Origin of the sequence: Paenibacillus sp. FSL R5-0519, from assembly GCF_037974275.1 — a bacterium.
Taxonomy (GTDB): Bacteria; Bacillota; Bacilli; order Paenibacillales; family Paenibacillaceae; genus Paenibacillus.
This window is the reverse complement of sequence record NZ_CP150234.1, coordinates 2,305,102-2,535,787: the sequence shown is the minus strand read 5'-3', so window position 1 is coordinate 2,535,787 and position 230,686 is coordinate 2,305,102. Positions and strand designations below refer to the sequence as shown.

The following is a 230,686-nucleotide window of genomic DNA, read 5'->3' as shown; positions in this document are numbered from 1 at the left end:
CGCTTGCCAAAAGTTCTGCCATAGAGGACAAGGAACGGAGTGAAGGCCGTTCACCGCCTGACCGGCTAGGGATTGATGCTGACATTAGGCTTGCAGACTTCAAGTCAGCTATATTCTCTTTGGGGAAGGACCCATCTCGGTCGAGGTCACCGGCCCTTTCAGCAAATCGCTTTGCCGCCATTCTTACCTCGGACAATGTGTCCGTGACTTCGGATACTTCATACGAATATCGCATATCAAAATCCCTTTCACTCAAATGGATTTGGTCAGAAATGCTTCATCTTTTCCCTGGAACGATCGGATTGCTCTTCTGAAGTTTGAACGGTCGATTCGTATCAAATAAACGTTCCTCAAAGGAATTCTGCCAACGGATAGCAATATCTTCACTGTTGTACCGATACACCTGATCGAGGAATTCCTGATCTTCAATATTCAGCTTGTCCAGGAATCCTTCCGGTCCGGCCTCGCCATACAGGATCTGCGTATAATACAGGGCATAGAATACTTCCTTTTGGAAATTCAAATCCTGAGCCCGCTGCAGTACCTTATCCCAATCCACATTCACTTGAGGGCTGTTCAGGAATCGGTGAATATCCATGAATTTATAGAGCAGGATATCCTTGTAGGCCATAACATCCAATTCACTTGTTGCTTCGCGGGTAAGATGGATAAGCATGAATAACAGCAGATCTTCCCATTCCAAAGTGCGAACAGGATGTCCTGCAACATCAATAATCTGGCTTCTCTCCAGCATTTGCTGCACTGCCGTATCTGTTCGACGGCTGGTCATGAGATCAAGCGAAAATTGCAAATCCAGCGCATGATATTCGAGAAATGGACTATTTTCGATATATTTGATCAAAGGAATGACTTCATGGGACACCATTGATCGGATCATGATTTCCCTGCGAGGCAGCGGGGTAACCGAATTCGTTTTATAGTTAATCATCCCCTGCACATATCCCATTTCCTTCATAACCGCTATCGCTTCATCAATCTGACTTGAATGTATAAGCATATCATTATCTTTGAAATCCCGGCTTCCCAGATCCCCATAAGCGACTTGGGAAAGTACGATACCTTTCAGCAAACTGTATTGAATGCTCCGCTTGTCCAGCTCATGGCAAATATCAAGGGTGAATCTGCACTGTTGTTCGCCTCGCATTTTTTGCATATGATACATTTGCTTGACCGAACTAACGAATTTGCCGTAGACTGCCTTCTCCGTGCCTTTCACCAAAAAGTAACGCTCGATATTCTGCCATGCGGTTCCCATCACACCATGGGTATGCAGCATGCCGAATACTCGGCTCCAGTCCATGTGAGCAGCCATTAATTGACGAAAATCTTCAACCTCCGCATTCCGAAGAGCAGGTTTTGAACACAATAAAACCAATCTTTCTTCATCGGTTAGGGTAGAATCTGATGACATGGCAAACAGCTCCTTTCGCCTTGGAAGAGAATTACTTCTGCCCGACAATAAAAATATTGTTTCCACGCGATACAAGTTCTTCTACGTCAAGATACTGGGATTCAATCTCCAAAATGCTCTCGAACACAGCCGGATCAGACAAAATCTCGCTTAGGGTTTGGGTGTTACCCTCAATCTGTGTCTCCAGAAATCCGGGATAAATGAAGGCAGGGAAGCCTTTAAGATTTAATACCTTCAGCCCGCATTCAACGTAATATTCTTGAAGCTGCTTGGGAGTAAACATATAAATATCGGGCATTTCAAGCGTGAAGCGCCCTTTGCCGCCCGTTAACTTCCGTGCCTCTTCAATTCTGCCTAGGGAAATATTAAAGTACAGGGCATGGTACAGATTAGGTGTAAACGATACCAAGTATCCCTTGGGTTTAAGCAACTTTACGACTTCATGCAGCATTTTAAGCGGCTCTTCCACAAATCCCAATACGTTATGAAAGTTAAAGCAGACATCCACGGATGCCGGCTGTACGCCTTCAATAGCATGAAGGTCACCTTGCCGGATCGTCCATCTGTCCTGAAGATCATTCGCTTCGCGTTTGGCCTTCGCTTGTCTCAGCATGTCTTCCGACAGATCATACGTATATCCGGTGCTCTCCGGGTATTCTTGAAGGACTTTAAGCGACCAGCGACCAGTCCCTCCACCCGCGTCAAAAAACGTGAATCCAGCGGGTAATCGATCCAAGACCTCTTTTTTGAAAACGTTCCATAACAGCTGGTCGGAGAGCTGCCAATATGCCTGTTCCTCTACCAAGTCGTACTTGTCCGCTTTATTTTTGAAATACGCAATGGTGTCGTGTGTTGTTTTGCTCATCTTAAATCCCCCTTCTCCAATGGTTGAAATGATTTATTATCTTCCGATTGCAGATACAACTGGATACCCACAGAATCAATCCAGCTGAAGGCTTCCAAATCCTGCTTTGTCATTTGCCTTAATTCTTTGGCAGGTATCCAACGTCCGTCACGAGCCTGATCGCCAGACTGCAAGGCTATGCCTTCAGCTTCGCATCGAAAATACACGCCCATTGAATCGATAGGTCCCTCCAGTGTCTGGTAGACAGCAAAAGGTTGAATGCCCTCCAGTAAACCTGTGTTGGTTCTTACCTGCAAATACGTATCCTTACCTGCAATGCGAGTCAGTTCAAGGCCTGTTTCTTCCTTGACCTCCCGTTTCAGTCCATCGATCATGGACTCGTACTCTTCGAGTTGCCCTCCAGGCAATTCCCATGCTTTGGGTTGATTGGGCTTGTCCCGAATCTGTAAATAAAGTTGAAGCTCACCGTTCACCACTCTTTCTATCATAGCGCGTACGTTAACGTACATGTTGCCCCTCCCCAGATAGGAATTCGCCCATCACGTCATCCAGCTTCAACTGCAGATTGAATTGGAGATGATAAGCCTTGTACTGCCTCGTAATTTTACGTGTATACCCCAGCAATCGTTTGGCAATGTCGCCACCTAGTCCACCGCTGGAGAATGAGAAGATATGAGTAAGATACTGTGTCTCAAAAATTCGTTCCTGCAGAGATTGTACGAACGGTTGTCTGCTGGCCGGTATGACAGTATTAACAGCATCCTTCCCCAACAGAACAAACGCACCGACCGTCCAGAATCCAGGCTCTCCAATAAGACCGGATCGCGAGATATACGGAGTGGCATATACTCTCAATTCATCCTCGACAAACATCAGCAACGCCGTGTCATCAGTAATGACGGAGTACCCTGAATCGATTGCTTTCTGGGCAATCGTCGATTTACCGGCTCCGCTTGTCCCTAGGAAAATAATCGCTTTTCCGTCTTGACCTACAACACATACCGAGTGCAAGAGAAATGCGTTCATGTCCATCAATTTGGGAAAAAGAGAAATCCGTTGAGAAAATTCCCATGACCGATCTTCATATTCGTCATACCCCGTCCGCTGAACGAAATGCAGTCTGCTGTTCCAAGCGGAATCCCAATCGATGTTATAATTGAACTGAAGGCTGGAACGAATTTCAACCCGGTCTTCGCCCCAGATTACTTCGTCTCGTTCCGGGTTGTTAATCCAAGGGCTTGTGTCCCAAGCTTCGATCCTGCAGTGATGATCCATCTTTTCCGGCTGATCATCTATCAAGACGTGTGAGTACCATTGTCTGGTCCGTTCCTCAAGCGCATGAAGACGAGATGCAAAATCCACCTGTACATGAAAGGGACCGTAACGATAAATATACAGAAGAGTTCCTCCTTCCTTAATCTCTTCGGATCTTTCCGGTAGCGGTTCTCGGAAGGGTTTGCACAATTTCCACCCTTTTAGGTACCTTGTAAGCGGATAACTTGGAACGGCAAAAACGCAAAATGTCCGTAGCTTCAACAAGTGTATCCGACTTGCGAGGAATGATGTAAGCCACCAGTGCTTCGCCGAGCCAGGGGTCGGCCTCTCCTTTGACAATGGCTTGCTCCAGTGGAAAGTGCTCCATGATCAGTCGCTCAATTTCCTCAGGATGTACTTGTTTTCCTGCTGTTTTGATCAACAGTTTGGTTCTTCCCAGTAGCCACAGATTATTTTGTTCGTCCAAGTAACCGCGATCTCCTGTACGAAGCCATCCGTTTTGCAGAACTTTATCCGTCTCTGCTGCATTGAGGTAATATCCCTTCATGATGCTGGGACTGTGAATCCATATATCACCAGGTTCATGAACGCCTAAGCGATTCCCTTCTTCATCTCTTATGGAGATTTCAACCCCGCGTATGGCTTGCCCTACATTAGATGGTTCGTATACTCCCGAAATGATCCTGGTTGTAATACGCGGACCAGCCTCCGTTTGGCCGTACGTTTGCACCATTTTCACATGGGAAGGCAGTTTCTTGCGAACAGATTCCAGTATGTTAGGCGTGACTTGTCCTCCCCCAAAGCAGATATAACGCAGATGGGGCAGCGCTTTATAATCGGATTTCAGCAGGCTCAACGCTTGCAGCATGGTTGGTACTGCAGTAACTACGGTAATGTCTTGCTCTTGCATCGTTTTCATGAATGAAGACGGTAGAAATAGACCAGTCATAATGACCAATTCTCCACCCAGGTACAGGTGGCTCAAGAACTGGGAGGTATTGCAATAGCCAAAAGGCATAGGCAGCGTAATCAACACGGTATCTTTCTCCGTCAGTGACAGAGATTCGCAATGAGCCTTCACATTGGTAATTAGGCTATGGTGAGTGTGCTGCACGATTTTGGGATTCCCGGTCGTTCCCGACGTTTGCAGCATTAAGGCAACCTCGTCTGCAAGACGAGGCCTGTATATGGGCTTGTTCTCCTCATCCGGTGCCTGCCAATCTTCCTGGCTCAGGACGGACAGGTTATGAATACGTAGCTTGGATTTCATCTCGTGAGTAGTGATACAGAGAGCAGCGTCTACCGTGCGGCACGCCAGCCTGATTTCTTCCTCGGAACTGCCGGAATAGAGCGGCATGATTACCGCTCCCAGTAAGGTAACAGCGAAGTAAGCATGGATATAGGCAGGAGAGTTGGGCAAGCAGATCACCACCACTTCGCCTTCCCTAACACGGTCCTCAATCTTTAACTGCAAGGCCGCGGTTGTGGACAAAAGCTGCTTATACGTGAACTTCTCCTCGCCGAATGTTACGGCAATCCGATTCGGACTCCGCTCTGTCTGATGTAACAGTATTTCACCGATACACCGAGGTTCCATATCCTTCATCCACTCGCCTCCTTCGCGTACATTTTGTCTAGCCCCTGCTGTCCATTTGAAAGATTTGCCCGCTCACGTTGGCAACGTGTTCGGACAACAGGTAGAGAATAAAATTCGCTGTCTCCTCCGGTGTGGAAATGCGGGACAAAAGACTCTCATCGAGAGCCTTTTGATATTTTCCAGCATGATGCCGGTTCAGATTGGTTCGCATAAATCCCGGACAGATTGCATTAACGGCAATGCCGAATGAACCCAACTCACGTGCCATTGATTTGGTCAGAGCATTAAGTCCGGCCTTGGAAGCTGCATAATTGCTTTGCTGTGCGCTTCCTACAATACCGCGGTAAGAGGACACGTGAATGATTTTCCCCCTGCCTCGTTCCTTCATCACCTTGCTGACCTTCTGAGAAACGAGAAATGCGCCATCCAGGTTAACCTGGATAACATCGCGCCATTGAGCATAACTCATCTCGTCTAAAGACGCATCGTTGATAATTCCGGCATTATATATCAGCCCATCCACCCATTCCAGTCGATCCATCAGTAGTTGTAAGGATTCATCCAGTTGTTCCGTATTTGTGACATCCAGATGACCGACATGCAGACGATTCTGTATATCCAAATGATTTTCATGAATATGAATAGGGGTTTGGTTATAGGTGGCAGCGACAATCGCCCCTTCTTGCAGCATTTTTTCAAGAAGACACCCTCCAAGCGTTCCCGAACCCCCAACAAGAAGCAATCGAAGTCCTTGAAGAGAAATGTGCACGAATATTCATCCTTTACGCTGTCTTGGTATCAACGAAGGCCGTTAACACTTCAACATTCTCAAATAGTTGCGGTGTAAGTTCATCATCCTCAATCGTGATTTGAAACTCATCCTCGATCTTGATGATCAACTGAAGAATCATGATGGAGTCCAGTTGCAGATCAGAAACCAGATTTTCTTTTCCCGAAAAGACATAATTTTCTTCAATCCGATCCTCAAGCTCTTCTTTTACGAGCCTGCACACCGTTTGATAATGCGACATATGCTCACCCTCAGATATAGAATGATTTGGCAATATTGCTGACATCATGTATTCGCCTGGCGATAAGGAATAAAATAATCGAACTTGGGACCATCCATACTCAGTCTGTCCTGATGAACAATCGTCAGGTTAACATCGTCAGGCAGTTTGTGCAGCAGTTCTTGCTGCAATAGGAACTCGGCTGCTTCCTGAGATCCCTTGCCAGGTACAAGGTAAAATATAAATTGCTTTTCCTGCACTTGCATTACACGGAATTGTCGAACGGCATCCGGGAAATTCCGGTTGACCTTGGTTACCGCATAATGAAACAGAATCGGATTGGCGATCCAATCACCTGATCGAATATATTGGGTTGCCCGCCCACCGGTCACTTCAATGACGGGATGTCGCGATCCGCAGTCACATTTCTGTTCAGACAGCCTGCCAATATCTCCCGTGTCATAACGGATCAATGGCCAGATTCGATTGGTCAAGTCGGTAATTACTACGTTTCCATAGCCATCTTTGTCCGAATTCACAATTTCTACATACAATTGATCGCTAGACAAGTGCAGATTACCGCTTCTGCAGCTCATGCCAATGCACCAAAATTCGCGGGAACCATAATGGTTATAAACAATGGGACCAAAGGCCTCTTCAATCACCTTGCGCTGATAGTCAAATAACATCTCCCCGTTAATTTCGATATATTTAAACGGAAGTTTGCTCCGATCCAGCTTTCGCTCCAGCAGATGGTTCGCGAATAGATAGAGTGCGGTAGATACGGACAGCATCCACTGCGGACGATACTTCAGCAACGCTTCATAATAGTCATCCAGTCGTTCCGGGGACAGATCAAGCATGGAGAGATACATGACCTCATGGTAGATGGATATGGGATCTGTTGACAGATCATCTTCATTGAAGGCATAAAACATGGCATACGGATCTTTAGGTCCAATACCTCCATTCCTGTTTCGAAGGCCCCATAAGAGGCGTGCTTTTTTCCATTTTTCCTCAGCTGATTTATAACATTTGAGCGGTTGTCCCGTGGAACCACTGGTATATTCGACATAGAGTTTGGCCTCATTGTCCGTCAGCAGCGATTCTTCTCTGCCAGTCAGCTCAGATTTCTCCAATATGGGTATCTGCTCAAAACGAGCTTGGCTCCAGCCGGCATCGGTAACGCCTTGTAACCTTTGGTTGTAGAATGAAGACTTTGCTGTTGCGTGTTCGATTAAACCTAGTAGCTTGTCCTGAACATGATCCCACTTGATTATCATCAATGGTTTCCCACCTTATGGTTTCAAAGTCACATTGGTTCTTGGGAACTGAACGGCACTCCATATATATGGCATCTCCAGCAAACCATGGATCAATCGCTCCCATCCGACGCCAAAACCCGATGTCTCCCTGTAGTTATCGAGCGTTCTGGACTGGAGATAACATGCGTAATCTTCTTCAGGCAGGTTAAACACTTCTGCTTTTTCTTTCAATTGCTCAAGGGTACCCACACGCTGACCGCTCCCGATCGTTTCCCGATATCCCGGCCAGATATAATCCGTGTTGTTTGCAACGCGTCTGTCCCGCCCCTTCATTTCAGCGTGGTAGAACGGTACCTCAAGTAGAGGAAACTCGCTAATTGCCAAGAATCCGCCATAAATCTCGGTGAGTCGAACTTCTTCCCATGAACCGAAATGTTCAAGTGTGAATTTGTTGTAGATTTCATCTTTTGTATCTTCGTAAAGTGCAGCTAAAGCTTCTTCAAAGGTTAATTCCGTTATTTTTTGACTGCGACTGACTTCGTCAAGTTGATTCAGACGATCCTGGGAAAGGAAAACACTCAGATCCGCTTCATTATGTTTGAGCAAATCCTGAATGACTCTAAACAACAATTGACGGATTATTTCCTTGTTGGCTACTTGATCCACCGCGCCTTCATATTCGATATGGTGAAACTCGGACAGATGGGATGCATCCACATTTTCCTTGCGGAATGAGTTATACACGGAATATACATGATCTACCTGGTGCTGGAGCACCGACAATTCCAGATAAATTTGTGAGGACTCTGATAAAAATGCCTTGTTCGGCAGGTCAAACCACTCCAAAGAAATAGGGCATACATCGGTTGTATAACTGATCGCCTCGCGACCATATACGGCACCCGGGGAAGAAATCATTCGAGTAGTCAAAGGCAGCAGTGTAAACAGGGCATTCATTTCTCCAAAAAACAGATTGCTTGACATATTGATCTGATGATTAATTCTGGCGATAGCGCCCCAATACTTCTGTTCGCTGAAGCTCTTGACCCGATTTTCAGCTTCTGCCAGCGTGTATTGGCCTGCAAGTACGTTATCCAAGCCATCGTATATGTTGTTCCCGCGATATCCCAATTTCTTGTCTTTTTTTGTATAATAAGGTCCTAACATAAGCTCATCTCTCCTCATATGGATATTATTTTGAGTTAAAATCAAACCTTGCTGGCGATATACTTTTCCCGTTCGTGCTTGCTTTTACGTAACAACTCCATTGAAAAATGGGGTGTGATCCAGTGCAAGATTCAACAGGTGTTGCCAAACCTCCCTCCCCTTGAATGTTCAGTAATTTTCATTCAAATACGCTTGAGAGCTCTTCACGACATTCCGAATGTTATCGATGTGCATACTCGCTGAGGAAACTGGCCAATCCCCTCGAATGAGACCAAGACTTGCCAGCTTGATGCACGTTGTGCCCATTAACAGCGGAAGTACCGTAATTTCTTCGGCCAGCAGGGCATGATGTTCTTGATAGCCTTCAAGAAACTGCTGGAACGGCTGAGGTTCCAATTCATGAACGGCTTTAAAACGCGAGCTGCCAGTTCGGTAGGTTATGCCAGAAAAAGTGAGCAATCCTTCAGCCAGATCCACAAGGGAATTGGTGAAGCATGCATTGTCAAAATCAATCAGTGCCGATACCGAACCATCGGATGAGAAAATGAAATTCATCGGATTCAAGTCTCCGTGCGCAATCGATGTCACTGCTTCTGCTCTGTCAGTGTGCTGAACAGACCACTCGTCAACCAGTTTCTTGCAAACCTGGACAAAATGCTGCACATCCTTCTGCTCCTCTTGACTCATTTCATTGCGTTTCTGCATGTACTTTTTAAGTAAAAGTACAAGTACATCCTTTGTGGAAGCATACGGAGATTGCTCGGGCAACTTCAGTCTCTGAAGTGGATATGCCGACGCAGCCTTTGTCCGAAATTCACCCAATACCGCCCCGGCAGCACGTATCTGTTGAGGCTGGGCATTATACATCGAACCGTTTGGTATATACGATTGCAGGTACAATGTACTTTGATTACCTGCATGTACAATCAGCTCCCTGGATGTGGTTAACTGAACGGCAGGGACCCGAACCGCTTTCTGAGCCAGCTCATGCTGGAGCTGAATTACGCTCACGGCGTGCTCAATGGATCGGATATACCAAGGAATTTCTTTCAAAAAGTAGAGGTTTCCCTCCCGGTCTTCAATAAGGGCTTTTCTGGATGTCTCCGAAACCCGGTTGATCGGAACGACAGTACCATTCATATTGAGATACGGGTACGTTGTGTATTCCATGATGCCGTACTGCTCTAACGCTTGCGATAGCATATCCTCCGGGATAAGTCCTCTGCTCAGCTCTAACGGTTTTAGCAACGGCATCCTCCCCTTTACCAAAGTAAGACCCTTAATGTACACTCCATGTGTTGAACTTTTGTGTGAGTAAAATAACTAGTTGACGTCCAAGTCCGGCCATTCGCACACTAACAGGATGTTCTGGATTCGCAAGTACCAATGGAATGCCCGAGTTCCCCTTTGCACTAAGCTCAGGTATTATAGGAAACGTGTCGAGCACTTGCAGACCGTTCGGAACAGCTAACATGCCTTGGGTATCCCCCGAAAAGATTGCAGTGGAATGCCCGCAGCATTCGCATTGGAATTGAGACATATTTTCGACGATACCAAGCAGCGGAACCTCCATCCGTCGCATCAAGTCGATCCCTTTCTGAGTATCTGCAAAACTTACCGTCTGAGGCGTTGTAATCAGAAGACATCGCCCTTTCAACAGACGAAGCAGCTGATGGTGAATCTCGGAAGTCCCTGGAGGCATATCGACGATTAATACATCTACATCCCAGCGGGCTTTTATCAGTAACTGATCCAGTGCACCTTCCAAATATTTTCCTGAAAGAGATCTGCTGAGGCCGTTGTTTTCAATCAGTCCAGAGGAAGAGATGCGGATGCCTGCGTAGGTTCCCGGGTGGATTCCAAGTCCTTCTGCTACCATAGACTCTTCTTCAACTCCGGATACCATGGTAGGTATACTCGGCCCTTCAAAATCTGCATCAAACAATCCTACTCTTAACCCTGGTAATGAATAGGCTAAATTTACAGCGAAAGTGGATTTTCCGACTCCGCCCTTTCCGCTATAGATGAAAAGTACGTCCATGGCATCCTCCCTCGCCCCTAATAGAAAAGCTAAGCATTTTGCTTCAACGTATGGATCATGTTCACAATGTTGCTCATGGAAGCAAACGTATCATTAATCATGTACTCGTCGGGAATAGTCATTTCAAACTTCTCTTCCAGTTCTAGCAGCAAATCGATCGCTTTCATAGAATCGAGACCTGCACTTTTCAGATCGTCCGTCATCTCCAGATCCCGATGAATTTTCTGCTTTACCAGCGCCGTGACTTCATGTTCAATGTGTTCCATGCTCATGAATAGTCCTCCCTTCATGCATTTCATTCAAATGCGTTCTTCGTGTTATAGCAAGCTGTGAAACATGCTTCACGTTACCGTCATCCACGACCAATTCAACGGGAATTTCCCTGCTCAAAAATCCCAATAAACTGGCCGTAATCCCATAAGCCCCAACATTCGGAATGTAGAGCTGCTCTTCCAATTGTAAGGAAGGCATAGCTGCTTTTTTGTTAAAAAAATCAAGAGGGGTGCATAGCGGTCCTACAATGTGGGCCGACTCCGGATGAGTGTCGGGTTTCTCTGTGATGGGCTTGATGTCATACTGAACACGTGGAATGCGTCCGAGCCCCGCCATCCCGCCCAGATGGTGAATGCCGCTGTCCAGAACGATAAAACGGCTGCCCTTACTTTCCTTGATATCCACAACCGAGCTAACGAGAACACCGCATGCGGCCGAAAGATATCGTCCGGACTCATATGCTATAGCAGGCTCTCCGATTCTCCATCCTGGCATATGCTCATCGAGAGCAGTCTCCAATTGGACCTTGATTTCACTAAAATCCGGAGGGGGGCCTGACACAGCATAAGGATGTCCAAATCCCCCTCCTAAATCCACGAATTGGAGTGGGATTCCAGTCTCCTTGGATATTCTAGCAATCACCTGAATGGAAGAGAGAAAAGATTCCGCAAGTCTCTCTGCATTCGCAGTATTGGTGCCATTGAAAATATGAAAACCGGCAATACGAATTTCGTCGCATTCCTGCATTTCCTTCAGCTCTCGCAAAAGCTTCTGCTCATCCGTTCCAAACTGAGAGGGTGTGCCCGTCATGGCCAGTCCAGCATCAGCCAAGCCCTGATCGGGATTGATTCGCATAATGACTTGAATTGGAGGTGTACCAGAAGACACTACAGACCTTAATCTTTCCAGCTCCTTCATTGATTCGACCGAGAACCATTGTACTCCCTGTGCAACAGCCACCTTCAATTCCAATTCACTCTTTCCAGGACCCGTGTACAATACATCCCGGGGCAATCCTCCAGCTTCTAACACGGAATTCAGCTCACCTAGCGATGAAACTTCAGCCCTGCACCCCAAATCTAACAACTGCTTAACGATTGCTGGGTGGGGATTGGCCTTCAGAGAGTAATACAACATCGAAGACTCGGGTAATGCATCTCTCAACCTGTGGCAGGATTGGCGAAGAATATTCAAGTCGTATATATATAACGGACTGCCGTATTTCGACCGCAACTCTCCATAGTCCAAACGCTTCACTCCTTTTCCAGGTCTGTTTTCAGCTTGTTTTTATCAATTTTACCGTTCGAAGTTAAAGGTAACTGGTCTGTAACATAGATGTGTGTTGGCATCTTGTAATCTTCCAGCCGCATTCGTAATTCGTCGAGAATGCTATCCGCAGTCCGTGTAGAACTCACCGCAAGAATAGGCACAGCAGTGTCTCCGGTCAGTATCAGCGCGGCTTGTTCGACGCCATCGATATCGACTGCTGCCAGTTCGATCTCCGTAGGACTTACACGAAAGCCGTTTTGCTTGTACATATCATCCTTTCGAGCGTAGAAATACAAGAAACCTTCATCGTCCATCCAGAAGTAGTCCCCTGTGTGCAAGCTTCGCTCAGGAGAAGCCATATTTCGAAAAACGTGCTGTGTTCGCTGCGGATCATTCCAGTACCCCATCATGACATGAGGACCATGCACAACCAATTCGCCAACCTTATATGGTGGCAGTTGCAATCCTCTCTCATCGATTATGGTGCAACTTGTACCCGGAAGAGATGTTCCGACAGAACCCGGTTTATCAGCGAGAAATTCCGGCTGAAGGATGGAGACCCGTTTACACTCCGTCAGTCCGTACATCAGATGTAGCCGAGCATTCGGGAGAAATGTTTTGAATTCGTTTACATAAGTTTGAGGAAGTGCAGCTCCTGTATTGGTAATGAAACGAATCTCCGGTAATTGCGTCATCTGTCTGCGCATAAGTTTGATCAGCGCTTCTCCCATGCTAGGTACAATTGGTAACCCGGTAATACCCCATTCCCTTATTTTATGAATGAGCACCGGGCCCACATCAGATCGCTGACCCAAGGCTATCGTTGCATTTTGATTAAACGCCAGAAAAACCTGATACATCCCGTAATCAAAAGACAATGGAAGAAAATTGCCGATTACGTCGTCTGCTTCTATTTTCAGGCAAGACTGAATGCTCTCCAGTACAAATAGCATGCTGGAGTGGTGTGACACCACAGCCTTCGGCCGGCCTGTACTTCCCGATGTATACAACAGGCAGGCAACTTCATTACCTGAGCGATCTTCGTAATCGGGGTCATCTAATCTGCTATGCTCCAATGCATGTGTGGTCACGTCATTTTCCGATATGACCTTAATCCCTATATAGGATGACATCGCCAACTTTTCAACAAAAGCATCGGTCGTCAGCAGATAGGAAGCTTGCGAATCTTTAACAATGTAGTCCAACTGATACCTTGTTGTACTCTCATGCAAGAGGATATAAGCTGCTCCAAGCCTGGAGGCAGCAAAAATGGATGAGACGAGAAATTTGCCATGAGGCAAAAGCAGTATGATTCGCTCGCCAGTTTTTACACCGCAGGATTGCAAATAAGTGGATATACGATTCCTCTCCTGAGTTAGTTGACTATAAGTAAAATGGCCTTCGTCTGTGATCAAAGCTGTTTTATGCGGATATCGTTGTTCTGAATGATCTAACAACTCACATAATCGTTTCAATTCAGACCCTCATTCCATGAATTCGCAGTGTTTATTTTGCACGATTTCTGTGATACGTTTATCGCACAAAATGTCGTTAACATGTTGTTTAATGAATATAATTCAATTATAGAGCCTTGAACATAAGTCGCTGTCCATATTTTCCCCATCTTATTTCTTACGCAGAAGATACCATACCCGAGATTCTCCACTCTATCTGCTCGACTGTAGCAAAACATTCATACAACAGGTCCTCATCGCGGAAAATAATCTCAAACTCCTCTTCTAGTGAAACAATTAGTGAAATATATTTTATTGAGTTAAACCCGAGATTCTCTAATCGCTCATCCACAGGAATGTCCAAGTGATATCCAAGTATATTGTGAATAATCTGAAAGATTTTTGCTTCAATCATCGAGTTAGATACTTGTTCCATCACTGATTCCCTCCCCTGTCTTATTGCACAGATGTTTACGATATTCACTTGGAGAGCGCCCGTAATATTTTTTATAGTACCCGGAGAACTGTGAACTAGAGATATAACCGACAGACTTCGTAATTTCATTGATCGTCAGATCGGTATGCTTAAGCAGTTCGCGTCCTTTTTGTACTCTAATTTTCTGAAGAGATTTAATGGGTGAACAACCGAACACTTTCTTGTATGTGTTACTTAAATAGACCGGATTACAGCTGATTCGTGCGGCCATGTCTTCAAGGGTAAGCGGCTCCGAATATTGACTTCGTATCATGCGATGAACGATAATTAATCGGTTGTCAATCTTACCTTTCAAATTATCGGTGCTCTGGTTCATCACCCGGTACATATTGAAAAATCGTGTGAATTCAAGGGATAGTTGTTTGCTGTACTCAGGTTTGAAAGTGCTCTGTCCGAACATCTCTAAAACGCGTTTTACAAACAACTTGACTCCGTCGTCTTGTCTGGATAATACCATTGGAAAACCAAAGCGCATTTTAGTCATGTTTTCCAAGGTCAGAACGCTGATTACGACAGGTACTGACAATCGGTTTAACAGGATGAGATCGTTGCCCACCAACAAGTCCCTGGAGGAGATATAGTACGAGGTGTCACGATACCTCGTTTCAAAAGACTGTTCGGTAAACGCTACCAAAATTCTATTTGGCTCCGTACATACTGTTTCAGAATAGCCGGGAGCCATGATCATTTTGGGCATCATACTGTACAAATTCCATGTCATCAAAAGTCGCCCCCATTTGAAGAAATTGGAATGTTTTATTAAATTTTAGTTGATTCCTAGACTGAAATCAACAATATTATACATAAATGTGAAATTGATCATAATCTGTAGAAATAAATAAGTGAGGTTGTCGAGGTAGGTTTACTACTAAAATATGCAAAAAAATTATGTAGGTAGACTCTAACTTTTGGACGTAAAGGTGACTGGCTAGCAATCTTTGGTCAAAAGTTTCTTAAGGACGTTCCCATGGAATTCATACATATTACCACAAACAGCAACAGTGGATCCAATACGAACCAATTCATTCATTCCATCTAATAGAACGCTTTCCATTAGTATGAGTCTGATTCCATAGAATTGTTCTAAATAAAGGTACCCATACACTAAACACTGCTTTTATACGTGTTCAGTGTATGGGTACCCGATTACAATGCTTGATGGCTTGAAAACTCTTTTCTTAGATGACATAGATTTATTTTAACTTAACGTCCTATCAGGACCCATCCCCACTTCATCCGGCGCAATCCCATCGCGCAGATCCATGAGATCAGGAGCGCCACAACATAAGATAGGATGATACCCACGCTGAAGTGCCGAGCCAGGTCATCTGAGAATTCACGTCTCCAGAAGAGCAGTACGAGGGGATGCATTAAAAACACACCGAACGCAACTGTACCCAAGGAATCCAGAACATGCGTAGCTTTACGAACTTCAGTATGTTTTCCTGCGCCCAACCGTTCACTAAAGATCAGCAGGAGCAAGCAGGCTGACAACGTAAACAGATTGCGGAACAGGAACAACACGGTATAGGTTACCACCGGGTATGCAGCAAAAGCGGTTTTGATATAAGCATTACCATATATAAAAATGGCACCTCCGCTCAATAACGCAACTATAAGTGCATAACGGTGAGTATACAATTTCTTCAATGCCCACTCAAAGTTGAGCCCAACCCATGCGCCAAAACCAATTACAATCAAATAACTGGGTAACAAACTTCCTGTTCGCTCGAAGTGAAGCTGCAAATGCAGTGCATAGAAGATTGCTTGGCCCATAATAAAGAATAATGGCAAATATCGAGTAAAAAGAAGATGGCGTGTTAGCGACAGAAGCAATGGAAAAACGATATAGAATTGAAGAATAATCAGGAAAAAGTACAAGTGCGTATGAGCAGTTCCCATCACTAATTGTTTGGCAAATTGCACACCATGGGTCAAAGGTTCTTTGCCCGCAAGCAACTGTTTAACGGTAAAATAGATAAAGGACCATACCACATAGGGTACACATACATAGAATAAACGCTTTTTGTAAAAGGCGAGCATCCAACCCTTCTCGTTCACCTTGGAGCTGTAGTTGTAGAACAGAACCAGGGAGGACAAGAACAGGAACGCTGGAACGGCAAATTGCAGGAACGTGTTCCAGAAGTAATACACATCATGATCTAACGTGTGCTTGGGGTAATGCGCAACTGCTGTTGAAGTCGCATGGATGGCTACCACTGCCATGATGGCCAATGCACGATAGAGATCCAGATACTCAATACGCCGGGGCCGATTAACCGGTTGATTCATAAAATAACCTCACTTGTGCCTGATATGGGATGATAGTTTCCGGCCGCAATCCAGATTCTAAGCTTCATTTTAATCAGCACGCGAGGGTATTACAATCATAATCTATATTATTTTCGTTAAATTTCACCATTATTCTTCATTATTCGACATACTCTATCCAGAATCGGTCAGTACTTATACTTGAATTGGTAACTTCCTGATCCAAGTGTAACTTCAATATCGTCTCCAATACTTCGAATATCCTGAACTTCATTTACCTGCTCCAACGGTTTCCCTTGCTCCAGAACGATCTGTGCATCTGCTCCAGGAAGACGTACCGTACCTCTCGTATTGACAGGAATGTGTACGCGTATCTCCATTTCTCCCTCCGCCAGCCGATGCCAACTTGAAGCAACTTGACCATACATCGTCTCCAAGCTCGCTTCCACCCAATCCAGTCCAGGTCCGGGTTGCGGCTCAATATGCACCATTCGGAATCCTGGCTGATGTTCATCGGACTTGATTCCGGCAACATAACGATACAACCATTCCCCAATCGCACCATACGCATAGTGGTTAAATGAGTTCATATCAGCACTCCAGAGACTGCCATCCTCTTTGATCCCATCCCAATGTTCCCAGACTGTCGTTGCGCCTTGAGTCACCTGATATAACCAGGACGGATAATCCTCTTGAAAAAGTATTGTATAAGCCAGATCGTGAAGACCTGCATCACTCAGTACCGGATTCAGATAAGGTGTACCCACAAAGCCTGTAGTAAGATGATTGCCCGCCTCTTTCACGAGTTGTGCCAATTGATCGACAGCGCGAGTTCGGGCCATACCATCCAGCAGGTCAAATTGCAGCGCGAGAACATGCGCTGTTTGCGTTGGAACAGCAATTTTGCCGGCTGGAGTGACGAATTCTTTGTTAAACGCAAGAACAATGTTCGTATGCAACATTTTATAATAATCAGCATCATCTGTCTTACCAAGTACCTCTGCCGCTTTTTGAGTTAAAGAAACCGAATAGGCATAGAATGCAGTTGCTACATAGTCCGTGTCCGTTGCGCCAACATAACTATCCGGCTTGGAATCCAGTCCCAGCCAATCGCCAAAGTGGAATCCCGTGTTCCACAGATATGGGTTATCGCCCTGCCCGTGAATGTACTCGATCCACCGCTTCATACTCTCATATTGTTCAGCCAGTAATCTGGCATCCCCATACATCTCATAGATGGTCCAAGGACAGATGACTGCTGCATCACCCCAAGCGGCGGAGGAATGACTGGTGTCTCCCCATCCTTCCGACGTGGAACTTCTCAGATCCGGAACGAAGAATGGAATACCTCCATCTTCTCCCTGATCCGCTTCCAGATCCCGCAACCACTTGGTGAAAAAGGGCGCCGTATTCATGAGGTAGGAGGACGTGCGGACAAACATCTGTGCATCACCGGTCCACCCGAGCCGTTCATCCCTCTGTGGGCAGTCTGTCGGCACATCAAGGAAATTCCCCTTTTGCCCCCACAATATATTGTGATGCAGTTGGTTCACCAAGGGACTGGAGCACGAGAACTGACCTGTTTGCTCCATATTTGAGTGCAGCACTATGCCAGTGAAAGTATCGAGATGAATGTGTTCAGAAAAGCCAACCAGTTTCACATATCGGAAACCCTGGAACGTAAAATGCGGTTCAAATGTTTCTACTTCATCCCCCTTGCACGTATAGCGAATACACTGCTTGGCAGCGCGAAGATTATCGGTGTAGAAGTTGCCCTCATGATCCAATATCTCAGCATGGTGCAGCTCAACCGTCTGACCGATCTCACCTTGAATGCTAAATCTCACCCATCCCACCATATTCTGCCCCATGTCTATTACACGATCTCCTTGTGGAGTTGTTAAGAAGGCGATTGGCTGTATTTGTTCGACTTGAGTAACGGGTACATTCTCCTGCGCAACGATGATATCTTTGGGATGTTCCAATATGTTCACAGGTGACCAATTCACTTCAAATGAATCCGACCAATCAGACTCCATTCTTGCATCATACGTCTCCCCCATATAGATGTCCGACATGCGAATGGCACTTGGAGCAGTCGTCCACTCACCATTGGATACAATACACTCCTCTGATCCATCTGCGTATTTCATATGCAGTTCCAACAGCAATGCGGACGTTGAACCAAATATCTCCCGTTCTTTGTTCCAGCCAAGATATCCCCGATACCAGCCATCTCCAAGATATGCGCCCAATATATTCTGTCCATTTTGAAGCAGGTGGGTAACATCATAGGTTTGGTATTGTAATCGCTTACGATAAGAGGTCCAGCCAGGTGTAAAATAATCTTCTCCTACTCTTGTGTTGTTCATATGCAACTCGTATAATCCAAGTGCTGTCACATATATTCTGGCAGATGTAACAGGTTGTTTCACATTAAACAGCTTGCGCATACGCGGGCATGACGTATCTCCATCATTTGTTGGTTGAGCTGTGATCCAATCTGCTTGCCACTTGTTATGAAGATCCATAAGTCCCATCTCGAAGTAGGACGTTTCGGACCAACCCGAATCACTTCCTGCATCATCCCATGCCCGAATCCGGTAATAGTATCGCGTTTGCGGAGAAGGCTGAAAATGGTTTAGTTCCACATGTATGGATTGATCACTGCTTATCTCGACAGAATCCCATGTAATCCCATCAAAATCTTTCGTTAGGGAGAGTTGTACCTGGTAAGCGGATTGCATACAGTTCCGCCGATCGGACTGCAACTGCCAGCTTAATCTCGGTGATTTTACATCGAGGCCTATCGGGTTGACTCTATATTCACAGCGAAGGTGACTAACGTTGAACATTAACAGATCGTCCTTTCCATCTTGGCTTCCCATTCGGGGTTACGATATAATTATATCGATCCTGCTGTCGTAAATACCCGGTGATCCGGACTATTTCATCCGGTGATTCAGCCATCTATGCAAGGAGGTTGCCTGTGGATTCATCTGTACAACTTATGAAAAGCGAATACTTTCTGCATAATCATCTGCAACTTTTTGTCAATCGTTGCTCTGAAGACTTTATGCTTCCTTTTCACGCGCATGATTTTATTGAGTATAGCTATGTTGCTGAAGGAAAGGGCTTTCATCATATCGGTGAAGATGTCATTCCCGTGAAGAAAGGCATGCTGTTTGTCATTCCTGTTGGCGTTCCTCATGTCTTTCGTCCTGCGAGCACAAATGTGACCGAGCATCCGCTAATTATATATAATTGTCTGTTTAATGCTGAGTTGATCAACACGCTGACAGCCATCGTTCAGGAGAAAGAAATCATTCAACATCTAATGGACTTGGCACAAAATCAGGTTCCTTATATATCCATTGTGGATCGCAACGATCAGATGGAAGAACTAATAGTGAAGCTGTATCGTGAATCCTCCGTTCCTGGAATCGGCTCGTCTACCATGTTATACACCTTGGTAAGCCAGTTGGTATTGATGACCTACAGACAACTGTATCAAAAGGATCAGGATGAAGAGAATCATTCCACTGGCTTTGATTACATCCTTCACTATATCAAGGAACACGTAAGCAATCGTATTCGGATGTCTGATCTGGTACGCATATCAGGCTGGAGTGAAAAGCAGATTGGGCGAATGTTTCTGCGGCATACCGGACAGACCTTTAGCGGCCACCTGCAACATCTACGCATACAAAAAAGCTGCGCAATTCTAAAGAATTCACAGCACAAAGTCAGCCTGATTGCCGAACTGGTCGGATATCGGGATATGGATTCATTCTATGCCGCATTCAAAAAAATAACAGGCGAAACACCTCTCGCCTATCGCAAAAAATCCAGAGCACTTCACTCTGGACGATAAGATTACCTATCTTTTAGACACCAACAACCTGTAACATTTCATCTATGTATGCCTTGGCTTCTTTCCATGAAGACATCAACGGAAAGTTGTATCGCTCACGCTCCTGTATATTCCACGGATGCGGGATACAGATAACCTTTTTGCCATCCTCATGCGCGGGAATCAGATTATGTGCTCCATCATCAATGAGCAGATCGAATCCTAGCAAGTTTTTTCGTTTACATGTAATAAACTGTTCAGCGGTTATAAAAGGCATGTGCTGCTGAAGCCAGTTCCACTTCTCAACCACTGTTTTTGGCTCTGCTGCTGTCACGACAATGACATCATAGGCATCGTTCAGCTTGCGCATCTCATCTACAACATATTCGTCGTATAATTCCAATTCCTCGAACAGACCCGGCCGACCATAAAATACATCGTGCGTGCTCTCTGGATGACGCAAATGGGACGTATCCCAATGAATCATATCCTCATACCGCAACGGATGGGTCGGGAAGTTAAGGTTGTTGTGATATATAGCCCGCTTGACCAGATGACATATCGTGTCATCCATATCTACAGCAATAATAGGCTTCTTCATGGTTATCCCTCCCCCAATACGATCACAGTATACCATCCATCATGTCATATAGTCATCTTTTATGCATTAAAGTGCCCTTGGTGCTAGTGAGAAGCTTGCTAGATTATAGTAAAAAGGCGCCCCGGCGCCGTAAATCCAGCTACGTCCGGGGTGCCCATATAGGTTGATCTATTCCAAGTTCTCGCCATTCGAGGCAATGACTTTTTGGTACCAGCCAAAGCTCTTTTTCTTATACCGATTCAATGTGCCTTGTCCGTTGTCGTCCTGATCCACGTAGATCACGCCATAACGCTTGGACATTTCCGAAGTGGATGCGCTGATGATATCAATCGCTCCCCAGTTGGTATAGCCCATGAGGTCCACACCATCCATTACAGCTTCTTTCATTTGTGTAATGTGTTTTCTCAGATAATCAATTCGGTAATCATCGTTGATGGAACCATCTGCCTCAACCGTATCTTTCGCGCCAAGTCCATTCTCCACCACGAATAATGGCAATTGGTACCGATCATACAGCTCTTTCAATGCCACACGCAGACCAATCGGATCAAGCTGCCAACCCCACTCCGTACGCTCCAGATTCGGGTTCTTAATCGTACTGTACAGGTTACCACCCGTCACTCCATATTCCTCTGGGTTCACTGCGGACACCAAGGATGTGTAATAACTGAATGAGATGAAGTCAACTGTGTGCTCACGCAGGATCTGCTCATCCCCCGGTTCCATGGCAATGGTAATCCCATTCTCTGCCCAGTACCGAGCCATGAATGTTGGATAACTACCACGAACTTGTACATCCGTATGCAGCAGGTTCAGCTGGTTATCGATCTGTGCTTGCAGCACATCCTCTGGCTTCGATGTCGCCGGGTAGTGAATCATGCGTGCAAGCATACATCCGATCTGGAAGTTCGGGTTAATCTGACGTGCTTTTTCCGTTACCAGGCTGCTGGCTACAAATTGATGATGAAGTGCCTGATAGGAAGCCTGCATCGTGTTCTCCACCCGGTCTTCAATAATACCTCCACCTGTGAACGGTTCAATAATGGTCGTGTTAATCTCATTAAACGTCAACCAGTATTTTACCTTGTCCTTGTACCGGTTCATCACGGTTTCTGCATATCTTACAAAATGTCCAATCACTTCGCGGCCTGCCCAGCCGTTATATTTCAGCACAAGTGCCATCGGCATCTCATAGTGTGAGAGTGTTACGAGAGGTTCGATATCGTATTTACGGAGTTCATCGAACACTTCGTCATAGAAGCGCAGTCCCTCTTCATTTGGTTCTACATCATAACCATTAGGGAAAATGCGCGGCCAGTTGATGGACAGACGAAATGTTTTGAAGCCCAGCTCAGCAAACAGCGCAATATCCTCTTTGAAACGGTGGTAGAAATCAATCCCATAACGCTTCGGATAACCTTCCGCACTGTGATGTGCCATTGCTTTCTCAACCGTCGCACTCGTAACATGCATCAGTTCTCTAAGGTTCGTGTAGTCCTTTTTCTCAAAATAAGGAACCATGTCGGCCGTCGACCATCCTTTGCCGCCAGCGTCGAATCCACCTTCAGCCTGATTGGCGGCAATAGCGCCGCCCCACAGAAATCCTTCCGGAAACCCTTGTCGATTCATTATGTCTATCTCTCCTCTTCGGATTGATTTAATCTTTGCTGATTAGCCACTAATCTTAAACGTTATATTCCAGCTTTCAATACGTCTTCACCCATCGTGATTTCGCCCAATTTCACAGGCAGAACTTGCTTGTAATCCGCTGTATTGGTAACAACCATAGCGGTTGTGATGTCGTATTCTTTGGCAATCTCGGCCAGTTCAAATGTGAGCAACTTGTCCCCAGCCTGTACCCGTGCTCCTGTAGCCACATGTGCATCGAAGTACTGTCCACGCAGCTTCACGGTGTTGATTCCGACATGAATCAGCAATTCCATTCCGTTATCACTGCGGACAACGATTGCATGTTTCGTTTTGAACACATTCATGATGGTTCCTGTCACTGGTGATACCAGTTCGCCTACTGTTGGAACAAATGCCACACCTTTACCCATCAATTCATCACCGAATGTTGGATCGTTAACTTCCTGGAGCGGAATCGCTTTACCCGTCATCGGAGCAACGGCTACCGCATCACTCGTTGGTGTTGGAGCGCCCATGTCGTCCACGTTTACACTTGCCGCATCGCTCGAAGGTGTTGTCGCTGCCGCAGAAGAAGCGCCTGGTGAGAATTGAGCCAATGCCTCAGCGTCTCCTTCTTCTTCCTTAATCCCGAATATCGTAGACATAATCGTACCTACAACAAATGCAAGAATCATACCGCCAAAGGAATACCAGAACGTTTGACCGATCAGGGAAGGAAGTCCCGGGAGACCACCGTTACCTGCAAGCACATACGCTTTTGCGCCAAAAGCAAGGGCGAAGCCGCCACCAACTGCGCTACCAATCATCGCTGCGGCAAATGGTTTTTTGTATTTCATGTTAACCCCGTACATAGCCGGCTCCGTTACACCCATAAGTGCGGTGAAGCTTGTTGACAATGCCACGGTTTTGAGTTTTTTATCTTTTGCCCGGAAGAATACACCAAGAGTTGCACCAGCCTGCCCCATATTGGAGATAAAGGTCAATGGCAAGAATTTATCGAAGCCCAGTGTAGCGATATTACTCAAGATGATCGGCACAAGTGCATAGTGCATTCCTGTCATAATAATGAGCGCCATCGCGCCGCCCAGTACGATACCTGCAATCAATCCGCCTTCATTCAGCAGCCAGTTAATGCCGCCAGACAATCCGCTACCTACAAATGTACCCAATGGACCGATTGCAATCAGTGTCACCGGAACCATAACAAGCAAGGTAATCAACGGCACAAGCAATAACTTGAGTGCAGCAGGGATAACGCGGTCAACCCACTTCTCAACATAGGACATTAACCATACAGCGAGTAAAATCGGAATAACCGATGAAGCATAACTTACAGCTGTAACCGGGATTCCCAAAAAACCAACCGATTCACCGCTAGATAACAATGCTGTCATGTCTGGATACATGAGTGCCGTACCTAGTGCAATCGCAACAAACGGGTTACTGCCGAATTTGCGAGCCGCGCTGACTGCAATCAGTAAAGGCAGGTAATGGAATACGCCGTCACCAATGGCTGAAAGAATACGGTACGTATCTGTTCCAGCGGACATCCAGCCTAAGGACACAAACAGTGCGAGTAATCCTTTGAGCATACCTGCCGCAGTAATCGCCGGAAGCATAGGGGCGAAGACACCTGCGATGGTCTCAAAAATATTCAGAATGACATTTTTACTTTTTTCCGGCTTAGGCTGTTTACTTTCCGTACTTTGCTGGATCGCTGGATATTCCTTCACCATGGCGTCGAATACTTTCGACACATCGTTACCGATAATGACCTGAAATTGGTCACCCGAAATGTTCGTACCCATGACTTTATCCAGTTTATTGAGTGAACCGTTATCAACTTTATCGTTGTCTTTCAGATCAAAGCGCAGTCGTGTGACGCAGTGATAAACTGAGTTAATATTGTTTGTTCCCCCAACGGCTTTGATGATTTCCTGCGCCGCTTCCTGATGTTTCATGATGTTTTCCTCCTCATTTTCCCAATAAAAAATACCCGAATGAATATAGCGCAAAAATGTGGCGCCATCTCATTCGGGTATTGCCTGATTGAACAGTAACAAGCCCATGGGATATCCAGTTGTAATTTCATACGATCGCGTGAACATTATACGTCCCGCTTGGTTTTCATCAGACGTTCCAGATGGAGCGTGAGATATAACTGCTCCGAGTGAGTCATGTCATACTGATAGTTCTTATGGATAAAAGTCTCGATCTTGCCAATACATTTGAATGTCTCCGGATAGTTTTTCCGAACCACTTCATACAGATACTCCTCGGCATCATCATGTGAAGAATGCGTAATAACACGCTGACAGAAATACTTCAAATGGGTGATGAAGCGGAAATAATTGACGCTATCTTCATCCAATTCGATATTGAAGTGATATTTGATGATATTCATAATTTCTTGCAGTAGCTGCATTAGATGAGTGACATCATTCATGGAATCATTCACTTCCGCATTGATGAAATGTAGGGCAATATTACAGATTTCATCTTTGGGGAACTCAATATCCAGTCTTTCCTTCAGCAAGGTCAATGCTTCTCTGGCCACATCATACTCTGCCTTATAGAAGTGCTGAACTTCCCAAGAAAGTGGATTACGAGTAATCATTCCTTTTTCCAAGCGTTGAACAGCAAAGTGAATGTGATCCGACAGCGAGACATAGATCCCGTCACTGATGGTTTTGTTCAGTTGCGTTCGTGCCAGTGTCACAATATCATCGGTTGCCTGCAGAATCTCAATAGGTACTTCAGCTACGATGGATTTAAATTTCTCATAGATCGATGTATCCTGAAGACGGAATACCTTCTCAATCCGCTCTTCATCAATCTCATCGCCTGCTTTGAACTTGAATCCGATACCCCGGCCGAGGATCAGCAGTTCCTGATTTTTGTCATCCACGGTACTGACAATATTGTTATTAAATATCTGTTTAATAATCATTCTGGACCCACCTGGTTTTTTTTGAGGAATAAAAAAGGGCAAAACCAAAACAGAAATAATAAAATCATTTCCATAGTGGTTTTGCCCGCATTACCGGTAACAAGCCTCGGATCTAATTTATCATAACCTGAAAACGGTGTCAACCACAAATACTGCCACTGCTATTCCACTTCATTACCTTACTTGAGTCATGGTCTTATGATTCATGTTTAAGGTACATATGTTTTATGATTCACATGTTGATGCAGATTCAAACAACGTCACTCCAACCAATCATAGCATGAATTGAACAACAAAAGGCCCTTCTCTCGAAGGGCCTTTCAACCTTACTGGAAGGTCACATTAATCTGTACAATCTCCGAACGACTGCTTGTACGAATTGGAGGTCCCCAGAATCCGAATCCTGAGGTTACGATGGAGTGCATGGAACCCTTTTGCAGATAACCCCAATCATTCTCGTAAATAGCCTGTGTGATGAACTGAGCCGGTGCGATCTGACCACGATGGGTGTGACCGGACACCACCAGATCTACATTGTTCTGCTGCGCAATATCCAGATCATACGGCTGGTGATCCATCATAAGTACCGGTTGGCTCAAGTCGGAACCTTGCATTAAAGTAGCTACTTCTGCACGATCCTTCTCTGTCCGGTCTTTCCGTCCAATGAGAGTGATCTTGTCATCCAGAACAATCTTGTCATCGTACAAAACTTGCATGTTGCTCTTCTCCAGCGCAGCGATCAGATCTTCGATCGGACCATCGAATTTGTCGTGATTCCCAAGAGAAGCATAGACACCATATGGAGCCTGAATATTACTGATAATATCGGCAATCCCGCTATTCAGATACATATCCAGATTGTCATCGATAATATCTCCAGGATACAGCACCAGGTCTGGCTTCAGTGCATTAATCTCCTCCACCATGCGTTTGGCATGTGCTGGGCCGGACAGTAATCCGAAGTGCATATCGGCAGCCATGACAATGTTAAGCTTGTCTACACCTTCTACTTTTTTATCAATCTGGATATCATATGTTCTCACTACCGGGCTGTAGGCGTTGAAAATTCCATAACCCATTGTGGACACTAACAGCACGAGCGTAACAACACCCGCCCATTTCTGTGTGTGGTGTCTAGGAATACGGGTTAATCCCAGCAACCACATCGTAAGGTGAATGACGGGCAGGATCAACAGTAACAACGAGAAGATTGCCAGCCAGTAAGAACCGATAATACCGAGGAACGAGATGCTTCCAAATACCCGTGCCAAAATGAAGGAAACGGCAAGGAATACAAGCGCTATAATATAAAACCATCGAAATCTGGCGGAAACGACTGGTTTCATCCAACTCCAACCGCTCCAGCCTATGTAGAACACTAATAATCCATATACGACCAAAAACAATATCCCCGCTAATACAAACATTCCCGGTCTAACCTCCACGTCAATAAGTTGTATTCTGAATTTTCATCACGGATGTAGTTCCGTCTGAACAAGTATAACGTAGTTGAAGAGTCAGATCATCTGTTTGCCAAACTCAGATTCGTACATTTTATTACAATTTGATGATATTCAAATTTAAGTAATTCGTTGTATACTAAATTGTTTACAAAGTGAACAGCAGGAACCAAATTCTCTAATAGTTTGACTGTTATTGTAGTTTCTAATTGAATTAGTTAAGTCAGTTGAAAGATATGAAAAAGTGAGCCACCAAGAATGGTGGCTGTAATTTCAAGTCGCTTCAATATTGCCTACTCGCCTGAATTACATTTTTCATGGAATGAGTATCTTGCTTATATGCTTCTAAGTTATACAAAACAAGATCAACCAATCTTTCATTATAGCGATCCGTATCGCCAGCAATATGAGGAGTAATGATTACATTTTCCAATGTCCAAAGCGGATGTTCTGCTGGCAAAGGTTCCTCCTCAAAGACATCCAAAGCTGCCCCCTGGAGTTTACCTGTTTTTAATGCATTAAGTAATGCCTGCGTACTGGTTGTTTTACCACGACCAACATTAATGTAAAAAGCTCCCGTTTTAACTTTTTCGAATTGTTCTGTATTAAATAACTGATATGTCAGCTGCGTCAATGGCAACGTATTAACTATATAATCACTTTGTTCCAATACGTAACTTAATTGGCTCAGATCATATATATCATCAATATATGGAGTTGGCGTTTTGGAATGACGTATACCTAGGGTATGCATCCCGAAAGCTTTAGCAAGCTGGGCTAACCGTCCCCCGATCTGTCCCACTCCTACAATCCCGATCGTTTTGTCAGACAACTCTCCGAATTTCATGTCTTCTTGCCAAGAATGTTTGATCTGGTTTCGCATCGTTAAGTGTAAGTTTCGTTCAAACATGATCATATATCCAATGACTTGTTCTGCCATATTTTTTGCAGATACACCACTAGAGTTTGTTACAACAACGTTGTTCTCGCTAAGTTGTTTTAATGGAATAGATTCAACTCCAGCGAGCCACAGCTGTACCCACTTTAAAAAAGGATTAGCCAGAATAAGTTTTTCCCAGCGATGATCCCAGCCTAAGATAACTTCAGCATCAAGGAGATCGTTCTCTTTGATGTGATCAATCCCCTTAAAGGTCATACCATAATCTTTAAAAGCCTTCTTCAGCTCTATTTCCACGGTTTTTTCCAAAGAAACAATACTAATCACTTTCATCATCAAAACCTCCTTTATTTGGACGGAATATAAAACAGCGGAAATTGTAGCATTAGCTACGACTCCGCTGTTAATTTGCTGCAAAATCTTCTTATAACTTCTCGATGCTTATTCTTTTACTTCTGCATGGGCTACGATAACGGCGCGGCCAAGGGTATGTCCAAACATGTTAAATCCCAGAAATGCCGGAGTAGCTTCGGCACCTACTCCGATATCCTCTACGTCCAAAGCGTGCACTACAAAATAATAGCGGTGAGCTCCATGCCCCGCTGGAGGAGCTGCACCAATAAATCTTGCGGCGCGAGCATCGTTTGGAAGTTGATATGCTCCATTCGGCAAGTTCGCGCCATCAGGTGTACCAGCGTTTCTTGGCAAATGAGTTACATTAGCCGGGATATTGACAACTGCCCAGTGCCAAAAACCAGAGCCTGTTGGTGCATCTGCATCATACACCGTTACTGCAAAGCTTTTTGTTCCTTCAGGCGCACCCTCCCAGGATAATTCCGGCGAAACATCCTCACCACCAGGAACACCAAAAATACCTGATAAGTGAATACTTGGAAGGGACCGCTCATTTGTAATATCTGTACTTTTTAAACTAAACTCCTGTACTTCAGGGATTCTTGCGAATGGATTATTCATAAAAAAACCTCTCTTTAATCATATATTATTATTTAACTTCTGCAGAAGCTTCAATGACAGCTCTTCCCAAGGTATGACTCAGCATGTTGAACCCCAGAAATGCTGGCGTATCCTCGGCTTTAACTCCGATATCCTCTACATCTAAAGCATGTACCACGATGTAGTAGCGATGAGGGCCATCTCCTGCTGGAGGAGCAGCTCCAATATAACGTGCGGCACGAGCATCATTTGGCAACTGAATTGCCCCGTCAGGGAGTTTCACTCCACCTTCATCTCCTGCACTCGTTGGAATCGAAGTTACATCCGCTGGAATATTCACAACAGCCCAATGCCAGAATCCTGAACCTGTTGGCGCATCTGGATCATACATCGTCACTGCAAAACTTTTTGTTCCTTCCGGTGCACCCGACCATGTGAGTTCAGGCGAAATATCTTTCCCGCCTTCCACTCCAAATATTGCAGACATTTGCTCTCCTTTCAGAACACGATCATTACCGATATCTGAACTTTTCACATCAAAATCAGCAACTTGAGGCATCCGGTAAAACGGATCATTTTTAGCCTCTTTAGCTTGAGTTTCCTCTGCAGTTTGCTTACTCTCACTTGTTGAATTTGTTTTCGTTGCAACCTCTTGTTCATGCGTCTGACTGCAAGCTGACAGCAATAATACTCCTGTCAGTAACAATAGTCCCCATGTTTTTCTCATCTGAAATGCTCCTTTCTTTAATACCGTACCTTTTATAATTCTTAAGACTTAATCGATTTTATAATATATAATATAATTTGTAAACATAATCGATTATTATTTTATTTAATTATTTCTCGTCTCATTAGTGAATTTCTTTAGTTTAATTGCATTTCATTCAAGTAATTTGGTAATGTTAAAGTATTATCCATAGTTCATAGCTCTTATCTAAAGAAAGATTAACTGATTTAATAAAGGATGGTTATTATTTATGGCTAGGAGAAACGGCTCTTCCACACTTAGTGAAAATGTTCTACAACAACTTCGATCAAAGATTCTTTCCGGAAATCTCCCTCCTGGGAAACCTCTTAAGGCTTCTGAATTATCTGGGATTTTCGAAGTTTCTATTGCTGTAATACGAGAAGCACTCACCAGATTAGCTGAACAAGGATTAATTGTATCCTTACCTAACTTGGGATTCAGCGTTAAAACGATTTCCACAATAGAACTACAAAACCTGATTGAGTTTCGCATACTCAATGAAGGTGCTGCTTTGGCTTCCGCTATTAAACATGGGGATATTCATTGGGAATCCACGATCATTGGGGCTTACCATAAACTAAGTCAAACCCCTCAATATTTATCTGAAAACCCAACCCAAATTAATATGCAGTGGACTGAATTACACCGAGAATTCCATCAAAGCATCTTGTCTGCATGCCCTAATCCTTTTCTAACTGATCTTTGTGTACGTCTTTGGGATATTAGTGAACTTTATCGACATTGGTCTATAACAAGGGATGTAAATCGAAACGTTGACGACGAACACAAAGCATTGATGAATGCCATAATTGCACGAAATACATCTGAAGCACTTGAACTCCACAAACAACACATTCACGTAACTGCGGACATCTTGATCAAAGAACAAAATTAAATACGCAATAAAAAGAAGCTCTTGCCAGAATAGACAAGAGCTTCTTTTTATTGCGAATATGCTTTTAAACTAATTTGTTCTGAAGAGTCCCCAGACCTTCAATGCTCACTTCAACTTCATCACCAGCTGTTAACCACACCTGTTTATCTGCAGAGTAACCAAGAATGACCCCTTCAGGCGTTCCCGTAAAGATTAAATCTCCTGGTTTCAAAGTCATGTATTTAGAAATGTAACTTACCAAGTATGCACAATCAAAAATCATATTCTTGGTATTCGCCAATTGACGAACTTCGCCATTAACCTTACAACTGATTTCAAGGTTGGATGGATCTACTTCATCAGCTGTTACGAGGTACGGACCAACTGGAGCGAACTGATCTAACGATTTTCCTAGGAACCACTGACCTGTAAGCAACTGAAGATCTCTCGCAGACAAATCATTACCCACACTATATCCGAAGACATACGATAATGCTTCTTCTTGAGATACGTTTTTGGCTTCTTTCCCGATAACTAATACCATCTCTGCCTCATAATCATATTTTTGTGCCGTTTCTGGTAGTTTCACATCTTCGTTGTGTCCAGCAAGGGCATTATTAAATTTACTAAAAAGAACAGGTGATTTAGGAACCTCCATTTTGGCTTCTTGGATATGTGGCATATAGTTTAAACCTACACAGATCAATTTTTCTGGTTGTTCCACTACCGGGAGATTACGAAGGCTGGATTCATCCAAAAAGAAAGAATGTTCTCCATGTTCTTGAGCTCGATTAACAAGGGTTTGCAGAGAATCTATGGCACTTTGTCCCTGATTAATGACTTCTTGCATTGTGTTAGGAACAGCCACATTTAAGAACTGGCTTGCTTTACTTACATCAAGGACTCCTTGGGAAGTCCATACACCTATTTTGGATTGTTGATCTTGTAGAAAATGAATGAGTTTCATAATTATAACTTCCTCTCCGAGGTCATTTAGTGATTCGTACATTGACACACATGTTGTACAGCTCCATCTACTAGGCGACGGACAACGTCAACTTCAGCGGCATTACGCGGAGCGTAGATCAGCAGATAAGTATCTGGTAATCCCAAAATAGGAGAACCTGAAAGAGAATGGCGCTCTCCCCAACCTTTTCTAATCACTTCTGATGAATCAGTAGGACTAAAAACCATATGCATGGAAGAGTCATCTGGATGAATATGAGCAATTTCCCCACATGTGATTTTACTAACGGGGTGTCCTTCAATCTCTTCACGTAACGTTATAGCATCATTACGCTTTTCATAATAGCTCTTCACAAAATGAATTTTCGTTTGATGATCTTTTACATAATCATCAAAGGTCCGTTGTAGCAGTTCTCTTACCTCTTGATTAGGTCGTTGATCCAACTGTCTGTGTGGTACAGGATGAACTCCAATCTTCGGCCGGTTACCCTCTCGGTATGGCAATTCTCCAATACGTATCGAGTCTTCCGAACTTCCAATTCGATCCTGATAAATATCCAATGTGAATGGATCACGTTTCTTCAATCGATAGTATGAAACTAACAACCAACCATACAGATTGTAAGGAACCCCTCCCTTGCCTAAAGCCTTCCACGTTTTGTAGTCTTTTGTAACCCATGCGATTAAAAGGATGACTACCGCAACAATTATTAAGATGTACATCAAAACAAAATAACCTCCCTTCACAAAATCGATTATATATTAAATAATCGATTTTGTGAACGTTAAAATTTTTTATTTATTTTATAAATCATCTCCGTTTGTAGAAATCGCTTGTTTATACCAGTAATAACTCTCTTTACGTACCCTTCTTAACTCTTTTTCTTCAAGCTCATTACGGTCTACATACACTAGACCATATCTTTTTTTGAAACCATTGCTTGAACTAACAATATCGATAAAAGCCCACATGTTATACCCGATCACTGGAATACCCTCAGCAATAGCTGTTCGCATTTGACTAATATGATCCTTGAGATATTTTATACGATAAATATCTTCAACTTTCCCTTCGGAATTAAGAACATCGGCTGTACCAAGGCCGTTTTCAGTAACCATGAGGGGCAAATGATAACGATCATATAAGTCACGGAATGATTTTCTAAAACCGGTTGGGTCAATTTGCCAGTTATACTCAGTAGCATCTAAATATTCGTTCGGAACATATTCAAAATAACCAGGAAGTACAGGATTTAAAATACTCGTATAATCAGCTTCAGTTTCTGGTGAGCAGTACTGAGCTGCGAAGGAGACGTAATAGTTAAATCCGATAAAATCTGGAGATCCAGCTTTTAAAATCTCTTCATCTCCTTCTCGGAATTGTGGAAGCCACCCTTGTTTTTCAAGATAATGTTTGTAATACGCCGGGTATTCACCAAAGACATACGTATCTGTTAAATAATGATTAAGTAAACGATCTGAGTCTTGCGCTGCAAGTACATCTTCTGGACGAGAAGTTGCTGGGTATGCTGGAAGATAAGCAAAGGCCGGACCAATTTTAGCCTTCGGACATAGCACATGACATGCAGCAACAGCCTTTGCGGAAGCTAAAAACATATGATAATTCATTTGGTGACGCAATCTCTCTTTCATATCACCAGAGTCCAGATGTTGCAGACCTAATAATTTGTCTTTTCGTATCATCAGATTTTGTTCATTAATTGGAAGCCAGTATTTCACTCGATCCCCGTAATGATGGAGTAGTGTACGTGCATACCTGTCAAAATCATCAACACTCTTTCGAGACTGCCAGCCGTTATATTGATTAATAAGGGCTTGAGGCATATCAAAGTGATACATAGTGACTATTGGCTCGATTCCATTTTCCAAAAGCGAGTTGATTACATCATCATAAAATTTAATGCCTTCGGTATTAGGCTGCTCATCGTTTCCATTGGGAAAAATGCGAGCCCAAGCGATAGAAAATCGATACGATTTCAAACCAAGCTCCGCCATAAGTTGAATGTCCTGTTTGTACTTATGATAAAAATCACTTGCAACCTTGGTATCTGCATACTGATCCGAATGTTTGAATGAAGCAACATCCGCAACAGAAAGTCCTTTTCCATCATCTGCATAACCGCCCTCAACTTGAAAGGCAGAAGTCGCAGCTCCCCACAAAAAATCGGTTGGGAAGATCTTTTTATTGTTTAAGTCCATTCTTATACATCCTCCAGCTTTTCATTAGATATTTTGAGAAGTGCATCATTCGCTTGCACTTCTCCATGGGAGATCACATCGATTGTGGAATAATTAAAACCATTAGTCACAATAAGCATCGTCGTCGTATCAAAGCCCTCAGCTTTGATCTTCTCCAACTCACATTGAACGATCAAATCTCCATGTTTGATGATATCGCCTTCCTTGATATGCACAGTGAAGTATTTGCCTTTCAATTTAACTGTACCAATTCCGATGTGAATCAAAAGTTCAACGCCTTCCTTGTTCCTAATTCCAATCGCATGGCCACCCGAATGAACGGAAACAATTTCACCGTCACAAGGTGCATATACGGATCCTATGCTAGGCGTAATCGCCGTACCTTTACCTAATGCTTCAGAAGCAAACGCCTCATCATTCACTTCAGTTAATGGCATAACAGTACCACTTAACGGGGCATCAATAATGACCTCTTGAAAGGTAGATGTTGTAGCCTCAACTGAATTTCCGAGAATCTCCTCGGGAATATCGTCTTCCATTTTGAACTTCCATAAAAGAGTAACCACAAACGCAACCACAAACGCGGTAACTATTGATATGATAATGCCTATAAAACCAGGGCCAAAGAAGATAGGTAATGTCATCAGTCCTGGAACTGCGGCTGCATATGCTTTAGAGCCTGCAATCCCGACGATAATCCCACCGATAGATCCGCTAATAACTGCGATAATCATGGGTGCTTTGTATTTTAAGTTAAAGCCATATATAGCAGGTTCCGTGATCCCCAGAGAAGCCGCTAATGATGCTGAAGTTGCAACCGATTTCATTTTCTTGTTTTTAAGTTTTAAAGCCACACCCAAAGCTGCACCCGATTGAGCAAGATTTGCTGGTGCTGCAAATGCAAAAATGGTTGTGTATCCTAACGTGGCTATATCATTCAAACCAATCGGAACAAGCACTTTGTGTAAGCCGAACATTACTAAAATAGTCCAACCTCCACCTACAAACAAACCTGCGATCAGTGGGCTTACCTCATACATGTAGTTATACCCCGACGAAACTACATTACCTACATAGATACCAAATGGTCCAAATATCAATAGGGTTAAAGGCACGATCACACTTAAACTAATTGCAGGTACAAGTAGAAGCTTTAACACATCGGGAATAATTCGAATTAAGAACCGTTCCAGATAAGAAAGTACCCAAATTGCAATAATACTCGGAATCACCGTTGAAGCGTATGTTCCACTTAGTACAGGTATGGAAAGAAAGGTAAGATGTTCACCGCTTGCCATAAAAGTAACTAAACCAGGATAGAGTAGAGACAATCCGATAATGACGGAAACCATCTGATTTGTCCCGAATTTTTTAGATGCTGTAATAGCAAGTACTACGGGAAGAAAATAAAATACACTATCCGAGGCAGCATTCAAAATTTGATAAGTTCCCGTCGTCTTTTGGAGCAGCTCCGTTTGAGTCAGAATTAATAAAATCCCTTTGATAATACCCGCACCGGCTAAAACTCCGATAATTGGTGAAAAAATCGAGGAAACCACATCTATGGCTCTCTCTAAAATAGAACCTTTGGAACCAGAATTATCAGAACCCGCTCCATCACCTAGTGAGGTTTGTTCCATAATCTCTTTATAGACTTCCCCAACGATATTACCAACCACGACTTGAAACTGTCCCGCTGTTTCAACCACTGTCAGTACTCCAGGAAGCTTACTTAATTCCGATTTTTTAACATTCGTTCGATCTTTGAGAGTAAAGCGTAACCTTGTTGCACAATGAATCAAGGAATTGATGTTAGACTCCCCGCCAACCAACTCTATGATTTCTTTAGCCATATCTTTTTTGTTTTTCATTGCAAGCTCACCCCTAATTTTCCAAGATGTTCATTCGTGTTAAAAACTTTCGTTGTGAAACCGCTTCCTCCTTCCTGCAAATTGATTTTATTATAAATAATCGATTATGTAAATAAAAATCGTTTATAAAACAAATTTTAAATTTCTCCATATAAAATCGCACATACATTACCTATTATTAATCACAATGCTATTCATCTTTTAGTATTCAGAACTCCTCGAAAACAAAAAAAAAGCACCTTCGCAACTCCCCCTTGAGTTTAATCAAAGGAAAAGTAACGAAGGTGCTCTTATTTAATTTACTCGTTCGTGTCCATCCACTGGAAGTGGAATGAACCTTCTTTGTCCACACGTTTGAATGTGTGGGCACCGAAGTAGTCACGTTGTGCTTGCAGCAAGTTTGCTGGCAAACGCTCTGTACGGTAGCTGTCGTAGTAAGAAAGAGCGCTGGAGAAGCCTGGTACCGGAATACCTTGTTTTACAGCAGCTGCTATAACTTCACGCCATGCACCTTGATAAGACTCAACGATGTTTTGGAAGTATGGATCCAAGAGCAGGTTTTTCAGTGCTGCATCTTTGTCATATGCTTCTTTAATGTTTTGCAGGAATTGCGAACGGATGATACATCCGCCACGGAAGATCATGGCAATGTTACCGTATTTCAGATCCCAGCCGTATTCATCGGAAGCTGCACGCATTTGTGCAAATCCTTGTGCATAGGATACGATTTTACTTGCAAACAATGCTTTACGCACGTTATCGATGAACGCTTTTTTGTCGCCAGAGAATGCTTCAGTCGCTGGTCCATTCAGGATTTTGCTTGCTGCTACACGCTCGTCCTTCATGGCAGACAGGAAACGGGAGAATACGGATTCCGTGATCATGGACAAAGGTACGCCGAGATCCAGCGCGCTTTGGCTTGTCCATTTACCTGTTCCTTTTTGTCCAGCCGCATCCAGAATCACGTCAACCATTGGTTTGCCTGTTTCCGGATCGTATTTGGAGAAGATGTCTGCCGTGATTTCGATCAGGTAGCTGTCCAGCTCCCCTTGATTCCACTCGGTGAAGATCTCATGCAACTCTTCAACGGAAACATTCAATACAGATTTGAGCAAGTGGTAAGCTTCACCAATCAACTGCATATCTCCGTACTCAATACCGTTATGCACCATTTTCACATAGTGTCCGGCACCGTCCGGTCCGATGTATGTGCTGCAAGCGTCATCGCCAACTTTAGCGGAGATCGCTGTCAGGATCGGTTCTACCAACTGATAAGCACTTTCCTGACCACCTGGCATGATTGCTGGGCCTTTCAGTGCGCCTTCTTCACCACCGGATACACCTGCTCCGATGAATCGGAAACCTTTTTCTTCCAGTTCTTTACTGCGACGTTGTGTGTCAGGGAAGTAAGCATTACCTCCATCAATAATAATGTCGCCTTGATCCAGATGAGGAAGCAGTTGCTCGATCGTTGCATCTGTTGCTTTACCTGCTTGCACCATGATCAGAATTTTACGCGGAGATTCCAGGGATTCCACGAATTCTTCAATAGTGAACGAACCTGTCAGGTTTTTACCTTCTGCTTCTTTCAGAAGATCATGGGTTTTCTCTGGGGAACGGTTAAATACCGATACCGAGAACCCTTTACTTTCAATATTCAAAGCCAGGTTTTTACCCATTACTGCCAATCCAATAACACCGATCTGTTGTTTACTCATTATGTCCTCCCAATGCTCCATGATTTATATAATTCTATTGTAAGTTGAAACGAATAAATGTTCAGTGATTATTGTACTGTTTTTTTCCAGTCCGCTGCAAATTTGTCCATACCTTGATCTGTCAGTGGGTGTTTGGAGATTTGTTCAATAACGGAGAATGGAACAGTCGCGATATGTGCTCCCGCCATTGCTACACGTGTAACATGATCCGGATGTCTTACGGAAGCCGCAATAATCTGTGCATCCAGGTTATGTGTACGGAACAATTCAGCAATTTTGGTAACCAATTGTACGCCATCCTCAGAGATATCATCAAGACGTCCCAGGAATGGAGATACATATGTCGCACCAGCACGAGCAGCCAGAAGCGCCTGGTTCACAGTGAAGATCAACGTTACGTTGGTTTTAACGCTTTTTTTGGTCAAGTAACGGCAAGCTTCAAGTCCTGCAAGTGTCATTGGCAATTTGATCGTAATATTTTTGTCGCTGTTGTTAATTCTGATCAATTCGTTTGCTTGTGCAATCATATCTTCAGCAGTAAGGGCATCTGGTGTCACTTCCGCAGATACGGACTCCACTTCAGGTACCAAACGCAAGATTTCTTCAATACGATCTTCGAATTTCACGCCTTCTTTGGCTACCAAAGATGGGTTTGTTGTTACACCAGACAATACACCGATTTTGTATGCTTTTTGGATGTCTTCCACGTTAGCTGTATCGATAAAAAATTTCATGATTTAATTACCTCCAGATATATTTTTTATTATGGTTTAGAGATTCGCATTAACCGCCAAGGGCATGCTATTTGTAACTACAGACTCCTGATCCGCCGGCTCATCAAACCACCAGTGGTGACCATCTTCTTCAAGCATAGCATCTGATTCAGCTGGTCCATAGCTTCCTGCAGGATACAGGTGAAGTGGCAGCAGATTTTCCTGGAATGCATCCAGAATGGGTTGCACCCATGCCCATGACAATTCTACTTCATCCCAGTGGGCAAAGAAAGTTGGATCTCCCAGCAAAGCATCACGAATCAGATTCTCGTAAGCTTCCGCAAGGTCACCTTTATCCGGAGAAAGATCGATATGAACCGGTTTGAATTCACCTTTATTCTCTGGATCACTTGCATTCAGTTGCAGTGTCATGCTCTGATCCGGACTCATCTCAATGACGAGCAGGTTTGGCTTGGAGCCTTTGTTTTTCAGCACATTCGTCTGTCCTGAAGGTTCTTTGAATTCAATCACGATACGTGTTGATTTCTCCTTCATTCTTTTACCCGTACGAATGTAAAACGGAACACCGCGCCAGAAGAAATCATCGATTTGCAATTTGGCAGCAATGAATGTGTCATTCATCGTATTCTCCGCTACACCCGGTTCAGCAGTATACGCATTGACTGATTGGCCTTGAATGTTGCCTTCTGCATACTGCCCACGAATGATGCTTGCGCCCACGGTTTGTTTTTGTAATGGCTGGATCGATTCCATGATGTGCTTTTTCTTCAATCCAACTTTTTCGGAAGAACTGTTGTATGGAAGCTGAATCGCCATCATCATAAGCAATTGCAGCATATGATTCTGGAACATGTCTCGCACTGCACCTACATGATCATAATAGGATGCGCGTTCTTCGACACCTACAGTCTCATTAGCCGTAATTTGCACATTGGAGATGTAACGGTTGTTCCATAACGCCTTCATGATTGGGTTACTCTGATGTAACGTCTCAAGGCGCTGTACCATCGGTTTGCCCAAATAGTGGTCAATCCGATAAATCTCTTCCTCCGTGAACGATTCGCTTAATTTGCGATTGAGATCTCGGGCGGACGGCAGATCGTGACCAAATGGTTTCTCAATGACGAGACGCTTCCAGCCCTCTGTGGAACCCAGCCCACTTTGTTGAATGTTCTCGGCAATCGGTTCGAAGAATTCCGGACCAACCGAGAGATAGAACAAGCGATTGGACGGAATGCCAAGTTCAGCTTCTCTTTGTTCAACTAATCCCAACAGCTTTATATAATCTTCCTTATGGCTTATATTCAATACACTGTAGCGAAAAGCTTTCACAAATGACTTCACAACTTCAGGATCAGCCTGGCGTCTGGAAAATTCATTTAATGATTTTTCCACTTGTGCCTGAAAGAATTCATCAGACCACTCTCTACGCCCCAGACCAATCAATGAGAAGGTTTCAGGAAGCTTCTGCTCAAGATATAAGTTATATAAGGCAGGATATATTTTTCTTTTGGCTAAATCGCCAGTAGCACCAAATAAAACAATGGTAGTTGGTTCCATCTCACCGTTCTCCTTCCAAGTAACTCTGGTTTCTTTGTTGTAGTTACACTATAATACGTTTTATAGCTATACAAGTAATTAATATATTTCACAGGAGCTATAGACCACATCTATGACTACAAATTACGAACTATATAAAGTCTTTTACTGGGCCGCCAAAACAGGAAGTTTGACACAGGCTGCGAAAGCATTGTACATCACTCAACCCAGCGTCAGTCATGCCATTAAGCAATTGGAAGATAGCTTTGGTCTTACCTTGTTTTATCGAAATTCCAAGGGTGTAGCGTTGACACAGGAAGGTGCCAGCCTGTACTCCTATATTGAACAATCCCAGATTCTGATCTCACTTGCGGAAGAAAAAATGGCCGCACTGAAAAATCTCGACAATGGTGAACTCCGGATTGGTGGCAGTGACTCCCTGTTCAAGCATTACATGCTGGCGTATCTGGAGGAATTCCACACCCTGTATCCTAACATCAAGCTGCATCTGAGTCATGGAACCACGCCGGAAGTCATTACCTTTCTCAAAGAAGGCAAGATCGATCTTGGTGTGGTTCGGATGCCCATTGTTGATCCGCAGCTCGAAGTCAGAGAAAGCATTCAGTTGAAAGACTGTTTTGTAGCCGGAGAACGCTATGCTCAGCTGAAGGGTAAAGTCATGACACTTGAGATGCTCCTAGAGCATCAACTGATCCTCTTCTCCCGGAACAGCCGGGTTCGGATGGCTATAACCGAGTTGTTTAACAGCTATAATTACACGTTGAAGCCTGAGATTGAGGTCGGTAGCGTTGATCTGTTGATTGAGTTTGCGCGTCGAGGACTGGGTATTTCCTATGTGACACGAGAATTCATCTCCAAAGAGCTGGAGGAAGGTTCCCTCTTCGAGATTCAGCTTGATGTTCCACTCCCCCCTTCCCATGTGGGGATTATGACCAAGCGTAATATGCCGATTTCTTTGGCTGCCAACCGGTTTATGGATCTCATTTTCAAATCCTGAGTGGTTACAATGTCAAAAGGTATAACGAAGAGCCCCACCATCCCGTAATGGATGATGAGGCTCTTTGGCCTGCATAATGTTTAGTTTATCTAACGATTAATAACTGACCAGATAGGACGCGTCCAATATAAGGGCAACCTTACCATTCCCAAGGATCGTTGCGCCAGAAAGATGGTTCATCGCGCCCAGATACGTACCGAGTGTCTTAATAACGACTTCCTGATTTCCTATAATCTCATCTACTGCATATGCTGCGATTTTGTCTACGGAACGCACAATCACCAGAGGAATGGTTTTGGATTTGCGTTCCGTTCGTGGATAGTTAAGTCTGTCACACAGACGGTGAAAGGGTACAATGCGTCCATGATTCAGGATAGCCTGTTGCCCCTGGATCATCTGAATATCTTCAGGTGAAATTCGAACAATCTCGGACACGTTGTACATCGGCACGATCAGAACACGCCCCGATACTTTGACTAACAGACCTTTAATAATCGCCAAAGTGAGCGGTAGACGAATCGTAAACGTAGTACCAACACCAACCTCCGTATCAATATCGATGATGCCGTTCAGTCGCCCGATCTGGCTGCGCACAATGTCCATTCCAACGCCGCGACCTGATACTTCACTAACAGAAGAAGCTGTGGAGAAACCGGGCTCAAATATGAGATGTACAGCCTCCTGTGTTGATAGGCGTGCAGCCTGTTCCTCACTAATAATGCCTTTGCTCAAGGCGGAAGCCTTGATCTTATCCCCATCAATACCCTTGCCATCATCCGAATACCGGATGACAACATGATTCTCTTCATGGAATGATGTTAAGGTAATACGTCCCTTGGACGGCTTGCCTGACTCTCCACGAACCTCTGCGCTTTCAATACCATGATCTGCACTATTGCGAATGAGATGGATCAGTGGGTCACTCAATTCTTCAATAATCATCCGGTCAAGCTCAGTCTCTCCACCTTGAATAACCAATTCCAGATCTTTACCCAGCTTCTGCGAAAGGTCCCGAACCAACCTCGGGAAGCGACTGAACAGTTGATCAATGGGTAACATCCGGGTCTTCATCACACCGTCTTGGAGCTCCTTGATAACACTGCCCATATGATCGGATACACCACTAATACTCTGAATCAGTGAAGAAGACTCCTTACGCGCACCCGACGCACTCAGATCTGCAAGGGATGTCTGATCAATTAACAGTTCACCGACCAAATTCATCAAATGATCCAGACGTTCAACACTCACACGAACTGTAGGTTGAGCAGCTTTCGCTTTCTCTTCCGGGCCAGATGTAGCCACGGTAGGCAAGCTTGGTTTTATCTGCTCTGGTTCATTCATTAATTCAGGTTGTGCAGAAGCCGCTGCAACCTCATTGTATTCCAGCATATATGGATGAATCTCCAGCGTATGAATATCCGAGTCTGTAGACAATTCTGTCTCAAGCTGCTGAGAGTCCTTCGAAGTTGCCGTGATGATGATGAACTGACTGTAATGGTCATCTTCATTCTGCGCGCCCGGCTGGATCTCCATGAGAGAAGTTGTAACAACCGTCCCACATATGTCTTCAATGCGTTGGCGCAAAATATGATATCTGGCCGCTTTCATCATACACTTATGCTCAAGCACAATGTGAATGGACAACAGGCGCTTTCCTGACTCAACAGCAACCTGTGCAACATTTGCCTCCGCTGGTTGCAATTGAGGTGCTGCAAGTTTCCCAACTACTGCCGGGGTTTGAATTAGATCCTTAATTTCTCGTACGACCGCTCGAAAGTCTGCATAGGCTTCTCCACGGATATACTGATCACGAAGCACCTTCATGGCGTCCAAAGAGCGGAATAACGTATCAATTAACTCTGAAGTCATCTCGGGTTTTTTCTCCCGAACCCATTCAAGGGCATACTCCACCTCATGAGTGAGGTCGCTTAATTCACGAAAATCCATTGTCGATGCCGATCCCTTGATGGTATGTGCTGCCCGGAACAGCGTTTGAACCAGTTCAACAGAAGGCGAAAGCTCCAACGCCAGCAAAGACTGATCCATCCGTTCCAGTTGATCATTCAGTTCTTCGATAAAGATGTCACGGTAGGCAGACAAATCCATCATTCGTATATACCTCCCTAACCGCCCAATATTTCGTCCAGTTTCAAAATGCCCACAAGCTTGTCTTCCTGTTGACCCACGCCATGGAAAAAGTCTTCACGGTTACGACCGTAACCCCCGGTTGGTGGATGTATTTCCGAATATGTGGTTACCTTGTTCACTCGATCCACAATTAGGCCAATATATTCATCCTTATACCGAACCACGATAATTCGTGTTGTTCTGGTATCCGGTTCATCCGTCATACCCAGCAGGTTGCGCAGACTCATAACACACACAACCTTGCCCCGCAGATTAACTACCCCTTTAATCTCCGGACGGCTAAATGGGATATCTGTAATGCTTAGCATTTTAATAATCTCGTGAATCTCTTCGATTCGAATGGCGCAAGTCTCTGAACCTACAGACAGCTCAATATATTGTTCTTTCTGAAGTGAAGACATCGATTCACCCTCAATTCAATTTGTTTTAATGGGTTTTGAAGGCAGCCGCAGATTTCGCCAGCTCTTCCGCCAGTTGTGCCAAAGACTGACAGGTTGCCGCAGTCTCTTCTGATGCAGCCGCGGATTCTTCACTGGAAGCCGAGATGGATTCAACAGAACTCATTACTTCTGCCGCTTGCGCCGCTTCTTCCTCACATGCAGCTGCAATTTCGTTTACTTTCTGGGAGGAGTTATTGACCATATCAATGATCTGATCAAACGCCTGTCCAGTCATGGAAGACTGCTCAACACTGGCTGCTACTGCCTGCACACTCTGTCTCGTATTTTCCTGCATCGCTTTGATAATGGCTGTAATTTCTTTTGTCGCCTCGCCGCTTCGTTCTGCAAGCTTCCGGACTTCATCTGCTACCACGGCGAATCCTCGTCCTTGTTCTCCCGCACGTGCCGCTTCAATTGCTGCATTCAGCGCAAGCAGGTTGGTCTGCTCAGCAATATCGTCAATCACTTCAATGATGTCGCCAATCTTACGGGAATCATCTTCAAGCTTGGTCATTTTCGTATTAACAGCTTGCATGCCTTCCAGAGAAGTCTGTACAACAAGTCCACCTTCACGCGCGGTCTTCACAGTATCATTGGACAATTCAGCCGCTTCTTCCGCACTAGCAGCAACAGAGTTAATGGCAAGTGAGAGCTCCTTGAACAATTCGGAGATATTTCCTGCCTCGCTGGATTGGCTTGTGCTGGTACTTGCTATTTCCTGTGTGCTGGCTGAGATCTGTTCCGAAGAAGCAGCAACACTTTGGGAGTTCAACACGATATTGTTGATTAACTCTTTCAGGTTGTCGACCATACGATTCAGTGCTGCTGCCAGTTGACCCACTTCATCTTTACTAGTGATGTCTGACTTAAGTGCCAGATTTCCCCCGGCGACTTCCTTAGCCAGAACCAACATGGACATGAGTGGTTTTGAAATCGAGCGAGAGATCATGTAACCAACGAGGATACTGAAGAGTACAGACAGAATCACAAGAATAATGGTTACTGCAAAAGAAGTTGTATAGGCTTCTTCAGACTTCGTGTTTGCCTGCTCTGCCAGGGTTACATTAAGGTTTACCAAATCAGAGAGTGTTTTTACCACCTCATCACCCGGAGGTTTCAATGTTGATTTGAGGAATGTAATGAAAGCTGCATCATCATTAGATAACGCCTTAGTGACGCCTTGATCAAATAGTTTCATATAACTGTCATACTGGGTATCTAACTTACGAAGCAATTCCGTTTCTTCCGGGGTAGTAGCAAGAGGACGATACGTAGCAATTCGCTCCTCCATGGATTGACGAATTGTAGCCATATTTTCCGTAACTCTGGTCTGTTCTGCTGCTACAGTTTCAAAATTCAAATCTCGCACGTTAACTCGCAATCTCTGATAATCAACCTGAGCTGAGGACAGTTCTCTAACCGAGATCAGATTATTGTTATACATCTCTTGCATTCGTTCATTTGTACTTCTCAATGTTGCTACCGAGTAGACCCCAAGCGCCGCAAGGATTATCGACACAATTAAAAATGCCGAGATAATCTTTGTTGCTGTTTTCAAGTTTCCAAACCACTTCATGTAATCTCCTCCTAGGCATCGTAGTGTCCAGTTATGTATATAACGCTTGGCTAACCCTTCTCTTGGTCGCGCTCCAGACAACTTACGATTTATTTCGACATAAATATAATAAAACTGAATAGAAGATTTTTATTTATATGAATTTGCGTTATTATGAATTTTTATTTCAGATATAAAGAATCTACTTTTTTATTATTTATATACTTCTTACCTATATAATTGTTTTCAAACATTACATATCTACGCATAACGAAAGTATCAGCATCAACTTGCACATACATCTACATACAAATTTTCATGTAATATGGTATTCTTAAATTTACATAAGAAACTATATAGTTCTTACGTCTAACACATACATATTTCTTGTAAAAAAATATATGTATCAAAACATTCCACTTCCAAATTACAAGACTTAAGTCTATTAAATACTCACGTATAATGAGTCCTATTTCCCACAAAAAAAACCAAACCCGAATCAACAAAGTTTGGTTTGAAGCAAAAAAGACACTTTAAATGAACACAAAACCCATAAAAAAACTAATTTTCATGTGTTATATAATTGTTCCAGTTCCACTAAGCGGTCTTTAATCCTATGCGGAATAATACCAAACAGATTCTCCCACGTCATGAACATCTCCGGTCTTAATATATATTCTTCAAACTCCATGGTAGGAACGAACGCTTTGGTCTTTAGATAACGCTCCACCTGAGCATCGATCTGTTCATTCGTTTCAAAATAACCTTGAAACAACTCATTCACAAGCAGCCCATCACATCCAGCTTCTGAACCCGCTGCACTATACAGGTTAGGCAATAACTCAAATACAACCGGAAGTGGTGAGAAAGCATGTTTCCCGGGCTGCGAATACAGACATACATGATGCCCAACCATATTAACCCGTTCCTTCAATAATCCGCGCAGAACCTTACCATGAAAGCTTGCTTCACAGTCAACTACCTCTCCGTTATGACCCACATATATCCATACATGCTCCATTTCGTACAGATGTCCAATCTCATAATCCCACCAAATTGCATATTCAATCACGTATTGGACGACCTCGCTCGGAAACGCAATTTCCCTTCTGAACGATGGTGAAGGCCCGGATTGAAGCAATACAGAAATACCAACAAAATCAGGGTAAAAGGGTTCTGCTCTGTCAAACATCAAAATAGGTGCATAACTCATTGCAGTTTCAAGTGTTTCCATCTCTGACATGTTCATTAAGGAGTCCTCCGTTTTCATTGGATATTCATACTATACTAACAGAGAACGCAATGCACTGACTCAGGTATTTTGATTTTTTTTCTAATATAATGCTCCCCCCTCCATGGACTTCATACGATAATGATTACATCGGCACATCAAAAAGCCTGCAACTGTTATTCCCCAGTTACAGGCTCTGTACTTATATAATGATGAATAAGGAATTTTGAATCAAGACTTCTGCTTATCGGATGGTGACACTGGCTTCTTGGAAGGTGAAGTCGATTGATCAGAAACCTCCGTATCACATCCTATTGGAGGGCCCAGAATGGCATCATTTTTAATGGACGCAACGGCTCTGGCATACGCCTCTTCATCCAAGCAGTACGCGCGGTGAGCCACCTCCGGTGGTGTAGCTGCCAAGAAATCCGCTCCAAACACAATATCAGGGGTTGGTTGATCAAAGATCGTTAATACATATACATCATCTGTCTCAGCGACAAACCAGTGAAACCAACCTTTCGGAAATACCACAACCTGACCTGGTTTCAGGCGATATGTCAATCGTTCACGCGTAAACGGATTGAAGACTGACGCTGTAATTTCACCGCTGATAACTACAACCATCTCCGTGACATTGGTGTGCCAGTGTGGCTGTACAATAATTCCTTTGCTTAAGTACACGTTGAAGAAACCATTGGCAATGGTCGGCAGCTGTTCTCCAAACAACTGGGTTACATAATTGCGTGAATCCCTCTGATAATTGACAACCGCATTGGAATCGGCAGCGAGTGGCGCATTTGGGGCTTGCAAAATCGGATTCATCATACGATCATTTCTCCTCCTTGAGCATACATCTCATTGTTGTACTGTATGCCGGAGAGTAGAAAGATAATACCGTTGACTTGTTATACATTCTTTCCATCCGAAACTGCAGGTTTCATGAATCATGTCTTAAAGAGTTAGACTTGGCCAGGGAATCTGCCTCCAGCTGCGATGCCTTGGGGTGATATGCGATCAATCCGCTTCATCTCATCATCCGTAAGCGAAACTTCTAACGCGCCTAAGTTTTCGTGAACTCTTTCCAGGTTGCGAGTCCCCGGGATCGGAACGATATGCTCTCCCTTTCCAAGTAACCAGGCCAGAGCAAGTTGAGAAACGGTGCATCCTTTTTGCTTAGCCATCTCTTGGATCAATCCAACAACCTCCAGATTTTTCTGAAAGTTCTCACCTTGGAAACGCGGATAGTGACGACGATAATCATCTTCCGCCAAATCGTCTATAGATCGGATCTGACCAGTCAGGAATCCACGTCCCAATGGGCTGTATGGAACCAAGCCGATGTTCAATTCATGCAGGACAGGCATAATCTCATCCTCAAGTTCCCGACTCCACAATGAATATTCCGTCTGCAACGCTGTGATCGGATGAACAGCATGTGCACGCCGAATGATCTCTACTGGCGCCTCGGACAAACCAATATATCGGATCTTTCCCTGTTGAACCAGATCGGCAAGTGTGCCTACCGTCTCTTCAATGGGGGTATTCGGATCAGGACGATGTTGATAATATAGATCAATATAATCCATTCCCAGGTTGTAGAGACTCGCATCTACTGATTTTTTGATGTAGGCGGGATCTCCCTTGGGGCCCTGCGTGTGCGTAATACCGAATTTGGTGGCAACAACAACGTCGGATCTTCGACCTTGAAGCGCACGACCAAGCAGTTTTTCATTTCCTCCAAATCGCTGTTTTTCATACTCTCCGTACAGATCCGCCGTATCAAACATGGTGACTCCTGCATCCAGTGCACCCTGAATGGTATGTACCGATTCGTCATTATCCGGCATCATCATCACACCCAGGCCGAGCCCAGATATACGTAATTTGTCTTTGCCTAACGTTCTTGTCTTGAGCATGAGGCTTCCTCTTTTCATCTTAAAATAGAAACGATAAATAGCTACGAGTGAGCTTAAGTTCATTCTATTTTAATACCGAGACACCAACCACACTCCGTGTATGCTAGTAAAGAAATTACTAGTCTAGTCAACCTTCTACATAACAACAGGAACGTAAATACAACAATGAATGCCTGATTGGCTGTTCAGATTATTCATGGAAAAGATATCGTACGCATGCACAATACCATCTGCCCGTTCCGTCGTTTCAAGCAGAACACGATTGACTTGTTTTAATTCGACTTGGTGCAGGTTCCAGATCGTTCGGAAGTCCACACTTTCTTCACTCAGTTGTTTCACGATGCTGCCAAATCCGGGGTCGCTCGGATACTTATCATAATACGTACGAAAAACAGCTACCGAGTGTCGTGCGAATTCATCCCAATTGTGCATTCGCTCCTTCAGCGTTTCATCCAAGAATAAAATCCGCATCAATAGTCGCTCATTCATATTCATCGACGAGAACTTAAAGAGGTTCGTATCCGCTGCTTCATTCCAGGCAAGCACCTCAGAGCGTTCATTGGTAATAAAGGAAGGATGAGTCAACTGACTAATAATACTCTGCCAACCTGGGTCCAGTTGTGAATACGATGAAAGGAATTCATGTTCCGCATTCGGGTCCCATAAGTCAAACAGATGAATCTTCTCTTCCGGGGTTAACCGGAGCGCGTTCGCTATGCTTTGTATTACTTCTCGTGAAGCTGCCAACTCCCTACCTTGTTCAAGCCACGTGTAGTACGTTGCGCTGACACCAGCCAATACCGCTACTTCTTCCCGCCTTAGTCCCGGTGTTCTTCGCTGTCCATAAGATCCTGACAATCCAACTTGTTCCGGTTGAATGCGGCTTCTACGTGATTTCAAAAACTCACCCAGTTTTTTGCTACGGCTCATACCTGCATCCATAGACATCGTTCCTTTTTATAAAAGTATTCAGGCCTATTCGACTCTATCCCAAAATGGTAGTCTCTGAATGACTTGGATATAATCCATTTATTGTTAGTTCTTCAGAATACCTGATTTACAAGTAGCTTAGCATCAAATGGTGCAGAACGAAAATACAAGCCGTGTTTGAAGGAAATTCGTCAATTAAGTCAACTAGAGCAGATGCAGCAGAATTAGGAACTGCGTCAAGATGATTCGGTAGAAGTTAATCACGAGGAATTATATGAGGTATTTGACGTTTGAGAGATTTCTAGGGATTTCACCATTAAACCGTTGTTTACGCAAAAAGGGCCCTGTTATCAAAAGTGCAGAACCCTTTTTTGTATGAATACAATTTCTTTCACGATATGTCCGCCGGCCTCAAGTGTCATAACTAACCAGATAATGATGAAGTTCCGTGTTATAACACCCTATACTGTGCTCAATCAATCTGCCTTCTCCGTCGAAGGAGTTACGAAGGCGCTTGAGCACATGCGTTCCCAGGGAGATCTTCAGTAGTTGGCATACTTCAGGAGCTGCCGGCTCTACAAAGAAACGGTCTTTGAAGTTCTCCAGCAAAATGTCGTTCTCCTCCAGTGATTCATAGAGCGATTGGATGTCTCCATTGATTTCCTCCTTGCCTCCGCCGGGCAATGCAGCTGCTGCCAAGAAGTGTATCAGATGAATATAAGGTTGTCCGTTAAGAATGTAGAGTCTTTCAATCCGTTGGCAATATGGCCCGTAGAGATCATACTCCTCCGTACCAGTATCATTGGTCAGTAACCGGGAATTCAGAACTTTCTTTTCCAGCTTATGACCCTCTTCTACGAGCAGTTCCGTAAACCGTTTGCCCTTTGAGAGCTTCTGATGAGAGGTATTGCGCATTACAATTGTACCGACTCCACTTTTCTTCTGCACATAGCCTTCCTGGGACAGCTCTTGGACCGCACCGCGGACTGTCATTTTACTGACCCCGAATTCCTTCTCCAGCTGTGGTTCGGAGGGAATGATGCTTCCGAGAGGATATACGCCATGTAGAATCCGATCTTTGAGAATTTTTTGGATTTGCTGATATAAAGGACCTTGCTTGCGCTTTAGGGACACTCACTGTTCACTACCTTTCAACATCTGAGGTACGGTCCGACAGCGCTCGGAGTACTTCATTCTCGGTAAAAAGCGCTGTATCACCTTGTGTGGTATGGGCCAGCATCGCTGCTGCCACCGCCATATTAACCGTATGTTCCTGTGGATATCGCTGCAATTCCCCATGGATGATGGCGCTGGCAAACACATCGCCGGCACCAATCCGGTCGTATACCGGGAACGTCAGCTTGCGGGAAAATACGAACGTACCTTGATGATAGATATATCCTGTCAAGGAATGCGTATGGTCCGCGTTGATCTCACGGTGGGTTCCTGCTACCGTTCCGATTCCGAAGCGCTGTGCAACTTCAGGAATCGCTTGCTTCATCCGTGTCATTCTATCATATTCTTCGGTACCGATGCCAAGAATACCCTTCGCATCCATCTCATTCATCAGCACCAGATCTGCTAGCCCCAGCATTTCTTCATAATGCGGGCGGGCCTTGACATAGCCATCCGGCCCCCATAACGCAGGACGGTAATTACAATCAAAGACAACCTTGCCTCCAGCATTCTTCACTTCCTCCGCAAGCTGTTTCATCTGCTTGCGCACGCCATCATTCATAGCCAGCGTAATGCCACATAAATGGAGCACGTCGATCCGGGACGCAATATCTTTCATATCATAATTGGCTGCACCCGCAGTATTGAAACTGCTGCCCAGCCGGTCTGTGTATGTGACTCTGCCTGGTCGGGCTCCAAAGCCATTCTCCAGAAAGTACATCCCAAGGTGTTTACCGCCCTGTCTAATAAGAGAGGTATCCACCCCAAGCTTGCGCAGATAAGCGATAGCCGCTTCGCCCACCGGAGTTTCCGGCAAAGTCGTAATAAGAGCACCGTTATGGCCGTATCTGGCTAGTGCTGCCGTTACATTCACCCCGCTGCCGGAAAAAGAATACTCCAGCCTGCTGCTCTGGACCAGCGTTTCGTATCCCGGAACCTGCAGCCGCATCATCACTTCGCCAAAAGCAGCAACCCTATGCATACTGGTCCACCAGCGATTTCATTATTTCGAGCAATCTGCGGACATCCTGTACGTTGGTATTCCCGGTCTGTGACTCAATAATTGAAGAATAAACATGTGGTATAACTTGAGGTACACCCGCCTGTAGTGCAATCTCTAGAATGGGTCCAAAGTTGTCCAGATCAATTCCACCTGTGGGCTCCAGAGCAAAACTCGCTTCCCCACATGCCTTGGCAACCGCACGGTACTCCTCCTCCAGCTTCAATCCCTGCATCGGATAATATTTGAGCGCGTTCCCTCCCATGTCACGAACCAGTGCAATGGCGGCATGAACTGGAACAATGGCCTGCGGAGTGGTTACTGAACTAACGGGGCCAGTCGATATATTCACATAGCCTGATTGCCCGCACGGAGATACCAGGCAGTTAATCCAACTATCTTTAGGTCCCAGATTGGCACGGGTTGCCCCCACTGCCGGGAATACCTGATTGATATGGCTTCCCGGATAGCTCGCGGCAATCTCCGCCACAACTGCAGCCTGACGGCTGTCTCCAGCACCAAGTCCGATGGATACTGCATCTTGAATCGCTTGACCATATTCAGTCATGGCAATTACGGCTTCCTCCGACGTAGCATAGTTTTTGGAGAGCACACCAACAAGTACATAACCTTCCGCAGCCTCGTACACATCTCTAGCGTTCCCGATACTTCCTGCCAGTACATTTATTGCGGCTCTATTCTTATACAGACACTGCTGAATATGACTCATTCTGGTTTGCCTCCCACGATTTCATGTATTCTGCTGACGATGACCTGCAAATCATCCCCTTGCAGCGACCTTGGATCAATATCGAAATAACCCTGCTTGACGCCATAGTCTCGGGTATATACCGCAATTACACCTTCACGCAGCTGGTCATTCACTTTCTTTGCATCCAACCCAGCAAGAGAGGAATCAATCTGGACACGCCCTCGGAAAATCGATCTGCCGGCTTCATCCTGCACAATGCGGACCGAAACACCAGGAAGTTCACCAAGTGGCTGAAGAGCCTCCAGCGTCTGCTTCTCTCGTTCACTGTGGTCCGCTTTGTCCTGGTATTCCTCCAGAGCTTGAAGTAACCCAAAGATGGTCTCTTTGCCAACCTTCATACTTCGGCCAATCCCGTGAAGCTGTACCTGTAACCACTCCACATATTTCTTTTTGCCGGCGACAATACCGGAAGTAGGGCCTTCAATAGCTTTTGACCCACTATAAATGGCCAGATCCGAAAATTGGACATATTTGCGCAGATCCTCTTCCGCTGCCGCATCCACAATCAGCGGCACCCCTCTGCGCTGTGCCACCTCCCAGGCCTCTTCCACTGAAATCATGTTTTTCTGCACAGTGTGATGAGATTTAACATAAAGAATGGCTGCCGTGTTTTCACCGATCGCCTGATCGATATGCTCCTTGCGGCCTTCATTCGCATATCCAACTTCCACTACCCGGCCACCTCCAAGGAATACCATGGTTTCTACTGGCGCTCCATATTGCACATTATGGCCCTTTAGCATAACAATTTCATTTCTCAATACCGGCTCCTGATGCAAACGAAGGCTGATACGCGGATTTCCGGCGGTCACAATGGCCGCTACCGAAAGCGCAATACCACTGGATGCAGAGTTCACCACAACTGCGCTTTCCGAGCCAAGAAACTGTGCAATATATTCTCCGGATTTGTTCACAAGATCAGCCATTTCCACGTACCGCTGTCCACCCTGTTTCATCGCATCCATGACTGAATCCGTTGGTGCAGAAACGCCAAGGATGCTCATTCTTCCACTGGCATTAATAACACGCTTCAATCCATATTTAGCCTGTAGTGAGTGACCCATTAGCAAACACTCCTTTAACCTCAATATAGTGTTGTGTGACCCGGACATCTCCTTCCGAGTCCTCAAGCTGCTTTTCGCCTGCTTCCAGGGAAAACAAAGTCAGGTTTGCCTGCTGTCCAACCCTGATCTTCCCGAGCTCCGGCTTACCGAGCCACTCCGCTGGACTTCTTGTAACCGCGCGAATGACCTCTTCCAGACTGTAGCCGAGGTACAGAAATTTCGTCAGTACATTCGACATACTGTATACCGGACCATTCATACGGTTGCCTCGGTAAATGTCCGTACTGATTGTATTTAGCGCAATGCCTGCAGCCTTGGCCTGTTCTGCAATTCGGAAGGAGAAGCTCGCTGTACCATGTCCCACATCCAGATGAACTCCCCGAGCAGCCGCGTCCAGTAATTCTTGCAGCGGTGTGCCGTCCGGATGAAACAGATTGTTGGACTTGCCGTTAAGGTAATGGGTGATTACATCGCCAGACTGTAATAACTCCAGCACATCCGAGATCGCGGGCGGAGCAGAACCGATGTGAACCATGAGCGGAAGTTTCGTTTCTTCCGAGAGTGTGCGTGCGAGCTTGAGCGGTTGTATCCCGCTGTCTTTGACGACACTTTCGCTGATGCGGGCTTTCAGACCAACAATGAAATCAGGATAAGCCGCTACCGCCTTCAAGACCTTGGCCCGGTCAATCCATTCCAGCTGTGACAGTTCATCCGTCCGTTCGAGTCCGATCCTTGAAATATTCAACAGAGCAAATACTTGTGTAGCAGCCTGTAGTCTTGCGGTATAAAAAGCTCCTATTCGGTCTGCACCGCAGCTTCCGGCATCTACAAGCGTTGTTACCCCCTGCTTCACACCAATTTCGTCGATATTATCGCCATAGGGGTCAAGATCCTGGACGGCATGCACATGCATATCAATCCACCCACTGGACGCATATAACCCTGAACAATCCAACACATTTTCTCCTTCAGCTTGGCATGGCGGTGTTATGGCGGTGATGATCCCGTCCTGAATGGTGATATCCACGATCCGCCCGTCAACAAGCTGCAAATTGCGCAGCACATTCTCTGTGCCCACTCATCCCATCTCCTTTTTCAAACACGGTATACAGGCAAATTCCAAAAAATGATTCATGACATGAGATCTGTATTTGAAAATCGTTAAAATAAGCCTGATGAGCTACTTCACTTCAAAGATTATAATGTTATAATGTTTATACTAGCACAAGTGTAATCCAGAAGAGAACAGTGATTTTCAATTCAAAATCCGAATATTTTAACACTGGAGGGACTGCTTCATGGCAAATTCCGCATTCAAGCCATCCTTGCTCGACAGATTCAGGCTCAGCTGGAATCATTTCAAATCAAGGCTTCTGCTGAAATATGCCTTTTCTTACATTCTCATATTTCTTATCCCTCTGACAGGTGTAACTATTTTTGTGTATGAAAACGCTGTCAAGGGATTGCGTGTTGAGATTGAACAATCAAATGTCAATCAACTTAACCAGGTGAAGAGCACTATAGATAACCGGATGAATGAACTTCAGGAAATAGCGGGGAGAATCGCCTATGACAAACACCTGACCCCTTATATGGTAAAGCACCCCTATTACAGCTTGGAGGCGATTCAAGCGTTGGCCAATTACAAAGCTAGCAGCAGTATTGCAGAGGATCTGCTTCTCTATTTCCATAATGATTCCCACATCTATTCGCACCGCGGTTTGGCTAATCTTGATGTCACCTTTGCTAGCCTCTATCAGTTCGAACATTGGAATCTGCAAGAATTGCGGCAGGACTTAAATGAAACTAGGCAGCCCCTGGTCCGTCCCGCTGAGAACGTGAAGGTTAATTCCCGAATGGAGCCGATGCTCGTCATGCTTGTGCCCGTTAAACCGAATGACCCCTTTCCATATGGGACCGTTGTATATTTAATGAAAGAATCCAACCTTACCGGGGTCATGGATTCGATTTTGAGTGATTTTTCAGGAAGCAGTTATATATTCAGTCCCTCCGGACAGGTGTTGACCGCGAACAACCATGGCATCAGCCTTCCACAGAACGAAATTGAGAACTTAGCTACACTTGCGCCTGGTATCCATAATTTGAAGATGGACGGAGAACAATACTCCGTTGTTTCTGTCCAATCGGAAGAAAATGGCTGGACCTATGTAACCACCATGCCAAGCTTCCAATTCTTCAGCCGTGTCGCCCATGTCCAGACTCTGATCCTGATCGTCTTCTGCATTACTGTCATTACCGGTATAGCTGCTGCGCTGTTGCTAGCCAAACGGCAGTACCATCCAATCAGAGATTTGATGGACAAGATGAGAGGCAACGGGGATGATGCTTCCAAGCTCCACAATGAATGGGAATGGATACGACAGACCCTACACAATTACAGTGCGAAAATTGATTTTCAGGAGCCCTTCGTCCGTAATCAGTGCATGCTGCTGTTACTCAAGCACGGCAAGCCGGATGATCCTGAGATCGAACAAATGATTCTGAACGCCGGATTCCGGCATCCTCAAGGTCAAGGCCTCTATTTCTCGACTATATTGTCTTGGGATGATACTTTGCTTGGCGACAAGTGCTGGCAGGAACGCCTTCTGTTGCAGGATATACTTAGCAATGTATGTCTCCCAGGTACCGGTGCTCAGATCTTCGGCGTTGAATTCTCGGTCAAAGAGCAGTTTGCTCTGATAATTTCACTTCCCGGTGATGTGGAAAAGCCGATTCAAAACCAATTGGAAGAGGTAATTGAAGCCATTCAATTGGTAATCCGCGAGCATTCGCAGCTATCTCTGAGTATCGGTGTCGGCACGGCATACGGGGACTTGGCCCGTCTTAACCAATCCTTCATTGAAGCTGCTACAGCTCTGGAGCACCGGATCATCCAACACAGCGGTCAGGTAACTTATTTTGAGCAGCTTGCAGAGCTGAACCCTTCTGCTTCCGAGAGCTTCTGGATTCCACGCAAATCCATGCTGAAACTGGAGCAGAGCCTTAAGCAGGGCAACGAATCAGTAACCGTGCAACTGATTACCGAAACCATTCATATGATCAAAAATGAGCCATTACAGGTTCACCTGCTGCGCTGCATCTGTTTCGATCTGCTAAACGCTTTTCTACGCACCGCCTCCGAGCTTGGTATGAACGAGGTGTTCGCCAATATGTCAGAATTAACTGCCTTTGAAACACTTGAAGAGCTGGAGAGTCGTTTGCTCTGTCTGGCTGCTGACATTTGCGCGCAGGTGGAGCTGAATACGAAGACAAGCGAGTCAACATTAATGGATGATATTCTGGTTTACGTGGATCAACAGTTTGCAGACTACACACTCAGCCTAGAGCATGTGGCACTTAAGTTTGCCATTTCAACTTCATATTTAAGCCGGAGCTTCAAAGAGAAGACCGGCCGCAATTTCTCACAATATATCTGGCAGCGGCGTGTAGATGAAGTCATGCGGCTCCTGGAGAACACTAGCGCACCCCTCAAAGAAATTATCGAACAGGTCGGTTACATGGATGCGCCAAATTTCATCCGCAAGTTCAAAAAAGAAATCGGTTTGACACCAGGTCAGTATCGCAAGGAACATGCCCTGAGAGCAGCCACTATTAAAGGACCTGTTTAAGTTAGTGGAGCTTCCGCCTTTTCTGCACTACATTTTTATATTCAAAGATACCGCTTCATCTAAGGTTTATTTAGCTTAGCTACTGCCCTTTCTGGAGGATGTGCTCTACCAGTTCGTCCAGCGGAACTGTTGCAAGAGCAATCGCCGTATCTGTTACCCCATAATAGATATAGAGCAGTCCATCTTTGACCACATTTCCAGTCGGAAAGATGACATTTGGGATCTGGAACCCAAATTTCTCATAATACATCTCTGGCTCCATAATAAAATGATGCGTTCGGGCAATGATTTTCTCCGGTTGCTCCAAATCCAACAGCATGGCTCCCACACGGTAGACAATGTCCTCATCGACGCCATGATAGAGCACCAGCCAGCCCTTGTCCGTACGAATCGGGGGCGTTGAGCCGCCAATCTTCCTTGATTCCCAGGAGAGGTTCTGGGCGGTAGCAAGCAGCTTGGGCTCTTCCCAGTTCACGAGATCCTCAGAGTAGGTAATCCACATGGCCGCCTTATCCGTACCGTAGGCTTCTCCTACATATTCCTCAGGGCGGCGCAACAGTACGAATTTGCCACCTATTTTCTCAGGGAACAGAATGTTGTCCCGGTCATTAATATCAAGAGGTGTCGTGTCCGCCACATACTCCCAATCCAGCAGATTATCTGATTTCAATATGGAGGACCGGGTTAGCCAATGTTCCGCCTCGTCCCCCCACCCGTCCGGATATTCCGGAATAGAGCGAAGGGGGACGCCTGCCCCGGTAGGGTAATAACTCATGGCACAGGGACGAAGGGCGTAGTTTAGATAGAAGGTTCCGTCGATTTTGACAATCCGCGGATCCTGCACACTACCATAAGGGAATCCCAGCATGTCTGGCGTCACAATGGGCTCATCCTTCACGTGGGTAAAGTTCACCCCGTCTTCACTTTCTAGCAGACCCAAATAATTTTTGCATGGAGTTAGGGAACCCGCGGTACGCTCAATCATATAAAATTTGCCGTTATCGATGATAACCGCCGGGTTGAAAACCGTAACCTTACGCCATTCATAATCGCCCGGCACAACAATGGGATTATTCGGATGTCTCGTAATTTGCATGTCTATTCCTCCTGCATCTGCATGAATGTTCAGGGACGCGTTTTCGCATGGACCTGATTAGTTGGATTTCCAACGATCATAGGCAGCCTGATTGATTTCAACCATACGCTCTCCGCCCATTTTCTTGACTGTCGCCACATAATTGTCCCAGCCCGTAAGCGGCTCCGCTCCAGTGATGAATTTCGCCTCCATCTGATTCACATATGTCTTCAAATCAGAATTCAGGCCACTGATTTCGGTCTGCTCTTCCACGGTAAGGAACAGTGTCGGAAACGGAATCCGTGCGCCTTTATCGAGAAGCTTCTGCTTGGTCTCCTCTTCTACCCATAGGTCAAAGTCTGTCTTCAGCCCCTTATTAATATCATCCATGGATAGGGTTGGAGCGGGAATGCCGTAGTTAGGTGTCAGAGTTGCCCGATAATCTTCCATTTCCTTACCATCCGGTACTGGCAAGTAACGTTTGACCCGATTCTCTTTGTCTGTGTACTCCCAGAGAGTGCCCTCTGGACCTTTATTAAAGAACATGGCACCTTCGTAGGAATAGAGATAATCCACCCAGCGCATAGAGGCTTCCGGCGCAGGATTACTCTGCGTAATAGCAAAGGCTCCGCTTGTTATCCCCCTGTTCTTTGCAATCGCTGGGGCAGCAACTGATTCACTGTGGACAGGTGCAAACATGGGATCTGCCGTCGAAGGCTCTCCACCTTTGCTCATGTAGGCATGCCAGTCCGAAAAGAGGGCGATTTGATTGTTCTGTGCTTTGGCCTTTTTTTGCTCCGCTGTTTGTGAGAAGCTCTCATGATCCAGCAGGTCTTCAGACCACAGTCGGTTCATATAGGTCAAATATTCCTTGTAGCCTTCTTCAAGAGGTGTGTAATGCACCTTGTCCGCGTCGTCCACGTAAATTTCTTCTTCATAAATGCCGAAGGCACCCAGCAGCCATGTACGGATATCGCGGAGGTTCGCAGCGGGTGTAGTCACCGAGGAGATCGGAATTTCATCAGCTATGCCATTACCGTTTGGATCTTCCTCTTTCACACGTTTCAGATAGGTATACAGCTCCTCTGTCGTTTCGGGGAGTTTATCGATATTCAGCGCCTTGAGAAAGTCTCCGTTATACCACATCGGATTGCGGTACCAGTGCTGGCTAAGTTCTACTACTGGCAAGGAATAGATATGCCCGTCCGGTGCAGTTATCGACTTGCGGACATCCGGATTCTCCTCCAACAGCGCCTTGAAATTCGGAGCATACTCTTCAATCAGATCCTCCAGTGGAATGAGAATTCCCTGCTCTCCGTAATTCATCTGCTCTGCAGTTGTCAAACCGGCAGCATAGAGGATATCCGGGTAATCTCCACTGGCGAGCACCAGATTTTTCTTCGTTTCGAAGCTATCCTTCGGTGCGTTCTTGTATTCCAGCTTAATACCGGTCTTCTCTTGCATCTGCTGAAGCACAGCCATGTTCTCCCAGTTCTGAATCCCTACATCTGGGGCCATAAGCGACAAAGTAACGGGTTCATTAACAATCGGGAAACCTTCATTGTTCACAGCGACTTTTCCGAGATTGTTGTTCGCTTCACCTTCGTTTGAACTGCTGCAGCCTGCCATTAATGTAATAACTAAAGCCGAAGATAACAGAAGCTTCCATGACCTACGTGTGGTTGGCATTTATAATTCCTCCCTTGATTTCATCACAGTTTAGCTGTTTAACCTTTAACAGAGCCTATCATGACCCCTTGGACAAAGTAACGCTGCAGGAACGGATAAATTGCCACGATGGGCAGTGTGGAGACAACAATGACTCCATATTTAATCAGGGATGCCGTTTCTGCCTTATTATTCATGGCGGTGGCCACCTCGCCGTTGATGGAAGAGCCCGTCGTTTCCGCTGTCATTTCCTGAAGAACAAGGATCTGACGCAGAACCATCTGCAGCGGATACTTCGCTTCATCATTTAAATAGATCAGAGAAGGGAAGTAGCTGTTCCAGTGGCTAACCCCATAGAACAGGGCCATAACGGCTACAATCGGTGCCGACAGCGGTAGAACAATGCGAATGAACAGCTTTAGATTCGTACAGCCGTCAATATGCGCTGCTTCCTGAAGTTCTTTCGGAATGGTCGTCTGGAAAAAGGTACGGGCTACGACGATATTCCAGACCGAAGCGGCCACCGGCAGGACCAATGCCCACATGCTGTTCATGAGTCCAAGATTCTTGACCAGCAGATACGTCGGCACGATTCCGCCGCTGAAGAACATCGTGAATAGAATGAGGCCCATGAACAATTGGCGCCCGACAAAATCAGATCTGCTGAGCGCATACGAGGCCGGCAGAGTGACGGCGAGATTGAGCAGAGTGCCCACCACTGTGTAGATAATGGTGTTCCAGTAACCACTCCATATCTTTGGGTTCTCAAACACAAGCTTGTATCCGTCCAGTGTTACATTTTTCGGAAACAACCACATCGCTCCCGAATTGACGTCCTGCGGCGAACTGATTGAAGCGCTGAGAATATAGATTAGCGGATAGAGAACAACCAACATTGCCAGACCCAGATAAATATAAGTGCTGATCAGAAAAAGCTTGTCCCCCCGAGATTCTTTCATCGCAGTAACCAAAGACTTCAACTCCTTTCTACCAGAGGCTGTTCTCACTGGTGCGTTTGGCGATCTGGTTGACCGTAACAAGCAAAATAACGTTGACTACCGAGTTGAACAATCCGACAGCTGTTGAGAAGCTATACTGAGCGTTCACCAATCCGGCGCGGTATACATAGGTGGAAATTACATCGGATGCTTCCATATTGAGTGAATTCTGCAGCAGCAGAATCTTCTCGAAACCAAGACCCAGTATATTACCCATATTCAAGATCAGCATGATCGTAATCGTGGGTAATATCGTCGGCAGATTGATATGCAGCACCCGTTTCATTCGGCTTGCTCCATCCATAATGGCTGCTTCATGAAGCTGGGGATCTACGCCTGACAGGGCTGCGAGATAAATAATGGTTCCCCACCCGGTGCTCTGCCAGACGCCGGAGAATACATATACCGTCTTAAACCATGCGGGATCAGTCAAAAACTGTGCTGGTTCAAGACCAATGAACTCGATGAACCGGACAATCATTCCGCTTGAGGGTGATAAAAAGGTAATGATCATACCTGCCATGACAACTACAGAAATGAAATGGGGTGCATAGGTGACCGTCTGGACCGATTTCTTGAACGGACCGTTACGGACTTCATTGAAGGCCAGCGCCAATATGATAGGCAACGGAAATCCGATGGCAAGTTCATAGAAGCTGATACTGAATGTGTTCCAGAGCAGATCCCAGAAAAAATAAGAATTGAAAAACCGTTCAAAATGGTCAAAACCAACCCATTCGCTGCCTGTAATTCCTTTTGAAGGTACGAAATTCTTAAAAGCAATCTGAATGCCGTACATCGGGCCATAATGAAAAATAAGGAAATACAACAACACGGGAAGCATGAACAGATAAAGCTCCCAGTTTTTCCAAATTCTCTTGCCAAGGGAGTTCTTCTTCAATGAAGGATTTACGGATACTACTGTGTGACTCTCCTTCACTCTCTCACTCCTTTCTATGTCATTCATTACCTACGGTTATGTTGCTGCTTTGCATTCTTGCTGACTCTATTTTGGTAACGCTTACAATTCGAAGTATAGTGAAACGAAGATGACACGGTAAATATGTAGGTTCTGCATTGTCACGATAGGCTGTGTAAAACCGCGCTACTGCGGTACTTTTCGTTTAGCCCTGATGTGGATGGTTGCAGATGGAGCAAGGCTGTAAATATGTGAATTACGAACCTCCTCATCGTTGCAAAAGAAACATATTGTGATCACCGAGCAAGAATTCAAACGTTTGTTATGAATAGCTGATCATACTTTGATAAAAAAAGCTGTTGCGGAGGACGTTACGTCACAATCTACAATGAAAAAAATGTGATAAAGGAGTTTTCATATGTCTGAGACCTATGCAAAGGAACATTACAAAATACTGTTGATCGCATTACTAACGCAATCAGCTTTTCTATCTATTGGATTTATTTTTATTGGGTTTTTCAAGTGGGGAGGAATATTACCATTTATAGCTTCCCTATTCATGCCAAACGTGATTAGTATATTATCCGTAATCATCATTGGTCTTATTGCCAGTTTTTTTATTACTACGATTGTCCTAATTACATTTATCAGAACAAGAACAGAACTCCCTAAAACCGAAGGGTCAGATATGATTAAAAAAATAATGATCCAACCAAGTGGTTTAGCTATAACGGCGATAGGTGGTATATTTGAAGAATTCTTTTTTAGAGGGGTCCTGATCGGATTATTTATTGGATATTCTTTGTTCCTGGATTGGATCGTCATTCTAATAAGCACTTTTCTATTCTGGATAATACATGTTCCTCAATATAGAGGAGCTACGGGTGTCCTTATCGTTGTGTTTGTAAATGGGTTGATTTTTGCTCTACTCTTTTATTTTACGGGGTCGTTAATTCCCCCAATCCTTGCCCATGTCCTTTATAATATTTCTGTTGGAATTATTCTGGCACGAAAATACAAGAACTGATTATTTGAAAAGAGGGACGTTAGATGCAATTAACAGTGAGTAAATTTGCAAAGCTGGCGGGCACGACAGTTCGTACGTTAAGACATTATCGACAACTTGGCATATTGGTTCCCTCACAAAAGAACGAAAATGATCATCATGTATATATAAATGAGGATTTTAAAAGGCTGCATGAAATTCAATTGTTGCAAAGTCTAGGACTTTCATTAAACGAGATTAAAGCCAGTTTAGATAATCCGCAATATTCTTTTGATGAAATAATTAAAGTTCAAGAACAATCGCTTAAACATAGGAGAAAAGCTATTGATTGTTCTTTAGCAATAATTAAACGAATAAAACGGTTAAAGGAAAAAGATCAATTCAATGAATTAAACTCAGAATTACTCATGTTACTTATGAACTCGATGCGTGTTGAGGAGGACCAAAAAAAGCTACTTCGAAAGTATGTTTCTGCGGATATTATTGAAAAGGTGTTCCCAGAGGATATCTCTAAGCAAACTTACTTGGATGAACAATTATTCAATTTGGTATTGCTTGTCCATCGAGCTACCCTACACGATCTTAAACCAGATCATCCTTCCATACAGCAACAGTTGAAGGATATCATTACAAATACCCAATTAAATCAACTGATTCTCCATGACGAAGAAAAGAACGAAGAACTTTATATAAACGTAAAACCCTATGAGTCGTTGATCCCTAAGCATACCATGGATTTTTTGACAGAAGCATTTGAGGTATTAAATACGAAGAAAAATTCTTCTCTATAGGATCTTGATAACGACCAATACAACTCTAAGTCATTGCATCATTCATGAGAGAAACCACTCCTTTCACCCAGCCTAAACATCTCGAGCTGTACCCAGAGACGGTTCGACAAATGCAAATAGAACGAAGCAGAAAACACGCTGCTTCGTTCCGTTTAAACAATCGTTATGGCAGGTTTCCTTCCCTTCATTGAATAGAAAACACTTCTTTTTTCAACAATTCTTCTGGCGTCTGCCCTATCACATCACTGTGAAAATAATCGCGTATAACGCCGTCTTGAAGATAGTTAGCGATCGACACCATAATCATTCCTTGATCCAGTGCCAGATAAGCTTTTGCGAGTTCTCCCGTTTCAACATTAACTGAGTCATAGAACCCATACTTGCCAAACATTTTGAATTTCTTTAAAGCTTTAATATTCTTTCGAACAGCTTCAGGGGCATAATCGAGGGCAAGAAATGTTGCGTGTGCTGTAACCGTTGCTCCATCTTTATAACCTGAGGTCCCTAACGGCGTTGCCGCAAACTCACTGTAACCTGTCGGCGTTGCAGAAGGTGAAAAACCCCATGCTGCATACCCTTTTTCTTTGGCATATTCGATCTGCAATTCAACATGACGCTGGTTGTTCAATCCCAAAGCTTGAGTACCTAGGTCTTTTTCCTTTATGACGATACCGGGCATAAGAGCTTCAAACATACTGCCTCCCCAGCTTGGCACGAACTTTTTATCCTTGTATACATAACTTCCTTCAAACACATCCACTCCACGTGGTTCCGTGTAAAACATTCCATAATGGTGATCCGTCACTGCGCCTTTAGCCACATCATAGCCTCCGCGGAATTGACCGACTTCAGGATCATATAACGGAGTATAATTCATATTTTCGACCAACTCGCTTGTTGCCCCATGAAGTTCTTCATAGGCTTGCCCAACAACAATTAAACCAGCGGATAACCAGCCATTATCGACTTGGGATATAAATTGTCCCCAATCTTTCTTCACTGAACCGTCATCTGTGTTATACCAGTTATAAAATAGGCCGTTCCACTTTTCTAACTTTTCGAGGGAATTGATAGTCGTTTGCAGGCGATGAACAGCTTCTTTCTTAGAAATAATGCCTAATTGTTGCGCTGAAACGGTGCTCATCATATACATGGCGATGTTCGTGGGCGAGGTACGTTTAGCTTCTTCTGTCCCTTTTTCAGTGAGCCGAACTTCATCGTAAGTCAAGCCAGTGTTCTGATCCGTATAATCCTCAAAATACGAATAGGTTTTATATGCAATCGCTTTCAATTCTGCTCGAAATCCAATTAAATTGCTTGATTCACCTGCTGAGGCCATCGGAGTTAAAGCTAGATTAGCGAACAGACAAAAAGTTAAAATGAAGCTGAATAGTTTTACTTTTTTCATGATGTTCTCCCTTCAAATGAATTCGAAACGTTTCATTAGATAAGCCAATCTCAATTTCATTGAAACTGAGTTGCTCTGGTTCAGGATGGGGATGGTGAGATAATATCAAAGCACCTACATGGTATTTGTCGCCACGGTTATAACATAATTCGGTATTTTACCATTAAAACTTTATCACACACTATCGTACTTTTTTCCATATGATATTTTTCCTATATTCGCATATTTATAATAGTAAAAACCTCTTCCACATGTTAATAAGAAGAGGTTCATAGAATTTCCGTATACAATCCATCTAATTCAGGGTACCTTCTACGAGTGCAACAGGATCTGCCATGAACTCTTCAAAGGTAGCTATCGTTCCATGTTCTTGATGTTCAATATCCGCATATCCCATCATTTTTTTGCTCGGATTCCAGACAATCAGGATATGTGAGTATTGATCGATATCCGAGGAAATACGCAGTAGCTTCTGTCTGCCCATTTTCATCTCTACGGTATCGATCAGATGGAAGAATTCTATATATCGGATGCCTGATTCACTATCTGGCAAGTCTATTCTTCGGGGTCCACTAGTTAGAAAATCAATAAGTTGCTGCGGAAGTTTATAAGACTTCAATGTATGCAATTTGTTGCTCATATCATGAAATTCTTGAGGTTCATGCCCTTTTAGATATTCAGCCATTTCTTCATTTTTCTGACTCACTGCGATCGTGTACGCTCGCTCTCCATCCTTCTCCTGAATGGTCACATCTGCTCCCTGGTCCACCAGATAACGAACCATCTTCATGTTATTAAGTCTTGCAGCTACCGTGAGAGGTGTCGCCTTATACGGGTATACCATATCCGGTTCATTGTAATTGACATCCACTCCTTGATCCAGCAAGTACTGAATTGTCTTCATATCGTGATCAGCTACCGCTTTGCGCAACGTTTTGCCTCCATATTTACGAATATCCAACCCCAGTTCATTCAGCACGGTTATATTCTTTTTGTTACCATAGTAGGCTTCATCATATGCACTGGATTTGACCCGATTAAGTCCATTTAACTTGGCACCTTGCTGGTACAGGTATCGCACCATTTCTTCTCCACAATATCTAACTGCCTTCAGGATCGCCGAATTATTTTTGACATTCAGATTAACTCCATGCTCGACCAACAACTTGACCACTTCCAGCTGATTGCAGATTAAGGCAAGGTCGAGCGGCGTTAATGCTATGTATTTACTGAGTGTAATCTCTTCCTCAAGATCCATGCCCTGCTTAATGAATTGTTCTACAGCACCGGTGTCTCCCTCATATATTGCCCTAGCTTGATCAGGAAGCGTTTCGAACGATCCTTGATTTCCGATTTTGAACAAGAAAGATTCCCCCTATCACTTTTTACTAACTTCTTCTATATAATCACTTGTTGTGAAAAATCAAAAATATTAGCTTGAGTATCCACTCTCGATCATAATCAACGTCCCAATAAATGTCTTGCGCTCTTCTCATGACAATTATATAAGATTGAAAGACAATACTGAGGTTCTATGCGATATTCGCATGTAATTCTTATCGCCTTCATCGAAAATCGTATTTTACATGCTTGCTTTGAAATAATAATGGAGTGCTTGTTGAGCCCTACCTCAGGAGTATGCTAAGATAATGGACACCTATTTCTACAAAATTCAAAATTCTATTACAAATCAACCGTACAGAAAGGACACTATGAATCCTTCATTACTGTCATCCAAGTTACAACAGATCATTCCACCGCTGGATCTGCGAAGCTGCCTCGTCAGTGTACGCGGTGAGCTTATGTACGAACACTACCGCAACCAAGAGGCTGCGACCGATATTGCAAAAATCAATTCCTGTACCAAGAGTGTGCTATCCGCACTCATCTGTATAGCGATGGATAAAGGTTTGTTGCCAGAGGCATCAGCCCCAATCTCCACCTTTTTCCCACAGCTGACATCCGATCCTGACCCGCGTAAACCAGCGATTACACTGGAACAACTGCTCACCATGACAGCCGGATTCAACTGGGACGAGTTCGGCGGGCAGAATTCATTCCCTCGCATGACCCGCACCGATCATTGGGTGAATTTTGCGTTGGAACAACGCTTAAGCCATGAACCGGGTACATATATGGAGTACAACTCAGGAGTATCACAGATTCTATCCGCTATCCTGATGCAAAATGCAGGCATGAATGTAGCCGAGTTCGCAGAACGTTATCTCTTTGACCCGTTGGGCATTAAGGATTATGAATGGGAAAGTGACCCACAAGGTGTCCATACTGGCGGATTCGGTCTGAAGATGTTGCCCGGAGATCTGCTGAAATTTGGTCAGCTTTTTCTACAGCAAGGAATGTGGGAAGGGGAGTCTCTCATTTCCAATCATCTCGTTACCCGTTCTACGCAGCCATTCATTACAGTTAGCCCACCTAATTACGGCAGTTATGCTTGGCATTGGTGGGTGGATGTCTATCCGAACGAAAGGTCTGCTGCTGAAGATATTGCTGCTGAAGACACCCAACCCAATCTCCATTACTATTACGCGCGAGGGTTTGGTGGTCAGTATGTATATATTGTGCCAGAGCTAGAACTCGTTACCGTGTTAACCAATGACAAACGAAAGAAAGAGAAGCCTCCGCTGGATGTTTTCCCTCGATTAATCGCTCCTGAACTATGGAAAATGTTATACATGTAAGCCGTACTTTTATGTTGTTCGACCCATGGTTAGACCAATGAACCCTCAACCTAGTTGTAGGATAACCAATCCATAGGCTGAGGGTTTATTTTGTTATGCCAATGCTTCTTCGATGGCAATCGTGATTGGATACGGACCAGACTCTTGATTCGAGAGCACAACCAGTTGAAGATCATAGTCTGGATACACGGAAGACATGAACGACACCCCTGGGTCAAACCCCATGACATGAAATTTGAAAATCCCTTCACCCTTGCGGTCAATCCAGATCCCCTGCCCATAATACTCTTCATCCTCTTGATGAGCATGTGGAGTTAATAACTGCCGTGTTGTGTCAGCATTCAACAATTGGTGACCCCGCAAAGCATCCCAAAATCGAACCATATCCGGCGCTGTAACATAGGCTCCACCATCTGATCCACCTTTGACAGGAATGGAGAACATATTGGTGTTCCAGGAGCCATCTTCATGATCGATATACCCTAAAGCCGTGTTACGCGGAAGCTGATCTGTTACGAAATAACCGGAGTCCTTCATGCCACACGGTTTGAAAATGTGCTCTTCCACATAATCTGTAAACGACAGTCCTGAATGTTGTTCCACAATAAGCCCCAGCACAATGAAACCCGCATTGTTGTAGTGAAAACGTTCACCCGGAGCAGACTTCATCGGCAGCTGCTGAAACATGGGCAGAAAGTCACTTAATCGCCGCATCGCGTAGACGGGTCTCTCTTTCCACAATTCCGAAAAGTCTTCCATCACTTCTTCATCGAAATAATCTGGAATACCCGACGTATGTGTTAACAATTGATGAATGGTAATTCCTTCGTCCCACTGCGGAAATTCCACATTCAACACATCCGTAAGCTTGGAATCAGCAGATAACTTACCCGCTTCAATGAGCTGGCATATACTCACTGCCGTGAAGATCTTACATCCTGATGCAATGCCGAAGCGTGTATCCACCTGATTGGCAAACTCTTCACTGCGATTCGCATAACCACGTTTCATATTCAAAAGGGTTTTCCCGCCTTGTTGGAGTAATACAACACCCGAAAAATTCACGCGTTCCATGACTTCTTCTACTTTTATTGTCAGCTCTAATACATTCAACATTTTGTTGTTCACCTACTTGTCTATGTATTCATTACATTCTCATTCTTAATTCTTCGTTATATCCTGTATACCTGCCAAATTTTCATAAAAAAGAAGAGTTACTCCCTTATAAAAGGAATACCCCTTCTTCATACAAGGTAAGACTACGTTGAACAAAGCATGCTCAAATGCTGTTCAATCACTTGTTCCACTCGTTTTATACCTTGGAATTCCAGCACTACTCTTCGTATCACGGAGAGACCTCGTATTAATCAGATAATATAGTGTGGCATAGATTGTGATGATAAACGTGCCAAAAAACAGGCAGAACGCTAGAGACGGGCGGCTTACACTTTCGTGCATCAGCTCTATTAGCGTCTCGCGGTTCGTCAGTGCATCCCAGCTATTCAGTCGATATACACGTCCAAGCAATACGCCATAACTTCCCAGAGCACAGCCAGCCAGTACAAAGATCCAAGATGCCCAGCGTCCAATGCGGTGATAGATCACTTCCTGAAGCTGATACATCGACAGGAATCCAAGCAGTAGCCCTGTCCAGACAAACATTAATACAACACTTAAGTCGTACCAATATGTATAGTCCACCCCATTACCACTATAATACCGGGAACTTCTCGCTGTCAGATGAACCAGATCCGTAACAATGTAAGAAGAGTTGGGGAAAAATAATAACCACAGTAGCCCACTTGCGACTGCAAGCCATGCGGCACCTTTCCATTTCACATCAGATAGCAGATAGGATGCATAGGAGAACACAAAAGGAATCCAGCCCAAAAACAGATTCCAGATCAGGAAGCGGAAATAACGCTGATCCAGCCAATCTGCGGCTACATAGTACAAGCCCAGCGTTACGGCTGTGACCATACTAAGGAAAATAAATATGCGAATATAGTTCAGTTTTCTCAATGATTCTAACCTCACTTATATACATAAATTTACTACTTACCAAGCATACTAGAATCATACCATTTACCAAAGGAGAATCAAATTACCAATGAATCCAAATTCCATGAACCCTCAGAATGCAGTACATCCTACATTAAATACAAATCCAAATATCAGCCCTAACTTGAATCATGGTGGTCATGAGATGTTCGATGTGCATGAGATTCTGGCATCCACCATTAACGTGCTGGATCAATATATGATCTTTCGTACATTTGTACAGAGCCAGGAACTGATTGGCATTTTGGACCGCCAGTATAACTTCATTTTATCCCAGTACAATCTGACAGCAGAGTGTTTTGCATCCGGACAGAAGCCACATCAAGAGACAGCAACCTACATGATTCCCAACATCGTACCACCGGTATATGGCCTTAAGCCATCAGCACCAAAAAAGCCAAATCAGAGCTTGGCTGATGTAAAAGATGACGGGATTAGCGGTCATATGCTGGGACTGATCAAGTCACATGCGAGTCTGCTCGGCATGTCCTGCAGCGAGATCACAAATGGAACGGTTCGCCGTGTCATTGCTTCACAGATCCAGCATTTTATCGAGATGGCTTATGAGATTTTCATGTTCCAGAATAAAAACGCCTATTATCAAGTCCCTCAACTCACTGCAAGTGACACACAACAGATGCTTCAGGCATACATCCCAGCAACCGGAGCACCTCAGATGCCTAACAGCAATAAACCACTTCATTAAATGAAAACGAAGTCCGTTTACCGAGAACAGTCTCTATAACCCATTCGGGGTTTAGGGGCTGTTCTTTGATTTTTTACAATCTTTTTCCTACTGAAGACTCTTGATTCACTTACCAGAAACTGGTTTAATCAAAGTCTAATCCGTACATATTCAACTTATGGAACATACGTATTGAATACAGGTTAAATACAGTTTACTGTTATACGCGAATTCAAAAGGCTTTCTTGATTAAGGGGAGGTATACGAATGAGATGGAAGCAACCTGCTAAACTTGGTTTACTGATTATGGCTCTCGGCTGTACTGCGCTTGGCTCGCCATTTATGACCTCATCCACACTGGCTGCACCTGTCCCCGCTTCCAATGCGGTGTATCATCAATTCCAGACCTATCGAACAGCAGCAGTGAAATCCACACAAAGTCTGGTTAAAGCACGTAAATACCTGATGAATCATATCGACAAAGTCGGTCCTTGGCAGGCAACATTAATGACGCTGCAACTGGAGAATATGCAGAATATGAAGCTGGCGGATATGGAATACAAAATGTATACGAAACAGTTTCAACAGGCCTTATCTCAATCACATGAACAACTTGGTTACGAACAGAAGCTTACATATAGTCGGCTGCTGCAAGAAATTAAAGATCCGACAGTGAAGAAGCTTTTGCAGGAAGCATCCGATCTCGGGTTCAAACTGGAAACCAGTGAAGGCTTGTATTACCCCATCATCAATTATGAGATATACCAGAAGTTCAAACCCTTCGTTAAGGCAGATATTGCCGCGTACATTGATATTATGGCTACCGAGTCCAATCAAATGACAACTGCAGATGCTGGCATCATCATTCCTTGGAATGAATTAATTCAGCGTACATTGGAGAAAGAAGCCTTTTTGACCAACTTCCCGAATTCCAATCGTACATCAACAGTGAAGCAGTGGTTATTTGTAGAATATCTGTTTTACGGAAGTGACAACACGCCTGTATATGATTGGTACACGGATGAAGAAATCCGCACCATGGACCCTGAGGTGAAAAAGGCTTACGAAAAAGCTTTGGCTAAGCGGGAGCCCAATACGAAGAGTGTTCTTTTGGATGCCATGGAAAAGATTTTATTCGTTCTCAATCAGAACAATGATGAGCTTACACCAGAAGTCAGAGCAATTATTGAATCTGTTGAACGACACTTTGCCCTTGAATAATAAGGTGCAGCAAGCACCAATTGAATGCAAAAAAGCGGCAAGCCTCGGAGCAGAGGTTGTCGCTTTTCCGTTTATATATCGAGTCCTTCCGTTCTGCTCAAAGAGTTGACGTGTGCACCGATGTAAGTTTGTTCGGATTAACGACGAGATAAATGCCCACAATCCGCTCCCCGGAAGAGTCCAATTCCAAACAGAGCACCTCGGACAATCGTCCTTCTTTCATCAATGCAAGTTGAAGCTCACCATTGATCCACATCGGTACCCATTCTCTTTCACGCAATCGCGTAAGGACCCGCCGTGAGGTCAGAAGGGCAAGCACGCCTTTGTGAACGCTCATCGTTCTCATCACAGTATGCACAACGCCACCGCCATCTGCTGTAAATATAGGCTGATCTGCTAGTAACTCGAGCATCGCAGCGACATCATAACGAAGGAAAGCCGTTGTAAAACGGCTGATTAATTCACCCTTCGCTATCATATCAGCATCACTCTGCTCAATTGGTGGAAGTTTTTCAGGCAAGTTCCGTCTGGCGCGGCTAAAGATTTGACGGCAGTTACTCTCCGTTTTACCCAGCCAATCCGCTATTTCGGAATAATCATACTGGAACGCTTCACGAAGTACAAAAACAGCACGTTCAACAGGCGAGAGCCGCTCCAACATGACCAGATAGGCATAGGAAATCATCTCTTTCTTCTGCATCGTTTCCTCAGGTATGTTTCCCGCCTTACTGTCTGCTATCGGTTCCGGAAGCCACTCTCCAACATAATTTTCCCTTTGGTTGCGGGCAGAATTGAGCAGGTTCAAACTTCGGTTCACAACCAGTTTGGCAATGTAGGACTTGGGATTGCGAATAGCCTGAGCAGACGTGCTCTGAATTCCCGTGAAACAATCCTGCACAATATCTTCAGCTTCTACCACACTGCCGAGCATGCGATAAGCGATTGAAAATGCATAATTTTTATACTGTATATACAGCTCACCAACATCCAGAGAAGACACTTCTGGTTCATTGGCGTGGAGATTGGAATTCATAAGAATGGCCTCCTCTGGCAATGGTGCATGTATTTTAGTTAAAGCAGCCCGGATACATGCCGGTTGTAATCGCAATCCGGTTCCAGTTGTTAATCGTGTTAATGGCCAGGATCAGATCCACCAGCTCGGATTCACTGAAATGTTCACGAACCTTATCGTACAACGCAAGGGGTACACCATGTTCCGAGATACAGGTCACCGCCTCAGCCAGCTCCAGCATAACACGTTCTTGATCTGTGTAGAAAGACACTTCACGCCACACACTCAGCAATAGAATATGATCCGCATAATCACCCAGTTTCATCAGATCTTTGGCATGCATATCTAGACAAAAGGCACAGCCATTGATCTGGGACACACGGATTTTTAACAACTCATACAATACTTTATTCTCGAATTGCCCGGATATATACTGCTCCATCGCCATCATCGCTTTAAAAGCGCCTGGACTCACTGCTCTGTAGTTGGTTCTTAAATTCATTTCATTCGCCTCCATCATTTGGTTTACATACTGTAGACAAACGACGGCCGGGATCTGTGACATACTTTACGAAAATCTTTTTATTCCCACAAGAATGATTGCTCAACTAACAGATATTACACTGAGATTCTAACAAAACATCTCCATACAGCCATCCATCAGTTAAAGAAATAACATGCCTAGAAGTTGTTTTCTCCCCCTACAGATAACATATGATGTAAAGTAAACTCGAAAATTTCCGTGTTCATGTACGGTTTTTGCTGTATCGTTTGTGATTTCAACCAAAAATAGGTTGGATATATTGATACTTTGACTATAAGAGTAGTAACATACGGCTAATAAAGTTAACTTTTCTAACATAATAAAGAGAAATGTTTATTCATATTGGTAAGGAGTGTTTTTACTATGATAACTTCCAACGCAAACCCTAATACGTCCGAATTGCCTAGAGGTTGTACATTCACCGCTGAAGACTGGCATGTATTATCACAATATTGGTATCCGGTAGCACAAGCTACCGAAGTAACAGACAAACCACTTGCTGCTCAATTACTCGATGTGAAGCTGGTTCTCTATCGTAGTAATGATCAGGTTGTCGTAGCCAAGGATCTTTGTTTTCACCGCGGGGCCCCACTTAGCAAAGGCTGGGTAGAAAATGGCGAGATTGTCTGCCCTTATCACGGCTTCCGTTATAATTGTGAGGGTAAATGTACCGCAGTACCTGCACACCCAAGCTCCAAGATCTCGCCTAAGCTCAAACTTATCGTGTATCCCGCAGTTGAACGTTATGGTTTAATCTGGACCACTTTGGCGGGAACGGAAGAACAGATCCCCTCCTTCCCTGGATGGGATGATCCGGAATATATCAATATTTTGCCACCCAACTTTGATATTGCCGGTTCTTCTGGGCGACAAATGGAGGGATTCCTCGATGTATCCCATTTTGCCTATGTGCATACGGAAACGTTTGGTGACAAAAACAACACAGAAGTCCCTCAATACAAAGTGAAACGTGAAGGTAATGAGTTACTGGCCGAGTATTGGAGTACGGTGAGCAACTATGGCAAAGGGCAAGATCTTGTTGCTCCAGAAGGTTTCCAATGGTTGCGTGAGTTTCGGGTATTCCCGCCTTTTGCGGCTTCGCTGACGGTACATTTCCCAGGCGACGACAAGCTCAATATTCTGAATTGTGCTTCGCCGATCTCTGCTCGGTATACCCGTCTATTCTGTCCAATCACACGCAATTTTGACAAAGACGCTCCGATTGAAGACACAATCAAGTTTAATTTGCAGGTATTCGAAGAGGACCGCGAGATGGTCGAGTCACAGAAACCGGAGGATCTGCCCCTAGATCTGCATGCCGAGGCCCACATTCCCGCTGACCGTACTTCAATTGCTTATCGGCAATTACTAACGGAAATTGGTTTGGGACGAAATTACACATCGTAAGTAGATGTCTCAGATTCTTTAGATTTCTGGGTACGCTTCTAATCCTTGATTAAGACGCCTACCATTCGTTAGCGCCTCATGCGTAGCTCTAAACATGGCTTTCCGCTAGTATGAAGACACCTGCAATCAAGAAAAAAGAAGCGTTCGCCAAGGAACGCTTCTTTTTCTATACCTTATTTAACTGAAGTACCTATGTGTACTATATAAACTTTGCCTAATAAACCGTCATCTTTCCTCTTGATTATTCGTATTCACAGGAAGCTCTCTATAATACGGACAACCCGGTTCGTGGATGATACGTGGATCAACCCAAGTACCCCAGTATGGAAGACGGTTTACGTAAGGTTGCATATTGGGCTGAGCATTGGGCGGCATGTTTGGTTGCATGTTTGGTTGTACATTAGGCATTACGTACGGCTGATGATTCACATTCGGAGCACTGTTAGAGATAGGGGCAGTGGACGTCATACAATCTGCCGGCGGGCCAATAATCACTGTTTTTTGAATTGGGGCCAGCGCTTCTTGAACTTTTTTCTCGTCCAGACAGTACGTATAAGCCAGAAGTTTGTCAGGTGTAAGTCGCAAGATGTCTGAGCCAAATATCGCTTCAGGCACGGGTGCATCGAAGATCGCCAGTAAATGCGTTTGATCTGCCGTAGCCACTTCATAATGCCACCAGCCTTGAGGTACATTCGCCACTTGCCCCGGAGTAATTGGGAAATGAAGCAACTCATTGGTGAACGGATTGATGAGGGACACAACGGCAGAACCGCTGATGCAATATACCAGTTCGGTTGCATTCTGATGAATATGTGGTTCAACCACATTGCCTGTGTTGAGGAAAATATCCAGTAAGGAAGTATTGCCCAGTGTGTTTAACTGGTTGATGGAGAGAGAGTTAATATAGTTGTCCTCATCCTTCTTAAATAACGGATTGTTGCTTAAATCGTAAGTAAATTGGGTGGTTGGTAAAGTATAATCCATGGTTGAGGTTGCCAAAATAAAACGCCTGCCCTTCGCTCTCGGTTTAGGTCATAACCTATATATCAGCTTATGCCCAGCGCCCAGAGACGTGAGCCCATTTCTGCCAAGTTTTTATCGCATAACAAATATCCCTGACTCGGATACACGGAGCAGGGATATTTGGCTATTATAATTCTTCTTTGTCGGAGATGTCCTCCCAACTGATCCCTAATGGAGTGCTGTCCAGATTTACACTCTGAAGCCAGGTCATTCGCTTGACTATGTCCGGCATTCCTTCGATTAAACTATTCGTTATACTCAGATACCGCAGTTTCTTCAACTGCTCCAGCTCGGGTGGGATTTCACGAATGCCAGAGTAACTTATATCCAGACTCACAAGTTCACTCAATTCGCCAATCTCGGCTGGAATATGTTTCAGACCCAGATCCGACTTCTCCTTTGGCTTCCACCCGGTAGGAACATGATAAGAACTACCGCAATAAATTCTAAGCTCTCGAAGTTGTTTCAATTTTCCAATGTCTTGGTGAATACCTTCCAAATCCGCTGTCATGATCTCCAATTCTTCCAATGATGTCAGTTCAAAAAGGGCTGGAGGAAGCGTATATACATCCTGCTCAAAAATCGTCAAACGTTTCAAATGCGTCAACTCCCGAATTCGTTCCGGAATCTCTTTCAAGAAATGTGAACTAATATTCAGCACATCAGTCTGATGTATGATAGCATCGTCCAACAGTCGATGAATATCTCTCTGACGATCTAACTCGAAGAACAAGCCTGGAATACGCTCCATTAGCTCAATTGCTTCTTCTTGTGTAATGTGCATGCCATACATATGCTCATGAGCAACCGTGTAGAAGTAATCGCTCCCATCCTCTTTCAGAAAACAAAGATCATCCGGCAATGACGGATATAACCAGTCATGAAAGCGATTGGCTTCCTCCTTAAGGACCTGCCCGGAATCAGGCGTGCACCGATATATGTAATAGATGCCCTCTGAGTACATCGCGCCACTATGCATCATCATTTCTTCCATCGTACTCTTTTCAATCAGATACGGCTCAAGTCTTTGTAACACTTTGGCAACCCTCTCAGGTGTATCTCCCTCAACATACTTTCGGTCAGCCAGCATAAAACGATCTGTCTTCTCGATCAATTCGTCAATCAACAGTTCATAGGCAGTTCCACTTGGATCGGTGTGAAAAGCTACAGCTACCATAGGTTCCCCCTCATGACTCTATATTGATTAATCTTCAATCTGCTGTATCACCTGCAACCACTGTGGCATAGGCTGATATCATCAATCCAGTTATTGGAGGCTTGTTACATGGCATACGGCCCTGGTTCAGTATCATCCCCGCAACCTGCGGGTTATCCTTACCCTTATTATCCACCACCACCGCCACCTTATCCTTACCCTTACCCCTACCCATACCCGCCCGTCGTTCCTGTTCCACTGCCATTTCCGATCGGTGGTCCTTGGTGGCATGGTGGCTATCCCGGCGGTGGTTACCCCGGTGGACACCCTGGTCATTTCCCAGGAGGTAGCTATCCCGGCGGGCCTCACGGCGGGCCAAGTGGTCCAGGTGGACACGGAGGACCTCCAGGCGGAGGATTTCACGGACATCGTTTCTTTCAGTGGTAAACAATGTGATTCATTCAAAGTCCAGGTTCAGATCAGATGAAGAAGCTGCTTCAGCAGCTTCTTTATTCATCTCGAACTATCCTCTAATCGTTTAGAGCTAATATGTGATCTCATCCATCACCTTCAGATTTCGGTTCGACATGCTGAGGAGATCCGTGAAGGTAGGGGTTAGATAATAGACAAAATCAGGATCATGCACGTACATAATAATCTGCCCATACGTTCCCTCCTCCGTTGGATCGAAATCGAGCATCAGATATAATGAACCTCCTGCGATCGTTGCAAATGGAATCCATGGTTTATGGAACAGGTATGGCTTGATCTCCGGGTCCAACTGGCTGATCTCTTCCGCAGAATAATACTCTTCCAGCTTCTCATCCACTTCACAGAAATATTGTTTGGTCTCTCGAATCTCTTCCAATGACATCAGATAAAATGGCGTACAACGCCCCGTCTCAGCATCACCTGGGTACAACACATGCAACCCGTAGCCACTGCCATCTTTGCCTTTGTAAAAAGTACGAAAATCAGCAGGAAATCTAATTCCATACTCCTTTTCGAACAAATCGAGACTTTCTTCGTATGCCCCATCCCGATGCTGATACTCTTCAAACAAATGGCGAATCTCTTGATCCTGTATTTTTTCATCAAGCAATCGATTCAGCTCGTCCATAAGTACGTTTAATGTTACTTTCGACTCCGGTTTCACTAGGCCTCCCCTTTCTTAGCTCCGCCATTCCCTTCTTGCATATATTGATGATATTCCCAGAATGCTTCTTCCTCTCCACCACCCTCGATCAGGATCATGACTGCGTAAGATAACACATTAAGCCATTGTTCCATCAACACTACCTGCTCGTCCGAGATGAGATTGTTTCTGCGGAGCATGCCCTCGGGTTCAACAGCCCAGGCACGTGCCATGTGAGTAATTCCCCATAGACAAGTTATTACTTCCCGATCCAGTGTAGGCCGCGCAAGTTCTGGTGCCAGAACCCGTAATATCTCCATCAATTCATGAAAATTCTCCTCAATCAAATGTCCGCGAAAGGGACGCAGACTGCCAATAAAACCGTTCTCCATCTTGGGATGACTCAGATCATCATAGGAAAAAGCATGACATTTTAATAACATTACTGCCTCTTCACGTTCCATGCCTTCACCCCTAACCATCTCATCAAGCTACCTCACCAGCGTAGAGGTTCTTCTCCACGCCACAACACATACCGCTCCAACTCACGCAGTGTACCTGTACCGATCCCATACTCGTCCATCTCGTTGGAATGAAGATTGAGCACATGCAACATGCCACCATAGGTACCTACTGCCAGCTTGGACTGCTCAGGGGATACAGCCAGAGAATAGATCGTACTGCCCACAAAATGACGCCATTCTTCCTCACCCTCGCCATTCACACAGTACAGGTAACCATATGCATCTCCAAGCACCATTCCCGCCTCTATTTCCACTGCCGCATACACACGTGCATTCTCATCCATCACTGGCCAATCTTCCTTCGTTTCGTTGTCTGCAATTGATTCCAGCGGGACCTGTATCGTGACCCCGTTATAGAAATGACATGCGTTAAACCAGACGCTCTGCTTAGAATTCATGAATGCGGCATAATGAGGGTAACTCGATTCCGGATAGAGGGAGTAAGTCTTGTTCACCTGACGGTCCATCACCATATGATTACTCCCTTGGCTACCATAGGCAATCCATCGGCCATCCCGAGATACCGCTGCATGTCCCATATCTATCTGTGTATCCTCTAACTCATACTCTTCGATCTCTGCCAGATCGGGATGAAGCAAGGTCACCTCAGCTTGTGTGACCAGATATATCCCATATCGTGATTGTATGAGTAGTGCTCTGCCTGCATCCATAGGGATAAGTCCCTCAAGTGTCCGTTCGGGATGCTCACAGTCCGCAAGCGATTCAATCCGAGGTAAGGACGACTGTATCCGGGCTTGAATATCCTCCCACCGATATGTTGCCAACTCCTGCCCTTCCAACCTGCGATCAGGCTGACGAATGACACGAATCCCATCCGGTCCTGCAAGCGCATAGTCCAATCCGTCTGATGAACACCCTGCAAAAGTATACGAAGAAATCAACTGCCATCCGTGCTGATCCATCGTATAGACCTGACCCTTGTCCGTGAAGATACCCGTATTACATACACACGTTTCTTCGTTCAAATAACCTGCAACATTAACCGCTTGCATGGAAGCCTGAAAGGCCTCGCTAAATGGCCATGTTGCTGCTGGCAATTCACGTCGGAGCACCTCTAGGTCACCTTGGAGATTGGCCTGTCTCACCATATGGAACACTTTAGCACTCATCGCGCTTCTGGAGTCTCCCTCCAGCTCGGATTCATCTGGTTGCTCTCCCTCCATGCTTCTCCGTACAAATGCATTGACATCCCTTGCATAACGCTTGCCTTCATTGCGCCATTGTTCCGCGATGTCTTCCTTTAACCAACTCATCTGTTCCCCTCCACCCTAACCTATTCATATGCCGTGCAATGATGTGCTTGCAAAAACAGACTGATATCGTTATCTGTGGCCTCTTCAGTACCTCTTTTTTCTTCATAAAACAAGGCAACTTCTCTCCCCGTTGCATAGTTAAAACGTACATATCCGCCCATTGACGCCATAAACAGCTTGCACATGTATTCATTCTCCAACACAGCATCCCACACGTATTCCGTTTTACACTTCTCCGCCAGAGCCTTCATTGAAATTCCCTGTTCCAGACCTGTAAAGTGGTAAAACGTATGTTTCCGTAGCTCATTCCACGGTTCATAGTATCGAGGCATTATCGGTGTATTCTGATGGTAATACCCACAATAGATCCGATCCAGCGTTTGGCCAAATTCAGTCTCCGAACATGTCCATAAGGTGATATTCTCATCATGACGCGGTAGCCATAACAGTCCCTCAACTTCCGGATGAACAGCAACGAAATCTCCATCTACAGAACTGCCGATGGTAATGCAATGCTCAAGTTGATGCTGACTTATAGGCGATTCATCCGTATGTATCCAAAAATCATATTCAACAAAAGGCTTCAACACTTCCGGGTCCGGTCTTTGCACATTCATCCAGCCCGTGTATGTGCCTTCCCCATATTGTTCAATCCAGTTACAGTATGACAAAGGTAGTGAGATGGCATGCTGTTGTTCAAAGTGATCCAATTCCTCTGCTGGAACCGGCTTAAGTGCACGGGATACGATATACATTGTTTTGGCATCTCCCATCTCAATTTGGTTCATTCGTTACAGATCTAAGCCAGTTCTTCCTGTACAATGTCAGTCCAGACCCCTTTACGATTCAGAATACGAATGGCAAAGGCATCATATCCATCACGTTTGACCTGATCAAAATGCATGCGCTCTCCCGTAATCAGTTCATATGCACCATTTTCATCTACATCTTCGCCGAACTCTTCATCCCAAGGCACATTGTAGTAGACCGTCAATTCCACCTCAAAGATGTCCTCTCCTTCAACATCCAGATAAGGGCGAAGAGGTCTGTCACGTAGTGTTTCTTCCGAATAGGTCTCACATAACATGGCATCATATCCGTGCTTGGCGGCATCAATGAGCAGGTAACGTTCACCTGTGACGGTATGCTCCGCATATACAAGAAGTGGTGTCGAATCATGCCAGGTAATCAGATCATCTTCCGTCAAGTCACCATAATAAAAAATATGGAATTTATCATGACCATCACTCGTTAGAAGCTTGCCTTTCCACTCCACTTCCTCGGACTTAACGTCCTCTTCTTTTCTTGTCAAACCTTCCAGATAAACAGGTCCGTGTTGTACACCATACTCATTCATCATCTCGCCTCCGATTTGTTCATTCGAATAGTAGCTACTTTGTGCTCCTCATCCACCGTCAGTTTCACATCGATGTTTAGCTTGTCACGGAATAGCGCCGTAATATTGATATAAGGATCGCGAGCAGCTTCGCTGCCACTCCCACTGGTACGGCTCATTCCCTGATGAATTATGGACTTCACCAATTCGTTATCCGCTTTGCCAGTATTATCGTAGGTATAGATGATCTGCCCATCCTGATCATACAGATTTAAGACCGTTGAGAAGTCATTGGCATTCTCGTACTTTCTCTCGGTCTGCACGTAGTTATGGTCCGTATGTTCATAGTTTACAGTACCATCCAGATAGGGATTGTCCCCACCGGGCTTCACTTCATACTCTCGATAGGCCAGATTAAACAGGTATTGGATATGACTCATATCGATCCGGTAATAAAACTGACGGTTGTCCTCTTGTTTATCCATCGCTGCAAAACTGTTAATCAGCGGCCAGGCTGCATAGGACTTGCCATTCACATCAACCGCGAGAGCATAGTCAGATAAAACTGTCTGTTTTTGAAATACACCATAAGTCTGTAAAATAAAATAAGCCGGAATCATCAACATACCCAGAATGATTGCAAAAATAGTTAATTTCAATCGTAGTTTCATGTTTTACTCTCCCTTGTAGCGTTAACGCTTCATCTTCGCTTTCAGTCTCATCCAGTCTTGTGCTGAAGCTTCGACAGTGTACGAACAACCACATCCCTGTTCTTCGCATCCTTAATATAAGCCGGAATACTATGTGAAGCTGTTCTTAAAGGCATATTTCCAGGTTTCTCACGCAGATCTGCGGAAACATAAGCAATGAGATAATTCAGGTGCTCCCGATTCACAGCCCATATTATTTTGCCTCTGAACTCATCCAGGAAGTATAGCTCCAACCCGAATACAGGATCTTTCCCTGCACGAATCTCGGAAAAACACCTTCCGTATGTCGATTTGGCATGTAATTCAACCTGATTAACAGCACCACAATGCGGACATTCCACATGCGTTGATCGGTGAGAAGTCTTCTTCCCGTCTGTGACTTCCACGTTAAACCAACGTTCACATACAGCACAATTCCCCTTGGCCTTATATTGATACACCGGTTCTTCAAGCGCTTGAGCGTAGCATTCAAAACACTTCCAACCCAGTTGATTGTTCCGTTGTTCTATAGATGCGTGCCCACCGCATTGGGGACATTTCACATCAACCTGCTCGCCCCTACGAAGTACCGCATAGAAACTGTACTTATACGCACCTTCATCTTCGAAACGTTTCATTCCGAATCCACCCTTCCTTCTGTAACTAAGATATACACAGCCTGAAAATACATAACATTTACCAATCCATCTCTCTAAAATTATATGTAACTCCGTTCCTCAGCACAAGAATGGAAGCCAGATTGTTGAAAATGGCTCTTATAAGACATACCCAAGTGTGTGCCCCGTCACACCAGCTCCTGCCTCAATAACGTAATCTATAACTAAATAAATACTGGATTGAAAGTATACCTGCTTTTTAGATTGTGAAAAACATCACTTATCAAAGGTTGTGCATCTATGTTTACCTTCATAAATGTATATAAATGGTCACTCTTATTCGCCATATTCACTGCAACTCTCTCTCACTGTAGTTCCACCGATACAATTAAACCTGTTCACAATGATGAAGTCTCCTCCTCTGTGGCCAGTCAACCCCCGGTGGACCCAATCATTCGCAGAGAAGGAACTACGGTATATATTGAAATGACGGCTCAGGTTACAGACATCGAAATCTCCGAGGGTATGATCTACAACGCCTGGACATTTAATGGTACTGTTCCGGGACCCGTCCTGCGAGTGACCGAGGGGGATACCTTGGTGTTCACACTAAAAAATAAAGATTCGAGCTTGCCTCACTCCATGGATTTTCACGCGGTACATGCCGCTCCCAGCAGCAAATTTATAGATGTTATGCCAGGCGAGAAAGGAACGTTCACCTACCCAACCTCCTCGCCCGGTGTATTCATGTATCACTGTGGAACCAAACCAGTGCTGGCCCATATTGCGAACGGCATGTATGGCATGATTATTGTGGAGCCCAAGGCTGGATACCCTTCCGATCACTTGATTGATCGTGAGTATACCCTGGTTCAGAGTGAATGGTATAAAGAGCATGATTACGAATCTTTTTTGAACGAAGAACCTGAATATGTCGTATTTAACGGCAATGATTATGGATTGACCAAGCACCCCCTGCTAGCCAAAGTTGGCGATACAGTGCGGATCTATGTTAGCAATGCCGGGCCCAATGAAGTCTCATCCTTCCACGTTGTAGGTACAATTATGGACCGTGTATATACCGATGGGAATCCACGCAATATCCAGTATGGAATACAGACGGTTATGCTTCCTGCAAGTGGTGGAGCTGTCGTCGAGTTTACCGTGACCGAAGAAGGCGATTATGCGATCGTAACCCACCAGTTCAATCATGTAGCCAAAGGAGCTGCCGCTGTTCTGCGTGTGACCAAGGATGGTAAAGATCATGGTGGATTCGCCATGTCTCACTAAAGACATAACAATAGGTAATGGTTGTACCCATCCTGAACAATTTCGAGGTGATTATATGATGGTCTGTGCGCACGAAGCGAAGGATACCTGTTTCTCCAAAGTATCTCTGTTCCAGCATCTGGATGATTCCGAAGCTGCATTGCTGAGCTCCCTTCTGCATACCCGCCGATATAACAAAGGTGAGATGGTTGTCCAGGAGGGCGAACGCTCAGATAGGCTTAATGTGATTCATCAGGGATGTGTGAAGTTATCCAAATATAATGAAAATGGCAAAGAACATATTATCCGGTTTCTGTTTCCTGGAGATTTCTTCGGACAAGATTCCCTGTTACACCAAAAACCACATGCCGCGAACGCCGAAGTTCTGGAGCCTTCAGCCATCTGCTCCATCGGCAAGCATGATTTTGACCGGTTACTTGAACATGATCCAAAGCTTGCTTATCATTTCCTGCTTGCCATTTCCAATCTTCTGCGTGAAACCGATGAATGGAACAGCTCGCTTAGTGCCATGACAACGGAACAGAAGATTGCCAAGCTGCTTCTGTTCTTCCACAACCGAAATCATGCAAGGCATGAGATCCGTTTGCCTGTCTTCAAAAAAGACATGGCTCTATTACTTGGTATCACACCAGAGACGCTAAGTCGTAAACTCGCCATGATGCAAGCGCAGGGACTTCTTCAGGTTACAGGGAACTGTATTCTTATTCTTCAATTGGAACAGCTCAGGGAAAGAATTGAACCGCCAGCGTTAAGCCAATGAACATGGTAAGCAAGTTTGCAGGTACGAGCAGTCTGTCTATGCCAAAAAGAGTATCCGGACAGAAGGGCTTCTGTTTGGATACTCTTTCGTATGGTCGGTTCATTCAGATATCCAACAACAGTGACACAAGCAGTCCCATGGATGCAATCAATCCCACTACAGGCCCGCCCTCTTCAAAGGCTTCCGGCATCATTGTTGAGCAGATCATGGCAATAATTCCGCCACCTGCAAATGCACCAATCGCTGCACCCATCTCTTTGGGAAGCTGCTCCAGAAACAGATAGCCCCCCAGTGCCGCAAGAGCAGAGATCAACAGGACACTCAGCCACATCAGCATGATCTTACCGCGACTGTACTTGCCCTGTAACCCAACCGTACTGGACAGACCTTCAGGGATGTTGCTGACAAAGATCGATACCACCAGGACTACACTGATACCGTTGCCAGCCAGCAAGCTGGCTCCAAGCATGATGGATTCCGGGATCGCATCCATTACCGTTCCTGCAAAGATGCCAAGGCCGCTTTGATTGGAGTCTCCCGACTTTGCCGAACGTTTACGCCCTGCCCCTCCCTTTGCAGAAACGAGCAGGTCAAACAGCGTATACACAACAGCCCCCGCCGTAAATCCAATGGCTGTGGGTATAATACCTCCATCATTCAGCGCATCTCCGAGAAGTTCAAAGGTTGCTGCACCAATTAATGTTCCTGTTCCAAATGCCATGATCCAGCCAATGATTCGTTTGGGAATCTTCACAAACAATGCTGCGAGTGCGCCAATGACTACCGCTGAGGCAGAGATGCCGCCCCACATGAATGCAGTCCACATCCGGGTCGACCCCTCTCTTGTTCAATCATATTCTATCTTTTATCATTCCATTAACCTTGGATCAGCTCTCGAAAACAATCCTATGACTTTGTGACCTATATCACCTGTTATGTGCAAAAATAACGCTATGATAAAATGATGTCGTAGTTCAGAAATATGAGCACAGAGAGGAGAGATTCTCATGAGCAGGGTAAACAAAGATACAACAGCGGAGTTTCTACAACAGTTCCCCATCTTCCAGGATCTTAGCCCCGAGGAATTAAAGCAAGTCGAAGACATCGCCATTTCCAGAAGCATTCAGAAAAAATCGGTTATTTTTAGCGAAGGAAGCGAAAAAGAAGCTGTTTTTTTCATTCGTACCGGCATTGTAAAGGCCTACAAAACCGATGAGAACGGGCATGAACAGATCGTCTCTTTCCTCAAAACAGGAGATATGTTCCCACACACCGGTTTTTTTAACACCCACCCCTACCCGGCTACTGCGGAAGCAATTACCCCTACCGAGCTACTGGCCATACCTGTGCGGCTTTTCGAACGATTAATGTTGAGTACACCCTCCATTGCGATCAAAATTATGCGTGTGCTCGGTGATAAAATACGAGAATTGCAAGATAAGTTGCAGGTGCTCTCTGGTCAGGATGTGCGCAATCGTGTTCTTTCCTTCCTTCTTATGCTCGCAGAGCAGCACGGACACAAACATGAAGAACATATTGTCATCAATCTGCCCATGACACATCAGGAGTTTGCCAATTCCATTGGTACAACCAGGGAAACAGCAAATCGTCTTTTGAACCAGCTTACAAAAGAGAATCTGCTCGAAGTGGATCGCAACCGGATTATAATTCATGATTTGCAAGCTTTGAAGCAGCAAAGGGATACTTGATCTCCCTGCACCCAGGCTACTTTGTTTTTGGCCCACACTCTAACAATAAACTGTGTTTACACAAAGAGACCTTAGCGCCCGTAACCCACGTTAAGGTCTCTTTGTGTATGCAGAATTCAGTCATATTAAGGCGAGACAATGACATTACAAATATGTGAGCAGGCTCACACAGCCCTATCCTCACGTTTTCTATAATCAAATTGTACCACCCACTATCCCTATTTGGAGGAATTACACATGAACACATACACAGCAACCATTAATGCCACGGAGTATGCACCGCATTTGAAACATAAAGTGATTTTCGAAACGTTTGATCAGTTGCGACCACAGGAATCCATGCTGCTCATTAACGATCACGATCCAAAGCCACTTCGATTCCAGTTCCAGTCCACACATCCGGATGGTTTCAACTGGGAATATATTGAGCAGGGCCCTACAACCTTCCAGGTCAAAATCAGCAAACTATAGATTGGAGCTGAACCGCTATGGCGCACGTTGAAATCATTGATGATACTACACTTCGCATCACGCTACGGCTGGAAGATGCCATAACCATGGTGCAGATGGCACAGCGTGAACAGGCCGAATATGCGCAAGAGATTATTACCATTTACGAAAAAATGCCAGTGTTCGAATATACTCATTTCTGTTTTTACGCCTATGACAGTGCAAGACTATTTGAACAGATGCTCGGCATGGACCCCAAATCTTATCTGTCCTTCTCCCTCGATGCGCCGGAGTCATTCTTCTATGCGCTGTACGGTGGAATGGCGGCCCTGTATGAATCATCTCTACAGTTGGTACAGCAGGTGAATGTAGCCAGTGTAGGATCGGATGTGAATGCACATGTCTCCATCTGATGTTCATATTGTTGAATTGGATGTGCGTCCTCATCTGAGTAAAAAGCTGGAGCCGTTTCAGCTAATCATGGACACGGTCAGAGGCCTTCAGCATGAAGATGTGTTTGTACTACACGCTCCATTCAAACCAACACCACTGCTCGGTATTCTCAAGCTGAAGGGGTATTCCAGTACATCTGAACGCAGAAGTTCAGATCACTGGGTTACCACGTTTGTGCACAAAAAAAACAAAACGGGTGCAGCAGCTTGTTCTGCAGTGGTTTTATCTGGGTCGGAAGTTAATTCGGAACCCGATTCAGACGAAGAATCCGCTTCATGCCATGGACATCCGGAAGAACAAACTGTAGCCATTGAAAACACGGAACCTCCACAATCTCCCACCGTTATACTGGACAATCGCGGATTGGAACCACCACAACCCATGATCCGAACACTTGCCGCACTGGAGCGTTGCAAACCTGGGGAAATTGTGCTGATTCACAATGACCGTGTACCTGTATTCCTGATTGAAGAGTTGAACAATCTCGGTTGCACCTACACGGTTGAAGATCAAACCGATGGCACAGCCAAAGTGAGAATTGAAAAAGGGTAAGGAGGCGAAAGCCATGTCCAGGTTGCCGTTTCTTTTTATCATCACGGGCATCTTGGGATTTGTAATGTATCATGCCTTCTCCCTGCTCTCGCTGACAGGCTGGCTTGGTGATGAACTCAGAGGACCCGAAGGCTGGTTTCATGCTCATTTGTTTGTGCTTGGATGGGCAACGATGCTGGCTATGGGTGCGATATATCAGTTGATACATGTTATTTTGCAATCCAATATCTATAGTCTGTTTCTCGGTTATTGTCATTATTTCTTGTTCAGTATCGGTATCGTGGGCATGTTATATGGCTTCATTCATGCTGATGTCATCTGGATTGCCGGTTCTGCTGCACTCGCGCTCTCTGGCATTCTGTTGTTCGGATGGAATATGGCTATTACCCTCTTCCGGGCTTCACAATGGAATCCGGTAACGATCAGCGCAGCTTGTTCCTGTCTTTATCTGGTTCTTACCGGGTTGTCCGGTATGCTGATGGGTCTGAATTTTGCCTTTGGTGATTGGAATGAGTTGCATGAACGCTTGTTCGGCGCACACATCTGGATGGGTACACTCGGCTGGTTTGGCATGTTAATTACCGGCTTCAGTTACAAAATGCTGCCCATGTTCTACCTGTCCCACAATTATTCCATTGGATTACAGAAAGTGGTTCTGGTTCTGTGGAACGCAGCTGTAATCACAGGCGTTGTTGCATTTCTCACTGGGCTCAAGGGAGGTTGGCTCTGGTTCGCGCTACTTTTCCTTACCGCAGCCTTACTCGTCTATGTGTATCACTTGGAGCAAATTCAGGAGAAACGACACAAAAGCAACCCAGGTCCGGGGATTCGCTGGTCTGTGTATATAAGCCGTGCGTTGGCTGTATATGCTGTAGCCCTACTGATCTATTCCTCGCAAGGGACTGAGCTGCTGCTCCATCCACGTGTTGTTCTGTTGTCTGGATGGATATATCTCGGGGGCTGGGTATCTCTCACCATACTTGGCTATGCCTCCAAAATCGTGCCTTTTCTGTGGTGGACCCACAAATATGGCAAGCAGGCTGGCAGACCCGGAACACCGCTGATGGCAGGTATGCTGAGTGAACGGTATGTCCATTGGGGTATGCTCGCCATGGTGGCTGGAAGCCTGCTGCTTGTCAGTGGAATTCTGATTAATCTGGCGGAGGTCATGATGGTTGGTGGAACGATTTTGTCTCTTGTCTCCATCGTTTATATCGCAAATATTGCTTTGGTATTCAGACGTTAACATTATGAAATCGATCGGAGCGTGGAAAAGGTGGAACAAACGACGCATTTACTCGAATGTCTCAAGGAAGTGTATGACCCTGAATTAGGTGTCAATATCGTTGACTTGGGTCTGGTGTATGAAGTAAGAGAAGAACCTGAACGAGTTTATGTGCGGATGACGCTGACTACACCAGGTTGTCCGCTGCACGATACCATCGTTGGTGCGGTGAAGTGGGTTTTGCAGGAAAATACGGGCAAGACTGATATTGATGTTCAAGTCGTGTGGGAGCCACAGTGGTCTCCACAGCGGATGTCGAATGAAGCCAAGGAAATGCTGGGATACTTCTAGGCCGAATGACGATAGACAGGATGAATGAACAAGTTGCTGACGGAATATGAAAAAGCATACCTGATATCTGATGTTCTCTCAGACCCAGGTATGCTTTTTATTACGAAGGATTGACTTGCACTGGATCGTCTCCTACGACATGGCCTTGTAGGACACATGCAGTGATTTTTGGATAAAAAAATAAATAAGGAAACTCCAGAATAGAGTTCCCCCTTATATTAGTGCCGATCAGTGAATCATTGTATCTATTCCTTGATAATAACTCTTAGATGTCCTTTGCATACGATGCTGCTGGTACTTTATTTAACACCACGAACAAACGAACTTCCTGTTCTCCTGTATTACGGAATGCGAACTCTACCTCGCCGCCGCAATGGATTACATCCTCTTGATTCACCACTTGTTCTTCACCATCCAGAATAAGTGTGCCTGTGCCTTCGACCACCAGCAGAATAACGTCTGTGCCCGGATGTTGATGGACGGGAAGCTCTTGTCCTGGCAGAAAATGAAGGACAAAGGTCACTCCCCCACCCTGTTGGAATAATACCCGTTTCGTAAAACGATCCTCGCTGAATGTTTTGACTTCTTGCAATGACGTCATACTCATGATTAATCTTCCTCCCCGATAATATAATCTGTGAATACATTCATCTTATCGCAAGAAAGCCCGCATTTCCTTGATCTGAATCAAGGAATGCAGGCAATGAACAGATCATAGTCGGTCCCTACGACCCTTTGTTTTTAAGATGGTTACACCATCATTTTGCGCAGAGAAGCGATATATCTCGAACGTATAACGATGAAATAAAACGTCTGTGCAAGTACAAAGGCACCAAATACAGTCAACACCGGCATCGTATAATTGGTAATACCGAATTCAGTAAGAAATGGCTTAACCACGACCAACGTTTCAATGATAGCTACCCCGATCGGTAAAAAGAACAGAATAGCAATCTGAACGGTGGATGATCGTTTCATCTCCTGGAAACTGAGACCCATTTTCGAAAGAGAATGCACCATCTTTCCATCCGCTTCAAGATCGGTATGCAGTCTGAAATACAGAAAGCTTGCTGAAGAGATGGAGAAGATCAATCCGATAAATATGCCCAAGAAGGTAAATAGTGCTGTCCCCTGTCTAAATCTTTCAAAATCACCGTACCGCGTACTCAGATATCCGGAGTAATTCTCATCCGAAGCATTATCGCTTCGAATGGTATCTGCGGACGAAAGTAACTGATCGCTAACCATGGCTTCCGAGGAGTGCCGGTCAGGTACTGCATGACCCCAGGCAGGAATCTGATACAGAACTTTGCCAGATAACCTATTTTCATGGACCTGTTGTGTGATCTCTTCAAACTTCTCATCCGGGAGGACAACTACACCTGTTGAATAGATTAAGGTTGCAAACCTTGGCTCCACATCTGTAGCTGTAACTCTTGCTTGCATTGGGCCAGCTTCTAAATTCAAGGTCAATGTGTCTCCTTCCGAAAAATTGCGAAACTTGTTTCGATCGATCTGAGCCTGATCCTTCTCATTCCGGGAATCTACGAACAATGCTGAATTTGAATCCAATTGGAATGTCTCTTTTCCTAGAATTGTATTGAATCGGTTGTAGTGACTAAGCGGCATGACCGAGACAGCACTCTGATCCGCATCCGACCAGAAATACTCCAGATACATTTGCTGATAATCCAAGCCTGCGGCTTCAAGTGCTGAATTAATAGCGCTCATATCCATTTGATCCGTAGGTGTGTACACATTGTACTGGATTGCAAAATCGTTATTGGTAAATTGCTCCCGGTTCTCTTGATCCAGTGACAAAATCACAACTGCACTCATCGAAGCAATCGCAATGACCACGGTCACCATAAAGAGCATGCGAGCATTATCCTTCATTTTGTAACTCATCTCTGAGATCCATAACAGACGAGTACCATGCCATACCGTTTTACGATTACGCTTTAATACCCGTATAATGAGCACGGAAAGTTGTGAGTAGAAAAAATACGTCCCCGCGATGCCTGTTACTGCTGCGAGTAAGATCGTACCGCCGCTCAATTTACTGCGGAGTACTACAAATCCGATTGTAAGTAATGTCAGGCCCAGAAGTGAGAAGAACCACGAAGCTTTGGGTTCTTTTTTAGGTTTGCTGGTCCCTGTCAAAAGCTCTAACGTCCGTTTGTTTCCGATAAATATCAATGTGAAAAGTGAAATGCAGAAAAATAATAACAGAAATGCCCCGATCGTAATCAGAATCGCTTTCACCGGAAAATAGAAGGGCAGATCATCCATCCCGATAAAACGAGTGGTTAACATCAGGAACAGCTTCGACAACAACATGCCTCCGCCGATACCCGCAATAATGGAAAGACAGCCGATCAACATATTTTCCAATATAATTAATTTCCGAATCTGTCCAGGCTCCGCACCAAGTATGGTTAGAATGCCAAACTCCTTGTTCCGTGATTTGAGAAAAGCACTGATGGAATACATGACAAAGAAAAACGCAAACACATATACAATGATCGAAGCCACCTGCATCCCCGTAGCAGTTGTGTCACCCATCGGCAACTCTGTCACATACGGATGATAGATGAACACTGCATAAGCGAAGAAAATCATGACCATAAACACACTGCTTAGAAAAAAAGCAATATACGCTCGCCCATTGCGGCGAATGTTATTAAACGCGAACTGAGGAAAGCTCATGTGAATTCCCTCCCCAGAAGGATAACGTATCAATGATCCGCTGGAAGAACGTCTGCCGATTATCTCCGCGGTGTACCTCCGCTGCCAGTTTCCCGTCCTTGATAAATACGATTCGATTGCAATAACTTGCAGCAAGGGGATCGTGTGTCACCAGCATAATGGTCGTTTTCTCCTGCTGATTAATCTGTTCAAGCGATTCCATGACAGCCTGAGATGAAGTGGAATCCAATGCGCCCGTAGGTTCATCCGCCAATACAATTGAAGGCATATTGATCATGGATCTCGCAATGGCTGTGCGCTGTCGCTGACCGCCCGAGATTTCGTACACTCGTTTATCCAGAATATGATCAATCCCAAGCTTGGTTGTAATGCGTTGTAGTCTACTCTCCATCTCCTTCAGTTTGACCTTGTCCAGTGTCAATGGAAGTACAATATTCTCGGCAACCGTCAGCGTGTCCAACAGATTGAAATCCTGAAAGACAAACCCGAGTTCCCGACGCCGGAACATGGCAAGTTCTTTCTTTTTCATATCAAACGGGTTCATGCCATTAATTAGCACCTTGCCTGAGCTGGGTTCATCAATGGTAGAGACCATGTTTAACAATGTGGTTTTGCCACTGCCAGACGGGCCCATAATGCCCACAAACTCACCTTGCTTGATTGTCAGATGAATATCACTAAGGGCTTGAGTCTGCACTTTGCCCTGATATACTTTGCTTAGTGCTGATACTTGTAACATTTCCATGTGTATTCCCCTCCGAATCTATTACTCTTTATATGTTAATCCTATTCTTATCCTAACTGACCTTCCGTAACGGTGCTATCGAATTACCTTAAACTTTCCTTACAGTACGTTTAAGGTTCTGTTCCCCTGCCTCCATAACTTTTGGTATCTATATAAAAAAACACCTCACCCACGGCTGTGGGCAAAGCGCTCTTTACTGCGGAACTTTCGTATGAACCCAGCTGAATCTAACCAATGTTCCCTTATTCAGCTCTGAAAATAACTCTACCCGGTTATCCAGGCGTGCACTGATCTCACGAACCAGATATAATCCCATTCCCGTAGATTCATGGTATTGCCTGCCACGTTCACCTGTAAAATAGGGATTGAACACACGATGAATATCCTCGGACGAGATGCCGATTCCCTCATCCTGAATATCCAGAATTGTACGCTCTTCCTGTTTATAGCCGGTAATGATCACTTTTTTGCCTGATTTGCTATCGGAATAGCTCACCGCATTGGTCAGGATCTGGGTGAACATGAACCGCAGCCACTTGGAATCACTATAGATCTTAAGATCTTCCTCCATACGGATATCCGGCTTAATGCCTCTGCGTATAAACAAACGTCGGTTCTCTGCAATGCTGCTCCGAAGTACCTCTTGCAGAGACAGCAGCTCCACACGAAAATCTCCTTCGAACTGTTCAAGCCGGGATGAATGTAAGACCATTTCAAGTCCTTTACGCATTTTATCTAGCTCATCCTGAATGCTGCCAGCCGTCTCATCTTCCACGTCTTCCAAGGTCAGTTGGATAATAGACAACGGTGTCTTCATCTGATGAACCCAGCGATTCATGAATACCACCTGCTGTTCCTTGCTAGTACGTAACTGACCAATCTCGTTCTGCCGATTACGCTCCAGTTCGTGTAACAATTCCTGGATAGCCTCAGCTACAACCGAATTTCCAAGGGTCTGAAAAGACTCGTTTACCCATTTACGTGGTTGTTGAAGTAGATGATAATACGCTCGTAGCTGGAAGTAACGTACGACCAGATAGACCAGTAACACAACGGTACTAATCAGCATGCCATAGAGGATAATTTTCATCGGACGATCTTCACCAGAGAGCCAATATACACACGGAACAAGCAGCATCTGCAGCACATAAAATCCAACTAACATCTGGTGGTCTTTCAGAAAAAGTTTCATTTCCCTTGTCCTTGTGCAAAAGCGCCCAGATCCAACACGCGATAACCCGCTCCGCGAACCGTCTCCAAAATCTCTTCTGCTCCCAGTTCCTTCAACTTCCGACGTACACGTGTAATATAGACATTCAACGTATTATCATCAATAAAATGCTGATCTTCCCACATCTGTTCTAGCAATTTTTCCCGGCTGACCACTCGACCTGCCTTCACCATCAGCGCTTGCACCAGTATCGCTTCCTTCTGAGTCAGTTCTGTTGAGCGTTCATCATATTCCAATACGAATCGCTCAGGATAGAGAATCATGGGACCGTTATTCACTTTCACTTCCTGCTGCACAGCAGCGTAAGAACCATAGGCTCTGCGCAGCTGACTGCGGACTTTGGCAAGCACAACTTCATATTGAAAAGGTTTTGTAATATAATCATCCGCTCCATGTTCCAGTGCCATAATCTGATCCATGCCGCTATCCCGAGCGGATATGAATAGAATGGGACATATGGAATGTGTACGTATCTGTCTGCACCAATAGTAGCCATCATATTGAGGCAGGTTCACATCCATCAGCACAATATCCGGTTCCATCTTCACGAATTCATCCAATACATGACGAAAATCACCGGTGACCTGTACCTGGAATCCATTTCGGCTCAGATAAGCCGCCAGCAATCCTGCAAGCTTGGCATCATCTTCAACCAACAATATCGATTGCATCGTTAACCCTCTTTCCGTTTCCTGACGTCAATGTATCACATCTAGTTACCCATTTTAGTTGGAAACGGCTTGGAAATAAAGGGTCAGACTACGAGACGCCCCCTTCTCTCTGCCAAACCAATGATAGCTTCCACCCCTGAATTAAATTCCAGAAAGTCCTGCTCGACCCCATCGCTGAAAATAACTCCATCCTCCGGCATCTGGGATACAATGTGCAACGGTTGCTTCGAATGGATCTGTCCAAACACCAGGTTGGCCGCTGTCGTTCGGCTTGGAAAGGGTTCTCTTACTGAGAAATACAAGTACGGCGCATCCCAGTTAAAATGATTCAGCTCCTGCCTGCTTCCATGAATGGATGAGGATGCTGTAGCAACCTCATTTTCCGAATTCATGTGCTGCCATGCCGCCGATCCTACAATTCCGGTGGCCCCGGCCAGCACACTTTTGAACCAACCTGTCGATCCCATGCCTGTGGATACAATGATACCGCTGGAGGATTGTTGTTCTACGGATGTACCCAAACGCACTTCATAACGTGCCGATACATGTGTCTTCCGACCAATGAACAGATCGTTGACGCCATATAGATACTGTCCATCATTGAGTTCTACTTTGGCGAGTGTGACTTCTTTCAACGTTCGTTGTTTTCGAATGACATCCGGGACAATGAAACTTAGATCCTCCACAGTAAAAGGTAATAACACCCCGTCCCATCGCATTGGGTCCGGGTTCACGCCAATGAGTGGCTGCTCGGTTACGTATTTGAGGGTATTGGCTACAAGCCCATCCTGTCCAACCACAACCACGATATCCTGCTCTCCAAAAATAAAGTTCGGTACATGTTCTCGATCAATCGTCTGAACCCGTCCTAATTCCCCCAGTTGCTGCTGCGCCTGCTGCACAGATAACCGATAACGACGGTCTTCCTCCATATAATCACTGAAGTCTGCGCCCAGACGTTCAATATAAAACTGAGCTTGCTGCACCGTGTTATATCGAACCACCAACTCTTCCAGTCGGGTCCGACGCTTAACGAGAATGAGCTTGTGTTCGCTCATTCGATCGTCCGGCGTAGCCGGATGACGTACTGATTTCCCTGCTTGCTCTGCCTGCTCTCTTCTTCCTAATCTCATCGCCCTCTACCTCCCTGATCTCTGCCCGGCGCGGGAGACATCAACCCCTGCAACAGATCCGGCGAAATATTCAGCTGTCCAATCTTGCCTGCATTTTCAGCCAGCTCCTGGAATGCAAGTGCAATCAGCTTATCGGAATTCATGCCCATGTTTGCCATTGCTTGCAGTACACTCGGCTGTACATGTTTCAACGAATTCATCACGGCAGCGATCTCATACGCTTTGGCATCGGCTTCCGCATTGTGATTGGCAATGGTTAACTCAATTAACTGCTGCTTGCGTTCCTCCATCGCTGTATTGAACTGAAGCTGCTCCTGCTCCATCTCGTTTTGTTTCTGTTTCACCGAGCGTTCTGCATGCAGTTGGGTCTCACGAATTTGCTGTTTCTTTGTCTCCACGGCAATTTCGGTGTTCAGTTCGTTCTCCTTCACTCGTCTCTCCTGTTCAATCGATGCATTGCGACGAACATACAGCGCTTCATCTGCTTGACGTAAAATCTCTTCCCGTGCTTGTGCTTCCAATGCACGCATCGTCTCTTTATTGGGCAGAATGGCCAGAATGGATAGACTCATCAGCTCAACGCCCAGTTTCTCCAACTCTTCACTTTGCACAACTTCGCGTTTCATGCTGCTTGCCAACCGTTCACTGGATTGTATGGCCTCCTTCAACGGCATTTTCTCCAGATATTTCTTGGTTAGTACTTTCGCTGTGGTGATTACCCGTTGGTCCAGTTTGCCGGGGTCGTCGGAAATATACCGATTTTTGCGCAAATTGTACGTGTAATTCAGGCTCTGTGTTATTTTCAAATAATCTACAATGCGATAACTTAGCTGTCCCTGGACAGTAACGGTCTGATAGTCCGCCGTAATCTCTTCGAACATAAAAGGTACATCCACCGAAGACACGGGTAGCACCACTACCGATGTGGTCGGCTCATAATAATAGAAAGACAATCCCACACCTTGACGTTGTACCTTGCCATTTTTCACTTTCATTACATATTCACTGGGTTGGAACTTCGCAAATCGGAATCCAAACATGGCTCATTCCCCATTTCTTAATATTGTCGTTTTGATATTATCGAAATGATAACAAATGAATTTGATATTGTCAATACGACATTAACAAATGATTCATATGACTATGTGGCGAAAAGCATTAAGTTCTAAACCTCTTTTTTCACAAAAAACAAAGAGACCGAATCAGTTGATTCGATCTCCTTACCTGCTTTGTTATTTTCTAATACAGTCGTTCCATCAATCTGGCTACCGCAACAGTCCCTTGTGCACGGTTCGCCGTTTCTTTCGGAGCAAACGTGCCATCAGGCATGCCATTCAGCAGTCCAAGTTGCTGCATCAAGTCTACAGCCTCTTTGGCGTATGGCGCGATCTCGTCGTTGTCTGCAAACACCATATTGCCTTGTACAGAATGGGTCGCATTCTCACGCTGCACAACCTGAAGAGCCCTATTCAGCATAACGGCCATATCTTCTCGTGAAATACGTTCATTCGCTCCAAAGCTTCCATCCGCCCGGCCTTGAATAATGTTCATTTCAATGCCAAGTCTTACTGAATCGGCATACCACTGCCCTTCCTCCACATCCGTTGGGAGCGAAATGGATGCATCGTACTGGCGTGTATCACCAATGCCTTTAATGATCATTTGCAAAAATTGTGCTCTGGTCAGTTCACCTTGCGGGGCAAAACGTGTTGCACTCATCCCCTTAATAATTCCCTTACCGTAGAGGTTCTGCACTTCTTGGAGAGCCCAATTGTGATTTTGCAGATCATGTAAGGGCACTTCAACTTGTGCAATAACATAACTGCCGGATTCCAACGGTTTGAACGCCATCGTTTTTGTCTTGTCATCGTACTTGGAGTACGTAACAGGTTTCATTTCTCCACCTGGAGATATGGAATGTACGACCATAACTACATCATTCTGCTTAGGTTGCTCTACACTGGATAGAACAACTTCAACCGCTCTGTTTGTCCATTGCAATGGCTTATTGTTCATTAACAGATTCACATCAACAATCGCATGATTACCGATCGCTGCTTTTTGAGATGTGGACAGTGTATCTGTCGATCCTTTTGCTACTATGATGTCGAACGTTCCCGCAGTCTCCGCAATGGTTAGCGGGAGTGATTTCAGAGGAACACGAACGGTAGTCGGTCCTACGACTACATTTAGGGATTGCACTTCCTCGGAACGAACCCATGTTGCCAGTTGGCTTGCAGCCAATTGGAATGTGACTGTCTTGGCTGAATCAGGCACATCTGCGATCAGCTTCAGCGTACGATTTCCTGTATCCATGGACTGCAGTGCCTGAGTTAATTGGGATGCATCCGGACGAATCGAGTACTTGTCATCCCCGGTTGCTGTTCCTTTTACCGTTATTGAACCCTTCACTGGTCCAGTGCCAGATCCAACTGGCGGGGTTACAGCCGGATTTCCCGTCGAAGGAGCTGTTCCCGGGTTAGATGGTTGTGAAGGTACACTTGGTTGGGATGGCTGACCAGGGTCAGGTGTAGTATCTTGACGCACAAGCTTGCTCACAGCATCTTGTAACGCTTGATCCGCTTTGCTTAGTTCTTGCGTGGAAGATTCCACATCTACAATGAGCTCCTTCGCTTCAGAAAGCATCTTACTGAACACATTCCAGCTTGCAGTCGTGTATTCGGTTTGCTTTAATTTCTCAGCGGCATCTACAGTAGCTTGCAGTGCCGATTTGTCCGCCGGGAACGTACCGTATGCTTCAAATTCCATGAATCCTACCCATGTGGGACCTGTTTTAATCGTTACCCGAATGTAACGTCCCTCCGTGCCTTCTGGAAGTACATGGCTAGGTGCGGTCGATACAACCACATCACTTGTGGTGTCCACTACTTTCACAAAATTTTGGTTATCATTGGACACTTCGATTGTATATTTGATGCCGCCACTCCACATCGACATTTCCAACTTGCGCAAGTTTGCGACTTGCCCCAAATCCACTTGCCACCAGCTTCCTATACTCTTATCCGTTCCCCATGAAGTGTTCGGATTGTTGTCAATTGCACCTTCAGGAGAGTTGGCTTGATTGCCTCCTGTCCCTGCACTGCTTGAAGCCGTTGCCGTTTTGCCCGTTGTGAGAGCCTCCAGAGAGACCAGATTAATAAAGGCCTGTTTCAACGTACTCAGTGCTGAGTTCACTTCAGACTGGACAACAGCTTGGTTATCTCGGACCTGAATCGCTGCCTGCAAAGATTGCTGCAATACAGACCAGCTCCGGCGTGTATAGGAAGATTCATTCTGCTGCTGCATTTGTTGAATGTACTGGTGCAGTTGTGTTTTGTCCACATTGGATAGGCCTTCAATGGCATCATGCAAACGTTTAACCGCTGTATTCGCATCCGTCTGTGTTGCTCTTGGATCATCCAAGACCTGCTCAGCGCCTTCCAGCGCTTTGGTCAACACCGCCCAAGTGGCCGCAGACCAGTCAGTCTGCTGATACGTACGCGCTTCCGCTATTTTAGCTCGTAGCTCGTCAAGTTGCGGTGGAATCACCTGCATTTGCTGCATCACATGTTCCAATCCTGTTGTTGCTGCATCTGTATCTGCTTGAGTCACCCCACCCGGTGTGTATGCCTGTTGGTATGTTGCATTCGCTGAGGAGATTGCTGGAGCCAGAGTACCCCAAGTTTCCGGAGTAAAATCAGTCTCGACCAGTGATTTGGCTCGTGTAAGTGCCGCAGCCAGTTGCTGTCGATCTGCGGGCAGAGTACCCAATCCACGTTTGTACACATCAAGGGACCATAACGCTCTGCCTTCATACGAATGCCCGCCGTTGGCCGGAAATTCATCGTAATCAAACATCGCCTGGTTCTCCCATGCATTCCCTTCGGATGCAATCCAGCCTACACCGGCCGGAATCCAAGCTGGCTCCCAGTAGAAGAACCCTGCGCCATGATTATTCGGCACGTTCGCAATCATGTCCATAATGCCCGCGATGGCATCATATTGACCTTGAACGGTTGCAGGGAAGTCTGCTCCCCCTACATGAAGCGCTTCGTCCGATCCAATGATGTTACCGTGTGCATCCCCGTTTTTATATGAAAATGGATACGATGTCTCGGCAATAATCACATCTTTTTCGAATTTGTTAGATACTTCATTCATGGTCTTCTGCACATCGGCAAATGTCCCATGCCAGAACGGATAATAAGAAAGTCCGATGATATCGTACTTCAGTTCGCGTTTCTGCAGCTCACTGAAATACCAGTCAAACGTATCCGCCTTGCCACCTTCAGCCAGATGGATCATGATCTTCACCTTATCCGCGTTATTGGTGACCTCTCCTTCTACTGCACGTACAGCATCAATTCCGCTTTTCAGCAATGCAACATTTTCGTTGAAATTCACGTCACTGCTCAAGCCGTTCAGAAGACCACTGTTGATCTCGTTACCAATCTGCACCATATCAGGCATGGCGTTCTCTGCTTTCATCTCTCCCACAACTTCAACCGTATAATCGTATACGGCTTGTTTCAGCTCTTCGTGGGAAAGACCTTCCCAAGCTTTAGGTCGAAGCTGCTGACCCGGGTGAGCCCACTCGTCAGAATAATGGAAATCAAGCAATATCTTCATGCCTTTTTCCTTCACCCGTTTGGCCAAACGAATGACATCTTCCTTATCGTTGTAACCCCCTGATTTCTGTGGATCATTCCACAGACGAAGACGTACATAATTGACACCGCGATCCTTGAGAATATCAAGTAAATCACGCTCTGTACCGTTGCTGTCCACGTATTTTCCGCCTTTGTCCTCAATGGCAGTCAACGTGGATATATCGACACCTCTAACATAGTCTTCACGATATCCCTCAACAATTACCTTGGCTTCAGGCCGAGGCTCTGGGGGCGCACCATATACAGTTCCTGTTACCGTAAAATTGCCTGAAGAGGCGTACTTCGAAGGGTCGATATTATCCCATGTCACAGGCACCATTCCCGATTTTCCATTCTGGTACCATGCTTTTACCTGGTTTGGCAGAACTGGCGCACTTCTGGTCACCGTTCTCACTTCGATCGGATCATATTTGTTAATATTGGCCGGTTCAGTGCCTTCTGCTTCTCCCCATACTTTGAACTCCAATATTTCCGGCCAGACTCCTTCACCCTTGAAAAAGGAAATATTCAGCCTGATGTATCGTACATCATTCTGCTCAAACGTCAGATCAGCGATCTGTTTGGGATCGGCATTTTCTCTTTGATCAACAACTTCCGTCCATGTCTCCTGGTCAGCAGATGTTTCTATCATATATTTCACAATCGTGTTTTCTCTCCACGTGATTTGCGCTCCGGACAGATTGTAGTCCTGACCCAGATCAATCATAGCCCACTGTGGTTGTTCTGTTGTCACTCCAGCGGTAGCAGCCCAATGTGTATCACTTTTGCCATCAACCAAATGGTCTTTGTTACTTCCCCACTCCAAATATTCTGTGCTTACCGTAACTGCCTTGTTAAGTGCCACGTTCACTTTCGCTTCTTCCGCAGCCGCTGGACGAACCATCAGTCCCAGATCACAGAACAGCATCAGTAAGACCAGACAACCGCTTATGTACCTTTTGTTCACTCTTGATCTCCCCCTTTTTGTGTTTGATTGTGCATGGATCAATGAATGTGATGAATCCTCCTCATTGTAAGCGCTTAATAGCGGTGGATAACACGGCATTTTCCAAAGGAAACAGCAGTTATTTTAACAATATGATCCTGTAAAAGTTACATTTGAGCTATAAGAATCACACTTTTTGTCAGAAACAAAAAAATCTGTCCGTGCACCGGAATGCGGATGCAGAACAGATTTTTAGGTATATGATCGTTGCTATACTTATTTGGAGAGTTTTAATTCAAGCTGTACCTGAATATCATTTTCTGTCGAAAGCACAACCGAGTGCGGATTCTCCATTCCGAAATCTTCGAAGGTTACCATCGATGTCGCTGACAACAAAACTTCGTTATTCTCATAAGCCGCTTTTGCATCAAAAGTGACTTCTTTTTCAATACCTCTAACAGTTAAAGTACCCTTCATCTTGATATCAACCGTCTGACCGACAGGCCATTCCGCAGGTACCCCTTCAAATGATGTCGCTTTAAATGTTGCTTGTGGGTATGTAGCAATGTCGAAGAAATCCGCTTGCTTCACGTGACCATCACGCTGTCCATTCCCGGAATCAATTCCGTCCATCTCGATCTGTCCTTCTGCTTTCATCTGGGAAGCATCGTCTAGATTAATAGTCCAATTGCCTGTTACCTGCTCGTCCACAAAGTTAACGGTCTCCTGCGAAGTAGTTACAGAGAAGTATACTTTGGAACCTTCGCTAATGCTCCAGTCTCCGTTCAGTTGCTCTGCTCCCGCAGTTTCATTGGCTACAGCCGTTCCTGTGCTGTCTACCGTAGTTGTGGAAGTCGCTGTGCTCGCAGGAATCACCTGTTCAATTTCCACGTTGTTCCCCAAGTAGCTATTTGCGAGATAGTAACCACCGCCACCAATTACGGCAACCGCCGCCACACCTGTTATGAGCCATGCTTTTGCTTTCTTGTTCATCTCTATTTCCTCCAGTACATCATTGTTTAAGTTGGTTGTTGAATGGATCATATCAATTGAATGTGTCAGGAAGAAGTCAAGAAAAGACAAGGCCCATATTTTTTTCGAATCCGTAATGCAGGATTGGCTTTACGCTCTGGCTCATGTAAAATCAGTACAAGTTTATGAAATGAAAGGAGAACGCTTTTCTTGAAATCCATACTTATCGTTGAGGATGAACAAGCTATTGCACGAGTACTGGCTGCTTATCTGAGAAAAGCAGAATTCGAAGTTCATCATGCAGCAGATGGACCGACTGCACTTACCCTTTTTGATACCGTAACGCCTTCCCTTGTATTACTTGATGTGATGCTGCCAGGAATGGATGGATGGGATCTGCTGCGGATTATTCGTGAAAAAAGTGCTTGTCCCGTGATCATGCTAACCGCACTGGATGACATTTCAGACCGTCTCAACGGATTGAATGCCGGTGCTGACGATTATATGAGCAAACCTTTTGTACCAGAAGAAGTGGTCGCTAGAGTTAATGCGGTGTTGCGCCGTAATCCACATTGGACCTCAGGTGGCGAAGAGAAACGTTCCTTTGGAAATCTCGTCATTGATCTTGCTGCCAAGCAGGTGCTGCTGAACGGTGCAGAAGTTGCACTCACACCTCGTGACCTCTCATTACTGTTCTTCCTGTCCGATTATCCGAATCGTACGTTTACCAGGGATCACCTTATTGAACAGGTATGGGGGATGGACTATGATGGCAGTGACCGTGCTGTGGATCTATCGATTAAACGACTACGTCAAGCCCTCTCCCACTGGTCGCCAGAGACAGGAGAAATTCGGACGTTGCGAGGAATGGGGTATCAATTTTGGATCGCCAACTGAAACAGAAGAAACCGAAACGAACGATATCCATTCTGTCACACTGGACACTGCGATATTTTCTGATTCTATGCATTGGTTTCACAATTATTGTGGCTGGGGCACTCTACTGGATTCGAACAACTTCCATTGAGAAAAGCCTCAAAACTGCAGAACTGCTGGGTCTGGAGATCGCAGATCATGTGACCAGTGAAAATAATATGCTACGGGTTCCACCCGATCTGGACAGACTGGTAACCAAGCGAGAGAAACTATTTAATACAGATCATTATTTTTGTGTGATGATCTTGGACAACAACAATCAATTGATTTTTTCCCAGCCTAAAATGGAGCAAAAAGATGTACAATATCGACTGTCAGACGACTATCTTGAACCGCGAAACAACAAATATGCAGGTGTAACGGTCAACATCTCCGAGGGCGATCAAACCTTGGGTAAAGTGTGGGTCATGCAGTCCAAACAATCCATTACATTTGGTCCAGAGACCATATGGCTCGTGTCTCTAATCCTCGGTGGACTAATCCTCTGTGGATGGTTCACAATCTATCTCCTGTCCAATAAGTTATCCAGACCTATTCGTCAGGTAGCTTATGCAGCTGAACAGATTCGAGGTGGCAATTATGATGTGAGTCTTGACTTGAATACACGAGAGCGTGAGATCAATGAACTTGTTAATTCATTCCGCGATATGGCCTCTCGTCTCCAACAACTTGAAGAATGGCGCACACTTTCGCTGGCAGGGGTAAGTCATGAACTCAAGACACCGGTAACTTCCATCAAGGGGCTCGTAATGGCAGTACGTGACGATGTTGTGAGTCCACAGGAAGGAAAAGAATTTTTGGATATCGCTTTGAAGGAATCTGAACGCATGGAGCGTATGGTCGCAGATTTGCTGGATTATAACGCCATGGCAGCAGGAAGTGTTACGGTTCGCAAGGAACGGACGGATCTGAAGCTGTTGGTCGGTGAGATCATCTATCAGTGGAAGATTGCGTATGAGGATAAAATGCCAGAGGTTCAGCTGCACACCCCTCCAGTCAACTTCTTTACCATGGGGGATGCTCTCCGCATTCAGCAGATCATTGTTAATTTGCTCAATAATGCACTTCATGCCACTGCTCCTGAACAAAAGGCTGTCTTCGATATTTATCTACGTGCAGAAGAACAGATGTTATACGTTGATGTCAAGGACAACGGCACAGGCATCGCGTCTGAAGACCAACCCAAGATCTTCGAACGCTTCTATCGTGGAGAGCTCAAGAAACGTCGTAACCGCGGCCTGGGTCTAGGCTTAACATATAGCCGGCTACTCGCTCAGGAACAAGGCGGTGAACTGAAACTTCTCTCCAGTAGTCCGGAAGGCAGCACGTTCAGATTGAGCCTGCCACGCTGGACTGCAAGTCAAGAAGCCATGAATACGGAAAAAGCATACGGAGCAGCCGTTAAAGTGTAACGCAACATGCTAACACTAACATGACAAATAGCCCAGGATTCCATTCAGGAGACTGGGCTATTCCAGCGTTTTTTCAGTCAACACTCTAATACACGTGGCCTATATTCATCGTACGCATCCGAGATCAGTTGCTTATGAAGTGAACTGCTGGCTATGATCGCTTTCCGCTTTGCTTTCAAAACGATCTGTTCTATATCCGCATAACTGCACCCTGCCAGGCGTTCACATATGTAATCTTCCAGCCGGGTCTCCTGTTCAAAAGTCCCAACCAACTTGCTGATATACAATCTGCGACTTGAATCATCAGGCATACCATAGGTCATCTTCGTATCAAAACGCCGCCATATGGCATGATCCAGCTGGGTTTCCAGATTCGTTGCAGCCACCAGAATACTGTCCCCATCGAATTCGTCCAGACACTGCAACAACGTATTGACGACACGAGCCATCTCTTTTACTTCATCATTGCTCTCACGCGTCCGACCTATGGCATCAAATTCATCTAGAAATAACACGCAGGGATTCAATCGCGCATATTCGAATAACTTGCGAACATTACTGCCCGTCTCCCCAAGATGGCTATGAATAATTGCATCTAATCTCACGAGTACAAGTGGCAAATCAAGCCGCTCTGCCAGATATGATGCCGTTAATGTTTTTCCTGTACCAGGTGGCCCGAACATGACCATTTTATTGGGGATGGACACATCATGCTCTCTGAATTTCTCTTTCATGCCCAGAATGGTGATGAATTCATTAATGATACGCTCATTTTCAGCGGAAAATACAATATGCTGGGCTTTGCGCCTACACTCTTTGGGTGTGTAAAAAGCAGCCATATCGATCCCTTTTGCTCGTGGAATCCGGTTCATATGGTTCACTTTGCTCATGTAAACATATGCTCCTTTACTTATAGTTTAAGTCCGTGATTCAAGTTATATAGAATCCAATAGACTTTAATCGTAATAATTACTATTAAATAATATCACATTAATGCCTTTTTGCAAATATAGCTACAGCACGTCCACTATTTTGCCACAGATGGAAGTCATTTTGTTGCAAGCTTCAATAAAATTTGCTATTCTAAATATGCATCGTTGGGTATAACGCAAAAAAGCCCTCCATTTTTCGCGAGAGCAAAAATTTTCCATATTCGCAAGCGGCAACTTGCTACATCTGGATTCTTTATACCAACGAATGTAATCCAATTAAAGTGAGGTTAACAATCATGGCAAAAGACGTATTATGTGAAGTTAATTCCTGTCGTCACTGGGCTCAAGAGAACAAATGTAATGCTTCTTCAATCTACATCGTAAGCCACAGTTCCAAAGAAGCAAGTCAGTCTGCTGAAACAGACTGTAAGACTTTTGAAGTAAAATAAGTAATCTCGTGTAATTCCCTAAAGGAGCCCTTACCGGTTCCTTTTTTCTTTGTCTATTGTAACAAGAATGATAATTATTATCAAGCTCTAATCTGTAAAAATCCTTCTCACCTCTTAAATGCACATTGGACAGATCACCTACGTACACTACGTAAGAAGTCAATCTGCCCTTGACGATTAGAACCAAGAGGTGAATAACAATGCCTGTTAAAAGTGGCACACAGTATCGTGAACGAATTGATGCACAATCCGTCCCTTGCTGGTACAAAGGTAACCTTATTACTGGAAAACGCTCTGAACATGTAGCATTTGCTGGTTTAATGGAGACTCAGATGTACATGTATGATTTGCAATCTGACCCTAAATTTACGGAAACGATGACGTATGCCTCTCCGGCCGATGGAAAACCTGTGGGCATATCGTTCCTTCCCCCAACCAGTGCCGACGACCTCCGCAAACGACGGGAAGGGATGAATATCTGGGCAAATGTCCATCATGGCTTTCTTGGACGCTCACCCGATTACATGAATACAGCCATCATGTCCTTTTACACAGGTGCCGATCTTCTGAGCGAATTGTCTCCCCAATATGCAGAAAATCTCAAGAATTATTATGCCTACTGCCGTGATCATGATATTACGCTATCTCATGCCTTCATTCAGCCTTATGCCAGCAAAATGTCAGGGCAATTGGATGCCACTGAGGATGCTATTGCCGCAAAGGTCGTAGATCGTACCGAAGAAGGTCTCATTATTAGCGGAGCATTTATGATGGCTACACAAGCGGCCACTTCGGATGAGATTTTTGTCTATCCGTCACCTTCTCCTGCCCCATTTGATGACGAAAATCCATTTGCTTTCTCTTTTGCTGTCCCCAATGATCTTCCCGGGATCAGTCTGGTATGCAGGGATACCTATGCAGCCGAATCTCACACCAACTATCCACTGAGTTCCAGATATGAAGAAATGGACAATATCGTTATCTTTGACCGGGTACTCGTTCCACATGAACGAATATTTTTTGCAGGAAGTGAGGAGATGTCCTCACGTCTCTTCAGTGGTAGTAACTTTCATATTCACGCAGGTCATCAGGTATTGTGTCGTTATATTGCCAAGACGGAATTTGTCCTCGGTACGATTCAGCTTCTCACGGATACTCTCGATCTGAATACGGAAGCTCATGTTATTGAGAAAACTGCACGTCTGTTCGCAGGTCTTGAATCATTAAAAGCATTGGCTTTGGCTGCGGAGGCAGGTGCGATACCAGATGGAAGAGGATTTGTATTACCTGCACCCAAACCATTGATGGCAGCCAATCTTCTTTTCCCGAAACTTTATCCTGAGATGATTGAAACTCTGCAACTTTTGGGTTCGAGTGGGGTAATTATGATCCCTCAGGAAGAAGAGTTTCAATCCGATATCGCCCCTTCATTGAATATCTATTTGAAAGGGAACGATATGGCTTCTTATGAACGCAACGCTCTGTTCCGTCTGATCTGGGAACTTGGGGCTGGATCATTCGGAGGCAGACAGACTCAATTCGAACGATTCTTTTTTGGCAATGTCCTTACCGTATCCAATCGATTATACTCCGTATATAACAAAGATCAGACAAATCGTAAGCTCGTTCGTGATTTTCTATCAAATACCAGCAAATAAGAGAACCAAAGATTCATTTTATACCAGATGGTCATAGACCGTCATCAGTTCAGAGGCCGGTCTGCTTGCATCGACATCCCGCAATCCAGGCTGGTCTCCGTAACCGATATGGAATACACCTAACACCTTCTCTGCACTTGTCAAACCCATCAGATTCATAAATACAGGATGTTGCTGATAATCATTGATCTTCCAGACAGCATTCAACCCCTGTTCCGCAGCCAGAATACTGAAACGTTTGCTCCAGGCTTTGGCCGGCAGAAGATTATCCTCACGGGCATTCACAGGCGCTACCACAACCAGATGGGTAGGGATCGCTTCCGTGTACTGATATGTAGCCCAATCGCCGTAACGATCAGCCAGATGGGGTGGATAGCTCTGTCTGACCGCTTCCAAATATAGCTGTCGCCCTTCGCCTGCAAACAACATAAACCTCCAAGGTTCTGAACTCATCACATATAATGAAGGATCTGCTTCATCAAGCAACTTTCGTATAACTGACTGGGGTACTGGCAACGGACTGAATTCACAAGTTCCTGCACGTCTTTTGCCGCTGCTTATATCTTGACTTAGACCGGTAGACATGGCTACTTTCCCTCCTCTATCTGCATGATATATCGTTATCCTTCAACCGCCTTCACATCAACCAAGTTTTCTTCGGTTCAATGGCTTCTGTTCTCCAGCGATCTACCTCTTCGTGTATGCGCACTTTATCACGCGTCGTAAACTGTTCTGACTCCACCACTTCTGCTTGCGGCATGCTATCACGTATCAAGTGAATGTAGTCCATGGAACGAATCAGAGACTGGCGTCCAGGGATATACCTAATTTTGCGTCCTTCCAACAAGCAGTATACCTCGATCATACCCGGTAATTTTCCGAAAGCTTCCCAGCAGAATGCACTAACCATATGCTGAAACGCCTCAACTACGTTAGGATCATGGACAACCATATATTTCTGAATAAGCAGCGAATCCCAGCCTTCTGGTTGCCAGGCCGCCTGAAATATCATCGACAAATGCATGGATAATGAAGGTAACTCCGTTCTCCACTGTTCAAACAGAATGGCTGGATGCTTCAGATCATCGTTCATTGCAATGGCGAGTGACAATTCATCCGTGATCTTGCTCTTCACATCCCAGTAATGGAGAACCGATTCGAAACCATCTGTCTTTCTGGGCCACCACTTCTCAAGTAAATACTGTACAGGTACTTCTTTGCGAACATCGGGGTCCAGGCTATAAAAGGCATTAACCGCATGGCTCACCGCATATTGTACACGGTGCCTCCAATGCAGTGGAGGACGCTGCTCAGACACGAGTTCAGGGCGGATGAACCGGTCTGGGCTGCGCAGCATTTCTTCCAATCTGTAATCTTCAAGCAAGCGGACAGGAAGGTCATTCCTCCCGACCGGCATCGCCGCCTGAATATTATGTCTTAACATGATCTTTAGGACACCTGTAATCCGGCAGCAGCAAAGCGTTTGCCAAAGTCACGGCATGAATCCTTCTCCTGCTCAAGCGGACTGTATTCTATTTTTAACATCTCTGGAGAAACCTCCGCCCCACGCTCTTGCAGCTTGGCAGCAGCGAGATCAACTGCACCACAGAACTGCTCATACGAGGTATCACCACTTCCGAACACCGCGGCTCTCTTCCCGCTCAAGTCAAGCTCATCCAGTTCTTCATAGAAATCCAGGAATTCATCTGGCAACTCCCCGTCTCCCCAAGTGTAGACGCCAATCATGAATCCGTCATAGTCCAATACATCGGATGCATTACAATCCGTTACGGATTTCAGATCCGCCTCGTGTCCTCCCTGTGTAATTCCTTCCACAATCAGTTCTGCAATTTCTTCTGTATTTCCCGTCATGCTCGCATAAGCCACTAACAATTTAGCCATCTATTTTTCCCTCACTTTAGTTGGATCATGTTAATATTCTCTCCAAAGAAAGAATGAATTTGAATTAACAAAATCATATGTGATAATGATTATCATTGTCAAATTAAATTTTGATTATCTCTGTTTTTCAATATATGGCGCACATTGGATTTCAACACAGCTAAATATCCTTCACCCTTTTAAGGTCCAATGTCATACCTTCCTCCAATGATCCCGTCCCCCAACTGGCGTACAAGCCCTTTTTTGTTGTACAATAGTATCCAAATGACTTTTGAAGGATGGATAAATCATTATGTACGTAGCTAAGAATTGGAAGGACTATGAAGTAATCGATACAGGAGGCGGCGAGAAACTGGAGCGTTGGGGAGATGTGATTTTACGCAGACCCGATCCACAGATTATTTGGCCTCTTGAGCAAGAAACCAATGAATGGCGTCAAGTGCATGGTCACTATCATCGCAGCTCTTCCGGTGGTGGTAACTGGGATATGAAAAAGCCCATTCCCGAGCGCTGGACGATCGGATACGAAAACCTGAAATTCCACATTAAACCTACCAGCTTCAAGCATACTGGCCTGTTCCCTGAACAAGCTGCCAACTGGAGTTGGATGATGGATAAAATCTCCAATGCAGGCCGTCCGATTTCTGTCTTGAACCTGTTTGCCTATACAGGCGGTGCAACGGTAGCCGCAGCTTATGCAGGCGCTTCTGTCGTGCATGTAGATGCAGCTAAAGGCATGGTTCAATGGGCCAAGGAAAATGTTCAATTATCCGGACTGGCTGATCGCCCTGTTCGTTTTATTACAGATGATGTATTCAAATTCGTACAACGGGAGCAACGGCGTGGAAATCGTTATGACGCCATTATCATGGACCCTCCTTCTTATGGCCGTGGTCCGAATGGAGAGACATGGAAACTGGAAGAGAACCTTTATCCATTCTTGAAATCATGTATGACAATCCTGTCGGATAATCCATTATTCATGCTGGTTAACTCCTACACCACGGGGATCTCCTCCACGGTTCTGCGCAACATGTTAACCATGACAATGTCTGCTCAGTACGGTGGTGACATTACTGCAGGTGAAATCGGGCTGCCGATCACACGCAGTGGTCTTGATCTGCCTTGTGGTATTCTGGGCCGTTGGGAGTCCTAATCATGTCAGAACATCGGCATGATCATGATGCAATTCCGATTCTGTTTGAAGACAACCATCTATTAGGCATTACGAAGCCGGTCAATGTACCTACCCAGGAAGATGCATCAGGTGATCCGGATTTGCTTACATTGCTGAAACAGGATCTGAAAGAACGATATAACAAACCTGGCAATGTCTATCTCGGGTTGGTACACCGACTTGATCGTCCTGTTGGAGGGGCCATGATCTTTGCCAAGACATCCAAGGCAGCTTCGAGATTGTCCGAGACTGTGCGAGGACGTCATTTCCGTAAAATATATGCGGCAGTTGTACATGGCAAGTTGCCTGCACAACAGGGAACGTTAAAACACACACTCCTGAAGGATGCACGCACGAATACTGTTACGGTTGTACCTAAGGGTACAGCTGGTGGTAAGGATGCCGTTCTCGATTACCGCGTTATTGGGGAGACAGACCGTTACAGCCTCGTCCATATCGAACTGCACACCGGCAGATCTCATCAGATTCGGGTGCAAATGAAAGAAGTTGGCTGCCCTCTGTACGGGGATCAGAAGTACGGTGCAAGCGTGAATAAACCCGGGCAACAGATTGCGCTATGGTCTGTGATTGCAGCCTTCCCCCATCCAGTTACCAAGGAAGAAGTTATTCTGCAATCCTTGCCTGTAAGAGAATTTCCCTGGGCGGAATGGCCTGCTGCAGTGTACCAAAAAGCTTTTGAACAACCTCTATAAATACGTGTTCAAAAAGACTGGTTTTCAGTACCGAGAAGATGGGATGAAGCTAGAAATGGAGTAGCGGAGCGTAGGAAAGCTACGTGAGCAACGGACATTTCGGCTGAATGCCATATTCGATGCTGATGATGCCGATAGGCATCCTTTGTAATCAAAAGTGGTGTTTTGGAACAACCTCTATAAATACACAGGATCAGGTTAGATCTGTCTATACAACGTGTCGTTCAGATTCTGTATCTGACGACACGTTTTTTAATATTTCCAGCTATATGCCTAAGATACAGAGAGGAGACATTTTGATGACCCCGTTTACCAAACAAGTCATTGCGATTATTGCGGCGATTCCAGAAGGCAAAGTGATGACTTACGGTCAGATTGCAGCCCATGCCGGTAGTCCAAGAGCAGCGAGACAAGTCGTACGAATCCTGCACTCGATGAGCCGCAAGGAACGTCTGCCCTGGCACCGTGTCGTCAACGCAAAAGGCGAAATCTCCATACCGGATGAACACTCGCGCATGATGCAGGAAACAGAACTGATTAGCGAAGGTGTGGAGTTCCAACTAAACGGAACCATTAATCTCAAACGGTTCGGACATGAGCCCGATCCTGTATTTCTTCTCGATCCAACGATCCAGCCCGAATAAGACGACTCTCCTACTCCTCATATCGCGTAACACCAAAAAAAAGAACTCAGGCAGTTAGGGGCTACCCCTTTTCAACTGCTAGAATTCTCTTTTTTTAGCTTTTATCTGATATTTGTTATGCGGTAGCCGTCGCTTTTTCCTGTTCTACAGTAACAGGTTCAACAGCTGGTTTCGTTTTACGAATAAAGAACGCCATAATTAAAGCAACCACGGTCATTCCGGTAGCCACGATGAATGCATAGTTAACACCATATATTGTTGCATCTGCTGTAGCAGCTATCATCGCTGTCTTATCAGTAGGATCAACCTGACCCGCAGCCACTGCATCGGCCAGATGTGTTTTGAGCTTGCTGCTCATGATGGTAACAAGAATGGCTGTACCGATCGCTCCGGCAACCGTACGCAATGTGTTGGACATCGCTGTACCATGCGCGTTCAGACGTTGAGGCAGTTGATTCAGACCTGCTGTCTGGATCGGCATCATCAGCATCGACATACCGAACATACGAGCCGTGTAGATAAACATCATGTAACCGTAAGTCGTGTCGATGGCCAGACGACTCAGTCCAAATGTTGTAATCGCCGTAATGGCAAGACCTGCAACTGAAAGCCAGCGAGCGCCTACCTTATCAAATATACGACCCGTGATCGGAGACATGATCCCCATCAATATCGCACCAGGCATCATCAGAAGTCCCGATTCAATAGGTGAGAAACCACGAATGTTTTGCAGGAAAATTGGAAGCAGGATCATACCTGCAAACATCGCCATCGTCACAAGCATATTGATGATTGTCGTTAAAGAATACATATTGTACTTGAAAATACGGAATTCAAGGAGCGGATGATCTGTTGTCAATTGACGAATAACGAACAGAATCAGGGAAATCGCACCTACCACGAGACATCCAATGACAATTGCACTGCCCCATCCATCAGTACCCGCATCACTAAATCCGTAAAGCAAACTACCAAAACCAAGTGTAGATAAAATAACGCCTGGATAATCCAGTTTAGGTCTGGACTGGCGTGTTACGTTTTTGACAAAAGCAATACCAATTGCCGTTGCAATAATAGAGAATGGCAAGATGATGTAGAACAATAATCTCCAGGAATAGTGCTCAACTACATAACCTGAAAGTGTAGGCCCAATCGCAGGAGCCAGAATCATCGCGATCCCCATGGTTCCCATGGCCTGACCACGTTTCTCAATCGGGAAGATGGTCAGGAATACAACGGTCATCAGAGGCATCAGGATACCTGCACCCGCAGCCTGAATGACACGACCCACCATCAGAATCGTAAAGGTTGGACTAAGACCACAGACTAACGTCCCTATGGTAAAGAGAGTCATGGCTGTAATGAAAATTTGACGAGTTGAAAATTTCGCAATCAGATATGCCGTAACCGGAATCAGTACACCGTTGACGAGCATGTAACCCGTGGTTAACCATTGGGCTTTGTTTGCATTGATCGCGAGGTCTTCCATAATTTTAGGAAGAGCTACGTTCATCAGGGTTTGGTTCAGGAATGCCACGAAGGCACCAATTAACAATGCCGCTACAATCGGGCCTTTCTTGATGTTGTCCATCGCGGAGGATGGAGCTGCAGCAGTAGTCGTGCTCATATGTTGTTCATCTCTCTTCCTTGTAACTTTTCAATCATTTGACTATGAATTCTAAGTAGGTGCTCAAGGTCTTCCTTCGATATATCCAGAATGGGTGACACTCTCTCCATCCACAGATGGTGGGTTTCCTGTTGGGCCTGCTCCCCTTTATCCGTGATCTGAAGTTTAACAGATCGGCGGTCAGCATCAGAACGTGTCCGAACGATATACTCGCCCTTGACGAGCCGCTCCACAACAGCACTCATGGAACTGCTGCCCATATGGCATAGCTCAGCTACTTCGTTGATGCCGATGGAAGGACGCTCCCTCAGGATGGATAACACCATAAACTGAATCGAAGTCAACTCGATCTCCTTGTTTTCATTCCAGAATGCTCGAAAAAGCATTTGATTCACTTGGCGGAACGAATTGATAATATAGAATACTTCATACGTATCAGTCATTGTTTCACCCTTTTACTTATGGAATATAATATTTCGTACACGAAATATCAGGGGAACAATTATTTATTATAACAAAAATATTTACATAGTCAACTCTTTACATATGAAATACCAAAATAATATTAGTACATACTAACTGTGTTCAAACCATGCCTTTAATAATCAAGTGACCTGGACACAATGTGTATGATATGTAATTTGTAAATAAAATAACCATAGGGTTCCTGCATGAAACGAGCAGGTACGCCTATGGTTACTCAGAAGAATCAGCTTTGTATTATACCGAAGTGGATAATGCAGGCTCTTTCGTTTTAGGTGTTGTCATTTTGCCTAACAGATATACCAGCAATTGTTGATTGTGCATCGATATGTTACTGAGAACAGAGTTCATGAATTCATTGCGGATGGTAATCCCCCGCTCTGTTTCCATTCTTCCTTTATCGGAAAGAGAAACCCAGACAATGCGTCGATCCTGATTATCCCGATTCCTGCGAATCAGATCATTCTTTTCCATACGATCGAGCAGCATGGTTACGGCAGCTGGCGTAGTCGCCAGATAAGGAATAAGATCCGAAGGTTTCATCTTCTGATGATCCTCAAGCACCTCCAGGACAGCTAGCTGAGCCTCCGTCAATGAGGGGGCCAGCTCTTGATCCATATGCAGTTTATAATCTTTGGTTAGTCTGGACCAGCACTTGGCAAAATCGGAATTATACATCTTGCATCGCTCCTCTCTGCAACCGGTTATCACTTCACCTGCTTAAGTTTTCGCCCTCCAAAGCCGCATTCCTGCTGCCTTTTTTCATTTTCCTAGCGATCGACCGTAATCGACGAAGGTTGTTAAACTTCGCATGGATGTGCTCTTCTAATCCGCCTTCGAACAACAAAAAAAGACTCTTCGCATGACAGGATTAGCTGCGCTGCGAAAAGTCTTTTCTGCTTACTCTTTATCAAGTTGATGCTGGCTGATTCTCATTGAAGTCCCTCAGAAGTTCAACGATCTCGTCCTGTTTATCCACAGGAACGAGCAGTTTGCCAATATGTTTGCGTTCCGTAATCGGAACACCTTCCGAAGAGATCGGATGCACGTGGCCTTCCTTGGTCATGACAGTGATGTTGCGTTGCTCTTTGCAATAAAAAGCGCCAACAATACGACTGCCATTCGGTTTCACGCGTTTGCCTTCCTTGAACTCGAATGTGGCAAGTCCCTTGCCTCCACGACTCTGCACAGCATAATCCAGCAGTAATGAACGTTTACCATATCCCAAATCGGACAACACGGCAACTTCACCTTCATCTCCTGCAACCCATAGGGCGGATACAACTTCATCTGTATCTCTCAACTGAATGCCACGAACACCACCGGATACACGTCCCATTGGATTGACCTCATCCTCACGGAAACGAATCGCCATGGCTTCTTTTGTAATCAACATAATATCTTGGTCACCCGTACTCAGATGTACAGATAACACTTCATCGTCCTTACCCACTTTACAAGCTGCAACTGCTCCGGAACGTTTGGTAACGTAATCCTTCAGTTCCGTCCGCTTCACCTGCCCTCTTCGTGTAACGAAGACTAGACTGTGATTCGGCTCTTCAAAGGATTTCACAGCAAGCACACTTGCAATACGGTCGTCTTTCGCAAGAGGAATGACGTTCACAATGGCTGTGCCCGGGTCTTTCCACTTGAACTCAGGTACCTGATGGACAGGTAACAGGAAATACTGACCTTTCCTCGTAAAGACAAGCAGATTCTCAAGCGTATTTACTTCCAGAACCTGAGCGATATAATCGCCGTCTTTTACACCACTTCCGCTCCGTTCACCACCAGAACGTGTAAAGGACTGCATGCCTGTACGTTTCACATATCCTTCTCTGGATAACGTAACAAATACATCTTCTGCATTCACAAGTACTTCGAGATTAACCTTGAGTTCTTCCACTTCACCCTGGATCGCAGAACGACGGTCTATACCGTATTTCTCACGAATCTCCATCAATTCCTTGCGGATGACTCCGATAAGCTTGCGGTCACTATCCAGAATGGATCGTAATTGCGCAATCTTTTTCATCAGATCACCGAGTTCCTTCTCCAGAGAATTAATCTCCAGATTCGTCAAACGATACAATTGCAAAGTAAGGATGGAATCCGCTTGACGTTCCGTGAACCCAAACATCCACATCAGGTTATTTTGAGCATCCTGCCGGTTCTTAGACGCTTTGATCGCTGCAATGACCTCGTCAAGGATGTTAAGAGCTTTAACCAAGCCCTCCAGCACATGTGCACGGTCTTCCGCTTTCTCCAGCTCAAACCGGGTACGGAATGTTACAACTTCCCGCTGATGGGCAATGTAAGCCTCCAGAATTGATTTCAATCCCATTTGCTGTGGTGCTTTATTCACAATCGCAACCATATTGAAGTTATAAGTGACCTGAAGGTCGGTTTTCTTCAGCAAATAAGCCAAAATACCTTGTGCGTCCGCTTCTTTTTTCAACTCAACCACGATTCGCAGACCTTCACGTCCGCTCTCATCACGCACTTCGGCAATACCTTCGACCTTTTTCTCAAGTCTAATGTTCTCCATCGCTGTAACCAGACGCGACTTCACGACTTGATAAGGAATTTCGGTAATGACAATTTGCTGTTTGCCACCGCGCATATTTTCAATCTCGGTTTTGGACCGGATGTAGATCCGTCCTTTACCTGTGCGATAAGCATCCAGGATGCCGTCACCGCCCATAATCAGTCCGCCGGTTGGAAAGTCTGGACCCTTCATGAACATCATGATCTCGTCCAACTCAATCGACGGCTTCTCCATCACAGCGATGGAAGCATCAATGACCTCACGCAAGTTGTGTGGAGGAATCTCCGTTGCAAACCCTGAGGAGATACCGCTGACACCATTAACCAGCAAGTTCGGATAACGGGATGGCAATACAACCGGTTCTTTGGCCGTATTATCAAAATTATCCTTAAACAGCACCGTCCGTTTCTCGATATCGCGAAGCATCTCCATCGCGATGGGCGACAAACGGGCCTCCGTATACCGCATCGCCGCTGCCGGGTCATCATCCTGTGATCCCCAGTTACCATGACCGTCCACGAGCATATGGCCCATTTTCCATGGTTGAGCCATCCGCACCATGCCCTCATAGATGGAGGAGTCACCATGTGGATGATAATTACCCATTACGTCACCAACGGTTTTGGCAGACTTGCGGTAAGTCTTGTCAGGCGTATTACCTGAATCGTACATGGCGTACAGAATACGCCGTTGTACTGGCTTCAATCCATCCCGGACGTCCGGAATGGCTCGATCTTGAATAATATATTTGGAGTAGCGACCGAAACGGTCCCCTACGACCTCTTCGAGAAAGGCCGGCATAAATTGTTCTGATGGACTCATTCCAAGCACCTTCTATTCTTCGTACTCTGTAAAGTCGACGTTCTCTACAATCCAGCGTTTCCGCGGATCAACCTTATCACCCATGAGCGTAGATACACGACGTTCTGCTTTTGCTGCATCAACAATCTGTACCTTCAGCATCGCACGAGTTTCCGGATTCATTGTTGTCTCCCACAGTTGATCCGGATTCATCTCACCAAGACCTTTATAACGTTGAAGCTCAACATTATTACCGAATTCCTTCATATAATTCGCCAGTTCTTCATCCGTCCATGCATATCGAACACTCGCGAGCTTACCAGACTTACGAGTAAGTTTGTACAATGGCGGCTGAGCAATATATACTTTGCCTGCATCAATTAAAGGCTTCATATAACGATAAAAGAAGGTCAACAACAGCACCTGAATATGTGCGCCGTCCGTATCCGCATCGGTCATAATGATAATTTTGGAATAATTGCTGTCTTCAACTGCAAATTCGGTTCCTATGCCCGCCCCGATCGCCGCGGTTATGGCGCGGTACTCTTCATTTTTGAGAATGTCCGCCAGCTTCGATTTTTCCGGATTGAGCGGTTTTCCCTTGAGGGGCAGAATCGCCTGAATCTTCGAGTCGCGTCCCTGTTTGGCAGAACCACCCGCGGAATCACCTTCGACAATAAACAACTCATTTCGGGTAAAATCCTTGGATTGCGCCGGCGTCAACTTGCCGTTCAGGTTGGAACTTTCACTGCGTTTCTTGCCTGTACGCATATCATCACGTGCTTTGCGAGCTGCTTCTCTGGCTCTGGAGGCTTGCACCGCTTTGCGAATTAACGTTTGCGCTACCTGCGGGTTTTCTTCCAGGAACCGCTGGATATTCTCGGACACGACCGAATCCACAGCACTCCGCGCGGTTGCGCTACCGAGCTGATCCTTCGTCTGACCTACGAACTCAACCTCTGACATTTTGACACTGATGACGGCCATCATGCCTTCACGCAGATCATTACCTTCGAGGTTTTTATCTTTTTCCTTAATCATGCTGGTACGCCGTGCGTAATCATTCATTACACGGGTATACGCAGCCCTGAATCCGGTCTCATGAGTACCGCCGCCCCGAGTAGGGATCGAGTTCACGAATGAAGCCAGTGTTTCCGTATAACCCGCGTTATACTGGATTGCCACTTCGACTTCAATGTCATCCTTCTCCGCATAGAAGTGAATAACATCATGCAGCACATCTTTATTTTCGTTAAGAAAAGCAACAAACTGGCTTGCTCCGCCTTCATACATGTATTCATCCTGATTGCCCGAACGTTCGTCCTTGAGCACAATTTTCAAACCTGAATTCAGAAAGGCAATCTCCTGAAGGCGTTCTGCCAATGTATCATAATTAAATTGAATGCCATTCTGGAACACCCGAATATCCGGTTTGAATGTCACTTTCGTACCTGTCCGATTGGTATTGCCCAACACTTCGAGACCGGAGACCGGTTCACCGACATGTTCAATCCCTTTTTTGTCCTTCCAATACTCGAATCGCTGACGATGAATCTTGCCATCACGGAAAATCTCGACTTCAAGCCACTCGGACAATGCGTTTGTAACTGACGCACCTACACCGTGCAAACCGCCTGATTTTTTGTATCCTGATCCACCGAACTTTCCGCCTGCGTGCAAAATCGTAAACACGACCTGGGGAGTAGGAATCCCTGTTTTATGTATACCTGTCGGAATTCCCCTTCCGTTATCCTGAACCGTAATAGAACCGTCCTTATGCAGCGTGATATCGATTTTGGAGCAGAATTTGGCGAGATGTTCGTCGACAGCGTTGTCGACAATTTCCCATACCAAATGATGTAAACCCGAAGTGCTGGTGCTGCCGATGTACATCCCCGGCCGTTTCCGTACTGCTACCAACCCTTCAAGTACTTGAATGTCGTCCGCGTCGTAGCCTGAAGACCCCTGTCCTCCGCCTGTCGAACCTGCCGACATATCGATTTGCTCGACCATTCATGCTCCCCCTTCTTAACTTGCAACTAAAAAATGCTTAAAATGCAAACAGATGTTTTCTTATCCTTGTCCATTTTAATTCAAGATATCCCGTTTCGTAAAGACAAGGAATGACACAATGAGTGAAGCAACGCCCCAAACACTAAGCACAATAAGAGAAAAACCTAAATTCATACCCTCGATTGGCGGTAACCCACCTGACAAATAATCAGGAAGTTCGAGGTTAACCATGAACAGATATTTCGCTGTTTGCCAAGATGCAGCCATACTTGTCAAGATAGTTCCTGCAATCAGAGCGGCCATCATAATCACGATACTTGCAGCTGTACTTCGCACAAGTACGGATACCATAAATGCTAGCATAGCCACGATTACACTCACAAACCAGATCAGTCCTGCCTGCATAAGCATATACTGCCACTGGTCTACAGCATGCACTGCCGACATATCTACATCGGTTCCCACAACTTTGAATCCTGTAAAGATTGGCATGTTGAAGCCTTTGTAGCCAAAGACCGCACCCGATATGACGTAACATATAATGTAGGCTGATACCACGATGATCGAAACAAACATAATCAGTGTAATTAATTTGCTCAGAAGCACTTTCCAGCGCCTAACCGGACGCGTTAAAAGCATTTTAATCGTACCTGTGGTACGTTCACCTGAAACAAGATCTGAAGCAATAGCCATGATTAACAGTGGAATAAACAATCCAACTGCATTGTTCATGAACTCCCGTGTAAAGGTAACACCACCCGGTTCTTTGGGATTGATGTCATTTTCGAGATAATACTGCATCTGCTGGATATACACGGTTCTATATTTCTTGTACTCTTCAGGTACCCGATCGCTCCCGAGCGAGTTTTGATTGTCTGTAATGGCCTGTTGCAGTTCAAGCCGCCAATCGCCTCCGAATTTGTCACGATTATTCTCCGCAGATTTCATCTGGGCATACGTAAACATCGGTACCAGGATCGCAAGTACAATAAATATAATATAAAGCCGTTTTTTCTTCACCATCTTAATCGTTTCATTGCGAATCAGCGGCATGATATTACTCAATGGATTCACCTTCTGTCATTTTTAAGAATAGTTGTTCGAGCGTAGGCTGAATTCGCTGTACCCCTTCAACCTGTACACCAGCTTGAACCATCTGCTGTACCATATCAGGAATTCGATCTTCATGCATCTCGGCAACCACAGCGTTGGGACCAAGACCCGCAACAATCGTATCATCCATTACATCCGCAGGTCGACTTACCAGAGCAATGCCTGCATCCATTAACATTTTTTGGCCTTGCTCCAGTGGGGATACATGCCATATCGCCAACTTGGAATGATCTTCAATCAGTTCGCTTACGCCTCCAACGGCAAGCACACGTCCCGCACTGATAATTGCGACTCTGTCACAGAGAAGCTGGATCTCACTTAACAAGTGACTGCTGACAAATACAGCCATGCCTTCACTCGCAAGTTGTTTAATAAAGACACGAAGTTCCTTAATTCCTTTTGGATCAAGACCATTCGTCGGTTCATCCAGAATGAGCAGACGAGGCCGCCCAAGTAACGCTTGTGCAATACCGAGCCGCTGACGCATACCAAGGGAGTAGGTTCTGACTTTATCATGAATACGCTGATCCAATCGTACAATATCCACAACTTCCTGGATACGATCATTGTCCACTCCCGGTTGCATGCGAGCAAAATGTTCCAGGTTCTCCCATCCGGTCAGATAGGTATATACCTCAGGATTTTCAACAATGGAGCCTACATACTTCAAAGCGCGCTCAGGGTCCCGATTCACATCATACCCACAGACTTTAATTTTCCCTTCTGTCGGTTTGATCAGGTCCACGAGCATCCGTATTGTTGTTGTTTTCCCAGCACCGTTAGGACCGAGAAATCCAAAGATTTCACCGGGTTTCACGTCAAATGTAACGTCTTTAATGATCCACTTGCGCCCGATCCGCTTCTTCAGATGCTGTACAGACAGGACGGAATCATACTGCTGCTCTGCCATTTATTTTCCGCTCCCTTCTGCCGGTGTATCCGCCTGGAATTCCTGTGCAATCCGAACTGCAATTTGCTCATAACCTTGGCCGTTTGGATGAAAATGATCTGACGAGAGATACTCCCCCAGATGATTTTCAAATAAATCGAATGTAGGGACAAGTGTCATCTTATCCTCATTGTTTAAAATAGCCAGTGCAGCATCGTTCCAAGCAGCAACAACCGCATTCCCTGGCTTCTCCAATTCTTTCACATCACCAAATGGATTGTACAACCCTATGTACGCAATCTGTGCATCGGGATTGATTTCTTTGACTTTCTTCAAAATCTCTTGAAGGCGTTTTGACGTTTCCGGTAAAGCCGCTGCCAGCTGCTCTGCTGTTGGCGGATCTTCCCCCTGTAGAACTTGCCCTCCCTGGAACAGATCATTCGCGCCAATGGATAGCAAAATAAAATTGGACTGCTGTAGGACGTAACGCACCCCTTGCTCATCGAGTTTTTCTAATAAAGCATCCGTTCTCAACCCGTTTACACCCAGATTATTTAGAACCTGAACATCATATCCTTTATCTTTAAACAAGTTCCCTGCACGTCTCACAAAACCAAGTCCCTCATCATCCCCCGTACCTCTTGCCAAGGAATCACCGATGACGGCCATCCGAATCTTGCCATCTTCCACTACGGCCGGTTCACCTTCCTTATCCTTAGATGGAGCAGTTGCCTCCTGGCCTGTAGTTAACGCTGAATCTCCCTCGGGGAAAATCACGTCTTTTATAGCGTATCCAAATCCAAATAACAACAGCAAGGTTGCCAAGATGGATACTGTACTGACGGTTCTCCAGATCCATGGTGCTGAATCAAGGCTTTTTTTCTTTTTCATCATCACATCTCCGCTCATGTACACCAGTCTGGGTGCTTAATAATTTATAATGACTTTACATCAAGGCGTGTCTGAAAATCCGCCTGCTTCGGAGTTTTCAAGACACGCCTTGATGATGCTATTCCTAAATAACATAAATGTTCTGTCGTTAATTTGCAAATTTTGCCGCTACATTCGCAGAATTCATTTTCTATATGTCATTTAACGGAAAAAAGGTTATGCCATACACAGATTTCAACTGTGCTGGCATAACCTTTTGATATACAAATTTTTATTTACTTCATTATAATTACTTATTTACCGATAAACTCTTGAGCCCAGTATCCGTTGTAGAACCCTACACCGATATGTGTAAAGTTTTTGCTCAGAATATTGGCACGGTGTCCTGCACTATTCATCCAGGCTGTTACAACTTCCTGAGGTGTTTTTTGTCCTTTGGCAATGTTCTCACCTGCATAGCTGTAAGTTACTCCGAATTGTTTCATCATATCAAACGGAGAACCATACGTCGGTGACTGGTGATCAAAATAGTTATTGTTGCTCATATCTTTTACTTTGGCTACAGCTACTTTGTCCAGAAGAGCATCTGAAGTCAGTGCGCTCAGACCTGCTTTGGCACGCTCAGCGTTCACAAGCTTTACAACTTGCGTAGCAAAGTCGGATTGTGTGCTTTCGCTGCCATTATTACTTGTATTGTTACCGGTATTACCTGTGTTTGAAGAATCTTTAGCTGGCGTGGTTGCCGGTTTTTCTTCTTGTGTTGGTTGTGCTGGTTTAGCCGGTTGCTCAGGCTTAGTTGTTGGCTGAGTTGGCTTTGTAGTCGGCTCAGCAGGTTTGGTTGGTTGATCAGGCTGCGTAGCAGGCTTCTCTACAATTTGTCCCTCGGATACAGTGTATCCGTTTTGTTTGAGCCACTGTTCGATATATGCTTTCAGGCTGTCTGTACTTGTAATTTTATACGTTGTGGTAGTCTTATATGTTGAATCTGCAGCAGACGCGGAAGCAGGAAGCATTACACCTACGGCCAATACGGCTGTCAGACTACTCGTTACGACAGTTTTCATCCATTTCTTTTTCAAATTCATTCATCTCCTTAAAATTAGTTATTACAACTTTGTAATGAATACTCTAGCAGTATATCAATTCAACAAGAGATTGTGAACCTATAAAATATGGAAAAGTAACTTTTTTGTCATTTTTTAGCCATAAAAAAAAGACATTCGGACTAACAAAGCTAGTCGAATGTCGCTTCACCATTTATTTATCAGTCACTACAGCAGAACATGCAGATCAGGATATCATGAGAATTTAATGTTGTAGGATAGACCTTTTTATACTATAGAAGAACCTTACTGAACCGATAGCCTCTCTTCTGAAAACCAATGTGCTCATAAAAAGAGTACGTTGTTGACGTCACTTCACGGTTCGCACCCGTGACAAACAGTTGTTTACCACCTTGCTGTCTGCCCCAATCTTCGGCTCGAGCCATCAGACGACGGCCAATACCACCACCACGATGTTCTTGACCTACAATCAGGGAAGTAATTTGTGCGGCAGGTTCTGGATAGGCATGACTTTGCACACATTGCAAGCCAATCACACCAATAATTTGTTCATCCACTTCGGCAACAAGCATGCATGCGTTTGGATTGGTTTCCAAACATTCGATGCGTTCTTTCATGACATTAGCTGTTGTCGGATAGCTGACCTCTCGCATCAATCCTGTTACCGCTTCAGCATCTCGCAGTTCACACTCTCGGATCATCAGTACAGGGGCCTCAACATTATTGGACATGATTTACCTCCACTTTCAGCATATTAGCGGCTTGCACCGCTGTTTTACGAGCTTCTTCCACATCTTGGCCAGCACTTAGCGCTACAGCCATTCGGCGTCCTACCTTCGTCTCAGGTTTGCCAAATACACGAATCTGAGTACGAGGAAGAGCCAGTGCTTCTTCAATCCCGCCTACAGTAAAGTCAGATGTTTCATCATTAGCTTTCAGCGTTGCTGAAGCTCCCGGTGTCAACAGATGTACACCTGTGACCGGAAAACCAAGAATTGCACGTACATGCAGCGCAAACTCGGAACTGTCTTGCGTCACCATTGTAACCATACCTGTGTCGTGCGGACGAGGAGATACCTCGCTGAACACAACACCATCCGATGTTAGGAACAATTCCACTCCAAACAGTCCATAGCCGCCAAGTTCATCCGTAACGGATTTGGCAATATGACAAGCCTGTTTCCATTGCTCAGGAGTCATTGCATGAGGCTGCCACGATTCGACATAATCCCCATCCTTTTGAATATGGCCAATCGGAGGACAAAATACGGTGCCTGATACAGACCTGACGGTAAGTAATGTAATCTCACTATCAAATTGCACAAAGCTCTCCACGATGACACGAACGGATTTGCCACGAGCTCCCGAAAGAGCAATGTTCCAGCAATCCTCCACATCCCCCGGTGTACGGCATACACTCTGCCCTTTGCCGGAAGAACTCATCAATGGTTTAATGACACAAGGTGTGCCAAGCTCACGTACGGCTTCCTGAAGTTGTTCCAGGTTGTCCGCAAAAAGGTAATCAGCTGTCGGAAGTTTCAATTGTTCGGCTGCAAGACGACGGATGCCTTCGCGATCCATCGTTAGACGTGCAGCACGGGCAGTAGGTACTACACAAAATCCCTCTTCCTCAAGCTCCAGTAAAGCTTCTGTTGCAATAGCTTCAATCTCAGGTACGATGTAATGAGGTTTTTCTTTACGGATCAATTGTTTCAAAGCTTCGGCATCCAGCATGTCGATGCAATAAGACCGGTGCGCGACCTGCATTGCAGGTGCGTTCTCATAACGATCAACAGCGATCGTCTCTACTCCCAGTCGTTGGGCCTCAATAACGACCTCTTTTCCCAATTCTCCACTGCCTAATAGCAGCATTTTTTTGGCTTGAGCCGTAAAAGGAGCACCCCACATGTTCTTTCCAATCCTCCCAAAGAGAAATCTTCTATATATCTGTCTCTCTATTTTCGGGGTTTTGGTTAAAGATTGCAAGAGTGCTCCCTATTTTTCTTGTGAATTTTACAAGATTTTTTGTGTTTTTTCGATCAAATTTTACAATTACCGCTCACAGATTCGATACTCTTTCCATTCCTCCCAGAATTAAGGAAAAGTTAAAAGGGAAGATTTTAATATTTCAGAGAATCGGGGTGCACAAACAAATCCCAAATTTAAAATCTTGGGATTTGTCGATTTTTTTCTCTGAAAATTTCATTATGTGAGGAAACGTAAGCCATCTTGGGTGCGTCTGGAGTCATGTATTGCTTCGCACTATTGACTGCAACAATCGCATCATTAAAGGCTCCGGCAATGAGTCTGACTTTGCTCTCGTGGGTCGAACAGTCCCCTGCTGCATAAACACCTGGAAGGCTCGTCTGTGCATGGTGGCTCATTCGAACCATTCCATCGTCCATCTTCAGCCCACAACTTGCCAGATCACTTAAATTGCTTTTATATCCGTGACTAACAACGACTTCATCCACTTCCAACACGACATTGGCCTGACTTTCCATATGCGTAATCACAACCTGCTGGATTCGCTTACCATTATTATGAAGCTGCGTGATGCTGTATGGTGTTCTCACATCCGTTATATTGTTCATCTCACTGACATTTCGTTCCATTGCACGGAACTCATTATTCCGGTGAATTACAACTACACTGCGAGCAAGTTGAGCAAGTTCAATTGCCCAGTCTACTGCACTGTTGCCTCCACCCGAAATGAGTACACGCTTCCCGGAAAAATGTTCTGGATTTTGCACGGTGTAATGAAGATTCTCTTGCTCATATTCAATCGGCTCCTGAAGCTCCAGCTTCTGAATCTCTGCTATACCACGGCCTACTGCAACAATGATCGTACGAGTATAATGTATCTCTCCTTCAGTGGTATACATCCTCCATATTCCGTTATCCATTCGAGTGAACCTTTCCACTTTACAATTCAATTCTACCGTTGGGTTAAACGTATTGGCCTGCTGAACAAGCCACTCGATCAACTTCGAACATTTCATAGGCGGCAGACCGCCTACATCCCAAATTGTTTTTTCCGAATAGGTGTGCAGAAAACCACCAAGCTGGTCTTTACCTTCAATGATCTTTACTTTCATATCACGCATCCCTGCATAAAAAGCCGCATACATGCCGGCAGGTCCGCCTCCAATGATGGTTACATCGTAGATATCTTCTTCATTCATCTTGAACACACCCTGTTAATTTAGTTATGAATTAGAGAGATTCTGGTAACATACGGTTTGCCTTATTTATTTTTTTCTTCAAAAGCAGTTACAATATCATCAATGACATATTCGTCGGCAAGCGGTGACATTCCCAGATTGAACCATTCCTTGCCACCCACCATGTAAACATGGTTCTGCTTAACTGCTTTCAGATTTTTCCATAACGATGACGATAACATATCTTCAAATTTCTTTTTAATTTCCGGATTAGTATCATCATCCAGCTGAACGATCAGATGATCTGCGTCGTATTCAGGCAGTACTTCCAAGGATACGGACATGGCGGTTTGATCTTTCGGGAAATTAGGAAGTGGTTTCATTCCCAATCGTTTGTGGACAAAGTTTCCTCGGTCAAGGTTCTCCCCATGAAGTACGATTTCTTTTTCCATTACTCTAATGTAGAGAACAGTCTCTTCACCAATCAGCTTATGCAATCTGTCAGCAGCTATCTTCTCCTTAGCGACCAAATCCTGAATAACCTTTTCTGCCTGCTCTTCTTTATCCAGAATTTTGGCCATATCCCGCAGTTCATCACGCCAATCATCACGCTGTGGTAAAAGTACGGTAGGTGCAATCAGCGTAAGCTGATCATAGTCCTTTTTGGACCACCAGTCAGGAGCGATGATTAAATCCGGAGCTGCCTCCATGAGGGCTTCAAAATTAGGTGTTCTTCCGATTCCCATTTTCATCGTGTTTGTGAACGGTTCCTGTAAGTAAGAAGGAAACTCCTCATGATAGTTCTGAACAGCAATGGGTACGATCCCAAGTGAATATAAAAATTCTGGATATACCACAGACAGACCCACTATTTTTTGTGGGTTTATCGGGATTTCAATCTCTCCCATTTCCGTGTCCACTTTCTTCACCTGACTTGCTTCTGTCGCTGAAGAATTGGTGGTACCCGCTTCTTGTCCTTCACTCGTGGACGCTTCTTTACCTGCTGCCCCGCAAGCCGAAATAACGAACATTAACATCATTCCACATATGACGGTTAACCATCTGAATCTCATTCTGTATGTACCCCCTATAATATATGACAATGTCTAATCAATAATAATTATCATTATCACTACGATATAGGAGTAGTATAATCAAATATGTTCAGGCATGATATTGACTATTCAGACTTTTTGCCATGGACGATCTTGCCATAACTTTAATATTTCATCCAACATAAGCTCATGGGTAAACGCCGTGTAGTCCAGCAGGACGCTCGACAAAAGGACATCTATTACGCCATTCTGTATCGCTAACAGCTCAAGCCACTCTTCAGACTTACGCACAACAGACCATGTCAGCCTGGATGTCTCATCATCACCCACAATCAGTAATATTCTTTCAATGTTAAGAACAGACAACTCCTTAATGCTCACTGTTCCCCGTTCCCAATAAGTTTCAATTCCCTCGGGACCATCCATTTGCATATCAATGTAAAAAACGGAAGCAATGCTCCTTGGGCCTAACACTTGCAACTCTTCGCCATAAAATTTGAGTACAACTAGCTTGTCTTTTCGTATGGAATCCACAAGCTGATTCTTTATGACCGTTACTTTCTCTTCATATCTTTGAAGCCATACCTCTGCAATATTAGACCTGTCCAAAAAACTTGCAACAACTCTCAAATGCTCTCTCCAATCTCCTTTTTCCCACGGGAGGTCACACACAGGAGCAATGGATTGAAGCTGACTTTGCAAAACCTCAGACTCCGTCCCAACCGTAATAATATAGTCAGGCTTAACTAATCGAAGCTGTTCCAGCCAGGTGGTCTCACTCCCAGCAAGTGGCATAACTTTGTCCGTTTCATATTTACGTCTATAATAATATGTCCATGGATGAGTTGCCGGCGCGGCACATGGAATGATCTGCAATGCAAGCAGTATACCAATGCTCAGGGAATGAACCGCTGCAATTTTTTGTTTGCTATTACGTATAAACGCTGCCGGTGGAACGCCGGAGATTTGCTTGAATTTACGCCGGAAATACGTCTCATCCTGGTACCCCACGTACGATGCCACATCCTTGAGTCGATAGCTGTGATCATTTCTCATTAAGATCTGGGCTTGTTTCATTCGATATAGCGTTAAATAGTCGACTGGACTGTAGCCATACCTTTTCTTGAATAAACGCATGAAGTGTCGAGGGCTCATTCGTGCCACATTTGCTAATTCCTCAATAGTTAATCTCTTGGAATAATTCTGCTCCATGTAGGCTTTAACATGCTCAATCGGTGAAGCCGGATCCGTCTTTTCTGCACAGGCCACGTCGTAAAACAGGGTATACAGCAGTTCCTGAAAACGAATCTGACCATAGTACCTTTGCAAGCCATCCTTCTTCATTGTGTGGTGGTAAATCATCTGACAGATCACGCCAACGGCAATGGGAGAATATGAGCTGACCTCGCCATTCACTTCATTACGTAAAAGTTGCTTCATCATATCAAGGGCTGTTCCACCCTCCTGCTCCAGTGCGTACATGACATCAAAACTCATGTGATACACGCCTCGTTCATCCAACGAAAGCACATTTGCCTCAATCAACTGCCCTGGAAAACCTATGTACAGTCCGCCTGCTTTCAATTCAATGAAAGTCCCATCTATCTTTAACCAACCTTGGCCACTCGCTACAAATAATAACATGTAAGTTTCAATAAAGTGTTTCCTCAGAAGCCACTCCGTCGCAGGACCAGTCGTATAATTCACCTGAATGAGCCTAAAATTCATATGATCCAGGTGATCAAAATGTTTTGAGTCTATTTCGTTGTTGTCCATCTGCATTGATCTCCCTCCAGACTTAAACGATTATGCTGATTTCATTCTCTAAAACATAACATACCACACGAACTAAAGATAAAAAAAACACTCCGGCTATCCTCTAACCTGTCTTCAATAAATAAAATGCACTTATTATTGAGGATCAGGCTAAAGAACGCCAGAGTATTATACGTTCATATGCGCTCAGACACTTTAAAGACGTCTGACGGTCTTATTACAAAAATCTGTATTGAGCTTCTATTAATCCATTATAGACGCCTTGTTTTTGGATAAGCTGCTCATGGTTGCCCTCTTCTTTAATTTCACCATGATCCAGGACAATAATGTTATCTGCATTCCGGATGGTGGAGAGACGGTGAGCGACCATAAAGGACGTTCTTCCCTGCAACAATACCTTCAGTGCTTCCTGGATTTTAAGCTCTGTCTCGGTATCAATGCTGGCAGTAGCTTCATCCAGAATCAATATGCGAGGATCGGCAAGCAGCGCACGGGCAAAGGATAACAATTGCCGTTGTCCCATGGATAATACGTTCCCTCGTTCTTCCACTTCGGTATCATATCCGCCAGGCAGCTTCATAATGAACTCATGCGCATTGACTGCTTTGGCGGCCTCTTCCACTTCTTCATTCGTTGCATCCAATCGTCCAAATCGAATATTGTCACGAATCGTACCCGAGAAGATGAAGGTATCCTGCAAGACAATACTGATCTGGCTGCGTAAACTCTCTACCGTTACATCCCGCACATCCTGTCCGTCAATGGTGAGACGTCCACCGGATATATCATAGAAACGACTGATCAGGTTGATGATCGTACTTTTACCTGAACCGGTATGACCAACGAGTGCAATTGATTGTCCCGCAGCCGCAGAGAAGCTGATTCCTTTCAGCGCCTGTCTGCCCTTCTCGTATTCGAACACCACGTTTTCGAATGCGATATCTCCTTTAATAGAAGGAAGTGGCTTGGCACCTGGTTTATCCGCAATACTTGGCTTTTCATCCATGAACTCGAAGATACGCTCCGATGAAGCCATGGCAACCAGGAGTTGATTGTACATCTGTCCCAGACGGTTGATCGGGTCCCAGAAGTTGCCGACATAGTTGGCAAAAGCGACAAGTAAACCTACGGTCAACTGACCATCCTGAATCAGATAGGCACCAAACCAGAAGAGGATTAATGTCCCGAAGCCGCCGGTAATCTCGATCAGTGGTCCGAAGCCCTGGTTCATCGCTGATGCTTTGTCCCATGACTTTTTGCTAGACAGATTCATGTTGTCAAAATACTTCATGTTCTCTTTTTCCTGTGTATACGCCTGAGTCACTCGAATCCCTTGAATGGATTCATTCAAGTGAGAGTTAATCCGGGAATTCTTCATGCGCACATCTTGCCAGGCACGACGGATCAGCACCCGCAGTTTGGTCGAGATGATAAACATGATCGGCACCGTAATAATTACGGCAAGACCCAGTTTCCAGTTAATCAACAGCAAGATCACAATGATGCCGAGCAGCTGCACGCAGTCGATCATGACGTTAACTGCACCGTTAGTGAACAGATCCTGAAGGGAGTTAATATCATTCGTAACACGAACCAGTACGGAACCTGCTGGTCTTTTGTCAAAAAAGTTAAAGGACAGCTTCTGGATATGCTTGAACAGATCCGAGCGAAGATCGTAGATAACGCGCTGTCCAATAATGTTGGTCAATTTGATCCGGTACGTATTGGCTGCCCATTGAATGAGATACAACACGAATATGGAGCCTGCGATCAGATAAAGCATCGTCATACTTGGCAGCCCCGTTGCCGGTGCGATGGCCCGGTCAATCGCCAGACTGATGAGAAAAGGTACGGATAATTTCGTAATGGTACCGAGAATCATCATTAGAATAACGAGTGGCAACAGTTGTTTTGCATAAGGTTTCATGTATGCAAACAAACGTCCGAATTCTTTCCAGTTAAACGGTTTTTCAATAATTTCATCATCCTGATACACAAATCGTTCATTCAGTTTCTTCTCGGAGGCCCCTTTGGCCTCGCGCCTGTCTGCTATCGTCTCGGCACTCATGAATTCACCTGCTCCCCAGCCTCCCGCTTACCGCGGGCAATATAATCTGCGTATTGAATTTTATAAACATCCTGGTATGGTCCAGGTACTTCAATAAGTTCGGTATGTTTGCCACGTTGTACCACGCGACCTTCATCCAGCACCAGAATCTCATCTGCATGTCGTAGTGAAGATATCCGGTGTGCAATAATAAATGTAGTTCTACCGCGCATGACTTCCTGGAAACCGGATTGAATCTCATGTTCCGTCTCCATATCCACGGCGCTGGTTGCATCATCGAGTACCAGGATTTTCGGATTTTTCAGCAAAGCCCTTGCGATCGCAATCCGCTGTTTCTGTCCACCCGATAGTCCCATACCGCGTTCACCAACCACCGTGTCATATCCGTCCGGGAACTCCATAATGAAGTCATGAGCCTTGGCCAGCTTGGCTGCGCGGATAATCTCATCCATGGTGACATTCTTAAGTCCGTAGGAAATATTATTGCGAATGCTGGATGAGAACAGGAAGGTTTCCTGGAAAACAGAAGCGATCTGACTCCGCAAACTGCGAATGCCTATATCTTTGATGTTTTTGCCATCCAGCTTGATCGTACCCGAGTTGACGTTATATGCACGCATCAGAAGCTGAATGATGGTTGATTTACCTGACCCTGTGCCCCCGAGGAAACCGATTACAGAACCGGGTGCAGCATCAAAATTAATATCGGTTACCGCTGGCATTTTGTTGCCGTAGGCAAAGGTAACGGATTCAAATGTCACATGACCATTCACTTGGTCTGCTTCCACAATGACCGGATCTTGTGTTTCTTCCACATCCACTGGCGTGTTAAGCAGTTCGAGCACCCGTTCACCTGAAGCTTTCGATTGCGTATAGTTGTTGATATGGAACCCCAGATTCCACATTGGACCGATTATGTACCAGATCAAACTGAAAAAGGCAACGAGTTCACCAAGTGTCAGCGTATTCTGTATAACCATTCTTCCACCGATTACCAGCAACAGCACGATGCTCACCGAAGCAAGAATCTCCATGATCGGAAAATAGTGACTCCACAATGTTGCGGCATGAATCTGATTCGTCTTGTAACGCTCATTGCGTGTGGAGAACTTCTCCACTTCATAAGGCTCACGTGCAAAGGATTTTACCGTACGCACGCCAGTAATATTCTCCTGTACCGCTGTCGTCAGTGAACTGAGCGCCAGCCGCATCTCCTGAAACGCAGGGTGAATTTTGGATTCGAATCTCAGCGCAACGAAGGCAAGTAATGGGATGCATATGAGCGTGAACAGTGTAAGCTGCCAACTCATGGTCATCATCATGATTGCGCCGAATACGACCATCAATACCATGTTGAGAATCTGGGCGAAACCAAATCCGATAAAGTTACGGATGGCTTCCAAATCTCCCGTGAGGCGGGACATCAGATCACCTGTCTTGGCCGTATCATAATAACGGAAGGATAAAAATTGAAGCTTTTCATAACATGCGTTACGAAGTCTGTACGCCAGGAAGTTACCCAAGCGTCCTCCAAAAAAGCCATGTAAAAACTGCATTCCTGCTTTTAAAATCACTACACCTAACACAGTCAAGGCAATTATGGGAACGTCTTCAAAAGTGCGCGGAACAATAACATCATCAATCAGTATCCTCAGCATGTACGGATACACCAACCCAAGTGCGGTCGCTAAGGCGAGGAACAAGATTGATACAAATAAATACGTTCGCTTTTCCCAAAAAAAGATTTGCAGTTGCCTAAGAACATCCATGTTTCTCCTCCTCTTATGTCGTTCAAAAATACTATGAACATTTATGAAGTTTATCACCGTACCCCATTCGCGGCAAAGCGAATAACAGACCATATTCTGCCTGCTTTCAGCTTATTGACGCATTAATGAAGGTAAATACCCACCTTTCAATCAAATGTTTGAATATTCTCTTTATTTCAGGTTGTTCGCACCAAAAAAAGGCTCCCTATATGCCTTTTCGGCAGGGGCCTTTTTAGGTTGATTTTCGCAACATTTTCAATGTGTTGCTGTATCATTCATTTTGTTTTACAAAGACTTCCAGAGAATACGCGTTATGCCACGATTTTAACGGTGTTCAATCTGTTCCAATTGCACAGACAAGCTGGTCCATTGCTCCGCCGGAATTCCGCTCTCCAGTGTATCTTGAATTCCGCTCACCGCCTCGTCCAGACGTTCTTCCAACTGACGGGATTGGTGTTGCAATGACTGACTGAGCTGGTTGTCATAAAACTGTATCAGTTTGTCTTGCGCGGCAGGAAGAACTTCAATGATCATCTGTTTGAGAACAGGATCAAGTGCCTCCTGTAACCGCTGACGCCCATCCCCTTCGAAGAACTGTTTCGGATTGCGGAAATAATTCAAATAGCTTTTCCATCCAGACGGTTCTTCCAAACGGACTTCTTCAAGCACAGGTGTACTCCAGCGTTCGTTCAGTGGCAGTGACACATCCACCCCACCTGATAACTGTCTGACGTCATCTATACAATCTGTAACTTGTTTTGTCAGCCAAGTCTGACCTGTCTGTTCAAGTCTGAGGGTGGTCGCAAGCAGTTCCTGCTCCAGTTCAATGGCAATCATGCGCAACAGTTCACGTCCACAGGCTGCAAAAGCCGTCTTCAGATTGCCCCGATCCTCCCGAAGTACGGATGGATGGAATGCTTCTGCCATGAATAGGCCAAGGCGATAGGCAAGTCGCTGCCTCACATGGAAGAGCAGTTCTGCTGTTTCCTGTGACAGTTCTTCCTTCATGGATCGTGCTGCAAGTTGCTGGATGCGCAGGCGTGATTGTCCCTGGATCGTCTCCAGTTCATTCCGCCGCTGCTGCAAAGCTTCCTCTCCCTGAGCCGCATCCTCCGCGCGTTTCTTCAGCCGCTGAATGACACGTGCCATCTCTTCGGAAGCACCGCCTACGGCAAGATCGGCTAATTCTCTGCCTGCAAACTGGTTGAACTCTTCCTCAAAACGAATAAATCCGGATTGCTCAAGCAGCTTTGAATCACCTGCCATCTTGCCTTCCATCGCCAATATGCTGGATACTGGGAAGAGTCGTGGTGCCCGAATTCCATTACTGCGCAGTTGGGTGCTCACATGATCGAGAACCTGCTCCAGTTCTTCTTCAGAGGAAGACAGGTCGCTGGCATTCACGACAAAGAACATCTGATCCATGGCAGAACTATCCTTAACACGTCCCAACTGATTCAGGAACTGCCGATCGCCTTGTGAGAAAGCATGGTTGTAATACGTCACAAAAATGAGTGCATCCGCATTCTTCATATAATTGAAGGTTACACCCGTATGACGAGCATTGACGGAATCCGCTCCTGGTGTGTCGACCAGTACAATGCCCTGTTCCGTTACATCGCAACTGTAGTAGAGATCGATACTGTCTACGAAGCAGGACTTCTTCTCGTTTGCGACAAAATTACGGTAACCCTCCAGATCCACCAGTACATCCTGGCCCAACTGGTTCGCTGTTTCTTCCCAGCCGGCTGCTGCCGCCTGCAAAAAGCTGTAATGCGGGCGCCCCGCCGGATGCACATCCTGTGGCGAGACGGAACGTACTCGCTTCTGCCACTCGGTTCCAGGCTCACCCAGTCCAAGCAAACGGAAGGAATAGGCGAGGTCTTCATGGAAGGCGTCCCGGGTCTTCATACGGACCCGGGCTGTTCCATGCTCCGCGCCCCCGGCAGGAGCCATGATCCGGTTAATCGCCGCTGTTGTTGGATGCGGCGAGACGGGTAGTACAGCTTCGCCCAGCAACGCGTTGGCGAAGGAGGATTTGCCGGCGCTGAACGCTCCGAACAGCGCGAGTGTGAACGTGCCGCCCGCAAGCGAAGCCGCGCGTGCACGCAGATCCCGTACCGCCGACCCCATGGCGGGGTACGGCTCTACCAGCGCAGCAGCGGCTTCAAGCCGTGCCGCTGCTGCGTCCAGGCGTCGGCGGCGTTCAGCGCCAGCCGCCGCCGTTGGCCCTGGCACCGCCGCCGCGACTGCGCGCTGCGCTGGCGGTGCCTCTGGCGTCTGTGGCTGCGCAGCCACAGACGCTGACGTGCCCGCATGCGGACCGGGAGCTTCGCCCGGTCCAGGCACCGCGGGCACGTGCGGGCCCTTCACCTCCGGTAATAGCCCGGAGGGGAGGGGGCCCGCATCAGGCAGCAGGCTGCGCAGCCCTGCTGCCTCTGCGGCGGCGCTGCGCTGGAGCGCCGTGTAGCGCGCCGCCGCCGCGGATTGCGCCAGCAGCGCTGCGCGGCTGGCGTCCAGCGCCTGGAGCGCGGCTTCGCCTCGCGTACCCAGCGCTTCAAGCATGCGGTCGGCCAGCATCATGGCCGACCTGCGATAGCGGGCCTCAATCTCGCCCCGCACATCTTTGCTGAATTGAATTACATACTCGGGAGATACCTCTGCACTGGCACTGCGTTTCATCTCCAATAGTGCTTCATCCACAGCAGGAAGCTCCATATTGAGCGCCTGCTCCCACTCCGCTCCCCATATCTGATGGGATTCACCCAGCTGCCTAAGCATCGTACGAATATGTACTTCCACTTGTCCGGAAGCCTGATCCTGTAATAGACGCACCAGTTCAGAAGCACGGCGTTGTTTCTCCTGCTCGGTTTTGCCGCCTGAGAACAATAAGCCAACCCTGAAACCCGGTTTTCGGCTCTCCAAATAGGCAGCAGCCGACGCGCGAATATCCGCAGGAGTAAGATTTGCATTCGCCAGAAGAGGCTCAAGCTCTGCCCGGAATTTCTCACGCACTCGCGAAGGCCCGGTACGAATGTCTTCTGCTTGTTGATCGAGAAGCTCCAGCTCCCGTTCCAAGCGTTCAATTCCTTCCTTACCACCGATCTCATCCAGCAGAGATTGTTCTTCATCCTCACGTTTCTCCACTTCTCTCGTCAGGTGCTGCTCCGTTACATGACTGGCCGAACTTGCCAAACTGTGTGTAATTAACGCTTCCTTCTCTTGCATCATGTGTCCAATAAGTTCCGGCAGCATATCCCACTGGTTGTAGCGATGCTCCTTGTCGCGGAGGGAAGTAAACAGCAGTCCGTCATATCTAACTTCCCAGGCTGCAAATATAGCTTCGACCCCTTCGGTATATTGTTCAAAAGAAAGCTCACGTTCCCGATGCTTGTCGATCTGGTTCACGATCAAAAACAAGGGTTTGCCCCAATCCGACAAACTTTTGGCAAATGAAAGGTTCGTCTCGGACTGGACATGATTATAGTCCATGACATAGAAGACCACATCCGCCAGATGGAGCGCGGAATGGGTCGCAAGACTGTGCCCACGATCTGTAGAATCCACACCGGGTGTATCCAACAGAACAGCATCATCTTTCAGCAAGGGAATATCATCCCATACCTCAATGGAGCTGTACGCTCCCCCATTTTTGCAATACGCCTCCAATTCCTCTGGAGAAACTTCAAGTGTTCCTGCTCCATTGTCAGCGCTTACGTTTGGCGTAGTATAAATCAGCGCTCTCGGCTTACCATTACGTATGGATACCACATTCGCACTTGTTGGCACGGGACTCGAAGGCAGCACCCGCTTACCGCACAAACTGTTGATGAGACTCGATTTGCCTGCAGAGAAATGACCACAGAACGCAATCGTCAGATGTTTCGTTTCTGCCTTGCTGATTAAATCCGTTAAAGCCTGTACAGCCGCATGGTCCCCTGTCTGCTCCATCGCTTCACGCAGCGGAAGCAGAGGTTTGGCCATTTCTTTTGGGTAATCTGTTCTGGTCATGACTGGCCTTCCCCCTGGCTCCTCTAATTTGACATCCGTTTCGATGTCTATCTCTTTTACAACATTTATTTTAACATTATCAAGTTTGAATTTGAACGATTGAATGGAATATACCTGAACTATCCTATATATACAAAATGCAAATATAAGAAAAACGTTGATCAACGTATTTTCACAGAAGACAGAACGCGTTTAGTGATTGCTATTCTTGCAATTACCGAATTGTTCAGGTGCGCTGTGAACATATAAATCTATAAAAAAATAAAACCGAACAAGTCGGTTTTATCTGTCAGACGTTCTATACTCAGTATTTAGCATACTGCTTACTCTTTAATACAACAGAACCCAATTGTGTAATCACTACTTAGGAAACTGCGTTCTCCATGGAAGGAAGCAAGATTTCAAATACTTGTCCATGTTGAAGAATTGTAATGTCTCTGCCTTTGTCTCTCATAACCACAACTTCTGGTTTAACGGACATACGCTCCAGGTAATGTTCAGGCACGTCGCCAGAATGGCTTACTGTGATGCCTTCTACTTCTTTTTCTTCATTCTCAGCCATTTCCTGTTCAACGATTTGTTCAAAAATATCGGAGAAGGCCTCAAAATTGTCAGTGTACACGGAAATGCATTTCATGATTATTCATCCTTTTCTGCTCATTAATTTATTTTTCGTTTTCGGGTGGTGACACGTTCCTTATCTTTCCTGATTTGGGACGTTTTCATACGTTTTTTCCCTTCCCTGCATATGTCCAGCAATGGACAGATATGACACGCAGGGTTCTGTGCCTTGCAATGGTAGCGTCCAAAAAATATAAATCGGTGGTGAGTTAAAGTCCACTCATCCCGAGGTACGCGCTTCATTAGTTTCTTTTCGACTTCAAGTACGGAGTCATCCCAACCTGCAAGCGCCAGCCGCTTGGATACACGTTCAACATGAGTATCTACCGCAATTGCCGGTACACCAAACGCATTGGAAACAACTACATTCGCGGTTTTCCGCCCGACACCTGGTAGTGTCACAAGCTGATCATGTTCCTGCGGTACATCACCGCCATACTGATCTATTAGAATTCGGCACATGTTCTGAATATGCTTGGCCTTGTTCCGGTACAGACCGATTCGCCGAATATCCTGTTCCAGCTCTTCGAGAGGAACCGCCAAATAATCTGCTGGGCTTTTGTACTTCTGGAACAAATCTGCGGTTACCTTGTTCACCGTTTCATCGGTGCACTGGGCAGACAAAAGGACAGCTACCGTCAATTCAAATGCATTGCTGTGATTTAATTCGCAATGTGCATCAGGAAACATTGCTTCCATCGTTTCGAGTATATGCCTAACCGTCGCTGCATTCATGAAGAGCTACCTCCCACAAAATGACTCCACTCTGCGGAGCCTTACTTCGAAGCTTCATCCGAATACTTTGCGGGGACCTCAAAAAGCTTGCAAAAAAAACGTCTTGATGCGGGAAAGATCCCGTATCAAGACGGTCATTCTTTTGATCCTCGAAAAGAAACGATTACTGTTTTTGAATCTCCATAATCACATTGTTCAGGAGATACAATACAATATTATCATTATCTCTGAGAGATTGCACGCTTAAAGTATTGTCACCCTGGTGAACAAATACACTTGATCCGAGTGCAAAACGATAGTTTGTGTCTGCTGTCGTTTCCCGTTTAACCAAAATCTGATTACCCACACCATCATAAGACCAGAATTGTTTGCTCATGACAGTCAGCACTCTGAAGCGTATTGAATTATCCGTATCTTTTGTCATTTCAACACGATCACCGACCGTAAGACTAGTCAGCGAAGTTAACGTAGAGCCAGATTTTACGACTTTAACAGAACCGCTAACAGGCACGGTTTCAGTCTGGCCGTTAAACTGCTTGAGCGTTACGGATGAAGCATCCACTGCTGTAACCTCAGCCAGCGTACGCTTCACGACTTGAACCGCTTTTGGCGTAGCTCCTTCAAACGTTACATTAATCAGGTTGCCTGCTGTCAGCTGTGAAGGCGTGATCGTCTGACCACTCTCTCCTGTCAGTACCGCTTGATCCACGTAAAACTGACTTGTCAACAGATCGGATTTTACTCGAATACGACTATTTGCTTCCAAGGCAACCACTTCGAATTGAGCCACAGTGTTCAGTGCAATCTTCTGCACTACATCCTGATTTGCTCCAAGTGTTATGGTAACTTTGTCACCAATCTTCAGATCTCCCAGACTTGCACCGGATTTGTTATACATCTCGACTGTAGGAACCGTAGAATAAGGCACTGTAATCGTCTGATTACCGGACAACAAACTGATTTTCTTGCCAGAAGTATCAATGTTGCTGATTGTACCTTCATACTTGTAAATCACTTTAACGGACAATGCACGTGTTCCCACATATGTCAGATCCAATTTTCGACCATCGTTTAAGAGTGACTCCAGACCAGCCAGTGTAGGTTTGGTCGTATTATAATCCAGCTTGGTTTTCTCATCCAATGTAAATACAAACGGTTTTTTGTTGTTGTCCAGCACGGTAAGTACCTTTGTTTTACTATTGTAAGACACAACTGTTACCCCGTTCATAGGTTCCATTTGGCGTCCAATGACCTGAATACGCGTTACCTGGTCATCAGCGTTTAATGTGAGCTCCACCTGATCCCCGTTCGTAGCATCCGTGATGAGATCATTCAGCGTTGCATCCTGAATGCCATTGATAATGACTTCCGGCTTTTCAGTCAGCAGTTTCGCCTCCAGTGAACCTCCTTCACGTTTGAACGTTAACGTGGATTGGTTACCACCGATCTCAACCAGTGTTCCGCGCACAGATTGCTCCACACCTTGAGTTAATACGATCGTTTGCAGAACACTGTCCTTAACGGTGTATTTTACGGCACTGCCGGCTTTCAGATCAGCCACTGACAGGATACGGTTCTGATATGTGATAAGCAGATTGTCATTGTAAGCAAACTGTTCGGTAGCACCCGCTGCATTGACAAGTTTAATGGTTTTGCCAGAAGAAGATACTTCAGCAACTACGCCATTGTCACTCTTGTTCACAATGCCGGATTTCACACGGATTGCGACTGTTTTTTTGTCAGCCGAGAACGTCTCGCGCTGTACTTCGATGACACTATCTGCCGTAATATCAGACAGTTTGATTGCATTACCATTCTGATCGATGAATGCCGTTGCTTCATCATAACTGTACGTTTCGTAATTCTCGCCCACAAAGATACCAATCTTATTGCCAGACAATGAACGTGCAAATGTACCTTCAACGCTTTCCACCTGTGGTGTAGCATCAACGACTTCCACATAGGAAGCCCCGCCAGCCGAACCCATAACCATAACTTTCGTGTATAGTTTCACATCTGTGGATGAAGCACGCGTCTCACTGTCTTTCGTAAAGTAAGGCGTACTGCTGTTCACTGCGAAGTTAACGGCTTTGCCGTCCACAACCAGCGTGATCTGCCCATCTTTCAATCCAGTCACATAACCCGTGGAAGTGTTCGGATACTTCGTATCCGTTAACGATTCGCCACGACTGAAGAAGGTAGCGAGTTGAGCACGGGTTACGGAACCAGTTGGATTGAATTTGTTACCTTCCACACCTTTGGCCAGATCCAGGCTAACAGCCAGATTGACATAACCTTTACCACTTTCAGAGATATCTGCATTATCAGCAAATCCGGTAGATTGATTGTTTTGCGCCTTTGCTTCAGCATCCTTGTCCAATGAGCGGATTAACAATTTCGTAATCCATTCCCGTGAAGCCGGCTTTTGCCCCCATGATGTCTTGGATACATCCACAGTAGATTCTTCCGTCTTGTCAATCAGTCCCAGTTGAAGTGCCAGCGCGACATATGGCTTGAAATAATTTCCCACTTCCATGTTTGTCGGTAATGCCGCAGCCGTGTCGTTATTCAACTGGCCCTCTTGATTCATAAAACGGATTGCCATCGTTACAGCTTCTTGCTGTGTTACCGCGTCTCCTGGACGGAACAGGCCGTTGTTACCGAGAAGAATGCCTTGATATGCCAGTTTGTACACATGTTTCTCAGCCCAGTATCCGACCTTGATGTCACTGAACAAACCAGTTGGTGCAGCCGTATTCGTTATTGCAGCTGTCTGACCCTGCCCCGTTTCTGTTGATTCTGCTGCCATGGCAGCTCCGCCGGCGCTAAGGGCCATCATGCCTGCAAGCACGGCTGATACTACTTTTTTAGAGTGTGATGGATTGTTATATTTAAAAGTCACCTATGATTCCCCTCTCTCATGTAAAACGACCCATATTCCGTGGATTCACGGTACAACAGCCTGCTGTACAGCCTATTCGGATCTTGTCATTGGATGTTCAAGATCCACATGGCCCATCAGACTCTCAGTCTGCTGACCATCCACCAGTAAATCAAGTGATTTTACTTCATCAAACTGGAAGAACGTTTGTTTCAGAGCATCCATGGCAAAGACTTCTCCACCTGCTCCAAGACGTGCCGTATCTGGCATATGAATATCCAGGGTAAGAGCTCCATCCTTGAACTGAACAGATTTCAATTCAATTTCTTTAGACCACAGTGGAACAAGTTTATTGTCTTTGCTCTGTTGCAGTGATTCAAAGGCAGCCTTATATTTGGCATCATCCGATGCGTATGAAATCTCTGCCGAAGCTTTGTGCAACTCCAGTTCTTCTTCATCCGTATAGAATACAGTGATCGTTTTCTTTTCATTACTTTCGGAAGTTGTTGGCGTGTCCGTAGACGTTTCGCTTGGCGGAGTAGTTGTAGTCGTTCCCTCCGAACTGCCTTCCGTGGATTCTGTTGGTGTTGTGTTCTCTTCTGGTTCAGCAGTTACCGGTTCGGTAATTGTTTCGCCTTCAACCTCGGTCACATTGTTTTGCGTTCCTGCGCCTTGCGTCTGATTCGGAGCAGCTGTTGGCTTGCTTCCACATCCAGCAGCAACTGCCATAACCGTTACCAGCAAGGCTGCAATCCATATTTTCTTGTTCATTCTAACTCCGCCTCCTCAACATAAGGGCTTGTCCCTTATTGAATTCCCAGATACTCCTTGATTCCTGCAACAATCCCTTTGGCAACACTATTCTGGAAACTTTCCGTGAAGAGGGCTGCTTCGTCGCTCTTATTGCTAAGGAATCCACCTTCCAGCAGAACTGCTGGCATTGTCGTTTCACGGGTAACATGGAGACTTGCCGTTTTCACTCCGCGATCTTTCAGTCCGGAAGACTGTAAGAGATACTTGTGCATCACTGTAGCAAGTGCTTTGCTGTTGGAGCGTGTATAGAATGTCTCTACACCGTTCGCAGCAGCAGGGCCACTGTTAGCATGAATGGAGATGAAGATGTCCGCTTTTATGTCTTGTGCAATCTTCACACGTTCTTTTAATGCCAAAAATGTATCATCGCTGCGGGTTAACACAACGTCAATTTTGGATTCTTTTTTCAACAATGCTTCCACTTTCAGAGCCATTGCCAGATTGAAGTCTTTTTCACGTTTACCCGTTACACCAATTGCCCCTGGATCCTGATCTCCGTGACCTGCATCAATAACGACAACTTTTTTGCCATTATTCCCAACGGGAGGAGCAGGTGTACCACTTTGATTGTCGAGGTTAATCATGATCAGTCCGGAATCATTTTGCACACTGTACCCTTTCGAACTGGAAAGATCGATCACAAAACGAACTGTGGATGGACTGTTGCTGTATAACGAGTAACGAATCTTAGACACATCCGGATAGCCGCTAACGACGAGTTGTCCATTCTGGTTGCTGTCTAGAGCCTGTCCTTCACTGAATGAATCAGCAAATGCGGTATTCGGCAAGTCTATAACGATTCGATCTGGTCCTGTCATCGTGAAGACGTTCGGCTTCGTACTCCCGCTTGTTGCTATCATGAGGCGGTTGTCGCTGAAGCTGATGCCGTTCACCAGTACAAGACCTTCCTGATCCGATCCTCCGCCTTCATTGCCAGAGTTCGGAGGTGTGGTTGTCCCGTTTCCGGAACCTGAATTCTGGGTAACTAATGTTACCGTCTTCGTGGTATTGTTCCAACCCACCTTAAGACCCATTTCCTCACCAATAAATCGGAGAGGTACGAGCGTAGTACCATTTTTAACGAGTGGCGGGGCATCCAGGTTTACGTTACTGCCGTTCACCGTTGCCGTCTTCTGTCCAACAATCATCTGCATGGCAGTGTTGTCTTTGCTGATAGTCACCGTTTGCGTTTGCTGCTTCCACTCCACGCTATACCCAAGATTTTCGGACACAACCCGGATCGGAACCATCACCTTGCTGTTGATAATTTCCGCCTTCGTATCCGATGGCTGTACGATTTCTTTTCCGTCTAGGATAATTTTCGTGTCTGTTGCTGCATGACTATAGCCCGGGAATACGAGCCCAAAGACAAATAACAGTACCAAAAAACCGAACTTCTTCATCCTTCACCCCTACCATTCTCATATTTTTTTGCCGCATGTTGTCATTTTCCAACTCCGACTGACCGTTTGGGCATTACCAGACACCTATTAGACGCCCCTCGCTCTCAAAAGTTGCGAATATATTCCAACATAACAGAAAAAAAACGTTGTCAGATCAAGCTTTTTTTACATTTTAATGTCTTATTTTTTCCTTATTTATCAAATATACATCTCTAAACAACGTACTAGCCTAGCCTTCATATTTGCGCACAATTCACTTTACAGTCCCAAAAATTCAACAATTCCGTCCACAATCGCCTGTGCACATTTGTCCTGGTATTCTTCTGTGAACATGACTGCTTCATCTGTGGGGTTACTTAAAAAACCTAATTCAAGCAACACAGCAGGCATGGTTGTTTCACGGGTCACATGTAGACTAGCCGTTTTAACCCCACGATCCTTGAGTCCGGTTACCGGCAACACATATTTGTGAAGAGTATCAGCCAAAGTCTTGCTTTCTTTGCGACTATATAGCGTTTCAATCCCGTTTGGCACGGGTGTGGTGAATTTGTTTCCATGAATGGACACAAAAACATCTGCCTGATTCAATTCAGCAATATCCACTCGCTGTTTGAGTGAAAGCTCTGTGTCATCCTGGCGTGTAATGACCGTTTGGATATTTGGGTATTGTTGAAGGATAGCCTGTACCTTCAGCCCTACAGCCAGATTGAAATCCTTCTCATAAGCTCCAGACAAACTTACTGCGCCGGATTGACGACCACCATGTCCGGGATCAATGACCACAATGGTTTTGCCATCATTCGTAGGTAATGCCGGTTGGCTTGTGGGTTCTCCACTTGTAGCTGTCAGGTCAACAAGCAAGACATTGTTATCTCCAATAGACCATTTGGCAGTAGCCGTCTGACTCAGATCCAGAACGACACGCACGGTGGAAGGCGATTTACTAAACATGGCATACCGGACTTTCGAAACGAATGATGAATCCGTAACGAGAATCTGTCCACTGCCATCCACGTTAGAGGCTTGTCCCTGAATGAATTCCTGAGAAAATGTGGCTGAAGGCAGATCAACTATAATACGGTCTGGCCCGCCTATACTGGATACTTTGGGACTGATATTTCCATTTGTTGCTACAATCAACCGATCTCCACTGAAGGTGATCCCTTGAAGCTCTGTCAGACCATCCGGGACTGGAGCCTCGACGGGGTCACTGTCACCTTCCGTTCCGACTACAGGAGGAATACTAAATAGGCTTACTGTCTTGGTTCCATTGTCCCAACCAACACGCAGACCCATGCCTTCCCCGACAAAACGTAACGGAACAAGTGTCGTTCCCTGTTTGATCAGTGGAGGCGAATCCAGATTCACCACGTTTCCATTCACTGTAGCTGCATCTTTGCCAGCCGTCATTTGAATTGTGCTGTTTCCTTTTTGAACCTGAACTGACTGAGTTGCCTTCTCCCACTTCACCTTATAACCCAGATTCTCCGATACAATTCGAATCGGAACCATGACCGTCTTTCCGATATTTTCGGCAGGTGCTCCTGTCTGCTGGTTAATGGTTACACCGTCGAGTACAATCGAGGGAGTGGTGTCTGCATGGGCCATGACTGGAAATAAACATAGGAACAGAAGAAAAACGACTGCTGCGGACCATTTTTTCATACCTCATCCACCATTCTTTTTGTCTTTTGAACATCCGACCTGATTCTCTGCAGCGTAACATCAATGGCGCTATGTAACCTTCCATAATCTACTAATCAGTTTATCAGATATTGTCCCTTCATCCGGTTACAACGTTGTCATATTCAGTCGGAAATAAGATAAAAAAAGCAGGTCACATTCAAAAACATCCTCTCTTTTACATGAATGTACATCGATTCCGTATCAATGATGTCATATATTGAAGATATTACATGTTGAAGTATTCAATCGAGAGAGATCGGGAGTTCTATGTATAGAGGATTCATTAAGATATTTTAGCTTCTGAAATTATAAAAAAAGCTTCTGTCTCATCCATAGGAAACAAGGTTCCTTTGGCGAGACAGAAGCTTTCTGCTGTACGCTAATCTAGCGATTAACCGAATAGTTTAGCCGCATGGCGTTGCTCATACGCAGCGATTTCGTCATCATGTTGAAGAGTGAGACCAATATCGTCCAGTCCTTGCAAAAGGAATTGACGACGATGCTCATCCAGATCAAAATCGATATGCAGTCCGTATGCATCGGTAATCGTTTTGTTTTCCAGATTTACATTCATCTCATAGCCTTCATGTGTCGCTGTACGTTGGAACAAGTCTTCCACTTGCTCTTCTGACAACTTGATTGGCAAGATCCCGTTCTTAAAGCAGTTATTATAGAAGATATCTGCAAAAGATGGAGCGATGACACAACGGAATCCATAGTCCATAATTGCCCATGGCGCATGCTCACGGGAAGATCCACAGCCAAAGTTGGCACGTGAGATCAGGATGGATGCCCCTTCATAACGAGGTTTGTTCATTTCGAAGGAGGCATTATTGTTACCCTCTTCATCAAAACGCCATTCGTAGAACAAAAATTGTCCAAATCCCGTACGTTCAATCCGTTTCAGGAACTGTTTCGGAATGATTGCGTCTGTATCTACATTGACCCGGTCTACCGGTGCAACGATGCCTTGTAATGTTTTGAATTCTTCCATATTAAACGTTCTCCCTTCTGTCTGTTATAGATTAGATCGCTGCTTCCGTTTTGAAGTTCCAGTCCCGTACGTCCACAAAGTGACCCTTAACCGCTGCTGCTGCTGCCATTGCCGGAGATACCAGATGTGTACGTCCTCCGCGTCCTTGACGTCCTTCAAAGTTACGGTTGGATGTCGAAGCACAACGTTGTCCTGGCTTCAATACATCCGGGTTCATCGCCAGACACATGCTACATCCCGCATCACGCCATTCGAATCCGGCTTCTGTAAAGATTTTATCCAAACCTTCTTGCTCAGCCTGAATTTTAACACGTCCTGAACCTGGTACAACAATTGCTGTAACCTGACTGGATACCGTGTGACCTTTAGCCACTTTTGCTGCTGCACGCAGATCTTCGATCCGACCATTCGTGCAAGAACCGATAAATACATAATCAATTGGAATTTCGGCGATTGGTGTTCCCGGTTCAAGTCCCATATATTCAAGCGCTTTTTCAGCCGCTTTGCGTTCGTTTTCTGTAGGCAATTCAGCCGGAACAGGAACTTTCGAAGAAATATCGGTTCCCATACCTGGGCTTGTTCCCCAAGTTACTTGCGGGATCAATGTTTCCACATCGATTTCAACCACATGGTCAAACTCCGCACCTTCATCTGTTACAAGCTGTTTCCAACCTGCTACAGCTTCATCAAACTTCGCACCCGCTGGTACGTATTCACGTCCACGCAGATATTCGAATGTTGTTTCGTCCGGAGCGATCAATCCTGCTCTTGCTCCACCTTCGATGGACATATTGCAGACCGTCATACGCTCTTCCATGCTCAACTCACGGATGGATTCGCCTGTGTACTCAATAACATAACCTGTTGCAAAGTCTGTACCGTATTTGGCGATGACTGCGAGGATCATATCCTTCGCGGTTACACCCGGGTTACGTTTACCGACAAAACGAACTTCCATCGTTTTAGCTTTCGCTTGTTGCAAACATTGAGTTGCCATAACGTGCTCAACTTCACTTGTTCCGATTCCGAATGCTAGTGCACCAAATGCACCGTGTGTGGATGTATGACTATCACCACATACAATCGTTTTACCTGGGTGAGTCAGACCGAGTTCAGGTCCCATAACGTGCACAACGCCTTGATCAATGGTGTCCAGATCATACAACTTCACGCCGAAATCACGGCAGTTTTGCGAAAGAGTATCAATTTGTTGTTTGGAGATTGGATCTGTAATGTTGAAGCGGTCTTTGGTTGGAACGTTGTGGTCCATTGTTGCAAATGTCAGCTCAGGGCGACGAACTTTACGTCCGCTCAGACGAAGTCCTTCAAATGCCTGCGGAGATGTTACTTCGTGCACCAGATGCAGATCGATATACAGAATGCTTGGTTTGCCTTCTTCTTGATGAATCACGTGGTTTTCCCAAATTTTCTCAAACATCGTTTTTTTACTCATCATTTTCACCTCATTATAAGTTCGGTCCTTGGAAGAGCCTCTGTTTCCTTTAAAAGTGAAGCTCTTGAATGACATAAATATATCACCCTGTCCTTCATTGTTCCAAGATATAATATCTATAGATGTAATAGGTTTAACCTATAATGAGAGAAAGACAAATAAACCACTGCTCATCGCAGAGGTTTCAATTGATAACAATTATCATTATCATGTAAGTCTTATAGTACGTTCCCGCTTCGTCGCTGTCAATGTTTTTTATCTAGAACAAGAAAAAACAGCCCTGAATCCAGAGCTGCTTTGCTAGTTTCTGTTATGAAATGAAAAGGATCATATCAACGCCTTCTAATAGAGAGTACTTGTCCGACTACTGTATTACAGACCGTTATTCGCAATCACATCTTTGTACCAATAGAAACTCTTCTTGCGTTTTCTCTCCAGTGTTCCATTGCCGTCATTATCCTGATCTACATAAATAAAGCCATATCGTTTCTCCATCTCTGAAGAAGAATAACTAATCAGATCAATCACTCCCCAACTGGTATAGCCCAGTAGTTCAACACCATCCAGAATCGCCTCATGCATCTGTTCAATGTGAGAGCGGAAATAATCAATACGATAATCATCCTGAATGCTACCATCCGCTTCAATCGTGTCTACCGCCCCAATTCCATTTTCAACGATGAACAAAGGTACCTCGTAACGGCTATACAGTTCATTCAGTGAGATGCGCAGACCTACCGGGTCAATCTGCCAGCCCCAATCATTCGTTTGCAGATACGGGTTCTTCACCCCTCCAGTTGTATTGCCACTCACCTGCTCCAATCGGTCGCCATCCACACTTGATACCAGGGACATATAATAACTGAATGAGATAAAGTCCACAGTGTGTACTTTCAGAATCTCTTCATCCCCCTCAAGCATATCCAGGTTAATCCCTTTTTCGGCAAAAAATCTTTTCGTAAAATACGGATATGCTCCCCGCACCTGGACGTCCGTAAACATAAGATTGAATTGATTATCCCGGGAAGCAACGAGTACGTCTTCGGGATTACATGTGTAAGCATACGTCGTCAGTTTGGTAAGCATACATCCGATCTGGGAACCGGGAATGATCTCATGACAGTATTTCACTGCGAGCGCACTTGCTACAAATTGATGATGTAACCCCTGATATACGGCCTGCTCCACATTTTCAAAACGCTCTGGAACAATGCCGCCACTAGTAAACGGATGACGAACAATGCTGTCAATTTCATTAAATGTAATCCAATACTTCACTTTTTCTTTATAACGGGTGAACACAGTTTTGCAAAAGTGAACAAAATAATCGACAACTTTCCGATCCGTCCATCCACCGTGGTGATTCACCAAATACATCGGCATCTCGTAATGGGACAACGTAATCAATGGTTCAATCCCTTGTTTCAGCATGCCATCAATAACTCGGTCATAGAACTGCAAACCGGCTTCATTCGGCTCTGTTTCGTTGCCATTTGGGAAAATTCGAGTCCACGCAATAGATAGACGCAACGTTTTGAGACCCATCTCCCCAAACAGGGCCAGATCCTCCTCGTAGCGGTGGTAGAAATCAATGCCTCTGCGTTTCGGATATTCTCTATCCGAGGTAGACTCCATCGCAGTCTTGATCTGTTCTTCATTAATGGCATTATGCTTCTTATACTCACTCTTGGCTACACCTTTTCGATAGATAGCAATGTCAGCTGTTGATAGACCTTTACCGTCCACATTCCAGGCTCCTTCCGCCTGATTGGCAGCTATTGCCCCTCCCCATAGAAAATCTTCTGGAAACGTTCTTGTTGTATTAGTCATTGTGTATTCCTCCTTGGATTATCTCTTTGACTCTTGAATTCTTGCTTAATTACGACTCATGACTCGATTGATATGAATAATCAAATACAGCATCTCTTCATTGGAGATCGTATGTTCAAACCGGGCTTCAATATAATCCTTAATCAGCAGTACGCAGGCTTCTTCCTGCGGGTATTTATTCGCAATCTGCACAAAGAGCTCATGATCCTGCGTGTTTAACGTTTTATGCTCAAAGAGCCGTTGAATGAAGAACTGCAAATGGGTTAAAAAGCGTGAATAATTGATGCTGTGTGTATCCAGCTCCACTTGGTAGTAAATTTTAATAATATTGAGTACATCCTTGACTGTATTGGTCATCATCATGACCTGATTCATATTGTCATCATTCTGCTGAGCATTAACGAGATGAAAGGCAATATTCGCCGCTTCCTCTTCAGGCAGGGAGAGCCCGAGCTGTTTTTGAATGAGAGACAGGCCATGCAACCCGATACTGAACTCCTGCGGATAGAATTTTTTCACTTCCCACAGCATTCGGTTCTGGATCGTCATTTTGTCCTTGAATCGCTTCATGGCCATATACAGGTGATCTGTTAATGCGACATAGAGATGATCACTCAGATGGCGGGACAATGTATGTTTGGCATAGGAGATGATTTCGTCAGCCAGAATCAGATATTCTTTTGGCGTTTCCTTCATCAGAGCGGTGAGATCTGAAGAGATCGTTTCATTTTCAAGGACATAGATCTTCTCGATCTCATCCTCACTCACGACATCTCCCGGTTTGTTCCTGTAGCCGATGCCCTTTCCCATCACAATAATTTCCTTGTCATCCTCACCACGTCTGGCGAGAACAATGCTCGAATTCAGTACTTTTACGACTTCCATATCAGGCTGCCTGCCTTTCATTCATATTTCAGCGGGTTATAACACTGTAATTAATGGTTTCCCCGGTCCAGTCATCGCTGCAGATTCATTACCCAGTACCTCCAGATAATCCGAGGAATTCGTCACAATTACAGGGGTTGTGGTGTCATAACCTGCGGCTTGTATGGCTTCAAGATCAAATTCGATCAGGAGCTGACCATGAGAGATCTGTTCACCTTCGTTCACTTTCACATCAAAATGCTGGCCTTTCAGTTTCACCGTATCCAATCCGACATGAATCAGAAGTTCTACCCCTTCTACCGATCTCAGACCGATGGAATGTTTGGTTCGGAACACCGTCTCAACGGTTCCATCAAACGGGGCAAACACCTTTCCAACACTTGGCTGAATCGCCATACCTTGTCCCATGGCCTCTTGTGAGAAGGCTTCGTCCTTCACCTCTCTTAGAGGCAGTACATTACCTTCCAAAGGAGCAAAAACCACTTTTTTGGATTTCAGTCCTGAAACCGAAGCTTGCGACTGAGAATCCATGCGGATTGGAGAAACTGGCTCACCTGATGGCTTACTCGCATTGGCAAGCTCCGGGCTTGATACGGTATCCTGAAATCCGATCAGAAATACCCCTACAAAGGCAATAAGGGAAGAAATCGCAACCGTAATCAGCGCATATAAAATATTATTGGGATCATCGCTGACAAAGATCGGCAATGTGGCAAGACCCGGGCCAACTGCTGTATATGCCTTCAGATTGACAATGCCCGCGAACATGCCCGCTGCTCCAGCCCCGATGATACAAGCCAAAAAGGTCTTCTTCAGTCGGAGATGCACGCCATAGATCGCTGGTTCAGTAATACCGAACATACCGGAAATTCCGGCAGAAAGAGCGATCTGTTTCATTTTTGGATCTTTCGATTTGAAAGCTACTGCAAGTGCGCCTCCCCCTTGTGCCATATTGGCAGCAAGCATAGAAATGAGGAACAGAGTCTCATAACCTGGCGAAGCAATTGCTCCAAAGATCACAGGATAAAACACTTTATGCATCCCAAACATCACGATAAATGGCATTAACATCGACATAATAACGACCGTTATCCAGCCCACTTTATCCTGTATCCAGAAGACACCCTCTGACATTCCCGTACCGATATATGTGCCCAATGGACCGAGTGCAATCAGCGAAACCGGGGCAACAATCAGAATCACAATGAGCGGTTTCAAAAATATTTTCACAGGACCGGGTGATATCTTATCAGCGAAGCGTTCGATATAAGACATGAACCAAACGGTCAAAATAATCGGGATGACGGAAGTGGCATAAGCGACATTCGGTACGTTCATGCCAAGGAAATTCACCGGTTCCTCTCCACCCAGAAGACCAATCATGTTCGGATGAAGCAAGACGCCTCCAAGTAATACAGCTATATATGGATTAGCCTTGAACTTGTTTGCACTTGAAAAGGCAAGCAGCATGGGCAAGAAATAAAAGCCTGCATCCGCGATCGCGTTCAAAAATACGTAAGCCTGATCTTCCTTAGCCATAATCCCGAAAACGGTAGCCAGCAACAGCAAAGCTTTGAGCATCCCAGAAGCTGCGATAGCCGGAATAATTGGTTGGAAGATCCCTGCGACGATATTGGCAAAGGCATTAAACAGACCCTTGGGACTGTAATCCCGCTGAGGCTTAACCTCATCACCAGAATTTTCCAAGCTTACTAACGGAGCCAGTTCGTTATATACATAACTCACATCATTACCAATGATGACCTGATATTGCCCGCCACTATCCACGGCTCCTATAACTCCATCCAACCGTTTGATCTCTTCTGTATTGGCTAACTTTGAATTTTTAAGTGTAAAACGTAATCTCGTTGAACAATGAATTACTTGATTGATGTTATTATTTCCACCTACATGCTCCAAAATTTCCTGAGCCAGCTTTTTGGAATTCATAACGACACCTCCGCCATTTCTTCTTGATGGGAACAAAAAAAGACCTAAAAAGGGTAGGAAAAAGAAACTCTTCCCACCCAATCTAGGTCTTGCCTGCAGAACAGTAACACGCCATCGTTGGATGAATGTTATTCAATTATATGAACGAAAAAAGAATATGAACATTTGAAATGTATTCTTACTAAAGCTAGAAGCTGTCACAATTTGAAAACGTTGATTTTGTTTTACCCGGGTAAGTAGTTTTTTTAAGCGTTTTCAAAATCAGTATATCAACTCTTCTGATGTAGTGCAAGCGGTTAAGCGAAATTAATGATTTCTTCATCTGTAGTGATATAATGGTGGCATAACGAAAGGAATGACCAATGACAATGGAATTCAGACAACTTCAATATACGTTGCAAATAGCGGCTGAACGCAATTTCTCACGAGCAGCAGAGAAATTGCATATTGCCCAACCTTCATTAAGCCAGCAATTATCCAAATTAGAGAAAGAATTGGGCGTACTGCTGTTTCAGCGTAATACAAGTACCGTGGAGTTAACCCATGCCGGTGTTACGTTTGTGGAGCAAGCCCAGAAGATCGTAGATGCCATGGAGCTATTGCGTCAGGAAATGTCAGACATCTCCCAGCTTCGCAAAGGGAAAGTCGTTGTGGGCAGCATGCCAATCACAGGCTCACATCTGCTCCCACACGTGCTTCCTGCGTTCCAACAAGCGTATCCCGAGATTGAGGTTACCTTGTTGGAAGACTCCGGACTTACGCTTGAGAAATTGACAGCAAGCGGCAAAGCTGATCTGAGCCTGCTATCTCTTCCTTTACAAGAACCAAGCTTGTCTTATGTAACTATTGGCGAAGAACGGATTGATCTGGCGGTTCCCCCGAATCACCCTCTGGCACGCAGGGCAGATCCCGAGAATCCGCTTCCTGTGCGCATTGAAGAGCTTCGGGATGAGCCATTTGTTGTATTGAAAAAAGGACAGGGTTTCCGCAAACTTACATTTGATCTCTGTGAGCAGGCCGGTTTTGATCCCCAGGTTGTGTTCGAGAGCACAAATATTGAAACCGTTCAGTCACTGGTCGCCACAGGGATGGGGATTACACTGGTTCCACGCTTTATTGCCCGTGCGCCGCGCAGTGAATTCGTACCCGTGTATGTGCCGCTTGCTGAGCCAACTCCCAGCAGAACACTTGTTGTGGCTTACCGGCAAGGCAGAGTACTGTCGAAGGCAGCCGAAGCATTCATCCATACGTTCCAACAAACGGTGGCCGAATTGTCCAAGGGAGACTAAGGAATTTCTCCTAGGGGTATGGAGACATATAACACAGACCAAAACAAAGGCTTGACCCTAATGGGCCAAGCCTTTGTCATATATTCGTTTCCCGCATAAGCAGGATTGAGTTCTTACAACGCAATCACAGTAACTGGTTAGAGTACAATGTTGCTTGTTAAGTTGTTTAGCTTTCATGCTAATTTATAATGTTAATGTAGAAACGTACATAAGAAAACTTCATGTGTGACGATTTATTTTCGCAAATTACGATCGCTTGTCAGCCTGTTTTGCTGATTCATTACACGGCCTTCATCCTGAACAGTTGAATCAGGCGGTGATAGCCCTCCTGCTCCATTCTCTAAGAATGCCCTTAAGTGATCTTCCCTTGTGTTATCCTGTTCCAGTCTCCTGAGCGTATCTTTCACATGGTTGTCCATTGATTGATCATCTCCTTGGTAACGGGATAATTATCATTACCCGCAGGCTGGAAGAATAAACACTTTTTCTGCAGAATTTATTTCAATTTTTATTTATCACCAAAATAAACGCCAGGTCGACGGTCTTCAAACACGGGAATACGTCCGCGAACCTCATCTACCAGGGAAGGGCGAATGATTCCGGTCACGATCTCTTCCCCTTCGCCACCTTCAGCCACAATCTCACCCCATGGATCAATGATGAGGGAATGTCCGAAAAACTCGGTGTCTCCCCCTTTTCCCACACGGTTACAGGCGATCACATACATCTGATTCTCAATCGCTCTTGCCGTAAGCAACGTACGCCAGTGATGCAGACGAGGATTCGGCCATTCGGCAGGTACAATCAATGCCTTGGCACCATTTAAAGCAAGGGTCCGAGCAAGCTCCGGAAACCGGATGTCGTAACAGATCGAAGCACCCGCTGTAAGACCATTTTGCAATTCAAAAATTTCAGGTTCCGCACCAGGCTCTAGATATTTCTCCTCGTCCATCAGACGGAACAAATGTAATTTATCGTACCGAGTAACCTGTTTTCCTTCACGATCATACGCGTACATTGTATTGTATATTTGACCATCCCGTTTCTCGGCAATGGAACCGCCAACGATGGAAATTTGATGTTTTTGAGCAAAAGCAGACAGCCATTCCCGAGATTTCTGGCCTTCCGGGTCAGCGAGTTCATGAATTTGAGTCAACGCGTATCCGGTATTCCACATTTCAGGCAGCACAGCCAGCCCCAGATCCGGATATTGTTCTACCGCACGTTCAAGCAACGACTGCATATGTTTATGATTAGCCTCAGGGTCTCCGAGCTGGATATCCCCCTGAATCAGAGCTATACGCATTTCTCCCTGTTGTTGTTCTGTCATGACAAGCACTCCTCTGAACCGTAATACCTGCTATCATAGCTTGATCCTCTTGAAGACTGCAAGCCTGTTTTGTTATGAACTTGCACACAACAACGCTTTGCTCCTATGTACTGCATAATCAAGTGTATTTCCCTCTATACAGCTCGGGATTGGCGTGATAAATTAATGAGAACTATTTGCCATTTTTAATAACCGGAGTGATGAAGCTAATGACCCATTCAGACCATATAACTGCTCGTTCAGCCTTTACGATACCGACTTCTGATGTAATGACACAGCTGCCAACACAATTTTTTGCTACCCTTGTTCAAAATGTAAATCGTGAAATCGCAAGTGGACATGATGTGATTAATCTGGGTCAGGGGAACCCGGATACACCTACACCTCCCCATATTGTGAAATCACTGCAAGAGTCGGCTGAAAATCCCCTCTACCACAAATACTCCCCTTTTAGAGGATACTCTTTCCTGAAGGAAGCGGTCGCCAAACGTTATAAGGAAGATTACAATGTTGATCTGGACCCCGAGACTGAAGTAGCCATTCTGTTCGGAGGCAAAACAGGACTGGTTCAGTTACCTCAGGTTTTGCTTAACCCCGGTGACACTGTTCTCGTTCCCGATCCAGGCTATCCGGACTACTGGTCTGGTGTTGCACTCGCGAAAGCACACATGTCATTTATGCCTTTACTGGAGTCCAATGCATTCCTGCCGGATTATGAAGCAGTTACAGCCGAAGATCGGGAGAAGGCCAAGCTGATGTTCCTCAACTATCCCAACAATCCAACGTCGGCAACGGCTCCACTGTCGTTCTACGAAGATACGGTTGAATTCGCCATTCAAAATCAAATCGTCGTTGCAAGCGACTTTGCTTACGGTGCGATTGGATTCGACGGACATCGTCCAGTCAGTTTCCTGCAAGCTCCCGGTGCCAAAGAGGTGGGGATTGAGTTTTATACGTTATCCAAAACGTACAATATGGCTGGATGGCGTGTTGGATTCGCGCTGGGTAATGCAGAGATCGTCTCTAAAATCAATCTGCTTCAGGATCATATCTATGTCAGTCTTTTCGGTGGGATACAAGCTGCGGCAACGGAAGCACTTACTGGATCTCAGGAATGTGTCACTTCGCTGGTTTCACGTTACGAATCCCGTCGTAATGCGTTCTATGACGCTCTTTCTTCGATTGGCTGGCAAGCTTCGAAACCGGCAGGTTCATTCTTCAGCTGGTTACCTGTACCTGCAGGTTATACCTCTGCTTCATTTGCAGACTTGTTACTGCGGGAAGCCAAGGTGGCAGTCGCCCCAGGTGTCGGTTTTGGTTCACATGGTGAAGGCTATGTCCGCGCAGGACTGCTCAGTGATGAAAACCGATTACGCGAAGCTGTGGAACGGATTGGCAAGCTGAACTTATTCAAGTAATTTACAGGACGATAACCCCTTTGCATATGCCAAGTTTCCATGGTATGTTATAAGAAATATTGAACGAAACGTGATGACGGGACCAGTAAGAGAATATCAGTCGTGCCCAGAGAGTAAATTCCACCCTGCTGAAAGAATTTACCGCGGCTCTTCTCTGAAACCTACCCCTGAGCGGCCTGTTACGTACAGGACAGTGCCTTCTGTTACAGGGCATGAAGCCGGATGATTTAATCATCAATAAAGGTGGTACCGCGGAAGTAACGAACTTTCGTCCTTTTTAACTAAAGGGCGGGAGTTTTTTTTGTACCCGCTTAAGCCTCACACAAAATCACTTATTAATCATGTTTAAGGAAGTGAAACCATGACTTCACGTATTGTAGTTAAGATTGGAAGCAGCTCGCTTACCACGGAAGAAGGCGGTCTGGATCGCAGTTCGATCACCTTTTTTGCCGGAGAAATTGCAGCCTTGGCTGATCAGGGTCATGAGGTGCTCTTGGTTACCTCTGGTGCAGTGGCGGCAGGTTTCCGGGAGATCGGTTACCCTCAGCGGCCCAAAATGCTGCATGAGAAACAAGCTGCAGCAGCCGTTGGGCAAGCATTGCTGATGCAGGCATATCAACAGGCTTTTGCAGCGCACCGCGTTACTACGGCACAAATTCTGTTAACCCGCACAGACTTTCACAGTCGTAAACGTATGGGTAATGCGGGAATGACCGTAGAAGAGCTGCTCAAACAGCGAGTGATTCCGATATTCAATGAAAATGATACGGTATCCGTAGACGAATTGAAGTTTGGTGATAACGATCTATTGTCCGCGTTGGTTGCGAACCTGGTGAAGGCACAGCATCTGATCATTCTTACGGATACCAACGGGTTGTACACTGCTGACCCGCGCAAAGATCCGTCTGCCGTACGTTACGATCGTATCCCCGAAATAACGGCGGAGATCTACGCTTTTGCTGGAGGCTCAGGATCATCGGTTGGCACAGGCGGAATGCGATCCAAAGTTGATGCAGCCAAGGTAGCAACCCGTGGTGGTGTCCCTGTATTTGTAGGAAGTGTGAAAGAGCCTGGAGATATGCAACAGGCCGTGGACGGAACGGGCAAAGGAACCTATTTTGAGACACGACTCGCTTCGTTATCCCGTAAAAAGCAATGGCTTGGCTTCATGTCCACTCCGCTCGGTACAATTGTTGTGGATGCTGGGGCCGAAGAGGCTCTTGTGCATGGTGGGCATAGTCTGCTGCCTGTAGGAGTCAAAAAGGTGTTGGGAACATTCCACGCCGGAGACGTCGTAGAGGTCATTGGAATGGATGAAACCTTGCTTGGTCGCGGTATTGTCAATTATGATGATGACCAGCTTCGACTCATTGCCGGACTTCCCAGTGGCGAAGTGATGAAACAACTTGCCAGCATCCACAGACTTGAGGTTATTCATAGAGACGAATGGATTACGTTAAAATAAACATGAAGCTATATTAAGTTAAACTAATCATTTACACGTAACGGAGAGGACAGAAAAAACCTGAAAAAGCGGAGCGTTCGCCTTTATCCTCGGGTTTTCCCTTTAGAAAAGGGAATCGAAAAAATCTGGGGATAACAGCGATTGGAAGGTTATTCTGTCATCGTAGTGTCTGTGTGAATAATCTTTAGTCCAACATGTGGTTACAAATTTAACTTTGTATATATGAGGAGGAATTAAGATGAGTGAAGTGAGAGAAAAAGCCAGCAAAGCTCAAGCCACGGTTCCACAGCTGAACCGATTGAATACAGATCAGAAAAATGCGGCCCTTCGTATCATGGCCGATGCATTGATCGCGGAGTCGGAATCCCTCATCATAGCAAACGCTGAAGATCTCGAACGAGGCAGAGCACAAGGCACGCCGGAATCGATGCTGGATCGACTCGCACTTAATAAGGAACGGATTGCAGGCATTGCCGAAGGACTACGTCAGATTGCTGATCTGCCTGATCCTGTCGGTGAGGTATTGGAGACATTCACGCGCCCCAACGGATTGCATGTTGAAAAGTTAAGAGTGCCTATTGGTCTAATCGGTATCATCTACGAAGCTCGTCCCAATGTCACCGTAGACGCAGCCGGATTATGTCTCAAAACAGGTAATGCAGTGCTTCTGCGCGGTGGCTCCTCTGCCCTGTCCTCCAATCGCAAAATTGTAGAGGTTCTGCACCATGCACTGGCAAGAACAGCCATGCCTGCTGATGCTTTGCAACTGGTTGAAGACGCGGATCGTGCTTCCGTAGATGAAATGCTCAAGTTGAACGGACTGCTGGATGTCATCATTCCACGCGGCGGGGCCTCCCTCATCCGTAATGTGGTTGCCAATGCGACCGTGCCTGTTATTGAGACCGGTGCGGGCATCTGTCATACCTATGTGGATGAATCAGCTGATCCCGTCATGGCAGCCGAAATTGCCATCAACGCCAAGGCACAACGCCCATCCGTGTGTAACTCCATGGAGACGTTATTGCTGCATGCCGCATACGCGGAAGAGCATCTTCCTGCTCTTGCCGAGCAATTCCGTGAGGCGAGTGTGGTCTTGAAAGGTTGCGACACGGTGCGCCGTCTTGTCCCTACCGCCCTTGAGGCAACCGAGGAAGACTATGCGACTGAGTACAACGATTATATTTTAAATATCCGTGTGGTTGAGAACCTGGACGAAGCGATGCAGCACATCGCACATTACGGAACCAAACATTCCGAGTGTATCGTAACCCGGGATACAGCCCATGCAGAACGCTTCATGCATGATGTGGATGCAGCAGCAGTCTATCACAATGCCTCCACTCGTTTCACGGACGGGTTCGAATTTGGTTATGGAGCCGAGATTGGCATCAGTACCCAAAAACTGCATGCACGTGGACCAATGGGGCTGCCAGCACTGACATCAACCAAATATCGGATTACAGGCAATGGACAGATTCGTCAATAATATCCCAGCACCAGTTATATAGGAGGAACGATTAATATGAGTCAAGAGCAACAGACGTTACTACAACAGAAGATTACTTTCCACGGAGCAGGCGCGATGGCGGAAGCCATCGTGCGCGGACTCATCTCCCGCCTAGTCGTTCGTCCTCAGGATATTACGATGCTGAACCGCAGCAACCAGAAACGTCAGGAGGAGCTCAGCACCCGTTATGCAGTACATACCGGAACGGCTTCACAATCTCTGGATCATCTTGCCTCCACTCCGGTCATTGTACTCTGTATGAAACCAAAAGATGCTGCCGCAGCGCTGCGTGAACTCGGTCCGTTGTTATCACCTGATCAACTGATCGTGTCTGTCATTGCCGGATTATCGATCCGCACAATGCAGTCCTTGCTCGGTCGTAAACAGCCAATCGCCAGAACCATGCCGAATACATCCAGTACCATCGGGCTTGGTGCAACCGGACTTGCCTTCTCTGCGGAGATTACGGATGAACAGCGCAGTATAGTGATGACTATGTTTGAAGCGGTTGGTATCGTGACCATCGTGCCTGAAGATAAACTCGAAGTGCTCACAGGGATTTCCGGAAGCGGCCCTGCTTATGTATACTATTTAATGGAGGCCATGATTGCCGCAGGTATTCGTGGTGGTTTATCCAGCCAGCAAGCTCGTGATCTCACCGTTCAGACGGTGCTCGGCGCGTCACGCATGGTACAGCAAACCGGGTTGGAGCCGATGAAGCTTCGCAGTGATGTGACATCCCCGGGAGGGGCAACACAAGCAGCACTGAAGACGCTGGACGAAGGTGATTTCTTTGAAAATGTAATCGCAGCCGTCAACCGCTGTGCAGAGCGCTCACGGGAGATGGGAGCTGCTTTGGAAGGGGATTTAAAAAATGAATAACATGTGCACAGCCACATATCGTCTGCATGATGACCATGCAGACTTCCGCAAGAAGGCCGAGTCCATCGCGATCGGCATGACCGTGGGCAGCTGGACGGAGTTGCCACAAGCTCAGCGTGAAGCGATGCAGAAGCATCTGGGTGAAGTCATAAGCGTAGAAGTACATGAAGCTGATGGAATGGCTGCGGGTGAGCGTTACGCTGACATTACCATCGGCTATCCTGATATCAACTTTAGCCGTGATATTCCTGCCCTGCTCGTGACGGTCTTTGGTAAAATCTCAATGGATGGCCGAATCAAATTGACAAAGCTTGGTTTCTCGGATGGCTTCCTCCGTGCATTCCCGGGACCCAAGTTTGGACTGAATGGTGTTCGTGATCTGCTTGGTGTACATGATCGTCCGCTATTAATGAGTATCTTCAAATCCGTCATCGGGCTGAACGCTGATGAACTGCGTGAACAGTTTATCCGTCAGGCACTTGGTGGCGTGGATCTGATCAAAGACGATGAAATTCTGTTCGAGAACAAATTAACACCTATCGAAAAAAGAGTTGAGGTCTGCATCAAAGCTGCCGAACAGGCACGCCAAGAGACAGGCAAGAAGCTACTGTATGCAACCAATCTCACAGGACCTACATCTCGTCTGAAAGAGCAGGCTGAACGTGCCATCGGTGCTGGAGCCAATGCCTTGTTGTTCAACGTATTGTCCTACGGGTATGATGTCCTGCATGAACTCAGCAGTGATCCTGATATTAGTGTACCGATTATGGCTCACCCTGCCCTTGCAGGAGCATTGTATCCTTCACCACATTACGGCATCTCGGCTTCGGTTGTACTTGGCCAGTTGATGCGTCTTGCGGGTGCCGATCTGGTGCTCTTCCCTTCTCCTTATGGATCGGTAACGATGCCGAAGGAAGAAAATATGGCAATCACAGAACAATTACTGACAGCTGATCTGCCTGTAAGATCCAGTATGCCAGTACCATCAGCCGGTATCCATCCAGGCCTAGTACCGCTTATTTTGCGAGACTTTGGTACAGATGTCATCGTTAATGCTGGTGGCGGTATTCATGGACATCCTATGGGGACTGAAGCAGGCGGACGTGCATTCCTGCAAGCGATTGAGGCGGCTCAGCGTTCCATTCCACTCGCTGAATATGCAATCGATCATCCAGAACTGAAAAGCGCACTGGACCTGTGGGGTGGCGAACGATGAGAAGTGATAAAAAAACCGTCATCTTCTGTGACTTTGACGGTACAATTACCCTCTCCGACAATATTGTCGCGATTATGAAACATTTCAAGCCTGAGGGCATTGATGCAATTATGAAAGATACGATTGAGCAGAACATCTCGCTGCGTGAAGGGGTTGGAGCCATGTTCGCTCTGTTGCCTGCATCGCAAAAAGATGAAATTGTCGAATTCGTACTTGGACAAGCCGGCATCCGTGAAGGGTTCAGAGAATTTCTTGACTATGTTCGCGGCGAAGGGATTGAATTCAATGTGACCAGCGGTGGTATGGACTTCTTTATCGAACCCTTACTCGCGCCCTTCGATATCCCGCAGGATCATGTCTTTTGTAACGGCGCTGACTTCTCTGGTGAAACCATCCGCATTGACTGGCCGCATCCCTGCCAGCCTCCTTGTGAGAACGGTTGCGGAATGTGTAAAACGACCGTGATTCGTACATTCCCGGCAGAACAATACAATCGAATCCTCATTGGAGACAGTCTGACGGATTTCGAAGGTGCCAAAATAGCGGATATGGTCTACTCCCGTTCCATCCTGACGGACAAGTGCATAGAACTTGGTGTAGACCATGTACCATTCGCTACCTTTTACGATATCATCGAAGATATGAAACAGAAGCAAACACAAGGAGTGCTGTAAACGATGGGCTTTGAAAAGATTACATTGGAACACAAACGTCAGGTCCTTGAAGAACTGGCTGATATTAAAGCGTTGTTCGCCAGCCGTAACTGGTTCCCGGGTACAAGTGGCAACCTGTCGATGCGTGTAGGAGATTTTGACCCGGAGCAATTTTATTTTGCGGTTACCGCCTCTGGCAAAGACAAATCTCTTCGCACACCGGAAGACTTTCTTTTTGTGGACAAACATGGCAAAGCAATTGAGACAACAACGTTGAAACCAAGTGCCGAGACATTGATTCACTGCGAAATCTATCGTTTGACCGGCTGCGGTGCTGTATTCCACGTGCATACCGTGTTTAACAATCTGATTAGTGAATTCTTTGGAGCAGAGGGTCAAGTGCCGATTCAGGGCATCGAACTGATTAAGGCTTTCAACATCTGGGAAGAAAATGCCGAGATTCGTGTCCCTGTCTTGCCTAACTTTGCCGACATCCCATCCATTGCTAAGTTGGTGCCAGATGTTCTGGATGCCAATGTGCCAGGAATCTTGCTTCGTAATCACGGCATATATGCTTGGGGCAAAGATGCTTTTGAAGCAAAACGTCATCTGGAAGCGTTCGAATTCCTATTCGAAGTGATGTACCGTCAACTTCTGCTGAAGGGTGCTACGAAATAGCAATCATTCATCTTGAAATCTAAAATGTAAAACAAAAAACACGCCAAAGGCTGAATTTTCACAGTCCTTGGCGTGTTTCTATGTTGTGGGATGATATGGAATAGAAAATTCCTTTGTCATCGCAGCGTCAGTAAAATCATCTTTGATCCACTTCGATTACAACTCACAGTCGATCATCCTGATCCTTGAATAAAAAGAGGCTATCCACTTCTTCGTCATTCCGATGAACCGCATAATTGGTGCCTGTTCCCCGTTGCTTGCCGAACAGCAGCTTCAAGCCGCCAAAAATGAGCAGCAAGGAAACAATAACGGTGTTCAAATAGGAACGAATCTCATACGTCATAAATGCATTAGGGAAGAGCTCATTCAGCTGTGGAATGACAAGACGGATCGTCAGGTAATATAGACCCAGCGCGGCAATCCCGAATCCAATCAGTCGCTGATGGCGGGCCCAATCCTTGAAGATCGGCTGATCGATCAATGGCTCGCGTCCATAGCGGCTGGAACACTGTAGCCCGTCAAAGAAGCTGTAGAACCAGATTAACGGTATCATGAAAAGAAACACGGATAGGTGTAGCAGGTCCAGAACATAAATGCTGCCCAGGAATAGGAACATCAATTGCATGCCTCTTTTTTGCAAACCCAGATATAGATGACCCGCACCTGGAAAAGCAGATAAAAGGGTTGCCAGCACTTTACTGCGTCGTCCAGCTACTCTGCCCATCTCCAATTCTTCGAATAACGTCCGATCCTGCAGTACCTCTCCAGCCTGCTTACGGTGGACATGCTGCACCGCATCAAACATGCAGTATACCCATATTACAGGCAGAATGAGCAAGAACATTAAAAACACCGATTCATTGGTGATTGAAGCTACAAACACCATCATGGCAAAGGAACCAAAAAACGCTATCAGGAAGGACAACCCGCGATGCAACAATCCCAGATGAAGATGTCCCAAACCAGGAACAAATGAAAGTAAAATGGTGAAGAAACGTTCACCTTCACTGCCTTTTTGATACATGGGCTGACCATATCCACCCTCATGGTGACTATATTCACTACCTGGATGCTGATGCTGCTCATCTTCAGGTTCCATAGGCCCTTGTTGACCCATGTATGCTCCCTGGTATGCTGCTCCTTGTTGTGGCCCATAGTGCGCCGCGTATCCCCTGTAGTGAGCATCCCGGGCAGTAGGTGCACGGAGCAGAACAATAATCATGTCCAGCATACTGATCCCCCAGAAGAAAGCCGAAAAAATGGCACCAATAATCAATAAATCATGTTCAGCAAGCAGCATTGCCAGCATAAATGAACCAACAGCTGTTCCAAAAAAAAGCAATGGATAGATTACAGCCCTTGCCGGCCTACCCCAATACATAAAACCAAGACCGGGTATCAGGTTTAATAGAAATGCGAGTAATTTGTTACGATCTGAGTGCACAGTCGTCATCCTTTCTTTTCAGGCAATGTGAAACCATTTATGGTTTAGGCTTGAGGTTATCCAGCCATGAAGTGGCTGCCTCCGTCCATTTCTCCGTAAAAGACCCTCTGTGGTCGCCATCCTGAAACTTGTGATACGGTGCCACCTTGTCAAAAAGTCCAGACGAGAGGAAGATCAATGTCAAACAGGCCGCTACTGCGTAATGGAACACTTTATGTTCAAGCCAGCGTCGTTTTCGTCCAGCACGGGATTTGCGTTGAGCCTTGGAGGATTGAATCCCCTCAATCCGATGCATGACTGAATCTGCAAACCCTGTCGGGTCAGGCAACGAGGGCAGTTCTCCATGGATGCCGAGTGCTTCCAGATAGCTGTCCATCGCATCCGGGTCTTCCATCAGAAGCTGCTCCATTCGACTCGCTTGAGTTTCACTCATATAACCTTCAATATAATCCGTCCATTGCTCAGCGGTATACTTTTCCTGTTTACTCACGCCATTCATCCTCCTTCCAATGTTTTCGAATCCACTGCCGGGCACGGTACAAGCGGGATTCCACAGTTTTCACAGCCACCTGTGCATCGCTGGCAATCTGCTCATAATTTTTTTCGCTTAGATAATACGCAGTGATAATGTCACGGTGCTGAGCAGGCAACTCATTGATCCGTTCGCGAAGTTTGTCCTGACGTTCTTCACGTACGAGACGGGTAAGAACGTCTTCATCCCGTCCGGGCATGTTTATTATTTTTTCTTCTCCACCCAGATCCTCGGCCGTTCGTCTGCCCAGCTTACGTTTGGCATCAATCGCTTTGTGAAAGGCAATTCGGGTTAACCACGTTTTGAAACCTTCGGAACGGTAGTCGGGGAGAGACTTATACATCTGTATGAACGCCTCCTGAGCTGCATCCTGTGCTTCCTGGTCGTTCCTGAGTACGGAATAGGCAACATGGTATACATGCTGGCTATACTTATCAATCAGAGTACGCATCTGCGATGTATCTCCTTGACGAATTTGTTCGATTACGCGCGCTTCATCAATAACTCTCCCCTCCTCTCCAATACAATAGACGACAGCTTGTGTGTTTACCCCTGCGTGATCTATCAAATTTTTGTGTAACAAAGTGAAATCATTGCCTGAAAGGTCGATGTCGCTGATCACTCACCCAATCCATAATTCAAAAAAAGACAGGCACAGAATGACTTCTGGCCTGTCTCTTGTTCTTGCCCACATCTGAATTAACGTCCACCATTACGAAACCGCTGCGTGTATGCCTTCGCGTCTTGAACGGTCTTGACACGATTACGGCTCCACTCAAGCAGTATTCGATCGATATACCGGAAATGTACTTTACCTGCAAAAACCGCTTCCTTCAGAGCCATTAGAATCAATTCCTCTTGGTAACGGTCCTGATCCAACCAGCTGGATATCGTCTCACACTCCATTGGAGAGAGTGGACGTCCGAATTCTTTTTCAAAGATGGAGAACATGTTCCGTTCTTCCTCTTCTTTTTGAACACTGTTCGAATCTTGGCGTGCTGCACTGCTGCTCAGCTGCTCCGCACGCAATGCGGCTACTTCTTCCGCAGTGCACTTTGCAAGCTTGGCATAGAGTCCATGTAAGTCATATCGTTCGTACTGGATGTCATGTTCCTCGTCACGATGCTCGTCAATAGCGATATATCCATCCCTCATCAGACGTTGCAACATTCTGGCAATGCCTTCAGGTGCAAGTCCCATACGCCCCGCAAGCTCTTCAAGCGTCGGAAACTCATTGAACTCCGCCTGACGGAACCCTAGGAGTTGAATCAGAAGAAGCACTTCTGCATCTGATAGGCCAAGCTGGTGATAATAACGTAACAAGGCATAAGGCAGATGGGCTGTACCCGAAGTCATGCCATAAGCTGCCCCATCCAACCAGGCTTTGGATGTGGTATCTTCCATAGACGCTCCTCGGTTAAGCATTAAGGGTACAGACGATAGAGCATACGTGGGAATGCGATTGTTTCACGCACATGATCCAATCCACAGATCCATGCTACCGTCCGCTCCAATCCCAGACCGAAACCGGAGTGAGGAACCGATCCGTATTTACGTAAATCCAGGTACCATTGGTAAGCTTCATCCGAGAGATTGTGCTCCTCAAAACGTTGTTGCATCAATTCCGGATCATCAATACGCTGAGAACCGCCAATAATCTCTCCGTAGCCTTCAGGTGCAATCATATCAGCACAAAGAACAACTTCTGGACGATTTGGATCTGGTTTCATATAGAAAGCTTTGATTCCTGCAGGGTAATGCGTGATAAAGACTGGTGTATTGTACTTCTCGGCAATGGCTGTTTCGTGCGGTGCACCGAAGTCTTCTCCCCAAGGAATATCAAAGCCTTGTCCATGCAGGAATTCAATCGCTTCATCATACGTAATTCGCGGGAATGGCGCTACGATGCCTTCGAGTTTGGATACATCACGACCGATGGATTCCAGTTCTGCACGGCAGTTTTTCACCACGGATTGAACAACATGAGCGATAAATTTCTCTTGTACGCGCAGACTTTCCTCGTGATCTACAAATGCCATTTCCGGCTCAATCATCCAGAATTCAATTAGATGGCGACGTGTTTTGGATTTCTCAGCACGGAATGTAGGACCAAAGGAATATACTTTGCCCAGCGCCATGGCTGCTGCTTCCATATACAATTGACCACTTTGCGTCAGATAAGCATCTTCATCAAAGTATTTGATGTGGAACAGGTTTGTCGTTCCTTCCGCAGACGACGGTGTCAAAATCGGAGGATCAACTTGTGTGAATCCGTTACCATCAAAGAACTGCTGAACAGCACGAATAATCTCTGCACGAATCACCATAACCGCACGTTGCTTCGTAGAACGGAGCCACAGATGACGATGGTCCATCAAGAAATCAACACCATGCTCTTTAGGCGTGATTGGATAGTTTTCAGTCAGATGTATAATTTCGACCCCAGTCACAGTCATCTCGTAACCGGACGCACTGCGAGGTTCTTCACGAATAATCCCTGTAACATACAAAGAACTTTCTTGAGTCAGGCTCTTCGCATTGTTCCAGATCTCTTCGCTAACTTCACTTTTTACAACAACCCCTTGAATATATCCGGTTCCATCACGCAACTGCAAAAACTGAATTTTGCCGCTGGAACGTTTGTTGTTAATCCAGGCACCGATCGTTACGGTCTCGCCCACATGCTCGTTCACATTACGAATTACACAATTCGTATTCATGCCATATCTCCCCTTGGTTCCTGAAATTTGAAAATGCAGCGGACAGGCTGTTGCCTGTCCTCTGCACTTCCTTGCCACTCTATATTTACTTTACAGTTAGATTACTTAGAATTCAATACGATTCGATGCGTATCGCGCGCAATGACCAATTCTTCATTTGTTGGAACAACGAGAACATCCACTTTCGAGTTCGCTGTTGTGATGCGACGCGGCTCACCAGAACGGACTGCGTTCAGGGCTTCGTCCAGCTCAACGCCAAGATACGTAAGTTGCTCACATACTTTTTGGCGAAGAACAACGGAGTTCTCACCTACACCAGCTGTGAAGACAATCACGTCTACACCGTTCATTGCAGCTGCATATGATCCGATGTATTTACGCAGACGGTATTCGTACATTTCAAAAGCGAGCGTGGAGTTCGCATCGCCATTCTCCATACCTTCTGTAATCTCACGCATGTCGCTGCTGATTCCGGAGATTGCAAGCAATCCACTGTGTTTGTTCAACATGGAGTTCACTTCGCTTACGCTCAGTTCTTCCTTGTTCATGACATACGGTACGATGGCTGGGTCAAGGTCACCCGAACGCGTTCCCATCATCAGACCTTCAAGCGGAGTCATACCCATCGACGTATCAACGGATACGCCACCTTTAACTGCTGTTACACTACCACCGTTACCGACGTGACAAGTGATGATTTTCAGATCTTCCACTGGACGATCCAGATATTCAGCAGCTGCCTTGCTTACGAAATCATGGGAAGTACCATGTGCGCCGTAGCGACGTACTTTATATTTTTTGTAAAGTACACGCGGAATAGCATACAGATACGCTTTTTCCGGCATCGTTTGATGGAACGCTGTATCGAAGACCATTACCTGAGGCACACCTGGCATATTTAATTCAGCAGCACGAATCCCCATCATTGCTGCTGGGTTATGAAGTGGAGCCAAGTCGAACAAACGACGAATTTCAGCTTTGGCAGCATCATCTACCAATGCAGATTCTTTAAATGCTTCACCACCGTGAACAACACGGTGTCCCACAGCTTGAATTTCATTTACAGAATCCAGTACACCATTTTCTTTGTGAGTCAAAATATCAATGACTTTACGGATTGCTGTTGTATGTTCCAGAATTTCGCTAACTTCTGTAACATCCTCACGGCCTGTCGGTTTATGTGTCAGAATGGAGGAATCCATTCCGATCCGCTCTACCAGACCTTTAGCCAGGACAGATTCGTCCATCATATTATACAGTTGATATTTGAGCGAGGAACTCCCCGCATTAATTACGAGTACTTTCACAGTCGGTCACCATCCTTGTCGTACTTGAAGAATCCTTCGCCTGTTTTGACACCCAGGTGTCCTGCACGCACCATTTTCTTCAGGACCGTGGAAGGACGATATTTCAATTCTCCGAATTCACGGAACATTCTTTCGAGTGCAGCTTCAACAGAGTCCAATCCGAAACGGTCAGCCATTTCGAGTGGTCCATGTTGGAAGTTGTATCCGATACGCATTGCATCATCGATATCTTCAGCAGATGCAACACCTTCCTGTAATACATGCAACGCTTCGTTAATCAACAGACAGATCAAGCGGGAAGTTACGAATCCAGGTGATTCATAGATCATGACTCCTTTTTTGTCTGCCACTTCTTCAACAAAACGTCTGGTCTCTTCGAATGTTGAATCCGACGTTTTCAGTCCACGAATAATCTCTACAAGATCAACCCGGGATACCGGGTGAATAAAGTGCATACCAATAACACGCTCTGGGTATTTGGTCGAGCTTGCAAGCTCGGTCAAACTCAGCGTGGATGTATTACTTGCCAGAATGACATTGCTTGGGCAAACTTGGTCCAGTTGGCTGAATACTGCTTTTTTCGCATCCAGATCCTCTGAAATCGTCTCAATGACCATATCGCAAGTTCCAAGTTCAGCTAAATGAGCTACCTTGGTAATACGGGAAAGAATCAATTTCTTCTCCGCTTTTGTAATCGCCCATTTCTCCAGTTGTTTATCCAGGTTCGTTTCGATCATGTCATAGGCATGATCCAGTTTTTGTGTTGTGTGCTCCACGAGAAGCACATCAAGTCCTTTGGCTGCGAGCATTTGGGAAATACCTTGCCCCATCGTACCGCCGCCGACAACTCCTATTTTTTTGAAAAACATGGTTCTGCTCCATCCTTTCGGTTCTCTATTTCTCTATTGTACCCTGTTCGCCGAAAATTACAAATTTCGACCCAACATATAATAATATCTTAGCACGAGTGAAATGTAAAAAAAAATAACCAGCATAAAGAAATTATGCTGGTAAACGGGCACTGTCACGAAATTGACAACGAAATTGCTCGCCGGACAAAACTTCCTCTCGAATCAGAATGTCGAGTGAATTGTCGAAAATTGTCCGTTGTTCTTCAAGTAAGCGCTTCGTCTGTTCCATGAGTTCTTGCAATATTAATTTATTCTCTCGCATGAGCTCCTCGGTGGTAACCATATCCATGTTCACAATCCCAAGAGAAGTCAATCCGGAAGCCATCATCGTTTGCACGACATTGGTTGCTTGATCAAAGTCATTGCGCGAACCCGTAGAACGTCCACCGTAATACATTTCCTCTGCAGCAGCTCCTCCAAGTGCAATCATGATCTGCTCTTCAAGAAAACGCTTCGTATAAAGGAACTGTTCCTGTTGCGGGTTATGACGCACATATCCCAGTGCCTGTCCACGCGGACTGAGTGCCACCTGGCTTACACTGCCCGGACGAACAAGTTCAGCCATAATAGCATGTCCCAATTCATGAATGGCAACCCTTTTCTTCTCTTCCACACTGGACTCACGGTCTGTTTTCTCGCCCATCATGACTTTATCAATAGCCAGAGACAAGTGCCGTTGTTCTATGTGTAACAGCCCATCCCGCATGGCGTATATCGCTGCTTCGTTCATCACACTTTCAAGCTGCGCACCGGAGAAACCATACGATTCTTCCGCTGTCTTCTCCAGATTCACTTCCTTCATCAAAGGTTTATTCACCGCATGCAGTTCCAGAATATGCTTTCTACCCTTCTTGTCAGGCAAGTCCACTTGAATGTGGCGGTCAAAACGTCCTGGACGTGTCAGGGCGCTATCCAGCATTTCCTTGCGGTTTGTTGCAGCAATAACCAGTATTCTTGGGGTATCGGAAGAATAAATTCCATCCATTTCCGTCAAGAGCTGGTTCAGCGTCTGATCATACTCCCGCTGTTGTCCGCCTTCACGTTTCCCCCCGATGACATCGATCTCATCGATAAATATAATAGCATTTTCTTTATTTTCCTTGGTGGCACGGGTTCTCGCATCCTTGAACAAATCCCGAATTCTGCTGGCACCTACACCAACATACATTTCCACAAACTCACTGCCCGATGCAGCAACGAAAACAGAATCGGTGTAATGCGCAGCCGCTTTGGCCATCAACGTTTTCCCTGTCCCTGGAGGGCCTGTCAGCAAGATCCCTTTTAACGGGCGAATCCCGAACTTGCGAATTTCTTCATGTTTGATGAGAAAGTCCAGTGCTTCACGCAATTCTTGCTTGGCACTGTCCTGACCACCAATTTCTTCAAAAGTAAGCTTGGAAGGACCTTTTTTCTTCCGTTTACGCTCCTGTGCAGCGCCTACGGTAATCCCGCCACGCATTTGCATCATGAACAACAAAGCCCCAACAAACACCGCTGCAATTAGAATCGGAACAATATTAACACCAGTAAAAGCAAGAAAAATAATCAACACCGGGACAAATCCAATGGCAATTTCTTTGGTCCACTTAGGCATTAGGCCACACTCCTATCTGACCGGGCACACGCGGCAGAATAATAAACTTGCTGGCATCTCCGTCTCTGAGACTAACATATACATTGTTGTCATCCATCGCTGTATTTACCTTTATTCCATTCGTAGCCATCTTGGACAATGTTGGTGTGATCTCGGTGTACTGTTTGTTCTCCATCGCCTGAGCTACGGTAAACATCGCATCACCCCACCAGCTTTCCAGTGCTTCACTGGAATGATCTACAACATCCAACTTTAATGAGCGAGTTCCAATCAAGGTCTGTCCTTCTTTGTGAATATATTGTACCAGTCTGCCCAAATCAACATCAGGTTGCAGATCCAGTTTCAATTGTACGTCATTGCGGTTAATAGTTAATTGAACGTCATTGACTCCATCGTACTGGGTAACCATCTTTTCAATCGGATTCTGCAAAGCCACCTGACGATACACAAACCAACCTCCAAACAACACAACGGCTGAAATGACGGCAGTTAAAGCAATAGGCAATACTTTTAGCTTCAAGTGAATTACCCCTCCCAGATTTTGGCCTAAATTACTGGCCTATTGGTATATACGAATATGTGCACATTGACTCCTGCGAGAATTTCGACAGGTTTATTTGTTATGAATGTAACTTTGAGTACATAACTGAGTATATCACATCGTATATACAATTTCGAAGGCGAAAATATGAATAAATTATTAATTTTAACTATTCAAATCAAAACTGTTCACAGGCAACACAAAGAACCGGTACAGTCGGATATCCGTCTGCCGGTTCTTTCATTTCTATGATTCTCTAGCTAAGTTACTCTATTTGTTCTAGCTGTTCGGAAGTGTGTAAACCAAGTCTACCTGTTCTCCATTGCTAAAACGATAAAACCGATAGTGGTTATGCGTACCGTCTTTATAATACACTTGCCACACATATATTCCATTCACAACTCCGGGCATGATTCGTTTAATCTCACCGGCTGAAACTTCGGAACTAAAGCGATTGCGTATCTGTGCTTCGGACATGCCATTCTGCAGCAGTTCACTGTGTATAGCGTTAGCACCTGTAGCAGGTTGATTGTTTGCATCGAACTTAACCCAGACCATAACATCCTGGTTATCCTTGTTTTTGCCGATCAGGGTCCAGTAGATGTTGTCAGAGCCTTCTTTATCTCCCCAGATGTACTTACGCAATTCATCATAAGATGTAATGCCCAGTTGCTCCTGTGCTGCCTTTATGGCGAGCGCTTCTTCCTTGCGCTGATCCTGTGTGACATACACATAATAACGCTGAAGTCCAATCAGAATCAGAACCAGTGCAAGCAGCGAAATCCATATCCACTTCTTTTTTTTCTTCAAAAGTCGAACTTCCTTTCCCTATGATGCTCCGCAATGCAATTAACGAGCAAGCAAACCATCAAATGCCAATTGAGACTCACGCAAAATGCGTTCTTCATCCAGCGTCAGACATTCGCCATGTTTAACCACTTGTTTCCCATCTACCCATACATGCTCCACATCTTTGGCAGAGGCTGAATAAATCGTATGTGAGATCAGGTCTGTATGTGGGTAGAAGTGTGCCTGTTCAATGTCCAGGGCGATGAAATCAGCCTTCATGCCTGCCTGAAGCGCTCCGGTATTGTTCAGGAAGATGGATTTAGCACCATATGAAGTTCCGAGTAGTAATGCTTCGCCCGCTGGCACGGCAGTCGGATCACCAGACACACCTTTGTGGATCAATGCAGCCAGTCTCATTTCTTCAAACATATCCAGGTTGTTGTTGCTTGCCGGTCCGTCGGTTCCGAGTGACACGGTAACTCCCGCTTTCAGTAACGCAGGCACCCGCGCAACGCCGGAAGCGAGTTTCAGGTTACTTCCCGGGTTATGGGATACAGCCACATCATGGCGGGCCAAAATTTCAATCTCTTCGTCATTGAGATGCACCGCATGTGCAACCAGGGATGGACGGGAAAAAAAGCCCAGTTTCTCCAGATGTGCCACAGGACGCAGTCCATAGTCTGTAACGTTCTGCTCCACTTCACGAAGCGTTTCCGACATATGTGTATGCAGAGGAAGGTTAAGATCATTTGCGACCTGTACAAGCTTCTCTATGTAGTCAGGAGGGCATGTATATGGTGCGTGTGGAGAGATTACGGTTGTGATGCGACCATCTGCCTGTCCATTCCACTCACGCGCAAACGCTGCCGACTCCTCCAGCTTCCGCAATTGCTCTTCTTCCGAGCACAGCCCGATTACACCACGTGCCAGTGCTGCTCTAACGCCGGATTGTTCCACAACTTTGGCAACCTGATCCATATGATCATACATGTCCAGGAAAGCTGTAGTTCCGCCTTTCAACATTTCAAGCACGGATAGCGAAGTTCCCCAATATACGTCTTGAGAAGTCATTTTTGCTTCCATCGGCCACATTTTTTCCTGCAACCATACTTGTAATGCAAGATCGTCCCCGTGTCCTCTGAGCAACGACATCGCTGCATGACCATGCGTATTGATCAGACCCGGCAGGAAGAACAATCCTTTTCCATCCACTTTGGTACAATTTTCGTCTCCATCCGGCAATGTCTCACCAATATGCACAATCTTGTCATTCTCGACAACCATGTATCCATGAACCACGTTCCATGTAGTGCCTTCATTAACGGCAAATTTGCCGTTGTGAATTACCCATCTATTTGTTGTCATCTTCCTCGTCGTCCTTTCCAGTCTCCAAGTAATAGGCCAAACTAAGCAGATCCGTTGTAAAGTCAGCATGGTGAATGCGGATATGTGGCGGTGTTTTTAGAATGGTTGGTGCAAAATTAAGAATCGCTTCGATTCCCGATTCAATAAGTTGATCGGCTACATTTTGAGCTTCCGTATCCGGAACTGTAATAATACCGATGCGGATGTTATCCGTCTTAACCGCTTCCGTCAATTCATTCATTGGTTTTACCGTCAAGCTGTTGATTTGACTACCAATCTTCGGTCCATATGCATCGAATACAGCAACAATCTTCATGTTGTCTTTCAGATAAGCGTTGTAGTTGGACAGGGCCTGTCCCAGGTTACCCGCACCTACCAGAGCTACATTAATTTGCTGATCAATTTTGAGAATGTGACGAATTTTCTCGATCAAATAGGATACATCATACCCGATCCCTTTTCGACCAAAATCACCGAAGTAAGCCAGATCTTTTCGAATTTGGGCCGGATTCAGATCCAGCCTTTGTCCAAGCTCTTGAGAAGAAACAGTAGCCACCTCACGCTGATGCAACTCGTTCAAATAGCGCAAGTATACAGGCAGACGTCGTACCACCGCTTCCGAAATTTTATCCGATTTCATTCTTGCTCCCCCTTACCAATGCCACGATAAAATAATAGATGAAAAGATGAGCATTCTGTATAAACTCAAAGATAGACGCGTGACATTTTATACAGAATGCTCCTTGTAATTTAGGTTATAAGTTCTTACGTGCAACTGCTTTAATCGGATACGGAAATATCTAATAAAGTTTAACGCCAAACGATAGTGTCATGCAATGATATACGAACAAAATTAACCATTATTCTTGTTCATTAAAAGGTTTTTCTAACCACTCGGTAATTCGTGGAACCATCTGCTCCGTGAGCATATGCTCCATTTTAGGACCAGGTAATGAATATAAAAAGAATTTGCCATAGTACGCTTCGATCACACGTGTATCATAAACAATGACAATACCTCTGTCCTTCGCTGTTCGCACCAATCGGCCAAATCCTTGCTTGAAACGAATGACCGCTTGCGGCACAGACAGTTTCATGAATGGATTTTTCTTTTGCTCCTGGAGCAATTCACTCTTGGCTTCAACCAACGGATGATTTGGCGGCTGGAAAGGCAAACGCACAATAGCGAGACAGGTCAGTGCTTCTCCCGGGATATCTACACCCTCCCAGAAGCTGCTGGTGCCCAGAAGTACCGTGGCTTTGGCCTCCTGGAACCTGCGAGTCAACTTGGAGCGGCTTCCACTGTCCACACCTTGGCCCAACAACGAAATGTCGTTACCTGACAGTGCCTCTTTCAGCGGATCATAGACCTGGCGCAGCATCTTGTATGAAGTAAACAGAACCATCATGCGGCCACGAGTGGCAATTGCGGTCTCTGCGAGTGATTGCACCAGCATATTGACAAAGTGCGCATCACCCACACTGCCTTTCACACTCGGGAAATCACGCGGAATCACTAGAAGTGCCTGATCGCGATAATTAAAAGGTGATGGCAGCATCGACGTTAACAGCCGATTATTCTCAGAGGCTTCCTGTAAGCCAAGCTGCTCAATCATGAACTGGAATGACTTATCTACAGAGAGCGTAGCCGATGTAAGCACAACACTTTTCTTTTTATCAAAGAACAAATCCTTCAGTTGTGCACTGACATCGACAGGTACGGCGTACAGTTGAAGAGATTTACTGCGGAACTGACCGCTGGCTTCCATCCAGTACACCGTTTTGGCATCATCCATACGCATGAAGAATCGCAGATTCTCCTTCAATGTGGTCAGATCTTTCAGCAGTCCTGTAATGTCCGTAATCAGACTATCCGATTGATAATCATCCTGATCCTCTTTCACCTCAAGCAGCAATTTGTCCCCTTTGCGAACCAAATCGCCCAGAGTCACATAGATCTGGTTCTCCAGATCCTGCAACTCCTGCCATTTCGCTGGTTTCTGAGATGCCTTGAGGCGCAGGGAAAATTGCCCTGTCTCTCCCGGTGAAGCATCACTTCGTTCAGGCAAAAGACCGAACAGGGCATCGCTCATACGATCCCACAGCTCCTTAACCTCAACAGCCAGCGGGAACATCTGATCCACCATGGAGCCCCATTGCACCGAATTTTCATGCCCGGATAACTGCGAACGAAGCATAGGCAGTTGTCCATTACGACTGTCTTTGAACAGACGGGTCAGGGTATGAACCAAAGTGAAATATTTCATATGCATTCCAAGATGTTTACCAGCCACATCCTCGAGATGATGGGCCTCATCGATCACAAGACTCTCATAGGCTGGCAACAACTGATGTGCTGCTTTGACATCCGTAAACAATTTGGAGTGATTGGTTATTACGATATCAGACAACCCGGCCTCATGTTTGGCGCGATGATAGAAACATTTGCGGAACCATGGGCAGGATCTTCCCAGACAGGACTCGGATTCGCTCTGTACTGTCTCCCAGAAGTCGCCTCCGCGTCCGCTAAGGTTAAGCTCCTCATCATCTCCAGTTTCGGTCTGTGTGAGCCACACGATCATCTGAGCGGCTGTGAAATAATCCTCTTTGGGCGTGGCGAATTCACGTTTATTGATTTTGTGTTCAAATTTGCGCAGGCACAGGTAATGTCCACGTCCTTTGAAGACAGCAGCCTTAAACGGAAACGGAACCACTTGGGTCAGCATCGGAATATCCCGCTCTCTCAATTGCTCCTGCAGATTGATCGTATGCGTGCTGACCATGACTTTCTGTTCTTGTTTCACACTTTCGTATATCGCTGGCAGCAGATAACCCAGAGATTTACCGGTACCTGTTCCAGCTTCGATCAAGAGATGTTTCTCTTCATCCAGGGCTTGCCTTACACTGCTGAACATCTGGGTCTGCGCTTCACGCTCTTCATAATGATCCAGCGTATCCTTCAGGTTCTCCCGAACCTGATCCATAAATTGTTCGAAGCTTACGCCATCAAGGGGGTTACCCTCTCGCTCATCACGCGGTGCACCAATATCAGTCCAATCACTTACATTAAGAGCAAGCTGCCGATAATAGGTATGTCCGTCCAGATCCTGAATCGGCTCTGCTTCCTTCTCACTGCGCATCCCGTCCAAGAACCAACCCAAGTCACTGTCTTCTGGTGCGAACAGGTCACTGAGCCGTTGAATCGTTATGAGCGGTAATTCCTTTAACTCATCCAGACACTTGAGCAGCACATAGGCTGTCGCCAGTGCGTCACTGTCGGCCTGGTGAGGGCGATCATGTTGAAATCCAAATTCAGAAGACACATAACCGAGTTGATAAGAACCCAGTGATGGGAACGTAATCTTCAGAAAATCAATGGTATCCAGAATACGGCCAGTGAACGGCAGATAACCGCAACGGTCAAGAGCATTCTGCAAAAAGTGAAAATCAAAAGCGACGTTGTGTCCAACAAGCACCACATCGTTAAGCAGCGGAACCATCTCCATCATCATCTCTTCGAGTGATGGAGCGTCCGCCACATCTTCATCGGTAATACCCGTTAACCCCGAGATAAACGGGGGAATCGGGACACCAGGGTTCACATAAGAACTATATATTTGAGTTATGCTGAAGTCATGATCTATGATGGCAAGTCCGGCTTGTATAATCTCCCCGTCGGACTGCGTGCCGGTTGTTTCGAAATCCAATACGGCAAATTTCATTGCAATATACGGTCCCTTCCATTCCAGTCTATGTTACAGCATAGCAAAAAAAAGGGGATTTGAAAATTAACTGACAAAAAAGCGGTGTCCCCGCCGCTATGCCAAAGGAGGGAACACCGTTTTTTTGTCGCCGAATTCCCGCTTAATGAAGGGTCGTCAGCTGATTAGCATATTGCAATTTTCCCCTGTTCAACCTGCAAGCTTCCATGTTGTACAGCGGTTCGGTCAATGTCGGGTCATACTGAAGGGCCTGTGCAAAGAGTGAACATGCAGCCTCCGGGTTCGCAAGCTTGGCTTGAATACAGCCCAGAGCGTTACATACAAGCCCTTTCAAGCGAGGTGAGCCCTTAAGATACATGATCTGCTGCAAATGTGTCCCGGCTTCAGCGATTTGTTCCAGATTCAGATATGCGAGTGCCAAGTAAAAACGAGTCAATGCACTCTCCGGATGGTCGGTCACAACCCGGGAGAACTGCAAGATCGCCTGCGGATACATCTGTAATTTGAAATACCCTTGTCCTCGACTGAAACATTCCAGATGGAGTTCAGGCAGAGCGGTGACAGCTTCCTGTTCCGGTTCAAGGGAGGCTGGCTTATCCATCTGCCGTTCCCTCACCTGGCTCATCTTTTCTTCAAACATCAGCCATTCATCCAACATTCCGTCACTCATCCGCTTAAGCAAGTTCCACTTTTGCAGCAATTCTTGTTTGTTCAGACCTTCAGCGGAAGGATAGCTCTTGATAATTTCATCTAACATGTCGTTCATTTCTGCGAAAACATGCTGGAACATCGTTGCATCCCCACCCTTGAAAAAATGGATTAGTGCAGTGACCTGTACTCATTTTTTGCTTCAAGGGCCGATTTCATTCTCCTTACCAGTCGATTACATAATTGTTGCGTGAACTTCCTGCTTCATGGTTTGTACAGGTTTATTCTGTCCATCTACAAACACAACGGTTGGTTTGTGAGTATTTGCCTCTTCTTGCGACATCATGGCATAAGAAATGATAATGACGTTGTCTCCAGGCTGCACCAGACGAGCAGCTGCGCCATTTAGACAGATGACCCCGCTACCGCGCGGTCCTGGAATCACATAAGTTTCCAGACGTGCACCATTGTTGTTGTTCACAATCTGCACTTTCTCGTTTTCCATCAAGTCGGATGTTTCCATCAAGTCTTCATCTATGGTAATGCTACCCACATAGTTCAAGTTGGCTTCCGTTACCGTAGCCCGGTGAATTTTGGATTTCATGAGTGTTCTAAACATGGGACAGCACCTCCGATTTTTGCAACCTTATATTGTCAATCAATCTTGTTTTTCCGAATTTCACCGCAAGTGCAATGAGCAGATCGTCACGTCCTTGAACTTCTTCCTGATCTGCGAGCGGCTCCAGACTTGGAAAAGCCTGAATCTCGGCATAGTCAATCACTGCAAGCGGTGAGGTTGCGATCTGCTCACGCAAAATACGACGTATATCTGCGGCGTTTATAGCCATACCCGTATCTGCGGCTTCCTGAGCTGCGCGCAGTGCCTTCGACAGAACTAATGCTTGTGTACGCTGCTCCGAGCTAAGATAGACATTACGTGAACTAAGGGCAAGACCATCCTCTTCACGAACAATGGGACAGGGAACAATTTCTACAGGCATATTCAAATCATTCACCATCTGTTGAATGACCGCAACCTGCTGAGCGTCTTTCATACCAAAAAAAGCACGCTGTGGCTGTACGATGTTGAAAAGCTTCGAGACTACCGTCGTTACTCCGTTAAAATGTCCTGGTCTGGAAGCGCCACATAAGCGCTCAGTCAATTTTGACACAGATACCGTTGTCTGCGTTGCCTGTGGATACATCTCTTCAACTGAGGGAATAAATACGATATCCACTCCTTGTGAGCGTGCTGTTTCCACATCTCTGGCTTCATCCCGCGGATAGCTGTCAAAATCTTCATTAGGACCAAATTGAATTGGATTAACGAATATGCTTAATACCACGATATCGCTCTGCTGTCTGGCTGCTTGCATCAAGCTTGCATGACCTTGATGTAGATACCCCATTGTCGGTACCAGACCTACAACGGACGCATTGGATCGAATCGCTTGACGCTTCAAGCTTAGCTCCTGTCTTAACTCTGCGATTGTCCGTAATACTTTCATGAGTTACTTCCCACCTTTTCCTTGCGTTGTCCATACAATTGATCCAGAACACCATCCGCAGCATTAAATACATGCTCTTCGGCCGGGAACGAACGATCTTTAACTTCTTTCACGTAAGCTTCAATGCTGGTTCTGATTAATGTACCCACATCTCCATAGGTTTTGACAAAACGTTTGGGCGTATACGGGGAGGCGTATTGAACCACATCGTGGAATACCAGTACCTGACCGTCACAGCCTCGTCCTGCACCAATCCCAATGGTAGGGATCGACAGTTCCTCCGAGATCGCCCGTGCAACTTCTTCCGTAACCAGTTCAAGCACAATGCCAAACGCTCCTGCAGCTTCCAAAGCTTTGGCTTCGTCCATCAAACGTTTCGCATCTGCTGCATCCTTGCCCTGAATGCGATATCCACCAATCTGATTGACCGATTGAGGTGTCAGCCCGATATGTCCAAGAACAGGCACACCTGCTTGCACAACGGCTCTGACGGTGTCCGCAATCTCCACCCCGCCTTCCATCTTAACCGCATGGGCATGCCCTTCTTGCATCAGTCGACGTACACCCTTAAGCGTCTCATCCACGCTGCCATGATAAGTCATGAAAGGCATATCAGCCACGATAAACGTCTTCTCAGCCCCGCGTACGACGGAACGTGTATGGTACACCATATCGTCGATGGTCACCGGAAGTGTTGAATTATAACCCAGCACTACATTGCCGAGTGAATCACCAACTAGAATCAGATCGATTCCTGCTTCCTCTGCGAGGAGCGCTGTAGGATAATCATAAGCCGTGATCATGCTAAGCGGCACGCCATCCTGCTTGTATTTTTTCATTTTCACAATATTCATCGCTTGTTTGTTTGCCATTTTCTCTCATGGCTCCTTTCTTCTTTTCAAATAAAACGCAACAAAAAAACCTTTTAGTTTTCCACTAAAAAGTCCCGAAAAGTCAAAAAAGAGTCACTTGCGATCGTCCCTTCTGTCTCGGTCCTCTTCGGCTCAGAGCAGAATCCAACAACTCACTTAATTTTATTTCATTCTTGCACTGCGATCTGCTTATATCAAACACATCAAAGCAGAACAAAGGTTACTGTTACGGGAGTGCAATTCGGTCTGCATTAGCCGATATCGCCTCACGAAGACAGTATACCAAAGTTCTGCTCAAACTTCACGTCTTATGTTCATTTTACCAGTAAAATTCGACATATTGTTTACGATTTCCAGGAAATCTCACCAGAGATGACGTGTACTTGTTCTCCATCGTGTTTCTCCACAAGGAGTGCTCCTGAAGGGGCCAGACCGATTGCTTTCCCTTCAATGACACCCTGAGGATTCGTCACTGTAATCTCTCGATTTATCGATACGGACAAGGCCTCCCATAGAGCTGAGATCACACCGAATCCTTCTTTTTGATACAAAAAATATAACTGTTCCAGCTCGGTTAAAATGGCAGCCGTGAGCTTGGTACGATCAACAGGTTGCCCCGTCTCCATCTTGAGTGAAGTAGCTATAGCTGTCAGATCTTCCGGATAATCCTCGGGATCAAAATTCACGTCAACGCCTATACCTGCAATACAGTATCTGACTTCATGATCTTCCACCGTGGATTCAAGCAATATGCCACATACCTTGCGTCCATCAATCATCAGATCATTGGGCCATTTGATGCCTGCATCAGTGCCTGTACAAGCTCGAACGGCACGACATACAGCCACTCCTGTTAATAAAGTAAGCTGTGGCGTATGCTGAAGTGGTAGATCAGGGCGCAACAGGATACTCATCCATATTCCTTTTCCCGGGGGAGAGAACCACTGGCGACCAAAACGTCCTCGTCCTCCTGTTTGTTCTTCCGCAATGACCACAGCACCTTCAGCTTGCCCCCGCTCAGCCAGCTTCAGAACATCCCCTTGTGTAGACAAGGTCGAGGTTAACAGAACAGCCTTACGGCCGAATAGGGCTGTATCCAGCGCCAATTGGAGGGCAGTTGCGTCAATGCTGTCCGGCTTCGTGACCAGACGATATCCTTTACGGGATACAGCTTCAAACTCATACCCCATGTCCCGCAACTTGTTCACATGTTTCCACACAGCAGTCCGACTGATGGACAGATGACGGCTAATCTCTTCACCCGATACAAACCGTCCTTCTGCATCTAATAACATATGTAACAGATCTTCATGCTTGGTCATCTTCAACCACCCGCTTCACTTCTGCACTTAGTGCTTCATGCTGATTCGATATCGTTCCAATCGCCGTTTCTCTTAACAAATGTTTCATCAGTTGACCCAGCCAAGGCCCCCCTTTGCGCTGCACCATTTGTAACACTTGTTCCCCTGTGATGTGCAATTCTTTCAAGTCATGCACAGGGATTGATTGACTCCATTCGACTGCCATTTCTTGAACCAAAACAACCTGCATTTCTGCTTGTTCGGACTGGTTCCGCCAGCCTCTTGGCAGTAGGGACTGTATTCGAAGCCAATCATCCGCAGCCTGAACACCACATGCCAGAACAGTAACGATCCAATCGGAACGGAGACTAACCGTATCCTTCTGCTCCTGAACGGAAGTATAAATCAACTGCTCCACCTGAAGGACCCCTGATATACGAGAACGATGTTCATTAGAGAATGTCCACTGACGTAATAATACGTCTGCTTCGTCCTTGCTATAACCGCCAGCAAGCAGGATGAGTGACCAACGGAGCAACACATGCTCACCTGACAGCTGTTCGAGATTGGCTAAAATTTTCTTGATAAAGCGATCCGAGTTAACCGGCGCTTTGATGTGTGCAAGCGCATCACTTCTGTATAACAGCTCCAACCCTCTTAGAGGATGCGGTCCTGACATCATTTTTACCATCTCGGTGCGTACCCGTTCCATCGCAATATGTTGAAGCAGGTCTTTCTGTCTTACAAGACCCTTCCACGTGTTATGGGCAATTTTGAAATCAAATACCGAAGCAAACCGGACACAGCGGAGCATCCGCAGTGCATCCTCACCAAATCGTTCCATCGCAGAACCTACACATCTGACTCGCTCTTCCTTAATATCTGCCTGTCCACCAAACGGGTCAACGATTGTCCCAGTGACGTCCATCGCAAGAGCGTTCATCGTGAAGTCACGCCGCTGTAAATCTTCCTTTATTTCTTGAACAAATTGAACCGCAGTAGGTCTGCGGTTATCCTGATAATCGGATTCTGTTCGAAACGTCGTCACTTCAAAGTAATAACCACCTGAACGAACAGTAACCGTTCCGTGTTGCAAACCTGTAGGAATGCAATCGTCGAACAATTCCATGACTTGCTGGGGAGAAGCAGATGTCGTGATATCCATATCGTCTACAACACGTTCCAACAATTCATCACGAACACAACCACCTACCCAATATGCCTTGTAGCCATGTTTGTTTAAAGTTGTGAGTACATTCTCACTTTGAATTGCCATTTCACGATCAACCTGTGTCCATTGAACCACCACATATCACCTCTTCTCTTGCCTGTTGTGGTATGCACAGTATAATTACGTCAAAAAATTGATTAACCGCAAACCGGCTTCAAGTTCGGAACTTCCCTTCCCAACACACGGTAATAAATCTGCTCGTATTCATGCCGAATGGCATCATTGCAAAAGTCATGATGTGCGCGCTGAAGACACGCTTCCCTGAACTCCGCAGCCAAACGATCGTCTGTTAACAAACGGATGGTGTTCTCGGCCATGGATTGTGTATCCCCAATGGCGGATAAGAATCCCGTCTTACCATGTAAGACCAGTTCCGGAATTCCTCCAGCCTGTGAACCGATCGTGGGTACGCCGCAAGCCATTGCTTCGAGCGCCACAAGTCCGAAACTTTCCTTCTCCGATGGAAGCATCAACACGTCAGCCATGGAGATCACTTGGGCAATATCATCCTGCTTACCAAGGAAATGAACCTTATTATTTAAGCCGAGATCATTAATCTTCCATTGCATCTTCGGCAAATCGGGCCCTTCTCCTACAAATAGCAATTTTGCCGGAACCTGCTCCTGTACCTGACGGAAGACCTCTACCACATCCTGAGTTCTCTTCACCGGTCGGAAGTTGGAAATGTGCATTAATATTTTTTCTTCAGGCGCAGCAAAGTCTCTTCGCAGACTGGCAGCATCCCGCGGATAATATATTCGTTTGTCAATAAAATTATAGGTTAAATCAATTGGACGTTGAATATCCAGCAATTCGACCGTTTCCCGAATCAAATCTTGTGATACGGCAGTAACCGCGTCACTTTCATTGATGGCAAGTCGGATCAGATCCTTCAGAGATTCATCCTGAGCCAGAACCGTAATATCCGTTCCATGTAACGTGGTAACTACTTTCAAGCCGTCCCCTACCATCTGTTTCGCGAGAAAGGCGCATACGGCGTGTGGCACCGCATAATGAACATGCAGCAGATCCAACTGCTGTGACTTAGCCACCTGAGCCATCTTCGTTGCCAGTGACAGATCATACGGAGGATAACGGAAAACATAATAATCATTGACTTCAACTTCGTGATAAAAAATATTTTTCTGGAACGTACCCAGTCTGAACGGGATACTGTTGGCAATAAAATGAACCTGATGCCCCTGTTCGGCAAGCAATTTGCCCAGCTCCGTTGCGACAACGCCAGACCCTCCGAGGGACGGATAACAGGTGATGCCGATTTTTAACTTTTGATCCATCCGGTGGACGCTCCTTTGATCTCCCGCTTCATGCAGGGTGATATAATGCAACGGAATAATGAAACAAATCGTCTCATTAATACGTAAAAAGTGAAATCGTTTATTGGGCACTCGGGCCAAATTGATGAACCACGTAAGGCGTAATTGTAGCAAAACCTTCTGCAAACGGGATGAGACTGCGTTGTCCGAGCAACGAATCACGGGCTCTTACACGTTCAATGTACCCCTGATTCAATGGCGTCGAGACCGCTCCGTCTCCCAGTTCGAATTGGGAACGATAAGAGAGCAATGAAGTTTCTTTTTGCTCATAGTGTTCCGTAATATCTACAATCAAATCCGTAGGTCCAATGTCATTAATAAAGTAAAAATAAAGTTCCTTCACCTGCACGGCAGGCATATCTGGCATGTAGTTCCGAAGCTTGGCATTAAAAACAGCCTCCTGCACAAGCTTACTGCAATTGACATGATCCGGATGACGATCTTCCCAATAGGGAGCAAATACCATCCGAGGGGCATGACGGCGGATCTCAGCCGTTACTGCCTGTACATGTTCTGGAGTAAGATACAAGCCACGATCAGGAAGCCCCAGATTCGTTCGACACGAAAGACCGAGGACGCGGGAGGCTTGCTCCGCTTCCTCGGTTCTGCGCTCTACTGTTCCGTTGGAGGACATCTCAGCACGAGTCAGATCACACACGCCTACTTTCAAGCCAGCAGCGGTATGTTTGGCAATCGTTCCACCCATACCAATCTCCGCATCATCCGCATGAGCTCCAAAGATGAGAATATCCAGACTCATTCGGGATCACCTGAATTCAATCCAGCCTCCGGCTTGTATTTATGTACCAGCTCTCTCCAGGCAAAATCACCACGATCCAGTGCCTTAACCAGAATCTCAGCGGTTGCGATATTCGTGGCAAGTGGAATTCCCTGCACATCACAAAGACGTAACAATGCATTGATATCCGGCTCGTGAGGTTGTGCCATCAGTGGATCACGCAGGAATATAATCAGATCCATCTCATTTTGAGCAACTAGAGCTCCAATCTGCTGATCTCCGCCCAATGGGCCTGATTCAAATCGATGAATCTTCAGAGAGGTTCCTTCCATAATACGAAGGCCTGTGGTTCCTGTAGAATACAATTGATGGTCCGTAAAAACAGGCTCATATGCTGTCACGAAATTAACCATCTCTTCTTTTTTACGATCATGGGCGATAAATGCTATTTTCAACATGACAATCTCCTTTTAGTCGATAAAGTGGTCAAATCCGTAGATCATTCCTGTATATTCCATAACCTTTTGCACACCAATCTTAACACCAGGCATATAACCTGCGCGCTCGTATGAGTCATGCCGAATTTTGAGTGACTGTCCATAGTCTCCGAAAACAACTTCCTGCTGTGCGAATACGCCAGGCAAACGTACACTGTGGATTCGGAAGCCGTTGTAATAACCGCCACGTGATCCTTCGATCGTTTCTTCCTCATTCGGGTTACCCTGGCGAAGTTCTTCCCGATTGGCAGCAATCAGTTCAGCCGTTTTGATCGCTGTTCCGGAAGGAGCATCCAGCTTCTGGTCCCCGTGATATTCGATAATCTCCACATTCGGCATATGTTTGGCAGCCTGTGCTGCGAATCGCATCATCAGAATGGCACCGATCGAGAAGTTAGGGGCAATAAGCCCTCCAATTCCTTTGTCCTGGCATTGCTTGTCCAACTGTTCAATCTGCTCCGGCGTAAAGCCGGTAACACCCATGACAGGTCTAACCCCATGACGAATCGCGATCTCGGTATGTGCAAATGCATATTGCGGCACCGTAAAATCAACCATAACCTGAGGTTTTGTTTCGGCAAACGCCATTTCGATATCATCAGTCACCAGCACTCCACACTCCGGCAAACCAACAAGGGTTCCTGCATCCGTGCCTGCTCCGGAGCGGTTTACAGCCGCTGCAAGCTCCAATTCCGGGTCCTGAAGTACCAATTTCACAACTTCACGGCCCATTCGGCCAGCCGCTCCGATGACGGCAACTCTAATTACTTCACTCATATTGACTGCATCTCCTCGCTATGTTGGATCATATCGTTGAATCCATTTCAACTCAAAAGAATCTTTGCAAAATGAATTCTTATTGAATGGATTTCATACGTTGCTTGATTTCCTGTAACATCTGATGCAGCTGCCCATTCTGCGGGTCCAGCAAAATTGCCTCACGCAGCACCTGAATGGCATAGTCAAATTCATTCAAATCACTGTAAGCTAGCGCAAGCATAACATGAGCTTCCACGGAGAGCGGATCAAGTTTGACCGCTTCTTGCAGAAGCGTTGACGCTTCCACATAGCGCTCCTGTGTTGCAATACCCGCTTGCTCCAACAGCAACTTCGCTCTGGAGGTCAATTGTTTCGCTTCCAACGTCTGCAGATGTAATATATACTCTTCTGTTCCTGGCGACAATTCAACCGCCTTACGCGCATATTCAAGCGCCGGAACCAGATGTTTGCTGCGGGCGTGGGTAATGGAACAGCGATAATATAACTCTGCATGTTTGGGATGAGCGTGAATGGCTGACTCGAACCAACGAATCGCCTGCTCAAAATCATTTTGCAATATACAGCGGTAAGCCTGCTGCATATATTCTTCCGGTTTCATCATTAAGCTGACCCTCCCCGATCGGGTGATGGTACAGCATATGTAATCTACGCCTAATCGGTGTTTTTGGGAGTCCACCGATTGGCATCGCGGGTGTTAAATTTATGCATGACTTTGTCGTGCGCCTCAGCCAGATCAATTCCCAGCGAGTTCGCAAAACAAATCGTGATAAATAAAATATCTCCAAGCTCAAGTTCAATGGAATTGGCTGCTTCGGAAGATTTCTTTGGCTTCTCGCCAAACTCATGATTCACTTCCCGGGCAAGCTCGCCAACCTCTTCAGACATCCGGGCCAACATGGCCAGGGGACTGAAATACCCTTCCTTGAACTGGGAGATATACTGATCAACCTCACGCTGCATTTCTGCGATGCTTTTCTCCATGAGAACGGATTCTCCTTTTGAAATGATGTCGTATTTGTTCCTAATAATATCAGTTATTTAGATTCACTTCCACCATCATCAGCGACAAATCATTTTTAAAGAATCAATAAACAGGTATACTAGGATGGGAATGATTGCTTCTTCATTCTAATTTATATACAGCGAGGGATCTTATGAGCACTGCCAAAACCTGGGTTCAAGTTAAACTGGTACTTCCCATCCTGTTGGGTACAGCCCTATATGCCTTCGGGCTCCTCTACTTTATTATCCCTAACCAGCTTATGGAAGGTGGCCTCACCGGGGTTACCGTGCTGATTAATTATGCTTTCGGCATCTCACCTTCTCTAACGACCTTGATTCTTAATGTCCCCCTCTTTCTGATCGGGCTCAAAATTTTGGGCGGCAGACAGATGATCTATACGGGTATCGGAATCGGGGCTTTGACCGTTTTTCTATGGTTGTTTGAAAAGTTGATTCATCTGGGCTGGATTGAACCATTACATACCGAGAATGACCTCCTGTTAGCTGCATTATATGCAGGTGTTACCCTCGGAGCCGGTCTTGGCATCGTATTTCGTTGGGGTGGAACGACGGGCGGTTCAGACATCATTGCTCGCATTCTAAACCGCAAGTATGGGTGGAGTATGGGACGGGTATTGCTTGGCATCGATTTTGTCATTATCGGGCTCTCTCTCATCTACATCCCCAAAGAAAAAATCCTGTATACGCTCGTAGCTGTATTCATTGCTTCCAAAGTCATCGACTTTATTCAGGAAGGTGCATATTCTGCTCGGGCATTTATGATCATTAGTGACCATGCACCCGAGATTGCGGACCAGATCACACGGGATATGGATCGTGGCGTTACCCTCATTCCAGCCATTGGCGCATACTCTAAACAGGCCAAGCACATGGCCTACTGTGTGATCTCCAGGCAAGAGTTCCGGCGTCTGCAGACTATTGTACGTTCCATAGACCCCAGAGCTTTTGTCATCATCAGCGATGTTCACGATGTACATGGAGAAGGTTTCAAAGAAAGCTGACATGCTGTAGAAATTGCAAAAAGACCTCTTTTCACATGAAGAGCCGTTGCCGTGGCTGTTTATGCGAAAGAGGTCTTTTTTTATAAAAAATATACCACGATCACGTTTATATCCAACTAGCGCCGAAAAGGAAAAATCCCCTGCTGCTGTGCACGATATTTACGATATCCGGCGTAACTTAGCGTCGCCACAATGACCGAACTTATCAGCAGCCCGGCTGCCCTCCGATCAGGGCCTTGTACAAACGGTACAAAGGCACTCTCGTCCTTCTCGCGACCAAATAACTGGTTCACCAGCTCCTCCCCGTGGCCCACCATGCTCTTTAACTGAGCCAGATCAGGCTGCTTTGCAGCGGTAAGCCCTTTGGTATGAGATAACCAAGCGTCCATCTGAGCAATTTCATACGGTTCACGTCGAATCAGAGCAGCAGGACGTATCGTCTCATAATGCTCCTCCAAAACGGTGTAGCGATTTGCCAGCACAGCCGCAGTTTGCCCTTGATCTGTAGCAGCGGATAAAGCATCCAGATCGTTTTTCACGATTTTATAATACTGAAGCCATAAAGGCTTGGTTGGATTCGCGAGACTATCTGCTGCAAGTCTGAGTTTGGCAGAGGACTGCTGAAGAGAAGCATCGTCATTTTTCACCTTCACAACGGCTTGTTTCACTTCAACTATGGTTTCGGATAAGGCGTGAATGCCTTCGACTGTCGTTTGTCCCTCAAAGGAGATATGCTCCAGACTTTTACTGATACGCAGAATGCTTCCTCGCACTTCTTCAATATTGTTCTCCAGTGCCTGACGATACAAAATGGCTGCTTCTTCATTAAGTTGTGCAATTGAATTGCTAGTGGACACTTGCTGATCCGAAATCGAATTCAGTCCATCACTTTGCGCGGATACACGATATGCTAAGTTCGTCCAAAGCAGCAGAGCCATGAACGATACCACCAATAAGCCCGTTTTGATCCCGAACGTTCTCTTCATGGACATCCCTCCCACCACCAATGTATGGCGGGGGACAACTCGTTAGAACAAGCAGAAGAGGATTCCGTACCCTACTCGATTTGTGACATAGAAAAAGCCGCTAAAATAGCGACTCTTCATGAGACTGTTATTCACTCCCCAAAGTATGAGATCAGGTACGTCTTGCCTGTCTTAAGGCTAGCCACGCGCACAGAATGCTCACCAGTGTCAGTCCGAATGTGAAATTACGCACACCATCTACATGATCATAGAGGGAGGCGGGTAACCAAGGGTAAATATCATATGTATAATCCATTGTATCGTTCAACAGCGTCCAGAGACCTGCAATGACAAGGGCAGCCCATCGGAAGCCGAAAAAGCGTACATATATAAGAGCTTCAATCGCCATTGCACTATGCGAAGCAATCAACATCCAGTCTTGCCAGTGCTGTGTGCCACCTTGCATCCAGCCAGCGAAAATAATGGATACGGCCCACACGCCATATTTCACAGATGTGACCACAGCAAGCGCCTGAATCACATGTCCGATCCGTTTGATAACGATGGACCGTGGTGGGTACAAGATCCATAGCAACGCTAAAGTAAAAAACAAACTCGCTGTTGGACTATCTGGCACAAATACGATCTGCCACACCGGCTGCTCGGCCAGCGTCAATTTCATTTGCTCTCCGTACCAGATGTATCCGTATACCGTTCCTACCGCATTACACCAAAATAATAGCCACAGGAAATAACGATTGGTCAGAAACTCCCTACTCCAGAAATACGATAAAGCCACATTCCCTGCCCCTTCCTTCATCATATATTGCGCACAATACAGTGCTGTCCAAAAAACACTTCAAAAAAACCTGACCGCATAAACGATCAGGTTTCATTGGTTATTTCGATTTTACTGTTCTGCTTTCTGTTTCGCAAGCCATTCGGTCAGATGAGTAATTTCTTCATCCGTTACACCTTGAGCAATCGCTTGATCGTACATCGCAGGCATCTCGTTGTAGCCTTCTTTGATAATGGTCAGAATCTCTTCCTGGCTGTGCTTGTCACCTACACCCCGAAGTGAAGGTCCACTTGCACCCTTCATATCAGCCGCATGGCAGCCAATACACCCAGCCTTCTTGTACGTTTCCATTGCAGGATCATCCTGTTCCACGATCGCAACTTCTTCTTGCTGTCCAGGTGCATTGGAAACTGGAGGGAGCCCCTGTTCACGCCTCTCCAGTGCTTCTTCTTCACGTTGAATATGTTCAGGCTTCTGTCCATTTGCTTCCAACTCATGCTCGTAGTGTGTCCACGCTACATTCGTCAGATAGAATACAGAAATGACTGACAAAATCATAAGTGATGAAGCAATGGGGCGCTTATAGAAACGCCGCTCCTTGCCTGTGTCCAGAAATGGTGCCAGCAGCAAAGCTCCAAAAGCGACCCCGCTGACCCCCAGTACCCCGAGCAACACGTAATCGCCTGATGCGTATGGATACTTCAAGTACTGATACAGAAAAAGGAAGTACCAGTCCGGCATGGGTATAACGGATGCGCTTGGATTGGCCGGATACCCCAAAGGTGCAGGTTCTGAGATCGTTAGTACCAAAATCCCTACCAATACAACGACACCAACCATCCATTCTTTCAGCAGGAAGTTAGGAATAAAGGCTTCTGATTTGCCGGGATACGCCGTGTAATCAGGCGGGGTAATGAATCCCGCACCTTTACGAACCCGTGAATCACCGACAAAGATAACCTTTTCCTCATCATGCTTCTTATGTCCGTGAGCCATTGCGATTCCTCCCTTCTTTCGTTTATAGTGGTCCCGAAATGCCCTGTCTGCGGATCATGATAAAGTGTCCGACCAGAAGCACCAGAAGCACAGCGGGGAGGAAGAATACGTGCAGGGCAAAGAATCGGGTTAGTGTCTGTGCACCAACAATCGTACCGCCTTGCAGGAATTCTTTAATAATTGGTCCCAACCAAGGAACCGTATTGGCAATCTCCAGTGTTACTTTTGTTGCGAAATAGGCTTTGTTATCCCATGGCAACAAGTACCCTGTCAGACCCAGGCCCAACATGACGAAAAAGATCAGCATGCCGACAACCCAGTTCATTTCACGCGGTGCCTTGTAAGAGCCTGTAAAGAACACACGCATCGTATGTAAGAACATCATTACGATAACCAGACTGGCTCCCCAGTGGTGCATGCCGCGAACAATTTGGCCGAAGGCTACTTTGGTCTGCAAATACTCCACACTTGCGTAGGCATTGATAATATCAGGTACGTAATACATGGTCAGGAACATGCCTGACAGAATCTGAATAACAGTAATAAAGAACGTCAATCCACCAAAGCAGTACACGAATGCGGAAAAGTGATGAGCCGGATTTACATGCTCTGGAACTTCATGATCCGCAACGTCCCGCCATATTGGCGTGATATCGAGACGCTCGTCAATCCAGTCATAGACATTTTTAAACATCTGCGTTCACGCCTCCTAATTCACTCGGGTGTTCGGAACAATGTCGCCCAGATATACCCAACCCTGCTCTTCCTTGACTACGTACTCATCCAGCGGTTTGGGGGCTACGGCAAGATTCTTCCCTTCCTTGTCATAGTGCGCGCCATGGCAGGGGCAATGATACTCGTCAGGGTACTGCTTGTCACTATTCCAGCCTACTGTACATCCCAGATGTTTACAGATAGGTGAAAGTGCATAAATTTTACCCTGCTCGTCTTTGCGAATCCACGCCACTAACGATGCATTACTCAGATACCAACCATCCTGTTGTTTAAGTTCAAAGGTGAATTCTTGAGGCTCATTCGTAATTTTGCTGATTTCAGCTACTTTGACAGAGGTGCCTTCTCCCTTATGTTGCAAAATCGGGTCCACCGCAAAACGGACCATAGGAAGGATTGCACCGGCGGCCATGTAGGCTGTAGCTCCACCAAGCGTGTAGGTCAAAAACTGCCTGCGTGACATCTCCATGCGGCTTGGCAATTTCAATGAAGCTTCGTGGTGGTCATGCTCACTGCTCATACTGTCTCCAACCCCCTTTTTCAGCCAACTCTCTCAACCGTTTTCATTTTCATAAATTCCACGACTTACTAGAACATACATAATCATATAGTAGCCCTAGAACACCGTCAAGAATTTGTCACACATTTTTAAGGTTCATTTGTAAGCGTTATTAAAAAAATGTTGTAAAATTGTCACATTTGTCGCCAAAAACTATTTTTTCCACAACTCTCGTATCTTTTCCCCTACAAATCTCGCAATGCCCTCTTCTCCGACCTCATGAGTTAATACGGACCGACTCAAAACCAGATCAGCAGCAGGAATTTCCACCTCATTTAATTGACCATCTGATGACATGATAACCACATATTTGAATCCTGAAGACTTAAGCTGTGAAGACAAGGAATTTAATGTCATTGACAATTCCGGATTAGCATAGTGAAAGGCTGGATAAGTCATGATTCTCCCTTTGAAAGGAATTTCGACCAGATCCAGAAAATCTCTCAGCCGCTCCAATGCCTCGGTAACTTCAACCGGCGACTGCTCACCGCTAAGAGCTGTATATGGAATAAGGCATGTATCCAGATAGAGTTGCAGTTCAGCCCAGCTGTCTTGAGTCATCTCACTGAATTTCAATTCCCTATATCCCCTCTCTATCCATTTTATTCCCATATTATATATGACCATTTCTTATAAATCCAGACATTCATTTCGTAATTTCACATATCAAAAAAGGAAACACGCATCTGCGCATTCCCTTTTATCTCAGAAAGGAACTATTTTGCCCATCAGTTTATGGTCCTCAGTTCATCCGTCAGACTCCGGAAAGCTACTTCGTCTCCGGTAGCTAACGCTTTATCGATTTCCAAATAGAGTTTCTCGCTGCGCTGTTTGCGAAGCGCTTCGTCCCACACCATCTCAGCTGCTAGCCCCAACATGACTTCATACGTAACTTTCATTTTATCCAATAGGATGCACCTCCAAAACGGATTTAAGAGCTCCTATATTCTTTTCCTTTGGTGACATAACCCAGTGAAGTTCTGGACATCCGCTCCAGATCAGCATCAGTCAACTCACGTATCACTTTGGCAGGTGTCCCCAAAGCAAGAGTATAGGGCGGAATTTTACTATTCTCAGTAACAACAGAACCGGCTCCAATCAGCGTATATTCCCCAATGTCGGCTCCATTCAGCAGAATGGCTCCCATGCCGATTAATGATCCTGTTCCAATACGACAACCATGAATGATCGCTGTGTGTCCTACGGAAACATCATCTCCCACAATTAAAGGTTGATCCGTATTGACATGCCCAACAACATTATCTTGAATATTACAGCGCTTTCCAATGACAATAGGAGCCAAATCAGCCCGCAGGACTGCATTGAACCAGACGGAAGACTCTTCTCCCATTCTCAAATCACCAATTAGTTTCGCACCTTCAGCTATATATACCGAAGAGTGTAACTGAGGTTGTAGACCTTTGTATGGAATTATCATTATTATCACTCCTTAATTTGGGAGTGATTTTAGCAACTTGTCCTTCACTTGTCAAACATAATAGGTGTAACGTCTCCTGAAATGGAGCGACAGGATGCAGCAAGACGTGAACCCCAAGCTGTCATTTGTATCGTCCGACCTTCCTCATGTTCCCCAATCCGGACCATGCCAAGATGCAACATCATTTTAACAATTCTGTTATCATAGATGGCCTCCGCCGTATCATAATAGAACGGCTGAATGAATGGACCAATCTGACGAAACAGCGACTCGGCGGTCGACCATTCCAAGGCACATTCGCCTGTCCAATACACAATAGAGGACAGATTGGGAATAGCACCTTTATACAATCTTAACCAAAACCTAAATAGCTGTATCATTTCGGCCGTTTTCTCAGCCCCCAGCTTGTCTTCTCCGGTTGGTGACAGCTTCAGCGTGCCTTGCTCCTCACGAACCAGCCGGTGGTGAAATGCATAGTCGTAGAGAAGTGCAAAACGATCCGGGTAATCCTTGAATGAACGGCCATATCCGAATCTCCAGCCACCTTTTCCCACCAATTCCTCACTAATGTGTAGATGCTCCATAATCTGCTGTTGAGAGCGCCGGTACATCATGCCCTCAGCGTTAAGGGCAATTTCGTGCTGCTGGACAAATTGAAGGAACAACTTGAGATCATCCGCTAAGAGATGATACTCATCCCGATACATGGGCGGTTCCGTTGTTTTGGTGATCCCTGCTCGCAGATGTGTGGATAACACATCCCTGAATCTTAATTTCAGATCCTGTGGCACCTGATACAAATACCTGGTCTGCTGCGTTGTCCCATTGAACAACCATCCACTCTTATTGAAGCGAACGATGAGATCACGTGGACTGGCGCCAGCCTCACTCTCCTTTTTGTCCATCGATTGACGGGCTATGGCAATGAGTTCTTCCATACCATAATACTGGCGAGGATCAAACAACAAGTTGTTCAAAAAGCGCTGATCTGCTTGATTCAGTTGTCGTACCTGCTGCTCAAAAAAGGGTCTGCTGCCCAATGTAGTGAGAATACTCTGGATGAGTTCATGTTTGGAGTTGGGTTTGCATTCACATTGGTAATAGTCTGCAATTCGATTAAGCTGGCCAATATCGGCAAAAGTAAGCATATCCGCTAGATTCATGGGTCCATCGCCTCGCCCGTTAACTACTTCGGCTGCTGATTCGGAGCCTGAAATAGTTTGGTTTTGTAAACATCGTTGACGGAATTCCCATAATCTAAACCTCTTTTTGGAAATCTTTTATGTTTGAATCAATTTCATAATATCTTTAGTGAATTATGAAATTAATTTGTTAATCATACTATGCCCCAAGTCGGCCAATCAGAAGAAAAATGAGAGGTTTGAAATCATATAAAGGCTTTATTCCCCCTAAAATGCAAAAAAACAACCCAAGTTGGATTACTCAGGTTGTTTTGCTGTGTCCAAAGACAGATGTCGTGTGCAATTATATAACAGCGGACTCCAGTCATCACGTTCCTTTTCCAGGATCGTCAGTGACAGGTTTCCAATCCGCTGCGTATACCGATCTTTAAACAAGGCTGTTAACAGGTTGGCGAGAAAAGCTCCGTGAGTGACAATGAGTACGTTTTGGTCCGAATAGGCAGACCATAGATCTTCCAGAAACGCCATTGCACGAAGCTGGATATCCGCAATCTTCTCCTGTCCCAAGTCCAATGTCTCCCAGGATTGGCCCCAACGGGCAACCCGCTCTTCTGACGTCAGACCTTCAATCTGACCAAAAGCCCTTTCTTTCAACCGTGCGTCCGGCTCAAGCATAGGTACATTTAACAGTTTGGAGATAATCTCCCCTGTTTCCTGTGCCCGCGATAATCCACTTGTGATGATATGGTCCCACTGGTAATCCTCAGTCAACAGACGTCTTCCCAGTCGCTCAGCCTGTTCACGACCTTCCCCATTCAGAGGTATATCAGTCTGCCCCTGTATACGGCCTGCCGCATTCCAGTCTGTAAGACCGTGACGAATAAGCCCGATTCGCACTTACATCCCTCATTTCTCCACACGGCGAACGAAAGGTTATTACCTATGCACTCGCACTTTGTTTACGTTTATTCGTTGTTCGATGCATACGGCCAAGAGAAAATAACGCCATTCCAATTGCAAGTAAAGACAGGGCCATCCAATACTGCGGATAAGCAGGTCCCATACTCACTACAAAAGGTTCGATAATGCTTCCTCTATCCGCTCCAGTCATGTCGTACTGATATAATCCAGATGACGAAGGTGCGCTTCCGGCAACTCCTGTCTCCAGAATACCCGTAGCAACAACTTTGGTTTGCTCAGCTTCTGACACATCTGGCTTAAACATTGCCATGTACAGAAAGCTGCATAAAAAAATAGCCAGGAACGCGGCAATCCACAAAGACATATGCTTGCGGATCGCAGCAGAGAAACGATTAACCTTTGCCTCCTCCGGCAATAACCATGGAGACTCCGCATAAATCCGGTCCATAACGTTACGGTTCACTCTCTCTGCCTGTTGTTCTGTCACTGGAATCGGGATGCTGTGCAGCAAGATCTGGGCTTCTTCCCAAACCTCAAACTGCTCGGAGCAGTCTTCACAACCAGCGAGATGAGCATGAAATGCAATCCGCTGAGGATGATTCTCCGGCAAGTCCCAGACCAGTGCAAACAGTTCCTGGGCATCATTGCAATTCATCGGTTCTTCATCCCTTCATATGGCTCGTACACCGGTTCGAAGAAATAAGGTTCCAATTGAGTTTTTACGCTTGATCTTGCTCTGAATAATAGCGATTTCACAGAACTGACGCTCTGCCCAAGAATATTCGCAATCTCCTGGTAGTCTAGTTGATCATACTCGCGGAGTATAATCGCAGAACGTTGCTTCTCCGGCAAGTTGTTAATCGCATCTCTAACCAGCATCACCCGCTCGCTGCGCAGTACAGCATACTCCGGTGCATTCTCCGAAGGAGCAACGGGAACAATCCCGCTCTCTTCAAGTGGGACATTTCCGCTGCGCTGTTTGCGAAGCTCACTCAGTACCGTATTTCTCGCAATGGTATATAACCAGGTTGAGAATGAGGCATCCACCTCACGGAAAGAGTGCAGACTGCGGAACGCCTTATAGAAAGTCTCAGAACAGAGATCTTCCGCAAGCAGCTCCATATTGGAACTTTTCAACATATGATATACGAAAGCCAGTATTTTACGCTGATAACGACTCATCAGCTCGGAATATAACTCCAGGTTACCTTCCTTGATCTCTCGAATCAACTGGGAATCCGTCATTTGAGTGCGACCCCTCCTCGCCCATCCATGTGCTTCTCCCCGTTCGACTCTATCCATGTATTACCGAACAGGCACAAAAAAGTTGCGGTTTTCACCGCATATAAACAGCGTTCAGCGCCATAACTGGCCTTCCCGCCAAATTCCCCTATGTAATGGCAATTTCCCCAACGTTTCTACATTAACAGTATTTATTGTACAACGGTCTGCATCATCCTGGCAAATCCATTGCTGTCCACAGAACCCGACCTGTCATTCATATGCAGTCATTTTCACGTTCATGACTTCATTTAGAGCCTTTTTGGTAAGCCTTTCATATATAGACGCATGATATACTGAAAAGGTTACAAAAATGTGATATTTTTTTGATTTCAGGCCCTCAAAAAAAGGAGTTATTATCCTGAATTACCGAAAGATATAATTAATTCAAACAATTTTATTTAAAGTGTTGACAGAATGAAAACGTATACATATAATAAGGGTACAGTATGGTTTCTCTCCACTCCTATCCAATAACTGTATTGCTCCACGTGAGCAATGGCCGCTTTTGTAAGCGGTCTTTTTTTTGTCTTTAAAAAGGAATTACCTCTAGTTTAGAGGTTAACATTTGCATTCATCTTTTATATATCGCCCTCTTTGATTTCTGAAGAAATTCATATAACAACACCAATACAACTCCACAAAAAAGAGGGCTTTCGCCCCCTTTCTCGTCTTATACCCACACTTGATAGCCTAAGGAATCCAACAATGTCTTGGCTCGTTCCATATCCTCTTCCTGACGGAAAGACAGACGCATGATGCCCGGCACATCCACCCGGTTTTCGATAATCTCCAAGTTGCTCAGGTTAATGTCATTCGCCCCAAGCTCAGTTGCGATCTTACCAATCATACCCGGAGCATCCTGGACATCGGTGTACAGATCAAATAACGGTGAAATCATGCCTTTGCGTCGTTCGGGCAATACACTGCGGAACTCACGGGCCTGACGGAATGCTTCCTCTATGCCATCACCGTTCTTATGCTCCAGCATATCCGTAAAGGCCGTCATTTGGCTATTCCAGTCCTTAAGCAAGCCCAGTAGGACATCACGGTTGCTAAGCAAGATATCTCTCCATACAATTGCATCACTGGACGCAATCCGGGTAATATCCCGGAAACCACCTGCAGCCAGCATTTTATACAGCGGATTTGACTCATTATATTCACGCACCTGATTGACCAGCGCAACAGCAATAACATGTGGCAAATGACTAATCGCACCCACGATGTCATCGTGCAGCAGAGGCTCCACACGCACGATCTGTGCGCGCGTATAGGCAAGCAGCTCCGACAACCTGCTGTAAGCTTCTTCAGGTACTTGCTCTGAAGGGGTTAAGACATAATATGCATTCTCAAACAACACGGCTGAGGCCGCATCCACGCCCGCACGCTCCGACCCTGCCATAGGATGACCACCAATGAAGTAAGCGTCAGTCAGCCGCACATGCTCGGCACAAGCGGCAATGGAAGCCTTGGTGCTTCCTACATCCGTGATGATACATCCTTTCTTCAATGGCAGCCTGGAAAGCTTCTCGAAATAGGACTCAAGCAAACCTACGGGAACGCACAAAAAAATAAAGTCGGCATCCTCTACCGCTTCTTCCAGTGAGAGCGTAGCATCATCCACTACACCGCTCGCTATGTACTTGTCCTTCAGTTCATCCAAGTGGGCATAGCCCATCACGGTTACACCTGGCTTGCCTTTGAAGCAGAGCGCAAGTGAACCGCCGATGAGTCCTACACCAATCATTGCAATTTTTAGTTTCATGGGTCCTCACTCTTTCATCGCCAGTATTAAGGGCTTGCTACCGCCTTCTCAGCCAGCGTGTTCTCCAGTGCCGTGACAAATGCACGGTTCTGTTCTGATGTTCCGACGGACACACGAATGTAAGTTGGGTATACGTGGAATCCTGGGCGAACGATAATGCCTTGTTTCAGCAAGGATTGGAACGCCGTTGCCGAAGGCATGTTCAGATCAACCATAATGAAATTACCCTGTGAAGGGAAATACGACAATCCGAGCCGTGTAAATTCATTTTGCAGGAAATCCCGATCCGTTGCATTCCGCTTCGAGCACTCTTGAACAAAATCCTGATCCAGTAGTGCAGCGGTTGCCGCAACCTGTGCAAATCGGGAAGTGTTAAACGGCTCACGTACACGGTTAATCAAATCAATAATTTCGGGACGTGCGATGCCGTATCCGATCCGGAGCGAAGCCAAACCGTAAATTTTGGAGAATGTCCGCAGAATGACCAAGTTCGGATACCGTTCGATCAATGGTATGCTTTGCGGATATGCATCATCGGTTACGAATTCATAATAAGCTTCGTCCAGTATAACCATCACATGAGCAGGTACACGGTCCATAAAGGCTGTAAGTTCCTGCTCAGAGATAATCGTACCTGTCGGATTATTTGGATTACACACCCAGACCGCTTTCGTTTTGTCGTTGATTTGCGCAAGCATCGCGCTCAGATCATGCGTTCCATCTTTAAGAGGCACTTCGATGGTAACGGCTCCTTCAATATCAGCATTGCTTTTGTATACGGAGAATGTCTGATCTGCCATGATGGTCTCGTCACCCGGCAAGAAGAAAGCTCTCGTGATCAAAGCAATAATCTCATCAGAACCACAACCAAATATTAAGTTGTTCCGTTCAACACCAAGATGCTTTGCAAGAACTCCAGTCAGCTCAACCGAGCTACCGTCTGGGTATATGCTTATGTTAGTCATTTCTCTCGTAATGGCTTCCAGGGCGGCAGGAGAACTGCCGTATGGGTTTTCGTTGGAGGCCAGTTTGATGACTTGTTCAAGCCCCAGTTCACGTTTCACTTCTTCAATCGGTTTGCCCGGTTGGTACACAGGCAGATTGACAATCTGGGATTTCGGTTTCAACCCGACCGCCTCCTGTTATTGAAATAATGTTAGACACGAATGAGCGTGCACCTCATGTGTGCAAGGGATGTACTTTCAAGACATCTCTATCCCTTCAATTGTGCCACAAAGTTGCGAATTTGCAACAGTCCCTCTGCACGCGTGTCCGGATTTCCAAGCAGAGGAATCGCGTCTTCCACCTGACGAACGATGGCACTACCTACAACAACGCCATCGCAGATGCGGGAGAAATGTTCCACCTGCTCATGACTAGAAATACCGAAACCTACCGCTACAGGGACGTCTGTCAGACTTTTCACTGTCTCAATGAAGCTTTCTACACCATCAAAGAAAGAAGCTCTCTCTCCGGTTACTCCAAGGGAAGATACACAATAGATAAAGCCACTTGCTCCATTCACAATCCGCTCAATCCGTGCATTAGATGTAGGTGCAACAAGTGGCACCAGATGCACTCCCGCGCGATTAGCACGTTGTCGCATCTCTTCCGCTTCCTCAATTGGCAAGTCCGGAATGATCATGCCACTAATATCGTGTTTGACCAATTCTTCAAAGAATACATCCAACCCGGTCTGCAAGACCGGATTATAATAGGTGAACAGCACAAACGGCAGTTTCACGCCTGCCTTACGAGCTTTTGCTGCGGTTTCCATAACCGTACGAATGGTAATCTGGCTTTTCAGCGCACGTTCGGAAGCACGCTGAATGACGGGACCATCTGCAAGCGGATCGGAATAAGGAACACCCAGTTCCAAAATATCCGCTCCGGCCTGCTCAAGCTCCTTGATGATATCAATCGTTGTATCCACATCCGGGTCTCCCACGGTTAAGAATGGAATAAGTGCCGTGCGATTCTGTTGCTTTAATTGCTGGAAGGTCTGGTCCATCAGATTCATCCCAAGTCGCCTCCCGTGTATTTCATGATTGATTCAACGTCCTTGTCTCCACGTCCCGACAGACAAATGACTACAATATCATCTGCTGTGAGTTCAGGCGCCAGTTTGACAACTTGGGCAACCGCATGTGCAGACTCCAGAGCAGGAATAATTCCTTCCGTCCGACATAGGAGTTGCAGGGCATCCAGTGCTTCCTGATCCGTGATCGGTACATATTTTGCCCGTTCAATATCCTTGAGATAGGAATGTTCCGGACCAACACCCGGATAATCAAGTCCGGCCGAGATGGAATGTGCTGGCTGAACCTGTCCATACTCATCCTGCAACAAGTAACTCATAGATCCCTGGAATACACCATGCGTACCTTTGCTCATCGTCGCAGCATGATACTCGGTATCGACCCCTTTGCCTGCAGCTTCAACGCCAACAAGCTTCACATCCTGATCACCGATAAATGGATAGAACATGCCGATCGCATTACTTCCTCCACCGACAGCTGCTACAATTACATCCGGCAAACGTCCTTCAATCTCCTGAATCTGACGACGGGTCTCATCACCAATAACACGTTGGAAATTCCGCACCATCATCGGATATGGATGAGGTCCAACCACTGATCCAAGCACATAGAACGTATCCTCCACATTGCTGACCCAGTAGCGAAGCGCTTCATTACCAGCATCCTTCAGTGTCCGTGTTCCGGACGTAACCGGAATTACTTCTGCTCCGAGCAGCTTCATCCGAAATACGTTTAACTGCTGACGCTCTGTATCTTCTTCGCCCATAAATACTTTGCATTCCAGTCCAAGCAATGCGGCTACAGTTGCCGTTGCAACGCCGTGTTGACCTGCACCCGTTTCGGCAATAACTTTCTTTTTGCCCATCCGTTTGGCAAGCAGACCTTGTCCAATGGCGTTATTAATTTTGTGCGCGCCTGTATGATTGAGATCTTCACGTTTCAGATAAATTTTCGGTCCACCCAATCGGCGTGACAATTGCTCTGCATGATACAATGGGGTTTCACGTCCAGAATACTCGCTCAGCAGATAATTCAGTTCCTTGTTGAATTCCTCATCTTCAGAGAAGTGGCTGTATGCCTCCTCCAACTCAATAAGTGCGTTCATTAGTGTCTCAGGTACAAAGCGGCCTCCGAAGTGACCGAAACGCCCGTGTTGATCCGGCAATTGATGTGTCATGCCTGCTTCACCCTTTCTACGAATGCTGTAATTTTGGCAATATCCTTCACACCTTCAGTCTCAACGCCACTGGATACATCGACGCCGAAAGGTGCATATGTCTGTATTAATTGCTGTACATTGTCCGGCTGCAAACCTCCTGCAACGAACAGAGAGATTTCGCGACTTTTCGCCCATTCCGCATAGGCAGGAATTCGCTCCCAGGCAAACGTTTTCCCGGAGCCCCCTCCATATAGAGGATCATGGGTATCGAGCAATATCGCATCCACGAATTTATCATAAGCATCAAGAGCCCTTATGGACGCCTCATCAGCTTCCGGACCCGTTTCATCTTTGGGAAAAGAAAAAACTTTGAATACTTGCGCATTCCACCGCTGCTTCACCTGCTGGCAGAACTCCGCAGTCTCCTGTCCGTGTAGCTGAATAACATCCAGGTGAGCAATCTCCATAATGTGTTCCAACTCTTCGAGCGTAGGATTCACAAATACACCCGCAAGCTTCGGCCGATCATAGGCTGACCATTCGAACAACACCGTTCTTAATGCAGCAGCCTGCTCGGGTTCGATTCGGCGGCGTGATTTGGCAAAAACAACACCAATGTAATCCACAGGCAAGTTTATCATCGATTTTAGCACTTCAACGTCCTGAAGTCCACATATTTTTACGGCCGCTGGCAGCGGGTTTCTCCGTTCTGACATACTGTCGCCTGTGCCATCGTGTATGGAAGTATTCATCATTTGGGTCCCATCAGATCATATACAGCCGCCTCGACATCATCCTTGCGCATGAGATGCTCACCTACGAGAATACCATGAACACCGGCCTGGATCAGAGGCACTGTTGATTCTGGTCCGTCAATACCACTTTCGCTAATCAAAGTGACCCCACTTGGAATCAATTCCATCAAATCCAGTGTCGTGCTCAGACTGGTTTCGAATGTTTTCAAATTACGGTTATTAATGCCCACAAGTGTGGCCTGCGGAATCTCCAATACCTGCTCCAGTTCTGTTCGATCGTGAACTTCAATCAAGGCATCAAGTCCCAAACTTTTGGCAAATTCCAGATATTGACGAATCTGTTCAGGTGTCAGAATACTGGCAATCAACAGGATCGCATCCGCACCCAGTAATCTTGCCTCGGCAATCTGTCGCTCATCTATAATAAAATCCTTGCGTAATAACGGAATATTCACCGCTTGATGGATCGCCTGCAAGTACTCGTTGCTCCCTTGAAAATACGACACATCCGTTAATACGGAGATGCAGTCTGCACCTGCACGCTCATAAGCAGCAGCAATCTCTACCGGATGAAAATCCGGGCGAATTAACCCTTTGGATGGTGAAGCCTTCTTCACTTCAGCAATAAGGCCGAGTTTGCGATTACGTTTGCTTGATAATGCTTGTTCAAATCCCCGGGTTGCGGGTAGTTGTTCGATTTTTTGGATAGCCTCATCCATGCGAAATGTCTGTGCCAATACTTCTACTTCTTTATGTTTGGTTGCAACGATTCGATCAAGATACATGACTGTACGCCTCCGTTGTATGAATTAACTGTTCAAGCTTCCCGGCAGCTTTGCCCGAATCTACCGCTTCGGCGGCAAGTGTGACCCCTTCAGCAATGCTATCTGCAAGACCGGATACGTAGATGCATGCTCCAGCGTTCAACAGTACGACATCACGGTAGGCACTCTGCTCACCCTGGAAGATCCTCTTAATAATTTCGGCATTCTGTGCCGCATCTCCTCCAAGGACTGCTTCAAGCGGATGCAGAGACAAGCCCATATCACGTGGATCAATATCGTAGGTGTGCACTTCACCATTGCGAAGTTCAGATACCTGGGTTGGCGCCGAGATACTGATTTCATCCAAACCATCATGACTGGCCACGACCAACGCTCTTTTGAGACCAAGACGCTTCAGCACTTCAGCGATCATCGGCGTCCGGGAACGATCATACAGACCAAGCAATTGGCGATCTGCTCCCGCAGGATTGGTTAATGGTCCGAGCATATTGAAAATGGTACGCACACCCAGCTCTTTTCTCGGTCCTGCCGCATGTCGCATGGAAGGGTGATATACTTGGGCAAAACAGAAGCAAATTCCGATATCATCCAGACATTGTCTGGCCTGTTCCCCGTTCAGATGGATATTTACACCGAGTGCCTCCAATACATCTGCACTACCTGCTTTGCCTGAAGCTGAACGGTTGCCATGTTTGGCGACCCGAACCGAGACGGCGGAAGCAATAATGGCAGATGCCGTGGAAATATTGAATTTATGAATTCCCGATCCGCCTGTTCCACAAGTGTCCAACAAGCCGCTGCCATCCGTGAGAATCCGTCCGCCTTGACCACGCATGGCTTCAGCAAAACCGGTGATCTCATCCACCGTTTCTCCCTTCATACGCAGCGCCATTAACAAACCTCCGATTTGAGCCGGCGTTGCCTCACCTCTCATAATCGAATACATCAAATCTCGTGCTTCGGCTTGCTCCAGATGGCTGCCCTCCAAAATCTTCGCTAATCCATTCTTCATACCATCCTCGCGAGTCATCTCAGTAATTGGGGTTACAGAGTTTTCATTCATAATCGGGTTTATGTTCATCTCCGGTCTCTCCTCTCTCAGTTTTTAGCGGCCGCTGGTGTGACAAAATAATCTGCATTTGCTAGTCTCAACGTGCTGTTCTTTTCTTTGGCAGGAAACATGGCTTCTGCTGTTCGAATTGCCTTGAGCAATGCTTTGGCTTTGTTAACCGTCTCTACATATTCATTCTCAGGTACAGAATCCCACACGATTCCCGCTCCGGCCTGTACATATGCTTTTCCTTTTTTGAAAATAATCGTACGAATCGTAATACAGGAGTCCATGTTACCCGAGAAACCGAGGTATCCAATCGCTCCGGCGTATGCACCGCGTGCCTCTTTCTCCAGTTCCGCGATGATCTCCATTGCACGCAGTTTCGGTGCACCAGATACGGTACCCGCTGGCAAGCATGAGAGGAACGCATCGAAGAAATCCTTATCATCTCTTAGCTCGCCCGTAACGTTGGATACCATGTGCATTACGTGAGAATACCGTTCAATCTCCATGAACATGTCACACTTCACACTGCCGAAGCTGGATACCCGACCCAGATCGTTACGGCCCAAATCAACCAGCATCAGATGCTCCGCACGTTCCTTCTCATCCTGGAGCAGATCAGCAGCGAGTGCACGATCCTCCGCTTCGGTTGCCCCCCGTGGACGTGTTCCCGCAATCGGACGTGTCTCCACACGATTTCCGTCCACCTTGACCAGCGCTTCAGGCGAAGTGCCGACGATAATTTCATCATCCATTTTGAGGTAGTACATATAAGGTGATGGATTAAGAGTCCGAAGCACGCGATACACGTGAAGAGGAGAAACCTCTGTATCAATGTGAAAACGCTGGGATAATACCACTTGAAAAATATCACCTGCGCGAATGTACTCTTTGGCTTGCTCTACATTACCTATGAACTGTTCCTTCGTAAGGTTGGATCGAATATCTCCCAACTCCACGTCTCCCGGAATGGAACGCGGATTCAGGTTTTCCCCTGGTCCTTGCTGCTGCAACCGTTCAGCGGCCTGCTCCAGCTTCTCCGAAGTCACTGCATACGCTTGCCGTATCTCATCATCCGTTGCACCATCCTTGACGTGTACATTACCCACGAGCAGCATCTGCTGCTTCACATGGTCGAACACGATAATCTGGTCACAGAACATAAAACGAATGTCATCCATATTCAGATCATCCAGCGCGTGGGCTGGAAGCTTCTCATAATAGGACAGCAGATCATATCCGAAGAAACCAATTGCCCCGCCTGTGAATGGTGGCAGTTCATCATCTTTGGGGCTGCGGTACTTACGCAGCAGTGCTTTCAGTTCTTCAATCGGTTTGCCTGGCAATTCACGAGTCTGTCCCGCTTCTTCCACTACAATCCGGCCCTTCTTGGCCGAAATCATCAGGAACGGATCTGTACCGATGAACGAGTATCTCGCCCATTGGATACCCCCCTCTACACTTTCCAACAGGAATGCCCGGTCGTTGTCAGCAAAACGGCGGAATATTCGAATCGGAGTCTCCATATCTGCCAAAATCCGTTTGACTACCGGAATCAGATTATACTCATTTGACATTTTCAGTACTTGATTAACGTTTGGCGTTATCATCAAATCACGTCCTTTCAGATTTAGGTAAGTTCAACTAAAGAGGTTTACACTGAGCACTCCGATGACAGAACAACCTTCCGATCACTGTTATCCCCAGATTTTTTGATTCCCTTTCTAAAGGGAAAATCCGGTGATAAATGTGAACGCTCCGCTTCTTCAGGTTATTTCTGTCCTCTCCGTTTTTGTGTACAAGTGTAGTTGAACTTATAGGGGTAGAAGAAGCAATTCAATATACGAAAAAAACCTCTACCATCAGGTAGAGGTTTGGTTATAAGCTGTATTCAACAGGGTGATGCTTCATAAATAACAAGTCCCTATACTTCGCTCTCGGATTATTTCAGGTCTCTGGATTGATGCATGTTACATCATCCAATGCGGGAAAATAAATCAGTTATAACACATCAACTACTCATTCCAATATTTCATAAAATATGGGAGAGTACATGTTTATGTTGTACCGATATATATCTACACAAAAGGTGTCCTACGACACATTTGCTGCTTCCCTGTTCCTGTTACAACTTCCGTAGCACGACGTACCGTGAATCAGTTGACCGGTTTCTGTTGCCCCGGTTACCACCCACTGGACTCTGCTATATACTCCACTAGCTCAGCTGCTCTCAGCTCAATCTCTACTCTACTCAACTGGTTCTCACTATACATCATTATGATCGGTTTGACAACCTGCTTCTTTAAGAACCAGAAGGTGCTGCCAGATCAGGACGCAATGCCTGTGCACCGTTCAGATACACATGATGGATTTCGTTCTGAGCTTTGTTTGTATTGACATGTACCATGAATCGAATGCATTGTGCCAAGGCACCTTTAACCGGAACTTCCAGTGCGCACATCAGTGGTACGAGTTCCCAACCATCCAGTTGGCGTATAGCTTTTGCCGGGAAAGCAGCATCCAGATCCCCAGTTAACGTAATCCACACACTACAGATATCTTCCGGTTGGATCTCATTGCGATCCACGATCTCCTGCAGCAATACAGCCGTTTCTTTCAAAATCTGTTCTTCGTTGTTCTGCGTGACTGTTGTAGCCCCGCGAATTCCCCGTGTGACCATTGCTGTTATTCTCCCTTCCTGAGCAATTCAATGACGTCCCTAACTGCCGACACAGGTACGTCCTTCACAATTCTTGCAGCCCCAATCCGATCAGGAATGATGAACACCATATGACCTTCACGGAATTTTTTGTCATGCATCATCGCTTCCATTAATGCATCTGTGTCCAGATGAGCAGGCATTGTTGTTGGAAGGCGAAGTGAACGCAACATGCGGACCGTATCTTCATACAGCCCTGCTGGCGCACCAAGCTTCTCACCAAGCAATGCCGATCCAGCCATACCGATGGAAATTGCTTCTCCGTGCAGGAATTCTCCATAACCGGCAATCGCTTCAATGGCATGACCAATCGTATGTCCAAGGTTCAACAATGCACGTTCTCCATTTTCACGCTCGTCTCTGGATACGATCTCTGCCTTGATACCACAACCTCGCTCCAGACCATATCCCAACGCTTCGGGATTGAGCGCTAGCAACTCCTCTGCATGTTCCTCGCACCAGTGTGCAAAAGCCGCATCACGGATCAGCCCGTGCTTCAGCATCTCTGACAAACCTGCCGAAACATCTCGTGGCGGCAAGGATTGAAGTGTGTCCACATCGTAGAGTACCAGCTCGGGCTGGTGGAATGCACCGATCATATTTTTGGCCAGCGGATGATTGACAGCCACCTTGCCACCTACGCTGCTATCATGCGCCAAAATCGTTGTAGGTACTTGAACAAACTTGATTCCACGCATATATGTAGCGGCAACAAAACCAGCCAGATCACCTACGACACCACCACCTAGGGCCAGAATCGCAGAACTCCGATCCAGTTTGCCTTCGATCGCAACGGTCATCATATCCTGGTACACCGAAAGGGATTTCGATGTTTCACCAGCGGGTACAACCGCCGATACGGCTGTATAACCAGCCGTACCCAGCGTTTGCTCCAAACCTGACAAGTATTTGGGAGCCACATTTTCATCTGTAATGATGAGTAACGGACTTTTTTTGGTTAGGCCATATTGCTCAAAATATTGAGGGGCTTGTGCCAATAGGCCGCTACCAATCAGAATCGGATATGAGCGTTCCTCCAACTGTACCGTCAGCTGACGCATATTAGTAATTCTCCAGTTGAGCGTTATAGTTAGCAACATTAGCACGGATCTCTTCCATGGAATCCCCGCCGAATTTCTCCAGGAATGCCTTGGCAATTTCCCACGCTACAACATGCTCCATCACCACACTTGCTGCTGGTACAGCACAAGCGTCCGAGCGCTCAACTTGAGCCGTAAATGCTTCTTTCGTATCAATGTCCACACTTTGCAGTGGCTTATACAAGGTTGGGATTGGCTTCATCACACCGCGTACAACCACTGGCATACCGTTCGTCATCCCGCCTTCGAATCCGCCCAAACGGTTGGTCGCACGATGGTAGCCGCGCTCATCCGTATGCATGATTTCATCATGCACCTGTGATCCACGAATGACTCCGGCTTCGAATCCGATACCAATCTCTACACCTTTGAATGCATTAATGGACATTACGCCTTGAGCGATTCGCGCATCCAGCTTGCGATCGTATTGAACATAGCTACCCAGACCAATTGGCACCCCTTCAACGATACATTCCACGATTCCTCCGATGGAATCGCCTTCTTGTTTAATCTGGTCGATGTAGGCTTCCATCTTCTTCTCTGTCTCAGCATCCGTGACACGTACAGAGGAAGCTTCTGTCACTGCGATCAGTTCATCAATCGGAAGGTCCTGATATGGAGCTTCGATCTCTCCAATACGAAGTACACGTCCAGCTACCTTGATTCCAAATTCAGCCAGGAATTGACGTGCAATGGCACCACATGCCACACGTACTGTTGTTTCACGTGCACTGGAGCGCTCCAATACGTTACGCAAGTCTTTGAGATTATACTTGAGTCCACCGTTCAGATCAGCATGTCCGGGACGAGGACGATGAACGCGACGTTTCTCTTCGTCACTGCCTTCGATCGGCTCAATATTCATAATATTCTGCCAATGTTTCCAGTCATTATTTTGAACAACTAGCGCTACCGGAGCACCTGTTGTATATCCGTGACGGATACCACCAACGAAATTCGCCTGATCCTTCTCGATCTGCATCCGGCGTCCACGACCATACCCCTTTTGGCGGCGGTGAAGCTGGAAATTCAGTTCTTCAAAATCAATCGTCAAATTACTTGGCAATCCTTCAATAATAGCGGTCAGTTGGGGTCCGTGCGTCTCCCCTGCGGTTAAATAGCGTAAACTCATAATACGTTCCCCCTTTAAACTGTTAAACTTCACATTGCTAAAATCCCATAATTTCTTTGCTTATTATAGTATAGCTGACCGGCTTTGACAAGAAAGTCGGCTCTTTCTTGTACTTGGTATACAAATAACCGCCTGAACACATGTACATGTGCTTCAGACGGCTGAACAAGCATTATCATTATTTTTTCCGATAGAAAAATGTCTCTGCTGTCTCCAGACCATATTGTCCCGGCGAGAAGATCTGCTCCGTACTGCCCACAAACAAAATACCGCCTGGACGCAAACTTGCTGCAAATTTGTGATACAACAGGTTTTTGGCTTCCTCGGTAAAATAGATCATGACATTCCGGCACACAATCAGATCGTACCCATCGTCAAATCGGTCCACGAGCAAATTTTGTTTCATGAACTTGATCGAATTTTTGAGTTGCTCATCAATACGGTATACCAAGCCATCCTGCTTGAAGTAACGGTTCGCCGTTTCCTTCGGCACATCCTTAAGTGAGCGTTCCATATAACGCCCTTCCTTGGCTTTGGCCAAAGCACCTTCATCCAGATCACTTGCCGTAATCGAGCTTTCCTTCAAAATGCCCATCGTGTCCAGAATCATGGCGAGTGTATAAGGTTCTTCACCTGTTGAACATGCTGCACTCCAGACCTTCACACGACGCTTGGAACCCAGCAGCTCTGGCAGGATCTCGTCCCGCAGCACTTCCCAACGATTGGGATTACGCCAGAATTCGGACACGTTAATGGTCATGCGATCAAGGAACTCGTAGAACAATGATTTATCTTTCTGCATAGCATCAAAAAAGTTAGAAAATGTATGAAACCCGTTTTTGTTGCGAAGTGTGGTCAGCCTTCTTTTCATCTGGCCTTCCTTGTATTGAGCAAGATCAATGCCTGTGCTCTCTTTGATTTTACGAATGAATCCGGTGTAATCCGGGTCTAGTAGTTGTTCTTGCTCCAGCATCGTGTATCACCCTTTTGGCTAATAATTACAACCAGGCTGCGATGCTCTTGTCGTATACCACCAGTTCATCTGAAGCAAAGAAATTGGCTGCTTCACGGGAAGCACTTTCCGGTGAATCTGCCCCATGAATCAGATTATGTGGTGTGTGGCTGGCGAAGTCTCCGCGAATGGTACCCGGAGCTGCTTCCTTCACATTGGTTTTTCCGATGACGATGCGCGCAAGCGCCACAATATCGTCCCCTTCCCACACCATGGCAAATACAGGCCCAGATGTGATAAAACGAACCAAATCATCGAAAAACGGTTTGCCCTCATGTTCAGCATAATGGCGTTTTGCCTGATCCTCAGACATCTGCACCAATTTGCCTGCCACCAACTTAAATCCTTTGTCTTCCAGACGGCTAATAATTCGACCGATCAATCCACGCTGCACACCATCCGGCTTCACCATCAAAAATGTACGATCCATCAGCTCACTCCTCACTCACGGTTCAAAGTTAATCACTATGTAAACGCAATCCCTCTGATTGTAACATACATGTCCAATTCCTCCCAATGAGGAATATCACAAGTCTGTTCATCATTGGGTATGAGAGATCTGAGAGTTGAAGGTCATACAAAGTTTAATGCGTACGTTTAACCACAAAATGAGCGATATCACGCAGGTTTTTGGTCGTCTTGATGTTAGGTAGCTGATCGAGAGCATCGAGCGCTTTCTTCATATATCGGTCAGCAAGGGCTTCTGCTTTAGCGATTCCTTGACTTTGGCGAATCATTCCAATTGCATCCGATGCACTTGCCCGTCCTTCTTCATGCTGGACACGGGAAATCTCCTTAAGCAAAGGTTCCCGCAGATCGGATTCTTCTAGGGCATAAAGTACAGGAAGAGTGATATTTCCTTGCTTCATGTCACTGCCTGGCGGCTTGCCAAGTTGTTTCTCGGTACCTACCAGATCCAGTACATCATCTTGAATCTGGAAAGCCATCCCCACATTGTATCCGTATGTATACAGCAGGGAAGATACATGCTCAGGTGCACGTGTGGCCAATGCTCCTAACTGACAGCTAACTGCAATCAGAAGTGCTGTTTTACGGCGAATCCGTAGCAGATAGTTACGAACACTTTGTCCCGTATTGAAAAAGTCGCGAATTTGCTCCATTTCACCAATAGACATCTGTACCATGGCTTTGGCAAGAATACGATGAATAGCTGGGTCGGATAATCCGGCAGTCATCTCAAGTGCCTTACCGTAGATATAGTCACCTGTGTACATGGCAATCCGATTATCCCATTTTGACTTCACCGTGGGTTTGCCTCGGCGTGTCTCCGCATTATCAATCACATCATCGTGAACGAGCGATGCGGAATGAATCAGTTCCAGTGGAACCGCGACCAGCTTCAGACGTTCAATGTCATATGTACCAAATTTCCCACCAAGTAATACAAAAACGGGCCGCAACCGTTTTCCTCCTGCTTTGAGCAAATGAAGCGACGTTTCACTCAGCAGCTTCTGTTCTCCTCGAACACTGCGATACAGCTCTTTCTCAATGTAATCCATGTCCTTTTTTAACAACCCGAAAATGTCCAATAGTTTCATTCGTTCACCCGTATCAGCGTATTGTCAGTCCACAAATCCATGCTTACCTTCCCCTCCAGCAAGTCGGGCCTGCAGGCATTACGAAAAACCCGTCTTACCGTTCTTGCTTGTGTTTTTCCATAAAGATCTAACGTATTCTTCTTCACCGAATGTCATGGCCGACACCCGGGAATTAAACTCTGCGACTTGTTCTGAAACAAAATACAGAAGTTGCCGGAGCATGGGTCAAGACTGTGGTTCATGAAGACTCACCATCAGCACTCACCAATACCCCGGGATTCGGGGGACAAATAAACCGAGCAACACCTTGGCAAAAAACGCCTTGTATCGGACTCAGTCATTATCCCCGTTCATCCGGTTCTCCCCATCTTGTAAAAAGTTGATGTGGAATGCGCAAGCTATCCAGCACTTTTCCCACCAAAAACAGAATCAACTCATCCATAGTCTGAGGTTTGTAATAAAAAGCAGGCATAGCCGGTATCATACGCACACCAAGACGTGAAAGCTTCAGCATGTTCTCCAGATGGATTGCATGAAGAGGCGTCTCACGTGGTACGAGGATCAATGTTCTTCCCTCTTTCATCATCACATCAGCTGCACGGGACATCAGATTATCCGACGTTCCCTGCGCAATGGACGAAAGAGTTCCCATAGAACATGGCATGATAATCATGCCGTCGGCCAGATAAGAACCACTTGCAATGGAGGCCCCTATATCACTCACAGGATGATAGATCAGAGAACCGGCACGGTTGCCGAATTTTTCTTCCAGCACCGCATCCCGATTCGTCACATCCCAGTCCATTTCTTCTTTCAATACACGCCACCCTGCATTGGATATGACCAGATGAACGTTATATTCCAAATCAAGCAGCGTTTCAATTAATCGAATGCCATATATACTGCCACTCGCTCCGGTAATTCCGACAACCAGTCGTTTATTGTCCGGCTGCTGTACCATTTATTTCACCGCCAGATCAATCAGAGTAAACGTAAATACGATTATACTAAGCAAACTGTTCATGGTAAAAAATGCCGTTTGAACACGGCTCATATCATTAGGCGATACAATATAATGTTGATAGAACAGAATTCCATACGTCACCAACATGCCTGCGCCATACCACCAGCTCAGATCTGTCATCAACAATAACGCAAGAAAACCAATTGCAGTAATCACATGGAAGAACTTAGCGATCTGCAAGGATTTAACCAGGCCAAAACGGGAAGGTATGGAGTGAAGACCCTCTCCCTGATCAAATTCCAGATCCTGACATGCATAGATAATATCAAAACCCGCTGTCCAGAACACAATCGTAACGTACAGTACAATCGCTGTCCAATCCATCGTGCCTGTTACAGCTACCCAGCCACCAAGTGGTGCCAAACCAATCGTCATTCCGAGAACGACGTGGCATAACCATGTGAATCGTTTGGTGTACGAATACAGTACCAACATAAACACAGCAATAGGCAACAGCTGCATGGATAATACATTAAGATTGGATGAGGCCCAGAATAACAATATAAATGAGATAATGACAAATATAACAACTTCCCCATTTTTCAAAAGCCCTGCCGGGATGGCTCTCATCGCAGTACGCGGGTTTTTACCATCAATTGCTTGGTCAATAATCCGGTTCAAACCGAATGCTGCACTACGTGCACCGACCATCGCAAGCAATACCCACATGATCTGCATCCAGCTTGGGAAGGTATCATTCACTACCATGGAGCCTAGAATGGCCCCCATAAATGCAAAGGGTAAAGCAAAAAGCGTATGTTCAATCTTGATCATTTCTAAAAAGATGCGAATTTTCCTAAACATGCTGATTCTCCTTGGTTCCAATATGCAATGCCGCGATACCTCCGGTTAGAGGGTAGGCCTGCACTTCTTGTAATCCTGTTTCTGCAAAAATGTCCGCCAGTTCCTTCCTTCCGGGAAAAATCGCCAGAGAGTCGGGCAGCCATTTGTACTGCTCAAAACTTTTAGCAAACACTTTGGCAAGATTCGGTAAAACCTTCTCAAAATAAAAATAATAAATGCCTTTGAACGGCTGCCATGTTGGCTTGGACAATTCCAGACACACAACCATACCGCCCGGTTTGACCACACGTTTCATTTCAGATAACACCTGTCTGAGATCCGGTACATTGCGAAGCCCGAATCCAATGGTCACATAATCAAATGAATTGTCTTCAAAAGGAAGTGACATGGCGTTTCCCTGTGTCAGGGTAATCTGATTCTGACGTTGCACCGCATTGATCTTCGTCTGACCGACCTCCAGCATGTTGCTGCTGAAATCAAGTCCGTGCATGTGCCCTGTTTCACTTGCTTCTGCCATAGCAAGCGTCCAGTCACACGTGCCGCAGCACAAATCAAGACCGGTGTCGCCTTTGGACATATTCATCTTTTTCATGGTGAATTTGCGCCAAGCCTTATGCCTGCGGAAACTTAGAATATCATTCATGACATCATATTTTCCGGCTATGCTCTGAAAAACCGAATGGACATATTCTTCTTTCGGTTTGGTCTCTCCGCTCCCCATTCGTCTGTCTCCCCCTCAATCTTCCCTTACTGCCGCATGTGAAGGCTGCAAATATGCCAAGTAAGGCTCAAGAATCGCATGGATCTCATGCAAGCCCATTCGCACTTCCTCGTCTTGCAACAACACTTGAATGCGGTGTGTACAATCGCGAAGCTTGTCCAGCAAAACTTCACCAACCCTATGCTTCAGCATCATAGCGTTCCATGCACGTACATCCGGTTCAGATTGACGCAGCATAGTGCGCTCATCGTCATTACCATGCTCGTAGATGTGCCAGTATGCATAGCTGTGGAGATATTGTTTTTCGTCATTCATCCGCTTCAGTTCTTCCACGATCGTTTCGCAGGAGCTGAATTCGGTCAACAGGCTGTTCCATAGTGATTCTTCGTTATCTCGAATCATGCCTGTAAATGAAAGAAACAGCTGCATCCTCAGCTGTACCGTTTCACGCAAGTATTCGTCAGCCGAAACGAGGAGCTTCTTCATCCGTTCATACAGCGTCATCTTGCGTGCGTTCACTTCGGATACAGCACCACTGAGTTTGCCAATCATTTCAATTCTGCCCGCTTGGGCAAGCAATTGATAAAAACGGCTACTTAAATAATCTCCGGCGAGTACATTCAACTGGCGTGAACGCATCTCCTGCTCTCTCCGCTCACCGGAAATGGTATCGATTCGATCATGCGTATCCATGGCCAACTGAACGAGCGAAGTTGCAAGAGCATATAACTCTTGATGCACCTTTTCGTCTGTGCGGCCCACAAATACCTGCAGCAGACGTGCTCGGCTATCCGGAAATGATGGGATTTCCGTATGTTGTCGAATCATGTCGTAATCCGTATATTTCTTTGCTAGTTGGGGTACGCGATATGAATTCATTCTCAGCCTCCGAGCCTTAACATTGTTAAACCATTTCTGCACTACAATCTTATATATTATAGCATATGTTGATCGGCCACGCACTGAATCCTGCTATTCTATTACCCCTGACTTGTCATTTCGAATTGCTTCTTCCAGAGTTCGGTTTCCATCAAATGAAACCAGTCCTTCAATTCCTCTGAAAAGGCCGCACTTTTCCAGTTCCGTAATGTGTCAATCGCATACAGGGGCCACTCACCACGCCGAATATCAGCAGCAAGCAACAGATGTCGTTTATGCATCCATTCATCCTCTGCCATCACACGCAGCAGCACCTGATCCACGTTATCCAGAGTACGAAAGCCCAGATCCGCCACAGCTGCCATGTTCTCATAGATTTCAGTGTAACTTGTACCCGTTCCTTTTACTTTGAGGTCCAGTGTCAAAATGGACTGTTTCCATTCCACTCTTGCGATGGGTGTGGATAGTTGCATGGAGCTTAGCACATCAACCAAATTGTCATTCGTTAGCTGAACAGGATGATGTGATGCAGAGGCAGGTTGTACGTTTTCCCCGCCCCAGGTACGCATATGTAAGGTTTGTATCGCAACAAGCAGAAAGACTGCCGCAACCGTTGCCAGCATTGTAGCAGTAACAATCATCCGCGGATTCATATACGCCTCCCTGCCTTTACCTGTTAGTGTAGTCTGTCCGGTAAAGGCTCATACCTCATTGTACAATGAAAAAAAGCAGGCTATGCCTGCAATCTTCATTTGATTGTATTCAATCTGTACATTACTCCGATTCAATCTGTCCATGCTTGGTAATCAGCGTGGCTTTGCCCCGGATTTTAATAGCTGAGGTATGGGTGGTAAATTGGGCAAACATCACTTCACCCTTGTCCAATTTCTCGGTGTGGTGAAAACGTGTATCCTGACCTCGGGTTAATCCGATCACCTGGACACCATTTTCCTCTGCCTTAATTACAATATAATCATTGCCGGTTGGATGATCCATCACGCATGTCCCCTTCTTAAGTTCGATAGCGTTAATGATGATTAAGATTGTTTCATTTGTCAACCTGCGCCTTATACGAATGCACCGCAAGAATCAGCTACCCTCGGGTCATACTACAGTTGTACCGCCACAGAAAGGAGAATCTACATGAAGTACACCCCTGCCGCACTTACAGACGAGCATATTCATCAGTTAAAAGAAATTGAACAGCATCTGTCTGCAGCTGCTGGCGAAGAACTGATTCTGGTTGCTTATACCGGGCAACCGGATGATCCTGAGCACTCGGATAGCCGCAAGAATCATCGTTAAAGGGCAAAAGAAAAGGCCGTGAACAAGTCACGGTCTTTTTGTCGACATATGGAATATGTAGAAATCTTATTTAATTCCGTCTTTGAGCGCTTTACCTGGTTTGAATGCAGGAATTTTGCTCGCAGGAATTTCGATTTCTTCACCTGTTTGCGGGTTGCGTCCTTTACGTGCGGAGCGCTCGCGAACTTCGAAGTTCCCAAAACCAACCAATTGTACTTTATCTCCGCTTTGAAGAGCCTCAGAGATTGCTTCGAATACGGCATCAACCGCTTTCGTTACATCTTTTTTGGACAATTCAGTCGCTTCAGATACGTGTGTAATCAAGTCTGATTTGTTCATTTGTTTTTCACCTCCTGTATCAATGTCCTGAATGTTATACTGTGTTTCCGTTTTATAGCGAAATATACGTTCATACGCAAAAAATCTACGTACATCTTGAGCGATGAACACAAATCTCCGCTTGCGGTCAACAGTCATTTTCGGCAGAATGTCGTCTGAAACTACGGGCATTTCAGACGCCGAACAAATTTCATACTAATACAGACAGCCCACAATTTCAAGTCCGGTTGCGGTTTAAGACGTAAAATGTAACCGCCAGGGCAAGCACGAGAACTCCACCTTTTACAATATCATGCGTGAAATACTGTACGTTCATCATCGTTAACCCGTTCACAAGAACACCAATCAGAACCGAACCGATGAAGGTTCCGATGACATTCGGTTTACCCGCGCCGAACACAGAGAAACCGACAAATACTGCCGCTACGGATTCCATTAACAACGGTGATCCCGCATCGATTTGCCCAGATCCTACTTTGGAAGCATAGATGATACCACCGATTGCTGCAAACACTCCAGCGGCCACATAGGCGAGTGTACGTACCTTTTTCACCTTGATTCCAGACAATCGTGCAGCTTCCTCATTACCGCCTGTAATGTACATCTGGCGCCCATATTTCGTATACGTCAAAAAGATATGCACACCTATTACCGCAATAAGCAGCAGGATAACCGATATAGGCATCCCCAGCCATTTACCCTGCCCTATAAGCAGGAAGGTCGAGTCCATCTCGCCCGCAGCTTTGCTTCCATCAGGGAACTGCATATGATTGTAAATGGTATATCCCTGTGCATACGTTTTGTGAATACCTCCGATGATGTACATCGTGGCTAGGGTTGCCAGCAAATCCGGAATACGCAATTTTACAATGAGCAAAGCGTTCAACAAACCAATAACAGCACCGATAATTAGTGGCACGATAATGACGATTGCTAGCGGTTGTTGATACCATATCATTAACGAAGCAGTCACGACGGTGGTCAATGAAACAGTCGCCCCGACAGAGAGATCAAATCCATCAACAATGAGAGATAACGTAACACCTATCGCTACAAACGTGACGATTGAAATCGAGCCCAAAATATCGGTCAAGTTACTGTACGTAAAGAAATAAGGCAATTTAATGCCGAAAAATGCGATAACTCCTATAATAACTATAATTGCTCCGTAACGGAACGCAAAATCCAGTGATTTATCCTTCATGATTGCACCTCTTGTCCACCGCTTGCATAGTATAGCAGCTGTTCTTGATTAGTTTCGCCTCGTTTGAACTCTTTCACGATAACACCCTCACACATGACAGCGATTCGGTCGCCAATTCCCATGCCTTCATCCAGTTCACAGGTGAAATAGATGACGCCCTTGCCGGCTAAAGCCAGTTCGTTGATAATGCGGAAAATGTCACTTTTTGCCCCGATATCTACGCCTTTGGTTGGCTCATCAAATATAAATACATCTGCATCCGCGTTAAGCCATTTGCCAATGGCCACCTTCTGCTGATTACCACCACTTAGATATTTCACTTCCTGCTTCACTGACGATGTTTTGATTCCAAGCTGTTTCACCAACGATTCCGCATTCAGACGTTCCCGTTTGCGGCTTACGAAACCCAATGTACTCAGACGGCTAAGCAAAGGAAGGCTTAGATTCCGTTCCACGTTCTCCTGAATCAGGATTCCTTGTTTACGTCTCTCCTCCGGTACAGAAACAATCCCCAGAGCCGCCGCATCCGCAGGCTGAGACAGACGGAGATTACGGTTGTTCAGCCGAATCTCTCCTCCCTCCAGCCGATCTGCACCAATCAGCAAACGGGAGCTTTCCGTTTTACCCGCGCCTACCAAGCCAACCACAGCGAGGACTTCACCTCGGCGTACAGAGAGGTCAACACCTTTGACTTTCACTCCACGCCGAAGCCCACGAGCTTCCAACAGCATCTCCCCCACGGGCGCTTCCGTCTTCGGAAACTCTTCTTCAAATGGTTTGCCCAGCATCTGAGTAACCAAATCGTTGATCGTCAGTCCCTTTGCTTCACCGGTAAATACATGTTGCCCATCCCTCATAACCGTAACGCGATCACAGTGACCCGTCACTTCAGCAAGACGATGGGTGATGAAAATGCAGGCTACGCCCCGTTCCTTCAACAGATGAACAATCCGGAAAAATGCATCCGTTTCTTCCTGACTCAGCGGTGCAGTAGGTTCGTCAAAAATGATGACCTTGGCATCCTGAATCAAAATCCGCGCCAGCAGTATCATCTGTTTTTCTGCAAGCGTCAGATCAGCCACTTTTTGATGAACGGATATGTCCGCCCCTAATTGCTTCAATGCCTCAATCGCACGCTGTTGCAGCTTCCGCGGACTTTTCCACCAACCCCCGGCAGGTGAAGCCAGCTGATCCAACATAATGTTCTCCGCAGCCGTCAGCTGTGGCACCAGTGCCGCGTCCACTTCCTGATAGACACAGTGAATCCCGCTTGCCTTCGCGTCTCCCGGAGAACTTAAATGAAGCGCTTGTCCACTCAGCTGAATCGTCCCCTGATCCAATGGGTAAGCACCGGACAAAATCTTCATTAATGTGCTCTTACCGGCACCATTGGCACCCAGCAGTGCATGAATCTCCCCGCCTTTTACAGAGAAATCCACATCCTTCAGTGCAGGTATGCCTGAAAACTGCTTGTGGATGTGTTCCATTTGAAGCAGAATCGGTGCAGTGCTCATGATGTTAACCTCCAATCGTTCCCTTCCGGGAGCATCCCTTTTTTCATCCAGGCCATACATATCTTCATTATGTTTGAAAAAAGCGCGCCTTGCGGCGCGCTTCCCATACGCTGCTTATTTAGCAGTAATTCCGTATTCGCTCATCCAGTCCTTGATTCCTTGTGTGCTTCCACCCCATCCTTCAACGAACTCTGACAGCTCCGAAGTGGAGATTTGTTGATCTGGCAGAGCTTCACGTTGAACATAGACCGGGTTAAGCACAACTGAATCTTCTGTCTCGTCCCCGTTCAGTTTCTGATAAGCATAACGGACTTGGACGCGACCAATATCCGTTGGATCAACAGCAGCAGAAGCAACCCAAGGATTTTTCGGGTCCTGAATCATTTGCAGATCCTCGTCACTCATATCGATACCATACACTTTGATCTCGTCACGTCCAGCTTGTTGAATGGCACGCGCTGCACCTTTGGCGAATTCATCCCATGCAGTCCATACAGCTGTAATCTCACCTTTTGGATATTGCTTGAGAATAGCTTCCATTTTGGCTTGAGTATCCAGCGCCGGATTCTGTGCGGAACCAAATGTAGCTATTTCCTTGATGTCCGGATTTGCTTTCATGAATTCACCGTATGCAATCTGACGACGTTCCATCGGTGCAAAACCAGCTACCCATACTTTGACAATATTTCCTTGTCCATTGATATCTTTTTTCATTTGCTCCAGTGTGAGTTCAGCCATCTTCTGGTCATCCTGTGACAGGACTGTAGCTCCCGGTACAGTAATGGCTGCGTCGAATACAACCACAGGAATGTTCTGTTCTACTGCCTTCTTCACGCCTGGTTCTAATAGGGAATCACCGTGATCCGTAAGGATGGCATCGAATTTCTGGTTAATTGCGCTATCAAGCAAAGATACCATCTTTGCTTTGTCATTATCAGCAACAAACGTCGTTAGTTCGCCACCGAATTTTTCGATTTCTTGTTTGACTCCTTGTACATATTGCTGTGAGAAGGTACCTGTATTAAATTCCATAATAAGTGCAATTCGTTTACCGCTTAGAGGGCCTGTAACTGCTTCCGTTTTCGGCGTATCAGCTGATGCATCTGAAGCTGGAGTTGCTGCCGGTTCTTTTTTAATTCCGCAAGCGGACAGTGCCAATGTAAATACCAATAACACACTCAACCATACCCATTTTGTCTCTTTTCTTTTCATCTCTGTCTCCCCCTGTCCACTCTCTGTGATCTCGATCACAATAGTTGAATATTAATATAACGGCTAATCCCTAGTATGTAAATGGGTTTTAGTAATTTAAAGCTAAAAATCGCTAAGTTTTTTTGAAAGCACTATTCTTCCCATCCATTTCATCCAAAATAAAGAAATCACATAAAAAAGACCGCGAGGGGATTTCCCCTTACGGTCTTTTGATGTCTTACAGAATGATAGCGATCAAGCCACCTGAACCTTCGTTAATGATTCTTCCCAGCGTCTCTTGCAGTTTGTATCTTGCATTATCCGGCATCATGGCAATCTTGCCCTGAATCCCTTCTCGCACGATAGAGTGCAGTGAACGGCCAAACATATCTGAATCCCATACCTTGATTGGATCGTTCTCGAAGTCCTGCATCAGGTATCTCACCAGTTCCTCACTTTGTTTCTCCGTGCCGATAATTGGAGCGAACTCCGATTCCACATCAACCCGGATCATATGAATGGACGGTGCCGTTGCTTTCAGGCGTACGCCAAATTTGGTGCCCTGACGAATGAGCTCAGGTTCATCCAGAGCCATCTCGGCGAGAGATGGAGCAGCAATGCCGTATCCGGTCGTTTTGACCATCTCCAGCGCTTCTGCAAAGCGGTCATATTCTCTCTTCGCATGCGAGAATTCCTGCATCAATTGCAGCAGATGATCCTTGCCGCGAATCTCGATGCCTACCACTTCCACGAGAATCTGATCATACAGTTCATCCGGCGCATACAGGTCAATTTCAGCTACACCCTGCCCCATGTTCATACCACTCAGGCCTGCGCGATCAATGAATTCATATTCCATGAACTGAGCGACAACCCGATCCACATCGCGAAGTCTGCGAATATCCTTCACGGTATCCCGTACAGAATTTTCGTAGTTGCTTCGCAGCCAGTGAGTCTCGTTCAGCACCATAACCCAGCTCGGCAGGTTTACATTCACTTCATGCACAGGGAACTCATAGAGCACTTCACGAAGTACACCCGTCACATCATCTTCAGTCATTGTGGCTGCACTGAGTGTCATCACCGGAATGTCGTATTTGGCAGCAAGTTCACTACGCAATTGCAGGGCTTCTTCACTGCGTGGGCGAGTGGAGTTGATGACCAAGACAAACGGTTTACCGACTTCTTTCAATTCCGCAATAACCCGTTCTTCGGATTCCACATAGGAACTGCGGGCAATTTCGGCAATTGTGCCGTCTGTTGTGACTACAACACCCAGTGTGGAATGCTCCTGAATGACTTTGCGAGTCCCAATCTCGGCGGCTTCCTGGAATGGAATTGGCTCTTCGAACCAAGGCGTGGAGATCATGCGCGGACCATTTTCATCCTCGTATCCCTTGGCTCCTTCCACCGCGTAACCCACACAATCCACAAGGCGTACATTGACATCAAGCCCTTCGGCCACCTTGATCTGGACTGCGTTATTCGGTACAAATTTTGGTTCGGTTGTCATGATGGTTTTGCCTGCTGCACTTTGTGGAAGTTCATCCACTGCACGGGCACGATCGGCCTCGCTTGCGATGTTGGGCAATACGATCGTTTCCATGAATCGTTTAATAAATGTTGATTTTCCCGTCCGGACTGCGCCGACAACCCCGAGATAAATATCCCCTCCGGTCCGCTCAGCTATGTCCTTAAAAATGTCCACTTTCTCCAATGAAATCCCCTCCCTAAATTACTCCGAAGGAAAAATGCTAAAGAGCATCCGCTTCGTTTTTTCAATCAGAAGACTGAAATCCCTGCAACGGTAGAGCCGCCTTTGTGAGTGCCCGGAAGTCGTCCGCCGCCGAACATTGCATTCTGATGAAACCGGCGAGAGCGGCGTTAACTCGTACATGCAATTGGACTAGTATCATCTTATGTATCCGTATGCGGCAATATGACGCGTATTTTTGTTTTTTTATCTTATGGTGATGACATTAGGAGAATCCCCCGATCTCGGACTGCGCGTCTTTATTTCAATCTACTTTATGTGATCCATGAAGTTTTTATGACGGTTATTGCTCATACGGACAAAAGAAAAAAGAGATATCCCTGATTTGGAATATCTCTTTTTGAACCCTTAGAGGCATGTGAGGCATACAGTTAGATCATATGAATGGCAACCAGACTTATTTTGTTGGCTGTGCCACTGGTGCATTATTTTGCCAAGTGTATAAAACAGATTTTACAGGTACGAAGTAGGAGTGCTCCAACAGAAGATCCCGAACATCATCCGTCTCTGCTGGAGACACATCAGACTTTTCCACTGCCTGCATAATGTCAAAAGCATAATCTACATAGACCTTGCCTTCGTCATCCATCATAAAAGGTAGTGCCTGACCCGAATACACACTATTCAATGTAATGGAAGGAGTTCCTGCCCGTGCAGCCTGATCCATATCCACAGCATATAACCCCGGATACAATTCTTCCCCGCTTGGCAGCTTATTGTTATGTACGGATTTATATTGATTAACCATTCGCTGCACATCGTTGACTTTCTGAACGGTCAGGAGGTCCATCACTTTAACGGTGGGATTCACTTCTTCATCCTGAATAAGGAAGTAAGCGCTACCACCACTTTCAAAAGCGGTTCCCGGTATTTCATCCAGATACCCCAGCTGCTTCAACTTGGGCAGATCCACTCTGAATTTTTCATATTTTGGCGTTTCCATATCTGCATTGAGGATGGGTAAAATCCCCTCATCTTGCTGGAATGCCTCTACCGCACTCTGGATACGGCTCACGCTTTCCCGATAGGCTATTTTAGGGTCCGAATTGCTCTGCGATGGATACATACAACCACTTGCTGTAAAAGCAAACAACAGGAATAACAGCAGACCGCTCATCTGATGCATCACACGGTGCAGTCCGCTTCCTTCAACACCTTTTGGCTTGTTCCTAATCATTCGTGTCCTCCTAGAATAACGCTTATCTCAGAACCAGTCGTCTTCCTGTTGCTGACGTTCCAGTTGTTTCCGTATGGCTGCCTTCAGCGGGTCCTCCGGAACATGAACCGATAGAGAACCACACACCTTGGCCTGACAGGACAGTCTTGTACCTGCTTCCAACAATGAACCCAACTTGCGCTTTTCTGCATCCGTTGGCGGATACAGTTCCGCCCGATATTCTTCGTCTACGTTCACCTTGCACATCAAGCAAGCAGCTTTACCATCACATCGGGTCGTAATCTTCACTCCCCCTCGTCGTGCTGCATGCAGAAGTGTCGCCCCTGGTTTAAGCACGATCGATTTGTTCATGGGTAAAAAAGTAACTTTGTAGTCCATTATGTTCCTCCCTACTGTGACCATGCAAAGCCAACAAGTTCTTCCACTTCGGCTCTGAAGCGGCTTGTCCATACATTCTGTTGACTTAAAAGCATCATTATAGGTTGATGGGCATGTGGTTGCTGACGCATCTGTGATGCAATGGGTACATAACGATCTTCTCGACCTCGCAGCATATTAAACAACAGCTCATGCGCAAGCGGCATCAGTCGCAGGGGATATGAACCCACTTGTGCTACTGGTGCATGCGGAGCAAGTACATGTTCAATATCGATGCGGTACCAACTTTTTCGAGCCCATATTTCGAAGCCACCAACCAGTTCCAGAGCACATTCACCAACCTGATAGTGGCTTAGCAGAGAAGCATAAGGTCCTGTTTTATCCACTGTGGGCTCGTCAAGCATTTCCCCTGGAGCACTAAGGTGAAGTTCCTTAGCAGCAGCAACATCCGCATAAATATCGATATCTCTGGGAGCCTGTTGCAACTCTACCCCCTGAAGCAGCAACCCACAGCTTCCTCCAAGCAACCATGTCTGTGGCTGTGTGTTCCAGGCTTTGGCCGTTTCCAGCAAAGCCGCGTGTAATTCCGGATAACGCTCTGTCCGACCCTCCGTATCATGCGGCCCCATAGGCTCACACTCCCCTCATCCGTGTTCATTGTGTCAGTTCTTATGATGTGCTTATGCGGATGTTAACCTTCAGGCAAAGGAAATCAGGTCAGAGAAGCGATTCCACCGAAAAAGCCAATCAGCATAATCAAAAATGCAATGAAGGAAAGAATCCCCCGTACAATACCTTTTGTTTTGGCACGAGCAAACGTAATCAGGAATACAGATAGTCCCATAATGAGGATGGCGACCAATGACAGCCACATCTTGTCCATTGCGCTCATAATCCAGCAATCTCCCCTTCAGTCCGATATTCATCACTGACACTGTGACAATTGCAACCATTATAACACGAAATTCAGCGCAACTTTCCAAAAAAAAGACAAAAAAGCAAGCCGACAGGAGCCGACTCGTCTTTTTGTCTTACTGGATCACCTGCACATGCAGGCGTGATCTATTATTTTTTCATCATCATTTTCATTAACGATTCCATACTGCTCGGATTCAATCCGCTTTTCTTGACCGCACTCACAATATCCTTAACCGTATCCTCAGATACCGGAACTTTCGCCATGGCGGATACTTGTTTGATCAATTGGCGCAACTGAGCTTCATTTTGAATCGTCGTTGGTTTCACCGTGCTTGCCAATTTCTTGACGGCACCTTCTGTGATCGTTTTACCCGTTTTCTTGTTGATTGCATTCAGCGCATCTTTGGAAATGTTGTTACCCATTCGTCTCCCCTCCTCCGGCAATACTCATGTGTATAGTATGAGTCCGGAGCAGAAAAGGTGAATAAGCTTCTCATTTCACAAATAGGTTTAGGCTGATTACAATCAGGAATGCCACTGCTCCCAGGTTTCAAGCTTCATGACTTCCATTTCAGTCTTCGGGTCACGTCCCATCAAGGCTTCAACTGCATCACGCGGCTGTCTCTCCTGGAACAAAACGTGATACAGCTGATCCGCAATCGGCATTTGCACACCGTATTTCTGCGAGATGAAATAGGCAGCTTGGGTAGTTCGAATGCCTTCTACCACCATGCCCATGGACTTCAAAACATCATCCAGCTTCTGTCCCTGGCCCAACATCGAACCTGCTCTCCAGTTCCGGCTATGCTGACTTGTAGCCGTTACAACCAGATCTCCGATTCCGGCAAGTCCCGAAAACGTTAACGGATTCGCTCCCATCTCTACTCCAATACGTGTGATCTCTGCCAGACCACGTGTTAGCAAAGCGGCTTTGGCATTATCACCGAATTGAAGACCATCGGACATACCTGCACCAAGAGCAATAATGTTTTTGAATGCGCCTGCCAGCTCAACACCGAGCATATCCCGATTCGTGTAAACCCGGAAATAGGCATTCATAAACAAAGCTTGAGTAGCCTCGGCAGAGGACTTATCCAATGAAGCTACAACCACAGTAGTCGGACAACGCTTCACCACTTCTTCCGCATGGCTTGGGCCAGAAAGAACCACAACACGGCCTTCTTCACATTCAAGTTCTTCTGAAATGACTGTAGACATCCGTTTGAGGCTTTCTGTCTCAAAACCTTTGGTTGCATGAATGACTAACATCTCAGGCTTATAATAAGCCTTAAGCTGGTTCGTAACTGCACGCATGGCTGAAGAAGGCGCAACAATTAACACAGCTATAGCGCCTTCCACCGCTGCTTCCATATCACTTGTTGCCTGAATTCGTGGTGAAAGCTCCGCATCCGGAAGATAGCGAGCATTGGTGTGCTTGCTATTGATTTCGTTAGCCTGGTCTTCACCACGTGTCCACATCATCACGTCCAACTGATTGGCGGCAAGTACACTGGCCAGAGCTGTTCCCCAGCTCCCAGCAACCAGAACAGCAACTTTTTTAGACAACACGTTTACCCCCTCCAGGGTTTTTCGATCCCAATTTATTTTCCTGTCCTTTGGCGAGCTTCGCAATATTGGTACGATGTCTCCAGAACGCAAACAGACAAATAATCAGACTCCCCCAGAAGATATTCATTGAATATCCGGGTAATACCAGGATAAAGATGGGTGTAAATGCTACAAAAATCAGAGACCCCAATGAAACATACCGGGTCAATACAATAGACAGAATAGCGATCACCCCAGCACATAACGCAGGTAGGAAAGCAAGACTCACCAGAACACCAATGGCGGTGGCAATCCCTTTTCCTCCACGAAAATGGAAGTAAAGAGGCCAGTTATGTCCTGCGATGGCTGCTATACCACTGAGTGCAGGAATCCAGGCAGAACCGTTGCCGAGCCAGATTCCAATCCATACAGCTGCAACACCCTTAAGTACATCAAGTAACAGAACAGCAATAGCCGGTCCTTTACCCAATATACGCAACGTATTGGTAGCTCCTGCGTTTCCGCTTCCGTGCTGACGAATATCGATCCCCCGTATCGCTTTTGCAAGGAGGACACTAAAGCTGATCGAACCGAGCAGATAACTCAGTACAATCGCTGCGATTGGTAAAATCACACACTTCTCCCCTAACCTTCGTCGGACTTCCTCCGAGTAAATATACGGATTGGTGTACCTTCAAAGTTAAACGCTGCACGGATCTTGTTCTCCAGATAGCGCTCGTATGAGAAGTGCATCAATTCCGGATCGTTCACAAAAACAACCATGGTCGGTGGCTTAACGGCAACCTGAGTCACATAGTTGATTCTCATTCTCCGTCCTTTATCTGTTGGCGGAGGGTTAATAGCTACCGCATCCGATACGACATCGTTAAGCAGATGCGTCTGAACACGCAACGAGTGTTGTTCCGCCACATGTTTTACAACCGGCAATAATTTTTGTAAGCGTTGTTTTGTCAGGGCTGACAAAAATACGACTGGAGCATACGTCATAAACAGGAAGTGATCCCGAATTTTCGTCTCAAACTCTTTCATCGTTTTGTCATGCTTCTCAACCACGTCCCATTTGTTCACAACAAACAAAGACGCTTTGCCCGCTTCAAATGCATATCCAGCAATATGCTTGTCCTGCTCTATAATGCCTTCTTCACCATTAATGACAATCAGAACGACATCTGCACGCTCAATCGCACGCATAGCACGCATTACACTGTATTTCTCAGTTGTTTCATATACTTTACCACGCTTACGCATACCTGCTGTATCAATCAGCACGTAACGTTGGCCGTCTTTTTCAAAAGGTGTATCGATCGCATCCCGGGTCGTTCCAGCCACATCACTTACAATGACACGCTCTTCCCCCAGAATAGCGTTCACCAGTGAAGATTTACCCACATTAGGACGTCCGATCAGAGCTACACGAATGACATCTTCGTCGTAAGTCTCTTCCTCAAGTTCTGGCAACTTCTCCACAATAGCATCAAGCAAATCACCTACACCTGTACCGTGACTTCCGGATACGCCGATGGGATCACCGAAACCGAATCCATAAAACTCATAAATGAGCTCACTTCGTCCGATATTATCCACTTTGTTAACCGCTACAACAATAGGCTTGCCTGAGCGGTATAGCATCTCTGCTACCTCTTCATCCGATTGCGTAATACCTGCTTTTGCATCACACATGAATACAATAACATCCGCTTCTTCAATAGCGAGCTCTGCTTGCATCCGAATCGATTTTAAGATTACATCTTCACCATCAATTTCGATACCACCTGTATCAATAATACTAAATGGTTTACCGTTCCATTCACCGATTCCATATATACGGTCACGGGTAATGCCCGGCTTGTCTTCCACAATGGCCAGTCTGTCGCCGATGATCCGATTGAAAATGGTGGATTTACCCACGTTCGGTCGTCCGACAATTGCCACAACGGGTCTTGCCATACAGTCCACTCCTCCTGTCCATACTTACGATAATCATCATAGCAAAAAAGATAAGTCTTGGCTAACGTTTCATGCCAAATTACTTGCAATAAAAACAATCGGCGAACCCGCCTGGGGCTCGCCGATCTTGCTTTTATTATTCAGCAAAATATGCAGTATATAACTTAGAACCATGCATTGTTAACTTATTTGAATTTGCTGAGTTTGTCACCAAACAGTTCGCCGAGCGTAGTGCTCATACCTTGATTGTTCAAGGAAACGTTTGGATTGTTGATTTCTTCACGTGGAGCGTTGTTTCTTGCTGGACGCTCTGATTTTTGTGGTTGAGCAGGAGCTTCTTCAGTTTCTTTGATGCTCAAGCTTACACGTTGCTCAGAAGGGTTCATGTCCAAGATTTTAACTTGAACTTCTTGTCCTTCTTTCAGCACTTCATGAGGAGTGCCGATGTGTTTGTGGGAGATTTGTGAAATATGCACAAGTCCCTCAACACCAGGAGCGATTTCAACAAATGCACCGAAGTCGACCAGACGTTTTACAACACCTGTTACGATATCGCTGGAATTGAATTTCTCGCTTGCAGTTTCCCAAGGACCTGGTTGAACTGCTTTCATGCTCAGGCTGATTTTTCCTTTTTCAGGGTCAACTTTCAGCACTTTCACACTAACTTTATCGCCTTCAGACAGAACGTCGGATGGTTTGTCAACGTGTGTCCAAGCCAGCTCGGATACGTGAACCAAACCGTCAACTCCGCCCACATCAACAAATGCGCCGAATTGGGTCAAACGTTGTACTGTACCTTCGATCACTTGACCTTCTTGCAAACCAGCCATAACCGTTGCTTTGTTTGCTTCGAATTCTTGCTCCAGTACGTCTTTTTGGGAAAGGATCACTTTGTTGTTCTCACGGTCGATCTCTTTCACTTTAACACGCAGTGTGCGTCCTTTGTAGTCGCTGAAGTCTTCAACGAAATGGCGTTCAACCATGGATGCCGGGATAAATCCACGCACGCCCACGTCTGCTACCAGACCACCTTTAACAACATCACCTACAACAACTTCGAATACGTCTTGGTCTTCAAAATGCTTTTGCAATTGATCCCAAGCGTTTTCGCTGTCGATTGCACGTTTGGACAGAACGAGTTTTTCTTTCTCGTCGTCGATGCTAAGAACTTTAGCTTCAACTTCTTGTCCAACTTCTACTGCATCAGACGCGCTGTCCACATGTAATGAAGACAGTTCACGAATTGGAATGACACCGTCATATTTATATCCAATGCTCACATAGGCTTGGTTATCTTCCAATTTGACGATGGTTCCTTTTACGGTATCTCCTTTTTTCAAGGAAACGAATTGATCCAACTCATCTTGGGTTGCTTCTTGATTTTTCATTTCTTCCGACATGTCAAATACCCTCCTCAATTCAAAAACCCCATTATATTCAAACCTGCCTATAGCAGAGTTCAAAACACTTTCATCACTGAGTACTCAAGCTTTAGTCTCCCTCAAAAATATGGAAACATGCACTCAGCTACCGACGAAGCCATTACTTGCTTGGCACGCCCGTTTGCACCATTTCGTTAATCTTGGACATAATCTTTTCAGTCGCCTTCTCCAGAGCTTCTCCGGAAGAGTCTTCCTTGAACTCGTCCAAACTTACTGGTGCTCCATATACAACTTTCATCTTACGAAAAACTTTGTAGTTACCGATAATAGCAGTAGGAATAACTGTAGCGCCACTACGGAGAGCAAAACTCGCTGCTCCTTTTTTGCCGATACCTCCATCATTGTGACGGCTTCCCGAGGGGAAGATCCCAAGCACTTGACCATCACGCAAAATATTGAGTGAGGTTTTGATGGATTCCTTGCTGACACCTCCACGTTTAACGGGGAAAGCGCCCACGGCTTTGATAATTCGGCCGAGTACCGGAACTTCAAACAATTCGCTTTTG

217 protein-coding genes and 1 other annotated feature (2 of these 218 running past the window's edge) are annotated in these 230,686 nt (G+C 45.7%); of the genes, 36 read left to right on the top strand and 181 right to left on the bottom strand.

Annotation, left to right across the window (positions count from 1 at the left end; genetic code table 11):
• The 19 genes from MKY73_RS11625 to MKY73_RS11535 all read right to left on the bottom strand — a co-directional run.
• Positions 1–181, bottom strand: the start of a protein-coding gene (locus tag MKY73_RS11625) for an acyl-CoA dehydrogenase family protein (RefSeq protein ID WP_339308560.1). The gene continues 959 nt to the left of window position 1, outside the view; only the first 181 of its 1,140 coding nucleotides appear in the window; it begins with the start codon at positions 179–181; its stop codon lies off the left edge, out of view.
• Between the two features lie 96 nt (positions 182–277).
• On the bottom strand, positions 278–1,432 hold the full coding sequence (locus tag MKY73_RS11620) for a nucleotidyltransferase family protein (RefSeq protein WP_339307557.1): 1,155 nt from the start codon (positions 1,430–1,432) through the stop codon (positions 278–280).
• Between the two features lie 31 nt (positions 1,433–1,463).
• Positions 1,464–2,297 carry a methyltransferase domain-containing protein gene (locus MKY73_RS11615; RefSeq protein WP_339255942.1) on the bottom strand — a complete coding sequence of 278 codons (834 nt, stop codon included), beginning with the start codon at positions 2,295–2,297 and terminating at the stop codon, positions 1,464–1,466.
• A complete protein-coding gene (locus MKY73_RS11610; RefSeq protein WP_339307555.1) occupies positions 2,294–2,806 on the bottom strand; it encodes an NUDIX domain-containing protein in 513 nt (170 codons plus the stop codon). The genes MKY73_RS11615 and MKY73_RS11610 overlap by 4 nt, the downstream gene beginning before the upstream one ends.
• Positions 2,796–3,761: a hypothetical protein gene (locus MKY73_RS11605; RefSeq protein WP_339307554.1), complete on the bottom strand. Its 966-nt coding sequence runs from the start codon at positions 3,759–3,761 to the stop codon at positions 2,796–2,798. The genes MKY73_RS11610 and MKY73_RS11605 overlap by 11 nt, the downstream gene beginning before the upstream one ends.
• Positions 3,712–5,178, bottom strand: coding sequence for a class I adenylate-forming enzyme family protein (locus tag MKY73_RS11600; RefSeq protein ID WP_339307552.1), 1,467 nt, complete (start codon positions 5,176–5,178; stop codon positions 3,712–3,714). The genes MKY73_RS11605 and MKY73_RS11600 overlap by 50 nt, the downstream gene beginning before the upstream one ends.
• Before the next feature lie 28 nt (positions 5,179–5,206).
• Positions 5,207–5,938 (bottom strand): SDR family NAD(P)-dependent oxidoreductase, encoded by a 732-nt coding sequence (locus tag MKY73_RS11595; protein WP_339307551.1) that lies wholly within the window; start codon positions 5,936–5,938, stop codon positions 5,207–5,209.
• Between the two features lie 13 nt (positions 5,939–5,951).
• Positions 5,952–6,200 (bottom strand): phosphopantetheine-binding protein, encoded by a 249-nt coding sequence (locus MKY73_RS11590; protein WP_339307550.1) that lies wholly within the window; start codon positions 6,198–6,200, stop codon positions 5,952–5,954.
• A 44-nt stretch (positions 6,201–6,244) separates the two neighbouring features.
• Positions 6,245–7,462, bottom strand: coding sequence for a hypothetical protein (locus MKY73_RS11585; protein WP_339307549.1), 1,218 nt, complete (start codon positions 7,460–7,462; stop codon positions 6,245–6,247).
• Positions 7,463–7,477: 15 nt separating this feature from the next.
• A complete protein-coding gene (locus MKY73_RS11580; RefSeq protein ID WP_339307548.1) occupies positions 7,478–8,611 on the bottom strand; it encodes an amino acid--tRNA ligase-related protein in 1,134 nt (377 codons plus the stop codon).
• Positions 8,612–8,779: 168 nt separating this feature from the next.
• On the bottom strand, positions 8,780–9,859 hold the full coding sequence (locus tag MKY73_RS11575; protein ID WP_339307547.1) for a phosphotransferase: 1,080 nt from the start codon (positions 9,857–9,859) through the stop codon (positions 8,780–8,782).
• Between the two features lie 31 nt (positions 9,860–9,890).
• Positions 9,891–10,652, bottom strand: a complete 762-nt coding sequence (locus tag MKY73_RS11570) for a P-loop NTPase (protein ID WP_339307545.1) — start codon at positions 10,650–10,652, stop codon at positions 9,891–9,893.
• Between the two features lie 29 nt (positions 10,653–10,681).
• A complete protein-coding gene (locus MKY73_RS11565; RefSeq protein WP_339307543.1) occupies positions 10,682–10,924 on the bottom strand; it encodes a phosphopantetheine-binding protein in 243 nt (80 codons plus the stop codon).
• The gene (locus tag MKY73_RS11560) at positions 10,905–12,173 is read right to left on the bottom strand and encodes a decarboxylase (RefSeq protein WP_339307542.1); all 1,269 of its coding nucleotides are present in this window, start codon (positions 12,171–12,173) and stop codon (positions 10,905–10,907) included. Before MKY73_RS11560 ends, MKY73_RS11565 begins: the two co-directional genes overlap by 20 nt.
• Positions 12,174–12,178: 5 nt before the next feature.
• Complete coding sequence (locus MKY73_RS11555; RefSeq protein ID WP_339307541.1) at positions 12,179–13,669, bottom strand: AMP-binding protein; 1,491 nt, start codon at positions 13,667–13,669, stop codon at positions 12,179–12,181.
• Positions 13,670–13,826: 157 nt separating this feature from the next.
• On the bottom strand, positions 13,827–14,084 hold the full coding sequence (locus tag MKY73_RS11550; protein WP_339307539.1) for an acyl carrier protein: 258 nt from the start codon (positions 14,082–14,084) through the stop codon (positions 13,827–13,829).
• On the bottom strand, positions 14,068–14,865 hold the full coding sequence (locus MKY73_RS11545; protein ID WP_339234818.1) for an AraC family transcriptional regulator: 798 nt from the start codon (positions 14,863–14,865) through the stop codon (positions 14,068–14,070). Before MKY73_RS11545 ends, MKY73_RS11550 begins: the two co-directional genes overlap by 17 nt.
• 482 nt (positions 14,866–15,347) lie before the next feature.
• Positions 15,348–16,436 (bottom strand): acyltransferase, encoded by a 1,089-nt coding sequence (locus MKY73_RS11540; RefSeq protein WP_339307537.1) that lies wholly within the window; start codon positions 16,434–16,436, stop codon positions 15,348–15,350.
• 167 nt (positions 16,437–16,603) lie between these two features.
• The gene (locus MKY73_RS11535; RefSeq protein ID WP_339307536.1) at positions 16,604–19,162 is read right to left on the bottom strand and encodes a family 78 glycoside hydrolase catalytic domain; all 2,559 of its coding nucleotides are present in this window, start codon (positions 19,160–19,162) and stop codon (positions 16,604–16,606) included.
• A 242-nt stretch (positions 19,163–19,404) separates the two neighbouring features.
• Between MKY73_RS11535 and MKY73_RS11530 the strand changes: the two genes are divergently transcribed.
• Complete coding sequence (locus tag MKY73_RS11530; RefSeq protein ID WP_339307534.1) at positions 19,405–20,289, top strand: AraC family transcriptional regulator; 885 nt, start codon at positions 19,405–19,407, stop codon at positions 20,287–20,289.
• A gap of 13 nt (positions 20,290–20,302) precedes the next feature.
• On the opposite strand, the gene MKY73_RS11525 is transcribed toward MKY73_RS11530, so the two are convergent.
• From MKY73_RS11525 to MKY73_RS11490, 8 genes are all read right to left on the bottom strand, one after another.
• Complete coding sequence (locus tag MKY73_RS11525) at positions 20,303–20,869, bottom strand: hypothetical protein (protein WP_339234829.1); 567 nt, start codon at positions 20,867–20,869, stop codon at positions 20,303–20,305.
• A gap of 168 nt (positions 20,870–21,037) precedes the next feature.
• Complete coding sequence (ascB, locus tag MKY73_RS11520) at positions 21,038–22,498, bottom strand: 6-phospho-beta-glucosidase (protein ID WP_339307532.1); 1,461 nt, start codon at positions 22,496–22,498, stop codon at positions 21,038–21,040.
• Between the two features lie 62 nt (positions 22,499–22,560).
• A complete protein-coding gene (locus tag MKY73_RS11515; RefSeq protein ID WP_339307530.1) occupies positions 22,561–24,480 on the bottom strand; it encodes a beta-glucoside-specific PTS transporter subunit IIABC in 1,920 nt (639 codons plus the stop codon).
• Between the two features lie 146 nt (positions 24,481–24,626).
• Positions 24,627–25,469, bottom strand: a complete 843-nt coding sequence (locus MKY73_RS11510; protein WP_339255973.1) for a PRD domain-containing protein — start codon at positions 25,467–25,469, stop codon at positions 24,627–24,629.
• Positions 25,470–25,795: 326 nt separating this feature from the next.
• On the bottom strand, positions 25,796–26,896 hold the full coding sequence (locus MKY73_RS11505) for a metallophosphoesterase (protein ID WP_339307529.1): 1,101 nt from the start codon (positions 26,894–26,896) through the stop codon (positions 25,796–25,798).
• A 316-nt stretch (positions 26,897–27,212) separates the two neighbouring features.
• Positions 27,213–28,163, bottom strand: coding sequence for a D-2-hydroxyacid dehydrogenase (locus MKY73_RS11500; RefSeq protein WP_339307527.1), 951 nt, complete (start codon positions 28,161–28,163; stop codon positions 27,213–27,215).
• A 105-nt stretch (positions 28,164–28,268) separates the two neighbouring features.
• Positions 28,269–28,802 (bottom strand): YbhB/YbcL family Raf kinase inhibitor-like protein, encoded by a 534-nt coding sequence (locus tag MKY73_RS11495; protein ID WP_339307525.1) that lies wholly within the window; start codon positions 28,800–28,802, stop codon positions 28,269–28,271.
• A 28-nt stretch (positions 28,803–28,830) separates the two neighbouring features.
• Positions 28,831–29,508: a YbhB/YbcL family Raf kinase inhibitor-like protein gene (locus MKY73_RS11490; protein ID WP_339307523.1), complete on the bottom strand. Its 678-nt coding sequence runs from the start codon at positions 29,506–29,508 to the stop codon at positions 28,831–28,833.
• A gap of 250 nt (positions 29,509–29,758) precedes the next feature.
• On the opposite strand from MKY73_RS11490, the gene MKY73_RS11485 reads away from it, so the two are divergent.
• Positions 29,759–30,424, top strand: coding sequence for a GntR family transcriptional regulator (locus MKY73_RS11485; RefSeq protein WP_315371151.1), 666 nt, complete (start codon positions 29,759–29,761; stop codon positions 30,422–30,424).
• A gap of 64 nt (positions 30,425–30,488) precedes the next feature.
• On the opposite strand, the gene MKY73_RS11480 is transcribed toward MKY73_RS11485, so the two are convergent.
• The 7 genes from MKY73_RS11480 to zwf form a co-directional block, all read right to left on the bottom strand.
• Positions 30,489–31,370 carry a fumarylacetoacetate hydrolase family protein gene (locus tag MKY73_RS11480; protein WP_339307521.1) on the bottom strand — a complete coding sequence of 294 codons (882 nt, stop codon included), beginning with the start codon at positions 31,368–31,370 and terminating at the stop codon, positions 30,489–30,491.
• 26 nt (positions 31,371–31,396) lie between these two features.
• Positions 31,397–32,095 carry a hypothetical protein gene (locus MKY73_RS11475; protein ID WP_339307519.1) on the bottom strand — a complete coding sequence of 233 codons (699 nt, stop codon included), beginning with the start codon at positions 32,093–32,095 and terminating at the stop codon, positions 31,397–31,399.
• A gap of 78 nt (positions 32,096–32,173) precedes the next feature.
• Positions 32,174–33,589 (bottom strand): glycoside hydrolase family 1 protein, encoded by a 1,416-nt coding sequence (locus MKY73_RS11470; protein ID WP_339307517.1) that lies wholly within the window; start codon positions 33,587–33,589, stop codon positions 32,174–32,176.
• A gap of 2 nt (positions 33,590–33,591) precedes the next feature.
• Positions 33,592–35,460: a beta-glucoside-specific PTS transporter subunit IIABC gene (locus tag MKY73_RS11465; RefSeq protein ID WP_339307515.1), complete on the bottom strand. Its 1,869-nt coding sequence runs from the start codon at positions 35,458–35,460 to the stop codon at positions 33,592–33,594.
• A 299-nt stretch (positions 35,461–35,759) separates the two neighbouring features.
• On the bottom strand, positions 35,760–37,178 hold the full coding sequence (gene gndA, locus MKY73_RS11460; RefSeq protein ID WP_339307513.1) for an NADP-dependent phosphogluconate dehydrogenase: 1,419 nt from the start codon (positions 37,176–37,178) through the stop codon (positions 35,760–35,762).
• Between the two features lie 68 nt (positions 37,179–37,246).
• Positions 37,247–37,912, bottom strand: a complete 666-nt coding sequence (gene fsa / locus MKY73_RS11455) for a fructose-6-phosphate aldolase (RefSeq protein WP_339307511.1) — start codon at positions 37,910–37,912, stop codon at positions 37,247–37,249.
• 36 nt (positions 37,913–37,948) lie between these two features.
• Positions 37,949–39,472: a glucose-6-phosphate dehydrogenase gene (zwf, locus tag MKY73_RS11450; RefSeq protein WP_339307509.1), complete on the bottom strand. Its 1,524-nt coding sequence runs from the start codon at positions 39,470–39,472 to the stop codon at positions 37,949–37,951.
• Positions 39,473–39,584: 112 nt separating this feature from the next.
• Between zwf and MKY73_RS11445 the strand changes: the two genes are divergently transcribed.
• On the top strand, positions 39,585–40,469 hold the full coding sequence (locus MKY73_RS11445) for a LysR family transcriptional regulator (RefSeq protein WP_339307507.1): 885 nt from the start codon (positions 39,585–39,587) through the stop codon (positions 40,467–40,469).
• A 96-nt stretch (positions 40,470–40,565) separates the two neighbouring features.
• Here MKY73_RS11445 and MKY73_RS11440 read toward each other — a convergent pair whose 3' ends face one another.
• The 12 genes from MKY73_RS11440 to MKY73_RS11385 all read right to left on the bottom strand — a co-directional run bounded on the left by MKY73_RS11440 (position 40,566) and on the right by MKY73_RS11385 (position 53,785).
• Entirely contained in the window at positions 40,566–42,581 is a 2,016-nt protein-coding gene (locus MKY73_RS11440; RefSeq protein WP_339307505.1) for a chemotaxis protein CheA, read from the bottom strand.
• 14 nt (positions 42,582–42,595) lie between these two features.
• Entirely contained in the window at positions 42,596–43,021 is a 426-nt protein-coding gene (locus MKY73_RS11435; RefSeq protein ID WP_339307504.1) for a chemotaxis protein CheW, read from the bottom strand.
• 25 nt (positions 43,022–43,046) lie between these two features.
• Positions 43,047–44,636, bottom strand: coding sequence for a methyl-accepting chemotaxis protein (locus MKY73_RS11430; RefSeq protein ID WP_339307503.1), 1,590 nt, complete (start codon positions 44,634–44,636; stop codon positions 43,047–43,049).
• 547 nt (positions 44,637–45,183) lie between these two features.
• Positions 45,184–45,864 carry a hypothetical protein gene (locus MKY73_RS11425; protein ID WP_339307501.1) on the bottom strand — a complete coding sequence of 227 codons (681 nt, stop codon included), beginning with the start codon at positions 45,862–45,864 and terminating at the stop codon, positions 45,184–45,186.
• Between the two features lie 213 nt (positions 45,865–46,077).
• Positions 46,078–46,674 (bottom strand): cupin domain-containing protein, encoded by a 597-nt coding sequence (locus tag MKY73_RS11420; protein WP_339307500.1) that lies wholly within the window; start codon positions 46,672–46,674, stop codon positions 46,078–46,080.
• Between the two features lie 134 nt (positions 46,675–46,808).
• Positions 46,809–47,765 carry an aldo/keto reductase gene (locus MKY73_RS11415; RefSeq protein ID WP_339307498.1) on the bottom strand — a complete coding sequence of 319 codons (957 nt, stop codon included), beginning with the start codon at positions 47,763–47,765 and terminating at the stop codon, positions 46,809–46,811.
• A gap of 135 nt (positions 47,766–47,900) precedes the next feature.
• Positions 47,901–48,695 carry a helix-turn-helix transcriptional regulator gene (locus MKY73_RS11410; RefSeq protein ID WP_339307496.1) on the bottom strand — a complete coding sequence of 265 codons (795 nt, stop codon included), beginning with the start codon at positions 48,693–48,695 and terminating at the stop codon, positions 47,901–47,903.
• A 411-nt stretch (positions 48,696–49,106) separates the two neighbouring features.
• Positions 49,107–49,829, bottom strand: coding sequence for a GntR family transcriptional regulator (locus MKY73_RS11405; RefSeq protein WP_339307495.1), 723 nt, complete (start codon positions 49,827–49,829; stop codon positions 49,107–49,109).
• A gap of 10 nt (positions 49,830–49,839) precedes the next feature.
• Positions 49,840–50,853 carry a sugar kinase gene (locus MKY73_RS11400; RefSeq protein ID WP_339307493.1) on the bottom strand — a complete coding sequence of 338 codons (1,014 nt, stop codon included), beginning with the start codon at positions 50,851–50,853 and terminating at the stop codon, positions 49,840–49,842.
• Positions 50,846–51,601: a KDGP aldolase gene (locus MKY73_RS11395; RefSeq protein WP_339307492.1), complete on the bottom strand. Its 756-nt coding sequence runs from the start codon at positions 51,599–51,601 to the stop codon at positions 50,846–50,848. The genes MKY73_RS11400 and MKY73_RS11395 overlap by 8 nt, the downstream gene beginning before the upstream one ends.
• Positions 51,598–52,707 (bottom strand): DgaE family pyridoxal phosphate-dependent ammonia lyase, encoded by a 1,110-nt coding sequence (locus tag MKY73_RS11390; protein ID WP_339307491.1) that lies wholly within the window; start codon positions 52,705–52,707, stop codon positions 51,598–51,600. Before MKY73_RS11390 ends, MKY73_RS11395 begins: the two co-directional genes overlap by 4 nt.
• Positions 52,685–53,785, bottom strand: a complete 1,101-nt coding sequence (locus tag MKY73_RS11385; protein ID WP_339307489.1) for an amidohydrolase/deacetylase family metallohydrolase — start codon at positions 53,783–53,785, stop codon at positions 52,685–52,687. Before MKY73_RS11385 ends, MKY73_RS11390 begins: the two co-directional genes overlap by 23 nt.
• 220 nt (positions 53,786–54,005) lie before the next feature.
• On the opposite strand from MKY73_RS11385, the gene MKY73_RS11380 reads away from it, so the two are divergent.
• A complete protein-coding gene (locus MKY73_RS11380) occupies positions 54,006–56,336 on the top strand; it encodes a helix-turn-helix domain-containing protein (protein WP_339307487.1) in 2,331 nt (776 codons plus the stop codon).
• 79 nt (positions 56,337–56,415) lie between these two features.
• Here the strand turns inward: MKY73_RS11380 and MKY73_RS11375 are convergent, their stop codons facing one another.
• From MKY73_RS11375 to MKY73_RS11360, 4 genes are read right to left on the bottom strand one after another with little or no spacing between them, the layout of a single operon-like run.
• Positions 56,416–57,432 carry a glycosidase gene (locus MKY73_RS11375; protein ID WP_339307486.1) on the bottom strand — a complete coding sequence of 339 codons (1,017 nt, stop codon included), beginning with the start codon at positions 57,430–57,432 and terminating at the stop codon, positions 56,416–56,418.
• A 57-nt stretch (positions 57,433–57,489) separates the two neighbouring features.
• Positions 57,490–59,100, bottom strand: a complete 1,611-nt coding sequence (locus MKY73_RS11370; RefSeq protein ID WP_339307484.1) for an extracellular solute-binding protein — start codon at positions 59,098–59,100, stop codon at positions 57,490–57,492.
• A gap of 38 nt (positions 59,101–59,138) precedes the next feature.
• Complete coding sequence (locus tag MKY73_RS11365; RefSeq protein ID WP_091017811.1) at positions 59,139–60,050, bottom strand: carbohydrate ABC transporter permease; 912 nt, start codon at positions 60,048–60,050, stop codon at positions 59,139–59,141.
• Between the two features lie 16 nt (positions 60,051–60,066).
• Complete coding sequence (locus MKY73_RS11360) at positions 60,067–61,044, bottom strand: ABC transporter permease subunit (protein WP_339307483.1); 978 nt, start codon at positions 61,042–61,044, stop codon at positions 60,067–60,069.
• A 370-nt stretch (positions 61,045–61,414) separates the two neighbouring features.
• Here MKY73_RS11360 and MKY73_RS11355 point away from each other — a divergent pair, with 370 nt between their 5' ends.
• Both MKY73_RS11355 and MKY73_RS11350 read left to right on the top strand, forming a co-directional pair.
• Entirely contained in the window at positions 61,415–62,023 is a 609-nt protein-coding gene (locus MKY73_RS11355; RefSeq protein WP_339307482.1) for a type II CAAX endopeptidase family protein, read from the top strand.
• 23 nt (positions 62,024–62,046) lie between these two features.
• Entirely contained in the window at positions 62,047–62,793 is a 747-nt protein-coding gene (locus MKY73_RS11350) for a MerR family transcriptional regulator (protein WP_339307481.1), read from the top strand.
• A gap of 184 nt (positions 62,794–62,977) precedes the next feature.
• Here the strand turns inward: MKY73_RS11350 and MKY73_RS11345 are convergent, their stop codons facing one another.
• Together MKY73_RS11345 and MKY73_RS11340 are read right to left on the bottom strand one after the other, a co-directional pair.
• Positions 62,978–64,201, bottom strand: coding sequence for a glucoamylase family protein (locus tag MKY73_RS11345; RefSeq protein ID WP_339307480.1), 1,224 nt, complete (start codon positions 64,199–64,201; stop codon positions 62,978–62,980).
• A 295-nt stretch (positions 64,202–64,496) separates the two neighbouring features.
• Entirely contained in the window at positions 64,497–65,564 is a 1,068-nt protein-coding gene (locus MKY73_RS11340; protein WP_339307478.1) for an ankyrin repeat domain-containing protein, read from the bottom strand.
• A gap of 349 nt (positions 65,565–65,913) precedes the next feature.
• Here MKY73_RS11340 and MKY73_RS11335 point away from each other — a divergent pair, with 349 nt between their 5' ends.
• Positions 65,914–66,900: a serine hydrolase gene (locus MKY73_RS11335; RefSeq protein ID WP_339307476.1), complete on the top strand. Its 987-nt coding sequence runs from the start codon at positions 65,914–65,916 to the stop codon at positions 66,898–66,900.
• Positions 66,901–66,993: 93 nt separating this feature from the next.
• On the opposite strand, the gene MKY73_RS11330 is transcribed toward MKY73_RS11335, so the two are convergent.
• On the bottom strand, positions 66,994–68,016 hold the full coding sequence (locus MKY73_RS11330; protein WP_339307474.1) for a serine hydrolase: 1,023 nt from the start codon (positions 68,014–68,016) through the stop codon (positions 66,994–66,996).
• A gap of 174 nt (positions 68,017–68,190) precedes the next feature.
• Positions 68,191–68,922 (bottom strand): DUF1361 domain-containing protein, encoded by a 732-nt coding sequence (locus MKY73_RS11325; RefSeq protein WP_339307472.1) that lies wholly within the window; start codon positions 68,920–68,922, stop codon positions 68,191–68,193.
• Positions 68,923–69,025: 103 nt separating this feature from the next.
• On the opposite strand from MKY73_RS11325, the gene MKY73_RS11320 reads away from it, so the two are divergent.
• A complete protein-coding gene (locus MKY73_RS11320; protein WP_339308559.1) occupies positions 69,026–69,667 on the top strand; it encodes a spore coat protein in 642 nt (213 codons plus the stop codon).
• A 246-nt stretch (positions 69,668–69,913) separates the two neighbouring features.
• Positions 69,914–70,867 carry a hypothetical protein gene (locus tag MKY73_RS11315; protein WP_339307471.1) on the top strand — a complete coding sequence of 318 codons (954 nt, stop codon included), beginning with the start codon at positions 69,914–69,916 and terminating at the stop codon, positions 70,865–70,867.
• 97 nt (positions 70,868–70,964) lie between these two features.
• On the opposite strand, the gene MKY73_RS11310 is transcribed toward MKY73_RS11315, so the two are convergent.
• Together MKY73_RS11310 and MKY73_RS11305 are read right to left on the bottom strand one after the other, a co-directional pair.
• On the bottom strand, positions 70,965–71,900 hold the full coding sequence (locus tag MKY73_RS11310; RefSeq protein WP_339307469.1) for a sigma-70 family RNA polymerase sigma factor: 936 nt from the start codon (positions 71,898–71,900) through the stop codon (positions 70,965–70,967).
• A gap of 34 nt (positions 71,901–71,934) precedes the next feature.
• Positions 71,935–72,381: a carboxymuconolactone decarboxylase family protein gene (locus MKY73_RS11305; protein WP_339307467.1), complete on the bottom strand. Its 447-nt coding sequence runs from the start codon at positions 72,379–72,381 to the stop codon at positions 71,935–71,937.
• Positions 72,382–72,786: 405 nt separating this feature from the next.
• Between MKY73_RS11305 and MKY73_RS11300 the strand changes: the two genes are divergently transcribed.
• Positions 72,787–73,830 (top strand): aromatic ring-hydroxylating dioxygenase subunit alpha, encoded by a 1,044-nt coding sequence (locus MKY73_RS11300; RefSeq protein WP_339256032.1) that lies wholly within the window; start codon positions 72,787–72,789, stop codon positions 73,828–73,830.
• Positions 73,831–74,055: 225 nt separating this feature from the next.
• On the opposite strand, the gene MKY73_RS11295 is transcribed toward MKY73_RS11300, so the two are convergent.
• Entirely contained in the window at positions 74,056–74,829 is a 774-nt protein-coding gene (locus tag MKY73_RS11295; RefSeq protein ID WP_339307465.1) for a cupin domain-containing protein, read from the bottom strand.
• Positions 74,830–74,980: 151 nt separating this feature from the next.
• Positions 74,981–76,030: a leucine-rich repeat domain-containing protein gene (locus tag MKY73_RS11290; protein WP_339307463.1), complete on the bottom strand. Its 1,050-nt coding sequence runs from the start codon at positions 76,028–76,030 to the stop codon at positions 74,981–74,983.
• Between the two features lie 108 nt (positions 76,031–76,138).
• On the opposite strand from MKY73_RS11290, the gene MKY73_RS11285 reads away from it, so the two are divergent.
• Positions 76,139–76,456 carry a hypothetical protein gene (locus MKY73_RS11285; protein WP_339307461.1) on the top strand — a complete coding sequence of 106 codons (318 nt, stop codon included), beginning with the start codon at positions 76,139–76,141 and terminating at the stop codon, positions 76,454–76,456.
• Positions 76,457–76,553: 97 nt separating this feature from the next.
• On the opposite strand, the gene MKY73_RS11280 is transcribed toward MKY73_RS11285, so the two are convergent.
• From MKY73_RS11280 to MKY73_RS11250, 7 genes are read right to left on the bottom strand one after another with little or no spacing between them, the layout of a single operon-like run.
• Positions 76,554–77,165 carry an SMI1/KNR4 family protein gene (locus MKY73_RS11280; protein WP_339307459.1) on the bottom strand — a complete coding sequence of 204 codons (612 nt, stop codon included), beginning with the start codon at positions 77,163–77,165 and terminating at the stop codon, positions 76,554–76,556.
• Complete coding sequence (locus MKY73_RS11275; RefSeq protein ID WP_339307457.1) at positions 77,165–77,608, bottom strand: hypothetical protein; 444 nt, start codon at positions 77,606–77,608, stop codon at positions 77,165–77,167. The genes MKY73_RS11280 and MKY73_RS11275 overlap by 1 nt, the downstream gene beginning before the upstream one ends.
• Before the next feature lie 32 nt (positions 77,609–77,640).
• Positions 77,641–78,942 carry a hypothetical protein gene (locus MKY73_RS11270; RefSeq protein WP_339307455.1) on the bottom strand — a complete coding sequence of 434 codons (1,302 nt, stop codon included), beginning with the start codon at positions 78,940–78,942 and terminating at the stop codon, positions 77,641–77,643.
• 20 nt (positions 78,943–78,962) lie between these two features.
• The gene (locus MKY73_RS11265) at positions 78,963–79,697 is read right to left on the bottom strand and encodes a hypothetical protein (RefSeq protein WP_339307453.1); all 735 of its coding nucleotides are present in this window, start codon (positions 79,695–79,697) and stop codon (positions 78,963–78,965) included.
• Between the two features lie 44 nt (positions 79,698–79,741).
• Positions 79,742–80,302: a hypothetical protein gene (locus MKY73_RS11260; RefSeq protein ID WP_339307451.1), complete on the bottom strand. Its 561-nt coding sequence runs from the start codon at positions 80,300–80,302 to the stop codon at positions 79,742–79,744.
• Complete coding sequence (locus MKY73_RS11255; RefSeq protein WP_339307449.1) at positions 80,299–80,949, bottom strand: hypothetical protein; 651 nt, start codon at positions 80,947–80,949, stop codon at positions 80,299–80,301. The genes MKY73_RS11260 and MKY73_RS11255 overlap by 4 nt, the downstream gene beginning before the upstream one ends.
• A gap of 47 nt (positions 80,950–80,996) precedes the next feature.
• Positions 80,997–81,605: a hypothetical protein gene (locus MKY73_RS11250; RefSeq protein WP_339307447.1), complete on the bottom strand. Its 609-nt coding sequence runs from the start codon at positions 81,603–81,605 to the stop codon at positions 80,997–80,999.
• Positions 81,606–81,884: 279 nt separating this feature from the next.
• Between MKY73_RS11250 and MKY73_RS11245 the strand changes: the two genes are divergently transcribed.
• The gene (locus MKY73_RS11245) at positions 81,885–82,874 is read left to right on the top strand and encodes a multicopper oxidase domain-containing protein (protein WP_339307445.1); all 990 of its coding nucleotides are present in this window, start codon (positions 81,885–81,887) and stop codon (positions 82,872–82,874) included.
• Positions 82,849–83,634 (top strand): Crp/Fnr family transcriptional regulator, encoded by a 786-nt coding sequence (locus tag MKY73_RS11240; RefSeq protein WP_339307444.1) that lies wholly within the window; start codon positions 82,849–82,851, stop codon positions 83,632–83,634. Before MKY73_RS11245 ends, MKY73_RS11240 begins: the two co-directional genes overlap by 26 nt.
• 103 nt (positions 83,635–83,737) lie before the next feature.
• On the opposite strand, the gene MKY73_RS11235 is transcribed toward MKY73_RS11240, so the two are convergent.
• Positions 83,738–84,460, bottom strand: coding sequence for a ZIP family metal transporter (locus MKY73_RS11235; protein ID WP_339307442.1), 723 nt, complete (start codon positions 84,458–84,460; stop codon positions 83,738–83,740).
• Between the two features lie 181 nt (positions 84,461–84,641).
• Between MKY73_RS11235 and MKY73_RS11230 the strand changes: the two genes are divergently transcribed.
• The 6 genes from MKY73_RS11230 (at position 84,642) to MKY73_RS11205 (ending at position 88,374) form a co-directional block, all read left to right on the top strand.
• Positions 84,642–85,343, top strand: a complete 702-nt coding sequence (locus MKY73_RS11230) for a Crp/Fnr family transcriptional regulator (RefSeq protein ID WP_339307440.1) — start codon at positions 84,642–84,644, stop codon at positions 85,341–85,343.
• A 237-nt stretch (positions 85,344–85,580) separates the two neighbouring features.
• Positions 85,581–85,814 (top strand): DUF2249 domain-containing protein, encoded by a 234-nt coding sequence (locus MKY73_RS11225; protein ID WP_339234973.1) that lies wholly within the window; start codon positions 85,581–85,583, stop codon positions 85,812–85,814.
• Positions 85,815–85,831: 17 nt separating this feature from the next.
• The gene (locus tag MKY73_RS11220; RefSeq protein ID WP_339307438.1) at positions 85,832–86,206 is read left to right on the top strand and encodes a hypothetical protein; all 375 of its coding nucleotides are present in this window, start codon (positions 85,832–85,834) and stop codon (positions 86,204–86,206) included.
• The gene (locus MKY73_RS11215; RefSeq protein WP_339307436.1) at positions 86,193–86,798 is read left to right on the top strand and encodes a DUF2249 domain-containing protein; all 606 of its coding nucleotides are present in this window, start codon (positions 86,193–86,195) and stop codon (positions 86,796–86,798) included. Before MKY73_RS11220 ends, MKY73_RS11215 begins: the two co-directional genes overlap by 14 nt.
• Before the next feature lie 13 nt (positions 86,799–86,811).
• Positions 86,812–88,044, top strand: a complete 1,233-nt coding sequence (locus tag MKY73_RS11210) for a hypothetical protein (protein WP_339307434.1) — start codon at positions 86,812–86,814, stop codon at positions 88,042–88,044.
• A 30-nt stretch (positions 88,045–88,074) separates the two neighbouring features.
• Complete coding sequence (locus MKY73_RS11205) at positions 88,075–88,374, top strand: metal-sulfur cluster assembly factor (protein WP_339307432.1); 300 nt, start codon at positions 88,075–88,077, stop codon at positions 88,372–88,374.
• Positions 88,375–88,639: 265 nt separating this feature from the next.
• On the opposite strand, the gene MKY73_RS11200 is transcribed toward MKY73_RS11205, so the two are convergent.
• From MKY73_RS11200 to MKY73_RS11160, 9 genes are all read right to left on the bottom strand, one after another.
• On the bottom strand, positions 88,640–88,981 hold the full coding sequence (locus MKY73_RS11200) for a cupin domain-containing protein (RefSeq protein WP_339307430.1): 342 nt from the start codon (positions 88,979–88,981) through the stop codon (positions 88,640–88,642).
• 143 nt (positions 88,982–89,124) lie between these two features.
• Positions 89,125–91,083, bottom strand: a complete 1,959-nt coding sequence (locus MKY73_RS11195; RefSeq protein WP_339307428.1) for an ABC transporter permease — start codon at positions 91,081–91,083, stop codon at positions 89,125–89,127.
• Positions 91,058–91,828 (bottom strand): ABC transporter ATP-binding protein, encoded by a 771-nt coding sequence (locus tag MKY73_RS11190; protein WP_339234990.1) that lies wholly within the window; start codon positions 91,826–91,828, stop codon positions 91,058–91,060. The genes MKY73_RS11195 and MKY73_RS11190 overlap by 26 nt, the downstream gene beginning before the upstream one ends.
• 193 nt (positions 91,829–92,021) lie before the next feature.
• Positions 92,022–93,020 carry a sensor histidine kinase gene (locus tag MKY73_RS11185; RefSeq protein WP_339307426.1) on the bottom strand — a complete coding sequence of 333 codons (999 nt, stop codon included), beginning with the start codon at positions 93,018–93,020 and terminating at the stop codon, positions 92,022–92,024.
• Positions 93,017–93,730, bottom strand: coding sequence for a response regulator transcription factor (locus MKY73_RS11180; RefSeq protein WP_339307424.1), 714 nt, complete (start codon positions 93,728–93,730; stop codon positions 93,017–93,019). Before MKY73_RS11180 ends, MKY73_RS11185 begins: the two co-directional genes overlap by 4 nt.
• 83 nt (positions 93,731–93,813) lie before the next feature.
• Positions 93,814–94,788 carry a sugar kinase gene (locus MKY73_RS11175; protein ID WP_339308558.1) on the bottom strand — a complete coding sequence of 325 codons (975 nt, stop codon included), beginning with the start codon at positions 94,786–94,788 and terminating at the stop codon, positions 93,814–93,816.
• A gap of 71 nt (positions 94,789–94,859) precedes the next feature.
• Positions 94,860–95,903 carry an SPFH domain-containing protein gene (locus tag MKY73_RS11170; protein ID WP_339307422.1) on the bottom strand — a complete coding sequence of 348 codons (1,044 nt, stop codon included), beginning with the start codon at positions 95,901–95,903 and terminating at the stop codon, positions 94,860–94,862.
• A 199-nt stretch (positions 95,904–96,102) separates the two neighbouring features.
• Positions 96,103–100,479 (bottom strand): glycosyl hydrolase 53 family protein, encoded by a 4,377-nt coding sequence (locus MKY73_RS11165; RefSeq protein WP_339307420.1) that lies wholly within the window; start codon positions 100,477–100,479, stop codon positions 96,103–96,105.
• A 255-nt stretch (positions 100,480–100,734) separates the two neighbouring features.
• A complete protein-coding gene (locus MKY73_RS11160) occupies positions 100,735–101,451 on the bottom strand; it encodes a YceI family protein (RefSeq protein WP_339307418.1) in 717 nt (238 codons plus the stop codon).
• A gap of 189 nt (positions 101,452–101,640) precedes the next feature.
• Between MKY73_RS11160 and MKY73_RS11155 the strand changes: the two genes are divergently transcribed.
• Both MKY73_RS11155 and MKY73_RS11150 read left to right on the top strand, forming a co-directional pair.
• On the top strand, positions 101,641–102,327 hold the full coding sequence (locus tag MKY73_RS11155) for a response regulator transcription factor (RefSeq protein ID WP_036613325.1): 687 nt from the start codon (positions 101,641–101,643) through the stop codon (positions 102,325–102,327).
• Complete coding sequence (locus MKY73_RS11150; protein WP_339307416.1) at positions 102,312–103,778, top strand: HAMP domain-containing sensor histidine kinase; 1,467 nt, start codon at positions 102,312–102,314, stop codon at positions 103,776–103,778. Before MKY73_RS11155 ends, MKY73_RS11150 begins: the two co-directional genes overlap by 16 nt.
• 77 nt (positions 103,779–103,855) lie before the next feature.
• On the opposite strand, the gene MKY73_RS11145 is transcribed toward MKY73_RS11150, so the two are convergent.
• Entirely contained in the window at positions 103,856–104,668 is an 813-nt protein-coding gene (locus tag MKY73_RS11145) for an ATP-binding protein (protein WP_339307414.1), read from the bottom strand.
• 338 nt (positions 104,669–105,006) lie between these two features.
• Here MKY73_RS11145 and MKY73_RS11140 point away from each other — a divergent pair, with 338 nt between their 5' ends.
• Together MKY73_RS11140 and MKY73_RS11135 are read left to right on the top strand one after the other, a co-directional pair.
• Positions 105,007–105,159: a DUF1540 domain-containing protein gene (locus MKY73_RS11140; RefSeq protein ID WP_074095586.1), complete on the top strand. Its 153-nt coding sequence runs from the start codon at positions 105,007–105,009 to the stop codon at positions 105,157–105,159.
• Positions 105,160–105,359: 200 nt separating this feature from the next.
• Positions 105,360–106,817 carry a 4-hydroxyphenylacetate 3-hydroxylase N-terminal domain-containing protein gene (locus tag MKY73_RS11135; RefSeq protein WP_339307412.1) on the top strand — a complete coding sequence of 486 codons (1,458 nt, stop codon included), beginning with the start codon at positions 105,360–105,362 and terminating at the stop codon, positions 106,815–106,817.
• Between the two features lie 18 nt (positions 106,818–106,835).
• Here MKY73_RS11135 and MKY73_RS11130 read toward each other — a convergent pair whose 3' ends face one another.
• From MKY73_RS11130 to MKY73_RS11120, 3 genes are read right to left on the bottom strand one after another with little or no spacing between them, the layout of a single operon-like run.
• Positions 106,836–107,402, bottom strand: coding sequence for a nitroreductase family protein (locus MKY73_RS11130; RefSeq protein WP_339256068.1), 567 nt, complete (start codon positions 107,400–107,402; stop codon positions 106,836–106,838).
• Between the two features lie 52 nt (positions 107,403–107,454).
• A complete protein-coding gene (locus MKY73_RS11125) occupies positions 107,455–108,261 on the bottom strand; it encodes a hypothetical protein (protein WP_339307410.1) in 807 nt (268 codons plus the stop codon).
• A 5-nt stretch (positions 108,262–108,266) separates the two neighbouring features.
• A complete protein-coding gene (locus MKY73_RS11120; protein ID WP_339235037.1) occupies positions 108,267–108,719 on the bottom strand; it encodes a flavodoxin in 453 nt (150 codons plus the stop codon).
• Between the two features lie 292 nt (positions 108,720–109,011).
• On the opposite strand from MKY73_RS11120, the gene MKY73_RS11115 reads away from it, so the two are divergent.
• From MKY73_RS11115 to MKY73_RS11105, 3 genes are all read left to right on the top strand, one after another.
• A complete protein-coding gene (locus MKY73_RS11115) occupies positions 109,012–109,875 on the top strand; it encodes a class I SAM-dependent methyltransferase (protein WP_017687801.1) in 864 nt (287 codons plus the stop codon).
• Positions 109,876–109,877: 2 nt separating this feature from the next.
• Positions 109,878–110,609 carry an RNA pseudouridine synthase gene (locus MKY73_RS11110; protein WP_339307408.1) on the top strand — a complete coding sequence of 244 codons (732 nt, stop codon included), beginning with the start codon at positions 109,878–109,880 and terminating at the stop codon, positions 110,607–110,609.
• Between the two features lie 299 nt (positions 110,610–110,908).
• A complete protein-coding gene (locus MKY73_RS11105; RefSeq protein ID WP_339307406.1) occupies positions 110,909–111,253 on the top strand; it encodes an MGMT family protein in 345 nt (114 codons plus the stop codon).
• Positions 111,254–111,368: 115 nt separating this feature from the next.
• On the opposite strand, the gene MKY73_RS11100 is transcribed toward MKY73_RS11105, so the two are convergent.
• From MKY73_RS11100 to MKY73_RS10965, 28 genes are all read right to left on the bottom strand, one after another.
• Positions 111,369–112,880, bottom strand: coding sequence for a DHA2 family efflux MFS transporter permease subunit (locus MKY73_RS11100; protein WP_124116268.1), 1,512 nt, complete (start codon positions 112,878–112,880; stop codon positions 111,369–111,371).
• Positions 112,877–113,323: a MarR family transcriptional regulator gene (locus MKY73_RS11095; protein ID WP_062835118.1), complete on the bottom strand. Its 447-nt coding sequence runs from the start codon at positions 113,321–113,323 to the stop codon at positions 112,877–112,879. Before MKY73_RS11095 ends, MKY73_RS11100 begins: the two co-directional genes overlap by 4 nt.
• A gap of 277 nt (positions 113,324–113,600) precedes the next feature.
• The gene (locus tag MKY73_RS11090) at positions 113,601–114,041 is read right to left on the bottom strand and encodes a MarR family winged helix-turn-helix transcriptional regulator (protein ID WP_253438342.1); all 441 of its coding nucleotides are present in this window, start codon (positions 114,039–114,041) and stop codon (positions 113,601–113,603) included.
• 232 nt (positions 114,042–114,273) lie between these two features.
• Positions 114,274–116,733 carry a DNA gyrase subunit A gene (gyrA, locus tag MKY73_RS11085; protein WP_339307404.1) on the bottom strand — a complete coding sequence of 820 codons (2,460 nt, stop codon included), beginning with the start codon at positions 116,731–116,733 and terminating at the stop codon, positions 114,274–114,276.
• Between the two features lie 12 nt (positions 116,734–116,745).
• Complete coding sequence (gene parE / locus MKY73_RS11080) at positions 116,746–118,725, bottom strand: DNA topoisomerase IV subunit B (protein WP_253438346.1); 1,980 nt, start codon at positions 118,723–118,725, stop codon at positions 116,746–116,748.
• Positions 118,726–118,800: 75 nt separating this feature from the next.
• The gene (locus tag MKY73_RS11075) at positions 118,801–119,790 is read right to left on the bottom strand and encodes an ABC transporter permease (protein WP_339307402.1); all 990 of its coding nucleotides are present in this window, start codon (positions 119,788–119,790) and stop codon (positions 118,801–118,803) included.
• Positions 119,783–120,748: an ABC transporter ATP-binding protein gene (locus MKY73_RS11070; protein ID WP_339235050.1), complete on the bottom strand. Its 966-nt coding sequence runs from the start codon at positions 120,746–120,748 to the stop codon at positions 119,783–119,785. Before MKY73_RS11070 ends, MKY73_RS11075 begins: the two co-directional genes overlap by 8 nt.
• Positions 120,749–121,621: a GDSL-type esterase/lipase family protein gene (locus MKY73_RS11065; RefSeq protein WP_339307400.1), complete on the bottom strand. Its 873-nt coding sequence runs from the start codon at positions 121,619–121,621 to the stop codon at positions 120,749–120,751.
• Positions 121,622–121,911: 290 nt separating this feature from the next.
• Positions 121,912–122,697, bottom strand: a complete 786-nt coding sequence (locus MKY73_RS11060; protein WP_339307398.1) for a CAP domain-containing protein — start codon at positions 122,695–122,697, stop codon at positions 121,912–121,914.
• A gap of 257 nt (positions 122,698–122,954) precedes the next feature.
• Positions 122,955–123,413: a GNAT family N-acetyltransferase gene (locus MKY73_RS11055; protein ID WP_253438357.1), complete on the bottom strand. Its 459-nt coding sequence runs from the start codon at positions 123,411–123,413 to the stop codon at positions 122,955–122,957.
• Complete coding sequence (purT, locus tag MKY73_RS11050) at positions 123,403–124,590, bottom strand: formate-dependent phosphoribosylglycinamide formyltransferase (protein WP_339235059.1); 1,188 nt, start codon at positions 124,588–124,590, stop codon at positions 123,403–123,405. The genes MKY73_RS11055 and purT overlap by 11 nt, the downstream gene beginning before the upstream one ends.
• Before the next feature lie 254 nt (positions 124,591–124,844).
• Positions 124,845–125,867 (bottom strand): NAD(P)/FAD-dependent oxidoreductase, encoded by a 1,023-nt coding sequence (locus MKY73_RS11045; protein ID WP_339307396.1) that lies wholly within the window; start codon positions 125,865–125,867, stop codon positions 124,845–124,847.
• A gap of 62 nt (positions 125,868–125,929) precedes the next feature.
• On the bottom strand, positions 125,930–126,919 hold the full coding sequence (locus MKY73_RS11040) for an ABC transporter substrate-binding protein (protein WP_339307394.1): 990 nt from the start codon (positions 126,917–126,919) through the stop codon (positions 125,930–125,932).
• A gap of 111 nt (positions 126,920–127,030) precedes the next feature.
• Positions 127,031–128,677, bottom strand: a complete 1,647-nt coding sequence (locus MKY73_RS11035) for an AraC family transcriptional regulator (RefSeq protein WP_339307392.1) — start codon at positions 128,675–128,677, stop codon at positions 127,031–127,033.
• A 217-nt stretch (positions 128,678–128,894) separates the two neighbouring features.
• Positions 128,895–130,745: an ABC transporter ATP-binding protein gene (locus MKY73_RS11030; protein ID WP_339235068.1), complete on the bottom strand. Its 1,851-nt coding sequence runs from the start codon at positions 130,743–130,745 to the stop codon at positions 128,895–128,897.
• Positions 130,742–132,514: an ABC transporter ATP-binding protein gene (locus tag MKY73_RS11025; RefSeq protein WP_339307390.1), complete on the bottom strand. Its 1,773-nt coding sequence runs from the start codon at positions 132,512–132,514 to the stop codon at positions 130,742–130,744. The genes MKY73_RS11030 and MKY73_RS11025 overlap by 4 nt, the downstream gene beginning before the upstream one ends.
• A 324-nt stretch (positions 132,515–132,838) precedes the next feature.
• Positions 132,839–136,525 carry a dynamin family protein gene (locus tag MKY73_RS11020; protein WP_339307388.1) on the bottom strand — a complete coding sequence of 1,229 codons (3,687 nt, stop codon included), beginning with the start codon at positions 136,523–136,525 and terminating at the stop codon, positions 132,839–132,841.
• Positions 136,526–136,889: 364 nt separating this feature from the next.
• Positions 136,890–137,162: a hypothetical protein gene (locus tag MKY73_RS11015; protein ID WP_017687779.1), complete on the bottom strand. Its 273-nt coding sequence runs from the start codon at positions 137,160–137,162 to the stop codon at positions 136,890–136,892.
• 23 nt (positions 137,163–137,185) lie between these two features.
• A complete protein-coding gene (gene nth, locus MKY73_RS11010) occupies positions 137,186–137,881 on the bottom strand; it encodes an endonuclease III (protein WP_339307386.1) in 696 nt (231 codons plus the stop codon).
• Between the two features lie 163 nt (positions 137,882–138,044).
• Positions 138,045–140,783, bottom strand: a complete 2,739-nt coding sequence (locus tag MKY73_RS11005) for an S-layer homology domain-containing protein (RefSeq protein WP_339307384.1) — start codon at positions 140,781–140,783, stop codon at positions 138,045–138,047.
• Positions 140,784–140,855: 72 nt separating this feature from the next.
• A complete protein-coding gene (locus MKY73_RS11000) occupies positions 140,856–141,533 on the bottom strand; it encodes a GerMN domain-containing protein (protein ID WP_339307383.1) in 678 nt (225 codons plus the stop codon).
• A 35-nt stretch (positions 141,534–141,568) separates the two neighbouring features.
• Positions 141,569–142,978 (bottom strand): N-acetylmuramoyl-L-alanine amidase family protein, encoded by a 1,410-nt coding sequence (locus MKY73_RS10995; RefSeq protein ID WP_339307381.1) that lies wholly within the window; start codon positions 142,976–142,978, stop codon positions 141,569–141,571.
• 258 nt (positions 142,979–143,236) lie between these two features.
• On the bottom strand, positions 143,237–144,643 hold the full coding sequence (locus MKY73_RS10990; protein WP_339307379.1) for an N-acetylmuramoyl-L-alanine amidase family protein: 1,407 nt from the start codon (positions 144,641–144,643) through the stop codon (positions 143,237–143,239).
• A gap of 412 nt (positions 144,644–145,055) precedes the next feature.
• Entirely contained in the window at positions 145,056–145,658 is a 603-nt protein-coding gene (gene leuD / locus MKY73_RS10985; protein ID WP_091028995.1) for a 3-isopropylmalate dehydratase small subunit, read from the bottom strand.
• A 31-nt stretch (positions 145,659–145,689) separates the two neighbouring features.
• Complete coding sequence (leuC, locus tag MKY73_RS10980; protein ID WP_339308556.1) at positions 145,690–147,111, bottom strand: 3-isopropylmalate dehydratase large subunit; 1,422 nt, start codon at positions 147,109–147,111, stop codon at positions 145,690–145,692.
• 372 nt (positions 147,112–147,483) lie between these two features.
• On the bottom strand, positions 147,484–148,941 hold the full coding sequence (locus MKY73_RS10975; protein ID WP_339307377.1) for a family 1 glycosylhydrolase: 1,458 nt from the start codon (positions 148,939–148,941) through the stop codon (positions 147,484–147,486).
• Between the two features lie 45 nt (positions 148,942–148,986).
• On the bottom strand, positions 148,987–149,826 hold the full coding sequence (locus tag MKY73_RS10970) for a PRD domain-containing protein (RefSeq protein ID WP_339307375.1): 840 nt from the start codon (positions 149,824–149,826) through the stop codon (positions 148,987–148,989).
• A 36-nt stretch (positions 149,827–149,862) separates the two neighbouring features.
• A complete protein-coding gene (locus tag MKY73_RS10965; protein WP_339307373.1) occupies positions 149,863–151,776 on the bottom strand; it encodes a beta-glucoside-specific PTS transporter subunit IIABC in 1,914 nt (637 codons plus the stop codon).
• Positions 151,777–152,144: 368 nt separating this feature from the next.
• Here MKY73_RS10965 and MKY73_RS10960 point away from each other — a divergent pair, with 368 nt between their 5' ends.
• Positions 152,145–153,065, top strand: a complete 921-nt coding sequence (locus tag MKY73_RS10960) for a LysR family transcriptional regulator (protein ID WP_253438452.1) — start codon at positions 152,145–152,147, stop codon at positions 153,063–153,065.
• A gap of 233 nt (positions 153,066–153,298) precedes the next feature.
• Here MKY73_RS10960 and MKY73_RS10955 read toward each other — a convergent pair whose 3' ends face one another.
• Both MKY73_RS10955 and MKY73_RS10950 read right to left on the bottom strand, forming a co-directional pair.
• Positions 153,299–153,484, bottom strand: coding sequence for a hypothetical protein (locus MKY73_RS10955; RefSeq protein WP_017687767.1), 186 nt, complete (start codon positions 153,482–153,484; stop codon positions 153,299–153,301).
• A gap of 89 nt (positions 153,485–153,573) precedes the next feature.
• Entirely contained in the window at positions 153,574–154,395 is an 822-nt protein-coding gene (locus MKY73_RS10950; protein ID WP_339307372.1) for a carbon-nitrogen family hydrolase, read from the bottom strand.
• A 209-nt stretch (positions 154,396–154,604) separates the two neighbouring features.
• On the opposite strand from MKY73_RS10950, the gene MKY73_RS10945 reads away from it, so the two are divergent.
• The 7 genes from MKY73_RS10945 (at position 154,605) to MKY73_RS10915 (ending at position 162,214) form a co-directional block, all read left to right on the top strand.
• Positions 154,605–155,813, top strand: a complete 1,209-nt coding sequence (locus MKY73_RS10945) for a pyridoxal phosphate-dependent aminotransferase (RefSeq protein ID WP_339307371.1) — start codon at positions 154,605–154,607, stop codon at positions 155,811–155,813.
• Between the two features lie 64 nt (positions 155,814–155,877).
• Positions 155,878–156,092: a binding site (T-box leader), on the top strand.
• An 82-nt stretch (positions 156,093–156,174) separates the two neighbouring features.
• Entirely contained in the window at positions 156,175–157,278 is a 1,104-nt protein-coding gene (proB, locus tag MKY73_RS10940) for a glutamate 5-kinase (RefSeq protein ID WP_339307369.1), read from the top strand.
• Between the two features lie 238 nt (positions 157,279–157,516).
• Positions 157,517–158,764, top strand: a complete 1,248-nt coding sequence (locus tag MKY73_RS10935) for a glutamate-5-semialdehyde dehydrogenase (protein ID WP_339307367.1) — start codon at positions 157,517–157,519, stop codon at positions 158,762–158,764.
• A 36-nt stretch (positions 158,765–158,800) separates the two neighbouring features.
• Positions 158,801–159,667, top strand: coding sequence for a pyrroline-5-carboxylate reductase (gene proC / locus MKY73_RS10930; protein ID WP_339307365.1), 867 nt, complete (start codon positions 158,801–158,803; stop codon positions 159,665–159,667).
• Positions 159,660–160,883 carry a 2,3-diketo-5-methylthiopentyl-1-phosphate enolase gene (locus MKY73_RS10925; RefSeq protein WP_339307364.1) on the top strand — a complete coding sequence of 408 codons (1,224 nt, stop codon included), beginning with the start codon at positions 159,660–159,662 and terminating at the stop codon, positions 160,881–160,883. Before proC ends, MKY73_RS10925 begins: the two co-directional genes overlap by 8 nt.
• Positions 160,880–161,557: a 2-hydroxy-3-keto-5-methylthiopentenyl-1-phosphate phosphatase gene (locus MKY73_RS10920; protein WP_339307362.1), complete on the top strand. Its 678-nt coding sequence runs from the start codon at positions 160,880–160,882 to the stop codon at positions 161,555–161,557. Before MKY73_RS10925 ends, MKY73_RS10920 begins: the two co-directional genes overlap by 4 nt.
• Positions 161,558–161,560: 3 nt before the next feature.
• Positions 161,561–162,214 (top strand): methylthioribulose 1-phosphate dehydratase, encoded by a 654-nt coding sequence (locus MKY73_RS10915; RefSeq protein ID WP_339235115.1) that lies wholly within the window; start codon positions 161,561–161,563, stop codon positions 162,212–162,214.
• Between the two features lie 163 nt (positions 162,215–162,377).
• On the opposite strand, the gene MKY73_RS10910 is transcribed toward MKY73_RS10915, so the two are convergent.
• The 25 genes from MKY73_RS10910 to MKY73_RS10790 form a co-directional block, all read right to left on the bottom strand.
• Positions 162,378–163,667, bottom strand: coding sequence for a multi-tm2 domain protein (locus MKY73_RS10910; protein WP_339307360.1), 1,290 nt, complete (start codon positions 163,665–163,667; stop codon positions 162,378–162,380).
• 28 nt (positions 163,668–163,695) lie between these two features.
• Complete coding sequence (locus MKY73_RS10905) at positions 163,696–164,148, bottom strand: hypothetical protein (RefSeq protein WP_339307358.1); 453 nt, start codon at positions 164,146–164,148, stop codon at positions 163,696–163,698.
• Positions 164,141–164,641, bottom strand: a complete 501-nt coding sequence (locus MKY73_RS10900; protein ID WP_339307357.1) for a sigma-70 family RNA polymerase sigma factor — start codon at positions 164,639–164,641, stop codon at positions 164,141–164,143. The genes MKY73_RS10905 and MKY73_RS10900 overlap by 8 nt, the downstream gene beginning before the upstream one ends.
• A 248-nt stretch (positions 164,642–164,889) precedes the next feature.
• The gene (locus tag MKY73_RS10895; RefSeq protein ID WP_339256098.1) at positions 164,890–165,594 is read right to left on the bottom strand and encodes a DnaD domain-containing protein; all 705 of its coding nucleotides are present in this window, start codon (positions 165,592–165,594) and stop codon (positions 164,890–164,892) included.
• A 20-nt stretch (positions 165,595–165,614) separates the two neighbouring features.
• Positions 165,615–166,910, bottom strand: coding sequence for an asparagine--tRNA ligase (gene asnS, locus MKY73_RS10890; RefSeq protein ID WP_017687752.1), 1,296 nt, complete (start codon positions 166,908–166,910; stop codon positions 165,615–165,617).
• A gap of 101 nt (positions 166,911–167,011) precedes the next feature.
• Positions 167,012–168,217, bottom strand: coding sequence for an acetate kinase (locus MKY73_RS10885; RefSeq protein WP_339307355.1), 1,206 nt, complete (start codon positions 168,215–168,217; stop codon positions 167,012–167,014).
• Positions 168,214–169,086, bottom strand: a complete 873-nt coding sequence (locus MKY73_RS10880; RefSeq protein WP_253438508.1) for a 3-hydroxyacyl-CoA dehydrogenase NAD-binding domain-containing protein — start codon at positions 169,084–169,086, stop codon at positions 168,214–168,216. The genes MKY73_RS10885 and MKY73_RS10880 overlap by 4 nt, the downstream gene beginning before the upstream one ends.
• A 133-nt stretch (positions 169,087–169,219) precedes the next feature.
• The gene (locus tag MKY73_RS10875; RefSeq protein ID WP_339235130.1) at positions 169,220–170,722 is read right to left on the bottom strand and encodes an AAA family ATPase; all 1,503 of its coding nucleotides are present in this window, start codon (positions 170,720–170,722) and stop codon (positions 169,220–169,222) included.
• Positions 170,715–171,242 (bottom strand): hypothetical protein, encoded by a 528-nt coding sequence (locus MKY73_RS10870; RefSeq protein ID WP_253438514.1) that lies wholly within the window; start codon positions 171,240–171,242, stop codon positions 170,715–170,717. The genes MKY73_RS10875 and MKY73_RS10870 overlap by 8 nt, the downstream gene beginning before the upstream one ends.
• A 300-nt stretch (positions 171,243–171,542) precedes the next feature.
• A complete protein-coding gene (locus MKY73_RS10865; RefSeq protein ID WP_339307354.1) occupies positions 171,543–172,073 on the bottom strand; it encodes a DUF5590 domain-containing protein in 531 nt (176 codons plus the stop codon).
• Positions 172,074–172,112: 39 nt separating this feature from the next.
• Positions 172,113–173,417 (bottom strand): amidohydrolase, encoded by a 1,305-nt coding sequence (locus tag MKY73_RS10860; RefSeq protein WP_339307353.1) that lies wholly within the window; start codon positions 173,415–173,417, stop codon positions 172,113–172,115.
• Positions 173,404–174,057 (bottom strand): redox-sensing transcriptional repressor Rex, encoded by a 654-nt coding sequence (locus tag MKY73_RS10855; RefSeq protein WP_253438523.1) that lies wholly within the window; start codon positions 174,055–174,057, stop codon positions 173,404–173,406. Before MKY73_RS10855 ends, MKY73_RS10860 begins: the two co-directional genes overlap by 14 nt.
• Positions 174,058–174,277: 220 nt before the next feature.
• The gene (dinG, locus tag MKY73_RS10850; protein WP_339307352.1) at positions 174,278–177,139 is read right to left on the bottom strand and encodes an ATP-dependent DNA helicase DinG; all 2,862 of its coding nucleotides are present in this window, start codon (positions 177,137–177,139) and stop codon (positions 174,278–174,280) included.
• Between the two features lie 142 nt (positions 177,140–177,281).
• A complete protein-coding gene (locus tag MKY73_RS10845; protein WP_339307350.1) occupies positions 177,282–177,929 on the bottom strand; it encodes a hypothetical protein in 648 nt (215 codons plus the stop codon).
• A gap of 93 nt (positions 177,930–178,022) precedes the next feature.
• Positions 178,023–178,406, bottom strand: coding sequence for an aspartate 1-decarboxylase (gene panD, locus MKY73_RS10840; protein WP_017687742.1), 384 nt, complete (start codon positions 178,404–178,406; stop codon positions 178,023–178,025).
• Positions 178,399–179,295, bottom strand: coding sequence for a pantoate--beta-alanine ligase (gene panC, locus MKY73_RS10835; RefSeq protein ID WP_339307348.1), 897 nt, complete (start codon positions 179,293–179,295; stop codon positions 178,399–178,401). The genes panD and panC overlap by 8 nt, the downstream gene beginning before the upstream one ends.
• The gene (gene panB / locus MKY73_RS10830) at positions 179,292–180,167 is read right to left on the bottom strand and encodes a 3-methyl-2-oxobutanoate hydroxymethyltransferase (protein WP_339307347.1); all 876 of its coding nucleotides are present in this window, start codon (positions 180,165–180,167) and stop codon (positions 179,292–179,294) included. The genes panC and panB overlap by 4 nt, the downstream gene beginning before the upstream one ends.
• 344 nt (positions 180,168–180,511) lie before the next feature.
• The gene (locus MKY73_RS10825; protein WP_339307345.1) at positions 180,512–181,489 is read right to left on the bottom strand and encodes a biotin--[acetyl-CoA-carboxylase] ligase; all 978 of its coding nucleotides are present in this window, start codon (positions 181,487–181,489) and stop codon (positions 180,512–180,514) included.
• The gene (locus MKY73_RS10820) at positions 181,476–182,774 is read right to left on the bottom strand and encodes a CCA tRNA nucleotidyltransferase (protein WP_339307344.1); all 1,299 of its coding nucleotides are present in this window, start codon (positions 182,772–182,774) and stop codon (positions 181,476–181,478) included. Before MKY73_RS10820 ends, MKY73_RS10825 begins: the two co-directional genes overlap by 14 nt.
• A 62-nt stretch (positions 182,775–182,836) precedes the next feature.
• On the bottom strand, positions 182,837–183,997 hold the full coding sequence (gene bshA, locus MKY73_RS10815) for an N-acetyl-alpha-D-glucosaminyl L-malate synthase BshA (protein WP_339307343.1): 1,161 nt from the start codon (positions 183,995–183,997) through the stop codon (positions 182,837–182,839).
• 100 nt (positions 183,998–184,097) lie between these two features.
• Positions 184,098–184,796, bottom strand: a complete 699-nt coding sequence (bshB1, locus tag MKY73_RS10810) for a bacillithiol biosynthesis deacetylase BshB1 (protein ID WP_339235157.1) — start codon at positions 184,794–184,796, stop codon at positions 184,098–184,100.
• The gene (gene mgsA, locus MKY73_RS10805; RefSeq protein WP_339307341.1) at positions 184,793–185,233 is read right to left on the bottom strand and encodes a methylglyoxal synthase; all 441 of its coding nucleotides are present in this window, start codon (positions 185,231–185,233) and stop codon (positions 184,793–184,795) included. The genes bshB1 and mgsA overlap by 4 nt, the downstream gene beginning before the upstream one ends.
• Before the next feature lie 12 nt (positions 185,234–185,245).
• Complete coding sequence (dapB, locus tag MKY73_RS10800) at positions 185,246–186,049, bottom strand: 4-hydroxy-tetrahydrodipicolinate reductase (protein ID WP_339235159.1); 804 nt, start codon at positions 186,047–186,049, stop codon at positions 185,246–185,248.
• A 79-nt stretch (positions 186,050–186,128) separates the two neighbouring features.
• Complete coding sequence (locus MKY73_RS10795; RefSeq protein WP_307410829.1) at positions 186,129–186,653, bottom strand: tetratricopeptide repeat protein; 525 nt, start codon at positions 186,651–186,653, stop codon at positions 186,129–186,131.
• A 50-nt stretch (positions 186,654–186,703) separates the two neighbouring features.
• Positions 186,704–187,033: a nucleotide pyrophosphohydrolase gene (locus MKY73_RS10790; protein ID WP_017687732.1), complete on the bottom strand. Its 330-nt coding sequence runs from the start codon at positions 187,031–187,033 to the stop codon at positions 186,704–186,706.
• 173 nt (positions 187,034–187,206) lie between these two features.
• Here MKY73_RS10790 and MKY73_RS10785 point away from each other — a divergent pair, with 173 nt between their 5' ends.
• Entirely contained in the window at positions 187,207–188,076 is an 870-nt protein-coding gene (locus MKY73_RS10785; protein WP_253438555.1) for a YitT family protein, read from the top strand.
• A 116-nt stretch (positions 188,077–188,192) separates the two neighbouring features.
• On the opposite strand, the gene MKY73_RS10780 is transcribed toward MKY73_RS10785, so the two are convergent.
• From MKY73_RS10780 to mtrB, 32 genes are all read right to left on the bottom strand, one after another.
• On the bottom strand, positions 188,193–189,062 hold the full coding sequence (locus MKY73_RS10780; RefSeq protein ID WP_339235165.1) for a sporulation protein YpjB: 870 nt from the start codon (positions 189,060–189,062) through the stop codon (positions 188,193–188,195).
• Positions 189,063–189,213: 151 nt separating this feature from the next.
• Positions 189,214–189,840 (bottom strand): DUF1405 domain-containing protein, encoded by a 627-nt coding sequence (locus MKY73_RS10775; protein ID WP_339235168.1) that lies wholly within the window; start codon positions 189,838–189,840, stop codon positions 189,214–189,216.
• A gap of 111 nt (positions 189,841–189,951) precedes the next feature.
• Positions 189,952–190,836, bottom strand: coding sequence for a c-type cytochrome (locus MKY73_RS10770; protein ID WP_339307339.1), 885 nt, complete (start codon positions 190,834–190,836; stop codon positions 189,952–189,954).
• 22 nt (positions 190,837–190,858) lie between these two features.
• The gene (locus tag MKY73_RS10765; RefSeq protein WP_017687726.1) at positions 190,859–191,530 is read right to left on the bottom strand and encodes a cytochrome b6; all 672 of its coding nucleotides are present in this window, start codon (positions 191,528–191,530) and stop codon (positions 190,859–190,861) included.
• Positions 191,531–191,545: 15 nt separating this feature from the next.
• Positions 191,546–192,088, bottom strand: coding sequence for a ubiquinol-cytochrome c reductase iron-sulfur subunit (locus MKY73_RS10760; RefSeq protein ID WP_017687725.1), 543 nt, complete (start codon positions 192,086–192,088; stop codon positions 191,546–191,548).
• A 192-nt stretch (positions 192,089–192,280) separates the two neighbouring features.
• Complete coding sequence (locus MKY73_RS10755) at positions 192,281–192,703, bottom strand: DUF2487 family protein (RefSeq protein WP_339307338.1); 423 nt, start codon at positions 192,701–192,703, stop codon at positions 192,281–192,283.
• A 152-nt stretch (positions 192,704–192,855) separates the two neighbouring features.
• A complete protein-coding gene (locus MKY73_RS10750; protein ID WP_017687723.1) occupies positions 192,856–193,035 on the bottom strand; it encodes an IDEAL domain-containing protein in 180 nt (59 codons plus the stop codon).
• 23 nt (positions 193,036–193,058) lie between these two features.
• Positions 193,059–193,565 (bottom strand): gamma carbonic anhydrase family protein, encoded by a 507-nt coding sequence (locus MKY73_RS10745; RefSeq protein WP_339235180.1) that lies wholly within the window; start codon positions 193,563–193,565, stop codon positions 193,059–193,061.
• Between the two features lie 44 nt (positions 193,566–193,609).
• A complete protein-coding gene (locus MKY73_RS10740; RefSeq protein ID WP_339307336.1) occupies positions 193,610–194,728 on the bottom strand; it encodes a hypothetical protein in 1,119 nt (372 codons plus the stop codon).
• 276 nt (positions 194,729–195,004) lie between these two features.
• On the bottom strand, positions 195,005–195,604 hold the full coding sequence (locus tag MKY73_RS10735; protein WP_339307334.1) for a histidine phosphatase family protein: 600 nt from the start codon (positions 195,602–195,604) through the stop codon (positions 195,005–195,007).
• A 43-nt stretch (positions 195,605–195,647) separates the two neighbouring features.
• The gene (locus MKY73_RS10730) at positions 195,648–196,283 is read right to left on the bottom strand and encodes a hypothetical protein (RefSeq protein WP_339235188.1); all 636 of its coding nucleotides are present in this window, start codon (positions 196,281–196,283) and stop codon (positions 195,648–195,650) included.
• Entirely contained in the window at positions 196,280–196,873 is a 594-nt protein-coding gene (locus MKY73_RS10725; RefSeq protein WP_062835180.1) for a sigma-70 family RNA polymerase sigma factor, read from the bottom strand. The genes MKY73_RS10730 and MKY73_RS10725 overlap by 4 nt, the downstream gene beginning before the upstream one ends.
• A 709-nt stretch (positions 196,874–197,582) precedes the next feature.
• The gene (locus MKY73_RS10720; RefSeq protein WP_339256126.1) at positions 197,583–198,677 is read right to left on the bottom strand and encodes a prephenate dehydrogenase; all 1,095 of its coding nucleotides are present in this window, start codon (positions 198,675–198,677) and stop codon (positions 197,583–197,585) included.
• A gap of 26 nt (positions 198,678–198,703) precedes the next feature.
• Positions 198,704–199,804, bottom strand: coding sequence for a histidinol-phosphate transaminase (hisC, locus tag MKY73_RS10715; RefSeq protein WP_339307332.1), 1,101 nt, complete (start codon positions 199,802–199,804; stop codon positions 198,704–198,706).
• Positions 199,805–199,890: 86 nt separating this feature from the next.
• Positions 199,891–200,697, bottom strand: a complete 807-nt coding sequence (gene trpA, locus MKY73_RS10710; RefSeq protein WP_339235196.1) for a tryptophan synthase subunit alpha — start codon at positions 200,695–200,697, stop codon at positions 199,891–199,893.
• Positions 200,694–201,893 (bottom strand): tryptophan synthase subunit beta, encoded by a 1,200-nt coding sequence (trpB, locus tag MKY73_RS10705; RefSeq protein WP_339307329.1) that lies wholly within the window; start codon positions 201,891–201,893, stop codon positions 200,694–200,696. Before trpB ends, trpA begins: the two co-directional genes overlap by 4 nt.
• Positions 201,890–202,591 (bottom strand): phosphoribosylanthranilate isomerase, encoded by a 702-nt coding sequence (locus tag MKY73_RS10700; RefSeq protein WP_339308554.1) that lies wholly within the window; start codon positions 202,589–202,591, stop codon positions 201,890–201,892. The genes trpB and MKY73_RS10700 overlap by 4 nt, the downstream gene beginning before the upstream one ends.
• 35 nt (positions 202,592–202,626) lie before the next feature.
• On the bottom strand, positions 202,627–203,415 hold the full coding sequence (gene trpC, locus MKY73_RS10695) for an indole-3-glycerol phosphate synthase TrpC (protein ID WP_339307327.1): 789 nt from the start codon (positions 203,413–203,415) through the stop codon (positions 202,627–202,629).
• Positions 203,405–204,445 (bottom strand): anthranilate phosphoribosyltransferase, encoded by a 1,041-nt coding sequence (gene trpD / locus MKY73_RS10690; protein WP_339308552.1) that lies wholly within the window; start codon positions 204,443–204,445, stop codon positions 203,405–203,407. The genes trpC and trpD overlap by 11 nt, the downstream gene beginning before the upstream one ends.
• Before the next feature lie 68 nt (positions 204,446–204,513).
• On the bottom strand, positions 204,514–206,082 hold the full coding sequence (gene trpE, locus MKY73_RS10685; protein ID WP_339307325.1) for an anthranilate synthase component I: 1,569 nt from the start codon (positions 206,080–206,082) through the stop codon (positions 204,514–204,516).
• Between the two features lie 692 nt (positions 206,083–206,774).
• The gene (gene aroH, locus MKY73_RS10680) at positions 206,775–207,152 is read right to left on the bottom strand and encodes a chorismate mutase (protein WP_253438600.1); all 378 of its coding nucleotides are present in this window, start codon (positions 207,150–207,152) and stop codon (positions 206,775–206,777) included.
• A gap of 5 nt (positions 207,153–207,157) precedes the next feature.
• Positions 207,158–208,252 carry a 3-dehydroquinate synthase gene (gene aroB / locus MKY73_RS10675; protein WP_339307324.1) on the bottom strand — a complete coding sequence of 365 codons (1,095 nt, stop codon included), beginning with the start codon at positions 208,250–208,252 and terminating at the stop codon, positions 207,158–207,160.
• A 1-nt stretch (position 208,253) separates the two neighbouring features.
• Positions 208,254–209,423: a chorismate synthase gene (gene aroC, locus MKY73_RS10670; RefSeq protein ID WP_105599406.1), complete on the bottom strand. Its 1,170-nt coding sequence runs from the start codon at positions 209,421–209,423 to the stop codon at positions 208,254–208,256.
• A gap of 178 nt (positions 209,424–209,601) precedes the next feature.
• The gene (locus tag MKY73_RS10665; protein ID WP_339307322.1) at positions 209,602–210,396 is read right to left on the bottom strand and encodes a protein-glutamate O-methyltransferase CheR; all 795 of its coding nucleotides are present in this window, start codon (positions 210,394–210,396) and stop codon (positions 209,602–209,604) included.
• A gap of 25 nt (positions 210,397–210,421) precedes the next feature.
• Positions 210,422–210,865, bottom strand: coding sequence for a nucleoside-diphosphate kinase (ndk, locus tag MKY73_RS10660; RefSeq protein WP_017687704.1), 444 nt, complete (start codon positions 210,863–210,865; stop codon positions 210,422–210,424).
• 154 nt (positions 210,866–211,019) lie between these two features.
• Positions 211,020–211,994, bottom strand: coding sequence for a polyprenyl synthetase family protein (locus tag MKY73_RS10655; RefSeq protein WP_017687703.1), 975 nt, complete (start codon positions 211,992–211,994; stop codon positions 211,020–211,022).
• 340 nt (positions 211,995–212,334) lie between these two features.
• A complete protein-coding gene (locus MKY73_RS10650; RefSeq protein ID WP_339307321.1) occupies positions 212,335–212,955 on the bottom strand; it encodes a flavin prenyltransferase UbiX in 621 nt (206 codons plus the stop codon).
• Positions 212,956–213,822, bottom strand: coding sequence for a UbiA-like polyprenyltransferase (locus MKY73_RS10645; RefSeq protein ID WP_091028934.1), 867 nt, complete (start codon positions 213,820–213,822; stop codon positions 212,956–212,958).
• Positions 213,815–214,543, bottom strand: coding sequence for a demethylmenaquinone methyltransferase (locus tag MKY73_RS10640; RefSeq protein ID WP_339235218.1), 729 nt, complete (start codon positions 214,541–214,543; stop codon positions 213,815–213,817). Before MKY73_RS10640 ends, MKY73_RS10645 begins: the two co-directional genes overlap by 8 nt.
• Positions 214,544–214,558: 15 nt before the next feature.
• The gene (locus MKY73_RS10635; RefSeq protein ID WP_339307318.1) at positions 214,559–215,422 is read right to left on the bottom strand and encodes a heptaprenyl diphosphate synthase component 1; all 864 of its coding nucleotides are present in this window, start codon (positions 215,420–215,422) and stop codon (positions 214,559–214,561) included.
• A 101-nt stretch (positions 215,423–215,523) separates the two neighbouring features.
• Positions 215,524–216,075 (bottom strand): hypothetical protein, encoded by a 552-nt coding sequence (locus MKY73_RS10630; protein WP_339307317.1) that lies wholly within the window; start codon positions 216,073–216,075, stop codon positions 215,524–215,526.
• Between the two features lie 121 nt (positions 216,076–216,196).
• The gene (mtrB, locus tag MKY73_RS10625; protein WP_017687697.1) at positions 216,197–216,418 is read right to left on the bottom strand and encodes a trp RNA-binding attenuation protein MtrB; all 222 of its coding nucleotides are present in this window, start codon (positions 216,416–216,418) and stop codon (positions 216,197–216,199) included.
• Between the two features lie 147 nt (positions 216,419–216,565).
• Between mtrB and MKY73_RS10620 the strand changes: the two genes are divergently transcribed.
• Complete coding sequence (locus MKY73_RS10620; RefSeq protein ID WP_339235225.1) at positions 216,566–216,727, top strand: hypothetical protein; 162 nt, start codon at positions 216,566–216,568, stop codon at positions 216,725–216,727.
• A gap of 66 nt (positions 216,728–216,793) precedes the next feature.
• Here MKY73_RS10620 and MKY73_RS10615 read toward each other — a convergent pair whose 3' ends face one another.
• From MKY73_RS10615 to MKY73_RS10545, 15 genes are all read right to left on the bottom strand, one after another.
• Complete coding sequence (locus tag MKY73_RS10615) at positions 216,794–217,066, bottom strand: HU family DNA-binding protein (protein ID WP_024630670.1); 273 nt, start codon at positions 217,064–217,066, stop codon at positions 216,794–216,796.
• A gap of 217 nt (positions 217,067–217,283) precedes the next feature.
• Positions 217,284–218,270 (bottom strand): ABC transporter permease, encoded by a 987-nt coding sequence (locus MKY73_RS10610; RefSeq protein WP_339307316.1) that lies wholly within the window; start codon positions 218,268–218,270, stop codon positions 217,284–217,286.
• Positions 218,267–219,784, bottom strand: coding sequence for a sugar ABC transporter ATP-binding protein (locus tag MKY73_RS10605; protein WP_339307314.1), 1,518 nt, complete (start codon positions 219,782–219,784; stop codon positions 218,267–218,269). The genes MKY73_RS10610 and MKY73_RS10605 overlap by 4 nt, the downstream gene beginning before the upstream one ends.
• Before the next feature lie 114 nt (positions 219,785–219,898).
• Entirely contained in the window at positions 219,899–220,996 is a 1,098-nt protein-coding gene (locus tag MKY73_RS10600) for a sugar ABC transporter substrate-binding protein (protein ID WP_339307313.1), read from the bottom strand.
• Positions 220,997–221,213: 217 nt separating this feature from the next.
• The gene (gene spoIVA / locus MKY73_RS10595) at positions 221,214–222,692 is read right to left on the bottom strand and encodes a stage IV sporulation protein A (RefSeq protein ID WP_017687692.1); all 1,479 of its coding nucleotides are present in this window, start codon (positions 222,690–222,692) and stop codon (positions 221,214–221,216) included.
• Between the two features lie 454 nt (positions 222,693–223,146).
• Positions 223,147–223,926: a hypothetical protein gene (locus tag MKY73_RS10590; RefSeq protein ID WP_339307311.1), complete on the bottom strand. Its 780-nt coding sequence runs from the start codon at positions 223,924–223,926 to the stop codon at positions 223,147–223,149.
• A 27-nt stretch (positions 223,927–223,953) separates the two neighbouring features.
• Positions 223,954–224,304 (bottom strand): 2Fe-2S iron-sulfur cluster-binding protein, encoded by a 351-nt coding sequence (locus MKY73_RS10585; protein ID WP_339307309.1) that lies wholly within the window; start codon positions 224,302–224,304, stop codon positions 223,954–223,956.
• Positions 224,305–224,315: 11 nt separating this feature from the next.
• Positions 224,316–224,933 carry a hypothetical protein gene (locus MKY73_RS10580; protein WP_339307308.1) on the bottom strand — a complete coding sequence of 206 codons (618 nt, stop codon included), beginning with the start codon at positions 224,931–224,933 and terminating at the stop codon, positions 224,316–224,318.
• Positions 224,934–225,016: 83 nt separating this feature from the next.
• Entirely contained in the window at positions 225,017–225,196 is a 180-nt protein-coding gene (locus tag MKY73_RS10575) for a DUF2768 family protein (RefSeq protein WP_278294380.1), read from the bottom strand.
• Positions 225,197–225,369: 173 nt separating this feature from the next.
• A complete protein-coding gene (locus MKY73_RS10570; RefSeq protein WP_017687687.1) occupies positions 225,370–225,645 on the bottom strand; it encodes a stage VI sporulation protein F in 276 nt (91 codons plus the stop codon).
• A gap of 102 nt (positions 225,646–225,747) precedes the next feature.
• Entirely contained in the window at positions 225,748–226,788 is a 1,041-nt protein-coding gene (locus MKY73_RS10565) for an NAD(P)H-dependent glycerol-3-phosphate dehydrogenase (protein ID WP_339307306.1), read from the bottom strand.
• Positions 226,781–227,404, bottom strand: a complete 624-nt coding sequence (plsY, locus tag MKY73_RS10560; RefSeq protein ID WP_339235242.1) for a glycerol-3-phosphate 1-O-acyltransferase PlsY — start codon at positions 227,402–227,404, stop codon at positions 226,781–226,783. Before plsY ends, MKY73_RS10565 begins: the two co-directional genes overlap by 8 nt.
• Positions 227,405–227,415: 11 nt before the next feature.
• Positions 227,416–228,738, bottom strand: coding sequence for a ribosome biogenesis GTPase Der (gene der / locus MKY73_RS10555; RefSeq protein WP_253438644.1), 1,323 nt, complete (start codon positions 228,736–228,738; stop codon positions 227,416–227,418).
• A gap of 185 nt (positions 228,739–228,923) precedes the next feature.
• Complete coding sequence (rpsA, locus tag MKY73_RS10550) at positions 228,924–230,138, bottom strand: 30S ribosomal protein S1 (protein ID WP_339307304.1); 1,215 nt, start codon at positions 230,136–230,138, stop codon at positions 228,924–228,926.
• A gap of 142 nt (positions 230,139–230,280) precedes the next feature.
• A protein-coding gene (locus tag MKY73_RS10545) for a lysophospholipid acyltransferase family protein (protein WP_339307302.1) crosses the window boundary here: on the bottom strand, positions 230,281–230,686 show its 3' portion. It continues 182 nt past the right edge of the window; only the last 406 of its 588 coding nucleotides appear in the window; the start codon falls outside the window, past its right edge; its stop codon occupies positions 230,281–230,283.

Excerpts from the sequence above, each read along its gene's own strand:
- MKY73_RS11620 (WP_339307557.1), bottom strand. The coding sequence starts at position 1,432 with ATGTCATCAGATTCTACCCTAACCGATGAAGAAAGATTGGTTTTATTG.
- MKY73_RS11615 (WP_339255942.1), bottom strand. The coding sequence starts at position 2,297 with ATGAGCAAAACAACACACGACACCATTGCGTATTTCAAAAATAAAGCG.
- MKY73_RS11610 (WP_339307555.1), bottom strand. The coding sequence starts at position 2,806 with ATGTACGTTAACGTACGCGCTATGATAGAAAGAGTGGTGAACGGTGAG.
- MKY73_RS11600 (WP_339307552.1), bottom strand. The coding sequence starts at position 5,178 with ATGAAGGATATGGAACCTCGGTGTATCGGTGAAATACTGTTACATCAG.
- MKY73_RS11590 (WP_339307550.1), bottom strand. The coding sequence starts at position 6,200 with ATGTCGCATTATCAAACGGTGTGCAGGCTCGTAAAAGAAGAGCTTGAG.
- MKY73_RS11585 (WP_339307549.1), bottom strand. The coding sequence starts at position 7,462 with ATGATAATCAAGTGGGATCATGTTCAGGACAAGCTACTAGGTTTAATC.
- MKY73_RS11580 (WP_339307548.1), bottom strand. The coding sequence starts at position 8,611 with ATGTTAGGACCTTATTATACAAAAAAAGACAAGAAATTGGGATATCGC.
- MKY73_RS11570 (WP_339307545.1), bottom strand. The coding sequence starts at position 10,652 with ATGGACGTACTTTTCATCTATAGCGGAAAGGGCGGAGTCGGAAAATCC.
- MKY73_RS11565 (WP_339307543.1), bottom strand. The coding sequence starts at position 10,924 with ATGAGCATGGAACACATTGAACATGAAGTCACGGCGCTGGTAAAGCAG.
- MKY73_RS11550 (WP_339307539.1), bottom strand. The coding sequence starts at position 14,084 with ATGGAACAAGTATCTAACTCGATGATTGAAGCAAAAATCTTTCAGATT.
- MKY73_RS11545 (WP_339234818.1), bottom strand. The coding sequence starts at position 14,865 with ATGACATGGAATTTGTACAGTATGATGCCCAAAATGATCATGGCTCCC.
- MKY73_RS11540 (WP_339307537.1), bottom strand. The coding sequence starts at position 16,436 with ATGAATCAACCGGTTAATCGGCCCCGGCGTATTGAGTATCTGGATCTC.
- MKY73_RS11535 (WP_339307536.1), bottom strand. The coding sequence starts at position 19,162 with ATGCAATCCGCTTACCAGGTACAACTCTCCCTAACGAAAGATTTTGAT.
- MKY73_RS11525 (WP_339234829.1), bottom strand. The coding sequence starts at position 20,869 with ATGAAGAAGCCTATTATTGCTGTAGATATGGATGACACGATATGTCAT.
- ascB (WP_339307532.1), bottom strand. The coding sequence starts at position 22,498 with ATGAATCGACAAGGGTTTCCGGAAGGATTTCTGTGGGGCGGCGCTATT.
- MKY73_RS11515 (WP_339307530.1), bottom strand. The coding sequence starts at position 24,480 with ATGAAACATCAGGAAGCGGCGCAGGAAATCATCAAAGCCGTTGGGGGA.
- MKY73_RS11510 (WP_339255973.1), bottom strand. The coding sequence starts at position 25,469 with ATGATTATTAAACAGATATTTAATAACAATATTGTCAGTACCGTGGAT.
- MKY73_RS11505 (WP_339307529.1), bottom strand. The coding sequence starts at position 26,896 with ATGTTTGTATTAGCGGGGATATTGTTTTTGGTCGTATATGGATTATTA.
- MKY73_RS11500 (WP_339307527.1), bottom strand. The coding sequence starts at position 28,163 with ATGATGAAAGTGATTAGTATTGTTTCTTTGGAAAAAACCGTGGAAATA.
- MKY73_RS11495 (WP_339307525.1), bottom strand. The coding sequence starts at position 28,802 with ATGAATAATCCATTCGCAAGAATCCCTGAAGTACAGGAGTTTAGTTTA.
- MKY73_RS11490 (WP_339307523.1), bottom strand. The coding sequence starts at position 29,508 with ATGAGAAAAACATGGGGACTATTGTTACTGACAGGAGTATTATTGCTG.
- MKY73_RS11485 (WP_315371151.1), top strand. The coding sequence starts at position 29,759 with ATGGCTAGGAGAAACGGCTCTTCCACACTTAGTGAAAATGTTCTACAA.
- MKY73_RS11480 (WP_339307521.1), bottom strand. The coding sequence starts at position 31,370 with ATGAAACTCATTCATTTTCTACAAGATCAACAATCCAAAATAGGTGTA.
- MKY73_RS11470 (WP_339307517.1), bottom strand. The coding sequence starts at position 33,589 with ATGGACTTAAACAATAAAAAGATCTTCCCAACCGATTTTTTGTGGGGA.
- MKY73_RS11465 (WP_339307515.1), bottom strand. The coding sequence starts at position 35,460 with ATGAAAAACAAAAAAGATATGGCTAAAGAAATCATAGAGTTGGTTGGC.
- gndA (WP_339307513.1), bottom strand. The coding sequence starts at position 37,178 with ATGAGTAAACAACAGATCGGTGTTATTGGATTGGCAGTAATGGGTAAA.
- fsa (WP_339307511.1), bottom strand. The coding sequence starts at position 37,912 with ATGAAATTTTTTATCGATACAGCTAACGTGGAAGACATCCAAAAAGCA.
- zwf (WP_339307509.1), bottom strand. The coding sequence starts at position 39,472 with ATGGAACCAACTACCATTGTTTTATTTGGTGCTACTGGCGATTTAGCC.
- MKY73_RS11445 (WP_339307507.1), top strand. The coding sequence starts at position 39,585 with ATGACTACAAATTACGAACTATATAAAGTCTTTTACTGGGCCGCCAAA.
- MKY73_RS11440 (WP_339307505.1), bottom strand. The coding sequence starts at position 42,581 with ATGATGGATTTGTCTGCCTACCGTGACATCTTTATCGAAGAACTGAAT.
- MKY73_RS11435 (WP_339307504.1), bottom strand. The coding sequence starts at position 43,021 with ATGTCTTCACTTCAGAAAGAACAATATATTGAGCTGTCTGTAGGTTCA.
- MKY73_RS11430 (WP_339307503.1), bottom strand. The coding sequence starts at position 44,636 with ATGAAGTGGTTTGGAAACTTGAAAACAGCAACAAAGATTATCTCGGCA.
- MKY73_RS11425 (WP_339307501.1), bottom strand. The coding sequence starts at position 45,864 with ATGAACATGTCAGAGATGGAAACACTTGAAACTGCAATGAGTTATGCA.
- MKY73_RS11420 (WP_339307500.1), bottom strand. The coding sequence starts at position 46,674 with ATGATGAATCCGATTTTGCAAGCCCCAAATGCGCCACTCGCTGCCGAT.
- MKY73_RS11415 (WP_339307498.1), bottom strand. The coding sequence starts at position 47,765 with ATGCTCAAGACAAGAACGTTAGGCAAAGACAAATTACGTATATCTGGG.
- MKY73_RS11410 (WP_339307496.1), bottom strand. The coding sequence starts at position 48,695 with ATGAGCCGTAGCAAAAAACTGGGTGAGTTTTTGAAATCACGTAGAAGC.
- MKY73_RS11400 (WP_339307493.1), bottom strand. The coding sequence starts at position 50,853 with ATGCATAGGGTTGCTGCTTTTGGCGAAGTGATGATGCGGCTGCAGGTT.
- MKY73_RS11395 (WP_339307492.1), bottom strand. The coding sequence starts at position 51,601 with ATGAGTCATATTCAGCAGTGTCTGTATAAGAATAGAGCCGCAATAAAT.
- MKY73_RS11390 (WP_339307491.1), bottom strand. The coding sequence starts at position 52,707 with ATGGGTCACTCACTACAGGCTAAATATGGATTGAAGCGTGTTATTAAT.
- MKY73_RS11380 (WP_339307487.1), top strand. The coding sequence starts at position 54,006 with ATGGCAAATTCCGCATTCAAGCCATCCTTGCTCGACAGATTCAGGCTC.
- MKY73_RS11375 (WP_339307486.1), bottom strand. The coding sequence starts at position 57,432 with ATGCAAATTACGAGACATCCGAATAATCCCATTGTTGTGCCGGGCGAT.
- MKY73_RS11370 (WP_339307484.1), bottom strand. The coding sequence starts at position 59,100 with ATGCCAACCACACGTAGGTCATGGAAGCTTCTGTTATCTTCGGCTTTA.
- MKY73_RS11360 (WP_339307483.1), bottom strand. The coding sequence starts at position 61,044 with ATGAATGACATAGAAAGGAGTGAGAGAGTGAAGGAGAGTCACACAGTA.
- MKY73_RS11355 (WP_339307482.1), top strand. The coding sequence starts at position 61,415 with ATGTCTGAGACCTATGCAAAGGAACATTACAAAATACTGTTGATCGCA.
- MKY73_RS11350 (WP_339307481.1), top strand. The coding sequence starts at position 62,047 with ATGCAATTAACAGTGAGTAAATTTGCAAAGCTGGCGGGCACGACAGTT.
- MKY73_RS11345 (WP_339307480.1), bottom strand. The coding sequence starts at position 64,201 with ATGAAAAAAGTAAAACTATTCAGCTTCATTTTAACTTTTTGTCTGTTC.
- MKY73_RS11335 (WP_339307476.1), top strand. The coding sequence starts at position 65,914 with ATGAATCCTTCATTACTGTCATCCAAGTTACAACAGATCATTCCACCG.
- MKY73_RS11330 (WP_339307474.1), bottom strand. The coding sequence starts at position 68,016 with ATGTTGAATGTATTAGAGCTGACAATAAAAGTAGAAGAAGTCATGGAA.
- MKY73_RS11320 (WP_339308559.1), top strand. The coding sequence starts at position 69,026 with ATGAACCCTCAGAATGCAGTACATCCTACATTAAATACAAATCCAAAT.
- MKY73_RS11315 (WP_339307471.1), top strand. The coding sequence starts at position 69,914 with ATGAGATGGAAGCAACCTGCTAAACTTGGTTTACTGATTATGGCTCTC.
- MKY73_RS11310 (WP_339307469.1), bottom strand. The coding sequence starts at position 71,900 with ATGAATTCCAATCTCCACGCCAATGAACCAGAAGTGTCTTCTCTGGAT.
- MKY73_RS11305 (WP_339307467.1), bottom strand. The coding sequence starts at position 72,381 with ATGAATTTAAGAACCAACTACAGAGCAGTGAGTCCAGGCGCTTTTAAA.
- MKY73_RS11300 (WP_339256032.1), top strand. The coding sequence starts at position 72,787 with ATGATAACTTCCAACGCAAACCCTAATACGTCCGAATTGCCTAGAGGT.
- MKY73_RS11290 (WP_339307463.1), bottom strand. The coding sequence starts at position 76,030 with ATGGTAGCTGTAGCTTTTCACACCGATCCAAGTGGAACTGCCTATGAA.
- MKY73_RS11285 (WP_339307461.1), top strand. The coding sequence starts at position 76,139 with ATGGCATACGGCCCTGGTTCAGTATCATCCCCGCAACCTGCGGGTTAT.
- MKY73_RS11275 (WP_339307457.1), bottom strand. The coding sequence starts at position 77,608 with ATGGAACGTGAAGAGGCAGTAATGTTATTAAAATGTCATGCTTTTTCC.
- MKY73_RS11270 (WP_339307455.1), bottom strand. The coding sequence starts at position 78,942 with ATGAGTTGGTTAAAGGAAGACATCGCGGAACAATGGCGCAATGAAGGC.
- MKY73_RS11265 (WP_339307453.1), bottom strand. The coding sequence starts at position 79,697 with ATGTATATCGTATCCCGTGCACTTAAGCCGGTTCCAGCAGAGGAATTG.
- MKY73_RS11260 (WP_339307451.1), bottom strand. The coding sequence starts at position 80,302 with ATGATGAATGAGTATGGTGTACAACACGGACCTGTTTATCTGGAAGGT.
- MKY73_RS11255 (WP_339307449.1), bottom strand. The coding sequence starts at position 80,949 with ATGAAACTACGATTGAAATTAACTATTTTTGCAATCATTCTGGGTATG.
- MKY73_RS11250 (WP_339307447.1), bottom strand. The coding sequence starts at position 81,605 with ATGAAACGTTTCGAAGATGAAGGTGCGTATAAGTACAGTTTCTATGCG.
- MKY73_RS11245 (WP_339307445.1), top strand. The coding sequence starts at position 81,885 with ATGTTTACCTTCATAAATGTATATAAATGGTCACTCTTATTCGCCATA.
- MKY73_RS11240 (WP_339307444.1), top strand. The coding sequence starts at position 82,849 with ATGGTGGATTCGCCATGTCTCACTAAAGACATAACAATAGGTAATGGT.
- MKY73_RS11235 (WP_339307442.1), bottom strand. The coding sequence starts at position 84,460 with ATGTGGACTGCATTCATGTGGGGCGGCATCTCTGCCTCAGCGGTAGTC.
- MKY73_RS11230 (WP_339307440.1), top strand. The coding sequence starts at position 84,642 with ATGAGCAGGGTAAACAAAGATACAACAGCGGAGTTTCTACAACAGTTC.
- MKY73_RS11225 (WP_339234973.1), top strand. The coding sequence starts at position 85,581 with ATGAACACATACACAGCAACCATTAATGCCACGGAGTATGCACCGCAT.
- MKY73_RS11220 (WP_339307438.1), top strand. The coding sequence starts at position 85,832 with ATGGCGCACGTTGAAATCATTGATGATACTACACTTCGCATCACGCTA.
- MKY73_RS11215 (WP_339307436.1), top strand. The coding sequence starts at position 86,193 with ATGTCTCCATCTGATGTTCATATTGTTGAATTGGATGTGCGTCCTCAT.
- MKY73_RS11210 (WP_339307434.1), top strand. The coding sequence starts at position 86,812 with ATGTCCAGGTTGCCGTTTCTTTTTATCATCACGGGCATCTTGGGATTT.
- MKY73_RS11200 (WP_339307430.1), bottom strand. The coding sequence starts at position 88,981 with ATGAGTATGACGTCATTGCAAGAAGTCAAAACATTCAGCGAGGATCGT.
- MKY73_RS11195 (WP_339307428.1), bottom strand. The coding sequence starts at position 91,083 with ATGAGCTTTCCTCAGTTCGCGTTTAATAACATTCGCCGCAATGGGCGA.
- MKY73_RS11190 (WP_339234990.1), bottom strand. The coding sequence starts at position 91,828 with ATGGAAATGTTACAAGTATCAGCACTAAGCAAAGTATATCAGGGCAAA.
- MKY73_RS11185 (WP_339307426.1), bottom strand. The coding sequence starts at position 93,020 with ATGAAACTTTTTCTGAAAGACCACCAGATGTTAGTTGGATTTTATGTG.
- MKY73_RS11180 (WP_339307424.1), bottom strand. The coding sequence starts at position 93,730 with ATGCAATCGATATTGTTGGTTGAAGATGATGCCAAGCTTGCAGGATTG.
- MKY73_RS11175 (WP_339308558.1), bottom strand. The coding sequence starts at position 94,788 with ATGAGCGAACACAAGCTCATTCTCGTTAAGCGTCGGACCCGACTGGAA.
- MKY73_RS11170 (WP_339307422.1), bottom strand. The coding sequence starts at position 95,903 with ATGTTTGGATTCCGATTTGCGAAGTTCCAACCCAGTGAATATGTAATG.
- MKY73_RS11160 (WP_339307418.1), bottom strand. The coding sequence starts at position 101,451 with ATGAACAAGAAAGCAAAAGCATGGCTCATAACAGGTGTGGCGGCGGTT.
- MKY73_RS11145 (WP_339307414.1), bottom strand. The coding sequence starts at position 104,668 with ATGAGCAAAGTGAACCATATGAACCGGATTCCACGAGCAAAAGGGATC.
- MKY73_RS11140 (WP_074095586.1), top strand. The coding sequence starts at position 105,007 with ATGGCAAAAGACGTATTATGTGAAGTTAATTCCTGTCGTCACTGGGCT.
- MKY73_RS11135 (WP_339307412.1), top strand. The coding sequence starts at position 105,360 with ATGCCTGTTAAAAGTGGCACACAGTATCGTGAACGAATTGATGCACAA.
- MKY73_RS11130 (WP_339256068.1), bottom strand. The coding sequence starts at position 107,402 with ATGTCTACCGGTCTAAGTCAAGATATAAGCAGCGGCAAAAGACGTGCA.
- MKY73_RS11125 (WP_339307410.1), bottom strand. The coding sequence starts at position 108,261 with ATGTTAAGACATAATATTCAGGCGGCGATGCCGGTCGGGAGGAATGAC.
- MKY73_RS11120 (WP_339235037.1), bottom strand. The coding sequence starts at position 108,719 with ATGGCTAAATTGTTAGTGGCTTATGCGAGCATGACGGGAAATACAGAA.
- MKY73_RS11115 (WP_017687801.1), top strand. The coding sequence starts at position 109,012 with ATGTACGTAGCTAAGAATTGGAAGGACTATGAAGTAATCGATACAGGA.
- MKY73_RS11110 (WP_339307408.1), top strand. The coding sequence starts at position 109,878 with ATGTCAGAACATCGGCATGATCATGATGCAATTCCGATTCTGTTTGAA.
- MKY73_RS11105 (WP_339307406.1), top strand. The coding sequence starts at position 110,909 with ATGACCCCGTTTACCAAACAAGTCATTGCGATTATTGCGGCGATTCCA.
- MKY73_RS11100 (WP_124116268.1), bottom strand. The coding sequence starts at position 112,880 with ATGAGCACGACTACTGCTGCAGCTCCATCCTCCGCGATGGACAACATC.
- MKY73_RS11095 (WP_062835118.1), bottom strand. The coding sequence starts at position 113,323 with ATGACTGATACGTATGAAGTATTCTATATTATCAATTCGTTCCGCCAA.
- MKY73_RS11090 (WP_253438342.1), bottom strand. The coding sequence starts at position 114,041 with ATGTATAATTCCGATTTTGCCAAGTGCTGGTCCAGACTAACCAAAGAT.
- gyrA (WP_339307404.1), bottom strand. The coding sequence starts at position 116,733 with ATGAGTCCATCAGAACAATTTATGCCGGCCTTTCTCGAAGAGGTCGTA.
- parE (WP_253438346.1), bottom strand. The coding sequence starts at position 118,725 with ATGGTCGAGCAAATCGATATGTCGGCAGGTTCGACAGGCGGAGGACAG.
- MKY73_RS11070 (WP_339235050.1), bottom strand. The coding sequence starts at position 120,748 with ATGGCAGAGCAGCAGTATGATTCCGTCCTGTCTGTACAGCATCTGAAG.
- MKY73_RS11065 (WP_339307400.1), bottom strand. The coding sequence starts at position 121,621 with ATGATGAAAAAGAAAAAAAGCCTTGATTCAGCACCATGGATCTGGAGA.
- MKY73_RS11055 (WP_253438357.1), bottom strand. The coding sequence starts at position 123,413 with ATGTCCAATAATGTTGAGGCCCCTGTACTGATGATCCGAGAGTGTGAA.
- purT (WP_339235059.1), bottom strand. The coding sequence starts at position 124,590 with ATGTGGGGTGCTCCTTTTACGGCTCAAGCCAAAAAAATGCTGCTATTA.
- MKY73_RS11045 (WP_339307396.1), bottom strand. The coding sequence starts at position 125,867 with ATGAATGAAGAAGATATCTACGATGTAACCATCATTGGAGGCGGACCT.
- MKY73_RS11040 (WP_339307394.1), bottom strand. The coding sequence starts at position 126,919 with ATGAGATTCAGATGGTTAACCGTCATATGTGGAATGATGTTAATGTTC.
- MKY73_RS11035 (WP_339307392.1), bottom strand. The coding sequence starts at position 128,677 with ATGGACAACAACGAAATAGACTCAAAACATTTTGATCACCTGGATCAT.
- MKY73_RS11030 (WP_339235068.1), bottom strand. The coding sequence starts at position 130,745 with ATGAGTGCCGAGACGATAGCAGACAGGCGCGAGGCCAAAGGGGCCTCC.
- MKY73_RS11025 (WP_339307390.1), bottom strand. The coding sequence starts at position 132,514 with ATGGATGTTCTTAGGCAACTGCAAATCTTTTTTTGGGAAAAGCGAACG.
- MKY73_RS11020 (WP_339307388.1), bottom strand. The coding sequence starts at position 136,525 with ATGACCAGAACAGATTACCCAAAAGAAATGGCCAAACCTCTGCTTCCG.
- MKY73_RS11015 (WP_017687779.1), bottom strand. The coding sequence starts at position 137,162 with ATGAAATGCATTTCCGTGTACACTGACAATTTTGAGGCCTTCTCCGAT.
- nth (WP_339307386.1), bottom strand. The coding sequence starts at position 137,881 with ATGAATGCAGCGACGGTTAGGCATATACTCGAAACGATGGAAGCAATG.
- MKY73_RS11000 (WP_339307383.1), bottom strand. The coding sequence starts at position 141,533 with ATGAACAAGAAAATATGGATTGCAGCCTTGCTGGTAACGGTTATGGCA.
- MKY73_RS10995 (WP_339307381.1), bottom strand. The coding sequence starts at position 142,978 with ATGAAGAAGTTCGGTTTTTTGGTACTGTTATTTGTCTTTGGGCTCGTA.
- MKY73_RS10990 (WP_339307379.1), bottom strand. The coding sequence starts at position 144,643 with ATGAAAAAATGGTCCGCAGCAGTCGTTTTTCTTCTGTTCCTATGTTTA.
- leuD (WP_091028995.1), bottom strand. The coding sequence starts at position 145,658 with ATGGAAGAATTCAAAACATTACAAGGCATCGTTGCACCGGTAGACCGG.
- leuC (WP_339308556.1), bottom strand. The coding sequence starts at position 147,111 with ATGAGTAAAAAAACGATGTTTGAGAAAATTTGGGAAAACCACGTGATT.
- MKY73_RS10975 (WP_339307377.1), bottom strand. The coding sequence starts at position 148,941 with ATGACTAATACAACAAGAACGTTTCCAGAAGATTTTCTATGGGGAGGG.
- MKY73_RS10970 (WP_339307375.1), bottom strand. The coding sequence starts at position 149,826 with ATGGAAGTCGTAAAAGTACTGAATTCGAGCATTGTTCTCGCCAGACGT.
- MKY73_RS10965 (WP_339307373.1), bottom strand. The coding sequence starts at position 151,776 with ATGAATTCCAAAAAGCTGGCTCAGGAAATTTTGGAGCATGTAGGTGGA.
- MKY73_RS10960 (WP_253438452.1), top strand. The coding sequence starts at position 152,145 with ATGGAATTCAGACAACTTCAATATACGTTGCAAATAGCGGCTGAACGC.
- MKY73_RS10955 (WP_017687767.1), bottom strand. The coding sequence starts at position 153,484 with ATGGACAACCATGTGAAAGATACGCTCAGGAGACTGGAACAGGATAAC.
- MKY73_RS10950 (WP_339307372.1), bottom strand. The coding sequence starts at position 154,395 with ATGACAGAACAACAACAGGGAGAAATGCGTATAGCTCTGATTCAGGGG.
- MKY73_RS10945 (WP_339307371.1), top strand. The coding sequence starts at position 154,605 with ATGACCCATTCAGACCATATAACTGCTCGTTCAGCCTTTACGATACCG.
- proB (WP_339307369.1), top strand. The coding sequence starts at position 156,175 with ATGACTTCACGTATTGTAGTTAAGATTGGAAGCAGCTCGCTTACCACG.
- MKY73_RS10935 (WP_339307367.1), top strand. The coding sequence starts at position 157,517 with ATGAGTGAAGTGAGAGAAAAAGCCAGCAAAGCTCAAGCCACGGTTCCA.
- proC (WP_339307365.1), top strand. The coding sequence starts at position 158,801 with ATGAGTCAAGAGCAACAGACGTTACTACAACAGAAGATTACTTTCCAC.
- MKY73_RS10925 (WP_339307364.1), top strand. The coding sequence starts at position 159,660 with ATGAATAACATGTGCACAGCCACATATCGTCTGCATGATGACCATGCA.
- MKY73_RS10920 (WP_339307362.1), top strand. The coding sequence starts at position 160,880 with ATGAGAAGTGATAAAAAAACCGTCATCTTCTGTGACTTTGACGGTACA.
- MKY73_RS10915 (WP_339235115.1), top strand. The coding sequence starts at position 161,561 with ATGGGCTTTGAAAAGATTACATTGGAACACAAACGTCAGGTCCTTGAA.
- MKY73_RS10910 (WP_339307360.1), bottom strand. The coding sequence starts at position 163,667 with ATGACGACTGTGCACTCAGATCGTAACAAATTACTCGCATTTCTATTA.
- MKY73_RS10900 (WP_339307357.1), bottom strand. The coding sequence starts at position 164,641 with ATGCGTACTCTGATTGATAAGTATAGCCAGCATGTATACCATGTTGCC.
- MKY73_RS10895 (WP_339256098.1), bottom strand. The coding sequence starts at position 165,594 with ATGGAAGATACCACATCCAAAGCCTGGTTGGATGGGGCAGCTTATGGC.
- asnS (WP_017687752.1), bottom strand. The coding sequence starts at position 166,910 with ATGAATACGAATTGTGTAATTCGTAATGTGAACGAGCATGTGGGCGAG.
- MKY73_RS10880 (WP_253438508.1), bottom strand. The coding sequence starts at position 169,086 with ATGTTTTTCAAAAAAATAGGAGTTGTCGGCGGCGGTACGATGGGGCAA.
- MKY73_RS10875 (WP_339235130.1), bottom strand. The coding sequence starts at position 170,722 with ATGCCTAAGTGGACCAAAGAAATTGCCATTGGATTTGTCCCGGTGTTG.
- MKY73_RS10860 (WP_339307353.1), bottom strand. The coding sequence starts at position 173,417 with ATGACAACAAATAGATGGGTAATTCACAACGGCAAATTTGCCGTTAAT.
- MKY73_RS10855 (WP_253438523.1), bottom strand. The coding sequence starts at position 174,057 with ATGAAATCGGATAAAATTTCGGAAGCGGTGGTACGACGTCTGCCTGTA.
- dinG (WP_339307352.1), bottom strand. The coding sequence starts at position 177,139 with ATGAAATTTGCCGTATTGGATTTCGAAACAACCGGCACGCAGTCCGAC.
- MKY73_RS10845 (WP_339307350.1), bottom strand. The coding sequence starts at position 177,929 with ATGTTCCAGCATGTTTTCGCAGAAATGAACGACATGTTAGATGAAATT.
- panD (WP_017687742.1), bottom strand. The coding sequence starts at position 178,406 with ATGTTTAGAACACTCATGAAATCCAAAATTCACCGGGCTACGGTAACG.
- panC (WP_339307348.1), bottom strand. The coding sequence starts at position 179,295 with ATGAAAGTATTACGGACAATCGCAGAGTTAAGACAGGAGCTAAGCTTG.
- panB (WP_339307347.1), bottom strand. The coding sequence starts at position 180,167 with ATGGCAAACAAACAAGCGATGAATATTGTGAAAATGAAAAAATACAAG.
- MKY73_RS10825 (WP_339307345.1), bottom strand. The coding sequence starts at position 181,489 with ATGACCAAGCATGAAGATCTGTTACATATGTTATTAGATGCAGAAGGA.
- bshA (WP_339307343.1), bottom strand. The coding sequence starts at position 183,997 with ATGGATCAAAAGTTAAAAATCGGCATCACCTGTTATCCGTCCCTCGGA.
- bshB1 (WP_339235157.1), bottom strand. The coding sequence starts at position 184,796 with ATGAGTCTGGATATTCTCATCTTTGGAGCTCATGCGGATGATGCGGAG.
- mgsA (WP_339307341.1), bottom strand. The coding sequence starts at position 185,233 with ATGTTGAAAATAGCATTTATCGCCCATGATCGTAAAAAAGAAGAGATG.
- dapB (WP_339235159.1), bottom strand. The coding sequence starts at position 186,049 with ATGAGTGAAGTAATTAGAGTTGCCGTCATCGGAGCGGCTGGCCGAATG.
- MKY73_RS10795 (WP_307410829.1), bottom strand. The coding sequence starts at position 186,653 with ATGATGAAACCGGAAGAATATATGCAGCAGGCTTACCGCTGTATATTG.
- MKY73_RS10790 (WP_017687732.1), bottom strand. The coding sequence starts at position 187,033 with ATGGAGAAAAGCATCGCAGAAATGCAGCGTGAGGTTGATCAGTATATC.
- MKY73_RS10785 (WP_253438555.1), top strand. The coding sequence starts at position 187,207 with ATGAGCACTGCCAAAACCTGGGTTCAAGTTAAACTGGTACTTCCCATC.
- MKY73_RS10780 (WP_339235165.1), bottom strand. The coding sequence starts at position 189,062 with ATGAAGAGAACGTTCGGGATCAAAACGGGCTTATTGGTGGTATCGTTC.
- MKY73_RS10770 (WP_339307339.1), bottom strand. The coding sequence starts at position 190,836 with ATGGCTCACGGACATAAGAAGCATGATGAGGAAAAGGTTATCTTTGTC.
- MKY73_RS10765 (WP_017687726.1), bottom strand. The coding sequence starts at position 191,530 with ATGTTTAAAAATGTCTATGACTGGATTGACGAGCGTCTCGATATCACG.
- MKY73_RS10760 (WP_017687725.1), bottom strand. The coding sequence starts at position 192,088 with ATGAGCAGTGAGCATGACCACCACGAAGCTTCATTGAAATTGCCAAGC.
- MKY73_RS10745 (WP_339235180.1), bottom strand. The coding sequence starts at position 193,565 with ATGATAATTCCATACAAAGGTCTACAACCTCAGTTACACTCTTCGGTA.
- MKY73_RS10740 (WP_339307336.1), bottom strand. The coding sequence starts at position 194,728 with ATGAATCTAGCGGATATGCTTACTTTTGCCGATATTGGCCAGCTTAAT.
- MKY73_RS10730 (WP_339235188.1), bottom strand. The coding sequence starts at position 196,283 with ATGAATTGCAATGATGCCCAGGAACTGTTTGCACTGGTCTGGGACTTG.
- MKY73_RS10725 (WP_062835180.1), bottom strand. The coding sequence starts at position 196,873 with ATGACGGATTCCCAGTTGATTCGAGAGATCAAGGAAGGTAACCTGGAG.
- MKY73_RS10720 (WP_339256126.1), bottom strand. The coding sequence starts at position 198,677 with ATGAAACTAAAAATTGCAATGATTGGTGTAGGACTCATCGGCGGTTCA.
- trpA (WP_339235196.1), bottom strand. The coding sequence starts at position 200,697 with ATGAATCTGATGGACCAGACCTTCCAGCAATTAAAGCAACAGAATCGC.
- trpB (WP_339307329.1), bottom strand. The coding sequence starts at position 201,893 with ATGACACATCAATTGCCGGATCAACACGGGCGTTTCGGTCACTTCGGA.
- MKY73_RS10700 (WP_339308554.1), bottom strand. The coding sequence starts at position 202,591 with ATGTCAGAACGGAGAAACCCGCTGCCAGCGGCCGTAAAAATATGTGGA.
- trpC (WP_339307327.1), bottom strand. The coding sequence starts at position 203,415 with ATGTATCTTGATCGAATCGTTGCAACCAAACATAAAGAAGTAGAAGTA.
- trpD (WP_339308552.1), bottom strand. The coding sequence starts at position 204,445 with ATGACTCGCGAGGATGGTATGAAGAATGGATTAGCGAAGATTTTGGAG.
- trpE (WP_339307325.1), bottom strand. The coding sequence starts at position 206,082 with ATGATAACGCCAAACGTTAATCAAGTACTGAAAATGTCAAATGAGTAT.
- aroH (WP_253438600.1), bottom strand. The coding sequence starts at position 207,152 with ATGGTCACACGGGGAATTCGCGGGGCTACAACAGTCACGCAGAACAAC.
- aroB (WP_339307324.1), bottom strand. The coding sequence starts at position 208,252 with ATGCGTCAGCTGACGGTACAGTTGGAGGAACGCTCATATCCGATTCTG.
- aroC (WP_105599406.1), bottom strand. The coding sequence starts at position 209,423 with ATGAGTTTACGCTATTTAACCGCAGGGGAGACGCACGGACCCCAACTG.
- MKY73_RS10665 (WP_339307322.1), bottom strand. The coding sequence starts at position 210,396 with ATGCTGGAGCAAGAACAACTACTAGACCCGGATTACACCGGATTCATT.
- ndk (WP_017687704.1), bottom strand. The coding sequence starts at position 210,865 with ATGGATCGTACATTTTTGATGGTGAAGCCGGATGGTGTGCAGCGTGGA.
- MKY73_RS10655 (WP_017687703.1), bottom strand. The coding sequence starts at position 211,994 with ATGAAACTATTGGACATTTTCGGGTTGTTAAAAAAGGACATGGATTAC.
- MKY73_RS10650 (WP_339307321.1), bottom strand. The coding sequence starts at position 212,955 with ATGGTACAGCAGCCGGACAATAAACGACTGGTTGTCGGAATTACCGGA.
- MKY73_RS10645 (WP_091028934.1), bottom strand. The coding sequence starts at position 213,822 with ATGTTTAGGAAAATTCGCATCTTTTTAGAAATGATCAAGATTGAACAT.
- MKY73_RS10640 (WP_339235218.1), bottom strand. The coding sequence starts at position 214,543 with ATGGGGAGCGGAGAGACCAAACCGAAAGAAGAATATGTCCATTCGGTT.
- MKY73_RS10635 (WP_339307318.1), bottom strand. The coding sequence starts at position 215,422 with ATGAATTCATATCGCGTACCCCAACTAGCAAAGAAATATACGGATTAC.
- MKY73_RS10630 (WP_339307317.1), bottom strand. The coding sequence starts at position 216,075 with ATGAATCCGCGGATGATTGTTACTGCTACAATGCTGGCAACGGTTGCG.
- mtrB (WP_017687697.1), bottom strand. The coding sequence starts at position 216,418 with ATGGATCATCCAACCGGCAATGATTATATTGTAATTAAGGCAGAGGAA.
- MKY73_RS10620 (WP_339235225.1), top strand. The coding sequence starts at position 216,566 with ATGAAGTACACCCCTGCCGCACTTACAGACGAGCATATTCATCAGTTA.
- MKY73_RS10615 (WP_024630670.1), bottom strand. The coding sequence starts at position 217,066 with ATGAACAAATCAGACTTGATTACACACGTATCTGAAGCGACTGAATTG.
- MKY73_RS10610 (WP_339307316.1), bottom strand. The coding sequence starts at position 218,270 with ATGAAGGATAAATCACTGGATTTTGCGTTCCGTTACGGAGCAATTATA.
- MKY73_RS10605 (WP_339307314.1), bottom strand. The coding sequence starts at position 219,784 with ATGAGCACTGCACCGATTCTGCTTCAAATGGAACACATCCACAAGCAG.
- MKY73_RS10600 (WP_339307313.1), bottom strand. The coding sequence starts at position 220,996 with ATGAAAAGAAAAGAGACAAAATGGGTATGGTTGAGTGTGTTATTGGTA.
- MKY73_RS10590 (WP_339307311.1), bottom strand. The coding sequence starts at position 223,926 with ATGATTAGGAACAAGCCAAAAGGTGTTGAAGGAAGCGGACTGCACCGT.
- MKY73_RS10585 (WP_339307309.1), bottom strand. The coding sequence starts at position 224,304 with ATGGACTACAAAGTTACTTTTTTACCCATGAACAAATCGATCGTGCTT.
- MKY73_RS10580 (WP_339307308.1), bottom strand. The coding sequence starts at position 224,933 with ATGGGGCCGCATGATACGGAGGGTCGGACAGAGCGTTATCCGGAATTA.
- MKY73_RS10575 (WP_278294380.1), bottom strand. The coding sequence starts at position 225,196 with ATGAGCGCAATGGACAAGATGTGGCTGTCATTGGTCGCCATCCTCATT.
- MKY73_RS10570 (WP_017687687.1), bottom strand. The coding sequence starts at position 225,645 with ATGGGTAACAACATTTCCAAAGATGCGCTGAATGCAATCAACAAGAAA.
- der (WP_253438644.1), bottom strand. The coding sequence starts at position 228,738 with ATGGCAAGACCCGTTGTGGCAATTGTCGGACGACCGAACGTGGGTAAA.
- rpsA (WP_339307304.1), bottom strand. The coding sequence starts at position 230,138 with ATGTCGGAAGAAATGAAAAATCAAGAAGCAACCCAAGATGAGTTGGAT.